Source organism: Arthrobacter sp. NPDC093125, assembly GCF_044754225.1.
GTDB lineage: Bacteria > Actinomycetota > Actinomycetes > Actinomycetales > Micrococcaceae > Arthrobacter.
In genome coordinates this window covers 56783-283885 of record NZ_JBIVOQ010000001.1, presented here as the reverse complement: position 1 = coordinate 283885, position 227103 = coordinate 56783, and the positions used below count along the sequence as shown (strand labels likewise).

The following is a 227103-nucleotide window of genomic DNA, read 5'->3' as shown; positions in this document are numbered from 1 at the left end:
GGCGGCAGGTCCGTCAGGCCCGAGGGGATAGTGGTCGGCGTCGACGGTTCTGAGCATGGGCAGTGCGCGCTGGTGTGGGCCGCCCGCGAAGCCGAGCGCCGCCGTCGTCCCCTCCATATCGTCACAGCCTATTCCGTTCCCATTTTTGCGGCGTCCGGCCTCGACGGCGGTTACGCCACAGTCGACGATTCCGTGATCCGCGAGGGTGCCGAAGCCATCCTTAAGCATGCGGTGGACAAGGTGGCTCCCTACAACATCGACGTCACCGCCTCCGTGGAGAACGGTGACGCTTCGGGCGTGCTGCTCGAGATGTCGGAAACCGCCGAGCTGCTGGTCTTCGGGACCAGGGGGCGCGGCGGCTTCGTCGGGCGGCTCCTTGGCTCGGTCAGCAGTGCCCTGCCGGCGCATGCCAAGTGCGCCACCGTGACCGTTCCCCTCGTCTGCGCGGATCGGCTGGGCGAGACCACCCAGGACAGGCATATCAAGGCGGAACAGGCCAAGGCAGGGCGCCTCCCTGTGGAGAACGTCGTGGTGGTCGGTGTGGACGGGTCCGAGCAGGCACGGGTGGCCGTGCTGGAAGCTGCGGAGCAGGCCGGGCGGCTCGGCGCGCCCCTTCGGGTGATTTGCGCCGTTCCCCAGTACAGCGGCTCGCTGGCATGGGTGCCCGCGCCGATGGACCGGGAGGCGCTCTTCGCGGATATCCAGGTCCAGCTCAAGGCCGGTGTCGCCTGGCTGCAGAGCCACTTCCCCCGGCTTACCATCGAAACCCGGCTGCTGGACGGTTCCCCTGTGGACGTGCTGGTAGACGCCAGCCGCCACGTGGAGCTCGTGGTGGTCGGCACCCGCGGCCGCGGCGGATTCACGGGCATGCTCCTGGGTTCCACCTCCGACGGCGTGCTGCACCACGCGAAGAGCCCCGTCATGGTGGTTCCTGACAGGGAGGATCCGCGGCTTGCCGACCGCGCCAGCTTCGGTCCTATGCTGGGCGCCGCGTAGCCAATGAACGCCTTGGTTCTCGGCCTCGACGCCGTCAGCGCCGGGATGCTCTCCCGCGTGGGCGGCAAGGCCGCGAACCTCGGTGAACTGTTGTCGGCCGGGTTGCCGGTGCCGGACGGCTTTTGCCTCACCACCGAGGCGTACCTGCAGGCCGTGGCTCCGCTGGGACTTGAAGACGTGCACCGAGCCCTGCAGGCCGCCCCTTCAGACGACGTCGGCGCCCTCGCCGGACTGGCCGGTCGCGCCCGTAGCCTGATCACCTCGGCGGAGCTGCCACCCGCCATCGCCGAGGCAGTGCGCACAGCCTACGGGGAGCTGGGGAGCGCGGAGCTGCCGGACGTTCCGGTCGCCGTGAGGTCGTCGGCCACCGCGGAGGACCTGCCGCTGGCCAGCTTTGCCGGGCAGCAGGACACGTATTTGAACGTGGTCGGCACGGAGGCGCTGCTGGATGCAGTGCGTGACTGCTGGGCATCCCTGTGGACCGACCGGGCGGTGGCGTACCGCGCTGACCGCGGGATCGACCCGTCCGCAGTGGCGCTCGCCGTCGTCGTCCAGCGCATGGTGGACGCCGCAGTGGCGGGCGTGATGTTCACCGCGAACCCGGTCACCGGGCGCCGCCGGGAGGCTGTGATCGACGCCAGCCCCGGTCTGGGGGAGGCGGTGGTGTCCGGCGCGGTGAATCCGGACCACTTTGTGGTGGACATCGACGCGGGGCAGATCCTGCAGCGGCGGCTGGGGGACAAGCGCCTCCTCGTCAGGCCGCTGCCCGGAGGCGGCACCGAGCGCGTGGACCGGCCCGCGGCCGGTCAAGAAGCCTGCCTGACGGACGCACAGCTGCGCGCGCTGGCAGCACTGGGCGGCACGGCGGAAGACCACTTCGGATCACCGCAGGACACCGAATGGGTCATCGACGCTATGGGCAAGACCTGGCTGACACAGTCCCGCCCCGTCACCACGCTGTACCCCCTGCCGGAGAAGCTCCCTTCACCCGGTGCGGTCCGGGCGGAGGAAGGGCCGCGGGTCTTTCTCTGCTTCAGCCTCGCCCAAGGGCTGACGCGGCCGCTGACGCCGATGGGGATCGCCGCCTTCCGGCTTTTCGGCTCCTCGGTGGCCCGGGCGGCGTCGTTTGACGTTCCCGATCCCCGGACAGGCCCGCCGCCTTTCGCCGAAGCGGGCCAGCGTATATTCATCGACCTGACTGCGGCCGCCCGCAGCTCCGTGGGCCGCACGGTCGTGCCGAAGGCCTTTGACATGATGGAGGCGCGGTCCGCAGCTGTGCTGCGCGGCGTGTTCAAGGATCCGCGGTTCTCGGTGATCCGCCGCACTCCGTGGGCTCTTTTGCGGCACGTGGGACCGCTGGCTCTGCGGGCCCGTGTGCCGGAATCCCTGCTGCGCGCCCTGTTCCGGCCGGAGGCTGCGCTGCGCCGGGTGGAACACTTCAGCCGGGACTTCAGCGAGGCGCTGGAGCTGCCGGCCGGCGCGTCTTCCCGGCAACGGCTCGAGCATGCAGAGGGGGTGCTTGCGGGGGCATTTCTGATTGCGCCTTCCATTCTTCCGCTGCCGGCAGCGGGCTTTGCCCTGCTTGCGCTTGCCGGGAAGCTGGTGGGCGGGCGCGAACGGCGGGCCGACCTCCAGCCCATACTCCGCGGACTCCCCAACAATGTCACCACCGAGATGGATCTGGATCTCTGGCAGCTGGCAACTGAACTTCGCGGCGACGGCGAAGCCCGCAGGGTGTTCGAGGAGCAGCCTCTCGCTCTACTCGCCCGGAAATTCAAGTCGGGGGAGCTGCCTGCCACAGCCCAGTCCGGGCTTACCCGCTTCCTGGAACGCTACGGGCACCGGGCCGTGGCGGAAATCGACGTCGGCATGCCGCGGTGGAGGGACGATCCCTCCCACATTCTCGGCGTCCTCGCCAATTACCTGCGGCTGGAGGACCCTGACCTTGCCCCCAACCGGCAGTTCCGCCGGGCCGCGGCGGAAGCGGAGGCGCACATTTCCAGGCTCGTGGCGGAGGCCACCTCGAAGGGGCGGTTCCGAGGCGCCGTGGTCCGGGCCGCTCTGAGACGGGCGCGGCTCTTTGTCGGCTTGCGCGAACGCCCCAAGTACCAGATCGTCCTGGCACTGGCGGAGGTCCGCCGGCAGATGGCGGAAGTGGGGCAAGAACTGGCTGCGCTCGGGCGGCTCGCGCGCCCTGAAGACGTCTTCTTCCTCGACTTCGCCGACGTGGAACGCGCACTCGACGGCGCTGACATGCAGGACCTCGTGGCGCGGCGGCAGGGCACCTACTACCTTGAACTGGAGCGGCGCCACATCCCGCGGGTGCTGCTCTCGGACGGCACCGAACCCGAAACGCTGCTTCCCGCCGCGGTTGCCGGTGCCGCAGCGGACGGTGCCCTCGCCGGAAGCCCCGCCTCCGCCGGCACCGTGACCGCGGCAGCGCGGGTCATCCTCGATCCGGTGGGCGCGCACCTGGAACCGGGCGAGATCCTCGTGGCTCCCTCCACTGATCCCGGCTGGACCCCGCTGTTCCTCACCGCCGGCGGGCTGGTCATGGAGATGGGCGGGCCGAACTCGCACGGCGCTGTAGTGGCGCGGGAGTACGGCATTCCCGCCGTCGTCGGAGTCCCGGACGCAACCGCCCGCCTCCGGACGGGACAGAAGATAACGGTCGACGGCGGTGCCGGCACCGTGGTGCCCGGCGGGTAGCGGCTATTGCGTTTGGCCGGCGGTTCTCTTGCGCCGGACATACCGGACCACGAGCCAGACAACGAAAAGCGCGAGACCCCCGTACACCGCGTAATTGAGGTAGCGCGAGTACTGCTCCACCATCGTGTACTGGCGCCCCAGCAGGGCGCCGAAGCCCAGCAGTGCCCCGTTCCAGATCCCGCTTCCGGCGATGGTGAACAGGCTGAAGGTGCCCAGGTGCATGCGTTGCGCTCCGGCTGGCAGCGAGATGAGGCTGCGCACGCCCGGAAGCAGCCGGCCAAAGAAGATTGCGGACTTCCCGTGGCGCCGGAACCAGTCGTTCGCGGTTTCGAAGTCGCTGCGGTCCACAAGGGGCAGTTTGGACAGCAGGCGGATGGAGCGCTCGAGTCCCACCTTCGCTCCTAGGAAGTACAGGGCCAGGGCTCCCAGATACGCTCCGAGGGTGCTCGTGACAAAGACCAGGCCAAGGTTCATGGTTCCCTGCCGGGTCAGGAAACCGGCGAGGGGCAGAATGACCTCGCTGGGGATCGGCGGGAACACTGTCTCAGCCAGGGTGAACAACCCGACTCCCCATTCGCCCAGCGCCTCGATGGACCGCGCTGCAAAGCCGACGATTCCGGTCATCTCATCCGCAGGACTGGAGGCTGCCGTAAGAGTAGACATGTGCTCGGGCTCCTGAAACTGGATCAACGCGTTCCGTCCAGTCTTGCCTAGTGAGTGCACTTAGGAAAGCCGGGGAGGGTCCTGGGCGGAGCATATTGGGGGCTGTCAGGAGGAGGGGCGAGGCGTACCCTGAGGATATAACCCGCTTGCGTCGGAGGAGACCCGAGATGACCTCCAAGTGGCTGCGGTGGATGCCCGCCGCGGCAGTGCCTGCTGTGATCGCTGCCGGGGTCTTGGCGGGATCCGTTCCGGCCAGCGCCCGGGACCCTCTGCCGGACAGGACGCCCGCGCAGGTACTCGCCATGATCGCCCAGCACTCCACAAAGTCACTGTCCGGAACGCTGGAACAGACCTCGGACCTGGGCCTGCCCGACGTTCCGCAGATCGGCCCGACCTCCGGCGCGGGAGCAGGCTCGGCCGTTGAACTGCTGACGGGGCCGCACACCGCCCGGGTCTTCGTTGATGGGCCCGCCAAGGTTCGGATCCAAGTGATGGACCGGCTCGCCGAACGTGATGCGGTGCGCAACGGCAACGAAGTCTGGCTGTACAACTCCAGGGACAACACGGCCACGCATGTCACGCTTCCGGACGCCCTCAAGAAGAAGGATGCCGGCAGCACGCCGCCTGCCACCCGGATGCCGGGATCCGTGGCCACGCCGGAGGAACTGGCAGCACGGGTGCTCGCGAAGATTGATGCCTCCACCGAAGTGACGGTGGGTGACGATCTGGAGGTCGCCGGCCGGGCTGCGTACAACCTGAGAATTGCACCCAGGTCCCAGGGAACGCTGGTGGAGTCAGTGGCCATTGCCGTGGACGGTGAGAAAGGCCTTCCCCTCAGTGTCGAGGTCCGGGCCCGCGGACAGGCTGAACCCGCCTTCCGGACCGCCTTCTCCAGCCTGACCTTGGAAACACCGGACGCCGGACTCTTCAACTTCACACCGCCGCCAGGTGCCACCATCAAGGAGCACGTGCTTCCCCCGCACCACCACGACGCAAGGCCTGGGGCCGGAATCCCGGGCAGGCATCATGCCGGGGATGGCAAGGCAGCGGCCGCCGCGAAGAAGTCGCGGTGGGTGACAGGCTCGGGCTGGGACTCCATCGTGGAATTCCCGGCACAGGGCACTTCACCTGACGCAGCTGCCCCTGGTGCCGGCATTCCTTCCATCGACGCTCTGTTGACGGATCCGCTGCTGCGGCAGGCAACCGTCACCGTTCCTGAGGGCCGGGCGATATCGACGTCCCTGCTCAATGTCTTGTTCACCGACGACGGCCGGGTCTTCGCCGGGTCGGTACCCCTTGAGCGGCTTCAGGCAGCCGCTGCCCGGAGGTGACGCCCGCTGAAAGGGGTTCCGGGGTCGGGGCTTCCGGGGCTTCCGGGTCCGGAGCTTCCGGGCTCGCCATCGAGACCCGGGGGCTGACTAAGCGCTTCGGCCACCAGCTGGCCGTCAACAGCATCGACTTGGCCGTGCCCCGGGGATCTGTCTTCGGATTCCTGGGCCCCAACGGCTCAGGGAAAACAACAACCATCCGGATGATGCTGGGCCTGGCCTCTGCATCAGCAGGTACGGTCAGCGTGCTCGGACTGGAGATGCCGCGGCGGTTCGATGATGTGCTGCCACGGGTCGGCGCCCTGGTCGAGGGGCCGGCCTTCTATCCGTTCCTTTCAGGAGCGGCCAACCTGAGCCGCTTCGACGCCGCGGACCGTCACGCCGTTCCCGGCACGCGGCGTGCGCGCGTCGCGGAAGCCCTTGAGCGGGTGGGGCTCTCGCACGCTGCGAAGAAGAAGGTCCGCGCCTACTCACTGGGAATGAAGCAGCGGCTGGGCATCGCGAATGCCCTGCTCTCCGACCGGGAACTGCTGGTGCTGGACGAACCCACCAACGGGCTGGATCCGCAGGGCACCCGGGAGGTGCGCAGCCTGGTCCGGTCGCTGGCGGCGGACGGGGCTACCGTCTTTGTGTCCAGCCACCTGCTCGCCGAAGTTGAACAGATCTGCACGCACGCGGCGGTCATGAGCGTTGGCCGCCTCGTAGCCCAAGGCACGTTGTCCGAGCTCCGCCAGGCCGGTACCGCACAGTTGCGGCTGCTGACGCCCGACGCCGGTCCGGCTTCGGAGGTGCTGGCCCGGCTGGGCATGACTCCGGTCCTCGGTCATCCTGACGGCCAGGGCGCCGTCATCACGGCAGTGCTGCCCGACGCGGCGGTGCTGCCAGAAACTGCATGGCCGACCGGGCCGGGGCCGACAGCGGATCCAACTCCGGCGGACCGGGCAGGGGCGGAGCCAGCCGCTCCGGAGGCGATCGTTGCCGCCCTGGTGGCCGGCGGGGTGCGGGTCCGCGGCTTCACGGTGGAGAGGGGCAGCCTGGAAGACCGCTTCGTGGCACTGACGGGGGAGGGCTTCGATGTCGCACAGTAAATCCCAGAACGAGGAATCGCGCAGTCCGATGAACCGCAGTCCGCTGGCGCGCACTGCGGTGTCGCACAGTGAGCCAGGCCGAGATTCGCACGGAGATGCGTCACGTAGCGCGACAGCGCCACCCGCAGCGGGCGCCGCGGCGCGCCGTCCGTCGAGTGCGGCCCTTTTTGCCTCGGAACTGAAGCTGCTGTTCCGGCGGCGCAGGACGCAGGCCCTGCTGCTGGCGCTGGCGGCTATCCCGGTGCTGATCGCCGTCGTCGTCCGCATCTCCTCTGCAGTGCCGCCGGGCCGGGGGCCCGCCTTCCTGGACCGGATCACCCAAAACGGCCTGTTCGTGGGGGTCACGGCCCTGATCGTCGCCGTGCCGCTGTTCCTGCCGCTGACCATCGGCGTCGTGGCTGGGGACACCATCGCCGGGGAAGCCGGGCACGGCACGCTCCGGTACCTGCTCGTTGCGCCTGCAGGTCGGGTGCGGCTGCTCGTGGTGAAGTATGTCGGAGCGGCGGCCTTCTGCGTTGCGGCGCCGCTGTCGGTGGCGCTCGCAGGAGCCGGCATCGGAGCCGCGCTGTTTCCCGTGGGCCCGGTCCCGCTGCTGTCCGGCGACGTCGTTGAGCCGGGTGAAGCGCTGGGCCGGATGCTGCTGATCGCCGCCTACCAGACGGTTTCGCTGCTGGGACTGGCGGCGATCGGGCTCTTCCTGTCCACGCTGACGGACGTCCCGGTAGGGGCCATGGCCGCCACGATTGTCCTGTCCGTCGCCTCACAGGTGCTGGACCAGCTGCCGCAGCTGGAATGGCTGCATCCCTGGCTGTTCAGCCATTACTGGTTCGGTTTCGCGGACCTGCTGCGCCAGCCCATCGGCTGGGAATCCTTCACCAGCAACGCCATGCTGCAGGCAGGATACATCGCTGTGTTTGGCGCGCTGGCCTACGGCAAATTCGTCAGCAAGGACGTGCTGTCCTGACACATCCGTGCTCCCGCAGGGCTCTCAGGCGTGCTGGTGCGATTCGTGCTCGGCGTGGCTGGCCGGTTCCAGCTGGAAGGTGCAGTGCGCCGTGTCGAAGTGGGAGCCGAGGCAGCTGGCGAGCCTGTCCAGGACCTGGTCTGCTCCCCGGGCGCTGAGGACATCGTCCTCCACCACCACATGTGCCGAGAAGACGGGAACGCCTGAGGTGATGGTCCAGATGTGGATGTCATGGACAGCCACCACCCCTGCGACGGACTGGATATGTTCCCGGATCATGCGCACCTCCACGCCCTTAGGCGTCGCCTCCAGCAGGACATCCACCACGTCCCGCAGCAGGTGCCAGGCCCGCGGCAGGATCATCACGGCAATGAGCACGGAGGCGATGGCGTCTGCGGTCTGGAACCCGGTGAACAGAATCACCACGGCCGCAGCAATGACCGCGACCGATCCCACAAGGTCGCCCAGCACTTCGAGATAGGCCCCGCGGATGTTGAGGCTTTCCTTCTGGGCGCCGCGCAGGATCAGGAGGGAGACCAGGTTGGCGGCGGCGCCGGCGAGGGCGGCGTACAGCATGATGCCGGTATGGATCTCGGGGGCGGTCCCGAGCCGGCGGATGGCCTCGATGAAAACCACCACGGCAATCACCACGAGGATCAGGGCGTTGGCGAGCGCCGCCAGGACTTCGGCACGCTGGTAGCCGTACGTTCGCGCATCGCTCGCCGGCCGGGACGCGATCCATGCCGCCAGCAAGGCGATGAAGACCCCCGCCGCGTCCGAAAGCATGTGCCCGGCGTCGGCCAGCAGTGCCAGCGAGCCGGACAGGGCTGCGCCTGCCACCTGGACCAGGACCACACCCACCGTGATCGCCAGCACGGCGATCAGCCGGCGGCGGTGCTTGCCGGTAGCCGTCAGGGCCTTGGCAGGGCTGTGGTCATGTCCCATGCCTACAAGGCTAATCCCAACCGAGTTCGTGGAGCCTGTCGTCGTCGATACCGAAATGGTGGGCAATCTCGTGGACCACCGTGACGGCCACTTCCTCCACCACCTCCTCGCGGGAGGAACAGATGTCCAGGATGGGCTGGCGGTAGATGGTGATGCGGTCCGGCAGCGAACCTGCATCCCACCAGGAGTCCCGCTCCGTCAGCGGCACGCCCTCATAAAGCCCCAGGAGGACCGTGTCGGAGTCTTCGCCGGGCCGGGGCGTGTAGTCGTCCTCGATGAAGACCGCGACATTGTCCATGGTCCGTGCGATGTCAGGAGGGATCAGGTCCAGGGCGTCACTGACGGCTGCCTCAAAATCGTTCTCGGACATCGCAAAACCGGGGGAGTCACCGGACCCGTCAGGAACGATGGGAAGTCCAGGCGGCAGGTTAGCGGGCATAACCAAAACTTTAGCGGGACCGGCGCCTGGTGAGCCCCACGCCCACAAGGCAGACCGCGCCGCCCACGAGTCCCCAGACCGTGGGGATTTCACCGAGCACGAGCCAGGAGATCAGCACCGTGGTGGCGGGCACCAGGTAGGTGGTGGCGGCGAGCTTGCCGGCGTCGATCAGGGAGAGGGCGTACGCCCAGGTGGTGAACGCTATCGCGGTGGGAAAGACGCCGAGGTAGATCAGGCCGGCCGTGGCCGGCAGCGGAGCCGCCTGCAGTTCCCCCACCACTTGTCCGCTGAACGGCAGGCAGCACAGGAGTCCCACCATGATGCCGAACCAGGTTGCCTGCCCTGCCGGGAACTTCCGCAGCACCGGCTTCTGGATGATCACGCTGACGGCGGCAAGCGCCGCCGCCAGGAGGCAGAGCAGCACGCCGGCCACATCCGCCGTCGACCGCTGGCCGGAACCCAGCGCGATCACGGCGACGCCGCTGAACGCAACCAGGCTTCCGATGATCAGCCAGCGCGGGAATCCCTCCTTGAGGATCACGCCTGCCAGGACCGCGATCAGAATCGGGTTGACGTTGATCAGCAGAGCGGCCGTTCCGGCGTCGAGCAGGTGTTCAGCGGCATTGAGGGCAATGTTGTAGCCGCCGAACCACATGACCCCGTAGGCGGCGATGGGCCACCATTCGCGTCCCTGCGGCAGCCTCTGCATTTTGGGCAGGACCACAACGCCAAGCACGACGGCGGCAATCGCCAACCGCCCCAGCGTCAGGGAGCCGGGCGAGAAACTGGGACCCACGGCACGGATGCCGACGAAAGCAGAGGCCCACAGCACCACCGTGATGATGACGGCAGCGACACCCAGTTTGCTGATGCGCGGCGCGCCGGGCGGCCTCCCGCTCGGTTGCGTTTTGCTCGTATGCGGCTTGCCCGTCTGTGGGGCACCCGGCCGCCCGGAGGGAACGGCAGGTGGGGGAGGGCTGGTGCCGGCGTTGGTTGCCATGGTGCCAATCTAGTCCTGCGCCCCGTTGCTGTGCTGGCGGAAATCGGTCAAGGCTGGGTGAGAAGCTGCCAATTTTTGGCACCCCGCTGTGGCGGTCGGGCCGGCGTTCGTGCCGATTTTGGAAATTCACGGGAGAGGCCCTATAGTTTTAGAGGTCCAGTTCGGAGCAACTGCGAAGGACAAGAACGAAAGGCTTCGGCCCTTTATTTTTGCCCTGAGTCAGCCGGATTGAGTTCAGGCCCCCATCGTCTAGCGGCCTAGGACACCGCCCTTTCACGGCGGCGGCACGGGTTCGAATCCCGTTGGGGGTACGCAAGGAAGTGGTCAAGCCGGATCAAAAAGTCTGGTAGGCTGGAGTCCTTGAAAAATTGCAGTAGAGATACTGCGATCAGCAAGAAAAAGCAAGGCCCTGTAGCGCAGTTGGTTAGCGCGCCGCCCTGTCACGGCGGAGGTCGCGGGTTCAAGTCCCGTCAGGGTCGCTCTGATTGCCGGAAGAAGTTCCGGCTGTCATGGTGACACGTCACCTAGGCTCTGTAGCTCAGTTGGTAGAGCGTTCGACTGAAAATCGAAAGGTCACCGGATCGACGCCGGTCGGAGCCACCACTGGGAAGCATCAGTTCTTCGGAACTGGTGCTTTTCTTCTTTTAACCCGGCACCCGGTTAACCGGCGTACCCACTGGTGGAGCTTGTCGAGACCGCGGCGCCAGGGTTTCGACAGGCTCACTCACCGGGTAGGAGTCCGCCGCTGTCAGGGCATGCTTCGGTTGAGTCCGCTGGTCGAGCTGGATCCGCTGGTCGAGCTTGTCGAGACCAAGGCGCAGCAAAAGAGCTCCTGCGACGCTCTGCAGGCTTTGTGCCGTTGGTCTCACTGCCACCGCAGGTTCCTTCAAGAGCATCCGTGGCAGATATCACTCTTTGTGTTTAGAACCGGAGGCGAAAGGGCTGGTGACGTCATTGTTACGCCGTGGTTGATCAATTTTCCTGGCCATGCCACGCGCGCGCAGACCAGATGTAAGCGCTTGCATACGCTGCAGCGGCAGGCTGGCCGTTGCTGAAAAACCGGGTTGAAGTCAACTGACATCGTTGTCTAGCGTGGAGTGTGAGCCCGGAAATGTCGTACATCTCCGGCCTTCTACACGGGGGTCCTACCCAAACCCCGTCCTCCCTCGACACAACGGCGTCCTCGATGACGCATGTCGTGTCAGCGGGGCCTCCGGAGTGCGGGGGACAGGGCATCAGCCCGTCTTCCACGAACGAAACTCCGCGAGAAGAGCAGAAAATGCACAAGCACCCCAATACCCGCCGGATGCTGCGGTGGCGCCCTGCCGCCGCAGCTCTGGCGGCCGCTGTCGCAGCCTCGACGTTCCTTGCCACGCCTTCGGCGCAGGCCAACGAACCGTCGGATCCGCCAGCCAACCAGCAGATGCCGGCCCCCACCCCGGGCTTCCCCCTGCCCACCAAGCACACACAGAAGGCCCATGACCCGGCGTCGGACTTCACCGCCAAGTGGACCCGCGCCGATGCCAAGCAGATCATGGCGCAGAGCGACTCAACGGTGAAGCCGGGCGAGAACTCCATGAGCCCGGACGTCACCATGCCGGAGATCCCCGAGGATTTCCCCACCATGAACGACGATGTGTGGGTCTGGGACACCTGGTCGCTGACGGACGAGCACGCGAACCAGATCAGCTACAAGGGCTATGACGTGATCTTCTCGCTCGTCGCCGACCGCCACGCGGGCTACGGCTTTGACCAGCGTCACTGGAACGCCCGCATTGGCTACTTCTTCCGCAAGACCAACGCTGATCCCGCCAAGGACAAGTGGAACTACGGCGGCCACCTCTTCGTGGACGGCTCGTCCATCGGCAACACCGAATGGTCCGGTTCCACCCGGCTCATGAAGGGCAACCAGGTGAACGTGTTCTACACGGCCACCACCTTCTACGACGTCAAGGAGCGCAACGCCGGCCGCGGCGGCATCGCCCCTGACGCGGCCATCGCCAAGGCGCTGGGCAAGATCCACGCGGACGAGAACGGCGTCACGTTCGACGGCTTCAAGCACCACAAGCTGCTGGAGCCGGACGGCAAGATGTACCAGACCAAGGAACAGAACCCGGGCTTCGCGTTCCGTGACCCGTACACCTTCGCCGACCCGGCGCACCCGGGAAAGACCTTCATGGTGTTCGAGGGCAACACGGGTGCAAAGCGCGGCGACTACCGCTGCAAGAACGAGGACCTGGGCTACCGCAAGGGTGACCCGAACGCGGAGACCCTTGACGAGGTCAACAACAGCGGCGCCTACTACCAGACCGCTAACGTTGGCCTGGCAGTGGCGGAAAACAAGGACCTGACCAAGTGGAAGTTCCTGCCGCCGATCCTCTCCGGCAACTGCGTCAACGACCAGACCGAACGTCCCCAGATCTTCATCCAGAATGAAGGCGGCAAGAACAAGTACTACCTGTTCACCATCAGCCACCAGTTCACTTACGCTGCAGGCATGCGCGGTCCCGACGGCGTCTATGGCTTCGTGGGCGACGGCATCCGTTCGGACTACCAGCCGATGAACAACAGTGGCCTCGCCCTCGGTTCCCCGACGGACCTGAACCTGCCGTCCGAGTCCCCGGAAGCGCCGACCCCGCAGCAGAACGGGCGCCAGTTCCAGGCCTACTCGCACTACGTGCAGCCCGGCGGCCTGGTCCAGTCCTTCATCGACAACGTCAACGGCGTACGCGGCGGCTCCCTGTCCCCGACCGTGAAGATGAACTTCCGCGACGGCGTATCCCAGGTTGACCGCAGCTTCGGCAAGAACGGCCTTGGCCCGTTCGGTTACCTGCCCACCAACGTTCAGGTTGGCGGCCAAGGCCACTACAAGAAGTAACGGGCAGTTTCACTCCAGGATGCAGTAAATGCTTTCTGGCGGAGGCGCGCGGACCTGGTCCGGGCGCCTCTTGCCCTTAAAGCCTCTGCTTCCTTCCACGTGTTGCTGTCAATTTGGAAAGCAGGCAGCGGCCATGGCTAGACTCGCACGCCGGGTGATACGGCAGGCGCCGGCCAAGTCAAGGCCGCTGCCCCCGGCGTACCCCGGGCGAATCGGGCGCTCCACTCCTGACGTTGTCGGAGCTAGGGGATAGGGTTGTGATCAACAGAAGGGGAGCGCCTGATGGAATACCAGAACCCGGACCCTGCCGTCATCGGCACGCAACCGGCACTGAGCGGGACCGGTGGCGGACGCACAGTCATTTCAGAAACAGCGGTCGCCAAGGTGGCCGGCATAGCAGCGCGTGCCGTCCCGGGCGTCTACTCCCTGGGCACCGGCTCATCCAGGGCGCTGGGGGCCATCCGTGACGCCGTCGGAAGTTCGGACCACGCGGCGGGGGTCCATGCGGAGGTAGGCGAGACCCAGGTTGCCGTTGATATCACCCTCGTTGCAACGTACGGCACTCCGCTTCACTCACTGGCCAACCAGGTGCGCGCTGCGGTCTACTCGGCAGTTGAAAAGCTTGTGGGCCTTCAGGTCATCGAGGTCAACGTCGAAATCACCGACGTATATATAGCACCGCCGGTGAAGCCGGCGGGGCCGGCGGCAGCAGCTGAGAGGGAGGCGGTCCTGTGAGCCTGACGGTAGTGGGAACGGCAATGGGGGCCTTTGTGGCGTTTATGTCGCTGCAGTTCGGCTTGTGGGGCTTCCTGATTTCCCTCCTTTTCATGGCGATTGGTGCCCTGCTGGGCCGCGCGGCAGAAGGGAAACTGGACCTGCGCAGCGTCATGGATGCACTGAGCGGCCGGCGCTCGTCGTCATGAGCCTGGACGCCGAAACCACCCCCGTCCGGCTGTACAGCGGGCACAACCGGATCAGCACCCAAGCGTTGACGAGCCTCGCGAAAGCCGCAGCGGGTGATGCGCTGGGCATCCCTCCGCACGATGTCCGCGCAGACTGGTCGGACGACGACGGCCTGCTGGCTTTGTCCCTCGTCACACCAATCAAGATCCCGGCGCTGATGGGCGTGGCGCGCGACCCCAGCCGGATCGCTGCCTTTGGCGGCTCCATCTGGGAGCGTGCGATTGCGGCCAAAGAGGAGATCCTCACGAAGGTCACCGAGCTTAGCGGCGCCCGCCTGAGCAGGGTGGACATCCGGGTCAGCGGTGCCCATGTCACGGAAAGGAGGCGTGTCCGGTGAGCTCAGTCATCGAACGCCAGAACCCGGCGGACGGCCACCACAGGAACGCGGGCGCCCTCGGCCGCGACGGGTCCGTTGATATGGACCGGATTCTGCACCGGGAAACCCACTCCTCGCGGGCAACCGCAGCCTGCATTGCGGCCGTCCTCGTCATTCTCCTGTCCCTCTACGCCCTCCTGGAAGCGGCAGTCCGGGCCATTGGCCAGCCGCCTTGGCTCATTGAGCCCCAGACGGCAGCCGAGCGGATCATCGCGCTGCCAAACGGCATGCCGCCCCTGCTGCTCGGTGTCATAGGGGCAGTGGTCGCGGCGGCCGGCCTGTTCTTTTTCCTGAGCGCCATACTTCCCGGCCGCAGGGCAAAGCATCTGCTCGACATGCCCCGGGTAGCTGTGGTGGTGGACGACGAAGTCATAGCGTCCTCCCTCGCCCGCCGGGCACGTCTGGCAGCCAACGTCACACCCGAGCAGGTGATGGTGGTGGTTTCCCAGCGGCAGGCGATAGTCAACGTCCGCCCCACGTCCGGCGTCCCGGTGAGCGAGAACGCAGTCCGTGAAGCCGTGGAAGACGAACTCCGCTCCATGGCCCCGGTCCCGGTGCCCGCGGTCCGCGTCAACCTTGCTGAGACAGGGGTGATCGGGGCATGAACAGCACACCCCGGCTGCTGAACAGGATCCTCATCGGAATCCTCGGCCTCGCCCTCCTGTCCGCTGGCATCCTCCTCATGCTGCTGGCCGCGGTACCTGCTGTCGGAGCCTGGTGGCAGGCATGGTCAGGCGGCGTCTGGGCCGGCGCCAGCCAAATGCTCGGCACTGCGAGATTCCCGGGCCGCCAGGAAAGCTGGCTTTGGATTGTCCTGGCCCTTGCTCTCATCCTGCTGACCGGGCTCATGGTGGCCTGGATTGCCCAGCAGGGTAAGGGGCGCTCGGACCTTTTGCTGGCCGCCGAGGATCCCGGGGGAGTGCCCGGCGATGTGCGGATCGGCAGCGGAGTGGCTGAACAGTCCCTGAAGGAGGCCTTCGCCGAACGCGCTGACCTCGCCGGCACGTCGGTCGCTACCTACGACGTCCGCGGCGAGCCGGCCCTCAGGATCCGGCTTCATCCGCGGCCCGGAGTGGCCCCTCACCTCCTCGCAGAGGACGCTGCTTCGCTGGTTTCGGCTTTGGACAGTGTCGTGGGCCGCGAAACATCGGTGCTGGTGCACATCGCTGCCGGGGCCCGCACGCGCTTCAGCCGTGCGGAGCGCGTCCGCTGACTCAGGCCTGACGCCAGGCAGGCTGCCTGCGCCTGCCGGGCCGGACATGAAAAGCTGGCATGAAAACCGCATGGAAGAGCGCTGCGTTCCCGCGGAACGCAGCGCTCTTCGTAAACAGCCTGCGGCTTAGCCGGCCACCAGGTAGGCCGCGCTGTTCGGGGCGATGACGGCCGTACGTGTACCGGCGGTCCCGCCGTCGTCGGATCCCGTCAGAGCGGCGCCGGAGAGCGCCCCGTCATCTGACGGCGCCCCGTCACTGGAAAGAATCACACGGTAGCCGTCCGGCACAGGCGCCGGCTCGGACCCCGTATTGGCCATCACGAGGACGTCCCGGTTCTGGAAGGCCAGGACACCCAGTTCAGGATCATGCGCATCCGCCCAGCAGAATGTTCCGGAGCCAAGGCCGTGGCTCTTGCGCAGGAACAGCGCCGAGCGATACAGCTCGAGCGTGGAACCCTGGACCCCGTCCTGCCGGTCCGCGGCGAGTTCCCCGAACGATGCCGGCTGGGGCAGCCAAGGATCGGCCGGCTGGCGGCGGCCAGCACCGCCGTCGGACGTTGTGTATGCCTCAGCGAAACCGTATCCCGGCTCGCCTGACACCCACGGCAGTGGGACGCGGCAGCCGTCCCGCCCGCGCTCAACGCCGTTCGTGCGGAAGAAGGTGGGGTCCTGGCGCGCCTCTCCAGGCACAGTGGTGTGTTCGGGCAGGCCCAGTTCCTCGCCCTGGTACAGGTAGGCGGAGCCGGGCAGGGCGAGGGACACCAGCGTGGCCGCCCGGGCGCGGGCCAGGCCCAGTGCCGCGTCCGGCTGCTCGTCTTCCGCGGCTATGCCCTTCGGGAAGGTCGTGGGATCGGACAGTCCGAAGCGGGTGGGGTGGCGCACCGTGTCATGGTTGCTCAGCACCCAGGTGGTGGGAGCCCCCACCGAGGCCGATGCCTCAAGCGACTCCTCAATGGCCACTGCCATCCGTCCTGCATCCCAACCGGCGAGCAGGAAATCGAAGTTGAAAGCCTGCTGCATCTCATCACTGCGGATGTACCGGGCCAGCCGTTCCGCCGGTTCCACCCAGGCTTCCGCCACGAGCATGCGGTCACCGTCGTACTCGGCGAGCACCCGGTTCCAGTCCCGGTAGATCTCGTGGACGCCGTCCTGGTCAAAGAATGGCGACGGCGGATACAGCGGCGACACCGGCTCGTGGCCGGAGTCCTGCTCCGCAACAGCTATAGCGCCGGCAGCGTCGTCCGCCCCTGCGCTGCCGGCTGCGATGCTGGCACGGTGTGCTGTGTGCGGCTCCACTGATTCGGGATGTGCCCCGGGGGCGTCCGGAAGGTGGCGCGCCTCTGCAGTGCCCTCGACCATGGCGGCTGCGCCGTCCCAGTCCGGCAGCCCGGCCTCTTTGACCATGCCGTGCGCCACGTCCACCCGGAAGCCATCCACTCCGCGGTCCAGCCAGAAGCGGAGGACGGAGCGCATTTCCTCCCACACCTCGGGGTTCTCCCAGTTGAGGTCCGGCTGCTTGGTGTCAAAGAGGTGCAGGTACCACTCGCCAGGGGTGCCGTCCGCATTGGTGGTGCGCGTCCAGGCCGGACCGCCAAAAATGGAATTCCAGTTGTTCGGGGCGTTGTTCCCGTCTCCGGAGCCGAGCACTGCGTCCTTCCCGGGCCTGAAAATGTAACGTTCCCTGGCTGCCGAACCCGGTTCCGCGGCCAGGGCCTCCTGGAACCACTCGTGCTCGTCCGAGGTGTGGTTCGGGACGAGATCCACGATGACTTTCATCCCAAGCCCGTGAGCCTTCTGCAGCATCTCATCGAAGTCGGACAGTGTGCCGAACATCGGGTCCACCTGCCGGTAGTCAGCCACGTCGTATCCCGCGTCCGCCTGCGGCGACTTGTAGAACGGGGAGAGCCAGAGGGCATCGACGCCGAGTTCCTTCAGGTAGGGCAACCGGGCGGTAACACCTCGCAGGTCGCCCATGCCATCACCGTTCGCATCGGCGAAGGAACGGGGATAGATCTGGTAGACGACGGCGCCGGACCACCACGTTCCTATCTGGGAACCAGGCGTGGAAATGGGAGTGTGGGTCATAGTTGCCTCTCCGGTAACAATTAGGTGTAAACGCTTGCATTTCTTTCGGCAACGTTACTAGTGTGACTGTCACCACAACAACCGCACCTACAACTTTTTCTTGTCACTCAGCGAGGAGTCCTCTGCCAATGAAAACCCCCAAGTTCTTACTGCCGGTAGCCACTGCCGGCGTTCTCGCCCTGACGCTCTCCGCCTGTGGCGGCGGTGGCGGCGGCGGTGGCACCACCGCCGGTGGCGGTGACGCAGCCAACGGTCTTGACGGCCGCGGTCCCATCACCTACGTGCAGGGCAAGGACAACAGCAACGTGGTCCGTCCGCTGATCGAAAAGTGGAACGCCGCACACCCCGATGAGAAGGTCACCTTCAAGGAGCAGACCGACCAGGCCGACCAGCAGCACGATGACCTGGTGCAGCACTTCCAGGCCAAGGATGCCGGCTACGACGTCATGTCCGTTGACCTCGTCTGGACCGCGGAATTTGCGGCAAAGGGCTGGCTCCAGCCGCTCAAGGACAAGATGGCGATCGACACCTCGGCCATGCTGCCGTCCACGGTTGCCGGTGCTTCCTACAAGGACACGCTGTACGCTGCGCCCCAGAACTCCGACGGCGGCATCCTGTACTACCGCAAGGACCTGGTTCCCACCGCGCCCAAGACCTGGGACGAGATGATGGAGATGTGCTCCATCGCCAAGGAAAACAAAATCGGCTGCTACTCGGGCCAGTTCAAGCAGTACGAAGGCCTGACGGTTAACGCCTCCGAGGCCATCAACTCGGCTGGCGGCTCCGTGCTGGACAAGGACGGCAAGCCGAGCCTGAACACCCCCGAGGCCAAGGAAGGCCTTGGAAACCTCGTGGAGGCCTTCCAAAACGGCAACATCCCGAAGGAAGCCATCACCTACCAGGAAGAGGAAAGCCGCCGGGCCTTCCAGTCAGGCAACCTCCTGTTCCACCGCAACTGGCCGTACGTCTACAACCTGGCCACCACTGAAGGTTCATCCAAGGTGAAGGACAAGCTCGGCATGGCAGCACTGCCCGGCAAGGACGGCCCGGGTGCATCCTCCCTCGGCGGCCACAACGTCGGCGTCAGCGTCTACTCGGAGAACAAGGCCACCGCGCTGGACTTCCTGAAGTTCATCACCTCCGAAGAGACCCAGCGGTTCTACGCCACCCAAGGCTCCCTCGCACCGGTGCTGAGCAGCCTGTATGACGATGCTGCCCTCGTGAAGAAGCTTCCGTACCTGCCGGTCCTGAAGACCTCCATCGAGAACGCCGTCCCGCGTCCGGTTTCTCCGTTCTACCCGGCCGTGACGCAGGCCATCCAGGAGAACTCCTACGCAGCGCTGAAGGGCGACAAGCCGGTGGATCAGGCTCTGTCTGACATGCAGGCGTCCATCGAAGCCGCCGGTGCAGGATCGTAGTCCAGCCATGGCAACCGAATTAGGCCCGACGCCGGTCAAGTCACCGGCGTCGGGCGGTACCCCGATCCACCACGGGCCCAAGGGCGTGGGTGAGGACAACAAGATCCTCAGCCAGGGCAAATGGGCCACCTGGCTCCTTGCCCCCACCATCATCGCGCTGGCCGTGGTGATCGTTTACCCGATCATCAGCGCCATCGTGATGTCCTTCCAGAAGGACGCCGGGCTCGACCCCGCCACCGGCCTTTTCACGGCCGGCGGCCCGGCCGGCATCCAGAACTATGTCAACTGGATCGGCCAGCAATGTGCCGCCCCTGCCGGCGGAACCGTCGCCTGCCCTCCGGGAACACTGGGAGCCCAGTTCTGGACCGCTACCGGCACCACCTTCATCTTCACCATCATCACGGTGACCCTGGAGACGATCCTTGGCTTCTGGATGGCCATGATCATGGCCCGCTCCTTCAAGGGCCGCAGCCTCGTCCGCGCCGCCGTGCTCGTGCCGTGGGCCATCCCCACCGCCGTGACCGCGCAGCTGTGGCTGTTCATCTTCGATTTCCAGGGCATCGCCAACAAGCTGTTCAACGCCTCCATCCTCTGGACCGGAAGCGAGTGGCCTGCCAAATGGGCCGTCATCATCGCGGACACCTGGAAGACCACTCCGTTCATGGCGCTGCTGATCCTTGCAGGCCTGCAGATGATCCCGGCCGAAGTCTATGAGGCAGCGAAAGTCGACGGAGCCACCGCCTGGCAGCGGTTCCGCATGATTACCCTGCCGCTGGTAAAGCCGGCGCTGATGGTGGCCATCCTCTTCCGCACGCTCGATGCACTGCGCATGTTCGACCTGCCGTACATCCTCACGGGCGGTGCGAACAACACCACCACCCTGTCCATCCTTGTCATCAACCAGATCCGGCAAGGGTTTAACTCGGCCGCGGCGTTGTCCACCATCACCTTCATCATCATCTTTTTGGTCGCTTTCATCTTTGTCCGCTTCCTTGGGGCGAACGTGGTGGAACAGAGCGGCGCCACCGGTAAGGGGAAGAAATGAGCACCGGAACAGCCCTCCGGGCAGAACAGGACAAAGGCCGCCGCGTGGCCCAGAACAAGGAGAAATGGGCGCAGGGCCGCACGTACATCAGTGCAGCCGTGATCCTGATCTGGTGCCTGGCGCCCGCCTACTGGATGGTCGTCGTGGCGTTCCGCGAGGTCGGCTTCACGTATGACACATCCTTCTTCCCCACGCATGTCACGCTGGACAACTTCGTTACCGCGTTCGACACGTCCTTCGGCAACAGGTTCGGCCAGGCGCTGCTGAACAGCATCTTCATCGGCGTCGTGGTTACCGCCATCTCACTGCTGATCGGTGTGTTCGCGGCCTACGCCCTGGCGCGGCTGAACTTCCGGGGCAAGTTCCTGGTTCTGGGCTTCATCCTCGGCGCCTCCATGTTCCCGGGCGTCGCCCTGATCACCCCGCTGTTCCAGCTGTTCACCAACATCGGCTGGATGGGTACCTACCAGGCGCTGATCATTCCGAACATTTCGTTCGTGCTGCCGCTGACCGTCTACACCATGACGTCCTTCTTCCGCGAAATGCCGTGGGAGCTGGAAGAGTCGGCACGTGTTGACGGCTGCACGCAGGGCCAGGCCTTCCGGAAGGTCATCATGCCGCTGGCGGCTCCGGCCATCTTCACCACGGCCATCCTGGCATTCATCTCCTCCTGGAATGAGTTCCTTATCGCCAGCCAGCTTTCCAGCGATGCAACCCAGCCGGTGACGGTGGCCATCGCGAACTTTGCCGGGGCCCAGCCCCAGCAGATCCCCTACACCGCGATCATGGCAGCCGGCACCATCGTCACCATTCCGCTGGTGATCCTGGTGCTCGTGTTCCAGCGCAAGATCGTCGCCGGGCTCACGGCGGGTGCAGTCAAGTGATGCACGGGGCAGCACCGCAGCGCAAGGAGAACGTACCCGGATCCGGCGACAAGCGCGTCCGGTCCGGGGAGGACTTCGACATCATTATCGGATTCCTGGGCTTCTGGGCTGCGGTGCTGCTCGTCGTTACGGTCTGGATGGAGCTGACCGCGCAGCCCGCCTTGGGCTGGGCACTGGGCCTGCTTGCCATCCTGCTGGCGCTGTACGGGATGATCAGGCTCCGCAGGCGCCTTCCCGCACGCACCGCCGCCCGGCGTCGCTGAATCGCCGGCCAGACTAAAATGGTTTCTTGCCGCCGGGCGAAAGACATGGCGGGAATCTTCAGGGCTGTGAGGGGAAACCGTGGCGCGCACAACTGACCGGGCTCAGCGCGGCGGCCACTCGGGTGTAAGCATCGAGGACGTGGCTGCCGCCGCCGGGGTATCCACGGCCACGGTTTCCCGTGCCGTCCGCGGTCTCCCTCGGGTTTCGCCTGCCACCCGGGAAAAGATCCTCGAAGTAGCCGGTGCCCTGGGTTACGTTGCATCGTCGTCGGCTTCCGGCCTGGCCACCGGCCGTACCAAGACCATCGGCGTGCTGGCGCCCTTCGTCAGCCGCTGGTTCTTCTCGAAGGCCATCGAAGGCGCCGACCGTGAACTTCACGCCCGGCAGTACAACCTGTCACTGTTCAACCTCGGGGGCCACGGCAGCCACCGCGAGCGGCTGTTCAGCAAGACCATGGTCTACAAGCAGATCGATGCACTCCTGGTGCTGTGTATGGCGCTGTCCCGCGAGGAGCTGGACCACCTGCAGAAAATCGACATTCCCCTGGTGGTGGTGGGCGGCCACGTCGAGGAATGTGCCTACATCGGCATTGACGACTATGCCGCTGCGTCCACGGCCGTGAAACACCTGATCGACCTGGGCCACCGTGACATCGCCCTGCTCCACGGCGACGACGAGACCGACCTGAACTTTGACGTCCCGCGCGTCCGGATCCTGGCGTTCCAGGATGTCATGACGGCGGCAGGGCTGGAGGTCCGTCCGGAGTGGGACGAATGGGGAGACTTCACTGTGCGCAGCGGACAGGAGGCCTTCCGGCGGCTCTGGGGACAATCAGGGCCGAAACCAACCGCCATCTTCTGCGCCTCCGACGAGATGGCTATGGGCGTTATCTTCGAGGCGAACAGGGTGGGCGTCCGGGTCCCCGAGGACCTCTCGGTCATTGGCATCGACGACCACGACTTCTCGGACGCCATGGGCCTCACCACGGTGGGCCAGCGGCCTGATGAGCAGGCGGAGCTGGGCACCAAGATGCTCCTTGACGAACTGATCGGCATCACGGACTCCGTGCGCTCCGCCGTCGCACCCCACCGGCTGATCGTCAGGCGGACGACGGCGCCACCGCGTCCCGGCGCCGGCCGCTGACGGGGCCTCAGCGGGTCAGGACGCCCGCGCCAGCTGGCGGATCGGGATCCAGCGCGACGCCAACCGCCGGTAGGCGGCCGCGGCGCCGGTCATGTCGCCCTCCGCGAGGCACTCGATGCCGAGGCGCACATCCATGGGGGAGTCATCCGGGTAAACCTTGTCTGCCACTGCGCCGTAGTCCAGCTCCACCATGGACCCCACGTGGAAGAGCTCCAGCCACTCGGTGAGCTGGGTCAGGTCATCGAGCATGTCGAGGTCCGGTGCTGCCAGCGCGAGGTTCGCCACTGCGTACCGCACCCGGTCGAGTGCCTCTGTGATCGGAGCCCAGACGCGGACGGTGAGGATCCGGCCGCCGGCCTCCACCACGTCCTGCGGATCTGACTCAAGGAACAGGGAGAACCAGCTGAAGGGGATCCCCCACGTGGAGGCCCGGGTGTGCACCCGGGAGGCGCCTTCGCGGGCGCTGACCAGGTCGATCCGCTCCTGGTGCCGATCCCGCTGCTCCTCCGGAATGAGAAGCTCAGCCAGCGGCCCGTGGATCCCCTCCATCAGCGCGTTGGCGGCCAGTCCTGCACGCAGCACAAGCTGGCTGGGGCAGTAGAGGAGGCCGACACCGTCGGCCAGCGCCGCATCCTCTCCATCCTTGGACTCGTCCTCCACAGGCACCCCGGGGGCGCGTGTAACGCGGACCAGGTCCGTCCGCCCGGTAGGGAACGGATCCCCGCCCGGCCGGGTAATGCGGCCGAGGGAGGCCAGCAGTTCGGCATTTTCGACGGCGGCGCGTGACGCGGCCCGGTCGCCGGCGGCCTTGAGCGCGGCGCGCTGGTCCTCGGGAAAAGCTTCCAGAGGCTCATAAACGCGCAGCGTGGACGAGAACGGCAGCCCCGCCTGTCCCCGGTAAAGGCTTCCGGTCATGTATGCCTGCCTGTCACGAGTCTGTCGCCATCAGTCGGCCAGCTCCGCAATCACGGGGGCATGGTCGGAGGCGCCCTTGCCTTTGCGTTCCTCACGGTCGATCGCTGCGCCGCTCACCCGTGAGGCCAGGGCCGGTGAGGCCAGGATGAAGTCGATGCGCATGCCCTCCTTCTTCGGGAAGCGCAGCTGGGTGTAGTCCCAGTAGGTGTAGACGCCCGGGCCGGGGGTGTGCGGCCGGACCACGTCGGTGAAGCCGACCTGTTCGAAGGCTCGGAAGGCGGCCCGCTCGGGTTCGCTGACGTGAGTGTAGCCCTGGGTGAGGAACAGGTCGATGTCCCAGACGTCGTCGTCTGTGGGCGCGATGTTCCAGTCACCCATCAGTGCGACCTGTGCCTCGGGGTTGTCAGCGATCCAGCCTGCTGCCTGGTTCTTGAGGCTGTCGAGCCACTTGAGCTTGTAGGGCATGTGCTCATCGTTCAGCGCCCGGCCGTTGGGCACGTAGAGGCTCCAGACCCGGACGCCGCCGCACGTCGCTGCCATGGCGCGTGCCTCCTGCACGGGGTCCTTGCCGGCCTTGCCGAACACGGGCTGGTCCACGAAACCGCGCTCAACGTCCTCGATCCCCACACGGGATGCGATGGCCACGCCGTTCCACTGGTTGACGCCGAAGTGCGCCACCTCGTAGCCCATCCGTTCGAAGAGCTCCCAGGGAAAATTGTCGTCCTTGCACTTGGTCTCCTGGATGGCCAGGACGTCGCAGTCAGAACGCTGCAGCCAGGCCTCCACACGGTCGGCACGGGCACGGAGCGAGTTCACATTCCAGGTAGCTATCTTCACAGTCCTAACTTACCGAACTTGGGGCCAGGGTGAACGGGCCGATCTGCTGATCGCGGCTTGCGACTCTGGAATTTAGTAGGAAGTCCGAGTATATTCAGCACCAGAATGACCTGGGTCACACAATGCAAAGGAGCATTCCATCATGGTGCACGAACTGTCCCACTACGTTGACGGCCGCAGGAAAGAAGGCACTTCTGGCCGCTTCAGCGACGTCTATGATCCCTGCACCGGCGAGGTGCAGGCGAGGCTTCCGCTGGCCAGCCGCGAGGAAGTCAGAACCATCATTGCCAGTGCCGAGAAGGCCCAGCAGGAGTGGGGTGCCATGAACCCGCAGCGGCGGGCGCGGATCCTGCTCCGGTTCGTGGACCTCGTGAATGACAACCTGGAGGAACTGGCCAGGCTGCTTTCCTCTGAGCACGGCAAGACGATTGCCGACGCCAAGGGCGACATTATGCGCGGCATCGAGGTGGTGGAGTTTTCCGCCGCCGCCCCGCACCTGCTTAAGGGCGAGTTCTCCGACAACGCTGCCACCGGCATCGACATCCACTCCATGCGCCAGCCCCTGGGCGTGGTTGCCGGCATCACCCCGTTCAACTTCCCCGCCATGATTCCGCTGTGGAAGTCCGGGCCGGCCCTTGCGGCAGGCAACTCCTTCATCCTCAAGCCGTCCGAACGTGATCCGTCCGTGCCCCTGCGTCTGGCAGAGCTGTACACGGAGGCTGGGATCCCGGACGGCGTGTTCAACGTGGTCAACGGGGACAAGGAAGCGGTGGATGCGCTGCTGGAGGACGACCGCGTCAAGGCCATTGGCTTCGTCGGTTCCACGCCCATCGCCCAGTACATCTACGCGACGGCCGCCGCCCACGGCAAGCGCGCGCAGTGCTTCGGCGGCGCCAAGAACCATATGGTGATCATGCCGGATGCGGACCTCGACATGGCGGCCGACGCTCTGATCGGCGCGGGCTACGGCTCCGCCGGTGAGCGGTGCATGGCCATTTCCGTGGCGGTTCCCGTGGGGAAGGACACGGCCGATGTGCTGGTCTCCAAGCTGGAGGAGCGGGTCAAGCACCTGAAGGTTGGCCACAGCCTCGACAAGGATTCGGACTTCGGCCCCGTGGTGGCGGAAGCGGCCAAGGAACGGATCGAGGGCTACATCCAGTCCGGCGTGGACGCCGGCGCCACGCTCGTCGCGGACGGCCGCGGGCTCACCGTGGACGGCTACGAGGGCGGATTCTGGATCGGACCCACGCTTTTCGACAACGTCACCAAGGACATGAAGATCTACAAGGAGGAGATTTTCGGGCCGGTGCTCAGCGTGCTCCGCGCTTCCGACTACGACGAAGCCCTGCGCCTGTGCAGCGAGCACGAGTTCGGCAACGGCGTGGCCATCTTCACGCGCGACGGGGATGCGGCCCGCGACTTTGCCAGCCGGGTCCAGGTGGGCATGGTGGGCGTCAACGTCCCCATTCCGGTGCCTCTTGCCTACTACACGTTCGGCGGATGGAAGGCATCGGGCTTTGGTGACCTCAACCAGCACGGCCCCGACGCCTTCCGTTTCTACACCAAGACCAAGACCGTGACCTCCCGCTGGCCCTCCGGTATCCGCCAGGGCGCCAGCTTCACCATGCCGGAAGGAAGCTGATGACTGCTGAACGGGCGGAAGGCCCTGCAGACGAGGTTTTATTCGTCCGGCGCGGCCGCCTCGGCGTCATCACGCTGAACCGCCCCAAGGCGGTTAACGCGCTCAACGCAGGAATGGTGGCGGCCATGACGGAGCAGCTCGCCGCCTGGGAGCACGACGACGGTGTGGCCTCCGTTCTGGTGGAGGGTGCCGGTGAGCGGGGCTTATGTGCGGGCGGTGACATCGTGGCCATTTACCGCGACATCCTCACCGGTGGCGAGGAAACGGCACGTTTCTGGGAAGCGGAGTACCGGCTGAATTCGTTCATCTCCCGCTATCCCAAGCCCTACGTCGCGATGATGGACGGCCTTGTGCTGGGCGGCGGCGTTGGTATCTCAGCCCACGGTTCCGTCCGCATCGTCACCGAGCGGACCAGGACCGGCATGCCGGAAACCACCATCGGCTTCGTCCCCGACGTCGGCGGCACCCTGCTGCTCGCACGCGCACCGGGGGAGGCCGGCACCCATGCGGCGCTGACCGGCGCCCACCTGGACGCGTCCGATGCCCTGTTCCTCGGCCTGGCGGACCACTTTGTTCCGTCCGCAAAGCTCCCCGACCTCGCAGCGGCGCTGGAAAACGAAACCCCGGAAGCCGCCGTCGGGCGCTTCACCGACAAGGCGCCCTCCTCCGGTTTGGAGGCGCAGCGGGACTGGATCGACACCTGCTACGCCACTGACGACGCGGAGGAGATCCTCCGGCGGCTGCGCGCGGCAGGCGGAGAAGCGGCGAAGGCGGCGGACACCATCGAATCGAAATCACCCACCTCGGTGAAAGTGACCCTCGCAGCACTGCGCAGGGCCCGCGGACTGAGCCTGGACGAAGCCCTCACGGAGGAGTACCGGGTTGGTCTTCGATGCCTGGCCGGACCGGACTTCCGCGAAGGCATCCGCGCGCAGGTGGTGGACAAGGACCGCAACCCGCAGTGGCGGCCGCCGACCCTGTCGGAAGTGCAGGCGCACGACGTCGAGCGGTACTTTGCGCCGTTGGGCGAGAGGGAACTGGTTCTGTTGGAAAGGGAGAGCGACCATGCCTGAGCAGGCAGGACAGGATGTTGCCGGAGCAGCGGACGATGCCGGGGGCCGCAAGGAGCACATTGCCTTCCTTGGACTCGGCCACATGGGCGGGCCGATGGCAGTCAACCTCGCCAAGGCGGGCTACACCGTGGCGGGATATGACGTGGTGCCGGCGGCTCTGGAGGCCGCCCGGGCGCACGGCGTCCCCACGGTCGGCAGCGCGGCCGACGCCGTGGCCGGAGCCGACGTTGTCCTCACCATGTTTCCCAGCGGCCGTCACGTGCTGGACGCCTACCAGGGCAGAGACGGGCAGCCCGGGCTGCTCGCCGCGGCTGCTCCGGACACCATGTTCCTGGACTGCTCCACGATCAACGTGGACGAGGCGCGGGACGCGGCGCAGCTTGCGCGCGAGGCCGGCCACCGGGCCGTGGACGCGCCGGTTTCAGGCGGAGTGGTAGGGGCCGAGGCAGGCACGCTGACGTTCATGGTGGGCGCGCTGCCGGAGGATTTTGAAACCGTGCGGCCGATTCTGGACGTGATGGGCAAACGCGTCGTGCACTGCGGGGACCACGGGGCCGGACAGGCCGCGAAAGTCTGCAACAACCTGATCCTGGGGGCGTCCATGATCGCCGTCAGCGAGGCCTTCGTCCTCGGCGAGAAACTGGGGCTGACCCACCAGGCACTGTTCGACGTCGCCTCCGCGGCATCCGGCCAGTGCTGGGCCCTGACCACGAACTGCCCGGTTCCGGGGCCGGTGCCCACCAGCCCCGCCAACCGCGACTACCAGCCGGGGTTTGCCGGGGCCCTGATGGCGAAGGACCTGAAGCTGGCCCTGAACGCTATCCAGAGCACCGGCGTCGCGGCCCGCATTGGCCCGCTGGCCTCAGAAATCTACGACGCCTTTGCGGCAGAAGGCGGGGCCGGACGGGATTTCTCCGGCATCATCACGGACATCAGGGACAAATCCGGTAAGTAGTCTTAGCTTTGGTAGCAGGACCAAACCACGTGAGAGGGACACATGACGCAGGAGTACGGGAACATTCTGGTGGAGCGCCGCGGGCGTGTGGGACTTGTGACCCTGAACCGGCCCGAGGCCCTGAACGCCCTGAACAAGGCGACCCTGGATGAGCTCGTAGCCGCGGTGTCTGAGATGGACGCGGACCCCGGCGTGGGCGCTGTCGTCCTCACCGGGTCCGGGAAGGCCTTCGCCGCCGGTGCCGATATCAAGGAAATGGCGTCAAAGGGCTACATGGAGATGTACGACGCCGACTGGTTCCGCGGCTGGGAAGACCTGACCAGACTGCGGATTCCGTTGATCGCCGCCGTCTCCGGCTTCGCCCTGGGCGGCGGCTGCGAACTGGCGATGATGTGCGACATCATCATCGCCGGGGACAACGCCAAGTTCGGGCAGCCTGAGATCAACCTGGGAGTGGTGCCCGGCATGGGCGGCTCCCAGCGGCTCACGCGGGCCGTGGGCAAGGCCAAAGCCATGGACATGATCCTGACCGGCCGGTTCATCGGCGCCGAGGAGGCAGAACGGTCCGGGCTTGTCTCCAGGGTGGTGCCCGCAGGGGACACCGTGGAGGAAGCCCTGAAGGCAGCAGAGGTCATCGCCTCCAAGTCCAAACCTGCCGCCATGCTGGCCAAAGAAGCAGTCAACGCGGCCTTCGAGACGGGGCTGGCCCAGGGTGTGCTGTTCGAACGCCGCCTGTTCCATTCGCTTTTTGCGACCGAGGACCAGAAAGAAGGCATGGTGGCATTCACCGAGAAGCGCGAGCCGGAGTTCAGGCACCGGTGAACATCCCCCTAGCGGAACAGCGCGCGGCGCAGAGGACCTCCGTGCGTGTGGTCCCCGCGGCCATGCTGTCGCTGTCCGGCTTTCTCCTCTTTGCCCTGCACCAGCAACTCTTCGGCTACGCGCTGCTGGTGGGTGCACTGGCAATTGCCGCACTGGTAGACCGGGCTCTGCTCCGTGATCTCCTGCTCATCGCCGTCGGCATCCTGGTGATCAGCGCCGTCCCCATCACCACCGATGTCAGTACGGAGCACATGCTCGTCATGGGGTCCGCCATGATCGCGGCCGTGGGCATTCCCTATGCCGTGTCGCGCTGGGTAACCAAGGAACACGCCATTGTCTTCCCGGTGATGACCGGCAACAAATGGACCCGCGGGGAGAAGTTATACCTGCCCGTGGTGGTGGTGCTGGGCTACGCAGTGCTGCCCGTGTACATGATCCGGACAGGGGTCTACAACAACTGGCCGGCGGTCCACGATCCCGACGGCATCGCGAGGCTCTTCATTGGAACCAACGCCCTGGGCATCTGGGACGAGCTGTTTTTTATCTGCACCACTTTCGCGCTGCTGCGCCGTCATCTGCCCGACTGGCAGGCCAATATCCTGCAGGCAATCCTGTTCACATCGTTCCTGTGGGAGCTGGGGTTCAAGGCGTGGGCACCGCTGTTCATCTTCCCGTTCGCACTCCTGCAGGCGCGCATTTTCACGGTGACCAAGTCACTGTCCTATATCGTCGCGGTCCATCTGTTGTTCGACTTCGTGCTGTTCCTCGTCCTGCTGCACGCCCATAACAGGGAATGGTTCGACATATTCCTCTACTGAGCCCGCTGGGGGATGGCCGCAGGGGCTCCGAAAAGCCACGCCGCAACGTCGCTCCGCAGGATCTGGTGCGGGCTGCCCGTGGCGCTGACGCTTCCGGTGGGTACGTAGTAGCCGCGCCCTTCCCCGGGACCCCCGGCGGCGCGGTCCAGCGCCTCGACCAGATGCCGGCTCAGGTGGCCGTGCGGCCCCGCCTCCCGCAGGCCCTCAAGTTCATGCGGAGCAAGACGCCCCAGAACAGCGGCAATGTCGGCCATGATCGTTCCCCTCCTCGCCCAGGTTCCCCGCCCATGGGTCTTAGGAGAGCAACGTTAGGGCACGGGAATTAACGCCGGGTGAAATTCCGGCGGCGATCAGGGAACAACTCCGAAGCGCGCTAAGCGCCGTGGCTTCAGCCCGCCGTCTGAAGGTTTGCGGAGGGATGCCGGACAGAGCCGAGAAGCCCGCCGGCCGCTTCCAGGACGCCCCTGACATCGGAGCAGGAAAGCTCGTAGAAGAGCCGGCCGTCCTTGCGCGAGGGGATGATCAGGTGCTGGCGCCGGAGGATGCCCAGGTGCTGGGAAAGATTCGAGGCCTCCAGGCCGGTGTTATCCCGCAGCCGGCTCACCGCGACAGGGCCGTCAGCCAGCATCTCGAGGATGAGGATCCGCGCCGGATGTCCCATCGACTTAAAAAGGTCTGCTTTTGTGTCGCTCAGGATCAGGTCACCTGGCATGTCATCCATCATGGATTTCCTCCGCTGCAGTCCCCAATCCGATGCAGACGCCGCGAACTGCCACGCCTAGAGTCAAGTATAGAGACAGAACGGTCTGTCCTAGACCATCAATTTTTCAACTGCCGTGCTCCAACATCTTAGCGCCACTTTCAGGGTACGCATTAGCAGGCTCTGCCGCGAGCAACCCTTGCAAAACCGTCCGTTCTAGTTCACAATTTCATAAATTCATCAATTCGCTTCCTGCTGCATGCGGGGCGAGAGTCAGGTCTGCCTGGACTGCTTCCGGTGCCAATGGCGTCACCGGAAGCCTTGGTAGTCTGCATAATTGGGGAGGGCGCTGTGGCCGGTATGTTTGAAATTTTCCTTGACTCTGATGCATCGTTTAGATTTCAGCTCACAGCCCCGGACGGCACGGTGCTGGCTGTATCCCGCGCCTTTCCCGACAGGGATGCCGCGATAAACGGTATTGCTGCGGCCCGGGAGTATGCAGGCATGGGGCACGTAAGGGAGCTGCCGCCGTCGGCCGGCGAACGCCCGACTCCCCGCCCGGCCGCTGGGTCCGCAGCAGGTTTTCCTGACAAGCGGCGCGACCACACGGGACGTGCCGACCCGTGGCAGGTGCGCAGGACGTCCCGCCCCGTCCGCCAGAGGGTTTCGACCTCCGCCAATTACTCGCCCGGCACCTGAGAATGGACGAACCGGGTGTGGCTGAAGGAGACTCGACGCTTCAGCCGAAAAGCCTCAAGACATACTCCAGCGCCCTCGGCGGCGCAGACTGCCTAGCAGGCACATTCCATTACGACGCGCTGAGCCAGGAACTGCAGTGGTCCGACGAGGTCTATGCCCTCCACGGATACCAGCGCGGCGAGATCGTGCCGACCATCGAGCTGGTGTACTCCCACAAGCATCCGGACGACCGTGACCGCTGCCATGAAACCTTTGCAGCGGCCTGCGTCTCCGGCGGCTACTTCTGCAGCTACCACCGCCTCATTGATTCCCGGCTGCGCGAGCACCGGGTCCTCACCGCGGGAGAAGCGGTGGTGGAGTCCGGTGTGCTGCAGAGGGTGGACGGCTTCATCCTCGATCTCACCGCCACGCTTCAGTCAGAGACAGAGCGGGCGGCCCGGGCGGCGGTTGAGGGAGCGCTTGGGACGAGGAGCACCATTGAGCAGGCCAAGGGGATTCTGATGGGTTTCCTGCGGATCGGCTCGGAGGCCGCGTTCGACCTTCTCGCGACCCACAGCCAACACACCAACATCAAGTTAGCCAGCACCGCGGCGGATCTGGTGGAACTTGCCAACAACCCGCAGCAAATCGCCTTGCTGGACACCTTTGTCGCGGAACTGCAGCGCTCCATGGACCGCCGCACGCGAAAGGGAGCGGCGCAGGGCGGGTAGGCGGCCGTAGCGAAGTCTTACTCCGAGAAGTCTCCCGCCTGGCGGCGGAATTCCCCCAGGATACGGATCAGCTGGTCCACGTCACCCTCGGCAAAGCCGGAGCTGCTGAAAACCTGGGTGTTGAGCACCGCCGTCGCGCGTTTGGCCAGGGTGCGCCCCTCGGCGGTGAGCTCTATCAGCGTGGTGCGGCCATCGGTGGGGTGCGGGGACCGGACCACGAGTCCCGCCTTTTCAAGACGATCGACGGCGTTGGTCACAGACGTCGGATGAACCTGGAGCAGGGCGCTCGCCTTGTTCATCGGCAGCGCGCCGCTGCGGGCGAAGCTCAGCAGCGCCAACAGCTCGTACCGGGCGAATGTCAGGCCGAAGGGCTTCAGGGCGCCCTCGATGCGCGCCAGCAGGATCTGCTGGGTGCGCATGATCGCGGTGATCGCGGCCATGGGCGCGGCAACATCGCCCCAGCCGTGGCGTTCCCAGTTCCGCTGGGCGTCGGCAATGGGGTCGCGGGGCAGCGGCGTTGCCATGCTCATCCCTTGCTTGTGAGACCCGGGAAGTCAGCTTCCGAATATTCCGTGCCCAGGCCGTGGGGGAGTGACGGGCTGCCGGCTTCAAAGCCACTGCCGTGCCGCACTTCCTCGCTGTGCCGCAGCTCCACGCGGCGGATCTTTCCGGAAATGGTCTTTGGCAGGTCGGCGAATTCAATCCGCCGGATGCGCTTGAAAGGCGCGAGGTGATCCCGGCAGTAGCGCAGGATCTCCTCGGCGAGCTCGGGACCGGGCTCGTGCCCCGCGGCAAGGACCACGAATGCCTTGGGCACGGACAGTTTGACCGGATCGGGGGACGGGACGACGGCGGCCTCCGCCACCGCGGGATGTTCGATTAGCACGCTCTCCAGCTCGAACGGTGACAGCCGGTAGTCGGAGGACTTGAACACGTCGTCGCCGCGGCCAACGTAGGTGATCACCCCGTTCTCATCCCTGCTGGCCATGTCCCCGGTGTGGTAGTAGCCGTCGCGGAAGGCATCGGCAGTCTTGCCGGGATCGCCGTAGTACGCCTTCATCAGCCCGACGGGGCGGGGGTCCAGGCGCAAGCAAAGCTCGCCGTCGTCCGCTTCTTTTCCGGTGGCGGGATCGACAAGCACCACGTCGTACCCGGGCAGTGGTTTGCCCATGGCTCCGACCTTGACGGGCTGGCCCGGCGTGTTGGCGACCTGCACGGTTGTCTCGGTCTGGCCGAAGCCGTCGCGGATGGTCTGTCCCCAGGCCCGGTGGACCTGCCCGATCACCTCGGCATTGAGCGGTTCCCCGGCCGAAACCACTTTGGTAGGTGGATTCTTCAGGAGCGTCAGGTCTGCCTGGATGAGCATCCGCCACACCGTGGGCGGTGCACAGAAACTTGTCACCTTTTCACGTTCCATCTGCTCCATCAGGGCGCGGGCGTCGAACCGGTCGTAGTTGTAGATGAAGACGCAGGCCTCGGCGATCCACGGGGTGAATACGTTGGACCACGCGTGCTTGGCCCACCCCGGGGAGGCCACATTCAGATGGACGTCGCCGGGCTCGAGGCCGATCCAGTACATCGTGGAGAGGTGCCCCACGGGATAGGACGTGTGCGTGTGTTCCACGAGCTTGGCCTTGGACGTGGTGCCGGAGGTGAAGTACAGCAGCAAGGTCTCGTCCGCCTGGGTGGGCGCGTCCGGAGTGAACTCCGCCGACGCCGCGGCGGCCTCCGAATACTGCAGGACACCCGGCTGGCCGGTTCCCGCAGCGCCGACTTCGATAAGCCGATAGTCGCCCGGAACGTCAGCGAACTTGCCGATGTTGGAACTTCCGACGGCGGCCCAGGCCGCCTCGCCGCGCTCGACGCGGTCCTTCAGGTCCGCCGGACCCATCAGCGTGGTGGTGGGGATGAGCACGATGCCCAGCTTGATGCCGGCCAGCATGAGCTCCCAGAGTTCCACCTGGTTGCCGAGCATGATGATCATCCGGTCCCCGCGCCGCACGCCCTGGCTCCGCAGCCAGTTCGCAGCTCTGCCGGAGCTCTCTGACAGTTCTGCAAAGCTGCGGCGGGTGGCTGAGCCGTCCTGTTCCACAATCACCAGTGCGGGCTTGGCACCTGTGGCCGGATCCGCTGCCAGGGCATCGAACCAGTCGAGGGCGAAGTTGAATTCCTCGAAACGCGGCCACTGGAAGCTGTCCCGGGCCTGACCGTAGTCAGTGCGCAGGGCCAGCAGCTGGTCGCGGGCTGTGCGGAAGTCGTCAGTGACTGTCATGAGGCGCCTTTCGCCTGAAGCGTGCACGTCCTAGTGATTCATATCACTCTGCAATATACTAGGACATCCAAGGGTTTGAAAGAGCGAAGGGACCACCCTGTGCAGCCACAACGACGGAACAGCGGACACTCCACCGAGGTGCAGGCCGGGACGGTTCCCGGGCGTGACGGGGAAGATGTGCCGGCTGGTTCCGGTTCTGTGGCGGACGAAAGCGCACAGCCCCTGCCGCCTTTCCCCGACGCCGATCTTCTGTACTTTGCCGACATGCTCCCTCCGGACGAACGGAAGCGGTACCTGGAGATCCGGGAGTTCCTGCAGTCCAGGGTCAGGGCGCAGTCCATTGACTACTGGAACCGCGAGGAGTTTCCCTTCGGGCTGTTGGCCGAGATGGGGAAACGAGGGCTTGGAGGGCTGCAGACGGACGGCACATCCCGGCTCTTCAAGGGCCTCATGTACGTTGAGGTGGCCAGGGCGGACGTGTCACTTTCGGCCCTCGTGGGCATCCATAACGAGTTGATTGTCGGCATGATCCATGAGCTGGGTTCCGAGGAACAGAAGCGGCGCTGGCTGCCGGGCCTGACGGCATTCACCCAGCTGGGTGCCTTCGCCCTGACCGAGCCGGACCACGGTTCGGACATCGCCGGGGGCCTGGCAACCACGGCCCGCCTCGAGGATGGCGAGTGGGTGATCAACGGCGGCAAACGGTGGATCGGTGCGGGCACGATAGCGGATTTCGCCCTTGTGTGGTCGCGGGACGAGGCCGACCAGCAGATCAAGGGCTTCATTGTTGAAACCGACCGCCCCGGATACTCCGCCACCAAGATCTCCAACAAGATCGGCCTGCGGATCATGCAGAACGCCGACATCGTGCTGGATAACGTCCGCATCCCGGCAGCCAACCTGCTTCCCGGGGCGACTGACTTCTCCAAGGCCAATGAGCTGCTGCGCGACTCGCGTGCCTGGGTGGGGTGGCAGGGGGCAGGAATTCAGCTGGCCGCGTTCGACGTGGCGCGCTCCTATTCGTTGCAGCGCCGGCAGTTCGGCAAGGAGCTGGCCCGCTTCCAGCTGATCCAGCAGCAACTCGCCGAAATTCTGGGCAATGCCTCCGCATCGCTGGCGATGATGGCGCAGGTCGCCCGGATCCAGGAGGAAGGCAGGCTGGAGATGGCGCAGGCCGCCATGGCCAAGTCCACCACCACCCGCCTCGCCCGCTCGTCGGTGGCGATGGGGCGTTCGCTGCTCGGCGGCAACGGCATCAGCAGCGACTTCGAGATGGGCAAGTTGTTCGGGGACGCCGAAATCCTCTACACGTACGAGGGCAGCTACGAGATCAACTCGCTGATCGTTGCCCGGGCTGTCACAGGAAAGTCAGCCTTCGTCTAGGGTGCCCGGGTAGTTCGGGTAAGTCGCAGTAAGTGCCAGCATTTTTGCTCCCCGTTGCTGCCCCGCGCTGTGCCCGCGGCCAGCAAATCCGCTGCAGGCGGGGAGCTGGCCATGAACGGCAGCGGCAAAGCGGTGCAGAAATGCGGTGCAACTGCCCGCAGGAACCAAAAACTCCCCTGTAGGTGCCAGGCACGAACAGGGGAGTTTTGGTAAACCGTTAGAGCGGGCGAATGTTCTCTGCCTGCGGACCCTTGGGGCCCTGGGTCACTTCGAATTCGACCTTCTGGTTTTCATCCAGGGAGCGGTAGCCGCTGGAGGCAATTGCCGAGTAGTGGGCGAATACGTCTGCTGATCCGTCATCCGGTGCGATGAAGCCGAAGCCCTTTTCGGCGTTGAACCATTTAACTGTGCCTGTTGCCATGTGCTGCTACTTCCTTTGTAACCCTTATTTCTGGTCCTGCTCTGACTGCAGGCAGATACGGAGATTGTTTTTCCGCTGTCTCCAACCTAGGGGCAGCGCGCTGAGGGTGCAATAGCTGCCGTCATCATCTGTCCCTTCTATCACTGCAGGCCACGGCCATATCGGCCATTTAATCCGGGCTTTGGAGCCGGCTTTCCGCGGGGCGAAAAACCGCTTGGCCGGGGCTAGGGCGCCAGCAGCACCTTGATGGCCCGCCGCTCGTCCATCGCTTTATAGGCCGCGGGCGCGTCTTCCAGCGACATTTCCACGTCAAATACCCGGCCGGGGTTGATCTTGCCCGCAAGCACGTCGGCCAGCAGTTCCGGGATGTAGGCGCGCGCCGGAGCCATCCCGCCGGACACGGTGATGTTTTTGTCGAAAAGGTAGCGCAGCGGGATCTCTGCACCACCGGTAGGAACCCCGACGAAGCCGAGCGCCCCGCCCGGGCGGACCGAATGGAGGGCCTGCTCCATCGATTCCTTGGTCCCCACACACTCCAGCACAGAATCGGCCAGAATTCCGCCCAGCAGTTCACGGACCTTGTCCACACCCTCATCCCCGCGTTCCGCCACGATGTCCGTCGCCCCGAACTCCTTGGCAAGAGCCTGCCGGTCGGCATGACGGGACATTGCGATGATCCGCTCGGCCCCGAGCCGCTTCGCTGCCAGCACCCCGCAGAGGCCCACGGCGCCGTCACCGACAACCACCACGGTCCTGCCGGCGGAGACCTGGGCACTGAGCGCGGCGTGATGGCCGGTTGCCATCACGTCCGACAGGGTGAGGAGGTTCTTGCGGAGTGCCTCATCCGGGTCGCTGACGCCGGGCACCGGAACGAGCGTGGCCCCGGCCATTGGGACACGCACGGCCTGGCCCTGGCCGCCGTCGATCCCTTTCCCCGAGTCGTCTTTCCCTCCCCAGCCGGCGAGCCTGTCGCAGGCTACGGTAACGCCGTTGCGGCACTGGGGGCACTCGCCGCAGCTGACGACGAAGGGCGCGATCACGAAGTCGCCTTCCTTGAGGCCGGTCACCTCGCTGCCGACGCTCTCCACCACTCCGATGAACTCGTGGCCGATGGCCGTGGGGCGGCGGATGGGCTTCACGCCGCGGTACGGCCAGAGGTCGGAGCCGCACACGCAGGCCGCCGCCACCTTTACCACCGCGTCGGTGGGCAGCTGGACGGCCGGGTAGTCCCGGTCTTCCACCCTGATGTCGCCGGGGCCGTGGATGATCGTTGCGCGCATGGCTGCTCCTCAGCTGGGGGACGGTATGTGGCAAGTAGTCTAGCCCCGGCCCCGGCCCCGGCCCCGGCCCCGGTTCAGCGGTTTAGCGCATCCCTTCGCGCCGGATGGCGGTGGCGATGGCGGCGGCCCTCGTTTCCACGCCGAGCTTGGCGTAGATGTGGGCGAGGTGCGTCTTGACTGTGGCCTCGGAGATGAAGAGGCGCTGCCCGAGCTCACGGTTGCTGAGGCCCTCGATGAGGAGGCTGAGCAGTTCCGCCTCGCGCGGTGTGAGGATTTCGTCGGGGTTGCGCAGCTGCTGGAACAGCCGCGAGGCCACGGGTGCGCTCATCACGCTTTTGCCCTGGACCGCCCCGCGGACGGCGGCGAAGATCTCCTCCGGGGCAGCGTCCTTGAGCAGGTAGCCCATGGCGCCGGCATCCACCGCCCGCACGATGTCGGCGTCGGAATCGTATGTGGTGAACACGAGTATGGCCTGCTTCCGGTTGCGCTCGCGGATCTTCCGGATCGCCTCGATGCCGTCCATCCCGGCGCCCATTGCCAGGTCCATCACCACGACGGCGGGATGGTGCTGTTCCAGCTGCTGCAGGGCTTCTTCGCCGGAGGCTGCCTCGGCGATGACGTCGATGTCCGGCTGCGTTCCGAGCAGGGCCCTGAGCCCGCTGCGGACCACGAGGTGGTCGTCCACAAGGAGCACCGTGATGGCATTCATGCGTCTTCCTGACCCGCCTCTCGAACGACCTGTTGGACGACCGGATGCAGCGGCAGCTGCGCAGCCACGATGGTTCCTTCCCCCGGTGTGCTTTCCACCGAGAATACGCCTCCCAGCTGCTCCACCCGCTGCCGCATGGCCCTGAGCCCGTAGCCTCCGGCGTCCGACGGCGGTGCTGCCGCCGCGGGATCGAAGCCGGCGCCGTCGTCGTAAATATCCAGCGTGACGGAAGACGGCAGGAAACCGAGCGTGAGAGTAGCGTTGGTGGCCGCAGCGTGGAGCTTGATGTTCGCCGCTGCGCTCTGGACCACCCGCAGGAGGGCGTGCCGGACTTCGGCGGGGACGGCCCGGGGCTGCCCGGTGACCAGCAACCTGGCGTCCGGCACGTACTGCGTTGCGGCCTGCAGCAGCGCGTCGGGCAGAGGAGAAGCCTCGAGGCCGGGGGAAGCCAGTTCATGGACCAGGCTGCGGGTTTCGGCAAGGTTCCGGCGGAGCAGTTCGCTGGCGCGCCGGAGGTCCTGCCGGGATGCTTCCGCCGGCCAGGCACGGTGCGCCGCCTCGAGCAGGAGCAGGCTGCTGGCCAGCCCCTGGGTGACGGTGTCGTGGATTTCCCGGGATACGCGTTCGCGTTCCGCGATGGCCCCCGCCCGCCGCTCACTGGCGGCCAGTTCCCCCTGGGCGCGCGACACTTCCGCGTGCAGGCGGCGCTGCTCCGCGGCGTCGTGCTCTATACGGTCATAGATCAGCGTCAGCATGGCGCCCACGGCGAGGGGCCCGAGCAGCATGGCCAGGTCAGTGCCGTTGCCGAGGCGGAACAGCCCGACGGCGGTAGCGGCCGCCGTCGCCCCAGCGGCCACGTACGCCACCGTTCCCGTGAACGCTGTACGGCAGAGAAAGAACGGCGCAAAGGAGCACCAGGCGAAGCTCGGAGCGGCGATGACCAGCACGGCCCAGAGCGCCACGAGGGCGAACATCCAGACCGCCCAGGGCCGCCGCCGCTGGGCGAGCACCGCTATGACGGCGTAGAGAAAACACGAGGCTACGGCCAGGCCCAGGACAAAAAGGTTGTCCGCGGGGCTGTGGCGCATCACGTAGCGGACCACGGATGCCACCATCAGCACGGCAAAACCAAGGTGGACGGCGGCATCGATGCGGCCGAGGCTTGGAGGTGATGCGGCCGGTGCTATGGCGGTATCAAGTGCCGGGACGGGTGCGGGGGCTTGGGCAGGCATGGTGGTCCGGTTCCGGTCGAGGAGTGCTACCAATCCATGCTATTGCCCGCGCCATTGCTGGTCTCTCAGACTTTTGGCTGATACTGCTGGCCTTCCGGCGGAGCCGGGTGCCGACGAACGCCTGATGTGCTGGAGTGCCTGTTGCCCGCACGATGGAAAAGTACCGAATCATCCTGCAACAAAGAGGAGAATTACCGTGAAGAAGTCCAGCAAGGTTTTTGCCGCAGCCGCCGCCGGAGCGCTCGCCCTGACCGCGGGCGCCACCGCCGCCACCAACGCAGGCAATGCCTCCCCAGCGCAGGCGGCAGCGCCCGCGGCTGTGCCGGCCGCCGATGTCCAGCCCTCACAGGACAACGTCGTGTCGCAGAACCGGATCACCGTTGGGGCGTCGGCCAAGGCTGTGGGTGCGGCGCTGGCCAAGTGCCAGGCGGACAAGCTGCCCTTCGTGACCGTGGCACTTGTCGACCGGTTCGGCACGGTGCAGGCACTCCTCAGGGGAGACAACGCGGCCGAGCACACCATCGAGTCGGCCAAGCAGAAGGCCTACACCGCGGCGGCCTTCGGTGCCCCCACGAGTGAACTGGCCAAGCGGATCACCGGCAACGGACCCAGCATCGCCGATCTCCCCGGCACCCTGTTCCTGCCCGGTGGCGTCCCGCTGAAGGTCAACGGTGTCTCCGTGGCAGGCATCGGCGTCGGAGGCGCGCCCGACGGCAAGCTCGACGAGGCCTGCGCCAACGCCGGGGCTGCTGTTCTCGCCGCTGCCGCTGGGTAGTCTCTTCGTATGGTGTGGTTGAAGCGCGGCAGGTGGACGACGGTCCAGGTGGCTGCCCTGGGGCTTGCCGTGGTTGTACTGGCCGGCTGCAGTTCGGGTGGCGCGGAAGGCGAAGGCCCTGCTGACAGCCGCGGCCCGGGAAGTGCCGCTACTGGCAGCCCTGCTACTGACAGCCCTGCGTCGGGGGGCTCCGGTGCCGGGCCGTCGCCGGCCACTGGTTCCGCCCCGCCGCAGGTAAAGCCGGACGCGGCCGAGACAAAGCCGTCGGCAGGGCAGCCGGCTGTTTCGTCCCGCCCGGCGTTGTCTCCAGAAGCCCAGGCAGAGCTCGACCAGCGGCTGATCCGTGCGGCCAAGGCCAACAACGCGCCGCTGGTCAAGGAGCTGATCCTGGCCGGCGGGAACGTCAATGCCAAGGACGCCATCCAGGATTCGGCGTTCCTGTATGCCGGCGCCGAAGGCTTCAACGAGGTACTTCGGCTGACCCTGGCCAACGGTGCCGACGTGAAGAGCACTAACCGCTTCGGCGGGACGGCACTCATTCCCGCCAGCGAACACGGCCATGTTGAGGCGGTACAAATCCTCATTGCCGCCGGCGTCCCGGTCAGTCACGTCAACAACCTCGGCTGGACGGCAATGCAGGAGGCCATCCTCCTGAACGACGGCGGCCCAAGACAGCAGGAGGTGGTCCGGCTGCTGCTGGCGGCAGGTGCGGACCCCGGCATCCGCGATCCCCAGGGACGGACCGCCTTGGAGAATGCGGAGCGGCTGGGCTTCACCGAAATTGCCCGGCTGATCCGCGCCCGCGGCTAATGACCGCGGGGTTGAACTGCTGGGATTCCCCACCTTTGCCGCAGAACGACGGCGCCGCGCCGCACTTTTGGTGCGGCGCGCCGCCGTCGGGCCCCAAAATTGAGGAAACCCAGCGAATCCGGTCGGAGGGTCAGACGGCTTCGAGGACGCTGACGTAGTTGGCGATGCCCACGCCGCCCATGTTCTGCACTGCGGCGCGGCGGGGGTTGGCGAGCTGCATGTCGCCGGCGGTGCCGCTGAGCTGCATGGCCGCGATGACGTGTTGGGACACTCCCGTCGCGCCGACTGGGTGGCCCTTTGCTTTCAGCCCGCCGGAGACGTTGATGGGCAGTTTGCCGTCCTTGAAGACCCAGCCTTCCTCCACTGCCCGCGTGCCCTGGCCTGGTTCGGTCAGGCCCATGGCCTCGTACATGAGAAGTTCGGCGATGGTGAAACAGTCGTGCACTTCGGCGAAGTCCAGGTCCTCCAGTCCGACGCCCGCCATTCCCAGCGCCCGCTGCCAGGAGACGCGCGTAGCGTTAAACGCCGTGGGGTCGCGGCGTTCGGCCGGGAAGAAGTCATTCGCCTGCCCGAAGCCGCTGAGCCGCACAGGGGAGGTGGCGCCGGGGCCGGGCGACGTGGAGAGCACGACGGCGGCAGCGCCGTCGGACACGGGGGAGCAGTCGGTGCGGCGCAGTGGGTCGGCCACCATCGGGTTCTTGTCCGAGACCTTGCGGCAGAACTCTTCGCCGAGGTCCTTGCGCAGCTGGGCATACGGGTTGTCCACGCCGTTGCGGTGGTTCTTCGCGGCGATGGTTCCCAGGATGTCGGACACTTTCCCTGAACCGTCGCCGTAGCGCTTCTCATAGTGCTTGGCCACGTCCGCGAAGAGTCCGGTGAAGCCCGTGGTGGATGCTTTGCCCGCCATGTCGTAGTCTGCGCCCAGCAGGCCTGCCCCCACCACGTCGGCGCCTGCGTGCGTCATCTTTTCGGCGCCGATGACCAGCACCGTTTTTGCGGTTCCTGCCAGCAGGGATTTGGTGCCCTGCTGAAACGCGGCCGAGCCTGAGGCGCACGCGTTTTCGACGCGGGTGGCGGGAACGTTCGCGAGCTGGTCCGAGACCTGCAGGGCCAGGGAGGACGGGAAGGCCAGCGGCATCATGCCGGAGTTGAACTGGCCAAGGTAGATTTCGTCGATCTGCCCGGGTTCGATGCCCGCGTTGCTGATTGCCTCGGTTGCGACCTGGACGATCAGGGACTCAAGCGTCTCGTCGGTGAGCTTGCCGAACCGGCTGTGGCCCCAGCCGGTCAGCAGGACATCCTTGCCGAACTGTTCCTTCAGGCTCATGCCGTGGCTCCTGCGAGGGCTTCCTGGGTTCCTGCTGCTTCAAGGGCGACCGTGAATTCCGCTTCGGTCTTCTCCCGGATGTCCTCCACGGTGACCCCCGGCGCGAGGCGGGTAAGCGTGAGGCGCCGCCCGCCGTCGTCGGCTTTCTTAAGGTCGAAGACGGCGAGGTCGCTGATGATCCTGTCCACGACGGCGACGCCGGTGAGAGGGAGGGTGCACTCCCGGACGATCTTGGCGCTGCCGTCCTTGGCGTTGTGTTCAGTGAGGACCACGACGCGCGGGGTTCCGGCGACGAGGTCCATCGCGCCGCCCATGCCCTTGACCATCTTTCCGGGAATGGTCCAGTTGGCCAGATCGCCGTCGCCCGAGACCTGCATGGCTCCCAGGATGGCAACTTTCACGTGCCCGCCACGGATCATGCCGAAGGAGGTGGCGGAGTCGAAGATGCTGCCTCCGGGGAGTACTGTCACGGTCTGCTTGCCGGCATTGATGAGGTCGGCGTCTTCCTCGCCCTCGAACGGGAACGGACCCATGCCGAGCAGGCCGTTCTCGCTTTGCAGCACCACGCGGACCCCGTCGGGCAGGTTGTTCGCGACGAGCGTCGGAATGCCGATGCCGAGGTTGACGTAGTCGCCGTCGTTCAGTTCTTCTGCCGCGATGGCAGCCATGTCGTCCCTGGTCCAGGCCACGGGGTTCTCCTTTTGTCTAAAAATTTGGGGGCTTAAGTGTTCGTTCGCGCTGGGCGCGGGGGCTTAGTGTTCGTTCGCGCTCGGGGGGTGGGCGGGTGTCAGGCGGGGACTGCAGCTGCGGGGCGCGGGCGGACCGTGCGCTGCTCGATGTCCTTGGTGCGGTCGCTGGCCTGGACCAGATGCTGAACATAGACGCCCGGGGTGACGACGTGGTTCGGGTCCAGCGCACCCGGCTCCACGATCCGCTCAGCCTCGGCAACGGTCACTGCTCCTGCAGTGGCCACCACCGGGTTGAAGTTCCGCGCGGTATAGCGGTAGGTCAGGTTGCCGTCGGTGTCGGCGGTGTGGGCGTGGACCAGAGCGACGTCCGCGCGGATGGCGCGCTCCTGCACGTACGTCTCGCCGTCGAACTCCGCGAGCGGCTTGCCCTCGGCAACCAGCGTGCCCACTCCGGTCTTAGTGTAGAAGGCCGGAATGCCGGCCCCGCCGGCACGGAGGCGTTCGGCGAGGGTGCCCTGTGGCGTGAACTCAACCTCGAGCAGCCCGGCGAGGTACTGCTCAGCGAACAGCTTGTTTTCGCCCACATAGGAGGCGATGACCTTGCGCACCTGGCCGGCTTCGATGAGGATGCCCAGGCCCTTGCCGTCCACGCCCATGTTGTTCGAGACCACCGTAAGGTCCCGGACGCCGGTGTCCCGGACAGCCTCGATCAGATCCGCCGGAATGCCGCTGAGGCCGAAGCCGCCGACGGCCAGCGTCATGCCGTCCTGCAGGACACCGTGAAGGGCCTCGGCTGCGCCGGTCTTGAGTTTGGTCATCACATCTCCTCGTTGAGCTGGTTTCGTCTTGTCCTTCTGGAGCGGCTGTACCCCCCGGCCGCAACTGGTCCACGTTGTGGACTGTGGCCGTTGAGGTTCGAGCGTAGGGTTCTGCTGAACGAGCTGTCAAGGACATAAACGCTCTAGACGATGCTCTTTCTACAGTGTGGACGGTAAGGTTATCAGTATCCACATTATGGATACTGAGGGAGTTTCATGAACCAGATGCCTGTTCAGGGAGCGCAGGTGGTGAGCCGTATAGCGGCGCTCTTGCGCATTGTCGGCCGCAAGCCTGAGGGGAGCCCGCTCGTGGAGCTGGTGCGGGAGTCCGGGCTGACCCGCCCCACGGTTCACCGGCTGCTGACCTCCCTGGCCGCGGAGGGGCTCCTGGATCACGATGCCCGCACTGGAAACTGGGTGCTGGGGCCGGAGGTCCTGCTGCTGGGGTCAGTGGCGTCGGCCCGGTTCCCGCTGGAGGATGTTGCCCGGCCGAGCCTGCGCCGGCTTGCCGAGGAAACCGGTGAGAGCTCTTTCTTTTCAATTCGGCGGGGGCTCGAGACTGTCTGCCTGCTGCGCGAGGAAGGCAGCTTCCCCGTGCGTTCGTTCGTGCTGCACGAGGGCGTCCGGTTTCCGCTCGGGGTCGCCTCCGCCGGCACGGCAATCATGGCCTTCCTGCCCGAGGGCGAACAGGAGCAGATCCTCGCCCACTGGGCCGACCATGCCGGCCGGTTCGCAGACGTGCACACCCAAACCGTGGTCAGGGCCAATCTGAAACGCACCCGGGAGACCGGCTACTCGGTCAACCCCGGCCTTGTGCTGGAAGGCAGCTGGGGCATGGGCGCTGCCGTCTTTGACCAGGCCGGCCGGCCGGCGTGGGCTTTGTCCCTGACGGGGATTGAACCGCGCTTTCGCCCTGAACGCCAGGAGTTCCTGGGCAGGCTGCTGATGGAGGAGGCCCACCGGATCAGCCTCCAGCTGGGTGCCCCGTAGCAGGATGGTTGACGGTCAGCTCCGGCTGTTGTGATCGCCCGCACCCCTGCCTACTCTTGCAGTAAATCGCCCATTCGACCCTATTCGAGGAGCCATTGCTGTGAGCACCAGGATCTACTTCGAGGAATACGGCAGCCCGCAGGTACTCAAGGTAGGGACCGAAGAGCTGCAGGATCCGGGCGACGGGCAGGTCCAGGTGGAATTCCGGGCCGTGAGTGTCAATCCCGCGGACTGGAAGCTCGTGGCCGGATACCTGAAGCAGTGGTTGCCGCTTGAGTTCCCGGCGGTGCCAGGGTGCGAAGCGGCAGGCGTGGTGACGGCGGTGGGTCCCGCCTTTGAAGGATTCGCCCCGGGCGATGAAGTCATCTGGAACGGCATCATGGGCGGATACCGCACCGAAGCGCTGGTGCCGGCGGATGAACTGACCCCGCTGCCCGTCGGGGTCGACTTCGAGCAGGCGGCCTGTATCCCTGTCGCCGGGGGCACGGCTTATTCGGCACTGAAACAGCTCGACGTCGGCGAGGGAGACACGGTCCTGATCCATGGGGCAGCGGGCGGGGTGGGCTCAGCCGCCATCCAGGTGGCGCAGTTCTTTGGAGCCACGGTCATCGGTACGGCGTCCGAGGGAAACCATGAGTTCCTGGAGCAACTGGGGGCGCTCCCGGTGGCGTACGGCAGGGGGCTGACCGGGCGCGTCCGGGGGCAGGGGCAGGTGACCGCGGTTCTTGACACCGTGGGGACTGAGGAGACGGTGGCTGCTACCCTTGCCCTGCTCCGGGACCGGAGCAGGGCAGTGACCACAGCGCCCGGCCAACTGTCATTGGACGCAGGAATAGCCGCGGTCCGGCTGCAGGAGGGACGCGTCCAGGATGCAGCCACACTGGCTGCCGACGGCCAGATCACCTTCCCGGTATCCCAGCGGATGCCACTGATTGAAGCGGCGGACGCACTGGAGATCAGCCGCTCGGGCCACGCCCGCGGCAAGATCGTGCTGCTGCCGTAGGTTCGCCGCTGTCCCGCTGACCCGGCTTAGAGTCCCACCCGCGGTTCTTCCGGGCCCTCGTGCTTCCACCAGGTGTCGAAGATGGAGACCGGCACGGTGCGCTTGTGCCGCGTGCGGATGTATTTTTCCTCGATCAGGTCCGCGACGCTGTCCTCCACTTCGTGCCCCTCGAGGTAATCGTCGATCTGGTCGTACGTCAGGCCCAGCTCGTCCTCGTCGGTGCGGCCGGGCTTGTTGTCCAGGAGGTCGGCGGTGGGCACCTTCTTCCAGACCCGCTCAGGAGCCTGGAGGTGCTCCAGCAGAGCGCGGTTCTGCCGCTTGTTCAGGCCGAAGAGCGGCAGGATGTCAGCTCCGCCGTCGCCGTATTTGGTGAAGAACCCGGTGACGGACTCGGCGCCGTGATCCGTGCCGATCACGAGGTAGTTGTGCTCGCCCGCCAGGGCATACTGGGCGATCATGCGGGTGCGGGCTTTGGTGTTGCCCTTGTGGAAGTCGGAGATGCCGTTGCCGACCGTCTTTTCAAACTCGTCCTCGAAGCCGTCCACTGCAGCCGAGATGTTGAAGGTCCACTCGGTCTTTGCCTGGATGAAGTCCAGTGCTGCCTGGGCGTCTTCCTCGTCATGCTGGACGCCGTACGGGAGGCGGACGGCGACGAAGTTTGCATCCACGCCCTCAGACTCAAGCTCCTGTACTGCAAGCTGGGCCAGCTTTCCGGCCAGGGAAGAGTCGAGGCCGCCCGAAATGCCCAGGACGAATCCCTTGGTGCCGGTGGCCTTGAGGTATTCCTTGAGAAATGTGACGCGCTTGCGCACCTCCTCCGCAGGGTCGATCTGGGGCTGGACGCCCATTTCTTCAATGATCCTGGCCTGGAGTTCGCGCATGTGACCCACACTAGTCAGCAGTGTCAGCCCTGCTCAACTGTGTCCGCCGGAATCAGTGCGGAATTGCCGCGTTCCCGGTGCAGCCCCGGTGGAGCCCCGGACCGTGAGGTGGGTGGGCATCACAGACCGGCTGCGGGTTCCGCCGCCGGCAAGCGGGTTCAGCTGGGCCAGCAGCATGGACACTGCCACGCGACCGGCCTGTTCGATCGGGGAGGCCATGGTGGACAGCGGCGGATTGCAGAAGTCCGCGCCGAAGATGTCGTCACAGCCCACGATGCTCATGTCCTCCGGGACCCGGAGGCCGCGTTCACGCAGGCGCTGGAGCATGCCGATGGCTATGAGGTCGTTGAACGCGATGCAGGCCGTCACTCCACTGTGCACGGCGGCGTCCGCGGCTGCTGCGCCGGACTGTGTCTTGGGCGCGAAGGGCCCCAGGCGGCGGACCTCCACGCCCCGCTCCTCGGCGGCCTCGGACAGCGTACTCCAGCGGCGTGTGCTGGACTGCGAAGTAAGCGGCCCGCCCATGTAGGCGATGCGGGTGTGGCCCAGCGAGATGAGGTGGTCAAGGGCCTGTGTAGTGGCGGACGGAGTGTCAATGAGGACCGCGGGGACGCCGGGAACGTCGCGGTTGACCGTGACCATCGGCATCCTTGCTGCAGCGGCAAGCAAGGCCTCGTCAGTAAGGCGTGAGGCAGCCACCACGATGCCGTCCGCGCTCTTGCGCAGCTGTTCCAGGCTGCTTGCTTCCACTTCATCGGATTCCTCCGTGTCCACCAGCAGCTGCGTGTACCCGGCGGCCTTGAGCTGAAGCTGGGTACCCCGAATAAGGTCGAAATAGAACGGGTTGGTGATGTCGGGTACCAGCACTCCGACGGCCCCGGTCCGTCCGGAGCTCAGAGCCTTGGCCTGGCTGTTGGGGATGTAGTTCAGCTGCGCTGCGGCTGCCTCGATCCGCTGCCGTGTCCGGATATTGACGCGGTCAGGGGTGGAGAGCGCCCTGGAAACGGTGGAGGCCGCCACACCGCAGAGCGCGGCGATGTCATGGATGGTGGGCGGGCGCTCCACTGCTGCTGGTTGCGTCGTAGCCACGGCGCTCCTCTCTGAACGTGTGGCCGGGCAGTCCTGGCCAGGCCGGACGGGCGGGCCAGTGTGTGCGGCCAAAGATCCGGTCAGCCAAGAATGGCATATCTTGTCAATTTCTGGCAACCGGTTGTCATTTGCGTTGGCGCTAGCTAGACTCGACCGGGACATTGTTTGTGAACTGCCTCACCGCACCGGAGCCGGAACGGAGCTGCCCGCGCGGCGGCTGCAAAACCCAGGAGACCCGCGTGAGCAATACAACACCAGCAGTTTGGCCGCTCTCAGGCTTCGGCGACGAAATTGATCCAGACCCTGCGGTGCAGGCCGCAGTATTGCTGGCGCTGGGCGCAAGCCATATCGAGGTGCGCAGCGCCTGGGGCACCAACGTTTCCGAGCTGGAACCGCCGCAGGTTGCCACGCTCAAGGAAATTTTGGATGAAAAGGGCCTCAAAGTCTCGGCCGTGGCCAGTCCCATCGGCAAGGTGGACGTGAGCCTGCCGGCGGAACACGAGCTGGACCGGCTCCGCCAGATCATCTCCGTGGCCAAGGGCCTGGACACCGAATACATCCGCATCTTCTCCTTCTTCCGGGCCGAGGACCGGAGCGCCGAAGACATCCGCGACGACGTTATGATCCGGATGGACGCGCTTGCAGCGCTCGCCGCAGAGTCCGGCGTCGTGCTTCTGCATGAAAACGAAAAGGGCATCTACGGCGACACCCCCGAGCGTGTCCTGGACATCATGACGACGGTGGACTCCCCGGCGCTGCGGATCGCCTGGGACAACGCGAACTTCGTCCAGGTGGGCGTCAAGCCGTACACGGAGGGCTACGCCATGCTGCGCCCCTACCTCGAGTACTTCCAGGTCAAGGACGCGCTTGCAGCCACTGGCGAGGTGGTGCCCTCCGGCGAGGGTGACGGCGAACTGGACGCCACCATCGCGGCGCTGAAGGCGGACGGTTTCTGCGGCTTCGCCTCGCTGGAACCCCACCTGGCCAGCGCCCACGAGCTCGGCGGCTTCTCCGGTCCGGTTGCTTTCGGGGTCGCGGCCCGTGCCTTCGCCGCGCTCGCCGCGAAAAACGGGGTTGAACTTTCGTGAGTACGACGGCGGCAGTTATCGGCTGCGGCGACGTCTCCTCCGTGCACCTGGAGGCGGTGGCAAAGCTCGACGGCGCCACGCTGGTTGCGGTCTGCGATGCGGATCCGCCGCGGCTTGCCTCCGCGATGGCTGCCTGGGGCGTCCCCGGCTATGCCGACCACCTGGCCCTCGTCGAGGCCGTCAATCCTGATGTGGTGCACATCTGCACCCCGCACGACCAGCACGCCGCGGTAGCCGCGGACTGCCTGGAGCGCGGCGTCAACGTCATCGTGGAAAAGCCGCTGGCCCACACCCTTGCGGAGGGGCGGCGCCTGGTCGAAGCCGCGTCAGCCGGCAGGGCGAAAATAGCGGTGTGCTTCCAGAACCGGTACAACGCGACGTCACAGGCCATGCATGCCCTGCTGTCATCGGGCGAGCTGGGGGCCGTCGTCGGGGCGTCCGCAACAGTAATGTGGCAGCGCTCCGCCGAGTACTACGAAAACCGGCCGTGGCGGGGGACTTGGGCCGGCGGCGGCGGAGGCCTGATGATGAACCAGGCCATCCATACCGTGGACCTGCTCCAATGGCTGGTGGGAGACGTCGTCGCGGTCACCGGCAACGCGTCCACCCGCTTCCTGGGCGACACTATTGAAGTCGAAGACACTGCGGAATTCGTGGCAGAACATGCCGGAGGCGCCCGGAGCGCGTTCTATGCCACCCTGGCCAACGCGTTCAACGCCCCGGTGACACTCGATGTTGTCACCGAGAAGGCCGTCCTGAGCCTGCGGGGTGACCTCACCGTGACACACGAGGATGGACGGGTGGACATCGTTCGGGAGCGCACGAGCGGCTCCGGCGGCCGATCCTACTGGGGCGTTTCCCACGAACTGCTGATCAGCGACTTCTACGCCCGCCTGGACGACGGCGATCCGTTTTGGATCAGCCCTGCCGAAGCAGAAAAATCGCTGCGCATCGTCAAGGATGTCTACCGGCAGAGCTACCCGCAGTCTGCCCACGCGGTGTCCTGAACCCTTTTTTGGCAATCGGATGCGACGCTCCTGCACTGCTAGGAAGTGTCGCTCGACTGCTCGCCAACAAACCATGCAGGAATTTTGACAATCGGTTGCCAAAACCGGCAACAGTGCGTACTGCGAATCTCACATAGGCCGGTGTGGCCCACGCCACACCGGCCTATTCCGCAAAGTCTCACGTTCCACAGATTCAGGAGCCAACAATGAAGTTAGGTCCCAAGGCGGCAGGAGCCGCCATTACTCTCAGTGCATCCCTTGCGCTGACCGGTTGCGGCGGAGCTGCCAACTCCGGTTCCGCCGCGGGCGCAGCCACAGCACTGATTCTCGGCATTGTCCAGGATGTGCGCTCATGGGACCCGGCCCAGGCGCACGTCGGCCACGTTCTGCAGCCGTACCAGGCGGTATATGACACCCTGATCCTGCGCGAGCCGGACGGCAAACTCAGCCCGATGCTGGCCACGGCCTGGAAGTACAACGCCAACAACACCAAGCTCACCCTGGACCTGCGCACGGACGTGACGTTCAGTGACGGCGCCAGGTTCGACGCCGAGGCCGCCAAGGCCAACATGGACCACTTCAAGAAAGCCAACGGTCCCCAGATGGCCCAGCTCGCTTCGGTCAAGGACGTGACTGTGGTGGACGCCGACACCATCGACGTCAACCTCACTACGCCAGACCCGGCGCTGGAATACTTCCTCAGCCAGGCTGCCGGCCTGATGGGCAGCCCCAAGGCCCTGGGCACCGAAGGCATCAAGACCGAACCGGTCGGCTCGGGCCCGTACGTGATGGACAAGGCAGCATCCGTCAAGGACTCGCAGACGGTTTTTGCTGCCCGCAAGGATTACTGGAACAAGGATCTTCAGAAATACCAGAAACTGACGTTCAAAATTCTGACAGACCTCACCGCCCGCACCAACGCCCTGGTCTCCGGGCAGGTGGACGCCACCATCCTGGATCCCAAGAACGGCAAGCAGGCCGAGGGCGCCAACATGAAGCTGGCCGCCAACGAGGTTGACTGGCAGGGCCTGCTCCTCCTGGACCGCGATGGTGCCAAGAATCCGGCGCTGAAGGACGTCAAGGTCCGCCAGGCCATCAACTACGCCTTCGACCGGAAGACCATCCTCGACCAGGTCATGCTGGGCCAAGGCACCCCGACGTCGCAGCCGTTCGGCAAGGCCAGCGGAGCCTGGTCCGAAGCGCTGGAGAACTACTACTCTTACGATCCGGCCAAGGCCAAGCAGCTCCTCAAGGAAGCCGGCTACGAAACGGGCGTCACCCTGGAGATCCCGAGCGTCCCCGGTTTCGAAACCCAGATTTCAGTCATCACGCAGCAACTGGCAGACGTCGGCATCACCCTGAAGGTTGGCGCAGCATTGACCAACACTTATACGGCCGACATTGCCGCCCAAAAGTTCACCACCATTTTCTTCTCGCTCTTCCAGGGTCAGCCCACGGTTGCCACCGACCAGATCGTCTCCACCAAGGCGCTCTACAACCCCTTCAAGAACACGACGCCGGAACTGGAAGCCAAGATCGCGGCCGTGCGTAACGGCGGCGCTGGTGCCGGGAAGCTGGCGCAGGAAGTCAACAAGTACGTCGTTGAGCAGGCGTGGTTCGCTCCGCTGTTCCGCGTCAACCAGATGTACTACCACAACGCCAAGGTGAACGTGACCCCGCAGATCCAGCAGGCCGTTCCGTCCATCTACAACTACTCACCGGCCAAGTAGGACACCATGATCAGGTTCATTGCGAAAAGGCTGGGCAGCGGTCTGGTGGTGCTGTTTGCTGTCTCGGCGCTCACCTTCTTCCTGCTGTACATCTCCAGCGGGAGCATCGCCAGGAACATCCTGGGCGACCAGGCCACTGCAGAGCAGGTGGCGATGAAAGAGCATGAGCTGGGGCTGGACCAGCCGCTGGTGGTCCGCTACTTCTCCTGGGTGGCCGACGCGTTGAGCGGAAACCTAGGGGCCTCGTGGTTCACGTCTGAACCGGTGGCAAACTCGCTGGCAACCCGGATTCCGGTGACCATGACCATGGTTTTCGCCGCAATGATCCTGATCGCAATCTGTGCCGCACTCATTGGTGTTGTTGCTGCGGTCAAACGCGGCTGGGTGGACAGGGTGGTCCAGGTGGGTGCCATCATCGGCGACTCCATTCCGGGGTTCGTGATCGGCGTCATCCTGGTCACCATCCTGGCTATCCAGCTGGGCCTCTTCCCGGCCACCAGCACCATTTCCCCCGAATCCGGGCCCGACGCGTGGGTCTATTCCATGTCGCTTCCGGTGATCGCCCTGTTAGTCAACGGCGTCACGGGAGGCGCGCAGCAGATCCGCAGCGCCGTTATCAAGCAGCTCGAGCGGGACTATGTCCGCACACTGCGCAGCCGCGGCATCGGCGAACGCGAAATCCTGTTCAGGCACGTGCTGCGCAGCGCAGCCCCGGCCGGCCTGACGGTGCTGAGCCTGCAGCTGATCGGCATGCTTGGCGGTGTTGTGATCATCGAGCAGATCTTTGCCCTGCCGGGCATGGGCCCGCTCGCGGTCGCCGCTACCGGCCAGTCGGATCTTCCGGTGGTGATGGGCGTCGTGATGTACACCGTGGTCGTCGTCATCGTGGTCAACCTGCTGGTGGACATTCTTAACGGCTGGCTCAACCCGAAGGTGCGTGTGTCATGAGCGATTCTGTCGAAACCGCGGCTGTTGCCGCAGCTGTATCAGGCGCCCCCGCGCCGTCCATTCCTACCGGGCAGAGCGGCACGGTGGTCCGCTCCACCGTGGTCCGGCGCCTGTTCAAGAACCCCCTGGGCATCGTGGCCATGGCCATCCTGCTGGCGGTCTTCCTGCTGGCCATCCTGGCTCCGGTGCTGGCCCCCTTCCAGGAGAACTACTCAAACATCGCCAAGACGCTTGCCGCCCCGGACTCGGTGAACATCCTGGGAACGGACAGTGCCGGCCGCGACGTCTGGAGCCGCCTGCTGTTCGGTGCGCAGCTGACCCTGCTTTCCGCCTTGCTGTGCGCGGGCGTCGCCATTGCCATCGGCCTGCCGGCGGGCCTGATCGCCGGCTACTACGCCGGAAAGTTCGAGGCAGTCTCCAACTGGGCAGTCAGCATCCTGATGAGCCTTCCCGGCCTGATCGTGCTGCTGACCATCCGGGCGGCTTTTGGCCCGTCGGTATGGATTTCCATGATCGCGTTCGGCATCCTGATCAGCCCGTCCTACTTCCGGCTGACGCGCACGGCCGTCCAGTCGGTGCGGAACGAGCTGTACGTTGATGCCGCAAGGGTTTCCGGGCTCTCGGACTTGAGCATCATCGTGCGGCATATCTTCTCCGTGGTCCGGGCACCGATCATCATCCAGACGGCGGCGATTGCCGGCGTGGCCATCGCCATCCAGTCCGGACTGGAGTTCCTCGGCCTGGGCGATCCCACCAAGGCAACCTGGGGCGTCATGCTCTCGGAGGGCTTCAAGAACGTCTACCTGAACCCGACGCTGCTCTTCTGGCCGGCGCTCGCCATGGCGCTGACCATCGGCGGCCTGGTCCTGCTGGGCAACGCCATCCGCGACGCACTGGAAGACGGCGAAAAGATCAAGCACCGCAAGAAGGCGGCTCTGGTGAAGGGCACGACGGCGGCACCCGCCGCCGCGCGTACAGTACCTGCCGCTGGCGGGAGGTCCGTGGCCGCCGTCGATGTCGGAACAGAGCATCATCTCGTGAAGGTGACCAATCTCGGCGTCGGCTACCCGCAGGCTGACGGTTCCGTCAAGAGGGTGGTGGACGACGTTTCCTTCCACGTGGACCGCGGCGAAATCCTGGGCATCGTTGGTGAGTCAGGTTCGGGCAAGTCCCAAACGGCGTTCTCCATCCTCGGACTGCTTCCGGACAACGCCCGCATCGTGGCCGGTTCCATCCAGTTCGATGGCAACTACACCGTGGCTCCAGGCGAGGATCGCGTCGACCAGGGGCGGTTGTCCAAGCTGCGGGGCAAGCGGGTCTCCTATATTCCGCAGGAGCCCATGAGCAACCTGGACCCCGCCTTCACCATCGGCTACCAGCTGGTCACGCCCATGGTGCGTGTCCTGGGGATCTCCAGGGAGGAAGCCCGCAAGCGGGCGCTGAAGCTGCTGACCGATGTCGGAATCGTCAACCCGGAGCGGACGTTCGGCGCCTACCCGCATGAAGTCTCTGGCGGCATGGCCCAGCGTGTGCTGATCGCCGGCGCCATCAGCTGCGAACCGGACCTGGTCATCGCTGATGAGCCCACGACAGCCCTGGACGTCACCGTGCAGGCCGACGTGCTGGACCTCCTGCGCGAGCTCCAGCAGCGCCTGAACATCGGCGTCATCCTGGTGACCCACAACTTCGGCGTGGTTGCCGACCTCTGCGACCGCGTGGCTGTCATGCAGAACGGCCGCCTCGTGGAGGAAGGCTCCGTCCGCGACATCCTCCGGAACCCGAAAGAGCAGTACACCCAGACCCTCCTGGCGTCGATGCTTGAAGGCAAAGCCCCCATGTCCATGCTTGTATCCAGCCAGAAGGAGCCGGTCGCGTGAGCACTGTGAAAGTTAGGGATATTGCACCGCTCCTGACAGTGGAGAACCTCATCGTCGAGTACCCGAGCAAGAGGTTCCGGGCTAAGCCGTTCAGGGCACTGACGGATATCAACATCTCTATCGGCCAAGGCGAGACCCTTGGCTTGGTGGGGGAGTCCGGCTCGGGGAAGACCACCCTGGGCCGCGCCGTCCTGGGCCTGGCCCCGGTGACGGGCGGCAAGGTCATCTTCGAAGGCAGAGACATCAGCCAGGCCACGCGCAAGCAGCGCCGGATCCTGAGCCGGGACCTCCAGGTGGTCTTCCAGGACCCGTACACCTCGCTGAACCCGGCCCTGGAGATCGGCGACATCCTTGCCGAGCCCCTCGGCGTGCAGGGGATGGAGCAGGCAGCTGCCAGGAAACGCGTCAAGGAACTGCTCGACCAGGTGGGGCTGCCCTCGGACGCCATCCACCGCCTGCCGCGGGAGTTCAGCGGCGGCCAGCGCCAGCGCGTCGCGATTGCCCGGGCACTGGCGCTCTCGCCGAAGCTGATCGTCTGCGACGAACCCGTTAGTGCACTGGACCTGTGCACGCAGGCGCGTGTCCTTGACCTGTTCCTGCAGATCCAGAAGGACACCGGCGTTTCCTACCTTTTTGTCTCCCATGACCTGGACGTCGTGCGGCACATCAGCCACCGTGTGGCCGTCATGTACCACGGCGAAATCGTCGAACAGGGGGCGGCCTCTGTGGTAACCCGCGACCCTGAGCACCCCTATACCCAGCGCCTCCTGCTGGCGTCCCCAGTACCCGATCCGGACCGGCAGGAACAGCGCCGGGCGGACCGCCACCGACTGCTGGAAAGCCAGCGGCATCAGCTGGAACAGGCCGGCGCGGTCGCCTAGGGCCATGCGCATGCATTAAACCCAGTGCGCACGCACAAGGCGGAGGCACCAACCGGCAAGATGGCCCTTGAGGGGCCAAAAACATTACGGAGGAACACAGTGGCCACAATTGGCGTACAAGCGATGATGCTGAAAGGCAGCTTCACCGAACTCGGGGCGTTTGAAACGCTCCGGAAGGTCAGCGCGATCGGCTACAACGCCGTCGAAATTTCCCAGATCCCGATGACACCGGAGAACGTTGCCGAACTGGGCCGCTCCCGCAGTGAACTCGGCATGGACATCGCGGCCCTGTCCGTTGCGATGGAAACCCCCAAGGGCATACCCGGTGATTCGCTCAAGGACCATTTCGACAAGATCGTGGACGATGCGAAGCGCCTGGACACGAAGCTCCTGCGGATCGGCATGCTGCCGTTCCCGGCCATGAAGTCAATCAACGCCGTGGTTGATTTTGCCAAGCTGGCCAACGAATACGCGGAGCGGCTGCAGGAGCAGGGCATCGGCCTGTACTACCACAACCACCACATTGAGTTCGCGAAGTTCGACGGCAAATACATGCTGGACATCATTGCGGAGAACTCCCCGGCCATGGGCATGGAAATCGACGTCCACTGGGTCCAGCGCGGGGGCCTGGACCCGGTCCGGACCCTGGCCAAGTACGCCGGCCGCACCGCCATGGTGCACCTGAAGGACTACCGCATCGGCGAGCTGCCGGAATCCGCCTTCGGCCTCCTGGAAAGCGGGGACATCGCGGGCTTCATGGCTGACTTCAAGAACGTGGTCCAGTTCGCCGAAGTCGGCGAAGGCAACCTGGACTTCCCCTCCATCATCCCGGCCGCGCAGGCCGCCGGCGCCCGGTACATGCTGGTGGAACAGGACGAGCTGTACGGCCGCACCGTCTGGGATGCCCTGCAGACCTCGTACGACAACCTGGTGGCCATGGGCCACGCCGACCTTTTCTAATCCACCCCCTACTGACTACGGAGATCTACTTATGAGCAGCAAAGTACGCCTTGGCATCATCGGCCTGGGCCAGCAGGGCGGCGCATACGCCAAGTTCATCGCGGACGGCATGGTTCCGAACATGGAGATCGGCGCCATCTGCGACACCGACCCCGCGAAGAAGGAGGTTGCCTCGGCCGCCTACCCTGACGCACCGTTCTACGACGACTACATCGCCATGCTGGAAAGCGGCGACGTTGACGCCGTCGTCACGTGCGTCCCGCACTTCCTCCACCCCGAAATGGGCATCGAAACGCTCAGACGCAACATCCACGCCCTGGTGGAGAAGCCGGCCGGCGTGTACACCAAGCAGGTCAAGGTGCTGAACGAGTTTGCCGCCAGCAAGCCCGAGCTGTCTTTCGCGATCATGTTCAACCAGCGCAACAACCCGCTGTACCAGAAGCTCAAGGAGATCGTCGGCAACGGCGAGATCGGCAATATCCGCCGCACCAACTGGATCATCACCAACTGGTGGCGTCCGCAGGGCTACTACAACTCCAGCGATTGGCGCGCCACGTGGGGCGGCGAAGGCGGCGGGGTCCTGGTCAACCAGGCACCCCACCAGCTGGACCTGTGGCAATGGATCTGTGGCGCGCCGAAGTCCGTCTACGCGAAGGTGGCCTACGGCTTCCGCCGCGACATCGCCGTCGAAGATGAAGTCACCGCGGTGGTGGACTACGGCGACGGCGCTACAGGCGTTTTCGTCACCGCTACCCACGACCTGACCGGCACGGACCGCTTCGAGATCCTGGGTGACCAGGGAAAGATCGTCGTCGAAGGTTCCAAGACCGCCACCGTGACCCGCCTGGTCAAGCCCGAGCGTGAACTCAGCGACGGCATGGGCATGGACGATGTCCGCAAGCTCTTCATGGGCGAGCTGAACCCCGAGGAGTACTACAGCACCGAAGTCGTGGAGTTCGAATCCGCCTGGGGCGCCCAGCACTCCGGCGTCCTGGAGAACTTCGCCGCCAACATCCTGGATGGCACCCCGCTGCTGGCCCCGGGATCCGACGGCATCAACGGCGTCCGCCTGGCCAACGCCATCCACCTCTCCAGCTGGACCGGCAGGGAAGTGGGCCTGGACTTCGACGAAGATGAATTCCTCGCCGAGCTCAACAAACGAATCGCGGAGGAGGGCAAGTTCCCCGAGCGCTCCTAGCGGCAACACCCGGCCCAACTGAACAGAGCCCAACCGGCCTAACATGGCCCGGTCCGGCAACCGTTGGCCACCCCGCAGGCAACCCCAGCCCAACTAAGTAGCAGTTGTGGCCGTTCTGAGCGCGCAAAACGGCCACAACTGCGACCTGGATGGCGTGTTTCCTCGTTAGGATGGGGCCGTGACTGAACCTAAAACGCCGGATGTTGCCGCAACAACAGGTGCGGCCAGAAAGCCCGCCCGGGACGGCAGGCCCAACGCCACCATTTACGACATTGCCAAGGTTGCCGGAGTTAATCCGTCCACGGTTTCCCGGGCGCTCAGCAAGCCCGGCCGGGTCAGCGCCAAGACGCAGAAACTCATCGAGGATGCCGCCGCCGAGCTCAACTACCAGGTCAACCCGTTCGCGCGGGCCCTGCCCACCGGCCGGACCAGTACCTTCGGGCTGATCGTCGCGGACATCACCAACCCCACTTTCTTCGACATCATTCGCGGGGCCGAGACCACGGCCACCCTGCGTGACTACACCCTGGTTCTGGCCGAATCCGCCGAGTCGGCCGTCACCGAACTGACGGCGGCCCGCCGGATGATGGCCGCAGCGGACGGCCTCATCCTGGCCAGCCCCCGCATGGACGACGACGACATCCGCGCCCTCGCCCGCGACAAGCCCGTGGTGGTCATCAACCGCGAGGTCGACGGCGTGCCATGTGTCGTTCCCGATGTGAACAAGGGCATCAGTGAGGCAGTGCGCAGTCTGGCCGCGAACGGGCACACCAAGGTCGCCTTTGTTGCCGGGCCGCCGCAGTCGTGGATGTCTGCCCGGCGCTGGGATGGCGTGCGGGCCGCCTGCGAATGGTCCCGGCTCGAGGCCGTGCGGCTGGAATCCACCAAACCCACGGTCGACGGCGGCAGGCAGGTGGCGCGCGACGTCCGCGCCAGCGGCGTCACAGCCGTGCTGACCTACAACGATCTCCTGGCCATCGGACTCATGCAGGAACTCCAGGCCGCGGGCGTCGTGGTGCCGGACCAGATCAGCATCGTGGGCTTCGACGACATCTTCGGGGCGGACTTCACCACGCCGCCGCTGACCACCGTGCGCTCACCGCTGGGGGAGTGCGGCTCGGGCGCGGCCAGGTTGTTGCTGGACCTCCTGCACGGCACGGCGGAACCTGCCGGCACCCTGCGGGTGGAAACAGAGCTGGTATTGCGCGGCTCAAGCGGACGGCTGCTGCCTCCGGGCTAGCCTTACTCTCGCAACAGCTCCGCAACTTGTTGGCAATTTGTGGCAACCGGTTGACAAACGGTTACGCCAAGCCCGACCATTGAGCTATGTCACAGTCGATTGCCGCCAACCCAGACCGGCTCCTGCCCGCTGATCCCGGAACGCGCAGCATTGCGCGTGACCTTCTGCAGCGCGTCCAGGACCTCCCCATCATTTCCCCGCACGGGCACGTTGACGCCGCAGTCATCGAGCACAACACCCCCTTCCCGGACCCGGCAGCGCTGCTGGTCAGCCCGGACCACTACGTCACCCGGCTGATCCATGCCAGCGGTGTTCCGCTGGACCGGGTGCGCGGAACAAAGGCCGCCGCTGAGCCGGATTCCCGTGCCGTCTGGCACGAGTTCTGCAAGGCCTGGCCACTGTTCGAAGGCACAGCCTCCGGCTACTGGCTCCGCACCCAGTTCGACAGTGTCTTCGGCCTGCGGCAGGAGATCGGTGCCGAGACCGCCGACTCCAGCTATGACGCGATTTCCGCCAAGCTGCTGGAGCCCGGCTTCCGGCCCCGCCAGCTCTTCAAGGACTTCAACATCGAAGTGCTGGCCACCACCGACGATCCGATGGATGACCTGGCCAGCCACAAGGCGATCGCCCAGGATCCCACGTTCCACGGCCGCGTCCTGCCCACATTCCGCCCGGACGCCTACCTGAACATCACCCACCCGGAGTGGCGGTCGAACGTGGACCGCCTCATCGCGGCAGCGGGCGACGGCGGCACGGGCTATGCCGGCTATCTCACCGCCCTGGAAAACCGGCGTCGTTACTTCGTGGAACACGGCGCAGTGTCCGCTGACCACGGCGTCCGCACGCCCGCAACGCTCAAGCTCGACGACGGTGCCGCGGCGAAACTCTTCGACCGTGCCCGCTCCGGCCAGGCCACGCCGCAGGACCGCGACGACTTCGAGGCCCACATGATGTACCAGATGGCCCGGATGTCCGTGGAGGACGGCCTGGTCATGACCATCCACCCAGGCTCGTACCGAAATCACCATGAACCCACGTTCAACGCGTACGGTGCCGACACCGGCCATGACATCCCGTTCGCCGTCAACTACACCGAGGCCATCCGCCCGCTGCTGCAGGACTTCGGCACCGCCAAGGATTTCCACCTGGTCCTCTTCACGCTGGATGAGACCGTGTTCTCCCGCGAACTAGCGCCACTGGCGGGCTTTTACCCGTCCGTGTACCTGGGAGCCCCGTGGTGGTTCCTGGATGCCCCGGACGCCATGCTGCGCTTCCGTTCGGCCGTCACCGAAACCGCCGGTTTCTCCCGCTCGTCCGGCTTCATCGATGACACACGTGCGTTCTGCTCCATCCCTGCGCGCCATGATGCCTCCCGCCGGATCGAAGCGTCCTTCCTGGCACGGCTTGTCGCGGAGCACCGCGTCAGCGAGGAACGCGCCCACGAACTCATCGTCGACATCGTCGACGGCTCGCCTAGAAGGGTCTTCAAGCTGTGAGCACCGAACTGCAATCCGCGGCCACATCAGCCGTAGGCCTTCCCCAGCTGAACCGCGGCCTGCGTCCTGCCGCCAAGGCTCCGGTCCGCATTGTCCACCTGGGGCTGGGCGCCTTCCACCGCTCACACCAGGCCTGGTACACCCACCAGGCGGGTGACGCCGCGGACTGGGGCATCGCTTCCTTCACCGGCCGCCGCCCCGATGCCGCGCTGGCCCTGGCGGAACAGGACGGCCTGTACACCGTGGTGGAACGCGCCGACAGCGGCGACTCGTTTACCGTCGTGAGCAGCATCGCTGAAGCGGTGGACGGCGCTGACGCGCAGCGGCTGGCAGACCTGGTTGCCGCTCCCGCCACCGCGATCGTCACACTCACCATTACAGAAGCCGCATACCGGCTCGGCGCCGACGGGCAGCTTGACCGCACGGCGGCCGACGTCGTGGCAGACCTTGCACTGCTGAAGTCCGGCAACGGAACCCCGGCGACGCCGCTGGGCCGGCTGGTGCTGGCCCTCGCCGCCCGCCGGGCTGCCGGCTCCGGACCCCTCGCCGTGGTGTGCTGCGACAACCTCTCGAACAACGGCACCGTAGCGCACAACGCCCTGGTGGGCATGGCCGCGGCCTGGGACCAGGGCCTGGCAGATTGGATCGACGGCACCATCAGCTTCGTCAGCACCTCGGTGGACCGCATCACCCCGCGCACCACGGAGGCCGACCTCGCCGCCGTCCAGGCAGCGCGCGGCTACCGCGACAATTCCCCCGTCGTGGCCGAGCCCTTCTCCAACTGGGTGCTCAGCGGGGACTTTCCGGCAGGACGGCCGCGCTGGGAAGACGCGGGTGCTGTCTTTGTTGACGACATCGAACCCTATGAGAACCGCAAGCTGTGGCTCCTGAACGGCGCGCACTCGCTGCTGGCCTACGCGGGCCAGCTTCGCGGACACTCCACCGTGGCGCAGGCCCTGGCTGACCCTGCATGTCTGCGGGCTGTTGAAGAGTTCTGGGACGAGGCCGAAGCCAACCTCGCCGGGGCGGAGGGCGCTGCCGCTGACCTGCAGATCCCGGCCTACCGTGCTGCCCTCCAGACGCGCTTCAGCAACGCCCGGATTGCCCACCATCTTGCGCAGATCGCAATGGACGGCAGCACCAAGCTGCGGATGCGGGCCGTTCCGGTGCTGCTGGCCGAGCGCGCCGCGGGCCGGTCCGGTGCCGCCGCTGCCCTGATGGTGGCCGCCTGGATGGATTACAGCGCGGCCGCCGAGGTCCAGGATCCCCTGGCCGACGACGTTGCCGCGGCCAACCGGCTGAGCGGCGCGGAACGGACCCAGGCCCTTTTGAAGCTGGTGGACCCGGCCCTGGCGGCTGATGGCGGCGTTGTGGACCTGATTGACGACCTGCGCGGAACGTTCGGGAAGCCGGCTGTCTCCCGGTAGCGTCCGCGCACCACACACGGCTGCCCGGCTCCCCTTGCCATAAGGAGCCGGGCAGCCGTCTTTCATGAACTTTCAACAAAAATGTTTGGCAACCGCTTGCCATTTGATTGCCAAGTGACTAGGATTACAGCACGAGCAGAAACCCGGCCCACGGCCGGTTGTCCAAAGAATCCCCTCCGGCTCAGCCCGCAAAGACGCGTTAGGATCCAAAATGCTCAAGCCCCAGGCCAGCGAAACCCGCGAGTTGGTCAGCCTCGACGGCATCTACCGCTTCAAGGTGGACTTCGACCGTGCCGGCCACCACCAGGAATGGTTCAAGAAGGCGCTGGAGACAGGCCTCGAAATGGGCGTCCCTGCCAGTTATAACGATGTCTTCCCGGACAAGGCCATCCGCGACCACGTGGGCTACGTCTGGTACCAGCGCGAGGTGCGTGTTCCCCGCGGCTGGGCGGGGGAGCGAATCCACCTCCGCCTCGACTCCGCCACCCACGAAGGCATGGTCTGGGTCAATGACGTGCTGGTGGCCCAGCACACGGGCGGCTACATGCCGTTCAGCGCCGACATCACCGAGCACGTGAGGGCGGGCGACACTTTCCGGCTCACCATCTCCGTGAACAACGAGCTCACCCAGGCCACCATTCCGCCGGGTAGCATCACCGTCACGGAGGACGGGCGCCGCCAGCAGAGCTACCTCCACGATTTCTACAACTACGCCGGACTGCACCGCAGCATCTGGCTTTACAGCACCCCTGCCGTCACCGTGGACGACATCACGGTGGTGACCGGCTTCGAAGGCAGTACCGGCAACGTCGGCTACAAGGTCGCCACCGCCGGCGGCACCGGCAACGAGGCCGTCACGGTCACCCTGCGCGACGCGGACGGCTCCGAAGTCGCCACAGCAGAAGGTTCCGAAGGCGCCCTGGTGATTGACGGCGTCGTGCTCTGGAAGCCGGGTGCAGCCTACCTGTACAGCTTCACCGCTGAAATCCACGACGGCGGCCGGCTGCTGGACAGCTACACCCTCCCGGTGGGCGTCCGGACAGTCGAGGTCAGCGGCAAGGAATTCCTCATCAACGGTGAACCGTTCTACTTCACCGGCTTCGGGATGCACGAGGATCACGTGGCAATCGGCAAGGGCCACAGCAACGCCCAGATGGTCAATGACTTCCAGCTCCTGGACTGGGTGGGCGCCAACTCCTTCCGCACCTCGCACTACCCCTATGCCGAAGAAGTCATGGAGTTTGCCGACCGGCACGGCATCGTGGTGATCGACGAAACGGCAGCCGTCGGGCTGCACCTCGGCTTCGGTGCCGTGTTCGGCGGCATCGCCAAGCCGACGTACGTCGACGGCGGGGTGGATGCCAACACCGCGGCGAACCACCGCCAGGCCATCAGGGAGCTCGTGGCCCGCGACAAGAACCACCCCTCCGTCGTGATCTGGTCCATCGCCAACGAGCCCAACGGCTCGGAGGAAGGCGCCCGCGAATACTTCCAGCCCCTGGCCGAACTCACCCGGCAGCTGGACCCCACCCGTCCCGTGGGCTACGTCAACGTCATGTTCGACACCCCGGACAAGGAACTGCTGGGCGACCTGTTCGACGTCATCATGCTTAACCGCTACTACGGCTGGTACCTGAACAACGGGGACCTGGAAACAGCTGAGCAGGTTCTGGAGAAGGAACTGCGGGAATGGGAAGCCAAGTACGGCAAGCCCATGATCATGACCGAGTACGGGCCGGACACCATGCCAGGCTTCCACTCCATCTACGAGCAGCCCTGGAGCGAGGAATACCAGGCCGCGTTCCTGGCGATGTACCACCGGGTCTTTGACCGTGTGGACGCGATGGTGGGCGAGCAGGTCTGGAACTTCGCCGATTTCCAGACGTCCAACGGCATCATGCGGGTCGACGGCAACAAGAAGGGCGTGTTCACCCGGGACCGCCGGCCCAAGCCCGCCGCGTATGCCCTCCGCCAGCGCTGGACCGCACTGGCCGGCCTCAAAAACGGCAGCGACAAGAAGTTCAACTAGCATTTTTCACTATTTCTGGCTGCCCCCTGGGCAGACACTTGGGTAAAGGAGCCCACACCACATGAAAAAGCTGAACAAGCTCAGCATCATCGGCTATGGCGCCGGCGATGCCGCCAACAACCTGGCCTTCACCACCGCCACCATGTTCCTGCTGGTCTATTACACCGACGTTGCCGGTATTTCCGCGGCAGCGGCAGGCACACTCCTGCTGGTCGTCAGGATCTTCGATGCGTTCGCCGATGTCTTTGCCGGCCGCATGGTGGACCGAAACTACAGCAAGCGCTTCGGGAAGTTCCGTCCGTTCATCATGTTCGGCTCCATCCCGCTGCTGCTCCTGAGCGTGGCAACCTTCTCCGTCCCGCAGCTGGGCGAGTCCGGAACCCTGCTCTACGCCTACGTCACCTACGCCGCCCTTGGCCTGGCCTACAGCCTGGTCAACATCCCCTACGGCTCGCTCGCCGGCGCCATGACGCAGGACCCGGGCGACCGGGCCAAGCTGGGATCGGCCCGTATGGTTGGCGGTCTGCTGGTAGGTTCTGCGCTTGGCATCTTCGTGGCACCCCTCATCAAGCCTGGCGCTGACCTGCAGGCAACCTTCACCACCATCACCCTGGTGTTCGTCGGGATCGGCACGGTCCTGTACTTCTTCACGGTCCTCACCGCCAAGGAACGCGTGCACCGGGCCGTACCGAACGTCTCGCTCAAGCAGAGCATGGAAACCCTGAAGGGCAACAAGCCCCTCCTGATGCTGTGCATCAGCTCCTTCTTCTTCCTCTCCGGCTACCTGGCACTGACCTCCGTGCAGCTGTACTACCTGCGCGACGTCCTCGGCCGCCTGGACCTGTACCCCGTGCTGTCCATCATCCAGCTTGTCCTGACCTTCGTCCTGGCCGCGTTTATGCCCAAGTTGGTCCGCAACATCGGCAAGAAGCACGTCTACATTTACTCCTCCCTGATCTCTGTCGTCGGCGGTACGGTTATTTTCTTCACCCCGGCAAGCCAGGTCATGATCGGCTTTGCCGGCCTCGTGCTCAGCCTCGTGGGCGTCCTCGCGATGAGCATCGTGGTGTGGGCCCTCGAAGCCGACACCGTTGAGTACGGCGAATGGAAGACCGGCGTCCGCACCGAAGGCATCACCTACGCCCTGTTCTCCTTCACCCGCAAGACCGGACAGGCCGTGGGCGGAGCCCTCGCCGCGTACGCACTCGCACTGGGCGGTTACAAGTCCGGCGGGGTCGCCCAGACCCCGGACGCGGTGTTCGGCATTCAGATCGCAGCGGGTGCACTGCCTGCCGCACTGACAATCCTCGCGGTACTGGTCATGACCAAGTACACGCTGACCGATGCCAAGCATGCCGAGATCCTCACGGAGATCCGGGCCCGCCGCGAAAGCGGCGATGCCTCCAAAAAGGCCGACGCCGCCGTCGAGCCCTCCGCTGACGCTTCGGACGGCACCAAAACAGCCACCTCCCAACAGCCGCACGCGGCGCCCGCCAACTAACCCCTGAATCTGTCCATCCGAAAGGACCTGTTGTGAAAATCATTGCCGCGGAAGTCTTCGTGACAAGCCCCTCCCGTAACTTTGTGACCCTGCGCATTACGACGGAGGACGGTGTCACGGGCATCGGTGACGCGACCCTCAACGGGCGTGAGCTTGCCGTGGCGGCGTACCTGAAGGAGCACGTCGCGCAGCTGCTGATCGGTAAGGATCCGCACCGGATCGAGGACACCTGGCAGTTCCTCTACCGGTCCTCGTACTGGCGCCGCGGCCCGGTGACGATGGCCGCGATCGCGGCGGTGGACATGGCCCTGTGGGACATCAAGGGCAAGATGGCCGGCATGCCGGTGTACCAGCTGCTCGGCGGGGCGTCCCGCAACGGCCTGCGCGCGTACGGCCACGCGTCCGGTTCGGACATCCCGTCGCTGTTTGATTCTGTCCGGGAGCACCTGGAGCTGGGCTACAAGTCGGTCCGGATCCAGACCGCGGTGCCCGGGATCAAGGCCGTGTACGGGGTGGCCGCGCAGGCGCAGGCCTCGGGGGAGCGCTACGACTACGAGCCCGCCGGCCGGGGCGCGTTCCCGGTGGAGGAGGACTGGGACACCAGGGCCTACCTGCGGCACCTGCCCACGGTGTTCGAGGCGGTCCGCAACGAGTTCGGTGCGGAACTGCCGCTGCTGCACGACGGGCACCACCGGATGACGCCGATCCAGGCCGCGAAGCTGGGCAAGGCTTTGGAGCCGTATGACCTGTTCTGGCTGGAGGACTGCACCCCGGCAGAAAACCAGGAGGCCCTGCGCCTGGTCCGGCAGCACACCACCACGCCGCTGGCGATCGGGGAAATCTTCAACACCGTCTACGACTACCAGACCATCATTAAGGAACAGCTGATCGACTACGTGCGGGCCGCGTCCACGCACTTTGGCGGGATTTCCCCGCTGAAAAAGGTCATGGATTTCGCGGCGCAGTACCAGATCAAGTCCGGTTTCCACGGCCCCACCGATATTTCCCCGGTCGGGTTCGCCGCGCAGCTGCACGTGGGCCTGGCGATCCACAACTACGGCATCCAGGAATACATGCAGCACTCGGCCGCCACGAACGAGGTCTTCGAGCAGTCCATGACCTTCACCGACGGGTACCTGCACCCGGGCGAGAAGCCCGGCATCGGCGTCGAATTCAACGAAGAAGCCGCAGCAGCCTACCCCTACCAGCAGGCCTACCTGCCCTACAACCGCCTCGTCGACGGAACGGTCCACGACTGGTGATGAGCAACGTCAACTCCAGTGCCGCAACGCACTCCGGCAGGCCTGCTGCGGCACGCCCCCAGGTGATTGTCATGGGCGTGTCCGGCTGCGGCAAGACCACCATTGGCGACCTTGTGGCCCGCGAGCTCGGCGTCCGCTTCCTCGACGGCGATTCCCTCCACCCCGTGGAGAATGTCGCGAAGATGGCCGCCGGCACGCCGCTGACCGACGAGGACCGCTGGCCCTGGCTTGCGATCGTGGGCAGTGAACTGGCGGCAGCCGGTGCCGACGGTCTGGTCCTCGCCTGCTCCGCCCTGCGGCGCAGTTACCGTGATGCCATCCGCGCCCAGGCACCGGACACGGTTTTCCTGCACCTGCACGGCTCGAAGGAGGTGCTGGGCTCCCGTTTGGAGGGCCGAAGCGGACACTTCATGCCGGCGGCCCTGCTGGATTCACAGCTGGCAACCTTGGAACCACTCGAGGACGATGAGCGCGGCGTCGTGGTGGACATAGCCGCCCCGGTGCCTGCTGTCCTGGCCGACGCTCTGGCAGGCATTACCGCCGTCGTAGGTTCCCACGTGCCGTCCGTTAGGGGCTAGGGTCCAGTGCGGTGCTGACTGCAGCGCGAACGGACACTTGCGGCCCTGCGGGGAGGGCCTTAAGTGTCCGTTCGCGCTCTGTGGTCCGGTGTGCCGCCGTCGGACAGGCGTAGCGTTGTTCCATGGAGCGAACAGGATGTGTGGTGGCGGGCGGCGGGCCGGCGGGCATGATGCTGGGCCTGCTGCTGGCGAGGGCCGGTGTGAAGGTCACGGTCCTTGAAAAACACGGCGATTTCCTCCGGGACTTCCGCGGCGACACCGTTCATGCGGCCACCATCCGGCTCATCGACGAGCTGGGCCTTGGGAGCGCATTCCGCGAGCTGCCGCAGAGCCGCCTGCGCAACGTCGCGTTCCCGGTGCCCGGGGCCGGCCTGGTGACCCTCGGTGATTTTGCGTCCCTGCGCCCGCCCTACAACTACATCGCCATGATGCCGCAGTGGGACTTCCTGAACTTCCTCGCAGGCGCCGCCGCGGAAGAGCCCACCTTCACGCTGCTGATGGAGCATAAGGCAACGTCTTTGGTGTACGACGGCGGCCGGGTCGCCGGCATCCGCTACCGGACTAAGGCCGGGGATGAGGGTGAGATCCATGCGGACCTGGTGGTGGCCACGGACGGGCGGCACTCCGCGCTGAGGCAGGCCGCCGGCCTCGTGCCCAGGGAATTCCCGGTGCCGTTCGACACGTGGTGGTTCAAGTTGCCGCGCCATCCCTCGGAAAAGGGGGAAGTGGCAGGCATTGTGCCTGCCTTCAGCCTGGGGGAAGCAATGATCGCCCTGTTCCGCACCGACTACTACCAGATGGGCTATATAGGACCCAAGGGTGCGGATGGCAGGCTTCGCAGCGAGGGGGTGGAACGGTTCAGGGAACGTGTCGCCGGTCTGCGGCCGGACCTCGCGGACCGCCTGGATGCGATTCGCTCGATGGATGACCTGCACTGGCTCGACGTGCGGCTCAACCGGCTGCGGCGGTGGTATGTCGACGGGATGCTGTGCATTGGAGATGCTGCGCACGCGATGTCGCCCGCCGGCGGAGTGGGAATCAACCTCGCCATTCAGGACGCGGTGGCAGCGGCAGCGCAGCTAGCCCCGGCGCTTCTGCGCGGCCAGGTCAGCGTAAAGGACCTGGCGGCGGTGCAACGACGACGCCGGATGCCCACCGTTGTGGTCCAGACGGTCCAGCGCATCATGCACCGCGCCGTCTTTGTGCCGCTGTTCGCAGGCAGGAGGGTAGGGGCTCCGGCTGTGCCTTTGTTCGTGGCACAGCACCTGCCCGCTGCCCGGAAGATCATGCCGCGCCTGATCGCCTTCGGCCCGCGGCCCGAGCACGCCCCCGGGTTCGCCCGCCGGCAGGAGCCGCGCACCGTGGCATAGGCCGCGGACGGCGGCGGCTCCCGGGGCGCGCCGTTCCCGTGCCAGGAACCACTAAACTGGACCGCATGACTGCCACGCCTGACGCTGCCCCCGCTGCCCGCGCCCGCCTGCTTGAACTGATCAAGGAACTCGCGGTGGTCCGCGGCAAGGTGATCCTCTCCAGCGGGGCCGAGGCCGATTACTACATCGACCTGCGCCGCATCACCCTCCACCACGAGGCTTCCCGGCTCGTTGGCCAGGTCATGCTGTCACTGGTGGATGAAGCCGGCATCGACTTCGAATGCGCCGGAGGGCTGACCATGGGCGCCGATCCCGTTGGCACGGCTGTGATGCACGCTGCCGCGGACGCCGGCCGCGCCGTGGACGCCTTCGTGGTCCGCAAGGCGCAGAAGTCCTACGGCATGGGCCGCCAGGTGGAGGGCCCGTCCGTGGAGGGCCGCAAGGTTCTGGTCCTGGAGGACACGTCCACCACGGGCGGCTCTGCCCTGACCGCCGTTGAGGGTGTCCGGAAGGCCGGCGGCAACGTCGTGGCCGTTGCCGTCATCGTCGACCGCGACACTGGAGCCAAGGAAAAGATCGAGGCGGAGACCGGCGTTCCCTACCTGTTTGCGTTTGGCAAGGACGAGCTCGGGCTGAACTGACCCGACGCTGGTGTGGACGGCAGTTTCAGGGTGACCTAGTATTTCCGTACCCCGGATCAAATTCCCACTTGGAGCAGCCCCGCCATGCGCACGCCCGATCAAACCAGGAGCAGTTCTGCCCGCGCCCTGACCAGCGTTGAGCAGATCCAGAATCTCATCCTGGAGAGTGCCGACTTTGAGGCCTTCCTGAACGAGCTCGCCCGGTACTCGGCGCACCAGGTGGCCGGCGACGGTGACGACGCCCTGTGCGGCATCACGCTGCTGCGGGACCGCAAGGCCGCCACCATCGGCTGGAGCAGCGACTCGGCCCGTGAGGTGGATGAGATTCAGTACTCGCTGTCCCAGGGCCCGTGCCTCACCGCGGCCGAGGAAGATCGCGAGGTCCACGTGCCGGACCTGTTGGAGGAGAGCCGGTGGGGCCCGGACTATGCCGAGGCGGTGGCATCCCACGGACTGCGTTCCGTACTCTCGCTGCCCTTCAGCCTCCAAGGCGAGGCCAAGGCTGCGCTCAACCTGTACTCCGAGGTCCCGCGCAAGTTCAACGACGCAGCCGTCGCCCACGCCCGCGGCTACACCCGGGAAATCTCGCAGGCACTCCGGCTTGCCGTCAGGTTCTCGCTGCACTCGGACAGCGCCACCAACCTGCGCGCCACGCTCGAATCCCGGACCGTGATCGACATCGCCATCGGCATCGTCATGGCCCAAAACAGGTGCAGCCAGGAAACGGCGGTGCGCATCCTCACCGACGCCTCAAGCAACAGCAACGTCAAGCTCCGCGACATCGCATCGTCGCTGGTGAACTCCGTGGGCGGCACCGAAGCGCGGACGCACTTCCAGGAGCCAGGACAGGTGCAGGCAGGCTAGCTGCTTGTGCGCAGGGGCACAGCGGGATACGCTGGCCAAGGTTGAGCCGTCGGCCATAGACACCCTTTTTTGGAGTACCTATGGACAACCAGCTTGATCCCCTCGTTAACGTTGACCCCTCCGCGAAGACCGTCCGAGTCGACATCCGCGGCACCCTTTCTCCGGCATCCCGGCCGGACCTCCTGCAGGAAATCCAGCGGATCCGCCGCATGGGCATCACCCACCCCATCACCGTGGATCTCTCCCGCGCCGCCTTCGTGGAATCCTCTGCGCTCGCTGGCCTGCGCATAGACCTGAATGCCCAGGACGCCCGCATACAGGGATTGTCATCCGCAACCGTGCCAGGCGTCTCGCTGGTGGTCATGGCCCCGGCCTCCGCGGCCTTCCGCCCGCTGTCCAGCTACTCCTCTCCGGAACTGCTCGCGGCCAGCGATGCTGTTTTTCGGCTGCTGGACGATCCCGCCGGGCACTGCGGGAATGAGCTGCTCGCACAGTATGAAGCGATCTGCGAGGAACTCAGCCGGCGTGAGCTCTTTGAAACGGCGGGGATGCAGGCCGCCGGAAGCTGACCTGCTGCGGCAGCGGTACAACAGCCGTGGCACATGTTGCCCGGCGCCGCCGCATTGTGCCTAGGGTAGATGAGTGCCGTATGAAGGATCCCCAGGTCCGGAGCTCCAGCCGGGTTCTGACACGACCCGGCTGATAAGGCGTGCCTCCGACCTGAAGCGGTTCTCCCGGAGGGCCTTCCTCACAGGCGCCGGGGCGGCATCGGTGCTGGCCGCGGACATGCTGCTGACCCAGCAGGTCCAGGCGCAGCGCCAGGTGCACAAGGTCCTCGTGGTCGAGGACGATTTCGCCGACCGCTATTTCCCGAATGCCAGCTGGTTCCTGTTCCCCGGCTACAAGACCAGCTGGGAAGAGGCGCAGTGGATCCTGAACTCGCTGCGGGGCACACTGAACCAGCGCGGCCAGCTGGCCGCCGTCGGCTATTCAAACCTCGGTCTGGATATCGACCAGATCGTTATCGCCGTGATCGAGCACGTCCGTGCCAATAACCTGACCACGCTCTACTTTTACGGCCACAGTTTCGGGGGGATGGTGGCCACGCAGGTGGCGGCCCGCCTGCTCGAACTGCACGGAGTGGAAGTGGCCTTCATCGTGCTGGACTCCAGTCCCTACAGCAAGTACGACGTGCTGGACCAGAGCTGGTTCGACGGCGTGGTCTTCCTCTACGAACGCGGCTTCCGGGTGCCGTCGGTGCTGCGGGGCGGCTACGAGCTGGGGGAACGGGTGGCCCACAAGAACGAGCGCACGTGGCGGCAGATCCTTGACCAGACCCTCGAACAGCTGTCTCCGATCGCTCCGTCCAGTGTGCTGATCCAGTCGGAATCCGCGTACATCTACCACTTCGATGCCACCCGGTTCGCCGGGGGGATCGGGGATGCGCGCATGGCCTACATCGGAAACCCCCGTGACGAGACCGTCAACTACCAGACGGCCCACCAGTCGTGGGCGCGGACGTTTTCGGCGAACATGGCCTCTGCGGAACTCCAGACGGAGGGAGCGCTTCCAGCGCATGCCAGCCCGGGCTGGAACCCGTTCGTCTACAGGCCGATCCTGGCGGGCCTGCAGGACGAAATCTTCCCCCTGCCGGCTGGCGGAGGAAAGATGACGCCCTTCTAGCAGCGGCCTCCCGGCGCAGCGTCAGATCTGGCTCTTAAGATCCGCCACCGAGTCCAGGACCTGGTTGGGCCGGAAGGGGTAACCAGCTATTTCATCCCGCTGGGTGATGCCGCTGAGCACCAGCACGGTGTGGAGCCCTGCTTCCATGCCCGCGATGATGTCCGTATCCATCCGGTCGCCGATCATGGCAGTAGTTTCGGAGTGGGCGTCGATCTGGTTCATGGCGGAGCGGAACATCATGGGATTCGGCTTGCCGACGATATACGGTTCCCGGCCCGTGGCTTTCGTGATCAGCGCCGCGATGGCTCCCGTTGCCGGCATGGGGCCATCCTTGGAGGGGCCGGTGGCATCTGGGTTGGTGGCGATGAAGCGGGCCCCGGCGAGGATCAGGCGGATCGCCATGGTGATCGCCTCGAAGGAGTAGGTGCGGGTCTCGCCGAGCACCACGAAGTCGGGGTTCTGGTCGGTGAGGATGAAGCCGGCCTCGTGCAGCGCCGTCGTCAGTCCCGCTTCACCGATGGTGTAGGCGCGGTTGCCGGAATCGGAACCCTGCACCTGGTCCTTGAGGAACTGCGCCGTGGCAAGGGCGGAGGTCCAGATGTTCTCTTCCGGGATCTCCAGGCCGGAGGCGCGGAGCCGGGCTGCAAGGTCGCGGGGGGTGAAAATGGAGTTGTTGGTCAGCACCAGGAAGCGCTTGGACGTGTCCACCCACCGCTGGATGAGTTCGGCCGCGCCGGGGACAGCCTGGTTCTCGTGCACCAGGACGCCGTCCATATCGGTCAGCCAGCACTCGATCTCCTGCCCGCTCCGGTAAACCGCCGCTGATTCCTTTACCTGGTCCGCTTCTGCCATGTCTTCCTCCGCCGGTGATGAATGTTCCGGAGCCCAGTCTAGTGTTGAGGGGTGAATCGAACGCCCGGCACCCCGCCCGAACCGCAACCCGCCACTGAGGAGACTCCGGAGCCGAAAGCGGAGGTCGGCGTCGGGCCGTGGGAAGGCGAGTGGCCCGAAGGCGACCACTGGGACCCTGACCTCCTCGCCGACGGGGACCGGCGCAATGTGGTGGACAAATACCGCTACTGGAAGCACGAGGCGATTGTCGCCGACCTGGACTCCAAGCGGCACGACTTCCACATCGCCATCGAGAACTGGCAGCACGACCTCAACATCGGCACCGTGGTGCGCACCGCCAACGCCTTCCTCGCCAAGGAAGTGCACATCATCGGACGACGGCGGTGGAACCGCCGCGGGGCCATGGTCACCGACCGCTACCAGCACGTCCGCCACCACCCCACCGTGGAGGATTTCGTGGCGTGGGCGCAGGGGGAAGGACTCGCGATCATCGGGATCGACATTTTCCCCGATTCGGTGCCGCTGGAAACGTACGAGTTGCCGCGCAAATGCGTGCTCGTCTTCGGCCAGGAGGGGCCAGGGCTGACGCCGGAGGTGCATGAAGCCGCGGAAGCCACACTGTCGATCGAACAGTTCGGCTCCACCCGGTCCATCAACGCGGGCTCAGCGGCGGCGATTGCAATGCACGCGTGGGTGCGCCGGCACGTGTTCGGCCAGCACGTCTAGCTGCCGCGGGATGACAGGTGGCGGCAGTGTTTGCCCCGCACCGACTGCCGTTAGGTGCCATCCCGGCCGGCAGTGCAAAGTGTTACCCGGCCGAGTGACCCGAACCACGGCCCGCGCCAAGAAATGACTAGGATGGTTCTAGCCGACGAGGTTTACTCCAGGGTCAACCGAACCCGCAGACGAAATCCACTTTAGGAGTCAGCATGCCCATTGCAACCCCAGACGTCTACGCCGACATGATCGACCGCGCAAAAAAGGGCGGCTTCGCGTTCCCGGCGGTCAACGTCACCTCCTCCCAGACCCTGAATGCTGCCCTCCGCGGCTTCGCTGAGGCCGAGTCCGACGGTATCGTCCAGGTCTCCACGGGCGGTGCCGCCTACTGGTCCGGCGCGTCCACCAAGGACATGGTTGCCGGTTCCCTGGGCTTCGCGGCGTTTGCCCGTGAAGTGGCCAAGAACTACAACGTCAACATCGCCCTGCACACGGACCACTGCCCCAAGGACAAGCTGGACGGCTTCGTCCTGCCGCTGCTGGCAGCCTCCGAAGAAGCGGTCAAGGCCGGCAAGGACCCCATCTTCAACTCGCACATGTGGGACGGCTCTGCCGAGACCCTGGACGAGAACCTGCGCATCGGCCGCGAACTGCTGGAACGCGCCGCTGCCGCCAGGATCATTCTCGAGGTTGAAATCGGCACGGTCGGCGGCGAGGAGGACGGCGTCGAAAACGAGATCAACGAGAAGCTGTACACCACGGTGGATGACGCCCTCGCCACCATCGAGGCCCTCGGCGCCGGCGAGAACGGCCGCTACATCACCGCCCTGACCTTCGGCAACGTGCACGGCGTGTACAAGCCCGGCGGCGTGAAGCTGCGCCCGGAAATCCTCAAGGACATCCAGGCCCAGGTCGGCGCCCGCATCGGCAAGGACAACCCGTTCGATCTCGTGTTCCACGGCGGCTCGGGCTCCTCGGACCAGGAAATCGCGGACGCTGTGTCCTACGGCGTGATCAAGATGAACATCGACACCGACACCCAGTACGCCTACACCCGCCCGGTTGCCGACCACATGTTCCGCAACTACGACGGCGTGCTCAAGGTTGACGGCGAAGTCGGCAACAAGAAGACCTACGACCCCCGCGTCTGGGGCGCCTCCGCCGAAGCCGGCCTCGCGGCCCGCGTGGTGGAAGCAACGCAGCAGCTCGGTTCCGCAGGCAAGACCTTCTAAGCATGTCTGACGAGTTCCGCAAGAACCTGATGGGTCCTGAGCCCACCCTCCTGCCTGCCGAGACCGAGGTCTACGAACAGCTGGAGGCGGGCCAGGAGGCCTTGGACCTCGTGGAAAAGCACCCCACGTCCTCGCTGCTCTGGGCCGTCCTGGCCGAGGAAGCGTGGGCTGAGGGCCGCACCATCGACTCCTACGCCTACGCCCGGGTCGGCTACCACCGCGGCCTGGACTCCCTGCGCCGCAACGGGTGGCGCGGCGTCGGGCCCATCCCCTGGGAGCACGAACCCAACCGCGGCTTCCTTCGTGCCCTGTACTCGCTGGGCCGCGCGTCAGCGGCGATCAACGAGTCCGAGGAACCCGAGCGCATTGAGAAGTTCCTCAATGACTCGGACCCGAAGGCCAAGGCTGCCATCCAGGGCGAAAACCTCAACTGAATTAAGCACGACGGCGGGCGCTCACCAAAGGTGGGCGCCCGCCGTCGTTCGCTGGCCGAGACCGCGTCCGCTCAGCGACCTTGAGGCCTAGCTTGCGGCCTTCTGCAGGCCCGTCCGGGCCATGGCGTCTGCATAGACCACGTGCATCTCGTCCAGGTACTGCTGCTGGCGGGCAGGCGTGCCGGCGAAGGCGCGGCCACTCAGGGAGCGGACCTTGTACGTCTTCAGGCCGCGGCGCCACAGCAGCGGCACCTCGGTCTTGAGGAGCATGGTGGCAAGCCGGTTTGCCTCGGTGCCGTGGGCCACGATGACGGAGGCGCGGGGCACCAGGGCCAGGAACTTCAGCAGCGGCTTCAGGCCCGCCTGGATCTGGTCCGGGGTGAACTTGCCGTTGGGCTCTCCCGGAACATGCCACGGATGGACATTCCACGGCATGACGAACTCGGGCCGCAGCCCCAGCTTCCACTGCAGGCCGAGCAGGCGCGTGGCGGCATCGTCGTCGCCCGCGGTGATGAAGCCCGAAGGCGAGGCCTCGCCGATGTTGGAGAAGAGGCTGATGATCCGGCACTCGTCGACGTCGTGCATGGGGTCCACGTACGGGACCTGCGTGCCCGGCTTTGCGCCCTGGAGGGAGTCGCACAGTTCGTTGACAGCTGCGACGTTGGGCTCGTAACGGCGGCCCAGGAGTTGTTCACGGAAAGATTCAGTAGCCATGGCTGTCATGTAAGTGCGGTGTCTCCTGCGGGGATCGGTCACGCTGACGTACCGGAAGCGGGCGCACCAAGTCCGGGACGATTTGAAATGAGGGTGGATCGACTCCTGATCGATCCTTATCAGTTTAGCAAGCCGGAGGCGGCGCCCGTCCCGCCCCATATGGCGCCTGCAGCAAAGCAGCCGCGATGCCGGCACGGAATCCGGAGCAGGAGCCGGAAGAAGGCCATGAGTCGCACCCGTTCATATAGGTATACTGGTCTAACTACCAGTGCGCGGAGGTGAGGATAATCATGACCGAACAGCAGCAGGCGGCACCGAAGAGCCGGCCCCTCAGGGGGCATGCGCGCGAGGCGCTGATCGAAGCGGCCTCGCGGCGCTTTTATGCGGACGGCCTGGCCGGAACGGGAATCGACGCCATCACGGCCGAGGCGGGCGTGGCCAAGAAGAGCCTCTACAACAACTTTTCCTCCAAGGCCGAGCTAGTGATGGCCTACCTGAACACCCGCCACGAGGAGTGGATGGGGCTGTACCGGAAGCGGCTGGAAAGCGCGGCCGGACCGAAGGAGCGGGTCCTGGCCGTTTTCGACGCGTACGCAGACCATGCCGGCCTCGCGTACGAGCGCGGCTTCAGGGGCTGCGGGCTGCTGAACGCTGCAGCCGAGCTGCCGGCGGGGGATTCCGGCAGGGAGGCGGTCCGGCGCCACAAGGAAGAGGTCGAAGGGCTGCTGTCCGGGCATCTGGGCGAACTCCTCCCGGACGCACCTAAGCAGGCGGCTCCTCTTGCCCGGCATCTGGCCTACCTGCTCGAGGGGTCCATGGTCCGTGCAGGCCTGGAGGGCAATGACAGCTGTGTGAAGGAAGCCCGCAAGATCGCGTCCGGCCTGATCGGCAACCTGTGAGAGGGCCCGGCTTTCAGGGGAGCGTGTGGGGCGCGGCCTTTGTGCTGGCAGCGTCGGTGCTTTGGGGAACGACGGGCACCGCAGCCACCTTCGCTCCGGAGGTCAGCCCGCTCGCGATCGGTGCCGTGGCCATGGGTCTGGGCGGCCTGCTGCAGGCGGCTGTCGCGGCAGGGCCGGTTCGCGCCTTTGCGGGTGCCTTGCGCCGCCAGTGGCAACTTGCCGCGCTGGGGGCGCTGGCTGTGGCCACGTACCCGCTGGCCTTCTACTCCTCAATGCACCTGGCCGGGGTGGCGGTTGGAACCGTTGTCTCCATCGGTTCAGCCCCTCTTGCCTCCGCCGTCATTGAACGCGTTGTGGACAAAAGACGCTTCACGGGGCGCTGGGCGGTGGGAGCCTTGCTGGGTCTTTCGGGCGCCGCGCTGCTGTGCTTCGCGGACGCAGGAGCGAGGCATGGGGTGCCGGGAGCCGCCGCGGAGGCGGGCTGGTCCACGCCGGCCGGCATCGGCCTCGGGCTGGTGGCCGGACTGACCTACGCCCTCTACTCCTGGGCCGCGCACCGCCTGATGAATACTGGCGTGCCCTCCACTGCAGTGATGGGAACGGTCTTTGGCCTTGGCGGGCTCCTGCTCATGCCCGTGCTGGCAATCACCGGAGCGCCCCTCATCGCCTCTTGGCAGAACATGGCCGTCGGCGCTTACATGGCCCTGGTCCCGATGTTCGCTGGCTATGTGCTCTTTGGCTGGGGACTGGCCCGTGTCCGTGCCAGCACCGCCACCACCCTTTCCCTCGCCGAAACAGTGGTGGCCGCCATCCTGGCGGTGCTGGTGGTGGGTGAACGCCTGCCGGCGCTGGCGTGGGTGGGTGCCGCGCTTGTCACCGGCAGCTTGTTCATTCTCACGCTCCCCGCTGCGGGCAAACCAGCTCCCCGGAAACGTAACAGACCAGCCGGACCGGCCGGACGCCCTAACAGTACTACTGCTGCCCATCCGCTAAACTTGGGTGGTAAGAGCCCCGGAACTCTTGCGCTGAGCCCTGCGGTCAACACTGCGGAAGCCGGCGATGATATTCGGGGCATTCTCATGAACGGCGCTGACCCCGGCGAGTCACCACGGTGAACCTTGACGGGACAGGCCCGAACGAATGGGGGAGGATCCCATGCCAGCAATCGTGATCGTCGGAGCCCAGTGGGGCGACGAAGGCAAAGGTAAGGCCACCGACCTGCTCGGCGGCCGCGTCGACTACGTGGTCAAGCCGAACGGCGGCAACAACGCCGGGCACACCGTCGTCGTGGGCGGTGAGAAGTACGAGCTCAAGCTCCTTCCCGCCGGCATCCTGAGCCCCAACGCTGTTCCGATCATCGGCAACGGCTGTGTGGTGAACCTCGAAGCGCTGTTCCAGGAGATCGACGGCCTCGAAGCCCGCGGAGCGGACACCTCCAAGCTCCGGGTCTCCGCGAACGCCCACCTCGTCGCGCCGTACCACCAGGTGCTGGACAAGGTCACCGAGCGCTTCCTCGGCAGCCGCGCCATCGGCACCACCGGCCGCGGCATCGGCCCCGCCTACATGGACAAGGTGGCCCGCCTCGGCATCCGCGTCCAGGACGTTTTCGACGAGTCCATCCTCCGCCAGAAGGTGGAAGGCTCACTGCGCCAGAAGAACGAGCTCCTCGTCAAGGTCTACAACCGCCGGGGCATCCTGGTGGACGAGATCGTCAACTACTTCCTGTCCTTCGCAGAGCGGCTGCGCCCCCTCGTCATTGACAGCACGCTGGTCCTGAACACGGCGCTGGACGAGGGCAAGGTGGTGCTCATGGAGGGCGGCCAGGCCACGTTCCTGGATGTTGACCACGGCACCTACCCGTTCGTCACCTCCTCCAACCCGACCGCCGGCGGCGCTTCGGTGGGCTCCGGCATCGGTCCCACGCGCATCTCGCGTTCCATCGGCATCATCAAGGCCTACACGACCCGAGTGGGTGCCGGCCCGTTCCCCACGGAACTGTTCGACGAGATGGGCGTATACCTGCAGAAGACCGGCGGCGAGTTCGGTGTCAACACCGGCCGCCCGCGCCGCTGCGGCTGGTACGACGCCGTCCTGGCCCGCCACGCCTCGCGCGTGAACGGCTTCACCGACTACTTCGTCACGAAGCTGGACGTGCTGACGGGCATTGAGCAGATCCCCGTCTGCGTCGCTTACGACGTGGACGGCGTCCGGCATGACGAAATGCCCATGACGCAGACGGAATTCCACCACGCCAAGCCCATCTTCGAGTTCTTCGACGGCTGGACAGAGGACATCACCGGAGCCCGCACCCTGGCGGACCTCCCGGAGAACGCACGCAACTATGTCCTGGCGCTGGAAAAGCTCTCCGGTACACGCTTCTCGGCCATCGGTGTGGGCCCGGACCGCGACCAGACGATCGTGCTGAACGACCTCATCAACGACTGATGTGTGGGCCCACGCCCGCAGGGTTCCCTGGCCGAGCTTGCGAGGCTAGGGAGCGGGTGGGGACGACGGCGGCGGGCCACCTGAAAAGGGGGCCCGCCGCCGTCGTTCGGTCAGGGACTTAAAAAAACTTCGGGTTGCGCGTAACCCGCAGCACCTCCGCTGCGATTACCTCCATGTAAGCGCCGGGCTGGAAGCTGTCCCCCATCGGCCGACCAGCCCGGCCTTCAGTCAACCAAAGGATGTTTTTTTCTCATGAAGAGTGTTAGCAAGTCCACCAAGATTGCTGTCGGCGCCGCCATCATCGCTATCGGAGGTTTCTCCAGCATCGGTCTGGCCAACGCGGCCCAGGTCGCTAGCTCGCAGCACGCAGAGGTGACCCCCGCTACGCCCGCTACCCCGGCCGTTCCCGCCACGCCTGAGCTGCCGTCTGCACCCGCAGTTCCGGCTACCCCGGCCGCTCCTGCCGCCCCGGAGGCCCAGGCCAAGGCTGCCGCCGAGGCAGCCGACGCCGACGCCAGCGTCGAAGGTGACAAGGACTCCGCCGAGGCCAACGTCTCGGGCCCGAACGGCGCTGCTGTTGACGTAGCCGCTGCGACCCCGGCCACGCCCGCCATTCCCAACGGCCCCGGCATTCCCGCCACCCCGGCCAAGCCCGCAACTCCGGCCGTCCCGGAACTGCCGGAGCAGGCAGCCAAGCCGGCTGCGCCGTCGGTGTCCGCTGATGCAGAGGTCCGCGCTGAGGCTGACGCTTCCGCTGACCTGCCGAAGGCCGGCAAGTAAGCGAAGACTCTCCCCGAATAGGGGGCACTCGGTGCGCGGCGGTAGGCTTACTACCGCCGCGCACCTGCAGTAAGGGAAGGACTGATCCTTGGCAGCCCAGCTGAGCGACGACGAACTGTCAGCCGCCCTTGCTGGCGACCCTTCCGGGTTTAGCGCCGTGTACAGCACTATTTCCCCCGCCGTTCTCGGATATTTCCGGGCCCGCGGTGTGGATGACCCTGAGGCGCTGACCCAGGATGTGTTCGTGGACGTCCTGCCCAAACTGCAAGGCATCAAAGGCGGCCACACCGGCCTGAGAACCTTCATCTTCTCCGTTGCGCACGCCCGGCTCGTGGACTACCGCCGCAGGTCCTCAAGAGCTCCGCAGCTGAGCGAATACGACCCGCTGCAGGATGAACGGTATTCCACCTCCGCAGAGGATGATGTCCTCGGCTCGCTGGGCGGCATCTCATCAACCCTCTCCATGCTCAACGACGAGCAGCGCGAGGTCCTGATCCTGAGGATCGTCGCGGACCTCTCCGTGGAACAGGTAGCCAGGATCATGGACAAGACCCCCGGTGCCATCAAACAGCTTCAGCGGCGCGGGCTCATTGCCCTTCGCGAACTAGTTAAGGAAAAGGACTACACGCCATCATGAGTGCCACGCCGACAGGCCCGGAAGACCGGGAGATCCAGGCGCTTCTTCGGGATGCCGGCCTGGAAGGGGACGCCGATCTGGCCGCTGCCCTGGGAGGCATGCGCGCGCTGGCACTGGACGCTCCGCCTGCACCCCGGGCGGACGTCGCCGCGCTGCTGGCACCGGGCGTTACCAGCCTTGATGCCCGCCGCCGCAACAGGCAGCGCAGAATGGGTGCCGTCATCGGGGCCGTAGTTGTCGGCACCATGGGTCTCGGGGCAGGTGCGGTCGCCGCCTCCAGCGAGGACTTCCGGCGAAGCGTTGGCCATACCGTGGAGAAGATCTTCACGCCTGCTCCGCAGGCTCCGGCTACCGGCACGGACACTGCAAGCACGTCACCATCCAAGGTCCCGGCGATGACCGCGGTACCCCCTGCGCCCTCGGGCGGGACAGCCCCGGCAACACCGGCACCTGACTCTCCGACGGCGGTCCCCGCCGCCCCCTCCACCGGCGCGGATCCCGCTCGCCGGGCCCCGGGGCCGGGGGAGAAGCCGGACAAGGCCCCGGCAGCGCCGGCAGTCCGGCCTTCGCAACTGCCCGGCGTGCCTGCCGTGGGCAAGGCCCCGGAGCTTCCGGTCAAGCCCTCAGCACCGCCGTCAGTGCTTCCAGGGCTCCCCGGCTCAGCTTCCGATCCGGGCCGTGACACGTCCTGAACAAATTTAAGGTTTTTTGGGAATCCGCGTAACCCCACGAGGGTGGCCAACGATTACCTATACGAACGAGCCGGCCTGGAAGCTGTCCCCCATCAGTTTTCCAGTCCGGCTCTTTCCCTCTTCCAGCGCGAACGGACAGTTGTGGCCCCCGGCGAAAGCGCGAACGGACAGTTGTGGCCCCCGGCGAAAGCGCGAACGGACACTTAAGCCCCCGGGGCTTAAGTGTCCGTTCGCGCTATTCCGGCGGTGCAGGCTAGGTGAGCACCTGCCGCTTGGAGGAGATGACCCCGGTATCGAAGCCGGCGAGGTGCAGGCCGCCGTGGAAGCGGGCATGCTCGATTTTGACGCAGCGGTCCATCACAACATTCAGTCCGGCTGCTTCAGCCTCAAGCGCGACGCCTTCGTGCCAGGAGCCCAGCTGCAGCCACAGGGTCTTCGCACCCGCGGCAACAGCCTCGTCCAGCACACCCGGAAGGTCGTCGTGCTTGCGGAAGACGTCCACGATGTCCGGGCTCTCGGGAAGGTCGGCCAGTGAGGCGTACGTCGGCTGGCCCAGGATCTCCTTGACTACCGGGTTCACGAAGTACACCTTGTAGCGGGTCGAGGACTGCAGGTAGGTGGCCACGAAGTAGCTTGCCCGGGACGGCTTGTCCGAGGCGCCCACGATCGCGATCGACGTGGCGCTGCGGAGCAGGTTCAGCCGCTCGGGGGCGGAGGGCCCTTGCCAGATTCTTTCGGTTGTGCTCATGCCCGTGCTCCAATCGTGCAGGTGTCGGCCGGAAGTGCATCCGGGTCAACCACCTCCGCAGGGGCGGCTTGAGCCGCCTCCAGCGCCTGGTCGAGGTCCCACAGGATGTCCTCAATGTCCTCGAGTCCAACCGAGATGCGGACCAGGTCCTGCGGCACGCCGGCGGTTTCCAGCTGAAGAGGACTGAGCTGCTGGTGGGTGGTGGAACCGGGATGGATCACCAGGGTGCGTGAGTCTCCGACGTTGGCCAGGTGCGAGGCGAGCTGCAGGGATTCGATGAACTTCTGTCCCGCTGCCCGTCCGCCCTTCACACCGAAGGAGAACACCGAGCCCGGACCGAGCGGCAGGTACTGCCGCGCTCGCTCGTAGTGCGGGTGGGACGGGAGCCCGGAGTAGTTCACGTAAGCCACCCGGGGGTCGGCTTCGAGCCACTCGGCCACGGCCTTGGCGTTCTTCAGGTGCTCGTCCAGTCGCTGGGGGAGTGTCTCCACGCCCTGCAGCAGCTGGAAGGCGGCGAGCGGCGTGAGGGCCGGCCCGATGTCGCGCAGCTGCTCGCAGCGGAGTTTCGTCAGGAACCCGTATTCGCCGAAGTTGCCCCACCAGGACACGTTGCCGTAGGAGGGAACCGGCTCTGTCATCGTGGGGAACTTCCCGTTGCCCCAGTTGAACCTGCCGCTCTCCACGATGACGCCGCCCAGCGTGGTGCCGTGGCCGCCAATGAACTTCGTGGCCGAGTGGATCACGATGTCAGCCCCGTGCTCGATCGGCCGCACGAGGTACGGCGTGCTCAAGGTGGCGTCGACCACCAGGGGGATGCCGGCGTCGTGCGCCACTTGCGCCAGGGCCGCAAGGTCCTGGACCTCCGACGACGGGTTGGCCACCACCTCAACGAAGATGGCCTTCGTGTTCTCCTGCACGGCCGCAGCGTAGTCGGCGGGGTCGGTGCCGGGAACGAACGTGGTGTCCACGCCGAAGCGGCGCAGCGTCACGTCAAGCTGGGTGACCGTGCCGCCGTACAGCTGCGAGGCTGCGACGATGTGGTCACCGGCCTGGGTCAGCGCGGCAAAGGTGATGAACTCCGCGGCCATGCCCGAGGAGGTCGCCACTGCGCCGATGCCGCCGTCCAGCGAGGCGATCCGCTCCTCGAACGCGGCCACCGTGGGGTTGCCGATGCGCGAGTAGATGTTGCCGTACTTCTGCAGCGCGAAGAGGTTGGCAGCGTCCTGGGTGTCCTTGAACACGAAGGACGTGGTCTGGTAGATGGGCACCGCGCGGGCGCCGTGCTCGGCGTCGGGCGTGCCGCCGGCGTGCAGGGCGCGGGTGCGGAATCCGAATTTGCGGTCGGCCATTAGACAGTCACCGCCTCGGCGGCAACGGGGGCCTGCGAAAGGTCGAGTTCGGTGCCGTTCTTGCGGGCCAGGTCGGCTTCCATCTCGCGCACGATCGGCAGGACGTCCTGGCCGAACGCGGCGATTTCCTCCTGGAAGTGCAGGTAGCCGGTCAGGAACAGGTTCACGCCGATCTTCTTGTACTCCACGATCCGCTCGGCGATCTGCTCCGGGGTGCCGATCAGCTGGGTCTTGAAGCCGTCGTTGTACTGCACCAGGTCCTCGAAGCTGGAGTCCGCCCACATGCCCTTGCCGTCCTTGGTGGAGGCACCGGCTTCCTGCACGGCGTCGCGGAAGCCCTGGACGGCCGGCTTGTGCGCCTTCTCCACGATCTCGCGGAGGGTGTCGCGGGCTTCCTTCTCGGAGTCGCGGGCGATGACGAAGCCGTTGAGGCCGAAGCGCGGTGCGGCCAGCTGGCCCTCGGCGCCACGCCCGGTCTCGCCCGCAGCAGCGACCACGCCGGCGATGTTCTCCTTGAAGCCTTCGAGGTCCTTGCCGTTGGAGAAGTACCAGTCGGCGACACGTCCCGCGGTGGCCTGTGCCGCCGTCGAGTTTCCGCCGAAGAAGATCTCCGGGTGCGCGCGTCCCGGAACGTCCACGGGGGCCGGGTTCAGCGTGAAGTCAGTGATGTTGTAGTACTTGCCGGCCTGGCTGAACTCCTTCTCGGTCCACAGCCCCCGCAGCACCCTGATGAATTCCTCAGTGCGGACGTAGCGCTCGTCGTGCTCGAGCCATTCGAGGCCGAAGTTGGTGAATTCATTCTTCAGCCAGCCGGAGACGATGTTGACGGCGGAGCGGCCGTTGGAGATGTGGTCGGCGGTGATGACGTACTTGGCCAGCACGCCGGGGTGCCACATGCCCGGGTGAACGGCGGCGATCACCTTGAGCCGTTCGGTGGCTGCCAGAAGGGCCAGGCTGAAGGACGTAGCCTCATGCTGCTTGTCCGCCCCGTAGGAAGCGGCATAGCGGGTCTGCGTGAGGGCGTACTCAAAGCCGGAGTTCTCGGCGATTTGGGCCAGCTTCTTGTTGTAGTCAAAGTCCCAGCTGGTGCGCTGTTCAATGGTGGAGACCACCAGTCCGCCGGATACGTTGGGCACCCAGTAGGCGAACTTGAGCGGTTCGGAAAGACGGGCCACTTTGCTGATGTCGTTCATGACTTCCTTTACTTCTGTCAGTTTCTGTCAACTGCGTGTTGCTGCGGTGACGGCGGCGTAATCGCGCAGCGCATCCTGGATTCCGGCGATCGCGGGTTCGTTCTGGAGCGACGTGGTGTCGCCCAGGGCGGTGCCCTCGAAAAGCTGGGTGAGCAGCCGGCGCATGATCTTGCCGCTGCGGGTCTTGGGGACATCGGGAACGACGACGACGTCGCGCGGCTTGGCGATCGGGCCGATCGCCTTGGCGACGTGGTTGCGGAGCTCGGCGCTGGTTGAGCTTGTCGAAACCGGGGCGGCGCCGCCCTTTAGGACAACGAAGGCGACGACGGCGTGGCCGGTCGCCGGGTCTGCGACGGGACAGACACCGGCCTCCACAACATCCGGATGCGAGACGAGGGCCGATTCGATCTCGATTGTTGAGAGCAGGTGCCCGGAAACGTTGAGGGTGTCGTCCACCCGCCCGAGGATCCAGATGTCGCCCTCGTCGTCGTATTTAGCGCCGTCGCCGGCGAGGAACCAGCCCTGGGCGGCGTACTTGCGCCAGTACGAATCGAAGTAGCGCTGGGGGTTGCCCCAGACGGTCCGCGCGATGGCGGGTCCGGGAGTGTCCACCACGATGTATCCCTGGACTCCGGGCGGCACGGTGTTGCCGGCGTCATCCACGACCCTGGTGCTGACCCCGGGAAGCGGCCGAGCCGCGCAGCCGGGCTTGAACTCGGTGTCCGTGGGTGCAGGGGAGAGGATGGTGGCGCCGGTCTCGGACTGCCACCAGGTGTCGACCACGGGCACGGTCCCGCGGCCGACGTTGTGCCGCAGCCAGCGCCACGCCTCAGGATTGACGGCCTCGCCAACGGTGCCGAGCAGCCGGATTGAGGAGAGATCGTAGCTGTCCGGGACGCCGTCGGGAAACCAGCCCATGAGCGAGCGGACCAGGGTCGGCGCTGTGTAGTACTGCGTCACGCCGTAGCGTTCGATGATCTCGAAATGCCGTCCCGGGTGTGGCGTGTTGGGCGTGCCCTCGAAGATGACCTGGGTGACGCCGTTTGAGAGCGGCCCGTAGATCTCGTAGGTGTGCGCGGTGACCCACGCGAGGTCGGCGGTGCACCAGTGCACGTCCTGGTCCCGGAGCTCCGGGTCGGGGTTGCTGAAGAGGTGCTCGAAGCTCCACGACGCCTGGGTCAGGTAGCCGCCAGAGGTATGCACCAGCCCCTTGGGCTTCCCGGTGGTCCCGGAGGTGTACATGATGAACAGGGGCGTTTCGGCGTCGAACGCCTCCGCTTCGTGGACGTCGGAGGCGGGACCGACGGCGTCGTGCCACCACACGTCCCGGCCCTCAGTCATCGGCACTTCTGCCAGTTCGCCGGCAGGCGTGGTGCGGTTGATCACGAGCACATGCTCGATCTCGTTCTCGCCCGCGACAGCGGCGTCGGCGTTGTCCTTCACCGGGACTGCCAAGCCGCGGCGGAACTGGCCGTCGGTGGTCACGAGGAGCTTGGCGCGGGTGTCCTCGACGCGGAAGCGAAGGGCTTCAGCAGAGAAGCCACCGAAGACGAGCGAGTGGATGGCGCCGATCCGTGCCACGGCAAGGGTGATGATCACCGTTTCCGGAATGACCGGGAGGTAGATGACCACCCGGTCGCCCTTGGTGATGCCCAAGGCGAGAAGCGCGTTGGCGGCCTTGGACACCTCCCGCTGAAGCTCGGCATAGGTGATGCTCCGGCGGTCACCCGGTTCACCCTCGAAATGGAGCGCCACTTTATCGCCGCGTCCCGCCGCAACATGGCGGTCCACGCAGTTGTAGGCCACATTGAGCCGGCCGCCCTCGAACCAGGTGATGTCCGGGCCGGTGCCGGCCTCGGCGTCTGCAGGTACTTTGCGGTGGGCGGTGTGCCAGGGCTTGCCGCCCGGTGTGTCGGAGGGTGCCCAGTCGAGCCGCAGCGCCTGCTGTTCCCAGAAAGCCACGGTCTCCGCTGCGTCGGCGCCGGTATGGGTGGCCGCGATGCCGTCTGGAATAGGGCCGGATGCCTGGGTGGTGGAGCTGCTGCTGTGACGCGCCGGCCCGCCTTTGGCGGCACCGTGCACAGTGCCGTCCGGCGGCTCGGTCGAGGACCATCCCGAAGAGCCGCGAAGGGAGCCGGGCGCGTCACGCAGCCCTGCTTCGATCGCCGTCGCGTTCGAAGTGGTTTTGGGGTCTCCGCTGGTCCGGCTTTCCGCAGGGGAAGTCCGGATAGGTGAAGACAGGGCAGGGGAAATCTCAGGGGTCATGTGGGCACTCCATCGGTCCTGGCAGTAGCACCCTGTGTTCCTCCGTAGGGGCAGGAACAGTTCGATGAGAATGGTCGTCTCACGTCACCGGGGTTGCTGCGGCTTCATCGATCCAGGTCTCTCAGCCGCTCGGGATGGTCACTATCCACTAAAGGCGAGCCGCGGGTTTCCTCCAAATTCATGTCCCTGCTGTCGTAATATTCGTTAACTACTCGCGGAGTGACGGGTTGTCAGTCACTTATTCGGCGATCTTGCTGGAAGGCTGCAGGAGTAGGCTTTATGCATGGCACACGTTAACGATCCGGCGGTCATTGAACGCCTCATGCGAACCAAAGGCACCTGGGCGATCGTCGGGCTGACCACCAACCAATGGCGTTCGGCGTTCGACGTTGCACTGTATGTCCGCGATCGGATGGGCATGGAGATCATCCCGGTCAACCTTCCGGGGGACGATGTCCACGGTGAGAAGGGGTACCGCTCCCTGGCTGAGATCCCGCACGAAAAGCATCCCATCGACGTCGTGGATTGCTTTGTAAACTCGCAAAAAGTCGGGGCGGTCATCGACCAGGCAATTGCCGTGGGAGCCAAGGCCGTGTGGCTGCAGCTGGGCGTTTTCGACGGCGCTGCCGTGGAGCGCGCCCAAGCCGCCGGGCTGGACGTCGTGGTGAACTCCTGCCCCGCGCGGGAAGGCTGGCACTACGGCCTCTGACCCCGCCCTTGTAGCCGTCAAGCCCCAGTTCCGGCGCCAGATCGGCCCAAGCCTCAGCGTTTCATCAGCTCCGGGTAGTGGCGCTCCGTGACGTCCGGGTGGGCGCGCATCCGGCCCTTGAGCATGTTCAGGCCGAACGAGGCGAGCATCGGATTGGACGGGTCATCAGAGATGCCCCGGGCCTGCGCCTTGAGGTCCTCCGGGAGCGGCACCGGTTCGATGACCGCATCCAGCCGCGGTGACCAGAAGAACGGCACGGAGTAGCGGTCCACGCCCGGCGGCGGCGCCTTCACCCGGTGGATAGTGGCAGCAAGGTAGCCCTCTGTGGCCACCTCCAGCATCTCGCCGAGGTTCACCACCAGGGCTTCGGGGTTGGGTTCCACGGGCACCCACTCGCTCGCGCCCGGCGGGAGGACTTCGAGCCCGCCCACCTCATCCTGCAGGAGGAGGGTGACAAAACCGTAGTCTGCGTGCGAGCCGACGCCCTGGTCGCCGGCCTCTTCGACAACTCCGCCGACGTAGTGCACCAGTTTGCCCATCCAGGCCGGGGAGTCCTGGAAGGGCTCGTCAAAGTAGTCTTCCGGCAGCCGGAGGGTGACGGCGATGGCCCGCATCAGTTCCGCTCCCACCTTGGACATCAGCGCGGCCCACGCCATCGCGGCCCGTTTCAGCTCCGGTAAAGCCTCATCAGGCCACATGTTGGTGCCCTGCAGGAGCCAGTACGGCTGGTCGGCGGGATAATCCTTGACCGGTTCACGCTCGGGCGAGTAATCAATCTGCTCCCGGGCATCCGCCCTTCCCTGCGTGATCTCGGTGCCCATCCGTGTGTAGCCGCGGAAATGCGGTGAGAGCCGGTTGTCGAGCTTCATCCGCTCCTCGAGGGGCAGGTCGAAGAAGCGCTTGATCGTAGCCAGCAGCTCCTTCGCCTGCCCGGGGGAACCTCCATAACCGATGACCTGGAAAAAGCCGACCCGGTGCGTGGCGTAGCGGAGCTGCTCGATGAACTCGGGACTGAATGACCCGTCTGCCTGGCGTGCGGTGCCCAGGTCCAATACGGGAATAGCCTCCTGACCTGCTGCCATGCTCGCAGACTAGCACCGCTGGAGAAGGCTTTGTAGGCTCGCTGCATGGATCCAGCCGAATTGCGGAAAGTCTGCCTCTCGTTTCCGGGGGCCTTCGAAGACTTTCCGTTCGGCCCGGAAACGTCGGTCTTCAAAGTCCGCGCGGCCGTGGCGGGAGGGGCGCGGCACGAGGCCAAGATGTTCGCGTTGTCCACCATGGATCCGGAGGACTGGTCGGTGAGCCTGAAATGTGAACCGGTGCTGGCGGAACAGCTGCGGGCGGTGCATCCGGAGATCACCGGGGCGTGGCACATGAACAAGACCCACTGGAACGGCGTCAGGCTGGACGGCTCCTTGCCGGACGACATGATCCGCGACATGGTGGAGGACTCCTACGACCTCGTGGTGGCATCGCTGAGCCGGAAACAACGGGAGCAGCTCGGCTGGGCGAGGCTGGCGGGCACTGACTGAAATGGTGGGCAATGACTGAAAAACGCCTGGCGCGGGGCGGCCTCAACTACCCGGGAATTGGCTCCACGCAGAACGGAATACCGCCCGAGGGATTCCCTTGCCTGGTCACCCAGGCCTACCTGGGGGAAGGGCCGGCGACGTTTCACAGGGTTGCCCGGGGCATCCTCGCCTGGGAGCTGCAGCGCCGCTCGGGCCTCAGGGTCCGCGCCGAGTCCGACGCCGTTGTTCCCGGCGCACGCGTGGTGAGCGGCTTCGGCGTCGGGCCGTTCCGTATCAATGCTCCCTGTGAGGTGGTGTGGGTGCGGCAGCCGGCGCCCGGAACCGGCCCGCAGTCAGCCGGCTTCGGCTACGGAACGCTGCCGGGCCATCCCGCCCGCGGCGAGGAAGCCTTCGAAGTGACGATCGACAACCGGGGCAGAGTGTTCCTCAAGATCACGGCCTTCAGCAGGCCCTCCAACTGGTTTTACGCTGCGGGCGGCCTGCTGACCCGGGCGGCGCAACGGCACGTCACTTCCCGATACATTGAAGGGGCACGCCAACTCGCAACCGGCGAAAGCTGAGGAGGAGACGTTACGTGCTGGACCAAAAGACCCTTGACAACCTGTGGGACTTCGACAATCCCGAGCTGTCCGAACAGCGGTTCCGCGAAGCGATGGCCGATGAGAAGTACGATGCCGACGAACGGGCGGAGCTCGCCACCCAGCTGGGAAGGGCCATCGGACTGCAGGGGCGCTTCGAGGAGGCGGATGCCCTGCTCGACGCGATCGACAGCGAAGACGAACCCACCATCGGCGTCCGCATCATTCTGGAACGCGGACGCGTTCTGAACTCCAGCGGCCACCCGCAGATGGCCGTGCCGCTGTTCGAGCAGGCCGCAGAGCTGGGCGACCACCTGGGTGAGGAGTTCCTCGCCGTGGACGCCCTGCACATGCTCGCCATCGCGGACGCAGACCACGCGGAGCTCTGGACGCGCAGTGCGCTGGAGTACGCCTCGACGGCATATGACGCCAACACCAGGCGGTGGATGATCGCACTGCACAACAACCTAGGCTGGATCCTGCACCGTTCCGGCCGGCTCACCGAGGCCCTGGTCGAGTTCCAGCTGGCCGAGCAGTGGGCCGAACGGGTGGGAACCCCCGCCCAGCAGCAGTACGCCCGCGAAGCAATCGCGGAATGCGAGCACGCCCTGGCCAGCTAGCCGGCTGCAAGAATGGATGAGCTGTACCGGCCGGTACACCCAGACTCTCGAACGGAAGGCAACCGCCCGTGATTTTCATCGTCGTCAAATTCAAGGTCAAGCCGGACTGGTCCGACAAGTGGCTCGGCCTTGTGGCGGACTTTACCGAGGCCACCCGCGAGGAGCCCGGCAACCTGTGGTTCGACTGGTCCCGCAGCGTGGATGACCCCAACGAGTTTGTCCTCGTCGAAGCCTTCAAGGACGACGCCGCCGGTGACCACGTCAACAGCGAGCACTTCAAGAAGGCCATGGCGGACATTCCGCAGGCGCTCGCGGAGACTCCCCGCATCATCAGCCGCCAGCTCGACGGCGATGGCTGGGACCGGATGGGCGAACTCACCATCTGATCCCTGTCGCTAGCATTAACGCCATGTGGATCGGATGGATTGAATTCGACATCCTCCTGGGGGACGTGCACAGCCTCAAGGAGAAACGCTCCGTGGTCCGGCCGCTGCTCGCCGAACTGAAGCGACGGTTCGACGTCTCCGTGGCCGAGGTCGGAGACCATGACCAGTACCGGCGCACCAAGGTCGGGGCCGGACTAGTCGCCGCGGACCGGGGCCATCTCATTGAGGTGCTTGACGCCGTCGAACGCTTCGTGGCCGCCCGGCCGGAACTGGAACTGCTCAGCGCCCGCCAGCGCGAACACCACAGCGAAGATTAGAGGCTTTCGTTAAGCGCGAACGGGCACTTAAGGCCCCGGAAAGAGGGGCCTTAAGTGCCCGTTCGCGCTTGTTGACCGTTGTGGACTAGCCGAAGTACTTCGGCAGCGTGGCCTCGTGGGCTTCCCGGAGGGCCTCGAGCGGGAGGGCGTCCACGCCGTTGATCTCCAGCTTGTCGCTGGCTGCATCCACCACGCCGATGCGGATGTGGGCGAAGCCGCGGGCGGTGCACATGTCCGTGAAACGGACTTCCTCGGACCGCGGAACGGACACAACGGCCCGGCCCTGCGACTCGGAGAACAGCGCGGTGAACAGATCCACGCCGTCACGGTCCATGACATCCTGCAGGGCGATCCGGGCGCCGACGCCGTAGCGCAGCGAGGATTCCACGAGGGCCGCCGCGAGGCCGCCTTCGGAGAGATCGTGCGCGGAGTCCACCATGCCGTCGCGGGACGCGTTGATCAGGATTTCACCCAGCGCGCGCTCGGCTGCGAGGTCAACCTTGGGCGGGAGTCCGCCGAGGTGCCCCCGCAGGTTGGACCATTCCGACCCGTCCAGCTCTGCTGCAGTGGTGCCGAGCAGGTAGATGGCCTGGCCGTCCTCGCGCCAGCCCGAGGGCGTGCGCCGTGCGACATCGTCCAGCTTGCCCAGGACAGCAACCACGGGGGACGGGTGGATGGGGGTGGTGCCGGTCTGGTTGTACAGCGAGACGTTGCCGCCGGTGACCGGGATGCCGAGTTCCATGCAGGCGTCGGACAGGCCGCGGATGGCCTCGGCCAGCTGCCACATCACGTCCGGGTCTTCAGGGGAACCGAAGTTCAGGCAGTCGCTGACGGCCATCGGCACGGCGCCGGAGGTGGCAACGTTGCGGTACGCCTCCGCGAGGGCCAGCTGCGCACCCTGGTACGGATCCAGGTAGGTGTAGCGGCCGTTGGCGTCGGTGGCGAGGGCCACGCCCAGGCCGGATTCCTCGTCCACGCGGACCACGCCGGCGTCGTCGGGGTACGCCATGGAGGTGTTGCCGCCCACGTACCGGTCGTACTGGTCGGTGATCCAGTTCTTGGAGCACATGTTCGGCGAGGAAACGAGCTCGGTGACGGCGGCAGCCAGCTCCGCGGGGGCGGACGGACGGCCGGCGTCCTGGACAGAGCCGGTGAAGGCGTCGGCCTGCACGGCGTCCTGCCAGTCCGGGCGGGCGTACGGGCGGTCGTAGACCGGGCCGTCGTGGGCCACGGTGCGGGGGTCCACATCGACGATGACTTCGCCGTCCCAGGTGATGATGAGGCGTCCGGTGTCGGTCACCTCGCCCAGCCAGGAGTACTCAACAGCCCACTTGTCCATGACTGCTTCAAAAGCAGCCACGTTCTCGGGGGTGACAACCGCCATCATGCGTTCCTGCGACTCCGACATCAGGATTTCGCCCGGGGTCAGGGTGGGGTCGCGCAGCAGGACGGAGGTCAGCTCAACCTGCATGCCTCCGTCGCCGTTGGAGGCGAGCTCGGAGGTGGCGCAGGAAATGCCGGCGGCGCCCAGGTCCTGGATGCCCTCGACGAGTGAACCCTTGAACAGTTCAAGGCAGCACTCGATCAGGACCTTTTCGGCGAACGGGTCGCCTACCTGGACGGCGGGGCGCTTGGACGGCTTGGTGTCGTCGAAGGACTCGGAGGCCAGCACGGAAGCGCCGCCGATGCCGTCCCCGCCGGTGCGGGCACCGAACAGGACAACCTTGTTGCCCTTGCCGGAGGCGTTGGCGAGGCGGATATCCTCGTGGCGCATGACGCCGACTGCCAGCGCGTTGACCAGCGGGTTGCCCTGGTACACGGAGTCAAAGACCATTTCGCCGCCGATGTTGGGCAGGCCGAGCGAGTTGCCGTATCCGCCGATGCCGGCAACGGCGCCGTGGATGACGCGGGCCGTGTCAGGGTGGTCGATCGCACCGAAGCGCAGCGGATCCATCACAGCGACAGGGCGGGCGCCCATGGAGATGATGTCGCGGACAATGCCGCCGATGCCGGTTGCGGCCCCCTGGTACGGCTCCACGAACGACGGCGAGTTGTGGGACTCGATCTTGAACGTCACGGCCCAGCCGTCGCCCAGGTTGGTGACACCGGCGTTTTCGCCGATGCCCACCAGCATGTCCTTCTTCATCTCGTCGGTCACCTTCTCGCCGAACTGGCGCAGGTGGTTCTTCGAGGACTTGTAGGAGCAGTGCTCACTCCACATCACGGAGTACATGGCCAGCTCGGCGCCCGTGGGACGGCGGCCCAGGACCTTCACGACCTCGTCGAACTCGTTCTGCTTCAGGCCGAGCTCGGCCCAGGGCAGTTCGGTGTTCGGGGTCTTGGCCGCGTTCTCAACGGTGTCGATGTTGAACTTCTTGGTCTCGGTGATCGAGCTTGTCGAGATCTCGGTCATTTGTTCGCTCCCACAATCTTGTTCAGTACGGAAGTGAAGAAGCCCAGGCCGTCCGTGTCGGTCCCGCCGATGCCGTCCAGGGACTCGGGGCCGAAGCCCTGCTCCACTGCGTGCTCCGGGTGAGGCATGAGGCCCACCACGTTGCCGGCGGCATTGGAGATGCCGGCAATGTCGCGGCGCGAGCCGTTGGGATTGAATCCCACATACCGGAACACCACACGGCCTTCGGCTTCGAGCGCGTCCAAGGTCTTGTCGTCGGCGATGTACTGGCCGTCCTGGTTCTTCAGCGGCACCGTGATCTCCTGGCCCTCGGCGTAATCGAGGGTCCAGTCGGTGCTGCTGTTTTCGACCCGCAGCACCTGGTCGCGGCACATGAATTTCAGGTGGTCATTCTTAATCATCGATCCGGGCAGCAGGTGCGACTCGGTGAGGATCTGGAAGCCGTTGCAGATGCCGAGCACCGGCAGCTTGGCATCGGAGTTGGCGGCGTCGATGACCTTGGACATCAGCGGTGCGAAACGTGCGATGGCGCCGGCCCGGAGGTAGTCGCCGTACGAGAAGCCGCCAGGGATGATGACGGCGTCCACGTCACCGAGCGAGGTGTCGGCGTGCCACAGCGAAACGGGCGTGCCGCCCGCGAGCTGGACTGCACGCGCAGCGTCCCGGTCATCGAGCGTGCCGGGGAAGGTGATGACACCGATCTTCGCACCCGCGAGCCTGCGGGCACCAGGAGCGTCGGCGGCTACGGCGACTGCCTCGCCGATCAGGGGGAGTTCAGTCATATCAGGCCTCGACGACCTCAACGTTGACGACGTCCTCGATCACCGGGTTGGACAGCAGGGTCTCGGCGGCTTCCCGGGCCTGGGTCAGGATGTCTTCGGTCACCTCGCCGTCGACGGTCAGTTCGAAACGCTTGCCCTGGCGGACAGCGCTAAAGCTGGTGAAACCCAGACGGGGGAGTGCTCCCACGATGGCCTTCCCCTGCGGGTCCAGAATCTCGGGCTTGGGCATGACGTCGACAACGATCCGGGGCATCCGGTAACTCCTGTGCGTGAGCATTGGGTAAGGGCGCAGCGGAGTGGGCCGTCTCACGCCATTCCTCCAGTTGCCTGGCCGGTTCAAATGGCATGGCATTCAAATGGCATGGTGTGGACGGGCGCTCCGCGAGCTTGCTTCCCCATTCTACCGGCCCCGGCGGTCCACTCTGTATTCGCCCCCGGCGGCGCCGGACCCCACCTTGGAACCGCGTGAACGACGACGGCGGATCTGGTCCGCCGTCGCGCTCGTCAGTAGGATTGCGGAATGGCTGAGAAACCGAAATCCGTCCTGTTGCCAGTGCTTGCCGCCGCGGTATTCGCGGGGCTCGGGAGGATGGTTCTCCAAAAGATCAAGGCCGATCGCGAGGCCAGGCGCAGCCGCCTCGCGGGCCCCGTTGACGAGAAGACCCGCCAGTGGATCAGTGAGGTGGTCCGGACTCCCCGCCAGTAGGGTGACCCAACGCCGAATGTGAACAACGCCGGCTGCCGTGACAAAAAATAAATAGTGGTTTGTGCCCTATGTCATAACTACCTGCCGGTAGGTACTCTTGGGATCGGCTGAGCTCGTGCGGGTCGACAAAATCTGTCAATCGCTTCGACAAGCCGCATGAGCCCCGGCCATCAGCCGGGACCGTTCCTTATGAAAGGTTCAAATCACTCGTGAAATCAGCAGGAAAGAGCTTCTTCCGAAGCCGGGGGGCCCGGAAAGCAGCCGCACTGTGTGTCGGTCTGCCTTTGCTCCTTTCATCCCTTGCCGCGTCGCCGGCCACTGCCGCTCAGGGCATGGTTCCGGGCATTGCGGACGGCATGGCGCACGCCGCGCAGCAAAAAACCGTCGACCCGGAGACATTCCCGGCGGGGCGTTACATCGTGGTCCTGACCGACAAGCCCACAGCCACCTACGAGGGTGGAAAGCCGGGCTTTGCAGCCACCAAGCCCGAGTCCGGCCGGAAGCTGGACGCGCGGCGTGACGAAGTGCAGAAGTACCAGGCGCACCTCGAAGCGAAGCAGACAGCGCTGGCCAAGAAGGAGCACGTCCAGATCCGCAAGCGGTACACCGCGGCGCTGAACGGTTTCAGTGCGGCACTGACGCCGGACCAGGCCGTCAACCTCGCCAAGGATCCGGGCGTTCTCACGGTGGCACCGGACACGCAGCGGGCTCCGGACTACTCCACGACCGATTTCCTCAAGCTCAGCGGCCCCGGCGGCACATGGAACACGCAGTTCGGCGGGCAGGTTGGCGCGGGCAAGGGCGTGGTGGTCGGTGTCATCGATTCCGGGTACACGCCCTCCAGCGCCTTCTTTGCAGGGGAGGAGGTGCAGCCGCTCAGTGGGGAACCGCAGGTCGGTGTTCCTTACCGCAGCGGAAACGGTATCGCCATGCTGAAGTCTGACGGCAGCACCTTCGAAGGTGAGTGCCAAAAAGGCGAGGGGTTCGACGGCAAGGCCTGCAATTCCAAGGTCCTGAGCGCCCGCTACTTCTCCGATGCCTTTGAAGACACCGTGGACAAGGCGGACCGGGCACCGGAAGAGCTGATTTCCCCGGTTGATGTCGGGAGCCATGGAACCCACACCGCCAGCACCGCTGCCGGCAACCCCAACGTGGAAACCTTCGTGGATGGCCGGAGCTTTGGCCTCACCAGCGGCATCGCGCCGGCTGCCAAGCTCTCCATCTACAAGATCTGCTGGGAAGACAACGATCCGGCAACCGGCGGCTGCTACACCTCGGCGGCGATCGATGCGATCAACCAGGCCGTGCTGGACGGCGTTGACGTGCTGAACTACTCCATCTCCGGAACGACATCCACCACCACGGATCCGGTGTCCCTGGCGTTCCTTTCCGCAGCCTCGGCCGGGGTCTTTGTTTCGGCTTCCGCCGGCAACTCCGGCCCCGCGGCCAGCACGGTGAACCATGGCGAACCCTGGGTGACCACTGTTGCGGCCAGCACTTTCTCCCAGGAACTGCAGGGCACGGCCGAATTCTCGGACGGCAGCAAGTTCCGTGGCGCCAGCATCATGAACCGCGAAGTGACCGGTGCCGGTGTGGTTCTGGCCGCGGATGCAGGTTCCGGTCAGGACCCGGCACCGCGGCTGTGCGGCCCCGGCTCACTGGACCCCGCAAAAATCACCGGCAAGGTTGTGGTCTGTGACCGCGGCACCTACGACCGTGTGGCCAAGAGCGCCGAAGTGGCACGCGGCGGCGGTGCCGGAATGATTCTGGTCAATGTGACCGGTTCGTCCCTCGACGCCGACAAGCACTCTGTCCCCACCGTGCATGTGAATCCGCCTGCCACGGAGCAGATCAAAGCCAAGGTGGCGGCGAATCCGGCAATTACAGTTTCGCTCGCCAACAAGGACACCACCGGACTGCCGGTTGAGGCGCAGCCCCAGATCGCCGGATTCTCTTCCCGGGGACCGCTGATCGCCACGGACTCGGACCTCCTTAAGCCCGACGTCGCTGCTCCGGGGGTGGCCGTCCTGGCGGGTGTCTCACCGATCGGTGCCGGCGGGGACACATTCGGTTTCATGTCCGGAACGTCCATGGCCGCGCCCCACGTTGCGGGCTTCGGCGCGCTGATCCTGGGGAAGAACCCGGACTGGTCCCCGGCTGCCGTGAAGTCGGCCATGATGACCACCGCCGGTGACGTGAAGCTTGCGGACGGCACGAAGAACACGGACGTCCACGCCACCGGCGCAGGGCAGGCCGACCCGGCCCGGATGCTGAGTCCGGGCCTTGTCTACGATGCCGACGGCGACGATTACCTCCGGTTCATCCAGGGAACCGGGGTTGACCTCGGCATGCCGGGCCTGGGCAGCACAAAGCCGCGGGACATGAACGTGCCGTCCTTCTCCCTCGGGAACCTGGCCGGCAAAATCGTGGTCACGCGCACAGTGACAGCACTGACTCCGGGCGTGTACCGGGCCACCGCCAAGGTACCCGGCGTGAAGGTCACGGTGACTCCGTCCATCCTGTCCTTTAACGCGGCCGGCGAAAAGCGCACGTTCAAGGTCTCCTTCGAGAACCAAAGCGCCACGCTGGGGCAGTTTGCTATGGGATCGCTGACCTGGCAGGGGTCGAACAAGGCCGTTGCCTCCCCGGTTGCGGTGCGCCCGCAGTCAGTGGTTGCGCCCAAGAACGTCGCTTTCACGTCTGAGGGAGGCAACGGGTCCGGAAACATCAGCATCGTCTCCGGCTCAGGCTCACCCACTGACGTGACGCTGGACGGGCTGTCCAAGGCGGATTCCTCCGCCATTGAACTGGTCCCGGGCCCGTTCCGGTATGAGCCCGACGCCTCGAACTTCGTCAAGACCGTCGAGGTGCCGGCCGGGTCCCCGCTGGCAAAACTGTCCGTGTTTTCCGCAGACGAAAGCGCTGACTTCGACATGGTGGTCATCACCCCGAGCGGACAGGGAATCGTGGCGGCTACGGCCGCGGCCAGCGAATCGGTGTCCATTCCGAATCCAGCCCCGGGAACGTACCGGATGTTCGTGAATCTGTACGACAGTCCCAACGGCCAGGCCACCGGCGCGTCCGTTGATGCCGCCGTCCTTGGGGCAAACGTGGGTAACGCTACCGTCAGTCCTGACCCCGTCCGCCTGGCAAACGGTGCCGCCGGCAGGCTCGCCCTGACCTGGAGCAACCTCGCCCCCGGTTCCTACATCGGCAGGATCACGTTCGCGGGTGCCAGCGCTCCAACATTCGTGAATGTTGTGGTGACGCCGGGCGGCATCCCTGGAGTTCCTCCGGCTGCGGAGGATCCGAAGAAAAAGAAGAAGCAGGGGAAGGTCCAGAACGAGGACCTGACACGGTCGCCGGATAACTCCATCTAGGAAGGTCCACCGGGTTCGCGCGGAACCCCTGCGGTAGTGGGGGGGGGGGGGGGGGCCCCCCCCCCCCCCCCCGCCACTCTTGTTTAAGGCGCGTGTTTAAGGCGCGTCTTTAGAACAGTGAATCCATGCTCCTCAGATGGCTCCGGTGGATCCGGAAATGCCGCCCAGCAGTGGAGCAAGGGCATGCCACCGGGCAATCTCGCAGCCGTCCGTCAGGGAGAACCGGCAATGCACCTGCCGCCCGCTGAACGTTCCGGTCACGAGGGCAACCTGCGGGCCGCCGTACTGCTGGGTGCACAGCATGGGAGGGCCCGGTACGGGAAAGAAGATCCCCTCCCCAAAGCGCTCGACGGCGGCAACGGCCCCCGCGGGGTCCGGCAGGTTTGAGTCAAGCGGGCCGCCGGCGAGGCGCGTCAGCCTGAAGACGTGCTCCGGAGCGCCCGGCGCCTCCACCAGGGAGACCGTCAGGTCGAGGTCACGGTCAGGGCCCGCGTGTTCGGCAGGTGTCATGGGAGCCCCTTTGCGGTGCAGTCAGCGTCCACCGGTTCGAAGAGCGGAGCGAGCGTTGCCAGCAACCGGCCGCGCAGCACCTGGGCCTCTGCGGAGAAGGCCCGCTGCTGCTCAACATAGGCGGCCTTGCCCTCCGCGGTCTCGATCCTGATCGGCGGGTATCCCCAGTCTGCAAGGTCGTAGGGAGAGGCCTGCATGTCCATGGCCCGGACGCGCCACGAAAGTTCGAAGCAGTCCATCACCAGCTCACTGGGCAGCGCCGGCGAAAGCTTATAGGCCCACTTGTACAGATCCATGTTCGCGTGCAGGCAGCCCGGCTGCTCCATGCTCCGCTGGTTCTCCCGGCTGGGGGCGAGCTCATTCCGCGGAACCGCATCCGGCGTATAGAAGCGGAAGGCGTCAAAGTGCGAACAGCGGATCCGGCTGTCCTCGACCACCTTGTCCGTACCGGCTTCACCGAGCCTCAGCTTCAGATATTCGTGCCGGAGCTCAAACTTGTCCTGGCGGTACACCATCGCCCACTCGTGCAGTCCGAAACAGCCGAACTGCGCCGGACGCGCGGCGGTGCCTGCCAGGATGACCTGGGCAAAAACCAGGGCCTCACGGCGCGCGGCGAGAAATGCCTCCCGGTCCAGGGCCACAGCAGTGCTGCCGGCCGGCAGCCCGCACGAGGCGAGTTCGCCGCCGTCGAGCGTGCGGTAGTACTTCCAGCCGCTGCGCTGTCCCGCCTCTGCTCCGGTGAGGACAACCCCGTCGCCCGGATGCCAGCGCAGCAGCTGGCCCGGCTTCTGGGTGTAATAGGTGAATAGGAAATCCTCCACCGGATGCTTCCGGCCCGCGGACCGGCGCGCCAGGTAGGGATCGCTGTAGCGCCGCACGCGTTCGGCATGGGCGCGTTCCCGCTCCCGCCAGTCTGCGGCGGGCAGCACGTGGGTCAGGGCGTGCATCGTGGGCGTTCCGACCGGCACGGGCTCAGACTGCCCCGCCGGCAGAGCCAAGGACGTCCTTCGCCGCATTCCAAGCGCCGATTTCGCAGCCGTTCCGCAGCATGAAGGTCCTCTCGACAGGAATGCCGTCTACAACGCCGGTGACCGTGGCAACCTGTGGGCCGCCGTACTGCTGGGTGCACGAAACGTCCTTGCGGGGTCCGGGCTCGTTGAGGATGGCGGCGTTCTCCTTCAGAGCGGCGCATGCGGCGGCGGCACCGGGATGCTGGCTTTCGGCAGCCGGGGCACCTTCCTTGCAGACGAGTGTGTAACTGACGGCGGTGGCGTCCTGGGAGGGTTTGACGGTGATGGCGAGTTCCGCTTCACCTTTTCCTGGCCCGGATGGCAGCGGGGCCGGGACAGGCGGTGCAGGGGCCGGATCGGTTGTCTCCGCATCGGGGGGCGTGGTCCCCGGGGTGGTGGTGGCCGGTGCGGCAGTTCCTGGCTGCGTGTTTTCCGGTTCTGCCGGGGTGGAGGTCGATCCCGGCGTCGTGGGGGCTTCACTGGCGGTTCCGGTGGTGGGCGTCGGCTCGCCGGTTCCCGTACCCGGGGTGCAGGCGGCGAGTCCGCCCATCGCTCCAAGGGCGAGCAGCACAGAAAGGAATTGCTTGCGCATGCCGGGTCTCCTCAAGGTTTTTCCCATTCTATCGTCGGCCCCTGCTGCGGTCCGGAACGGCCCGATAACGGTGTCCGGCAATAGCTAACGGAAGGGTATCGATTCTTGGCGGCGTCCGCGGTATCTTTCTGACATTGACGGGTGCGCGGTTACAACCAAAGAGTGATGACGCCCATGGGGGGCAGAGCGTCCAGTTCGTGGGACCGAAGGTCTGCAGGTCCAAGAACCAAGGAAGGCATCTCCCCATGACCACCGAGCAAACATCCTCCCGCCCGAAAATCCGCCGCCGGCTGCCCGCCGTCCTCGCCGTCGGCCTTGCCATGGTCATCGGCCAGGGGCTGGCCGCCCCGGCGCCTGCAGCACCTGGACCATCCGCCGGCCAAGCGTTCGACGACGGCCGGTACATCGTGATGCTCAAGGACAAGCCGCTGGCCACCTACTCGGGAGGTGTGGCCGGCATTCCCGGCACAGCCGCTCCGAAGGGAAAGAAGCTGGACACGTCAGGGCCCAACTCCCGTAAATACGACGCGCACCTGAAGACAAAGCACCGGCAGGCGGCGACCGCCAAGGGCGTGACGATCGATCAGAGCTTCACCCTGGCCCTCAACGGGTTCAGCGCCGCACTGTCTGCTGAACAGGCGAAGCAGCTCGCCGGCGACCGGGGAGTGCTCGCCGTCGTCCCCGACAGGCTGCTCAAGCCGGCCTACTCCAGTACCGATTTTCTTGGCCTCCCCGGGCCGGACGGGGTCTGGAGGCAGCAGTTCGACGGCAAGGAGGATGCAGGCAAGGGCGTAGTGGTCGGCGTGCTGGACACCGGATATTCCCCGGGCAATCCGTTCTTTGCGGGCGATTCCGTCCCGGGGCTCTCCGGCACCCCGAAGATCGGCCAGCCCTACCACCTGCAGGGCAACGCCATCGCCATGCGCAAGGCCAACGGCGATACCTTCGTAGGGGACTGCGTCGCAGGCGACGGGTTCCAAGGCACCGAGTGCAACAGCAAGGTGATCGGTGCCCGCTACTACGGTGAGGGCTACCAGGCCATCGTCCCGCCGAACCAGCGGTCACCGCTCGAGCTGTTCTCACCGGTGGACGTCAACGGCCACGGTTCACACACGGCCAGCACCGCTGCCGGCAACAGCAACATAGCGCAGGAGGCAGGCGGCCGCGCGTTCGGAATCAGCTCCGGCGTTGCGCCGGCGGCCAAGATTGCCGTGTACAAGGTCTGCTGGGAGGGTGCCACCCCTGCGACCACCGGGTGCCTGGAATCGGACATTATGCAGGCGATCCAGGACGCCGTCCTGGACGGCGTGGACGTAATTAACTACTCCATCTCCGGGAACACCACCACAACCACCGATCCGGTGTCCCTCTCCTTCCTCAACGCCGCTGCCGCAGGCGTCTTCGTTGCAGCGTCCGGCGGCAATGAAGGCCCCGTTGTCAGCACGGTGAATCACGCCGGACCCTGGGTAACCAGCGTGGCGGCTTCGACGTTCGACAGTTCGCTCCGCGGCACCGTCGAGCTGTCTGACGGGAAGAAGTTCGCGGGAGCGAGCGTGATGAGCGAAGAGGTGACCGCCAAGCCCATCGTTCTGGCGCTGGCCGTCAAGGCGGCGACAGCCGCTGATGCGGACGCTGCCCTCTGTGTCCCGAACTCCCTCGATCCGGCCAAGGCTGCAGGAAAGATTGTCGTGTGTGACCGCGGCGTCATCCCCCGGGTGGACAAGAGCGTTGAGGTGAAGCGTGCAGGCGGCGTGGGCATGGTGCTCGTCAACGTGCTGCCCGGCTCGCTTGATACCGACATGCACAGCGTCCCCACTGTCCACGTTGGCGACCCTCTGGTCAAGGAGGCTGTGGCTGCAACGGCGGGACTGACGGCGAACCTGAGAATGGAGGACACCACCGGTGCCGCGCTTCCCCCAGTGCCGCAGATCGCCGAATTCTCGTCGCGGGGACCGACTCTGGCGGCGGGCGGCGACCTGCTGAAGCCGGACGTCACGGCCCCCGGCGTCGCTGTTCTGGCGGCTGTTTCGCCTATTGGCTTCAAGGGCGAAAAGTTTGGGTTCATGTCCGGAACCTCCATGGCTGCGCCGCATATCGCAGGATCCGGAGCCCTGCTGCGGGGCAAGTTCCCGCAATGGTCCCCGGCCGCGGTTAAGTCGGCCATCATGACCACCGCGTATGACCTTGTCAATGCGGACGGTGCGAAGGTCCACAACGTCTTCGCCCAGGGCGCAGGCCATGTGAATCCCTCCAAGTTCGTGACACCCGGCCTGGTCTACGATGCCGGACCCGGCGACTGGCTCGCCTTCCTGCAGGGCCAGGGCGTCGAGCTGGGCATTCCGCCGCTGGCTGCCAAGGACGTCAACCTGCCGTCCATCGCCTTGGGCTCCCTGGCCGGCAGCCAGGTGGTCACCCGGGCCGTGACCGCAGTGAAGGCCGGGACCTACCGGGCCAGCATTAACGTTCCCGGCGTCCAGGCAACTGTCAGCCCGGCCGAGCTGACTCTGAAGGCGGGGGAGAGCGCCATCTTCACTGTTACTTTCACGACGGCGGGAGCCCCGCTGGGCACCTACGCCACGGGCTCGCTGACGTGGACTTCGTCGGAGAACAGCGTGCGCTCGCCGGTCGCGGTGCGGCCTGTGGCCGCCGGGTAGCTGGAACGCCCTAGGGCAACCGCTCGGGACGGGCAGAACGCAATAACGCACGGCGCCGGTACCCACCAGATCTGGTGAGTACCGGCGTCGCGCGCTTCCGGATACCGCTGCGTGTCGCCGTGCGGCGCTGCGGCACAAGTCCGACGGCGGTGAGCCGGCGCTTGATTGTCAGTCGGCGCTGCGGCCGGTGGTGGCCGCGATGAGGTCCATCATCGTGCGGTGCAGGTCCTCCACCTGTTTCCGGGTCAGGCCGAGCTTGGCCATCATGGTGCCCGGTACCGAGGTCGCCTGCTGGCGGAGTGCTGCTCCGGCAGGGGTGAGGGCTACGGCCAGGGCGCGTTCGTTCCCTTCAACGCGGCGCCGGGTGATGAGTCCGGCGGTTTCCAGCCTCCGGAGCAGCGGGGAGATGGTGGCGGGCTCCTGCGCGAGCGCTTCGCTGATGTCCCGCACGGTGCGCGGACTGCTTTCCCACAGGCACAGCATGACCAGGTACTGCGGATGTGTGAGTCCCATGCGTTCCAGCACGGGCTTGTAGGCGCCCACGACACTGCGCGAAGCCACAGTCAGTGCAAAGCACAGCTGCCGCTCCAGCAGGAGGTCGTCGTCCGCAGCGGAAGCGTGGGCCCCGCCGTGGGCCGCTGGTGTGGCGGCTTCAGTTGCGTTGTGGGCTGCGACTGGGAGGCGTGTCCTTGCCTGCTCTTTTGTTGTTGCCTCGCCTGAGGGGGCGCTCATGGATGTCCCTTCAATCATTAGTGCACTAACAATTAGTGTATCGTTGATTGTGGCGGCAGGCTTCCCGGCAGCCAACTTCAGCAGAGTTCGTATGGAGAAGTGGACACCTTGGCAAAAGAGAATGCAGCACAACGGTTCATGCGCGCTACGGGCAAGCTGAGGGCGATTTTCGGCCCGGCAAACCGGAGCTCGCTGGGACACGACATGACCGAAGAGAACCGCCGGCTGCTCGCCCAGCGCCAGGCGGAAACCCAGCAGTGGGAGACGGTCCAGCGCCCGGACGGCAGCACGTATGTGGTGCCCCGTAACCCCGACGACAAATCCCTTCGCTAGCCGAACCGTACGGGGCCATTTTGGCGCGCCCGGCGTAAAATGAGGGCACTGGCAATCGTGCAGAGCGCATGCTTTACCTTCGCTCAGGGAAGGGGGTGGGACTTGTGGCACATGTAGTTACTGGCTTCATGGACCTGACCGACAGGCTGCGGTTCATCTTTGGTCCAGCTACCCAGGGTGACTCCGCCGCACCTGTGGTTCACTTGCATGACGATTTCGAGCACGCCTCAGAAGATGAGCTGGCGCAGTTCGAAGTCGAGACGGATTCCGAGGGCCACCACTACGCAATACGCAAGAGCGACCTGAAGTACCTCGAGTAGGGAAACGGAACACCGTTTAGGCAGAAAAGCGGCCGCCGGCCTGGATTTCCCAGGCCGGCGGCCGCTTTCGTATGCTGCCTTGGTTTCGCAGCCGTTGGCTAGCGGCCGGTGCCGCCGTAAACCGTGGCCTCGGCTTCGGTATCCAGGTCGAACGCCTTGTGGATGACTCGGACTGCCTCATCCAGCAGGTCCGCGTGGGTTACGACCGAGATGCGGATCTCCGAGGTGGAGATCATGTTGATGTTGATGCCGGCGTCGGAAAGCGCCTTGAAGAACGTTGCCGAAACGCCGGGGTGCGACCGCATTCCGGCGCCGATAAGAGAGAGCTTGCCGATCTTCTCGTTGTACTCGATGCTTTCGAAGCCGATCTCGGACTCAGCTGCACGGAGGGCAGCGAGTGCGTCGGCGCCTTCGACGATGGGCAGGGTGAAGGAGATGTCCGTACGGCCGGTGCCGTGGGTGGAGACGTTCTGGACGATCATGTCGATGTTCGAGTGTGCATCGGCGATGACTTGGAAAATCGCGGCGGCCTTGCCGGGGATGTCGGGAACGCCGACAACGGTCACCTTCGCTTCGGAACGGTCGTGTGCAACGCCGGAGATGATTGGCTGCTCCAAGGCAACTCCCTCTTGAGTCTTGATCTTGTCGTCGGCGCCGGGGATGACCCAGGTGCCCTCGTGCTGGCTGAATGAAGAACGGACGTGCAGGGGCACGCCAAACCGGCGGGCATATTCGACGCAGCGCAGGTGAAGGATCTTGGCCCCGGACGCGGCGAGTTCCAGCATTTCCTCGCTGGAGATGCGGTCGATTTTCTGCGCCGAGGGAACCACACGCGGATCGGCGGTGAAGATGCCGTCCACGTCGGTGTAGATCTCGCAAACATCGGCGTCCAGCGCTGCGGCCAGAGCCACGGCCGTGGTGTCGGAGCCGCCTCGGCCCAGGGTGGTGATCTCGTTGGTGGATCGGCTCATGCCCTGGAAGCCGGCGACGATGGCAATGTGTCCCTTGTCCAGGGCCGTCCGGATCCGGTGCGGGTCGACGTCGATGATGCGGGCCTTGCCGTGGATGCCGTCGGTGATCATGCCGGCCTGGGAACCGGTGAAGGACTGGGCGGAGGCGCCGAACTTGTTAATCGCCATCGCCAGCAGGGCCATGGAGATGCGTTCGCCGGCGGACAGGAGCATGTCCATCTCGCGTGCCGGGGCGGAATCGGTGACCTGCGCGGCGAGGTCCAGCAGTTCGTCGGTGGTGTCACCCATCGCCGAAACCACAACAACAACCTCGTTGCCGGCTTTCTGGGCATCTACCACACGTCGGGCGACACGCTTGATACCGTCAGCGTCGGCTACCGAGGAACCACCAAACTTCTGCACAATGAGCTGCGCGGTGGACGCCGGGTTGACGGCACGCTCCTGCGGCTGCTGCTCGGTCTTCACATCGGTACTGGGCATACTCATGCGTGCACCCTCACTGGATCAATCGGAGTTCTGGAGGCCTGGCGGCCTTGCGGCACGACGGCGTAGCTGATGTTGACAGTTTATCGCCGCCCCGGTCGGGGCGTGGAATTGTGACCCTGCGCGGCTCAGCTCAGGGCGTTGCGCCGGCCCTCGAACGCGCGGCCCAGCGTGACTTCGTCGGCGTACTCGAGGTCACCGCCGACAGGGAGCCCGGACGCCAGCCGCGTCACGGTGATGCCGATGGACTTCAGCATCCGGGCCAGGTACGTGGCCGTCGCCTCACCCTCCAGATTCGGGTCCGTAGCGATGATGATTTCCTGAATGGCGCCGTCATTGAGCCGTGTGAGCAGCTCGCGGATCCGCAGCTGCTCGGGGCCAATGCCTGCAATGGGATTTATGGCGCCGCCGAGTACGTGGTACCGGCCGCGGAACGAACGGGTCCGCTCCACCGCAAGGACATCCTTTGACTCCTCCACTACGCAGATGACGGAAGGATCCCGCCGGGCGTCCCGGCAGATGTTGCAGAGTTCCTGCTCCGTCACGTTGCCGCAGACGGTGCAGAACTTCACCCGGTCCTTGACGGTGGTGATGGCGTCAACCAGCCGCTTCATGTCCTGCGGGTCGGCCTCCAGAATGTGGAAGGCCAGCCTCTGAGCCGACTTCGGCCCGACACCCGGCAGGCGCCCGAGCTCGTCGATCAGCTCTTGAACTGCACCCTCGTACACAATGTCCTCGTTTTACTTGGTTGGATGATGGACGCCTTTAGTCCACGCTCTGTCCGCGGATTCCCCACTGCGGGCTGAAGTCTGTTTTCCTGGTGCAGCACGTTCCTTACCCGGCGGGCTTGCTGGCTGGTGCTGCACGGCTTGCCCTGCAGCCTTGGCAGTCGGGTGGCCGGACAGCCGCCGGGGCCATGGGAAGCCTAGTAGCGGGGCACCAGGGGGTTTCCGTCCAGCGACCTTTCCTCAATCAGCTTTCCGCCCAGAATACGCTCAACAGCAGCCCTTCCAAACACGCCCGATTCCTCGATAGTTTCGTCGTCCACGCTGGGGATGTCCTGCACATAGGAGACGGTGGGTTCGGCCTGGCGGCTGAGCGCTTTGGCCCGACCTGCTTCAGCCTCCGGGCTGTTGGACAACCGCTGGTAAAGGCTCAGTTTCTCGCGGCCGGCCGCCGGCGCTGCCAGGGCTGCGGTACCCCTGCCTGCTGGGGTACCCGTGGCGGGGGCAGTGTCCGGCCCCGCTGCGGGAGCCCCCGCCGGTGCGCCTCCTACGGCCGTCACCGTCGTGGGCGCGAGGTGCGGGCGTGGAGACGGTGCTGCACTGGGTGCGAACGCCGTTTCACGCGATCCCTCGGCAGGGGCGGAGGCCATGGCGTAGACGGGCGCCAACTCCCGCGTTTCCCGGCCTGGCTCCTCCTCCCGGCCTGGCTCATCTTCCGGGATTGTGGCCGGAATGTGCTGGTTGCCCGTTGCCGGGAAGGCAGCAGGAGGCGCCATGACGGGTGACGGATTATCCGCTCCGGATTCCGCCGGAACCTGGGCCGTTGCGGGCTCATATCTCGGAGCGGCCGGGGCCTGCGGCTTTTCTTCAGGCTGGCGGGTGTACTTGCCCACGTTGCTTTCCGAACCAAGAAGCCAAACACCGGGTGCCTGCTCCACCGCGCGCGACCAGGGATCCGCGGAGGCATCCGCTGCCGGCCTGTCTACACCGCTGTTCGGGGCGGGGGCCGGCACCGTACGGGATGGTTCAGACGGCGGGGAGACGCTGCGGGTTTCCTGACGGGGTGCTGGTTCCCAGTCCATGGGCGGTTCTTCATCCAGCGGCGGCGCGTCCTCGTCGAGGGGCGGACCCCAATCGTCGTCCGGGTAGGAGTACGAACTGTCATGGCTTACCTCGGCCGATTCAACGGCGTATGCCACACGCGGCTCAGCCCCAGGCTCCACGGGAGCCGACACGGGGCGGGTGGCGTCCACCGGAGCCGACGCCGGGCGCGAAGCAGTTACAGCAGAGGAGCCTGAGATGTGTTCCCGAATCTGGGAATCGCGGACAGGGGTTTCACGGACGGCGCGCGCTGGCGCTGCGTTTTCCCGGGCGGCTTTTTCCCCCGCGGGGCCAGGTGTTTCGGCCGGACGGTGGGCCGCGGGGGCAGCCGCGACTGGACGTGAGGGTGCTGCGGGAGCCAGCCCCTTGTCCTTTTGGGCTCCAGAGGCGATTCCCCCTCCGGACTCAGTGTCTGCCGGGGCCAGTCCCCAGTCCGCATCCGTGGTGGGGGCCGGAATGTCACGGCTAGTAGGGCCTTTTGGGTTTGGGTCAGAGCTCGCCGGGCTGTTGGAGGCGCCTGCCGTAGCGGCGATCTGGCAGTCGATGCCGATGGTCTTGTGGATGGCCTGGCGCAGGTTCTCCGAGTGATCCGCGCGCCCGAAGGCGCCTGCCAGCCCCGGAGTGGTGAAGACCAGGGTCAGCACCTGGCCGTCGAACTGGCCAACCTGGGCGTTCGGCTCCACGAGGGCCCACGTGCTGCGCTTGATCTTGGCGAGGGTCTGGAGGACCTCAGGCCACGCGCGGCGCAGCACCTCTACGTCGCCTCCTCCTGCAGGGGCGGGAGCAGCGGAGGGCGCAGGGGCAGGTGCGCCCGTGGAAGCGGGCCGGCTATCCGGCTCCGAAGCTGGCCGTACTGGCTGAGCAGGCTCAGCCTGGTGGGGCGCAGACTGAGCTGCCGGCCGCTGCGGCATTGCAGCGGGTCGCTCCGCTTGTCCTGGCTGGTCGGCACGGAGAGGTGGTGCGGACTCGCGCCCGCTGCCGACAACCGGCCCGGAGGCAAACCTGCCCGTGCCTGGCTGGGGTTCATCCACGGGCCAGTCGCTGGTACTGATCCGGGGCGCTGCCATGGGCTCGCGCTGCGCCGGCCCGCCGGCCGGAGCGGTAGCGGGCGGTCCGGCAACCGGTGCAGCGGCAGCGGGAACCGACGCGTCTGGCATTGAGGTACCCGGCACGGAGCTGGGCTGCGCTGCGGCGGCAGGCGCAGCGGCGGCAGGTACTGGGGCGGCAGGCACCGCGGCCGCCGCAGCCGGAACAGCAGGCACAGCGGGGGCCGGTGCGGCAGCAGCGGACGGGGATGCAGGGGCGTGCGGAGCGGCGGCGGGTGCGGCAACAGCGGCCGCCGGAGTGCCGACGTCGTTCCCTGCGTAGTTCAGTCTCCGCTCCACGCGGTCGATCCGCGCGGCAATGCCCCGCTCGGTCTGTTCGGCGCTGGGCAGCAGGATGCGGGCACAGAGCAGCTCAAGGTGCAGTCGGGGGGAGGTGGCGCCGGTCATCTCCGTGAGGGCGGTGTTGGTAACGTCCGCAGCACGGGACAGCTCCGCGCCGCCGAGATTATGCGCCTGGTTCTGCATCCGCGCGATCTGGTCCGCAGGCATGCCCCGGAGGATGGACTGGGCACTCTCGGGCATGGCCTGAACGATGATGAGGTCCCGGAACCGTTCGAGGAGGTCCTCCACAAACCGGCGGGGATCATGTCCGGTCTGGATAACCCTGTCCACTGCCCGGAAGACGGTGGCGGAGTCGGACGCGGCAATCGCTTCCACAACATCATCCAGCAGCGAAGCATGGGTGTAGCCGAGCAGCGCAACGGCCAGCTCATAGTCAAGGCCATTCGGTCCGGCACCGGCCATGAGCTGGTCAAGCACCGACAGTGAATCACGAACGGAACCCGCGCCGGCACGGATGACGAGAGACAGCACTCCCGGGGCAACGGGGACATTTTCCTGCTGGCACAGAAGCTCAAGGTAGGCCATGAGCGGTTCCGGCGGCACCAGCCGGAACGGGTAGTGGTGTGTCCGCGACCGGATGGTGCCGATGACCTTGTCCGGTTCTGTGGTGGCAAAGATGAATTTGATGTGTTCCGGCGGCTCTTCGACGATCTTCAGCAGGGCGTTGAACCCTGCCGAGGTGACCATATGGGCCTCGTCGATGATGAAGATCTTGTAGCGGTCCCGGACGGGGGCGTAGGTGGCGCGTTCCCGGAGGTCGCGGGCATCGTCCACACCGCCGTGGCTGGCGGCGTCGATCTCGATGACATCGAGGGAACCTGAGCCGCCCCGGGCCAGTTCGATGCAGCTCCGGCACACGCCGCAGGGGGTGTCCGTGGGGCCTTTTGCGCAGTTGAGGCAGCGCGCGAGAATGCGGGCGGACGTGGTCTTGCCGCAGCCGCGGGGGCCGGAAAACAGGTAGGCGTGATTCACGCGGTTTTTGCGCAAGGCCGTCATCAGCGGCTCGGTGACATGTTCCTGCCCGATAACGTCCGCGAACGAATCGGGGCGGTATCTGCGGTACAGGGCGGTAGTAACAGTCACAGGAAAACCCTACCAATCGGGGATGACATAAAAGACCCCTCATGCACCCGCCAGAGCCCGTCTACCCTTGCTACCTTCCGGTCCTGGGGGAGTTCAACAGGATGACGCCACATGAGGGGCCGTCAGACACTTTACCCGAAGTTTCGCCGTGCCTCGAATCGGCGGGACGGGTTCTCAGCCCGGCTGCTCCGGCCGCTGCCGGTGCCCGTTCACCGGCCAGCTCATGAAGGCCGGTTCTTCATAGGGGTGCGCGGCCCGAAGGGCACGGACCACGGCATCGAGCAGCCCAGCGTCAACGACGCACTCGATGCGCACTTCGGCCACTTGCTCCGGAACACCTTGGGCTCCGATGAAGGGGTTGGAGCCGGCCAGAGGGGTAAAGCGGCCGGTACCGGACGAGGTGAAGGAGCAGTGGGAGTACTCCCCCAGCCGCCCTGCGCCGGCGTCTCCGATCGCCGCAAGGACGAGGTCCATGTGTGACTCGGGAACATAGGCGACGAGGGCGTGCAGCTGCGGCATGGCTCTATCCTGCCAGCCATATTCCTATCCGTCACAGGCTTGGAACTACGCTGAAATTCAGGGCCAGAACGCTCAATTGGGCGATGCGGGAAAGTTCGGGTATTCTAGTATCTGCTTTTGGTTCAGAAGCAACTGGAGAATTCGCCTAGCGGCCTATGGCGCACGCCTGGAACGCGTGTTGGGTTAACGCCCTCGGGGGTTCAAATCCCCCATTCTCCGCCACCGGAAACCCGGTTCCGATTCACTCGGAACCGGGTTTTCTGTTGTCCTCCCGACTATCCTCACCGCGGCTGCTGTCTCCTTCCCGGGTCAGGCCACGCCCAGCCTCCGGAGCCGGCGCCGCGCCGCCTTTTCACTCGGACCCATCGGGCCCAAAGCAAGGCGTACGACGGCGAGTGTCGCCCTTGTTGCCAGCCCCACGGGAAGCGGAAATGGACCAAGGCGCGCATTACGCAGCCCCAGCATCTCCCGGTACTTTGGCTCCAGGCTCAGCACGGCGGCCGCAAAAAGGATGCGGTAGCCGGGCAACAGTGATGGATGCAGCGGCGGATTGCGGATAAAGGCAACCGTCTCGGCAACCCTCTCGTCGGCGCGCAAAGCACCCGCTGTGTACCAGGCCTCCAGTTCCTGGGCCAGATCGGCTTCCCGGAGCGGCGGCGATTCGATGCCCATCAGGCGGCCAGCCTCGGCCCATTCACGGACATAGGCGTCTGGCCCTCCCGGTATGGGTCCTCCCCATCTGCGGTGCACGGCGAGGAATGAGTCCGTGAACGCGACGTGCACCCACCTGAGCAGTTCCGGATCATTCGCCGAGTAGTCCCTGGTGACGCCCGCCCCGTCTACGTACTGCCCGCGCACCGACTCGTGAATGCGAAGCACCGCGTTGGTCGCTGCGCGGGCATCAGCCGTGGAGCCGTAAGTCACTGCATGGATCCAGCGGGTGGTTCGGACCAGCCGTCCAAGAGTGTCCTCCTGGAAGTTCGAGTGGTCATAAACGCCGGCGAGGACTCCGGGATGCAGCGTCTGCATCAGAAGCGCACGAATGCCGGCAACAAGTGTGGGCATTCCGCGATGGACAGCCCAGACGGCGGAACCGGGGCGGTAGAGGCCCGGGTCCTTTCCCTGGGCCAACTTTTCCGCCCATTCTGGTGGCGTATCGGGGCTGCCGCTCAAGGTCCGCCGGATCTCCGCCTGCAATTCCCTGAGGAAGTTCCGCATGTTCCATTCTTGCGCATGTGCGGCGGGGGATTAAGCCTATAAACCATGGGAATCACACCCCCAGTTTTAGGGGTTTCCCCGGAACTTCGGCTGTGGCCACAATGGAGGACACGCTCGTCAATTCAGCAGTTTGGCGAGTCCTACATCAGGAGAATTCTGTGGCAACTCATGGGGGAAAGCAACACACACCAGGGGCCAACGGCCCTGGCCGCGTTGCTTTGCGGAGCCTCTCTGCGGCAGTTGTCGTAGGTTTTTCCGTCTTCGCTTTCGGTTTTCAGGCACCGCCGGCCAGCCAGGTCCAGTCGCCCGCAGGGGCGATTGACGGAGCTGCCATCCGGGTGGTTCCACCGTCCGGCAACGTGGGACCTGCGCTGCTCGACCCTGACGTCCCTTCCACGGGGCACGCCGTGACCGGGCCCGTGGCAGAGTTGGTGGCGAAAGTTCCCTTCGGCAGAATCACCGTGGAAACCTCCCCCAGGAGCGTCACGGTCGCTGACAGCTCCATGGCACAATCCCCGGGTGTTGCGTCGTCCTCCCTCCGGAGGCCGGGAGCAGGCTTCCTCATGGCGCCCCTCGAGGTACTGAACCCCAGTTCATCTTTCGGTCTGCGCCACAACCCGCTTACAGGTGACGCCGGTGAGTTCCACTGGGGCCAGGACTTTGCCGCTGCATGTGGGACGCGTGTCTACGCAGCAGATTCCGGAGTCGTCAGGGCAGCCGGATGGCACCCTTGGGGTGGCGGCAACCGGATTGAGATTGACCACGGCAACGGCCTCATAACCACCTACAACCACCTGCAGTCTGTGGGCGTGACAAAGGGCGACAGGGTTCGCGTCGGCCAGGTCATTGCGCAGGTGGGCACTACCGGATCATCCACCGGATGCCACCTCCACTTCGAAGTCCACGAAAACGGACAGCACGTGGATCCGGCAAGGTGGACCCTGCTTCCCATCACGCAGCTCGAGCGGCTGCAGCAAACAGTGATGACCAGCTTCGACCCAGATGCTGCCAGCCTGGCCGGCTGGACCATTCCCTTCCTTCGGGGCAATACGGACGAGGGCGGCTCGCCAGCTTCCACGTATTACGACGCCCGGCCCTACATAGGAAATCCTTCGGGCGGCGCCAGCCCTTCCCTGATACCCAGCTCGTCATCACCTTGGCCAACCAACACCGGTGGAGCTACCAGCAGCCCGTTGCAGACGATTGCGCCCGATCCCTCGACCACCACCACGACGAAGCCTTCCACGACCGCGCCGGGTAGTACGACACCGCCCGCCACGAGTTCGCCGTCAACAACGCCGCCCGCAACGACGTCGCCCACGCCAACTCCAACTCCAACAACTCCCACCACGCCGCCTACGGAGCCGACGACACCGCCAACCGAGGAGACGGCACCGCCGACGGACCCGACGACGCCGCCGGTCACAGAAACCCCGACGCCACCGGTTACAGAAACACCGACGCCCGATCCGTTGCTGCCTCCTGAGCCCGATCCGACCCCTGAGCCAGTGCCGGAACCCGAAGGCCCGACGGAGCCTGTGAATCCCGTGCCCGAGCCGGCCCCTGGTCCGCCTGCTCCAACGCCTGAACCGGATCCGTTCACACAACCAGCTCCGCAACCGGCACCTGCTCCGGCCCCTGCGCCCACACCCAGCTCTGGGATTGTCGCGCCGGCGCCGGCGCCGGCACCGGCACCCGCCCCTGCTCCGGCACCCGCCCCTGCTCCGGCCCCTGCTCCGGCACCCGCCCCTGCTCCGGCACCGGCACCCGCCCCTGCACCTGCTCCGGCACCCGCCCCTGCTCCACCGACTGAGCCCGTGCCCGTACCGTCAGCAACCGTTCCATCAACGGTTGTCCCTGGTCCAACAAAAGCTCCTGCAACTGCACCTGCAGGAACCGGAACAGCCGTGACGGCGACTCCCACAACCGCGCCGTAATACGGCGCGGCGGGGTTCGCCGTCCGGCTGTTCGCCACCCGCAAGGAGGTCGAGGGAATGCAGCGGAGGTTTTGGCCGTTGATACCAGTAACGACCATGCAGCCGGCGAGAGAGTGCCACGTGACTTCCCTCCACAGGATTCGGGCGGTCTTCACCTTAGAATCCGTTGACGCCGGTTGCGCGGATTTCCGCAGTGCGCACCTTGGCCAGCCACCAGCGCCCCCGGCCGGTTCCGTTCTTCTGATTTCCCGCACCGCCATGCCCGGCGAAGGTCTCTCAGCGTGGGGCGGCCTGCCCCCGCCGTCGATCCGGCGATCCCGGATCCCGGCACCCAGTACAGCGGACATCGCCTGATATCCGCATGAGGAAACGAAAGCGAGGAGCGTTAGGCGGCAAGCGGCCAGCATCGTAATTTTTCAACATGCTAACTTCAGTTTCCCCGCAGTTTGCTTTTTATCTGGTTGGATGGAGCGTACTGAGAGGGACACTGGAGGCAACCGCTTCCTAACTACCGCGAAGGCAGCAATGGAGCTCATCGAGGCCGAGCACCCAAGGCCACGTCATTTTCTACTCCACCTAAGCGACCCCCATCTGCTGGGAGGTCCGGACCCCCTGTACGGAGCTGTGGACAGCGAAGCCCGCCTGATCCAGCTCTTCGACGAGGTCCAGGCGTCAGGGGCCCGCCCCGAAGCCGTGATTTTCACCGGTGACCTGGCGGACAAGGGAGATCCCGAGGCTTACGCCAAACTCCGCGCAATCGTCGAACCTGCGTGCAAGGATCTCGGCGCCAAAGTCATCTGGGCCATGGGAAACCACGATAACCGGGCTAACTTTCGGGCAGGGCTGCTGGACCAGCCGGGCAATGACGCCCCTGTGGACCACAGCTACTACGTCAACGGCCTGCGGGTTATCACCATGGACACCTCGGTGCCCGGCTTCCATCATGGGGAACTCAGTGACGACCAGCTGGACTGGCTGGCAGCCCAACTGGAAACGCCCGCTCCGGACGGGACCATCCTGGCGTTGCACCATCCGCCCGTACCCTCGGTGCTGGACCTGTCCGTGCTCGTGGAGCTCCGTGACCAGGCTGCCCTGGAATCCGTCGTCCGGGACTCGGACGTCCGCACCATCCTGGCGGGTCACCTCCACTACTCGACGACGGCGAGCTTCGCCGGGATCCCGGTGTCGGTCGCCTCGGCAACGTGTTACACCCAGGATCTAAACGTCCCGGTGGGAGGAACCCGCGGCCGTGACGGCGGGCAGGCCTTCAACCTCGTGCACGTCTACGAGCACACCATCGTGCATTCGGTGGTGCCGCTGGGAAGCACGCCGACCGTGGGGGAGTACGTCACCCCAGAGGAAACGGAACGGCGCCTGGCAGCTGCCGGAATACGCATCCCGGAGAAGGTGAACCGGCCGGTCCTCACACGGAACTAGTCCTAAACGCCGGAGCCCCCGCAGTGCTTGCTGCGGGGGCTCCGGCGTTTGCGTCTACTTCTCCCAGGGAGCCTTTATGGGGAAGTACTTTTCCAGGAAGTCAGTCACCAGTTCTGCGCGCTCGCCGGCAGGCACTTCGGGGAAGCTGCCGTCATTGAGGCAGAAGAAGTCCATGTTGCGCTTGGTAAGCAGCTTCGGCAGATAGTTCAGCCCAGCCCGGAGGGTGGTGTCCACGTACCTGACCTTCGCCGCCGTCTGCGTCACGGCCCGGCCGGTGAGCAGTGCGTAGTAGTGGTAGAACGAGTTGGTCACAGAAATGTTGTCCGCCGCGCGGAAGGTGCTGGCCGCCGTCTTGGCGAACTCGTTCGGGAACTCTTCCTCCATCTGGGCAACGACGCTGCGCCGCAGCGGCGCTGCGCAGTGTTCCAGATGGCGGGTGGTGATCCGCCCGAAACGGTTCCACAGCAACTTGCGGTTCACCCGGGCGGCGTTCTCGAAGCCGCTGCGCTCCACCGCATTCTCCCCGAGCCCGATCCGGGTCTCAGCTTCGATGAACTTCGTGATGCCGCCAGGAGTGAAGAAGATGTCCGGCCCCACGGGACGTCCGAAGAACATGTCGTCGTTGGAGTACAGGAAATGCTCGGAGAGGCCCTCAATGTGGTGCAGCTGGCATTCCACAGCCTGGGAATTGTGGGTGGGGAGTACGGAAGGATCGGCGAAGAACTCCTCGCTCCGGATGATCGTCACGGCCGGGTGGTCCGCCAGCCACTCAGGGGCGGGGGAGTCCGTGGCGATGAAGATGCGGCGAATCCACGGCGCAAACATGTAGACCGACCGAAGGGCGTACTTGAGCTCGTTGATCTGGCGGTAGCGCGCTTCATGGTCGTCACCCTCGCCAAGCACCGCGCCGGCCTGCCGGGCACGGCGGGCGGCGATGTACTCGGGAGAGCTGCCGTCCACCCAGGAGAAGATCAGGTCGACGTCGAAGTTGATGTCGCTGGCATGGTCCGCGAACATGTTCTCGATGGTCGGCCAGGTGTGGCCGTAGCGTTCGACTGTGCCGCGCACGGCGTCCTGGGCCAGCATGGTCCGGCGGGTGAGAGAATTTTCTATAGGCAGGATCACCTCGTCGCCCTCGAAGCTCCAGAGCTCCACCTGCACGCCCGCGGAAGCACCGAACTCGAAGCCGCCGTTGGGTTCCACGCGTGGCCTGTACAGCCGGAAGATCCTGGACTGCTTGTTGGTGGAGAGCTCGCCGTCGGCAACGAGCACAGACGTCTTCTTCTTGGCGTCCACCGTCATGGAGTAGAAAGGTTCGTCCCGGCAGGCTTCCACGAGGGCAGCGCGCATCTTCTTGCGCTTCTTCCAGTCCAGAGCGATCACCGGCCGGTCGTTGTTTCCGCGGACCAGGAGGTAGTCCAGGCCGGCCTGCGCCAGCACGTTCCGCAGGAAGAGCAGGTCCTCCACCATTGCCTGGTAGGGCGTCCGGTTCTTGTTAATCAGGGCATACCGCCCTGATGTGCGGACCACATCGGGGCGGTGTTTCAGACGCGCTACAGCAGCCGGGGACGTCTCTTCCGCAAGTACCGGGACGTCCTCGGAAGTCTGCACGCCGTAGTAAACATCATCCTGAACCGTTACGTCTGTAATGGTGATTCTCCGTGCTCATAGAGGGTGGGTCTTTACTTGCATGATAGTCCTGCCCGGAAAACTGCAGGCAAACATGCGCCGCCTGCGGCATTGGGACTGAGGATATCGGGGCCGAGGGCAGCCAGCGGTTAAGGGCAATGCCAGAGCAATGCCCGACGGCGGGAAGCCGGCTCAGCCGACCAGCGCATCCAGCCAGTTGCGCAGGAAAGCCGCTCCGGCGTCGTCGTGAATCACTGTCTCCTCCAGACCGAGGTCCGTGGCAGTGAGAATCGGGTAGGGCTTCACCGGCACGCCGTCGGCCGGCCGGACATCAACGTGCTTGACCAGGTGGTCGTTGTGGTGCAGCCAGTCGGCCATCGCATAGTCGGTGCGGGAATCGCCGACCGTGCGCCAGGCCTGGGGTGTGACGCCCTGCGCCGCGAGCAGCTCCACTGCCCTGCTGGCACCGAGGTCCTTGCCGAGTCGGACCGACTCGATGTCGGTGGAAATTATGGTGGGGTCCACCCGGTAGTCGATCTCGTCATCCGAATTGGGCGCGTGGTGGTCCAGGCGGACCACGCCGAGGCCGTGCCGCTGCATGAGCTCCATGGCTTCCGCGTCGAACAACGCCTGCTCGGCGAGGTACTCGCTGTTGGACACCTCGATGTGCTGCTCCACGGACACCATGGCCCGTTTGGTTTCATCGAAGAACATGTGCGAGGAGTAGTCCTCAGCCACCATGCGCCGAATGTCATCGCCGTAGGCGGCCGGAACAGCCAGCTCGCGGTCCACGTGGACGGGTCCGGCGCCGGCCGCGGTGTAGCTGAACCAGACAGCGCCCTTTTCGCAGATTGCGTGGATCAGCGTGCCGGAAGGCATGCCTGCCGCGATCATGGGATCCATGACCTGCTCGCGGATAAAGGCGTCCGAGCGGCCGGTGTTGAAGATGACGGGGATCCCGGCGGTTGCCAGCGCCACGAGGTCAGCGATGATGGCCGGCTTCACATCGCGTGTGAGGGGGCTGGCCACCGGCCCGTCGACGTCCAGGAGCAGTGCGAGGGCAGGAGCCGACGGCGTGTGGACGCCAAAGGTCGCGGAGGGAGCATTCGCGGGAGGTGCAGTCATGCCTCCATTCTGACAGCCAACGGCTGTCCCCTCGCCCTGCCCCGCCCCTGTGCCGCTGATATGACCCATGGTTACTGTTTGGCTACAACCTTTCGCCCGGGCCTTTTCCACATTCCCTAGAACACGCAAGGTGCTTACGCTGGCAAGGTGATATTCAAAGCTGTGGGCGAGGGACGCCCTTACCCCGACCATGGTTACAGCACGCCGAAGGACTGGGCGGCCCTGCCGCCGCGGCCCGTGCGGCTGGATGAGCTGGTAACAACGAAACGGACCCTCGATCTCGAGGCGCTGCTGGCCGAAGACTCCACGTTCTTTGGCGACCTGTTCCCGCACGTGGTGCAGTACCAGGGGACGCTCTACCTTGAGGACGGCCTGCACCGGGCTGTCCGGACGGCACTTCACCAGCGGACCGCGATCCATGCCAGGGTGTTGGTGCTCGATGGCTAGGAAACCCAAGGATGTCACGGAGCTGCACGGGCACCGGGTCATCACCGGTCCGGAGCTCCGGGCTACGTTCGTGGACGATGAGACGGCGGACAACTCCGGCAAGCTGCGGCGCAAGATCCTGCACGGCGTGGTGCTCTTCGTGCTCCTCGGCCTTATTGTCGCCGGCATTATGGGCGCGCTGGCGGTCATAAACGGACAGATCAAATTTCCCGGGAGCGAGGACAGCCAGGCTGACTCGTCAGCGTGCCCCGCCACTACATTCGACTACGCGTCACCGGCCAAAGTGAAGGTCAATGTCTTCAACGCGACACCCCGTGCCGGCCTAGCGAGGTCGGCAGCCAACGAGTTCAAGGCACGGAAGTTCGAGGTGGGCCAGGTGGGCAACATCGAAACGGGCTACCGGGGAGTGGCCGCCATCGTGTCAGGGGCCGCCGGGCAGGCTGCTGCCTTTACTGTTCAGCGGAACCTGCCTGGCTCCGACTATTTCCAGGACGGACGCCAGGATGCCACCGTGGACGTAATCCTGACGGGCGACTACCGCGGCCTGGCCAAACCCGAACTGGTGGATCAGACCCCAGGTACGTTGAGTTGCCCCCGCGAGAGCCGCCGCGTCGCCGATGAAGAGCAGTTGCCGGTGGTTCCCAGCCAGGGAGCCAAGGGCTGACTCCTATCCCAGAGGTGCCGGGCCTTCAAGCCGGACGGGCCGGCCGCCGTCGTCGAACCTTGCTCCGGCACCCAGCTGGATGAACCGCACCGTCCTGGATATGCGGTCCTCGAGGTCGTCCGCCTCCTCGCTTCCGCGTGCCGCGCTGGACGACAGCGTTCCGTGGATCAGCTGGGCCTGCTGCCGGACCTCCGCCACCGGAAAGTACCCCTGCTCCATCCCTTCGCGCAGGATGTCCTGAAGGAGGTCGCTGAGACCGCCGACGTGGTCGGCGAGCTTCGCGAAGGATGCCGGCGAAAGGACGGCGCCCATGGCCGGTCCGGGCGGCAGATGCCGGCGGCTGAGGTCCTCCACCTGGGCGCGCACGTACAGTGCCAGACGGTCTACCGGGTTATCGAGCCTGTTCAGTGACTCCTTGAGCTCCGCGAGGAACCGCTCCGTTTCGACCAGGGCGTAGGAGATCAGCAGCTCTTCAATGTCCGCGTAGTAGTTGTATACGGCGGTCCGGCCGATGCCGGCGTGCCGGGCGACGTCCGTCATGGTCAGCCCCGGCAACCCGTGCGTGAAGAGAAGCTCGCCGAAAGCGTTCAGGATGCGGCGCTGGGTCTCGGCGCGCTGCGCAGCGTTGCTGGGGGCCGAAATCCGTGGCATACGCACACTTTACAACGATCTGTCACCAAACTTAGGAAGTGCTGGCTCGAGTCAGACGGCGCAGCCGTCCGGGCCGCAGGCCTCCCCGTTGGCTGCCTTGGCGCTGTCCGTGCCGGCGTTGACCATGACCAGAGGGTGGGCGTCCTCCCAGGCCTGGTTGAGCGCCATGCTGAACGTCGCGGACGGCTGGGCGCCGGACAGGCCGAACTTCCTGTCGATCACGAAGAAGGGGACCCCGCTGATGCCCAGGGCGCGCGCTTCGGCAATGTCCTGCCGCACGTCGTCGGCGTACTTGTCCGTGCTGAACAGTTCAGCGACTGCTGCAGCGTCGATGCCCAGGCCCGCGCCCAGCGATGTGAGGTACTCCCGGCTGCCGATGTCCTTGCCGTGCTCGAAGTGGTCACTGAGGAGCCGCTCCTTGGCGGCGTCCTGCTTCCCGTGTGCGGCGGCCAGGTGGATGAGCCGGTGTGCGGTGAAGCTGTTGGCCACCACGACGGCGTCGAACCGGTAGCCGAGCCCCTCCTCCTTGGCCTGGGCTGCCACATGCTCAAACATCTGTGAGACTTGCTCGGGAGCCAGGCCCTTGCGGCTGCTGAGGTAATCGAGTTCTGTGCCGTCGTAATGTTCGGGCAGGGAAGGGTCCAGCTGGTAGCTGCGCCACTTCACCTCCACGGCATCGCGGTGCGGGAACTCGGCCAGTGCTGCCTCAAACCGGCGCTTACCGATGTAGCACCAGGGGCACGCGACGTCGGACCAGATCTCAATCTTCATGCTTGCCACAACCTCCGCCGGTGCGGCCGCATTCCTGTCCGGGGCGTTGTGTGGGCCACAAGCAGCGTCGCCGCGGACAGTATTGCCCGCGGCCACTGCGAACCTTATCGTTTGACCTAGGTTATGCAGTCAGCCTCTGATGCCGTTCGTCCGAACGTCTTCGTGGCGCCCGCCACGAGAGGGCCGCCGCAGGCCTTCCGTCCCTTGGCCGGAAGTCTCCTGCTCTGTATCCCGGGAGGCCAGGGATGCGCATAGGACTCATAGCAGGACCGTGGATCACGGTTCCGCCGGCCGCTTACGGCGGCACCGAGAGGGTAGTGGACAGCCTCGCCCGGGGCTTTGCCGCCGCCGGGCACGACGTCATCCTGGCCGCCCCCTCCGACAGTGAGTGCCCCGTGCCCTTCGCTCCCGACATGAGGAACTCGGAGCCGGCCGAGCTGGGATTCACGCTCTCCGAACTGAGCCACGTGATACGCGCCTACCGGGGGATGGGCGGGGTGGACATCATCCACGATCACACTCTTGCGGGTCCCCTTTACAGGAACCGCCCGGCCTCAGTGCCAGTGGTGACAACCATTCACTGCCAGCTGGCGCCCTCAGCAGCTGACATATACCGCGCTGCGGCAGAAACTACCAGCATCATCGCAATTTCCAGGGACCAGGTCAGCCGCGTACCGGACTTGCCGGTCGCACGCGTCATCCACCACGGAATGGATCTGTCGGCGGTCCCCCGGGGCACCGGCCGAGGCGGCTACGCCTGTTTCGTCGGACGGATGTGCCCGGATAAGGGGCCTGCCGAGGCCATCGCCATCGCCCGTAAAGCAGGAATCCCGCTGAAGATTGCAGCGAAAATCCGTGAAGCGGAGGAGATGAGCTATTTCAAGGAGACGGTACAGCCGATGCTGGGGAGCAACGAGGAATTCATCGGAGAGATCGGCAATGCGGACAAGTACGCGCTGATGGGCGAGGCGAGCGTCTTCCTGAACCCGATACAGTGGGCCGAGCCTTTCGGACTGGTCATGATCGAGGCGCTGGCCACGGGAACGCCCGTACTCGGCACGCCGGTTGGCGCAGCGCCGGAAATTGTGGCGGAAGGCGTTACCGGATACCTGGGCCCCCTGGACGAACTTGCGGCGCTGCTGCCCCGGGCGGCAGCGCTGAACCGGGACGCCTGCCGCGCCTCCGTGGAAGAGAAGTTCAGCTCGGAACGCATGGTTGCCGACCATTTAAGCCTGTACAGGCAGATCCTGGAAAAGCGGGTGCCCGGCGGGGTTCCCGATCGGGGCGCGGTGCATAAGAATCGAATAACGCCGCCGGGTACCTGAGGCCGGCGCCCCGCCTGCGCGAAGGGAAGACACCAGCCCATGAATGCCTGGAATGCCGACACCGAAGCGGGCCCCGCCGACGCCGGTGCTGTCACCGTCGTTGAAGGGTCCTCGTTCTGCATCTCGTCCCAGAGCGGCGACATCATTCCGGGAGGTTCGCAAGGGGTGTTCTATCAGGACACCCGCGTCGTTTCGGAGTGGGTCCTGAAGATCAACGGCGCCCTCCGGGAACCGCTGGGGGCCCGCACTCCCACCTCCTTCCAGGCCATGTTCGTGGGACGGGCACGGTGGGAGGACGGGAGGTTCGACAGCCCGCTGGTTGTCCGGCACCAGCGGCATGTGGGGCCCGGGCTGCGGGATGACGTCACCATCCGCAACTACTCGGCCGCGCCTGCAGTCTGTGAGATCGAGCTGAAGGTGGACGCTGACCTGGCGGACCTCTTCGACGTCAAGGGCGGCAGGGTGGCTGCCGGCGCCGTCGTCCGGCGGACTGTCCGGGGCCCTGAGCTGCACATTGAAGCAGAACGCGGCGGCGAGACGCGGGGGACGGTCATCCGCGCAGCGGGCGGGCAGGCAGGGGAGGAAGGTCTGTCCTTCCGGGTGGTGATTCCGCCGAGGGAAGAGTGGTCAACCACCATCATCGTGGTTCCGCTGATCAACGGCGAGGGGCCGGATGAACCATTCACGGAGGCCGCGGCTGCGCATCACCGCACCGGCGTCAAGCGCCACCTGGCCTGGGAGGAACACGTACCGCGGGTGACCGTCACGGACCGGAACGTCCAGAACGTCCTGAACCGCAGCCAGAGTGATCTTGGTTCCCTGCGCATTTTCGACGACGAACACGCCAACAGGGTCGCCGTTGCCGCCGGAGCGCCCTGGTTCATGGCCCTCTTCGGCCGCGACTCGCTGCTGTCCTCCTACATGTCGCTGCTGGTCGACCCCAACCTGGCTGCCGGAACCCTGCAGACCCTCGCCGGAATGCAGGGAACGAAGGTGGACCCGGACTCCGAGGAAGAACCGGGCCGGATCCCCCACGAAGTGAGGCTGGGCGTCACTGCCGGCATGGCTCTGGGCGGCACTGCCTACTACGGCACCGCTGACGCGACCCCCCTGTTTGTAGCGACGCTCGGTGAACTCAGCCGCTGGGGACTGGGCGACGACATCATCGAACCGCTGCTGCCCCATGCAGACCGTGCCATGGAATGGATCGAGCATTTCGGGGACCGCGACGGCGACGGCTTTGTGGAGTACATGCGGCCCAATCCCCACGGCCTGCTGAACCAGGGATGGAAGGACTCGTGGGACGGCATCAACTTCGCCGACGGCCGGATGGCGGAGCCGCCCATAGCCCTGTGCGAGGTACAGGGCTACGTGTACGCGGCCTACGTGGGGCGGTCGCTGCTGGCCCGCTGGTCCGGCGACAGTGAACTGGAGCGCCACTGGGCCGAACGGGCTGCTGTCTTGAAGAGGCTGTTCAACGAGCGGTTCTGGTTGCCGGACAAGGGGTACTTCGCGATCGCCCTGGACAAGGACAAACAGCCCGTGGACTCCTGCGCATCAAACATGGGGCACTGTCTCTGGGTCGGAATCGTCGATGAAGACAAGGCACCGACGGTGGCCAAACACCTCATGTCCCCTGAAATGTTCACCGGCTGGGGCATCAGGACGCTGGCGTCGGACATGGGAGCCTACAACCCTGTCAGCTACCACAATGGCTCGGTCTGGCCGCACGACACAGCACTGGTCGCCACCGGGTTGATGCGTTACGGCTTCGTGGACGAGGCCAGCCAGATCGCCAGCGGACTCTTCGATGCAGCCGCGTACTTCGGCGGACAGCTGCCGGAGCTGTTCTGCGGATTTGACCGTGCCGACTTCCCCGAGCCGGTACCGTACCCGACCGCCTGCTCGCCGCAGGCGTGGGCCGCGGCTGCTCCGATCCAGCTGGCGCGGATTATCCTGCGCTTCGATCCCGACTTCACGCGCGGGGTGCTGCACCTGGCCCCCATCCTGCCGGACGGCATCGGCGACTTCCGGGCGGACAATGTGCTCCTGGGACGTTCGCGGATTACGATCCGTGCCAGCGGCGGCGGGGGGACGGTGGAGGGCCTGCCGCCTGGGCTGCAGCTCAGGCACGAGCCCCGTCCGCCCCTGGACAGCGACCTCCCCGGTCACGTCCCCGGGTAGCTAGCCCAGCCCGCGTTCCATCACGAAGTCATGTTCCACTCTGCTGCCAAGCTGAAAGGACTTGGTTCCCACCTTCCGGAAGCCTGACTTCTCGTAAAACCGGATTGCCTTGGCGTTCTCGCTGTTCACGCCGAGCCACATCCCGGCGGCCCCGGTGGCCGCAGCTTCCCGGATGCTGGCCTGCATGAGTTCGGTTGCCGCTCCCAGCCCGTGGTGGTCGGGGTGGACATAGCATTTGCTGAGCTCCACCGACGGCAGCGCCGTAAGCACGGAGGCAACGTGCTGGTCCTGCGCCGGGCGGTGTACCAGCAGGCTGTAGCCGCGAAGGCTGGCGCCGGCATCAATGACCAGCACTGTCACGTCCGGATCCGCCACGAACGACCGGAAGTGGCGCTCGCTGAGGGTGTTGGCGAGATGGGCAGCGATGTCCTCGGGAGAGGCCCCGGGCGGGCAGGCCAGCGGAAAGGTGACCTCGGCCAGGGCAGTGAGCCGCCCGGCGTCTTCCGCTGTTGCCTTACGGATGGAGTGCGCCATGGATCGCTTCCCTTACTACTGCTTGAAGGCGGCGTCGAAGCTGGTTTGGGAGGCGGGGAAGTCGAACTTCTTCAGCGCGGCGAGGGCTTCGGGGGCGCCGTGGAGGCGGTCCATGCCGGCGTCTTCCCATTCAATGGAGATAGGGCCGGTGTAGCCGATCGCGGTGAGGGCCCGGAAGGAGGATTCCCAGGGGACGTCGCCGCGTCCGGCAGAGACGAAGTCCCAGCCGCGGCGGGGGTCGCCCCAGGGTAGGTGGGAGCCCATGACGGTGTTCCGGCCGGTAGGCCGCAGCTTCGTGTCCTTGCAGTCCACGTGGTAAATCCGGTCCTTGAAGTCCCAGATGAAGGAGACCGGGTCGATGCCCTGCCACATGAAGTGCGAGGGGTCCCAGTTCAGGCCGAACGCCTCACGGTGGCCGATCGCTTCCAGGGTCCGGACGGTGGTCCAGTAGTCGTAGGCGATCTCGGACGGGTGGACTTCATGGGCGAAGCGGACGCCGCACTCGTCGAAGACGTCCAGGATGGGGTTCCAGCGGTCAGCGAAGTCCTGGTAGCCGGCGTCGATGACCTTTTCCGGGACGGGCGGGAACATGGCCACGTACTGCCAGATGGAGGAGCCGGTGAATCCGACGACGGTGTCCACGCCGAGGGCCTTGGCGAGGCGGGCGGTGTGTTTCATTTCCTCGGCCGCGCGGGTGCGGACGCCTTCGGGGTCGCCGTCGCCCCAGACTTTGGATCCGACGATCGCCTCGTGGCGGAAGTCGATGGGGTCATCGCAGACGGCCTGGCCCTTGAGGTGGTTGGAGATCGCCCAGACCTTCAGGTTGTATTTCTCCAGGATGGCGAGTTTGGACTCGACGTAGCCGGGTTCGTCCCAGCGCCAGGCGTCCAGGTGGTCCCCGGAGACGGCGATTTCCAGGCCGTCGTAGCCCCAGCCGGAGGCGAGCCTGGCGACTTCCTCGAAGGGCAGGTCCGCCCACTGGCCGGTGAACAGGGTATACGGGCGGGGCATGGTCAGGCTCCTTCGGTGGGGGCGGCAGCTGCGGTGTCTGCGGGCCCGCTCAGCTGGATCGTGGAGGATTTGGCGTTGGCAGACTCCTCGACGGCGTCCAGAATGCGCTGGACTGCCAGACCCTCCTCGAACGACGGCGACGGCGCCGCGCCGTGGCTCAGCGCGTGGAGGAAGTCCCGGATCTGGTGGGTGAAGGTGTGTTCCCAGCCAATGATGTGTCCCTGCGGCCACCACGCGTCGAGGTAGGGGTGTTCGGGTTCGTTCACCAGGATGCGCCGGAAGCCCTGTTCGCGCACCGGGACGGTGGCGTCGAGGAAGCCGAGTTCGTTCAGGTTTTCGAGATCAAAGAGAAGCGTGCCTTTGTCGCCGTACAGTTCCAGCGTCAGCGAGTTCTTCTTGCCAGTGGCCACCCGTGAGACCTCGACGGAGGCGATGGCCCCGGAGGCGAGGGACAGCGTGGCCCAAGCGGCGTCGTCGACCGTGACATCCTCTTGGCCCTCCGGACCTGGCCGGCGGTCCACGAAGGTGTGCAGGCGTCCCGAAACCTCGGTGACAGCCTCGCCCAGGAGGAACAGAATCTGGTCGATGACGTGGGACGCGATGTCCCCGAGGGCCCCGGAACCGGCCGTTTCCTTGCGCAGCCGCCAGGTCATAGGCGCTGTTTGGTCGGCGAGCCAGTCCTGCAGATAAGCGGCCCGGACGTGGCGGACGGCGCCGAGCCTGCCCTCGGCGATGAGTTCCTTGGCCAAAGCCAGAGCCGGGACGCGACGGTAGTTGAAGCCGATCATGGACTCCACGCCCCTGGTCCGGGCGGCCTGGGCGGCCTGGACCATGGCTTCGGCTTCGGCCAGGGTGTTGGCGAGGGGTTTTTCCACGAGGACGTGCTTTCCCGCTTCCAGGGCCGCGATGGCGATTTCGGCGTGCATCCATCCAGGGGCACAGATGTCCACGATGTCGATATCGTCCCTGGAGATCACGGAGCGCCAGTCCGTGGCGGACTCGGCCCACCCGTATCTGGCCGCGGCCGCGGCGACTTCGTCCGCGTTCCGGCCCACAAGCACTTTCTGCTCCAGCGCCGGGACGTCGAAGAAGGACGATACGTTCCGCCAGGCATTTGAGTGGGCCTTGCCCATGAACGCGTAGCCGATCATGGCCACGCCCAGCGGGGAAGACGGCTGCAGGCGGGTTCCGGGGCGCGTTTGCCCGGTTTCTTGGGAAGTCATGGGGCTGTTCCTAGAGGGTGGCGGCTGTGGGGTTCCAGTCCTCGGGGAGGGCTGGGGAATCCGGTGCGGAGCTTTCGACGGTGACGAAGGTTCCGGATTCGACGGACTCGGAGATGGCGACCATGGTGTCCAGGACGTGGTACGCGAGGTTGCCGGTGGCCCGGTGCGGTACCCCGGCGCGGAGGGATCGGGCCATGTCCAGCACTCCCATGCCGCGGCCGTTTGCCGGCCCGGTGGCCGGAACCGTGGTCCATTCCTCGTCCCCGTCGCGCCAGAGCCTGACCTCGCCGTCGAAGTAGTTGGGGTCCGGGAGGGAGATGGTGGCTTCGGTGCCCGCGATTTCGACGAAGCCCATCCGCTGGCGGGGGGACTCGAAGGAGAACACGCTGTGCGAGGACTGCCCGCCTTCGAACTGTGCCATCGCGCTGACGTGGGTGGGCACTTCGACGGTGAATTCCTCGCCAAGCCTGGGCCCGGAGCCGATCACGCGGACGTCTTTGGACTTGGAGCCCATGGCGGCCACTTTCCTGACGGAACCGAACGTCTGCACCAGGGCGGTGAGGTAGTACGGGCCCATGTCGAACAGCGGTCCCGCGCCGTACTGGAACAGGAACGCCGGGTTGGGGTGCCAGGACTCGGGCCCCGGTGTCTGGAACGTGGTCATGGCCGTGAGCGGGGTGCCGATGTCGCCGCGTTCGATCAGCCTCCGCGCGGTCTGCAGGCCGGCGCCGAGGAAGGTGTCAGGGGCGCAGCCGAGGCGGATTCCGGCGGCGTCGGCCGTCTTGAGCAGGCCCAGTCCGGATTCCCGGTCCAGGGAGAAGGGCTTTTCCGTCCAGACGTGCTTGCCGGCGTTGACGGCGGCCGTGGCCACCTCCACGTGCGCGGCCGGGATGGTCAAATTGACGATGATTTCGACGTCGGGATGGTGCAGGGCCTTGTCCACCCCGCCCCACTCGGGGACGCCGTACTCCTTCGCCCGCGCCTCTGCGGCGTCCTCGAAGAGGTCCGCGATGACGTGGACCTTCAGGTCGGGGAAGACCGTGAGGTTGTCCAGGTACTGCTTGCTGATGTTGCCGGCGCCGATGACGGCGACGCCGACCGGGCCGCGGCCGCTTGCCGGAGTCTGCACAGCGCTCATGAACGGACCTGCCCGGTTGCTGCCTTCTGCAGGAAGGCCAGGCTCTGCGCGATGCCGTCGAAGATGTCGCCGGAGTAGTCATCGAACTCGACCACCCCGACTTCCAGGGATTTAGCGGCGGCGATGACGTCCAGCACAGGCACTTTGCCTTTGCCCGCCGGCAGCTGCGCCTTGGTGTCCGTAGTCAGCGGCCCGTCCTTTATGTGGATGAGCCGGACCCTGTCGCCCAGCCGGGTGAGGACCTGAACCGGATCCTGGCCGCCGACGGCAACCCAGTAGGTGTCCACCTCCAGGACCACCTCGGGGTCCAGCAGTCCGGCGAAGTATTCCAGGGCCGTCTGCCCGTCGATGACGGACTCCAGCTCCCAGGCGTGGTTGTGGTAGCCGACGCGGAGGCCGTAAACGGAGGCCTTCCGGGCGGCGGCGTTCAGCTTCCCCGCCGTGGCCTGGATGTCCTCGGCGGACTGCCAGTGCTCAGCCGGGATGTAGGGTTCGATGACGGTTTCCATCCCCAGGTCCCGCGCAGCAGCAAAGATCCGGTCCTGGTCCTGGCTGAGCAGGGGAGCGTGGCCGGACGGAGCCGTGAGCCGGTTGGCCTGCAGTGCTTCGCCCAGTTCCCTGGCCGTTGCCACGAAGTTGTAGGGCTCCACCTGGGCGAAGCCGATTTCGGCCACTCTTTGGATAGTGCCGGCAAGGTCCTTCTCAAGGGCATTGCGGAGGGTGTAGAGCTGAAGTGAGTACGTCATGGTTCTCCTAACCTCGGTGCTGACCGTCCGGGCATCCACCATTGGCGCCTGTGCGGAGTAGGCCCTTTTATGAAGCTACGGTGACTTTTGCCGCAAGTCAATCAAAAGTTTTGACAGTTATGGACAAAAGCCCGTGGTTGTGTGCTATTCCTTTAACCATGCAGACATCCCCCGCTTATGAGCGGCCCTCAGGGGAGGCCGGTCTATTGGCCCGTGCCGGGGATCTTTTTCAGCTGCTCCGTGATGGCAAGGCGCGGACCCGTTCTGAACTCATTGCCGTCACGGGCCTTGCACGCACCACCCTGGCGGCCAGGATCGACGCCCTCACGGCGCTGGGATACATCGGTCCTGCCGGTGAGGCAGCATCTTCCGGGGGCCGGCCGCCGTCGAGGTTTATCTTCAATGCCCGCAGGAAGGTTGTACTCGCGGCCGACGTTGGCGCTTCGCATGCCTCGGTCGCCGTAACCGACCTCGACGGAGTCATTCTGGCCCGCCATTCAGGCGCGCTGGACATCTCGAACGGCCCGGAAGATGTCCTGACGTGGGTGGTGCAAAACTGCAGATCGCTGCTGGCGGGCATTGGCCGGCCGGAAGGCGAGGTAGCAGGGGTGGGGCTAGGCCTGCCCGGCCCGGTGGAGCACCACACAGGGCGCCCGGTGAAGCCGCCCATCATGCCCGGATGGGACGGATTCGACGTGGCGGGCTACATCCGCGCTGAGTTCGGAAGCGAAGTCCTCGTGGATAACGACGTCAACATCATGGCTGTTGGTGAGAGGCACGCCTTTTGGCAGGACCACCAGAATCTGCTCTTTGTTAAGGCCGCCACGGGCATCGGAGCGGGCATCATCAGCAGCGGCCAGCTGCAGCGGGGAGCAGACGGCGCCTCCGGCGACCTGGGCCATATCCGCGTCCCCAGCGGCGAGGATGTCCTCTGCCGCTGCGGCAACCACGGCTGCCTCGAAGCATTGGCGTCCGGGCCGGCGCTGGCGGCAAAGCTCAGAACCCACGGCATCGATGCGGCTTCCGGTACTGCAGTCGTGGATCTGGCAGCAACGGGAGATGTCCAGGCCACCCTCGCGCTGCGGCAGGCGGGAAGGGACATGGGAGAGGTGCTGGCCATGTGCGTCAACCTCCTCAACCCGTCGGTCATTGTGGTCGGCGGCAGTCTCTCCCGGGCCGGCGACCAGCTCCTGGCAGGCATCCGGGAGACCGTCTACCGCCGGTCGCAGCCCCTTGCAACATCCAAGCTGCGAATTGAACAGTCCAAGGCTCCCATCGATGCTGCCATCTGGGGAGCGAGCCGGATGGTTATTGAACACGTACTTTCGCCCGAGGCCGTCGAGTCGGCCATCCGGGATGCCGCCCTTCAAAATGCCTAGCGTTTCAAGTCAACAGAAACAGAGGAATCCTTTCGTGAGTGATCATCAGCCATCAACCCGCCCTGGTTCTCCGCCCCTCAGGGTCGGCGTCATCGGCATCGGCTGGGCAGGCCAGCAGCACATCAAGGCATACAAGGACATGGCCGGTGTGGAGCTTGTGGCCGTGGCCGCCATGGAGGCAGACCTCCTGGCGGCCATCAAGGACGAGTACAGCGTCCCCCACACCTTTGCCCGCTGGGAGGACCTGATTGAGCTTGAAGGGCTCGACGCCGTCAGTGTCGCGGTCCCGACGTTCCTGCACGCGCCGATTGCCGTCGCGGCACTCGAGCGAGGTCTCCACGTCCTGAGCGAAAAGCCCCTCGCCCGCAACGGCGAAGAGGGCCGGCAGATGGTTGAGGCTGCCCGGAAGGCCGGCCGCGTCCTGGACGTCGCCTTCAACCACCGCCGCCGCGGCGACATCCAGAAGCTGAAGGGCATCATGGACGACGGCGAGCTGGGCCGCCCGTACTACGCCAAGGCCTCCTGGCTGCGGCGCCAGGGCATCCCCATGCTGGGCAGCTGGTTCACCAACCCCGTCCTGGCGGGCGGCGGCCCCCTGGCTGACATCGGCGTGCACGTGCTGGATTACGCCCTGCACCTGCTGGGGGAACCGAAGGTTCTCTCGGTCTCGGCGTCGACCCATTCGGAGCTCGGTCCGCGCGGCCTGGGCGGCAACGCCAGGTACACCGCTATGAAGTCGGCCCACAAGTTTGAAGTGGAGGACTTCGCCTCGGCATTCATCCGCCTTGAAGGCGGGGGCACCCTCATCCTTGAGGCCGGCTGGGCAGCGTACCGGGAAGAGGCAGACCTGATGGACTTCACCGTTTACGGCACCGACGGCGGTGCGGACCTGCGCGCCGTCGGCGCTTCCGATGCCCCCGTCGCGGACCTCCGCATCTTCAAGGAGAAGGACGGCGAGAACGCTGACTACACCGTGGTGGCAGAGCCCGGCCGGGCACACCAGGCGGTGGTGGAAGACTTCATCGAAGCCGTCCGGGGCGGCGAGTCCGTGTGGGGCGCCCACGACGGTTCGCTCGCGCTGACGCGTGCCCTGGTGCTCGACGCCTGCTACAAATCCGCCCTCGAACAGCGCGAAGTGAGGCTCTGACAATGGCTGACAAACTTAGCATCCTGGTATGGAACGAAGGTGTCCACGAGGCCAACAACCAGCCCGAAACCATGGCCGAGATGTACCCCAAGGGCATGCACGGTGCGATTGCGGACGGGCTGAAGGGCTTCTACCCGGACGCCAGCATCACCACGGCCACCCTGGCCGATCCGGAGCACGGACTCTCCGAGGAGACCCTCGCATCCACCGACGTGCTCCTCTGGTGGGGCCACGTGGCACACGCCGACGTCAGCGACGAGGTGGTGGACTGCGTGCAGCGCCACGTCCTGGGCGGCATGGGGCTGGTGGTCCTGCACTCCGGGCACTTCGCCAAGATCTTCACCCGGCTCCTGGGCACCACCTGCTCCCTCAAGTGGCGCAACGAGGGTGAACGTGAGCTGGTCTGGACCGTCAAGCCGTCGCACCCGATCGCGGCCGGCGTGGAGAGCCCCATCGTGATCCCCCAGCAGGAGATGTACGGCGAACTCTTCGACATTCCGGAGCCCGACGACCTGATCTTCATCAGCTCCTTTGAAGGCGGCGAAGTCTTCCGCTCAGGCGTGACCTTCTCCCGCGGAAAGGGCCGGATCTTCTATTTCAGCCCGGGCGACCAGGAGTACCCCGTCTACCACCACCCCCAGATCCAGCAGGTGATCGCGAACGGCGTCGGGTGGGTTGCCCAGCCCGGCCAGTTCCGTGACGCGCCCGGCGTGGCCAACGCCCAGCGCGACTGGTTCCTGTAGCAGGCGTTGTCTGCCGATGGCACAAGGCTGAACGGGAGCGCCGCGCTGCGCTCCCGTTCAGCCTTTTCCGTTGAACCACCCCCGGCGTGATAGCAATGAACTGATGAAACCCCCTGCCGTGCTGCCGCCTGCCAACCCCGCCCTCGCATGAGGGACCGTGTCGGCTCCAGAATTCCCGGCAGCTGGGTTCTCCTCGCCTGCATTGGACTCATAGCCCTTAACATGCGCGGCCCCTTCGTGGCGGTTGCCCCGGTGGTGGGCCCGATGCAGCTGGACCTCGGCTTCACGCCCGTGGAGCTCGGCCTGCTGACCGGCATTCCTGTGCTGTGCTTTTCGTTGGCAGCACCGCTCGCGTCGCTGGCGGCGCGCCGGCTGGGGGCCGAGGTGGCCATCACCCTGACGCTCCTTGGCGTCCTGGTGGGCGTGGTGGTGCGTTCTGCCGGCGGCCCCGCCCTGGTCATGCTGGGCACAGTCATCCTCGGTGTGGCCATCACCATCGGCAACATTGCGGTGCCGCTGATCATCAGGCGGGACTTTTCCGCCCGCCGCCAGGGGTCCGCACTGGGTATCTACACTGCCGCCCTGAACATCGGTTCCACCATCACCTCCGTTGCCGCGGCACCGCTGGCTGAACTCGCCGGCTGGCAGCCTGCGCTGGCGGCCACTGCGCTGTTCGCTGTTGCCGCCAGCGCCTTGTGGCTTCCGGCCGCCGGCCGCGGAGCATTCGTCCCCGCCCCCGATGACGGTTCCGGCGGCCGGCGTACCTCCGGCGGCCCGGTCTCCCCGTGGGTCACTGTCGGGCTGACGGCGGGGTTCGCGGGGCAGGCCATCTCCTATTACGGGGTGACCGCGTGGTTGCCCACGCTGCTGGCAGATGAACTCGGCATGGCGCCCGCCGCCGCCGGCGCCGGTTCCTCACTCTTCCAGATCCTCGCAATCGCCGGGGCGCTCGGGGTGCCGCTGGCGGCGCGGTTCATGAGTACGACGGCGGTCGCCCTCACCTTGGGCGCCATGTGGCTGACGGTTCCCCTTGGCCTGCTGCTGGCACCCGAGCTGTGGTGGCTCTGGTCCTCTCTCGGCGGCGTGGCCCAGGGCGGCGGCATCACACTGATCTTCACGGCCATCATCAAGATCGCCCGCGACCAGGCCTCGGCCGGACGGATGTCGGCAGTGGTGCAGGGCGTGGGCTACTGCTTCGCGGCGGCCGCCCCGACGTTCGTGGGCTACGTCAACAGCGTCACCGGCGGCTGGACCATGCCCCTGCTGGTGATCCTCGGCGCCGTGCTGGCCTTCGTTCTGGGAACCGCCCTCTCGGTGCGAACGGTGCCCAAGCAGCGCTGACCCGCCCCCCGCCGTCGTACGCTCCGCCCTTTTCCGCCCCTACTAAGCGCGAACGGACACTTGAGGCCCACGTGAAGTGAGTTGTAAGGGATCAGGCTGTTCCCACGGCTGACCCATCTCGGTAGGGTGATCACGGGCGGTGTCGATGAAGGATCGCCCGGTTTGACGATCAGTGCCGGTCATGGCGCTGATCCTAGCCATTAGATTCTCGGGAGGAAGCATGACTAGTCCAGAGCAGGATCCGAGCCAGCAGGAAGGCCCGGCGGATGGTGGCGCGGCCGGCATCCCGGGCGCCCATGACGGCGGTGCCGACGGGGGAGCTGACAGCGGCGCCGACGGTGGTGCTGACAGCGGTGCTGACGGGGGAGCTGACAGCGGTGCCGACAGCGGTGCCGGCGGAGGAGCTGACAGCGGTGCCGACGGGGGAGCTGACAGCGGTGCCGACGGCGGCGCGGACGGGGGAGCTGACAGCGGTGCCGGCGGGGGCATCTGAGTTTGAGCACCACCCGGACTGACCTTCAGGACCCCGGCGCCGTGGAAGGCGCCGGGGTCCTGGAAACACGTCTCATTGACATCGGCCGTGAAAGATTCGCCGGCGATATCTGGGGGCGCACGGCGCTGCTCACGCGGTGCGCCAGCGACTTCTCCGACCTGTTCTCTGCTGCCGCCGTCGACGAACTGATCTCGCGCCGTGGGCTGCGCACACCCTTCCTCCGCGTCGCCAAGGGCGGCACGACATTTCCCGACTCGTCGTTCACCTCCCCCGCCGGCGTCGGCGCCACCATTTCCGACCAGCTCGACGACACCGCTCTTTGGCGCAAATTCGCCGACGGCGCCACGCTCGTCCTGCAGGCTCTGCACCGAACATGGGAGCCAGTCTCTGAGTTCAGCACTAAGCTGAGCACCGAGCTCGGACATCCGGTGCAGACAAATGCCTACATCACCCCGCCTCAGAACCGTGGTTTCGACGATCACTACGACGTCCACGACGTCTTCGTTTTGCAGATCGCGGGGACCAAGCGCTGGATTATCCACGAGCCGGTCCACCCCGACCCGTTGCGTAATCAACCCTGGACCGATCGCCGCTCCACTGTCGCCGAGGCCGCGAAAGGCGAGGCCTACATCGATACCGTCCTCGAGCCCGGGGATGCCCTTTACTTGCCGCGGGGCTGGCTGCATGCCGCCCAGGCGCAGGGCGAGGTTTCCATCCATCTCACGCTCGGCGTCCACAGCTGGACCCGCTACGCGTTGGCCGAGCAGCTCGCGCAGGCCGCGCTTGCACTGCTGTGCGACGATCCCGAGATGCGCCGTACGCTGCCACTGGGCGTCGATGGGCCAGGCGCGGAGATCGACACCGTCCGTGAGCGCCTTGCCGCTGCAGTCGCTGAGGCTGATTCCACTCCTCTGTTCCACCGCACCCGCCGAGGTCAGGGACGCCCCGCACCGCTGGGACCGTTGGCCCAGCTTGCAGCCGTCGACGGCCTCAGCCCCAAGTCTGAGGTCCGGCTTCGTGGCGCACTGGACGCATTGCTGGACGGCCCACGCCTGACCACGCGGGTGGGCTGGTTCGACTTTCTAGAGGCTGATCTGCAGTCTGTGTCGCGCCTGCTCGACGGGGAGGTGCACACCGCGGATGATCTCGGTATCGAACTCGTCGAAAGACTGTTGCGTGCAGGGGTCCTCGTTCCCGTTGGATAGTGACTTCGCCATACCGGCTGCCACGGAACGCTTCTTCTGCTCTGAAGGTGCCCGACTGCGTGATGACCCGATTGCAGGCACGGCGTCGCACGGCGTTGTCTGGGTTCTCATCGAGTATCCGGGCGGATGGCCGGCCAACGGCTTCGAGGGCCTTGACCTGCAGCCTGAGACCAAAAAACTCGTGCTCTCCGCCGCGCAGGCTTCGCGGGCGCGGGTCGTGCTGGTGAGGCGGCCCGGCCGCCGCCGCCGTCAGGCTCACAAGCACTGGGCCGTACTGCGCCATGAGGACTCCGGCGCCTATCGTCAGCAATGGGGAACGTGGAGGCATGACGAGGATCTGGCGGAGATTGCCACGGCCCTCGGCTTCCCCGGAAAGCTCGGCCATCCGCCTGTCATCCTGGTCTGCGCGCACAGCCAACACGACCAATGCTGCGCCGTGCGCGGACGGCCCGTGGGCCGTGCATTGAGTGAACGCTGGCCGGAGCTGGTCTGGGAATGCTCGCACGTGGGCGGTGACAGGTTCGCAGCCAACGTCGTTGTCGCGCCGGACGGGGTCTACTACGGCCGTCTGGATGCCGAGTCGTCGGTCGCTACGATCGACGAGCACCTTGCCGGCCGTATCCACGGGGACTATCTGCGTGGATACACCGATCTCTTTCCGGCGCAGCAGGCCGCTGTCGCAGCGACGCTCAGACGTTTCGGCCCTGCCGGCAGGAATGATTATGTGGTTGCTGCAACCTTTCGCGACGGCGATCACTGGCGGATCCGCATCACCGGCCGTCCGCCCCACCCCGCGCTTGTCGACGTCGAACTGCAGGCCCACCGCGCCCCGCCGTGCCAGCTGACCTGTCGTGGACCGGCGATGAGCTCGGCCCTGGTCTACGAACTTACTTCGATCCGCGCAGTCTGAAGGTTGAATACCGGCGGCAGCATGGAAGCGCGAACGGACACTTAAGCCCCTCTCACAAGGGCCTCAAGTGTCCGTTCGCGCTAGAGGGGGTGGGTTCCGCTGCCGGGCTGCCTCCCCGGATTTCGGGGGTGCTGTTGCGGAGGCGTGGCAGCCCGGCGGGCGGAAGTCTGAGCCGCTTCTCAGGCGGCGACGAGCTCGTCCTCGATGGCCTCGGCCGTGGCGTCGATGCCCGCACGGGCCTCATGCAGGTACCTGGCGTATGCCGGAACCGTCAGGAAGCTCGGGAACTTCTCGCTGAGCGTGACTTCCTCGAAAATGTCACGGGCATCTTCGAACCGGTCGCCGTCGAAGCGTTCGAGCAGGGCGAACTCCTCGTCCAGCATCTCCTCCACCCATTCCCGGCTGATGATTTCCCCGTGGTCGGTGATGGCGCGGGAGTAGATCCACTGCCAGAGCTGGGAGCGGGAGATTTCGGCGGTGGCGGCGTCTTCCATGAGGTTGTGGATGGCCACTGCGCCGTTGCCGCGCAGCCAGGATTCGATGTAGCGGATGCCTACTTCGATGTTGTTCCGGATGCCCTGTTCGGTGATGGTGCCGTGGAGTGAGGCGATGTTGATCAGGGCGCGGTCGTCCGGGGTGACGTCCTCGCGGAGCTTATCGAGCTGGTTGGGCTTGGTCCCGAGGATGCCGTCGAAGACTTCGCGTGCGACGGGCACCAGGTCGGGGTGGGCCACCCAGGAGCCGTCGAAACCGTCGTTGGCTTCGCGGGTTTTGTCCGCGCGGACTTTTTCGAAGGCGTTGGCGTTCGCTTCGGGGTCCTTGCGGTTGGGTACTGCGGCGGCCATCCCGCCGATGGCCATGGCGCCGCGCTTGTGGCAGGCCCGGACCAGTTGTTCGGTGTAGGCGCGCATGAAGGGTGCGGTCATGGCGACCTGGGCGCGGTCCGGGAGGACGAAGCGGGGACCGCGGGTGCGGAAGTTCTTGATCAGGGAGAAGATGTAGTCCCAGCGGCCGGCGTTCAGGCCCGATGCGTGGTCCCGCAGTTCGTACAGGATTTCTTCCATCTCGAAGGCCGCGGTGATGGTTTCGATCAGCACCGTGGCCCGGATGGTGCCCTGCGGGATGCCGAGCAGGTCCTGGGCCAGGATGAAGATGTCGTTCCACAGGCGGGCTTCGAGGTGGTTCTCGATCTTCGGCAGGTAGAAGTACGGGCCCTTGCCCTGGGCCAGCAGGCGGCGGGCATTGTGGAAGAAGTACAGGCCGAAGTCCACGATGCCGCCGGCGATCGGTTCGCCGTTGACGAGCATGTGCTTCTCGGGCAGGTGCCAGCCGCGGGGCCGGACCACGATGGTGGGCAGCTCCTCGGCGGGGCGTAGCTTGTACTCCTTGCCCTCCGGAGACGTGAAGTCGATCCGGCGCTCCAGCGCGTCCGTCAGGTTCAGCTGGCCCTGGATGACGTTGCGCCACGACGGCGTGGAGGCGTCCTCCATGTCCGCCAGCCACACCTTCGCGCCGGAGTTCAGCGCGTTGATGGTCATCTTCTTGTCCACCGGCCCGGTGATTTCCACACGGCGGTCCTCCAGGCCAGGGGCCGGGGGAGCGACGCGCCAGTTCGGATCGTTGCGCACGGACTCCGTCTCGCGGAGGAAGCGGGGATCCTGGCCGCGGGCGATCAGGTCCCGGCGTGCCCGGCGGGCCCGCAGCAGTTCCTCCCGCCGCCCGGCAGTCGCCTTGTGCAGCTGCGCCACGAAGGCCAGCGCATCCGGCGTGAGCACCTCGCCCTGCCGGCAAATCGGCTGCGCGGTCAACATGATCCCGTTGATAGTGAAGTTATCGGTGAAGCTGTTCATTTCATTTGCTCCTTAAAGCAAGAAGGGAAGTTCGACGGCGGGTGGCTGGCTGTTTGGGAAGCGAGTGGTGACTTGGACACAAGGCCGTAGGAGCCGGTGCCGCGGCAGCCTGCGTAAAAGGGGCCCTGTGCCCGGGTCCGTCCTCGCTCAGCGAGGTCGGACCCGGGCATGGGGAATAGCAGGCAGAGCGGTACCGGTCCGAAGGCCGGAGCCGATCCGGGGGCCGGCGGTTTCGACAAGCTCAACCAGCGGCCGCCGTCGGGAAGTTAGTGGAACTGGCCTTCTTCGGTGGATCCCACCAGGGCCAGGGTGGATGCGTTCGGGTTGAGCGCAGTTGCAATGTCGTCGAAGTAGCCGGTGCCGACTTCGCGCTGGTGCTTGGTGGCGGTGTAGCCGCGGGACTCGGAGGCGAATTCTTTTTCCTGGAGTTCGACGTAGGCGCTCATGCCTTCGCGGGCGTAGCCGTGGGCGAGGTCGAACATGGAGTAGTTCAGGGCGTGGAAGCCGGCCAGGGTGATGAACTGGAAGGTGAAGCCCATGGCGCCGAGTTCACGCTGGAACTTGGCGATGGTGGCGTCGTCGAGGTGCTTCTTCCAGTTGAACGACGGGGAGCAGTTGTAGGAGAGCATCTGGTCCGGGAACTCGGCCTTGACGGCTTCGGCGAACTTGCGGGCGAGCTCCAGGTCCGGGGTGCCGGTTTCCATCCAGATGAGGTCGGAGTACGGGGCGTAGGCCTTGGCGCGGGCGATGCAGGGTTCGATGCCGTTGCGGACCTTGTAGAAGCCCTCCGCCGTCCGCTCACCGGTGATGAATTCCTGGTCCCGCTCGTCCACGTCCGAGGTGATCAGGGTGGCGGCCTCGGCGTCGGTGCGGGCGATGACCACGGACGGGGTGCCGGCGACGTCAGCGGCCAGGCGGGCGGCGTTCAGGGTCCTGATGTGCTGCTGGGTGGGGATCAGCACCTTGCCGCCGAGGTGGCCGCACTTCTTCTCAGAGGCGAGCTGGTCCTCCCAGTGAACGCCGGCGGCGCCGGCCTGGATCATGGACTTCATCAGCTCGTAGGCGTTCAGCGGGCCGCCGAAGCCGGCCTCGGCGTCGGCGACGATCGGGACCAGCCAGTCCTCCACGGTCTGGACGCCTTCGGAGAACTCGATCTGGTCGGCCCGGAGCAGGGCGTTGTTGATGCGTCGCACAACGGTGGGCACGGAGTTGGCCGGGTAGAGCGACTGATCCGGGTAGGTGTGCCCGGAGTTGTTCGCGTCGGCGGCCACCTGCCAGCCGGAGAGGTAGATGGCCCGCAGGCCGGCCTTGACCTGCTGCACAGCCTGGTTGCCGGTCAGGGCACCCAAGGCGTTGGTGTACTTGCCTTCCTTGTGTTCCTCGGTGAGCTGCTTCCACAGCTTCTCGGAGCCCCGCTTCGCCAGCGTGTGCTCTTCGGAGACACGGCCGCGGAGGCGGACGACGTCGGACGCTGAGTAGTCCCGAGTGACACCTTCCCAACGCGGGTTGGCAGCCCACTCGAGCTCCAGTGCGGCGGCCTGCTGGTCGGGCGTCTGCTGGTTGGGCTCAAATGCTGCAGTCATCTTTGTCTCCTTGTTAGCTCCCGGGCCATTCCGGGGTTCTGGTTCCGGGCCGACCGTCCCTGCGCCGTTGCAGGTCCAGCCGGTTTTCGGAGGGGTTTTCCTTCGTGACACCTACTTTTCTGCACTTCCAGACCGCTTTCTAGAGGAAAAGGCTGGAAAGAATTGCGTTTCTTCACGTATTCTTCAGAAATGTCGCCTTCAAGCTGGAACAGGGAAGTTTTGCAGCCGCCGTCGTCCGCGCCGACGGCGGAACTGGACGTGATTGCGCTGGGCCGCCGTGTGCGGCACCTGCGCAAGCAGGCAGGCCTGACGCTGGATGACCTGAGTGCCGCCGTCGGGACCGCGCCGAGCCAGCTGAGCCTGATTGAGAACGGCAAGCGGGAACCAAAACTCGGGCTGCTGCAGCACCTGGCCGGGGCGCTCGGCGTCGGCATTGACCAGCTGCTGGGGGCTGAGCCGCCGAGCCGCCGGGCGGGGCTGGAAATTGAGCTCGAACGCTACCAGCGCGGACCGCTTTACGAGTCCCTGAACCTGCCCAAAATCCGCATCAGCTCCCGGTTGCCGATGGATGTGCTGGAGGCCCAGGTGGGGCTGCTGCAGGAGCTCGAGCGCAAGATGAACGAGCAGGTGGCAACGCCGGAGGAGGCCCGCCGCGCGAATGGTGAACTGCGGGCCATGATGCGCGAACGCGGGAACTATTTTCCGGAGTACGAGGCTGAGGCGCAGAAGGTGCTGAAGGAGGTGGGATACACGTCCGGGCCGCTGAGCCAGCATGTCATCGCCGACATCGCGGAGCACCTGGGATTCACCCTCCACCACGTGGGCGACCTGCCGCATTCCACCCGTTCCGTGACCGATTTGAAGAACCGCAAAATTTATCTCACGCAGAGCGAGCGGCAGGACCACGACCCCCGCTCCGTGCTCCTGCAGGCTCTGGGACACTACGTCCTCGGCCATGAGACGCCCCGCAACTACGGCGATTTCCTGGCCCAAAGGGTGGCGACCAACTATTTCGCGGCGGCACTCCTGCTGCCGGAGCAGGCCACCGTGGAATTTCTGCAGAAAGCCAAGGCCGCGAAGGAAATTGCGGTCGAGGACATCCGCGACGCCTTCGCCGTTTCCTATGAGACCGCCGCCCACCGCTTCACCAACCTGGCCACCAAGCATCTGGGCATCACCACCCATTTCCAGAAGACACACCAGAGCGGGATCATCTACAAGGCCTACGAGAACGACGGCGTGAACTTCCCGCAGGACCACACCGGTGCGATCGAGGGGCAGCCGTCCTGCAAGGCCTGGACCTCCCGTGCCGTGTTCGATGTGCCGGACAAGTTCAGCGCCTACAGCCAGTACACGGACACGCCGTCGGGCACGTACTGGTGTACTGCCCGCACGGAACGGTCGGCCAGCGGGCATTTCTCGCTGAGCATCGGGGTGCCGTACCAGCACGTGAAGTGGTTCCGCGGACGGGAAACCACGGCCCGCGCAACGTCCAACTGCCCCGACCCCACCTGCTGCAAGCGGCCGCCTGCCGCGCTGATATCTGAGTGGGCAGGCAACGCCTGGCCGTCCGCCCGGGCCCATTCCCACCTGCTCGCGGCCATGCCCCCGGGTGCTTTCCCCGGCGTGGACGAGACCGAGGTGTACACGTTCCTGCAGGCCCACTCGGGAAGCTGACCGACGCTCTCTCTGGTGCTGCGGGTTTTTCCCCAAGGCTCCCGCAGTTTCACTGCCTTGTTTGTGACGGTCCCGCACTCTTGCGGCCGGAGGGACGGCTAGTTGCGGTTCGGTGCGCGCCTGGGGTGGAGGTAGGAATTTCGCGTTGAACAGCCCGTCATAGAGGATGCGGCGCAAAGCCTGGTAGCTTTCCCGGCTACCGGCCCAACGGCCCGTATCCATCAGAAAGTTCACGAATTCAATTAGGGTGCCACAGAAAAGGGCCGCAAATTCGGTATTGCGCTCAATAAGTCGCGCCACAAGCTCGGCGATATCTTTCGGCTCTATCGCGGTGACCTTGGCGTCGCCGTCCAGTTCAGCGCAAATGGCAAAGAATGCAGTCAGCTGCTTCAAGACGACTGACACGTCTGAAACTATCCCGTGTTCCCAGTGCCAGCGCACGAATGCGGGGATTAGGGAATCCAGCTTCTGGTCGCCTCGAAGTGACGCAAGGGAAGACACTTGCTTTGCGCCGTGTGCGCGGTTCCCGGAATGGCACACGCTGAAGGAATTTCGTCGTGCTGGCCGTCGGCGGGATTTGTTGGCCACGATCGTTCCTCACTGTGGTTGTTGGGGAGGCTGAATATCTGTCCAACAACGCTATGAGTGGGGAATGGCGGGCTTCAACGGCGACCATTCGTATGTGGAAAACGGGCCGGTGGACGGTGCGTTTGCCCGCGCGTGACAGGTGAGTGGGAATAGGTGCCCAAAGCGCACGGCGAAGCCCTCCCGCTGTACTCAAGTTCCCGCCGTCGTACGCATTCGACGGCGGTACGTACGGGCGGCCGTTACCGCCCCCGGCGTTCAGCCAGGAGAAAAGCCGCCGTCCTTTCGATGAGCCCGTAGGGGAGCGGCTTGCCGAGGGGGAACTTGAGCGTGCCCTTGGCGGCCCGGAAGGGTGCGATCTCTGCCTGGAAGGTGTCGTCGCCGGACGGCACAGGGTAGACAGAAATGTGGTGCGCCCATCCCGCGAAGTACACCACGTACTTGCCGCCGAGGGTGACGGTGGGGATGCCGTAACTGATCATCTCGCCGGAACCGGGCACGGCCGCGTGGCACCTGCGCCGGACTTCCTGAAGGATGTCCTGCACGTCGCCGGGAAACTGAGCGATGTATTCGTCGACGCTGTTGAAATGCTGGGCCATGCCGCGCTCCTCCAGGATCCAACGGGTTGCGTCGAGGATACGCCCGTGCCGGAATGAGAGAGCGTTGCCGAAAATGTTGCGGAAACTGAGGGAGGGTCGGAACCGAGACCAAACCGACGGCAAACCGTGACCGGTCAGGCATCGATACTGTCGCACCCCGGTGCTTGACTGTGGGCAGGCAGTATTCCGGTGACCGTCCGAGGACGTCGATGAAAAGGATCCGAGTGGCAAAATTCGTGGCGGCAGCCGCCGTGGCGGCGCTGGCCGCATGCTCAGCGCCGCAACCGGGGCTCCTGAAGGCCGACGGCGTGGAACGCGAGTCTGCGGACCGGGCTGCCTATTCCGCCGAGCTGATGATGCTCCGGGACTCCGCGCTGAAGCTGGGGGAGGCACTGCTTGCCGACGGCGGCGACGGCGCCAGCGGCAATGTGGTTTCCTCGCCGGGCGGCCTGCTGATTGCCCTGGCCATGCTCCGCGCGGGGGCCGCGGGCGAGACGGCCGCCGAGATGGACGCGGTCCTCGAACTTCCGCGGCTCAAGCGCGACGAAGCGATGAACGCGCTGCTCGCTTCCCTGCAGAAGTTCGACGGTGATCCCGCCTCGGTGGATGAAGGGAACCCGCCGCGGAAGCCGGTAATGCACCCGGCGAACGGCCTCTTTGTGGACCGGGGGGTGGAGACCGGTGCCACCTACCTGGACACGCTGGCGCGGCACTACGGCACGGGTGTGTATCCGGTGGACTTCAGCGATGAGGCCGTGACCAAGCCTGTGATCGACGCCTGGGTGGAGAAGAACACCGGTGGGCGGATCACGAAAGCGCCGGCAGAATATGACCGCCGGAACACCTTCAGTCTCCTGAACACCCTGTATTTCGCGGCCGCGTGGAAGTCTCCGTTTGATCCCGGCAGCACGTTCGACATGCCGTTCACCACGGCAGCCGGTGAACAAATCGATTCCTCTGCCATGCACAACCTCCTGCAGCTGAAATACGCCGAGGGTCCGGGATGGCGGGGCATTGACCTTCCTTATGCCGAGGGCTTCGTCATGAGGCTGGTCCTCCCGGACGTTGGAGCCGGCAAGGGCACGGTGCTGAGCGCAAAAGAGTTGGGAAACATCGCCGTCGTCATGGACTCGGCACAGCGGCAAACCGTCCAGATCCAACTGCCGAAGTGGGACCACAGGTGCAGCTTCGACCTCCGGCAGGTTCTCGGAGCCATGGGATTGACCAATACCCTCAACACCACGGTCGGCTTCAATGCCATCCAGCAGGACTTCGCCATCACGCAGGCTGCGCAGGCAGCCAACATCACCGTCGCGGAGAAAGGCACCGTCGCTGCCGCCGTGACGCAATTCAACGGCATGGTCACCAGCGCGCCGCCGCAGCCGGACCGGACCATCGAATTCGACAGGCCATTTCACTATCAGATCGTCCACATAGAGACGGGGCTGCCGCTGTTCATGGGCACGGTCGCGGATCCTCGGTGAGATCGAAGTCTGCCGTACGCCATGCAAGCGAGTCGACGGCCACAGCGGCTAGCCGTGCAGCTTCCTGTAGGCGGCAGCGGCTGCGGGGTGCAGCGGCAGCCCGGCCGTGTTGATGAGGGATTCCGGGCTCAGGAACTGAACCCCGAGACTGGACCGCGGGACGAGCTCCTGGGCATGGTCCACCAGCAGTTCGACCGTCCTCTTCACGGTGCGGTCATCCAGGTCGTTCCGGCACAGGAGCAGGTTGGCCACGCCCACGGTCCACACCGCCGGAGTGCCCTCATAACCGCCCTCGGGGAGCAGCACGCGGTCGTAAAAGATGCCGTACCGTGTCCGCATCGCCGGGATCAATGCAGAGAGGTCGAGGAACCCGAGCCCGGTTTCTTTGTTGGCGGCAGAAATGGCCGCAGTAGGCACCCCTCCTGACCAGAACAATGCGTCCACTAATCCGGACTGGAGTGCCTTTAGCCCGTCGTTCAGCCCGAGATTCATGACGGTGACCGTCTTCCCACGGGTCGGGCCGCCGATCGAGCCGCCGCCGGCGCCGCCGGCAGAGCCGCCAGCGGCGTGGCCGGCGGGGGAGGACTTAAGCCCGGCAGCCTCGATGAGGCGGGGAGTAATCAGCGACGTCCCTGAGCCGGGCTGGCCGACGGCGACAGTCCTCCCGGCAAGCTGGGTGAAGTTCCGGATGCCGCTGTTCTTCCGGACCACGCAGTGGACGTAGTTTTCGTAGACCTTTCCGAGGGCAGCAATTCCGACGCTTGAAGGACCCTTGGCTGCCAGCTGCTGCGCCGCTGCGTCTGCGAGTGCGACGGCGAAGGTCGCCGTGCCGGTCAGAAGGCTTTCCAGGTTGTCCAGGCTGCCCCCGGTGGTCAGTGCCACGGCACGGTCCGCCACCCCGTGACGCTGAAGGGAATCTGCGAGCAGCGTCGAAAACTCCAGGTAGAAGCCTCCCGGCTCACCCCCCGCCACCGTGACAGTGGCGGGACGGTTCTCCGAAATGCACGCGTTCAGCGCCGGCAACAGTACTCCTGCCAAGCCCGCGGCCAGTCCGGCTTTGAGGGCCGTCCTTCGCGGCGGAAGCCCTCCGGGGGCGATTTGGTCAGCCATGCGGATACCCTTGGCCGTGTTGGGTCGCCGGGAGGGGAAATTCGAGGCGGGCGATCAGGCCGTGGGGTGAATTTTCGGCCAGCAGCAGGCGGCCGCCGTTGGCTCCCGCAAGCTTGTCGACGATGGTCATGCCCAGGCCGTTGCCGCGAACCTCCCGGTTCCGTGGCGACCTCCAGAACCTGGTGGTCGCAGCGGCCCTTTCGTCCTCCGAAAGTCCTGGACCGTCGTCGGAAACCTCGATCATCACCGCTCCTGGGAGCTTGCGGAGGGCAACGGAAATGCAGGCGCCGGGGGCGTATTTGACCGCGTTGTTCAGGAGTTCCCCCACCATCTGGGCGAGTTCGGCGGCGTTGCAGGCCAACGACACCGGGCGATCCGGTGGTTCCTCAAGCAGGATTGACGCTCCGGCGCGCCGGGCGGCCGGTTCTGCCCGTTCTGATTCCTCCTGCAGAACCGGGTAGGGGTCGATGAAATCCTTGGTTCCGCCGGAAGCTCGGCCACGTGCGGAGTCCTCGAAGGCCCGATGCTCAGCGGCCGCCAGCTTCAGTACCCCGTCCAGGATCTCCTCCACCCGCTCGAGTTCTGCCAGTACCCCCGCCGCGGCAGTATGTTCCCGGGCCGTCCGCAGTTCCAGCTGCAGCAGATCGATCCTCAGCCGCAGGGCGCCCACGGGATTGCGCAACTGGTGGGACGTGTCCGCTATCAGTTGGCGTTGTGAATCGATGCTTTCACTGACGGTTTGCGCCATCGCGGTGAAGGAACGGCTCAACTGCCTCAGCTCCGGCGGGCCGTCCTCGGGAAGGTGACTGGTCCGGCCCGTCGTTTCGAGCTCAGTCACGGCCGCATTGAGGCGATGAACAGGACGCAGCACCCAGCGGGTCACGCGCGCCGCGCCGAGGAGGAGCACCGCCCCGAGGGCGGACGCCGCAAGTCCGACGACGAGCCACCGCTCCCGCAGTTTCTGCCGGGCCGCGTCCAGGTTCACTTCGAGGACGGCCTCGCCAAGGACCTGGCTGGCACTGCCAAAGGACCGGGAGATCACCTCGGAGCCGTTGCCGAACGGCTGCAGAGGGGCGAGCGTAGTGTCGCTGAGGTTCAGGTTCGCCCTCGCCACCGCGTCCCGGACATCTGTCCTGTCTTCGCGGAGGCCGCCGGAGCGCAGGGTACGCTCCTGGAGACGGATCAGAACTCCTTCTTCGTAAAGCTCGGAGTACCTGTCCATTTCTCGCTGGAGTTGGGTGGAATCGCCGTCCAGCGCGGCGTCATAAGCCACCTGCGCGAACCGGTTGAGCGCTGCCACGCGGTTGATCTGGAGCTCCTGGGTGAGCTCCCGGCTGGCGGATGTCAGGATGGCGTTGGAGGCGAGGATGACCATGAGCACGGCCAGCAGGCTGAGGACGCCCAGGACGCGCAGTTTCACTCCGGACCGGCCTCAACCCGGTAGCCGACGCCGCGGACGTTGATGATAAAGCCGGGTAGTTGCAGCTTTGCTCTGAGCCCCGTCAGGTGAACGTCGAGTGATCGAGAGGATGCGAGGAACGCATCACCCCACAAGGCGTCCAGGATCTGCTCCCTGGTGACCACTGAACCTGCATTGCGGGCCAGCAGCGCGAGCAGGTCGAACTCGGTGGCGGTTAAAGGGAGCACGCGGGACGCCAGCGCCGCCACTCGCCGGTCGACGTCGATCTCGAGATCCCCCAGCACAATGTTCTGCTGCCTGTGGCCACCGCTCCGGCCCGTCCGCCGGGTAACCGCCTCGATGCGGGCCAGCAATTCGACGAGCTTGACCGGCTTGACGAGGTAGTCGTCGGCTCCGGACCGCAGTCCCAGCACCACACTCCGCTCATCGTCCCGTGCCGTGAGGATCAGAATGGGGCACGGGGTGACCTGGCGAAGCTTCCGCAGCACTTCCAGGCCGTCCATATCCGGAAGCCCCAGGTCCAGCAGGATCACTTCGGACTTCCTGTGGGCCAGGAGGGCATCGGCGCCGCGGGACACCCTGGTTGCCTTATGGCCCGCGGAGACCACGGCCGCCTCAAGAGCACCCGCCATGGCGTCGTCGTCCTCGACGATGAGCACTTCCATGGCCTGGTTCCTTTATCGCTGGTTTCGGGGCGCACATCCGTCTGCCCGCTTTGGAGACTACCCCTTCTTCCGCTTTTTTGCCTTGCGCCCTGATGCGCTCGAAAGCTGGCGAACGGACGGTGCGGCACCGAAGGTGGGGGTGATCCGGGGAGGGAAAGAGCGGGGCGGGAAACCTAAGGAAGTGTTAGGAAATGCCCCTCCACGTAGGTTGTGCGCTGCATCACCCATAGTTTGGATGGGTCCTCTGCCGTTCACGGGGACTGTCCACGTTGAGGAGGAACCATGAGCAAGGTTGCCATGGACAGCAAGCATGTACGTCAGGAACTGCCGCCGGTTGCGGCATCGTCAAGGAGGGTTCAGCGATGAGCACCCAACAAGCCGTGACCCAGAATGAGGCGGCCGAGACCCGCCGGGCCGTAAGCAACATCCTTAAGGGCTCTGCCGGCAACCTCGTGGAGTGGTACGACCTCTACGTCTACACAGTCTTCGCAGCCTACTTCCAGTCCCACTTCTTCAGCTCCAAGGACGAGCTTCAGGCCGGCCTCGAGGCGATGGCGGTCTTCTCGACGTCGTTCCTGATGCGGCCGATCGGCAGCTGGTTCTTCGGCCGCTACGCCGACCGCAACGGCCGCAAGGCCGCCCTGACGCTGAGCGTCACCATGATGTCGGCGGGCTCCTTCGCCATCGCGATCCTGCCCACCACGCAGCAGATCGGCGTCTGGGCGCTGCTTCTGCTCATCCTCGTGCGCCTTGTCCAGGGCTTCTCCGTGGGCGGCGAGTACGGCACCAGCGCCACCTACATGTCCGAGGCCGCCACCTCCAAGCGCCGCGGGTTCTTCTCCAGCTTCCAGTACGTCACCCTGATCGGCGGGCAGATGCTGGCCCTGCTGGTGCTCGTGATCCTGCAGAACACCCTGGGCAAGGACGTCCTCACCGAGTGGGGCTGGCGCATCCCGTTCGCCATCGGCGGTGTCGCCGCCCTCGTGGTCCTGTGGCTGCGGCGCTCCATGGAAGAGACGGTCTCCGAGGAGCAGGTCCGGGCAGCGAAGGCACCCGTGGCCGGCGAAGCCCGCCCCGGCACCATGAAGCTGCTGTTCACGCAGCACTGGAAGCCGCTGCTGATTTGCATCGGCGTGACTCTCGGCGGCACCGTCGCCTTCTACACCTACACCAACTTCATCCTGAAGTTCATGAACGATACTTCGGGCATCGCCAAGACCGACACCTCCGTCATCAACTTCTGGGCACTGCTCATCTTCATGCTCCTGCAGCCCGTCTACGGCATGATCTCCGACAAGGTTGGCCGCAAGCCGCTGCTGCTGTGGTTCGGCATCGGCGGGGTGCTGCTGACGTGGCCACTGCTTTCCACACTGGCCGGCACCAAGGATCCGTTCACCGCGTTCCTGCTCATGATGGGCGGCCTGCTGATCGTTGGCGGCTACACCTCCATCAACGCACTCGTGAAGGCCGAGCTGTTCCCGGCGTCGATCCGCGCTTTGGGCGTCGGGCTTGGCTACGCCATTGCCAACTCGCTGTTTGGCGGCACGGTTCCGCTGATCGGCGCAGCCCTGCAGAAGGCCGGCCAGGTGGACCTCTTCTTCACCTACGTCACCGTGGCGATCAGCCTCTCCCTGCTGGTCTACATCTTCGCGCTGAAGAACAAGAAGACCACGCACCTGGACCGCGAGCAGGGCGACGCCTGGTCGCCGGCAGCTGTTGCCGCTGACGACGCCACGGATGCAGGCCGCAGAGACGACGACAAGGATCTCATCGACGCATCGCGGCGCTAGATCCGCGCCGTTTCGACGGTTCCGCGCACACTCGGCGCCCGGGCACGCGTCGAGGCGGCAGGGAACCATCGAAATGGATGCGTACGACGGCGGGTGGCCGGCTACTGGACTTCGGGTCCCGGAGCCGGCGGCCCGCCGTCGTCGTTAACCCAGGCGCCCTACCCGATACTCCTGACGCCGCGGGTGAGAGAATGAGTGCGGTTCCGGCGGCGAGTCCGGCCGGACCGGTCCAGTGCTAATACAGCCGGGTTGCCGCCGGTGGTTCCAGGGAACCGGGCGCCCGAGCGAACCACTATGAATGGAACACCGATGACCTCCGCCAAGACTTTCCCTGCTTCTGCTGGGCCGAAATTTGCTTCCATCGGCTCGCCCTACTTTGGCATCATGCTCGCGGTCATGGCCGTAGTGCTGATCCTCTCCAACATCGGGGCATCGAAAGGCGTGGCACTCGGCCCGATCGTCACGGACGGCGGGTTCTTCCTGTTCCCGCTGGCCTACATCCTGGGTGATGTCATCAGCGAGGTGTATGGCTTCAAGGTGGCCCGCAAGGCAATCATCACAACGTTTGCGCTGTCCGTGTTCGCCTCGGCCTGCTACTGGATCATCATTGCACTGCCCGGTTTCGACGACGAGTTTGGCGCTTCCAAGCAGGCCGCGCTGGAGGGTGCGCTCGGCCCGGTGCCGCAGATCGTGCTTGCCTCGCTGGTGGCGTTCCTCGCTGGTCAGACCATCAACTCCTGGATCCTCGTGAAGATGAAGGCCCGCTCCGGCGAGAAGTCGCTGTGGGTGCGCATCATGAGTTCCTCGGTCGCCGGGGAATTTGTGGACACGCTGATCTTCTGCAGCATAGCGGCTTCCGTGATCGGCATCACCGACTTCGCCATGTTCGCGAACTACGTGGTGGTCGGATTCCTCTACAAAACCCTCGTCGAGTTCCTGTTCGTGCCGGTGACGGCCCTCGTCATCGGCTGGATCAAGAGGCGCGAGCCGAGCTACGGAGCCGCGGCGGCTTAGGTCCGCTGAGCGCCTCTCTGCGCCGAAACCGCCGGAAAGGTGCGGGCACGCCGGAACGTTTCGGCGTTTCCGCAGGATTCCGACGATTTCGGCGACCGGCGGGGTAGCTCAGACGGCGGACCGGCCAGCCAAAGCCTGGTGCACGCGGTACTTGAAGCGTGCCTCGTTAAACAGATCCTTCCACGTGATCCGAAGGAACTTCCAGCCCTCCTCCGTTAGGGCGTTCTCCCGCTGACGCTCCTCGAACAGGACGTCGGGCGTGGGCTTGTAGTCGAAGTACTTGAGCTTGCCGTCGAACTCCAAAGCCACCTTCTCCTTCTTCCAGGCGAAGTCCAGACGGTGCCGGCCAATCGCACTCGTAACCTCAACCTGCGGCGTGGGCGGCCGGATCCCAAGCCGGCGGATCAGCTCCCGGGTAAGAGTTTCGCCGGGTGACTCCGAACGGGGGTCCGCGTTCTCGAGCGCGCGGCGGAACGTTCGGACACCGCGCCTGCCGTCCAGTGAATCCGCCATTTCCTGCAGCAGCGAGCGGTCCGCACCGAGCCGGAGTGCATGGTCCATAACGATCAGCGACTGCCGGTATGTCAGCATCATGGCGCAATCGGCTGCGGTCCGTTCAAGGGAGGTCACCCGGAGTCCGTTCAGCATGACGATCTCGTGGTCGGAGAACGGTCGGGTATGGCACCTCACGTCCCTGCCGTGGCGCTCGCTCGACGGGTTCACACGCTGCAGAAGGTGGATCAGGTCGTCCACTTTCCAGAGATAGAGACAGTGGAGGCGCGCCGCGGAGGTGTGGCTGTACGCGAACTGGCCGGTCGACGTCGTGCGTGTTCCGTGCGCGTGCGCATAAATGAGCTGCCGGCTGCGGACGCCCGCGGATTGGGCGTCCCACACGCTGGCGCGGAGATAGCAGCCGTAGCGCAGCCGGACCAGGGATCCTGAATCCAGCAGGGATCTGATGGACCGCGAGCCATAGCCAAGATCGGTTAGCTCGTCGGTGCGCCAGAGGTTGCCCGTCGGCGGGAGCTCAGGGGAGTTGTGTGAAGGCATGGCACCAGCTTCGAGGGCCGCGCCGGCACAGGCGAGATGCCACCGTCGTTATGTGGAAAACGCGAAACCGCCGGAAAGCTGCGGGGCCGCCGTAGCGTTCCGGCGGCCCGGGACGTTTCCGGCGAGTTCGACGACGACGGCCCGTGGCACGCAGCCCTAGCTGTAGTACCGGCCCAGGGTTTCGGCCTTGAAGTCGAAGAAGGAACCGTCCTCGATGGCAAGCCGGGCATCGTCCACCATCTTCACCACGAAGCGCTCGTTGTGGATGGAGATGAGCGTGGCCGAGAGCATCTCCCTGGCCTTGAACAGGTGGTGGATGTAGGCGCGGGAGTAGTTCCGGCAGGCGTAGCAGTCGCAGCCCTCCTGCAGCGGACCGAAGTCGCGCTTGTACTTGGCCCCGGAGAGGTTGTACCGTCCGGTCGGGGTGTAGAACGCCGAGTTGCGGGCCACGCGGGTGGGGGAGACGCAGTCGAAGGTGTCGGCGCCGTTTTCGATGGCTGTGAAGATGTCGTCGGGCTCGGAGATCCCCAGCAGGTGCCGCGGCTTGTTCTCGGGCAGTTCCTCGTTGCACCAGCGCACGATTGTGCCAAGGTTCTCCTTCTCGAGGGCGCCGCCGATCCCGTAGCCGTCGAAGGCCATGGCACCGAGGTCCCGGCAGGCCTTGCGGCGCAGGTCCTCGTACTGGGCACCCTGGATCACGCCAAACAGGGCCTGGTACGGCTTGCCCGCCCGGGAAGCGGTCAGCCGGAAATGCTCCTCAAGGCAGCGCAGCGCCCACAGCCGCGTCCGTTCCAGCGACTCCACCTGGTACCCGCGGGAGTTCTGGAGCGTGGTGAGCTCGTCGAAGGCAAACATGATGTCCGCGCCGATCTGGTGCTGGACCTGCATTGAGATCTCTGGCGAGAAGCGGTGGCGGTCCCCGTTGAGGTGGCTCTTGAACCACACGCCGTCATCGTCCACGTGGGCGAGCCGCTCCTTACCGGCGGCGACAGCGTCATCCGGGCCGGACTGGTCCACGCTCTTCATGTCGATGACCTTCTTGAACCCCGAGCCCAGGCTCATCACCTGGAATCCGCCGGAATCGGTAAAGGTGGGACCCGGCCAGTTCATGAAGGTACCCAGCCCGCCCGCCTCGTCCAGGACGTCCGGTCCCGGCTGCAGGTACAAGTGGTAGGCATTGGCCAGCAGCGCCTGGGCGCCGAGCTCGGCCATGGACTCCGGAAGCACGGACTTCACCGTGGCCTTGGTTCCGACGGCGATGAAGGCAGGCGTCTGGATCTCGCCATGGGGTGTGGTGATGGTGCCTGTCCGCCCCAGGAACTCGCCGCCGTTGTCGTACATCTGTTCAGACGTGGGGCGGCATGTTTCAGTGAGGCGCTTGCCCACGCGGAAGGAAAACTCCGACTGTCGGGCGGGCGGCACCGCTTCAGGAAGGGAAGGCACGTCAGAATTGGCTGGCACGGTTCAAGTGTGCCAGTTGCGGGCCCATGGTCTCAGTGGATCGGTTCCGATGTGGGATAGTTCTCAGCGCGCCAGTCGTCCCAGAGGGTGCGGATGGTTTCCAGGGCGTGGGCCCCAAGTTCGTAGGTCGAGATGATCACCATGGACCCGCCGTCGGGCCTGGCGTCCGGGATGACGGGCTGGTCTGCCACGATCAGCAGGCCGTCGCCGTGCTCGGCGTAGCTGTGCACGGTCAGCCCCACCTGGTGGTTGGACTTGTACCAGACCCTGCCGGCAATCTCCTCGCCTGTGCCCAGGGTCAGCGAATACTCCTCGCCGGGCGCCGGGACATCCTTGAGCCCGAGTTTCTCAATAGCCGAACCGCCTGAGCCGGGAACCGAGAAGAATATGGTGCGCCGCTTTGCATGGGGGTGGCGCTCCAAGGCAAACCGCAGCTGCTGGAGGAAGGTGAGCCACCCCTGGGTGATGTCCTCGTCCCAGGCCGCCCACTCTGAGTTGTGGTCCAGGGCTGCGCGCGTCACGCTGACTTCAGTCCCTGTGGGCACCGGTTTGAGCGTGAACTCGTCGCCGCCGTCGACGGTCAGGGCCGTGTGGTCCGGGTTCTCAACCACGGTGCTGTTGAAGTAGATCTCTTTGATTTCCGAGGCCAGGTCGTCAGCCTGCCAGCCGTGCCATTCGGCGACTTTTGCGGGTTCACGAAGCATCGTCCAAACCTGCGGTGCATCAGAGTTGATCACAACGCTCAGATTGTTCGTCATTGCCCGAATGTACAACTTCGGCAGGGCCGGGGCTAGAGCAAAACGGGATTACGCCGAAGCAGGATCGCCTAGGCCCGGACCGACTCCAGTTCGTTGGCGATGCGCCGCTCCAGCTCACCGGCGCTGATGGTCTGGGACCCGCCGTGGGCACGCAGGAACAGCAGCGACTCCAGGCGCAGCAGCCGCCACTCCCGTTCGGCCTCGTGGTTCGAGTTGTCGATCGACCGGAAGATCTCTTTGTCGTACAGGTTGGGTTCGTTCAGCGACCGCTGGCGCACCCGCGCCTGCATGCGGGCCTTGAAGGGATCGGTTTCCTGGTTGTCGGGAGCGCGGAGCAGCTTCTCGTAAACGGCGGCGCGTTCCTTCTGGCCGGTCTGGCGGCAGATGTACGTCGACAACGCGAGCGACGCCTCCACGGACGACCACCTGCCGGGATTGCCGTCGAAGGGCAGCACGTTCAGCAGGTCCGCGACGGCAAGCGCACCGTCGGCGTCCTTGAGCATGATGAACAGCTCATGGGCGAGATCGCTGAGGTCCTTCAGGCAGCTGCCGGACTTCGTGTTGATGCCCTTCACCAGCTTGTCCGCCAGCAGCAGCACACCGACAGAGTCCGGATGCGCCTCGGCGACGGCCTCAACCACGGATTCGGGGGTTCCGCCCGGCTGCGGAATGAGGGCCAGGTCTTCGGCGCTGGGGCCGATGACCGCCGGCGTGGTGGCCGGCAGGGGAGGTACGACGACGGCGGGAGGCGCCGGGGGCAGCGCCGCCCCCGCGTCCTGGTTCCCGACAACCTGAAGCGGGGTACCGGCGTCGGGCTTCTTGGCTGTGTCGGCAGTGCGGGTGGCAGTGGCGTTGCCGGCGGTGCCCGTCGCAGCGCCCTTGGCGGCGCCATCCGTGGCGGCAGGGGTGTTGACGCTCGCCTGCCGGGCACTGTCCTCTTGAGCGCTGTCCCGTCCGGCGCTGTCCTGTTCTGCACTGTCCCGCTCTGTGTCCGCCTTCGCGGCGGGCCCGGCAGCTTCGGGAGCAGCTCCGGCAGGATCCGTAACCCGGACCGACGAGCCTGCCGCGATGCGCAGCATGCCGCCTCCAGTCAGCGTCGCCAGGACGAGGGCGGGCACGCCAAAGTCGTCGTTTTCAACGTCCACTGAGTGGATTTCGGCTGACCGCAGGCCGTCCGGCAGGAGAAGATGGTCGCCCGTCTGCAGAGACCCAGCCTGCTGTTCGCGGTAGGTCTGGGCAGCTGGAAGGTGGTTCATCGGGAGTCCTTAAGTTCTCTTGCGGTCCGCCCAACAGTCTACAAAGGAGCAGGTGCGAAGTCGGGGAGGCGCGGACTTCCGGGTGCTGTCAGCCGCCGACTCCGGCGTAGGCCAGGGCCTGGCGAACGAGTGCTCCGCGGCCGCCGCTGAACTCCAGCTGCACGTCTTCGCTCAGCACTTCCTGCGGCGTCATCCAAGTGAGTTCCAGGGCGTCCTGGCGGGGATCGCACTCGCCAGTGACCGGGATGACGTAGGCCAGCGACACGGCGTGCTGGCGGTCATCGGTGAAGCCCGTGTGGGACGGGGCGGGGAAGTATTCCGCCACGGTGAACGGGACGGGGCTGATGGGCAGCTGCGGGAACGCGAGCGGGCCCAGATCCTTCTCCATGTGGCGCAGGAGCGCGGCACGGATGGTTTCGCGGTAGAGCACGCGACCGGACACGAGCGAGCGGACCATGGTGCCGTCGGCGTCGGCCTGCAGGAGCGTGCCCACCTCGTTCACAAAGCCCAGCGGATCGAGCCGGACCGGAACGGCCTCGACGTAGACCATGGGGAGCCGCCCGCGGGCCTCGAAGAGGTCCTCGTCGGAGAGCCAGCCGGGATTGGGGTCGGGGGTGCGCACGTTCATGGTTAAGTTCTACCGCATCAGCACCTGCTACGAGCCGAGAAGGCATGCCGGGACGCGGGTTCTCAGCTGATAGCGGATACGTAGGTGCTGGACACGGGGAGGTCACCCGCCCAAGGGCGCCCGCTTTGAGATCCAGATGGTGGGCGGAATGTGAAGACCACCGGGCTGGTTGCCGCCGGCGGCGCCTGGCTTTGCCGCCGTGTCGGGGTTGGCCACGTGCAGGGAGCGGCTGAAGGCTTCTTCGGTCACGGTGACTTTGTGCCCCGCGGAGGTAAGGCGCTGGCCCAAGGCGTCCAGGTCGCCGTCGTACTCGAAACCAAAGCCGGACCGCGCAGGGCCGGAACCGGGGCGGACCATCAGCACGCCGCCGTTCTTGGCAGTGAAGTCCGCGGTCTCGTCAGCATCCGGGACCGGACGGAACCTGGCCCCGATGCTGCTGAGCGTTGCTGTGGCGGCAGCGGTGTCCTCCGTGAACCACACGCCGACGACGGCCAGCCCCGTGTCTGCGTCGGCGCACTGCGCCCAGTGGGTCGCCTTGTCCGCCATGAAGCTGAAGCCGTCCTCGCCCGTGATCCTGCAGGAGTCGCCGATGTCCGCGGGGGTGAGCTCGGCCGGGGTGTTTCCCGTCTCGGACGCTGCGAGGTTGGTGCGGCGGGCGAATTCCTCCACGTCACCCACCTCCACGGCGAGGGACGTGGTGCCGTCGTTCTCGGCATCGGCGGGCGTGTGCTGCAGCGCGATCCGGCCGGAAGCGGCGTCGAACTCGCGCCAGGTGCCGTCTTCGAGCGTCTTGACCATGCCCAAGTCGGTGAGGAGCTGCTCCCACTCTTCGATCCGGGACGTGAAGTGAACGGGGCGGACACGCAACATGATTTCTCCTCGGGCTCGAACGGCATGCAGAATCGGCGCAGTCATGGCCATGATGCCACGACTTGCATCGTGCGGCACCGGGGGCAGAATAGGCGCATGGCCGTTGAACTCGAAGAGCTCTTAGTCAAGGACGCTGCCGAGTGGCGCGCGTGGCTGGAACAGAACCACGCCAGCAGTCCGGGGGTGTGGCTGGTGCTCCACAAAAAGGGCGGCAGCGTCACCGAACTGGATTATGAAACGGCGCTGAACGAGGCGCTGTGCTTTGGCTGGATCGACGGCCAGGGCAGGCGGCGTGACGACGAAAGCTCCTTCCAGAGAATGACCCGGCGCGGTCCAAAAAGCGTGTGGTCGGCACGGAACGTGGACCGCATCGGCCGCCTTGAGGCTGCCGGCCGGATGACAGAAGCAGGGCAGGCAGCGGTTGCTGCTGCGAAGGCGGACGGCCGCTGGGAAGCAGCCTATGTGGGCCAGTCGGCCGCCGAAGTTCCGGAGGACCTCGCCGCCGCAATTGCAGCGGATCCCGCCGCCCAGGCCATGTTTGACGTGCTGAGTTCAGTCAACCGGTACGCCCTGATCTACCGCACCAACTCGGTGAAGCAGGCCTCTACCCGTGCCCGCAAAATCGCCGGCTTCGTGGAGATGCTGGCCCGCGGCGAGACGCCTTACCCGCAGAAGAAGCGGCCTGCCGGGCAGACAGCCAACCCTTAAGCTTCCAAGCGTCGGCAGGCCCGCAAACGTGGTCGCGGTAAAATTGAATCCTGCCCGTGCAGCGCCGGCAGTGGCCCTTGGCCCGCCGGCGCTTCATCATTTTCCGAGGATCGGCGGACATGCAACGGTATTCCCTTCGAAAACTTGGTCCCCGCGCGAGCTGGATCGCGGTGGCCGCTTCCCTGGCTGTCCTGCTCGCCGTGGCCGCGGCAATCGGGGTGGGCAGCGGACCCCGGGAACCCGAGAACGGAATCCAACAGGAACAGAGCTTTAGCCGCCCGGAGGGGTCATCACAGTTCCGCCCGGCCTACCACCTCACGCCGGAGAAGGAATGGATGAACGATCCCCAGCGGCCGTTCCTGCTGGACGGGGTCTGGCACTACTACTACCTCTACAACGCCGACCATCCGGAGGGGAACGGCACCGAGTGGTTCCACGTCACCAGCACCGACCTGGTGCACTGGAAAAACCAGGGCGTGGCCATTGAAAAATTCAAGAACGGCCTGGGTGACATCGAAACGGGCAGCGCGGTTGTGGATACCGAAAACACGGCGGGCTTTGGCAAGGACACCGTCATCGCCGTGCTGACCCAGCAGGACAAAGGCGTGCAGCGGCAGTCCCTGTTCTACTCCACGGACAAAGGCCACAGCTTTAAGTCCTATGACGGCAACCCGGTCATGGACAACCCCGGCGCCGAGCACTGGCGGGATCCGAAAATCATGCGCGATGCAGCTAACGGGCAGTGGGTCATGGCCCTGGCGGAGGGCGAAAAAATCGGCTTCTACACCTCGCATGACCTCAAGGAATGGCGGTACGCCTCCGCCTTTGAACGCAAGGGGCTGGGGATCCTCGAATGCCCGGATCTGTTCCAGCTGGATGTCGACGGCGATCCCGCCAAACGCACGTGGGTCCTTGCCGCCAGCGCCAACGGCTCCGAGGAAGGCCGGACAACGGGCGTGGCTTACTGGACGGGAAGGTGGGACGGCACCAGGTTCACCCCTGCGGATGAACAGCACCAGTGGCTCGACGCCGGATCGGACTTTTATGCTGCCGTCACCTGGGACGATCCACGGCTGCCCGAAAACGAACGGATGGCATCACGCAAGGCGATCGGCTGGATGAACAACTGGACCTACGCACGGAAGCTTCCTACGTCTGACTGGCAGGGCGGCGCCGATTCCCTGGTGCGGGACATCCGCCTCAAGACGGTCGGGGGCAAGCCCTCCCTCGTGTCTGCCCCGACTGAGGCGCTGTCGGCTCTGGAAGGCACCACCCAGGCCGTCACCGACCGGCGCATCGCCCAGAAGGGGATCGTTCAGGACGGGGCTGTCGAGAACGGGGCGGGGGCACTGCCGGTGCCCGCCAATGGGGCGTACCGGCTGGATGTGGCCTTTGAACGGCGTCCGGATGACGACGGCACCGAGGCTCTCCTGAAGCTCGGCAGCGGCGGCGCGGACTTCGCCACCATCGGGTACAACTTCAAGGACGAAACCGCCTTCGTGTCGAGGGCAGCGGTGGTCCCGGGCGTGGAGCCGCTGGGCCCGGTGTTCACCGACCGGCGCACCGCCTCCAGCCCTCCGCGCGGCGGCCAGGCACAAGGGCGGGGGACGGTGGAGCTTACCATCTTCGTGGACTATTCGTCCGTAGAGGTCTTCGTCAACGGCGGCGAGCAGAGCTTCACGTCACTCGTGTTCCCACGGGACGGCCAGCACACCATCAACGCCGCCACGGCCGGTGGAAGCATGGCGCTGAAATCCTTCACGTACACGCCCATGGCCACCGCCGGTTAGGAGCCCGGCAACCGGAAAGCACTACACGGACGGCCCGTCGCCGTTCATTGGAAACGCCACTGCCTCGCCCACCACGCGCAGGCACAGCTCCGCCCCGGGCTGGGCGATGGAGGCGTTCCAGTGCCGGATCGTGATCACTTCCCCTCCGCCCGGGTAGCGGTGGTCAGGCATGGCGCCGGCGAGCCCTGGCGGCACGGCGAGCTTCAGCCGCACGGTTGTCTCCGGCCCAAAGTAGTCGGTGTCCACCACGACCCCTCGGATCGGGCCATCCTCGGCAATGCGGATCTGCTCGGGCCGCAGCATCAGTTGGACGCGGCCCTGGGCCGGCGGGCGCCTGACCGGGATGCCGCCCAGTGAGCAGGTGGCCAGGGAGCCTTCCAGCCAGGCGTCAAGGATGACGGCGTCGCCCAGGAACTCCGCGGTGGCCCGGTCCGCCGGTCGCGTATAGACGACGAAGGGATTGCCGATCTGCGCCAGCCTGCCGCCGCGCATCACCGCAACCTGGTCGGCGAAGGACAGCGCCTCCGCCTGGTCGTGGGTCACCAGGATGGTGGTCACCCCGGCCTCGTTGAGGACCTTGGCCACGGCACGCCGGGTGGCCACCCGCAGCCCGGCGTCCAGCGCGGAGAACGGCTCATCGAGGAGCATGAGTTCGGGTTCGCGGGCCATGGCGCGGGCGAGTGCCACCCGCTGCTGCTGTCCACCTGACAGCTGGTGCGGCCGACGCTTGGCCATGCCTGGGTCCAGCGACACCATCTCGAGCAGCTCCGCCACCCGCGCCGCCACAGCCCGCCGCCCGCCGTCGAGCTTTGAAGGACTCAGCCCGAAGGCGATGTTCCGGCCCACCGTCAGGTGCGGGAAGAGTGCGCCGTCCTGCGCCACGTAGCCGACGTGGCGCTTGTGCGCAGGTGTCCAGTCGCCGTCCCCGGCCACGGTGCTGCCGTTCAGGGAGATGGTGCCCGTGCCGGGGTGTTCGAACCCCGCGATCAGCCGGAGCAGGGTGGTCTTGCCGGAGCCCGACGGGCCAACGATGGCCGTGGTGCCGCCCTTGGCCACCGAGAGATTAATGCCCTTCAGCACAGAATGGGAGCCGAAGTTCTTGGTGACGTCCTCTATCACCAAATGGCTGTTGGTGCTGGGCGCCACGGTTGGGGAGATCCGGGGTTCGGGAAGCCTGGAAGTGGATTGTCCGTTCACTGTCCCGCTGCTTTCTTGGACTGCTGGAAGAGGAGGTACGTCATGGGCGACGAAATCACGATCATCAGCAGGGCGTAAGGGGCTGCCCCGGCGTAATCGATTTCGCTGCTCTTGTTCCAAAACTCGGTGGCGAGCGTCCGGGTGCCGTTGGGGGAAAGGAGCAGCGTGGCGGTGAGTTCGGTGACGACGGCCAGGAACACGAGGGCGGCACCTCCGGCAGCTGCCGGGGCCGTGAGCCGCAGCGTCACGCGGAAGAAGGACAGCAGCGGCGGCGTTCCCAGCGACTGGGCTGCCTCCTCCAGCTCCTTGGGTGCCTGTGCCAGCCCCGCCCTGAGGTTCACCAGCGCCCGGGGGATGAACAGCAGCATGTAGGCGGCGACCAGCACGCCCGCTGTCTGGTAGAGATCCGGCGCCAGCCGGATGCTGACGGTCACGAAGGCGAGGCCCACCACGATCCCGGGCAGGGAACTGGTGATGTAGTTGGACAGCTCCAGCGTTTTGCTGAACCAGCCGGGATGCCGCACTGCGAGGTAGGCCAAGGGGAACGCCACCGCTGTGGTCACCAGGGCGCCGGCGAATCCATAACCGAGGGTCTGCAGCAGCGCAGGGACGAGCTCGTCCGGCACCCATATTGCCTGGCCTCCGGCCACGATCCACCGCAGCACGAAGACCATGGGGAGGCCGAACGCCAGGGCCGCGAGCGCCAGCAGGAGCAGCTGGGCGGGGACCTGGTAGCCGCGGAGGGGAAGCCGCAGCGCCCTCGCCTGGGCTCCCGGACCGATGCGGGCGTAGCGGGCGGTCCCCCGGGTCCTGACCTCGGCCAGCAGCAGGAGGAGACAGAGGAACACGAGCACGCTGGCGAGCATGTTGCCGGCAGTGCCGTTGAAGGTGGACTGGTACTGCACCATGATCGCCGTGGTGAAGGTGTCGAAGCGGATCATGGCGAAGGCGCCGTATTCGGCCAGCAGGTGCAGCCCGACCAGGAGGGCGCCGCCGGCCATGGCGATCCGCAGCTGCGGCAGGACCACCCGGAAAAATGTCCGCCAGGCATCCAGCCCCAGCGAAGCTGCCGACTGTTCGACGGCGGGATCAAGCCGGCTCAGGGTAGCCGCGGCCGGAATGTACACCAGCGGGAAGTAGGAGAGGGTGGCGATCAGCACGCCGGAGAACAGGCCCTGCAGGGACGGAACGGCGGAAACCCAGGCATAGCTGTTCACGAAGGCCGGAATGGCCAGGGGTGCGGCGAGAATCACGGCCCATACCCTGTGGCCCCGCAGCGTGGTCCGCTCCACCAGCCACGCCCCGCCTACGCCCAGGACCACGCAGAGCGGAACAGTCAGGAGTGTCAGCAGGACCGTGTTGAGCAGCAGTTCCCCCACGCGTTCGCGGAAGATCAGGCCGGCTGCGGTTTCCCAGCCGGTGGCCACTGTCATGTAGATGACGTAGCCCAGCGGAATGAGCGAGAACAGCGCCGTCAGCACGGCCAGGACGGCGACCGCCGAGACGCCGAAAGGCGGGCGGGGGCGCTTGCCCCGGCCCGCCGTCGTCGTGCTTCCGGAAAACTCCGGTGACGATACCCGCGTGGTCACGGAATTACAGGAGCCCCGCCTTGGTCATCAGCTCGGTGACCTTTGCGGAGTTCAGCTTGGCCGGGTCTACCGCCGGAGCCTGCAGTTCCTTGACGGGCACCAGCTTTTCGTGGGCCGGGACGCCCGAAGCAATGGCGTACTCGAAGGAGGTGCCCTTCTGCAGCACTTCCTGGCCCTTCTTGCCGGTGATGAACTTCAGGAATTCCTGCGCTTTGTCCGCGTTCTTGGAGGACTTGAGCACTCCGCCGCCGGAGATGGAAAGGAAGGCGCCGGGATCCTGGTTCTTGAAGTAGTACGGCGCGACGTTCTGGGAGTTCTCGCCGGTCTTGGCCTGGTCGCCGTAATAGTAGTAGTGGTAAATGAGGGCGGCCTCGACCTCACCGGAATTGACGGCCTTCATGGCAGTGCTGTTGCCCTTGTAGGCGGTGAAGTTCTCCTTCATGCCCTTGAGCCAGGCCTCGGCTGCCGCCTCGCCCTTGAGCGCAACCAGGGCTGACACGATGGCCTGGAAGTCTGCGCCGCTGGGCGAGGCGGCCCATTTTCCCTTCCACTCAGGCTTTGCCAGATCCAGCATGGACTTGGGCAGCTTGTCCTCGTTCAGCTTGTTCTTGTCGTACACCAGGACGGTGGAGCGGGCAGCGATGCCGGTCCACTTGCCCGTGGAGGGACGGAACTCCTCCGGAACCTGCGCGATGGTGTCCTTGTTGACGTCCGCGAACAGGCCCGCATTCTCCACCTGCGCCATTGCTGGGGAGTTTTCGGTCAGGAAGACGTCGGCAGGGGAGGCGGCGCCCTCCTGGACGATCTGGTTGGACATCTCGGTGTCGGAGCCCTGGCGGAGGGTGACCTTGATGCCTGTTTCCGCGGTGAACGCGTCTGCCCACTCCCTGGTGAGGCTTTCGTGCTGGGCGTTGTAGACCGTGATCTCGCCGTTGGCGGCTTCTGCTGAGGCGGAACCGGCCGGGGCAGGGGAACTGCCGCAGGCAGCCAGTCCCAGCGCTGCGGTGGCGGCGAGTGCGATGCCGGCCAGCGCGTTCTTGCGGATCTTCATTGAAGGCTTCTTTCTGGAAAAAATCAGGCCGACCTCAGTCCTGACGAACCGGGGATAATGCCGGGTAGTCACGTCCCAAAACTGTAGGTTAGCCATACCTAAGTCAGTACGATTAAGTGACCAGTATCACATCGATTTCGCGAGTACGGCGTGACGTAATTCTGCTGCCGGCTCTGTTCGTTACTGGCCGGGAGTGACCGGTTGCCCGGGCGCCGTCACCGCCGCGGCCGCCTCCAGTACCATCCAGGCCTGGAGCTGCGTGGAGAGTTCGACGGCGGCACCCGGCGGATACGCATCGCTCGCCGCCCACTGCGGATCGTAGGAGAAAACGAGGCGCTCCGCCCCGCCATGCCGGGCGAGGGCTTCGCCGGGTGCCACGGACCTGCGACCGGACCACAGCGCCTCCGCCGTGTCCGTGACCAGCCGTGCCGCCGTACTCCGGGTTGCCCCGGAAAGGCGTCTGTCACGGGCGGCGAGCGCAAGGTAGCGCGTGAGGATTCCGGTGAACAGCCCGCCGTCGCCGGTTCCGTCACAGCGGAGAACGTAGCCGCTGTCCGTGCCTATTCCTGTTCCAGTCACCGTCAGGTGCCCTGCAACTGCATCGACCACCACCGCGGCCCGCTCCAGGTTCCTTGCGCCGCCAAGCGCCAGGAGGGCGCCGAGCACCGGACCCTGGTTGTAGGTGTAGACGGCGTTCTCCAGCCTGGGTTCGCCGCCCGGGCCAATGCGGAGGCCATCCAGGTACAATCCCCGGCCCGCGTCGAAGAGTTTGGCGCCGAGCCAGTCCAGCAGTGCCTGGGCCTTGTCGGGTTTGCCGGTGCGGGCGTAGTACAGCGCCACGGGAGCCGTCGCAGGAGTGTTTTTAAAGTCCCGCTTGGTGCTCCAGAACGTGCCGCCGCCGAGGTCAGCCGTGGAGGCGGAATCAAACTGGAGCGTCAGGCGCCTGCGAATGCGGGCATGCCGGCGGGGAATCGGGCGGCGGTTTTCCTCTGCCAGCTGCTCGAGGCGGAGAGCGGAGAGGGCCAGCCAGGCCATGTCGTCGTAGTAGTTGTTGACGAAGGTGCAGAAATTGCGCAGCCAGATGCCGGTGAGCAGGCGCGAGGCGAGCCTGCCGGCGTTCCGGCTTGCGCCGCCGTCGAATGCGGCCAGCGCCTGGCCGGCCAGCCCGAGTTCGCGGCGGCCGGTGTCCACGAGGCAGTCCAGGTAGTGCGCCTGCCACCAGTAGTGCCACGGGCGGGTGAGGGTCCCGAGCCGCCCGGTGGGCCGGACGGTGGCGGCGAGGTGGGTTCCCGGGAGGAAGAACAGGCGTTGGCCGAACATCCGGGTGACCGAGCGCGCGGCTTCATCGGCGCGGGCGGCCCAGTCCTGAGGGGTAGTTGCCCCGCCGGGGAGCGGCCGGTCCGCGGGGCTCGGTGACGCGTCGGGCTGTTCCATCCTGCCAGCCTAGCGAACCGCTGCGCGTCGCCGGGGAGGTGCACTGCCGGCTGGTTTCAGTTAACATTCACTAACTAAGGACGTGTTGGCTGCCGCATCAAGGAGGATGTATGGACATCAAGGGTTCTGTCGCGCTGATCACGGGCGGGGCGTCCGGACTGGGCGCGGCCACTGCCCGGCGGCTGTTCGACGCCGGCGCGTCAGTGGTGCTCGTGGACCTCGGCTCTTCTGCCGGCGCGGCGTTGGCCTCCGAACTGAATTCCCGGGCAGCCGCCGGCAACAAGGCCGTCTTTGTTCCCGCGGACGTGACCGTCGAGGACCAGGTGCAGGCCGCCGTCGACGCCGCATCCGCGCTGGGTCCGCTGCGGATCGTGGTGAACTGCGCCGGCATCGCCACCCCCGGCAAGGTGCTGGGCCGCGACGGCGTCCTGCCGCTGGAAACCTTCAGCGGCGTCGTCCAGATCAACCTGGTAGGCACCTTCAACGTCGTCCGCCTGGCCGCTGCCGCAATGACCGGCACGGAGCCGGCTTTCACGGAGCTGGGCGGCGAGGAGCGCGGCGTCATCATCAATACCGCCTCCGTTGCCGCCTTTGACGGCCAGATCGGCCAGCCCGCCTACGCGGCCTCGAAGGGCGGCGTTGCGGCCATGACCCTGCCGCTGGCCCGTGAGCTCGCCAGGTCGCTGATCCGGGTGGTGACCATCGCGCCCGGCATCTTCGAAACACCCATGATGGCCGGCCTCCCGCCCGAGGCCCAGGACTCGCTGGGAAAGCAGGTGCCGCATCCGTCCCGCCTCGGAAGGCCCGCCGAGTACGCGAACCTGGTCGCGCACATCGTGGACAATGCCATGCTCAACGGCGAGACCATCCGGCTTGATGGCGCCATCCGGATGGGCCCGAAATGAGGTCCTCCACCGCGATCGAGGCACTGCCCACGGCGGATTTCTACGAGTACGAAACGCTGCTCAGCGAGGCGGAACGGCGCAAGCTCCAGGAACTGCGCGCGTTCCTCGCGACAGAGATCGCGCCCTACGCCGAAGACTGGTGGAACAAGGCCGAATTCCCGGCGCACCTCCTGCCGCAGCTTGCCGCGCTGGAGCTCAGCACCCCCACCCGGCGTGGCTACAGCAACCTCTTCGCCGGGCTGGTGATCGCCGAAATGACCCGGGTGGACACCTCGATCGCGACGTTTTTCCTGGTGCACCACGATCTCTTCGTCGATGCGTTGCACGGCTTCGGGTCCGAGGACCAGCGGAACCGGCTGCTCGCTGACGCCTCCAACCTGCGCACCACGGGCGCCTTCGCGCTGACCGAACCCGGGCACGGCTCCGACGTCGCCGGGGGAATGGAGACCCGTGCGCGCCTGATTGCGGGAGGTGCCGACGACGGCGGCGACTGCTGGGTGCTGAACGGCGCCAAACGCTGGATCGGCAACGGGACGTTCTGCGACTACATGCTTGTATGGGCCCGTGACGAGGCGGACGGTGCAGTGCGCGGATTCATCGTTGACGCGGGCCTTCCCGGAGTGAGCCGCCGGCGGATCGAAAACAAGATCGCGCTGCGGACCGTCCAGAACGCCGACATTTTGTTCGAGGACGTCCGCATCCCGGAGGCCGACCGGTTTGCCGGCATCAGCAGTTTCGAGGACACCAATGAGCTGCTGCGGGGTTCGCGGATCATGGTGGCGTGGCAGGCGGTGGGGCAGCAGCTGGCCGCGTTCGACGTCGCCCGGCAGTACGCCGTCGAACGCGAGCAGTTCGGGCGGCCGCTGGCGAAGTTCCAGCTCATCCAGCAGCAGCTCGTGTCTATGCTGGGCAATGCCGTGGCGAGCATGGGCATGATGGCGCGGATCGCGCAGCTGCAGGACGGCGGTGGGGCGGACATGGCGCAGGTGGCGCTGGCCAAGTCCTACACCTCGGCGCGGATGCGGGAAACGGTGGCCGCGGGCCGGTCCTTACTGGGCGGCAACGGCATTGTCACGGACTACCGGATGGCCAAGATCTTCGCCGACGCCGAGGCCATCTACACCTACGAAGGCTCCTACGAGATCAACAGCCTCATCGTGGGCCGGGCCATCACCGGAGTCTCGGCGATCACGTAACCCTCGTCCCCGCAGGTTCGTAGCGCGAACGGGCACTTAAGCACCCCGCGCGAACGGACAGTTGTGGCCCTGTTCCATCCGGCGGGGCGGGCCGCAAGTGTCCGTTCGCGGGTGGGGCGGGGCCTTAAGTGCCCGTTCGCGCTCAGGGAGTTGGGCGCTTTTCGCCGGCTTCGATCCGGGCGTCCAGGCTGTTGTTCCTTACCGGCATGGGGCAGGTGCCGTAAGGCGTGAACGCACTGGGGTAGTTGATGGCGCGGTTGAAGTCCAGGACCACGGTCGCATTACCGGAGGCATCCACCCGGGGGCGCGTCGTGGACACCTTCCGCCATTCGTCAGTGCTGTCCCCGTTGGTCTCGTCGTGGAACGTGACGGTCAGGGCCCCGAGCTTCTCCTCCTCGGCATGGAGCCGGTACTCGTGGTCCTTCCCGGGCAGCCGGAAGACCAGCTCGCCGACACTGCGGTGCACCCCGTCCACCAGCGGGTTCGCCGTCGCGATCGGCACGTCCACCGGTTCCGGATACGGCTCGAACCGGGCCTCCACCACGAGGTCGGGCCGGTACTCGAATGTGGGCACGCCGTCGAACTCTGTAAACACCGGCGACTGCGAATCCCTGGTGCGGATGGCGTATCTGTCGGCGCGCATGGCCAGTTCCACCACGACCTGAGTGCCGTCCGGGCCGCCGAACTGCACCCACATGAGCGACTCCTCATTGGCGAGCCGCGCCGCAATCGTCCCGTCCACAGGCTCGCCGGTGGATACGAGCGTGAACCCGTCCGACGCGGACGCGGTGAGGGCCGCCGTCGTGCTGTCCGCCGACCACAGGCCGGGGACGAGGTCGACGGCGGAGGGCTGGCTTTCGAGCCACTGGAACGAGGTGAGCGTGAGCCAGCCGTGCTCCGCTGCGAGTGCGGCGTTGCGGTTGGTGCGGAAGCGCTGCCAGCGCTGCAGCTGGGCGTCGGGTGCGGTGCTCAATATTCCTCCAATGCGGGTGCTGCCTGTACAACCGCCAGCTACAACCTCAGGCCGCGGGACTTCATTCCGCCGGCACTTTTGCAGCAATGGAGGCGGCCCTCGGGCGGCCCGTACTGCGGCGGCGCGCCCTGTCCAAGGCCGCGACAGCATCCGGACATATTCCCGGCCCCGGCGGCCTGCGGGTAATATGCCATAGGAACAAGTAACCCGGCTCACAGTATCCAGCGCAGTGTACGAGCAAAGTCCGAACCCTCGAAAGATAGTTTCCATGGCTGACACTGCAATCAATCCTGAAACAGATCTCGCCGCCGAACTCCGCGCCGACGTGCGCCGCGTTTCCACCCTGCTGGGCGAATCGCTGGTCCGCCAGCACGGCCCTGAACTCCTGGATCTTGTGGAGCAGGTGCGCCTCCTCACCAAGGAATCCAAGGAAGCCGCCCGCGGCGGGGCGGACGCCACGGGTCCGTGGAGCGCGCACGACGTCGTTGCCCAGGTCCGCGAGCTTCTCGCCTCCCTGCCGCTTGAGCAGGCGACGGATCTGGTCCGCGCCTTCGCCTTTTACTTCCACCTCGCCAACGCCGCCGAGCAGGTCCACCGGGTGCGCGGCCTGCGCACGCGGCAGGAGAAGGACGGCTGGCTGGCCAAGGCCGTGGAGGACATCGCCGGGCAGGCCGGCCCCGCGGTGCTGCAGGAAGTGGTGAACGAACTGGACGTGCGCCCGGTCTTCACGGCCCACCCCACCGAGGCCTCGCGGCGTTCGGTGCTGGACAAGATCCGCAAGCTGTCGGACGTGCTGGCCCAGCCCACCGCGGAGGGCACCACCGCCCGCCGCCGGCAGGACCGCCAGCTGTCCGAGATGATCGACCAGATGTGGCAGACGGATGAGCTGCGCCAGGTACGTCCCACCCCGGTGGATGAGGCCCGGAACGCCATCTATTACCTCAACAGCATCCTTACCGACGCACTGCCGGAGATGCTCACGGACCTGTCCGCGCTCCTGGAAGAGCACGGCGTCACGCTCCCGGCACAGAGCGCGCCGATCAAGTTCGGTTCGTGGATCGGCGGTGACCGGGACGGCAACCCGAACGTCACCGCGGCCGTGACACACGAAATCCTCCAGCTGCAGAACCAGAACGCGGTGCGGATCAGCATCGCCATGATCGACGAGCTGATCTCGGTCCTGTCCAATTCCACCGCGCTCGCCGGCGCGGACCAGGCTCTGCTCGACTCAATCGAGACCGACCTTGCCAAGCTCCCGGGCCTGGACAAGCGGATCCTTGAACTCAACGCGCAGGAGCCCTACCGGCTCAAGCTCACGTGCATCAAGGCCAAGCTCATGAACACGGCCAAGCGTGTTGGTGCGGGCTCAGCCCACCAGCCGGGCCGCGACTACACCTCCACCGAGGAGCTGATTTCCGAACTCGAGCTGCTGGAGCTCTCGCTGCGCAACCACTCGGCATCCCTCGCTGCCGACGGTGCCCTGGCCCGCGTCCGGCGCGCGATCGCCTCCTTCGGCCTGCACCTGGCGACCCTGGACATCCGCGAACACGCGGACCACCACCATGATGCGGTCGGCCAGCTCATGGACCGCCTCGGCGGGCCCGGCATCCGGTACGCGGAACTGACCCGTGAACAGCGCCTTGAGGTACTGAGCGCCGAACTGGCCTCCCGCCGTCCGCTGTCCGGCCACCCGATTAAGCTCGACGGCGTCTCTGACGGCACGTACGACGTCTTCCGTGAGATCCGGCGCGCCCTGCGCACCTACGGTCCGGAGGTCATCGAGACCTACATCATCTCCATGACACGGGGCGCCGACGACGTCCTCGCCGCTGCCGTCCTGGCCCGTGAGGCCGGCCTGGTCAGCCTTTTCGGGGACGCCCCGTACGCCAAGATCGGCTTCGCGCCGCTGCTGGAAACGGTGGAGGAGCTGCGTGCCTCCGCCGAGATCGTGGACCAGCTGCTGTCTGACTCCTCCTACCGGGAGCTGGTCCGGCTGCGCGGCGACATCCAGGAAGTCATGCTCGGCTACTCGGACTCCAACAAAGAATCCGGCGTCATGACCAGCCAGTGGGAGATCCACAAGACCCAGCGGAAGCTGCGCGACGTCGCCGCCAAGCACGGTGTCCGGGTCCGCCTCTTCCACGGCCGCGGCGGTTCCGTCGGCCGCGGCGGCGGACCCACCTACGACGCCATCATGGCCCAGCCCAACGGCGTCCTGGAAGGCGAAATCAAGTTCACCGAACAGGGTGAGGTTATCTCCGACAAGTACTCCCTGCCGGAGCTGGCCCGGGAGAACCTGGAGCTGTCGCTCGCGGCCGTCATGCAGGGTTCCGCGCTGCACCGCACGCCGCGCACCTCCGATGACCAGCGCGAGCGCTTCGGCCATGTCATGGAAATCATCTCGGACGCTGCCTTCGCCCGCTACCGCAGCCTCATCGACGACCCCGACCTGCCCGCCTACTTCATGGCCTCCACTCCCGTGGAGCAGCTGGGGTCGCTGAACATCGGCTCCCGGCCGTCCAAGCGTCCGGACTCCGGCGCCGGGCTGGGAGGCCTGCGCGCCATCCCGTGGGTGTTCGGCTGGACTCAGTCACGGCAGATTGTGCCCGGCTGGTTTGGCGTGGGCTCCGGCCTGAGGGCCGCCCGTGAGGCCGGCAACTCCTCCCAGCTCGTGGAGATGATGGACGGCTGGCACTTTTTCCGTTCCGTCCTTTCCAACGTCGAGATGACCCTGGCGAAAACGGACCTGGACATCGCGGGCTACTACGTGGACACCTTGGTTCCCAAGGAGCTGCACCACCTCTTCCGCGCCATCCGCGAGGAGTATGAGCTCACCGTTGCCGAGATCCAGAACCTCACCGGCGAAAACGTGCTCCTGGATGCCCAGCCCACGCTGAAGCGCTCCCTGGAGATCCGCGACCAGTACCTTGACCCCATCAGCTACCTCCAGGTGGAGCTGCTGCGCCGTGTGCGCACGGAGGCCGCGGAAGGCAAGACCGTTTCCGGTGGCGAGATCGACGAACGCCTGCAGCGCGCCATGCTGATCACAGTCAACGGAGTCGCCGCAGGTCTCCGCAACACGGGCTAACCCCGGACGCTTCCTCACCTTTTGCGGGAGATTTTCGGACGCTTCCTCACCTTTTGCGGGAGATTTTCGGACGCTTCCTCACTTTTCGGGGCAAGGGGCGCCCGCGGGAGGCGGCTGCTTCGCACTCCTTGCCGGCCGATAAGTCATCTGTCCTGCGCTGCAGCCGCCGGCAATTCCGCGGCCGCTGCCGTCACAGGATGTGCCGGAGCGGTCACAAAGGGCGCTGACACTGTGGAGGCGGATACCGCCGGAGCGGTCACAGCCGGTGAGGGTACCGCCGGTGACGCGGGTCCGGGGGCCAGCACCGGGGCGGCTGTCTGTCCTGCAGGCGCAACCAGCGGAATGGCCTGTGCCGGTGTCGCTTCTGCCGGACCCGAAGGCGCGGTGACGGCCGTTAGGGGTGTAGCTGGCTTGGCTTCCCTCGGGACTGCCACACACAGCACTCCGCCCTGCATCAGGAGCGGAAGCGGATCGAGGTGTAGGTCCTTGTCCTCGAGGCAGGCCCCTGCATGACGCACGTCAAAATGGCCGCGGCAGGTGGGACAGCTGAGGAGGCTGGCGCCGGCCTGGATGTCAGTGGCCCTGTGCAGGGTGGCGCCGGCCATGGAGCCAGTGCAGCGCGGGCAAAAGTCGCGGTACGCGTAAAGGTCCTGACCGGTGCGGCAGGCCAGTACCGGATAGCCGCCAATCAGGAAAGCGGCGACCTCGCCGGATTCGAGCCCGGCGATTTCCGGTATCGGTTCCCAGGTGCCGCCCGACATGTCCTGCCAGGGCGCTGCGGGTGTTGCGTCTGCAGGATTGTTTGCCCGCACAGGCAGTGCGTCCACGGGAATGAGGTCCGGTGACCCGGCCGTTTTTTCCACTACAGCTACGTCGACGGCGGTGACTTCCGGTGCCGCAGTTTTGATCGCCGCTTCCAGCTCGGACTTGAGCGGAGCGGACGACGGCGGACCCCCCGGTTGTGTACGGAACAGCTTAAGCCGCACCACGCCGTCCAGGCTGGTGCCCTCCAGCTCCACATCACGGCCGTTGGAACCAAGATAGGGCCGAAGCCGGTCCACCGCCGCGGCTACCCTTGCTTCCAGCGAGCGGGGATGCAACCCGTGGAACACGAGGAGGCCCGACACAAGGCTGTCAGCCGCCAGCGCCTCCACCGTGGCGTCGTCCAGCTTTCCTTGATCTTGCAGGATTTCCATGATCCGGCGCAGTCCGGATCCGTAGATGTCCGCCACTTGCCGGACCAGGTCCTCGGCGCTGCCGGGGGCCGCCACGCGGTCATTACCGCCGGTTTGAAGGAGGACGCCAATCCTGTCGTCATTCTGGTGCGGTCCGAGTTCGCCGGGCATGGCCTACACACCTGGCGGAATCTGGATGGGGGAGCGGGCCTCTTCTGCCTTGCGGGCAGTATCAGTAGGCATCATTGCCTCCTTCGGTAGCCCTTGCGGGGAGTGGTGTGCTTATGTCAGCGCTCCGGCCGAGGTGCCGGATTGGTCGTGCCCGGAGGGGATGCGGATGCCGGCCTCGTCGCCGCACCCGCACGGTGGACGCACTGTTCTATGGCACCTCCGTGGAGACCAGACTGGGTTCGCAACAGAATTCGAAGGTGTCCGGAAATTCACAGCTTTCAGGAGATTCATCGGACAGCGCGATACAGACGTCGAGTGCAGTGGCCGGCCGTTCGCCTGCGGGGTCCAGAACGGCGTGAGGAAGGCCCTGCGGGCCTGAGAATTCGTGCATGATCGCGCCCCTTTCCTGCCAAGATAGGCTTGCCCCGGACAAAACGCAACAACCACATTTTCCGCCGCAATCCTTGAGCGCGAACGGGCAGTTAAGGCCCTGTTCAGCCCGATTTGAGGGCCTTAACTGCCCGTTCGCGCTCGGCTTGTGGACTTGGCGTATGGTGGCGGGGCGGGCCCGGCGTGTGGGTGCGGGAGCGGTTGCGGGGTGCTGGACGTGGCTGCCGTTAGGGTGGGAGCATGCCGTCATTTCAGACCAGACTCAAGATCACCGGGCTGAAACCGGGCCACCCTCCCGAGGCCGTGATGGCAGCAGCCGTCGAAGCCCTGGGCACCCGCCACCACGTGGAGTCGAACCAGCTGGACATAGCCGGGGGCGTGCCGCAGCTGAACCTCCGCTTCCTGGTCGAGCCCACTGAATACAGCGGTGAGAACAACCAGGCGCTGGAGTCGGCCGCTTTGATGCGTGACGCCGTCGAACGCGTTGCCGTGACAGGCGCTCTGTTGGTGCTCCGCCGCAACCGCGGCAGGTGGGCCCCCGTCTGACCTCCGCCACTCTGCTTAGGGAGCGGTCTCCGCAGGTCCGTCGGGTTCGTCAACAGGGGACCGGCTGCCGCGCCGGCGTGTGGCGATCACACCGACGACGGCGCCGATCACCAGGCCAGCGGCCACCCCAATGAGCGAGCTGGCCCAGAACGGCAGCCCCGTGGCGGAGCCCGTGAAATAACCTAGCCCGACGAGCCAAGTGGCCCAAAGGACGGCACCCAGCCCGGCGCAAAGGTTGAAACCCCCGGTGGAGACGTCGGCGATGCCGGCAGCGGCGGACGTTGCGAGCCGGCCGCCGGGAATGAAGCGGGCGCCAATGATGGTGCCGTAGGTGGAAGAGCGGCCCGCTTTTGCGATGGCGTCATGGATGCCGTGGTGCAGTTTCCGCCCCCACCGCCAGCGGTCCAGGACGTGGCTGAGCCGGCGCTTGAACAGCTGGAACACCACAATGTCCCCGGCCCAGGACGCCGATGCTGCCAGGAGGCCGACCAGGGCCAGGTTGGCGCGGCCCTCGGCGGAGAGCGCCCCTCCCGTGATCAGCACCATCTCGGAGGGGACGGGCGGGAAGATGGCGTCGCCAAGCACAGCCGGAATGATCCAGAAATAGATCGCGGCCCCCCAGCTGTCCGCGTTGCCGAAGTCCATGCGCACAAAATACCGCACATGGCGCCGGCTGGGGACTCCCCAAGCCTTCGCCGGATCCGTTCGCGGTGCCACACTGGCTGCATGCGGATTGACATTGTCCAGGGTGACATCACCTCGCGGCCCGTTGATGCCATCGTCAATGCGGCGAATTCCTCCTTGTTGGGCGGTGCGGGAGTGGACGGCGCCATCCATAAGGCGGCGGGACCGGAACTCCTGAAGGCATGCCGTGGGCTCCGCTCGGGGGAGCTGCAGGACGGCCTGGTCGTCGGTGCGGCTGTTGCCACTCCCGGATTCCGGCTCCCGGCGAAGTGGGTGATCCACACCGTCGGGCCGAACCGCCATGCCGGCCAGACAAGCCCGGTGCTCCTGGCCTCCTGCTTCACCGTAAGCCTGCGGATCGCCGATGGCCTGGGGGCCCGCTCGCTCGCCTTTCCGGCAGTGGGCGCAGGCGCCTACGGCTGGGACGCCCGTCAGGTCGCGCAGGTGGCGATCGAGGCGGTCCGGGGGTACGGCGCCCGCCAAGCCGATGCAGGAACGCCGGGGGTGGAACTGGTGGAGTTCGTGCTGTTCAGCGAGGACGTTGCGCAGGTCTCCGCGACGTGCTGGACAGCTAGCGGGCTTCGCTCAGCTCCAGTCTGCTGCGGTATTCCACCGGTTTTCCCGTGATGGGATCAACGAAACGAATGCCCCGGGCAAGGAGCTGGAGGGGCTTGGTGTAGTCGTCCGGCGCTTTATCCAGCAGTTCCGGGTAGAAGGCATCGTGCAGGATGCCCAGCCCCAGCGACGCCATGTGGACCCTCAGCTGGTGGGTTTTGCCGGAGTGCGGTTCCAGCCGGTACAGGCCGCGGCGCGGGCCGGCAGCGGAACCGGCGGGACGGCCGCCGTCGGGAGTTCCGGCGTCGAACGTCCTCAGCAGGTCAATCCTGGTTTCAGCATTCGGCTCACCTTCAACGACCTCCGCAAGGAGGTAGCTGCGGGATTTGGTCATCCGGTTCCGCACCACCACGGGGAAGTCGACGGCGGGATGCCCGGTGGCGGGTTCCGCTGCGGCCACGCACTCGTATTCCTTCTGCACCTGCCGCTTCTCGAACAGGACCTGGTACTTGCCGCGGGTCTCGGGGTTGGTGGACAGGAGCAGGATGCCCGCGGTCATGCGGTCGAGCCGGTGCATGGGAATCAGGTCGGGAAGATCCAGCTGGTTCCGCAGCCGCACCAGCGCTGATTCCTGGATGTAGGTTCCGCCGGGCGTGGTGGGCAGGAAGTGCGGCTTGTCCACGACTAGGATGTGATCGTCCTGATGCAGGATGTTCAGCTCCACCGGCAGGCGCGTCTCCGGAGGCAGGGTGCGGTAGTACCAAATGAACGTGTGGTCCTCGAGCCTGGTGCGCCGGTCCAGCGGAACGCCGCCTTCACCAACGATCTCCCCGGCGTCGAACCGGTCCTCGATGCCTTGCGGATCAATGTGGCCCCAGCGGTGCATCATGTAATCCATCGCCGTGTCCCACGGCCCCTCCTCCGGCAGTCGCAGACGGGTCGCGTTCACGCCGTCGCGCACGGGGAGGGGGGATTGCATCACCGGTCCATTCTACTTTGCCGCGCCGCCCCGGCCGTTTCGACAGTTCCTGTCCCGCTAGACGCTGACACGCAGGGGCCGGGCATCGAGTACGCAGGGAACCATCGAAACGGCGGCCGCGCCGGGCGCCCGGTCAGGCGGTCGGGTCAGGCGATGGCGACGGCGGGGGAATCCTTAAGCTTCCGTCGCAGCTGCGGGGAGGAGTCCAGCCGGTCCTGGGCCGAGCGCAGGGCGAGAACAGCAGTTTCCAGCTTGTCCGGCGGCAAGGTGAAGGGCACGCGCAGGTAGTTCTCGAAGACACCGCCCGTGCCGAAGCGCGGTCCGGCGGCGAGTCGGATGCCGAAGTCGGGGGCGGTGACAGCCAGGGCGGTGCTGCTGGGGAAAGGCAGGCGGCACCAGACGGCCAGACCGCCGTCGGGCCGTTCCGGCTGCCACAGCGGCAGGTGCTCCTGGAGCAGGTCCAGCAGGACGTCCCGGCTTTTCCGCAGTGCCGCCCGCCGTGCAGGCAGTGGCTCTTCAAGGGACCGCACCAGATGGGCGGCCGCCAGCTGCTCCACGACCGGGCCGCCGAGATCCATGGTGGTCCTGGCCGCGGCAAAGGGCTGGATCAGGCTCTCGGAGGCGCGGATCCAGCCCGTCCGCAGCCCCGCCCAGTGCGACTTGCTCAGGGATCCGATGGACACCACCGCCGGACTGAACGATGCCAGCGGCGCTGCCTCCCGGCCGTCGAGGTTCAGTTCCCGGAGCGTTTCATCCGCCACCAGCACCGTACCCGAGGCCGCAGCAGCGCTGACCAGTCGGCGGCGATCGGTGTCCGTCATCAGCCGACCGGTGGGGTTGTGGAAGTCAGGCACCACGTAGGCCAGTTTGGGCCGTTGCTGCGCCAGGGCCGACTCCACCGCCTCCATGTCCCACCGTTTTTCAGGCGCCGGAGGCAGCGCGACCGGGACGATCCGGCAGCCCCTTGCCCGGATGGCGTCGAGGGCGTTCGGATACGTGGGGTGCTCCACGAGCACCTTGTCCTGCCTGCCGGCCAGGGCGCGCAGCACGATGTTCAGCGCGTGCTGCGCGCCGGAGGTCACCAGGATCTGGGCGGGCGAGGTGGCCACACCGACGGCGGTGTACCGGGCTGCGAGGGCGTCCCGGAGTGCCGGGACGCCCAGCGCGTCATAGCCGAACCCCGGCAGCAGCGCCGGGAGTTCGGTCAGGGCGGCGGCGAATGCGCGGTGCACCACTTCGCCACTGGCGGGAAGCGACGCATAGGCGAGGTCGATGACCCCGTCCGGAACGGCGAGTCCCGGGGCGCCCGACAGGCTGGCCGTTCCCAGCCCTCCGGCCTGACCGGAAGGGCGGGGAAGGCAAGTCCGGCCGCGGCTGCCCTGGCCGCTGCTGAGGAACCCCTGTTCGCGCAGGGCGGCATACGCGGCAGTCACCGTGGTGCGGCTGAGTCCCAGGGTGGCGGACAGTGTCCGCTCGCTCGGCAGCGCGGTATCCAGCGGGATGCGGCCGTCCAGGATGAGGAGGCGCACGACGTCGGACAGCTCCCGGTAGGCGGGTGCGGCACCGGAGTGCCACTGGCCGAGGAGACGGGCCAAGGCGGCAGGATTGAGGGATCCGGACATGAGGCCAGTATTTCAGACTGGCCATGGAAAACAAGGCCAGTTGGAGGAGAGGATAGAACAATGATGCCTCGCAGACTTCTTCAGCTTTTCACCGGTCTTGCCATGTACGGCGTGTCCCTGGCCATGTTCATCCGTGCCGGACTCGGCCTCGATCCCTGGGATGTGTTCCACCAGGGGCTGGCCGGCAGGACCGGGCTGAGCATCGGCACCGTGGTCATCATCGTCAGCTTCCTGGTGCTGCTGTTGTGGATTCCGCTGAAGCAGTGGCCCGGGTTCGGCACGCTGTGCAATGCGGTGCTGGTGGGCCTGTTTGCCGACGTCGGTTTGGCCCTGATCCCCGCGTTCTCACATTTGGGCGGCCAGATTGCGCTGCTGGCCGGCGCGGTGGTGCTTAACGGGATCGCGTCTGCTTGCTACATCGGTGCGGGCTTTGGCCCGGGGGCCCGTGACGGCCTCATGACCGGCCTGGCGCGGCGCACCGGCTGGTCCGTCCGCACATCCAGAACCCTCATCGAAGTGGTAGTGCTGGGGGCGGGCTGGCTGCTTGGCGGCTCCGTGGGAGTGGGCACTGTGGTGTACGCCCTGGCCATCGGACCCCTGGTGCAGCTTCTGTTGCCGTACTTCATGGTCCCGGCCGCAGACAAGGCTCCCGCCCGCGGCTCAGAGGACCAGGCTCAGGAGGAGCCGGTCCCGGCCCCCTGAGGACCCCGGCTCCCGGGGCGGGGATTACTCCCCGGCGCCTAGGAGCGGCTGGCATTTGGGGCAGAAGTAGATGTCTCTCTCCTCGGTGACGAGATCAGGATTGCCCCTGCCCGCCTTGCCCAACGTGTCGTGCCGGATGGGCGTGCGGCAGCGGAGGCAGGGCTGATGTTCGCGCCGGTACACCCAGTAGCCCGGCCTGCCTGCTGCCCTGCCCACCGGGATTCCCCGTGCATTGAGTAAGGTAGTGCGGCGTCCGGGGCCGAGGTTGGCCTCCAGGAGCTGTTTCGCGTCGGCGAACATGGCGGGCAGGTCGGTGGCTGCCGTTACCGGCGAGGCGGGGTGCAGTCCGGCGAGGAAGCACACTTCGCAGCGGTAGATGTTGCCGATGCCGGCGAGGTTGCGCTGGTCCAGCAGAGCCACGCCGATGGGCACATCCGGCGCAGCCGCGACCCGCCGCTCGGCCTCGGCCGGATCCCAGTCGGGCCCGAGCAGGTCGGGGCCGAGGTGCCCTACGGCTTTGTCCTCGTCCGAGGTTTTGATGACCTCGAGCTGCCCCAGGGAAAAGCCGACGGCGTCCGCCGCCGGCGTGCGGAGCACACACCGCGCGGTGAAACCAGGCTTCCGCCAGCGCCCGCCCGGCGCGTAAACCTGCCAGCTGCCCTCCATTTTGAGGTGGGAATGGATCGTCAGCCTTTCCCCCGCCTGACTGACCAGACGCATCAGCAGGTGCTTGCCGCGGGGGACCACCGCCTCAACCGTCCAGCCGCGAAGGTCCAGCGTGGCGAAGCGGGGTACACGGAAATCTGAAGCGGTAAGTGTCTGGCCGGCCAGGGCGCCGTGCAGCTGATGGGCGGCGCGCCAAATCGAGTCGCCCTCAGGCACGGATCCTCAGTCCCTTCGGGGTGGAATAGGCGCCTGCGGCCGTCAACGCCGTCGCCGCCGGAGTGTCGAGAATGGCGTGTCCATTGACCTTCTCCATGATGAGCTTGTCCACCGCGCCCCGTTTGACCACGTCTACCAGCGCCGAGGCCGCAGCGGCCAGCACTGGCTCGTCCTCCGCGAAGACGAGGAGCGTCTTGCCGCCGCGCTCTACGTACAGAGTCAATGCGCCGTCCACAAGCACCACCAGCGCGCCCGCCTTCCTGCCCGGACGGTGGCCGCTGCCTGCCTCTTCGCCTAGCGTTGGCCAGGACAGTGCTGCCCCGTACGGATTGGCTGGGTCCGTCGCGGCGAGGGCCAGTGCAACCGGTTCCGGCTTGGCGAGCTGCGTGTCCTCCGAATAGGTGCGCAGCCGGTCCACCGTCGCAGGGACTGCGAACTGGGCGGCGCCGAGGTGCTCGATGAAGTAGCCGCGCCGGCAGCGCCCGGCTTCCTCCAGCCTGGCGAGCACTTTGTACATGAGTCCAAAGCCGCCGAGGATGTTCTCGGCCATGACGGAGCCGCGGGTGACAATCCCGTACCTGTCCAGCAGCAGTTCCGCCAACGCACGGGCATGGATCGTGGGGTCGAGCTCAGGTGAGGGGAGGGCAGACCACCGTCCGGCGGCCAGCGGTGGCGTGGGGGCGGCCCCGCTTGCGGATCCATAGCGCCCGCCGGCAAGGCCCGGGGACCCGAGCAGTCCGGTCCCGTGCGACCTACCCAGCCGGCTCATCCGCGGGGCGCGCGAGCGCGGCGCGCGGGCCACCTGGCGGTGGGCAGTGTGTCCGCCGGCGATGAGGGCACGGACCGGGGCGAACGTGTCCCCGGTAATCCGGCCCGCCCACACCAGGTCCCATAGCGCGGACATTACATCCTGGTCGCTGAGCACGGCATCCATGCCGCCGGCGATGTCGGTCAGCTGCCGGAAAAAGTAGCCCCCGCCGCCGGACTGCAGATGCTCCAGCAGTCGCCGCTGCGCATCCCCGGGCTCGAAGTCGATGGAGGGGCTCAGCGTCAGCTCCGCTGATTCGGCGAGATGGAGACTGATCCAGCCGTCATTGCCGGGGAGGGAGCCGGCACCGGACCATAGGACTTCGCCTGCCGCCATGAGCTCGTCGAGCATGGCGGGCTGGTAGTTGGACACGCGGCTGGCCAGGATCAGTGGCTCCCAGGCCGACGCCGGAACGGGGACGCCGGACAGCTGGTCGACAGCGGTAACGATGCCGTCCAAGCCGCGCAGCGCCGGCTGACCGCGCCGGTTGCCCTGGCTGCGGACATTCTGCCAGGCCGGCAGGAACCGCCCGTACGCCGCGGTATCCACGGGTTCCACTTCGGCGCGCAGCGCGGCCAGTGAACGACGGCGGAGCTTGCGGAGCACTTCAGCGTCGCACCATTCGCTGCCGGCAACGAAGGTGGCGGCCGCAGCGGAAGCCGAAATGGCAGGGGACGGTCCCGCAGCAGATGCAGCCTCCGCGCCGGTTTGGGCGCCGGGCTCAAGCTCCAGAGCATCAGGGCTATGCCCTTCCGTCCCGCGGCCCTGCCCTTCCGCGGCGGCCTGCCCTTCCGGTGCGGCAGCCTCTCCGGGTTCCGCGGCTGGTTCCACGTGCGGACGGAACTCGCCCTCCACGACCCGCCCGTCAGCGGCGAGGCGTTTCAGCGCAGTGCTGACCACCGCGACGCCGAGCCCCAGCCTCGCCGCCGCCTCCGCAGCGGTGAAAGGACCATGGGTGCGGGCGTAGCGTGAGACAAGGTCGCCCAAGGGGTCTGCCACCGGTTCGATGAAGGCCAGAGGCACGCCCATGGGAAGGGGAACCCCAATGGCGTCCCGCAGGCGTGCGGCATCTTCCACGGCCGCATACCGCTCGACGCCGCCGATGCTCACCTTGATGGCGCGGTTGGCCCGCTGGAGGGCGGCAAGGTGTGCGCCGGCGTCGGCCATTGTGGTCTGGGACGGGAGGGTGTCTGCGGGAAGCTTGGTTTCGGCAGGCTCGACCAGCGGGGCGGCGTCGGCGGGCCCTGCCAACGGCGTGGTTTCAGCAGGCTCAGCCAGCGGGGTGTCGGCAGGCTCAAGCCTGGCCGCGACCTCATCTGGCGAGAGCGGGCCCAGCAGCCGCAGCAGGTCCGCCACACCCTCCACTCCGCGGACCCTGCGGTCGGGAGCAAGGCGCTGCAGCTCGCGCTCCGTCGACTCGATGACCCTGGCGTCCAGCAGTTCACGCAGCTCCACACGGCCGAGCAGTTCGTTGAGCAGCGTGGAATCAAGGGCCAGGGCGGCGGCCCGGCGTTCGGCGAGCGGGGAGTCGCCTTCGTACAGGAACTGTGCCACGTACCCGAAGAGGAGCGACTTCGCGAAGGGGGACGGCTGCTGTGTGGTGGTCTCCACGATCCGCAGCTCACGGCGTTCCACGGAGGACGCAATATCCTTCAGCGCCGGCAGGTCGTAGACGTCCTGCAGGCACTCACGCACCGTTTCCAGCACGATGGGGAACGTTGGGTACTTGCGCGCGACGTCGAGCAGCTGGGCGGAGCGCTGGCGCTGTTGCCACAGCGGCTGCCGCTTGCCCGGGGTCTGCCGGGGGAGCAGCAGAGCACGGGCCGCGCATTCACGGAAGCGCGAGGCGAACAGAGCGCTGCCGCCGACTTCGGCGGTGACAATCTGCTCCAGCTCCTCGGGATCGAACAGGAACAGCTCAGCGCCGGGCGGATCGTCCTCCATCATGGGAACGCGGAGCACGATGCCGTCGTCGGCTGCCATGGCGGAGCCGTCCAGGCCGTAGCGCTGGTGCAGGCGCTGTCCCACGGCCAGTGCCCACGGGGCATGGACGGGCATGCCGAACGGACTGTGCAGGATCACCCGCCAGTCGCCCAGTTCGTCGTGGAAGCGCTCCACGACGAGCGTCGTATCGCTGGGCACGACTTCCGTGGCCAGCTTCTGCTCGCCCAGGTACTGGAGCAGGTTGTTGGCGGCAAAGCCGTCCAGGCCGCTGGCCTTGCAGCGTTCGGTGGCAGGGCCGACGTCGGACGCTGACAGTTCCCGGATGAACGCGCCGAGGGCCCGGCCGAGGTCCACGGGCCTGCCGAGCGAGTCCCCCTTCCAGAACGGCAATTTGCCGGGCTGGCCGAAAGCGGGCGAAACAAGGACGCGGTCGTGGGTGATGTCCTCAATTTTCCAGCTCGTGGCACCGAGGGCGAAGATGTCGCCGACCCGGGATTCATAGACCATTTCCTCGTCCAGTTCACCCACTCGGCGGCCGCCCTTCGCGGGAGCACCCCCGCCGGCGCCCTTGCCGTCGGCGGCACCGCCGGCCGGTGAGGCGGATCCTTCCGCTTCAGTCCCGATGATGTAGACGCCGAAGAGCCCCCTGTCCGGGATGGTCCCTCCGGACGTGACGGCAAGACGCTGCGCGCCGGGCCGCCCCTCGATGGTTCCTGCGTTCCGGTCCCAGACGATGCGGGGTCGGAGCTCGGCGAATTCATCGGACGGGTAGCGGCCTGCCAGCAGGTCCAGGGTGGCCTCGAATGCGGAGCGCGGGAGCGAGGCGAAGGGCGCCGAGCGCCGCACGGTGGCGAACCATTCCTCCACATCGATGCTGCCCAGAGCGGTGGCGGCCACAGTCTGCTGGGCCAGGATGTCCAGCGGGTTGGCCGGAATGCTCAACCTCTCGATTTTGCCGTCCAGCATCCGCTCCACGGTGATGGCGGTGTGGACGAGATCGGCGCGGTGCTTTGGAAACAGGTAGCCCTGGGAAATCTCGCCCACCTGGTGTCCGGCGCGTCCCACGCGCTGCAGTCCGCTGGCCACGGACGGCGGTGACTCGACCTGCACCACAAGGTCCACGGCGCCCATGTCGATGCCAAGCTCCAGGGATGAGGTGGCCACCACACAGCGGAGCCGTCCGGATTTCAGGTCGTCTTCGATCAGGGCCCTTTGGTCCTTGGAGACGGAGCCGTGATGTGCCCGGGCGAGCAGTGCTTCGGCACCGGAGGTGCTCCCGGCCTGCGCCATCATGTGCGCGGGGGTGGCAGTGGAGGCCGCTGGGGAACCGGGAAGGACCGGCGCCGCATCCTCCCAGCCGCCTCCGACCGCGAGCAGCTGCCGGTCGGCATGGATCTCGTTCAGCCTTGCGGTGAGCCGTTCAGCGAGCCGCCGCGAGTTGGCGAACACGATGGTGGACTGGTTGGCCAGCACCAGGTCGACGATCTTCTCCTCCACGTGCGGCCAGATGGAGGCCTGCGGCTGCAGCCCGGAGGCCGGACCCGAATCGAAGGCTCCTGCCGCGCCCTGCAGATCCGACATGTCCTCGACCGGAACCGAAACGGTGAGGTCCCAGTTCTTGCGGGAGGGCGGAGCCACGATCTCCACGGGAGCGGAGCCGGCCAGGAACTGGGCCACCAGTTCCTTCGGCTCCACGGTGGCGGACAGTCCGATCCGCTGCGCAGCCTTGGGCAGCAGCGCATCAAGCCGTTCAAGGGAGACGGCGAGGTGGGCGCCGCGCTTGGTGCCGGCCACGGCGTGCACCTCGTCCACGATGACGGTGTCCACCTCGCTGAGCGATTCCCGTGCCCGCGACGTCAGCATCAGGAACAGTGATTCCGGGGTGGTGATGAGAATGTCCGGCGGATTGCTCAGCAGGGCGCGGCGGTCGGAGGCCGGCGTGTCCCCGGACCTGACGCCCACAGTGATCAGCGGGGCGGGCATGTCCAGGCGCTTGGCGGTTTGGGTAATGCCGATGAGCGGCGAGCGCAGGTTACGTTCGACGTCGACGCCAAGCGCCTTTAGCGGGGAAATGTACAGTACGCGTGTTTTCCGCTTCGGCGTTTTCGCCTTGCGGCTGTTGGCAGATGGCCGTTTCTCGCCGGTCTGCGCCGCTCCGTCCGCTGCTTCGAGTCCGGGGAGTGCTGCCGGCATTGCCGCCTCGGAAACCAGCAGCCGGTCCAGGGCCCACAGGAAGGCGGCAAGCGTTTTTCCCGAACCGGTGGGCGCGACCACCAGGGCGTGCGAGCCCGAGGAAATGGCGTTCCAGGCACCTTGCTGGGCGGGGGTCGGCTCGGAGAAGGCACCGAGGAACCACTCCCGTGTGGGCCGGCTGAACTGGCCCATGGAGTCCACCGAAGATGTGCCGCCGGTTGTGCCGGCGGGCCCCTGCGACTGCATGCCTCCATCATGCCCTAAGGCACCGACAGTATCGCCGTTGCCCGTGGGCCGAACGGATGGGCCTGCTATGCAGGGTCCTTCTGCCCCGGTTCCCCGGCCGTTGAAAGGTTGCGCGTGGCCGGCCCTTCAAGCAAGGTCCCGTCGCTGTTGAACCGGGAACCGTGCAGGGGGCAGTCCCAGGATTTCTCGTTGTCGTTCCAGTGCACGATCCCGCCGAGGTGGGTGCAGACAGCGGATAAGGAACAGGTCTTCCCGTTCACGGTGGAAGTCGCCACCGGCTTGCGGCCACGTACCGCCACGACGCCCGTTCCTTCGGCGGGCACGGCGGCGTTGTCCTGGGGCAGTTTCTTCAGCGCAGCCTGCGACCAGTCCTTCGCGAGCGTGGCGGCCACGCCGGCATTGAGGGAAAAGGCGGACGCAGCACCCGGAGGGGATGTCACCCTGCGGTGGATCGTGTTGGCCCATTCCAGGTGGCCGCCGAGGATGTCGGCGGCGATACCGAGGGCGGCCGCAACAGCATTCGTCATTCCCCATTTGTTGTAGCCGGTGCCTAGGAAAATCCGGCCGCGGCCGCGGGGAAGCTTCCCGAAGAAGGGCATGAGGTTGATTGACTGGTAGTCCTGCGCAGACCAGGTGTGTGTGACGGTAGCGCCCGGGAAGTGGGATTCTGCCCAGGCCAGCATCTCATCCAGATGTGCCTGTTCCGATTCTGCCCTTCCGACAGGATGGCCGTTGCTGCCCACAAGCAGCAGACGGCGTCCGTCGAGGGGGTAGTCGCGCAGCGACCGGGTGGGGTGTTCCACGGAGAGGTACATGCCGTCCGGTGGGGCCGTGGCGCCGGCAAGTTCCAGGGCAGCTGCGTAGGAACGGTTGGGCTTGAGCTTGGCAAAATACATGCCCCGGTTCAGGATCGGCGTCCCGGTGGCCAGCACCACGCTATTGGCGCGGACGTTTCCTTGGTCCGTTTCCACCACGGCCGGACCGGTGCCGCTGACATCCCGGACGCGGACGCCGGTGACGATGGTGCCACTGTGGGAACGCACATCGTTGGCCAGGGCAAGCACGGCGTCCATGGGGTTGATCTGTGCCTGTCCGCGGAGGCGCACTGCCCCGTGGACGGGGAACGGCAGCCCGGCGTCGCGGACATAATCCACCTCGACGCCGGCGGCGAGCGCCGCGGCCAGCTCCTTGCGGAGCGTCTCGGCGCCTTTCGGGGTGGTGGCGTAGGTGTAGGCGTCACGCTCCTGGTACGGGAGATTGCTGGACTCCAGATAGCGCAGCAGCCAGGCCTGCCCCTCGCGGTTGGCTGTGACGTACGCTTCGACAACTTTGGCGGAGTATTGGCTCCTCAACGCTGACAGGGCCGTTCCCTGCAGCAAGGTGACTTTGGCGGTGGTGTTGCCCGTGGTTACGGCGCCAAGGTACCTGGCCTCGAGAACCAGGACGTTCTGGCCGGAGCGTGCCAGGAGCAGCGCCGTCACCAGCCCGGTGAGGCCGGCGCCGATAACCACCGTGTCATACGCCTCATCCGCGCGAAACTCATCTCCGCTGAAAGTATCGGTGCGGTCCAACCAGAGCGACGTCATGCCAATCAACCTGCCTTCAACCGTAGCCAAATTGCGGAGCAATCATGCGCCGGACCGTCCTGTTAGGGAGGGCCCGACGTAACCGTCAGTGTACTTATGGAACTGGGGCTGAGGAACAGGTCACGGCCGGACCTGCCAGCCCGCATCACGGTGGCGCGGGGCAGGCCTGCCGCAGGGAAGGAAGACTGCGGGGGAGCGCGGGAATCTTATTGCGCCTGGAACGGCCCGATTGTCAGCAGCTCAATGGAGGCGTTGCTGCAGGCGTCCGAGGGCCGGGCCACGAAAAGCGATGCAGTCTCCTCAGGCGGGTAGATCCGGAACCCGGCCGCCGACACCAGGGCGCAGTCAGTGTAGTTGCGTGCCTGGGTGTAGCGCAGCACGGCGGTTCCGGACTGCCCCGGCGCCAGCAGGACGTCGACAGCCGGCGCCGAGGTGTCCCGCCGTGCCGGCGCACCCAGAGGCTCCCCGCCGGGGCTGCTGGTCAGTGAGACGCCGGCGAAGCCCTTGAGATGGCAGGCGGCACTGCCGCTGTTGGTCAGGACCAGCTGCATATAGACACTGCCTGCCGCGCCGCCGCCGGTGGCGTCGGTGCTGGCCTTCAGAGCCGAAGCCCTGCAAAGGCTGACGGCGGCGCCGGTTGCCTTCGGCGTTGACGGGACGGTGCCTCTGGGCGCTGAGGACGGCGCTTCCGCCGGCGCGGGAGGAGCCGAAGCGGTTTCAGGGGAAGAGGCCGACGGCGGGACGGAAGTTGCCGGGTCCGCAGGACTCACGCTCGGGCTGCTGTTGCCCGGCGCAGTGCTCGTTGCGGGTTGCGGACCGGCTTGCTCCGTGGGACCGCAGGCTGTCAGTAGGAGCACCGCCGCGGCGGCCGCCGCGCTGGCCGTCAATCGGATGGGGATGCGCTGAAGCCTCATGGTCCTAACCTTCCGGCCTGCGCCGCCGTAGTCAACGACGGCGCGGCCGGGATGAGAAATTAGTGCCTTGATTGTGATGCACACTCCCGTCCGGGGTAGCGTTTAAATGATGCAACGATAAACCATTGCCCTCGGCAAATTGCCTCTCCAAACGGGCACTTATTCCGTTGATAAGGGCATTTCCCTATGTCAGAATGAACGTGGTCTCGCTTGTCCCAGAATTCACTAAGTTAAAAAATTAGGATAGGGAATAGCTCTCCGTCTGGCCGCGTCCGATCCATCACCGGCGCGGCCGGTACCGTCCCCGGAACTGGGGGCGCGCAGGGTCTGAGGGAGGCAGCTCGGCACTCACCGGCAGCAACGCCGCTGCCGGTGAACCTTGAATAGGCGCATCAGAAATCGGTACAAGGCGATGTAGCCCCTACCGATAACGATGGGGGCTGAGGATATGACCGGTTGGCTCGTCCGCTGGAGTCTTAAGTTTCGTTTGATCGTTTTGGCCGTTGCGGCCGGTATTTTAGGGCTCGGACTAACGAGCCTGCCGTCCATGCCTATGGACAACCTTCCTGAATTTTCTCCACCGCATGTGGAAATTCAAACCGAGGCGCTGGGTCTGTCTGCTGTTGAAGTGGAACAGCTCATCACGTCTCCCATGGAGGCGGACCTGCTGAACGGGGTCGCCTGGCTCGATGAAATCCGTTCCGTGTCCGTTCCCGGCCTGTCGTCCATTGAGATGGTCTTCGAACCGGGTACGGATGTTTTGCGTGCAAGGCAGCTGGTGGCTGAGCGCCTGACTCAGGCTCACGCACTGCCCAACGTGTCGGCTCCACCGGTGCTGATGCAGCCGCTGTCTTCGACGAGCCGCGTGATGATGGTCGAGATGACCTCCGAGGAGGTCTCGCCAATCGACATGTCGGTGCTCGCACGCTGGGACATCAAGCCCGCACTCATGGGCGTTCCAGGAGTAGCCAACGTCTCAATCTTCGGCCAGCGCGAGCAGCAGCTGCAGGTCCAGGTCGACCCCGCGAAGCTCCGGGCCCAGGATGTGACCCTGAACCAGGTGGTGGAGACGGCCGGCAATGCTGTGTGGGTTTCCCCGCTCACCTTCCTCGAGGCGTCCACCCCGGGTACCGGCGGGTTCCTGGAGTCAGCGAACCAGCGGATCGGTATCCAGCACGTTCTTCCCATCCGTACACCGGAGGATCTTGGCAAGGTCAGCATTGAGGGCAGCACCAACGAGTCCCTGAAGCTGTCCGATGTAACGACGCTGGTCGAGGACCACCAGCCGCTGATCGGTGACGCAGTGACCGGAAAATCTCCGGGCCTGCTCCTGGTAATCGAGAAATTCCCGGACACCAGTGTGGCCGAGGTAACCGCAGGCGTTGAAGAGGTTCTGAACGGCCTGCGCCCCGGCCTGACAGGGATCACCGTCGATTCAACCGTCTTCCGTCCGGCGTCGTTCCTGGAATCCGCTGCAAGCGGGCTTGGTGTAGCGCTGCTCGTCAGTCTGCTCGTCGTGACGGCGGCCATCGGGCTTGCCTTCCGGTCCTGGCGGTACGCACTGCTGGCGCTTGTGGCCATTTCCGTGGCCGCGATGGGCGCAGCCCTGGTCCTGCAGTTCCAGGGAGCAGTGCTGAACACAATGGCATTCGCCGGCCTCACTTTGGCGCTCATCGTTGTGGTGGGCGACATCATCCTGGACCTGCACAGCTTCCGAAAGGATGCGGCGACTGAAGGGCTGTCCCGGGAGGCTCTGCTTGCCCACGGCCTGCAGCGCTCACGTGTCCCCGTCCTGTTCGCAGGCCTGGTGGCACTGCTGGCACTCGCTCCGGCGTTGTTCGTGCCGGGCGTTGACGGGGCATTCCTGAAGCCGCTGGTGCTGAGCTATCTGCTCGCCACCGCGGTGGCAATGCTTGTTGCACTGACGGTCACGCCGGCACTGGGAAGCCTGCTGTTGCGCGGCCGCCAGCGGCCGCAGACGAAGCCGTCCTTCTTCCACAAGCTGGGAGAGCGCTACCGCAAGTCAACGGGATCGTTCACCAAGGGCGTGGCCGTTCTGGTCGCATCCGTCGCAGCTGTGCTGGCGATCGTCGCCGTGGCACTGGTGCCGGGGCTGACGAGGGAACTGCCGATCGTTAGCGCCGTTCCTGACCGCACTCTCCTCGTTGAGTTGGAAGCCTCAAGCGGAACGGGGACGGACGTGATGAACCGGCTGATGACCAAAGCCGGGGAAGAGCTGACGCAAATCGATGGAGTAGCACGGGTGGGCGGCCACGTAGGACGCGCCATCACCTCGGATCTTTCCGCGGATGTGAACTCCGGCGAACTCTGGATCACACTGGACGCCGGCGCGAACATTGAGAACGTCCGGGCCGGTGCCCAGTCGATCGTGCAGGGCTACCCGGGACTGACGGCCAAGGTCACCACCTATCCGGAGCAGCAGGTTGCCAAGGCCAGCGCTATCGACGACCAGCAGTTCAGGGTGCGCGTTTATGGCATTGAACTGCCAATCCTGCAGGAGAAGGCCAACGAAATCCGCGACATCCTGTCCCGGACGGACGGTGTGGTGAACCCCACGGTGGAGGCCACGCCTTCCCAGCCTGTTGCCGAGATTGAGGTGGACCTCGCCAAAGCCCAACAGCAAGGCGTGAAGCCCGGTGACGTGCGGCGCGCCGCCGCCACGGTGCTCCAGGGTATCGAGGTGGGCTACCTGTTCGAGCAGCAGAAGGTGTTCCAGGTCGTCGTCAAGGGCACACCTGAGACGCGGCACAGCCTGACCAATGTTAGGAACCTGCTGATTGACAAGCCGGACGGCGGGCAGCTTCGGCTCAGTGACGTTGCCGACGTCAGGCTCACCCCCAACCAGGCAGTGATCTCCCACGATGACACGTCCAGGAGGATTGACGTAGTGGCCGACATCCAGGGCAGGAGCCTTGGCGACGTGACCGCGGACATCCAAAATGCGATCAGGGGGATGCAGTTCCCGGTTGAATATCACGCCGAGATCCCCAAGAGGTTCGGGGAGCAGCAGGCAGCCGGTGACCTGATGGTGTGGCTGGCAGCGGCCGCGGCGGTGGGCATCCTGGTGCTGCTGCTGACGGTCTTGGGCAGTTGGCGTTTGGCAGGCCTGGTATTCGTGCTGTTGCCTGTGGCGTTGCTGGGCGGTGTGATTGCTGCCTGGCTGAGCGGGGGCTTTGGTTCCCTGTACGTGCTGGTAGCCCTGGCAGCGGTGCTCGCCGTCGCAGTCCGCGACGCGGTCATGCTCATGGGTACCTATCAGTCCATTCAGCTACAGCATCCGACGGCGTCCCCGGCCGAGCAGATGAAGCGTGCGGTATCGGAGCGGCTGCAGCCGACTGTGCTGACGGCCATCATCACGGCCCTTGCGCTGGTGCCGCTGGTGCTGCTGGGCGGGCCCGTCGCCATGGCCATGCTGCTTCCGATGGCGCTCATCCTGTGGGGCGGCCTGATCACGTCGGCCCTGCTGACCCTGTATATCCTGCCGATTCTCTTCCTGCGTTTTGGTCCGGCCACCAACACGGACTGGGGGAGCTCATTGGTTATTAACAACGGACCGGTTCTGCAAGAGAGGTCGGAATTGTCATGACAAGCAAGAGTGATTTTGGGGGCTGGCGTTCTGTTCTCGTGCTGGCCTGTGCGGCATCGATGGGTCTTGCCGGCTGTGCAGCGGTGAAATCCGAGTCTGCCCCTGCCGGGGAGGCCCCCGCCTCCCTGGAGAAAGTGGGCTCGGATTTGAACAGGCTGACGTTGACAGAGAAGGCCGTCGAAAGGCTGGGACTGACCACGGAGAAGGTCACCACGGGCAAAGGCGGCCTGGAAGTCCCGTACGCCGCATTGGTTTACGATGGCACCGGTAAGACGTGGGTGTATACCGCTCCTGAGCCTCGGACGTACATCCGGGCCGCGGTTACGGTGGACCAGATCACCGGCGACAAGGTCCAGCTCCGGTCTGGTCCGGCGGCAGGAACCGAGGTAGTCACCCTGGGTGCTGCGGAGCTGTTCGGCGCCGAGTTCGGCACGAAGGGCCATTGACATGCGCCGGATTGTCGGGTTCAGCCTGAAATTCCGCGCCTTGGTGGTGGCCATCGCAGTGGCAATGATGGCGTTCGGCGGCGTCCAGCTCAGTACGGCCTCCGTAGACGTCTTTCCCGAATTTGCGCCGCCGAAGGTAGAGATCCAGACTATCGCCATTGGTCTGACCGCTGCCGAGGTGGAGCAGCTGGTGTCCGTTCCGCTCGAAGACGCCCTCAACGGCGTTGAGGGACTGAACGAGATCCGCTCCAAGTCCGTGGAACAGCTGTCCTCGATCGTGCTCCTTTTCGCCCCGGGGGCGGACCTGTTGAAGGCCCGCCAGCTGGTCTCGGAGCGCATTGCCACCGTCACGCCGTCGCTGCCCACCTGGGCGTCGCCGCCAATGATGCTGCAGCCGCTGTCCTCCACCAGCCGGGTCATGAAAATCGGCCTGACGTCGGAATCACGATCCCTGATCGAAATGTCGATGATCTCCTATTGGAAGATCCGGCAGCACCTGCTGCGGGTCCCGGGGGTTGCCAACATCGCCATTTGGGGCGAACGACTGCAGATGCTGCAGGTGCAGGCTGTTCCGGAGAAGCTGAAGGCCCACGATGTCAGCATCAACCAGGTCATGGATGTCACCGCCAATGCCTTGGACGCGGGCCTGCTGCAATACACACCGGGGGCCCTCATCGGTACCGGCGGCCACGTGGAGACGCCCAACCAGCGGCTCAGCATCCAGCACGTACTGCCGATCGCCACGCCCCAGGACCTCGCGGAGGTCGTCATCGAGGAACGGAACGGAAAGCCGCTCCGCCTGGGTGATGTAGCCATTGTGAAGGAAGACCATCAGCCCCTCATTGGCGACGCCGTCATCAACCAGGGTCCGGGGCTGATGCTCATCGTTGAGAAACTTCCATGGGGCAACACCCTGGAAGTCACCAAGGGTGTGGAGGAAGCTCTAAAGCAGATGGAGCCGGGACTCAGCGGCATCACGATCGATACGGAGATTTTCCGCCCGGCGACCTTCATCGAAGAGTCCATCGATAACCTCAGCCGCGCGCTGCTGCTGGGCTGCCTCTTTGTGGTGCTGGTGCTGGGAGCGTTCCTCTTCCAGTGGCGGACCGCGCTGATCAGCCTGATAGCCATTCCGCTGTCGCTGGTGACGGCGGCGTCCGTCCTCTATCTAACGGGCACTGCCGTAAACACCATGGTCCTGGCCGGGTTGGTGATTGCCGTCGGGGTGGTGGTGGATGATGCGATCATCGACATTGAGAACATCATCCGAAGACTCCGGCAGCACCGGGCGCAGGGCGGAACACGTTCCACCGCTTCGGTGGTGCTGGAGGCCTCCCTGGAGGTCCGCGGCCCGATCGTCTACGCCACGCTGATCATCATCGCCGCGGCTGTGCCGATCTTCTTCCTGCAGGGACTCACGGGCGCTTTCTTCAGGCCACTCGCCATTTCCTACACCATTGCGGTGCTGGCATCGATGGTTGTGGCCTTGACGGTGACCCCTGCCCTTGCGCTGATCTTCATGCGTAAAGTTCCGCTGAAGGAACAGGAACCGCCACTGGTCCGGGTGCTTAAACGTGGTTATCTGCGGATCCTGCGCAAGATTATCCGGCGCCCCGCAGCGGGGTATGCCACCTTCGGCGCGATGGCGGCCGTCGGTGCCTTCACCGCTCCGCTGTTGGGGCAGTCACTGCTGCCGGACTTCAAGGAACGCGACTTCCTGATGCACTGGCTGACCCAGCCGGGCACGTCGGTCCAAGAGGAGTATCGGATCAGTCAGAGGGCCTGTACAGAGCTCATGACCATTCCGGGGGTACGGAACTGCGGCGCCCATATCGGGCAGGCATTCAACGCCGACGAAGTGGTGGGAGTCTATTTCGGTGAGAACTGGATCAGCATCGACCCGGCTGTGGACTACGACGAAACTTTGGCCAAGGTCCATGAAGTAGTGGAGGGTTATCCGGGCATCGTGCGTGACGTCCAAACATACCTGAAGGAGAGAATCCGCGAGGTGCTGACGGGCGCCAGCACCGCCGTCGTCGTCCGTCTCTACGGGGACGACTTGGCGCTGCTGCGTTCAAAGGCCGCCGAAATCCAGTCGATCTTTGACGGGACCGAGGGGGCCATCGACGTCCACACGGAGCTGCAAAAGGACATCCCGCAGCTCAACATCGAAGTCGACCTGGAGAAGGCCCAGCAATACGGGCTGAAGCCCGGCGACGTGCGGCGGCAAGCGGCAACGCTGGTCGCCGGTGAGGAAGCCGGTGACGTCTTCCGGGGCGGCAAGGCGTACGACGTCCAGGTCTGGAGCCCGGTGGAAGTCCGCTCCGACGTCACCAGCATCAGGAACCTCCCCATTGATACCCCCAGCGGAGAGAAAATCCTGTTGTCCGAGGTCGCCAGTGTCGAGGTGAAACCAACGCCCAATGTCATCGAACGCGATGCCCACTCCAGGCGGATCGACATCGAGGCAAACGTGACAGAAGGATCCCTGGCCACGGTGGTTGCGGCCATGGAGGAAGGACTCAAGACCGTGGAGCTGCCTCCGGGCTTCCGTACGGAAGTCCTCGGCGAATTCAAGGAACGCCAAGAGGCAACCACCACCCTGCTGACCCTCGCCACCGTGGCGCTGGCCGTGATCTACCTGCTGCTGCAGGTGGCCTTCTCGAGCTGGCGGCTGGCCACGCTGGTCATCCTCACCCTGCCAATCGCCCTCGTCGGCGGCGTGTTCGCCGCCTGGCTGGGGGGTGGTGTCCTGTCACTGGGCTCGATTGTGGGCTTCCTGACAGTTATGGGCATTGCGGCAAGGAACGGCATTCTGCTCATCAACCACTGCCAGCACCTGGAGAAATATGAGGGCATGAAGTTCGGGCCCGAGCTGGTGCTCCGCGGGGCGGGCGAGCGGCTTTCACCGATCCTGATGACCACCCTTGCCACGGGGCTGGCCCTCGTTCCGCTGGTGGTCCTGGGTGAAATTCCGGGCCATGAGATCGAGCATCCCATGGCTATGGTGATTCTTGGCGGGCTGGTGACGTCCACGCTGCTTAATCTCTTCGTGGTGCCGTCGCTCTACCTGAGGTTCGCCAAGTCCCGGAAGCAGCGGGAGGAGGCGCCGCCCCGGGAACCGGAGCTCGCCACTGCCTGACCAACTCCAGACAGTAACTAGGCAATCCGCCGCCCACGCCCCGCCAGCCGCGGGAACGTGGGCGGCGGTGGCGTGGGGACGCCCTGCGGGTCGGAGCCGGTGTGCCGCCGCCGGAGTTCCAGGGCGAGGCTTTCCTGGCCCCGTTCCATCGCCCACCGGTGGTTGGCGGAGAAGACGGGTTTCAGGAGCCAGCCCAGGCGCCGGAGCAGGGGCTTGGCTGCACTGACCTGCCAGTCGTAGGTAATGGCGGTTTCCGGCCCGTCCTGCTCGAAAGTCCAGTGGCCTGTGCCGTTGAGATCCCCGGTGGCCCGGATGCTGAAGCCGCTGCTGGTGAGGGGCGAGGTAACTGTCAGTGTCCACCCCAGCGTGTAGGGCAGCCAGCCTTTGGTGTGCAGTCTGGCCATTCCTCCGACGCCGTCGTCCCGCCCCTGATGGATGGGCTCCACGGAAAGGTAGACGGACGGCCACCATTCCGGAAGCCTGGAGGCGTCCCCGAGGACGGCTACGACCTCCTCGGGAGTACCGGCCACCCGCCACACAGTCCGGAACTCGTAGTCGGTGCTGCTGCTCACGGGTGCCTCCTGAGGTTGCCGGTCCGGCTCTATTCAAGCGCGGTCAGCCCGCTCGCTCAATGGTGCCTTGAGTGTGCGTCTGGGCATGCTGCCCGCAGCTGCCCTCAAGGTCTGCGGACGCCTGTACTGGCCTGACTCGCCGCCATAGACTGCTGAAGTACGTGGCTCTTTAGACCTAGGAGTAGTCATGAATTACGCAGGAACCGGCAACGAGAAAGCTGTAGCGGCCACCGACCTCAACAGGACGCATGTCGGATTGACGGTCAGCTTCCAGCCCGACGACGCCACCCTGGTGTTCGGCCGGATCGGCGCCATCTTCCGCAAGGACACCGGAGTGACCATCGCCCTGGAGGGAGTGGACAGCACCGCAGGGCTACAGACCAGCTACACCTTGTCCCCGACGCAGCTCGTATATCTGCAGCCGGACATGCTGACGAACACCGAAACCACCATCAAGGACCTGTTCGGCAAGGTGCAGGAGAATCTGCGCGGACACAAGGGGGATCACCGGCCGGACGCGATGTAGCGCCGGGGCAAGACGTCCGCAAGACGTCCGCATGACGCCGCTTCTAGGCCGCTTTTGCGCAAGTGGACGAAAACTCCTTCGGACGCGACTCGTGGCGTAGGGTGCGACCATTAATGGATGGCCAAGCCCTTTACCCTGACCCAGCTGCGGTATTTCGCGGTGGTAGCGGAACTCCAGAACATGACCGCGGCTGCCGAGCGGTTGCTGGTGACTCAGTCCACACTCTCCACAGCGATTGCCCAGCTTGAAGCCAGCCTGTCCACGCAGCTGTTCGTGCGGCTCCAGACCCGTGGCCTGCGTCTCACATCCTCTGGCCGGCAGCTGGCCCAGGAAATCAAGGTGCTGCTGGAGCAGGCTGATTCGCTCTACGAATCAGCCCGCGGCCTGGCGGCCAACCTGGTGGGTGAGCTCAAAGTAGGCGTGTTTGCTCCGCTGGCACCCTTCAGGCTTCCAGCGATCCTGCAGACGTTCGAGGTGCAGCACCCGGGCGTGGCGGTTTCCTTCCTGGAAGCAGACCTGGCCAGCCTGCAAACCGCCCTGCTCGAAGGGCAGTGCGACGTCGCCCTTACATACGGCCTCGGGCTGGGCCGCGGTTTCACCTACAAAGTGCTGGAGCGCATCCCGCCGCACGTGCTGGTGCATGCTGAGCATCCGGCGGCAGCCCGCCCGGACCGGACCATCGCACTGAAGGATCTCGACGGCGAACCCGCCGTCGTGCTGGACCTGCCGCACAGCCGGGAGTACTACGAGCAGCTCTACGCCCTGGCTGGCCTGGTGCCGAACGTCCGTCACCGGTTCGCTGGGTATGAAACTGTCCGCTCGTTTGTGGCAAAGGGGCACGGTTACGCGATGCTGAACCAGCGGCTCCACAGTGACATGACCTATTCCGGCGCCAGCGTGGTGGCGTTGACACTGACGGATAATTTCCCGCCGATCGACGTCATGTTGGTCCGCCCCGAGGGTGTGCAGCCCACGCGCCGGGCCCTCGCCTTCGAGGAAACGTGCCTCCGCCTCTACGGGGCGTCCCGCAACTGACCGGGACGTCCCAAGCTGTATCAGGAAACACGACCAGGCATTGACAATATCGATCGATTCTTCAAAAACAATCAATTGGACAGATGTGAACCGGATCACAGAGAGTTGATGCTACGCGGCGGGATCTGGGGATCCCCGGCGGCCCAAAGCCCGCAACTCCGGCCTATGCCGGAACCCCGAAGCGAGCAGACCATGTTGATCAAAGGAGATTCAATGGTTCCGAATCACGCGCAATGTGTCGGACGTATGTCCGAACCAGTGGATCGCAGCAACAGCGCGGCAACGCGCACCAAAAATTCTTCAAACGCCCGTAACACGGCACCGGAAACCGGAAACACCGCGAACCTAGCGTGGCTCTCATGACCATCAATGACATCAAGAACCAGCCAGAGCCGGGCCTCAATGCTTCCTCCAGGAACTCCGCCGACGCCGGAACCGCGACCCGCTCCGGAGGCGTTGGCACCAGCAAAATGCAGAAGCGGGTCCTCGCCGGCGGCAGCATCGGCCAGTTCATCGAGTTCTACGACTTCACCCTCTACGGCCTCACGGCGGTGGTCTTCTCGCAGCTCTTCTTCCCTGGCAGCAACCCGGTCGCGGCCATGCTCGCTACGTTCGCAACCTTCGGTGTCGCGTTTGTTGTCCGGCCCATCGGCGGCCTGTTCTTCGGCGCTCTCGGCGACAGGATCGGCCGGCGCCGTGTCCTGACCATTACGCTGATTGCGATAGGCGGCGCAACCGCCCTGATGGGAATCCTGCCCACTTACAGCCAAATCGGTGCCTGGGCGCCGGCCCTGCTAGTGCTCTGCCGCCTCATCCAGGGCTTTTCGGCTGGCGGTGAATCTGTGGGCGCGCCATCCTTCGTTTTCGAGCATGCCCCGGTCAACCGCCGCGGTTTCTGGCTCAACATCACCATCGCAGCTACCGCCCTGCCCTCCGTCGTTGCCGGGACCATGATCCTCGTCCTCAGCCAGTCGATGCCCAACGAAGCCTTCATGGCGTGGGGATGGCGCCTGCCGTTCCTGCTCGCGTTGCCGCTGGCACTCTTCGGAGTCTGGATCCGAAGCCGCACCGTTGAAAGCGATGCGTTCAACGAAGCCAAGGCTGCACGAACCAAAGAGTTCAGTCCCGTCCGCGAGGCCTTCCGGGAGAACCGCCTCCGCATGGTGCAGGTCATCTTCGTCATGGGCCTCACCGCGATGGGTTTCTACTTCCTCTCGGCCTACTTCGTCTCCTACGTGCAGACCACGGGCCACCTCAGCCGCGAACAGTCGCTCATGGTGAACGCCGCAGCACTGGCCCTCTACGCCATCCTCCTTCCGATAGGCGGACGCCTCGGGGACCGCTTCGGTCGTAAGCCGATGCTCATTGCCGGCTCCCTCGCCCTCGCCGTGCTGTCCGTGCCGAGCTTCATGCTGGTCACCAGCGGAAGCCTGCCACTGGCACTGCTGGGACAGTCCCTCTTCGTGGTGGCGCTCTGCATCTACGGCGGCGGCTGCTACACCTTCTTCGTCGAGATATTCACCACCCGCACCCGCTTCACGTCAGCGGCCATCAGCTACAACGGCGCCTACGCCCTCTTCGGCGGCACCGCACCGTTCATCGGCACCGCCCTCGTGGGAGGAACCGGTGTGCCGCACGCGCCGGGCTTTTACATGGCGGCGGCTGCCGCCGTCGTACTTCTCCTGGTGCTGTTCACCAAGGTGCCCGAGACCCGCGGACGCATGGGCTAAGCCCGCCGCCCGCCCTCTTCACAGCAATACACAAAGGACTTCCCATGAATTCAGCAGCATTCCTTTCCGATTTTCACCATGTGGCCACCATCGGGGCCACGCCTAACCACGGCGTTGACCGCCAGGCGGCCACGGCTGAGGACGCGCAGACGCGCGACTGGTTTGCCGCCTGGGTGGACGACGCCGGGTGGGAACTTCGGGTGGACGGTATTGGCAACATGTTTGGGCTGCTGGAGTGGACTCCGGGTGCACCGTATGTGCTGATCGGATCGCATCTTGACAGCCAGCCGCTGGGCGGCCGTTTCGACGGCGCCTACGGCGTGATCGCCGCCCTGCACGCGGCACGCCGGCTGGCTGCCGAAGTTGCGGAGGGCGGTGCAACGCCCCGCTTCAACCTTGCGGTGGTGAACTGGTTCAACGAGGAGGGCGGACGGTTCGCCCCGAGCATCATGGGAAGTTCGGTCTTCGCCGGCCTGCTGGAGCGGGAGCGGATGCTCGACGTCCGGGACCTGCAGGGGGTCACCGTCCGCGAAGCGCTTGACGGCATTGGATACCTGGGTGCGGCCGAGGGCCCGGACGTGGCGGGTTATGCGGAGATCCACATTGAGCAGGGCCGGATCCTGGAGCGGGAAGGCATCAACATCGGCCTCGTGGACAGCAGCTGGTACACGCAGAAGCTCGACATTGAAGTGCTGGGGGAGCAGTCCCACACGGGCGCCACCGCCATGGCGGACAGGCATGACGCCCTGGTGGCGGCGTCCAAGATCATCCTGATGGTGCACGACGTCACCGGCGACTTCGAGGACGAGGCCCTGGTCTCCTCCGTGGGCCAGCTGACCCTGGAGCCGAACTCCCCGATAGTGGTGGCACGCAGGGTGCACCTTGTCGCGGACCTCCGCTCGGGCGACCCGGAGATCGTCAAGGCCGCCCGGGCCACCCTGCTGGACAAGATCGATGTGCTGGCCCGCGAGCACGACATCAAGGTCAACGTGAAGGACTTCGACATTCGGCCCATCCGCCGCTTTCCCGAGGCCGGGCTGGAACTGGCCGACAAGGTCGCAGCCAACCTGGGACTCACCGCCCGGCGAATCCAGACCATGGCGGGCCACGACTCCGTTGCGATGAACACGGTGGCGCCTTCTGTCATGCTGTTCATCCCCAGCGTGGACGGCGTCTCGCATTGCGAGCGGGAATTCACCACCGACGCAGACATGGTGGCGGGTGTGGACATGCTCACCGGCGTGGCCCGCGAGCTCGTCGGCGGGGCCCTGGCATGACGGAGCTGCACTACCTCGACGCCGCCACGGCATTGCGGCTCTTCCGCACCAGGGAGCTCTCCCCGGTGGAACTGATGGAAGCGGTGATCGCGCGGACGGAAGCCGTCAACGGGGAGATCAACGCCCTGACGGAAACGCTCTTCGAGGAAGCGCTGCCCGCAGCCCGGCAGGCTGCCGCCAAATACGCCCGTGGCAGGGACCTCGCGCCGCTGCTGGGCTTGCCTGTCGCCGCCAAGGAAAAGCACGGGCTCAAGGGCCGGACCCTCTCGCAGGGGCTCGTAGCCAGGAAGGACGAGCTCGCTTCAGAGGATCATCCGGTCATTGATCGGATCCGCAGTGCGGGCGGCATCGTCCACGCCCGTACGACCACGCCCGAATACAGCTGCGCGACCGTCACGCACAGTCCGCTGTGGGGAGTCACCCGGAACCCGTGGAACCTGGAGTTTTCACCTGGTGGCTCCTCGGGCGGTTCCGGGGCTGCCTTGGCAGCCGGGCTGGCCCCGCTGGCCACCGCCTCTGACATCGCCGGCTCAACCCGGCTGCCGGCGTCGTTCACTGGAACCGTCGGCTACAAGGCGCCATACGGGCGGATCCCCGGCATGGCGCCGCTCTCTGCCGACCACTACCGCGGCGACGGGCCAATGGCCCGGACCGTTGCGGACACAGCGTTGCTGGCTGGCGTCATGGCGGGCCGGCACCCCGGGGACCACACCTCGCTCGCGGACTCGCCCGGGCTATGGCCGCCGCCGGGACTGGAGAAGCACGACGGCGTGGCTTCCGTCGCGGGGACTGCCGTCACCGGGATGAAGATTGCGTTGTGCATCCGGCTCGGGAACTATCCGGTAGCGCCGGACGTCGAGGCAAATACCCATGCGGTTGCTGCGGCGTTGCGGGACGCAGGGGCCGTTGTGCAGGAGATCGAACTCCCGTGGACCACAACGTCCATCAGCCGCACCATGTTCACTCACTTCGGCTACCTGTTGGGACCGGCCATGGAGGACGATACTGAGGGCTCAACGGAACTCCTTGCTCCATACACCCGCCGTTTCATGGCGGATGCCCGGCGGGCGGCGGAAGAGAACCGGTTCGTGGACGGCATCCGGGCCGAAACCCGCCTTCAGGCTGAGCTGGCGGCCGCCATGGCGGGGTTCGACGCCCTGATCTGTCCCGCGTCCGCCGTTGCCGCACTGGATGCGGACGGCATGTACCTTGATGGAATCGATGCCGGGGGGCAAGAGCTCGAGCATTACTGGCAAGGGCACATGACGGCGCCGTTCAACATCGCCAACCGCTGCCCGGTACTGGCCGTTCCCAGCGGCATGGCAGACTGCGGCATCCCGACGGGTGTGCAGATCGTCGGGCACCCGTACGACGACGCCACAGTGTTCAAAGTCGGTGCGGCCGTGGAGACAGTGCGGCCGTGGGCCGCGCGGCGGCCGGGCGTATGGGCCATGGCCTAAGGGGTTCAGTCCCGCGTCGTCCAGCCCGGGGATCTTCGGAGTCAAGGGCAGGAATGTGCCACCGGACTTCTACAATATCCGTCTGGGTTTTTATCCTGGGGCGTACTAGGGAACGGACCGGCTTATTCGGCTACTGGGCCCCAATACAGCTGCGATGACCTCGACAGGAACGTCCTCAGGGGCAAGCTACCAACCACCCCAAACCCTGGAGCAATAGATTCGCCGTTGACCGCGCACCGCCACCAGAAACGCAGGCTCTCCTTCCGGTTGCGGCCGGCTCTCACCTACGGCATGGCTGGGCGACGCCTCGGCCAGGTCCTCCAGGTTCCCTGGCGTCAACCGCCGCGTGGAGGCCTATTTCCACTGGCGATACAGATACGTTGGTCCCAGGCACCCTGGCACCGGCGCAAGAAAAAACCCGTAGTCGCCGGCATCCAACGGGAGTATCCTAGGTCGAGCCCGGCCCGTGACGCCCGGCCAGCCCCGGCAAAAAGCACCAGCAAAAAGCAGCAAGCACCGGCGCCCCTCCCGGCAACAGAAACCAAGAAATCCAGCGCAGACAAGTGTCGACGAAGACCGCCTAGGAGGGCCCCATGCCTTCGCCCAGCAATCCCGGCAACCACAGCAACCCCACCCACAGCGCCCAAAGCAACCCGACCCACAGCGCGCAAGCTACAAGCAGAAGCGGCATCACCCCCATCCCACAGCCACCGCCCAAGCCCCTAGTCGGCAACCTGCCCGATATCGACTCATCCAAGGGAATCCTGGGCCTGGTCGAAGTGGCCGAAGAGTATGGCCCCATCGTCCGCATTCAGGTGTTCAACCGCAGTATGGTGGCACTCTCCTCTCAGGAGCTCGTCAACGAGGTCTGCGACGAGTCCCGCTTCGGCAAGGTGCTCGGCGTCTCCCTCCGCGAGGTCCGCGACTTCGTCGGCGACGGCCTGTTCACCGCGGAAACCGAGGAGCCCAATTGGCAGAAGGCGCACCGCATCCTGATGCCGGCGTTCGGACCGAAGGCATTGACCAGGATGTTCGCCGGCATGGACGACATCGTGGAGCAGCTACTGCTCAAGTGGGAGCGGCTCGGCCCCACCGCGCGGATCGACGTCGCGGACAACACCACCCGGCTGACCTTGGACACCATTGCCCTGTGCTCGTTCAGCTACCGGTTCAACAGCCTCTACCGGGACGAGATGCACCCCTTCATCGGGGCCATGGTCCGCGCCCTCATGGAGTCAAGGGACAGGTCCACCCGCCTGCCGGTGCAGAACAAGCTCATGATCCGCAAGCGGCACCAGCTCGAGGAGGACAACGCGTTGATGCTCGAGGTGGCCGAGCAGCTCATCAGCGACCGGCGCCGCAACCCGAGTCCGGAGGGCAGCGAGGACATCTTGGACACCATGCTGAACGCGGCGGATCCGGTGACCGGCGAGCGCCTGCCCGAGGACAACGTCAAGAAGCAGATGGTCACCTTCCTGGTGGCCGGGCACGAGACCACCAGCGGCCTGCTCACCTTCGCCATGTATGAGCTGCTGCGGCATCCGGAGGTCATGAAGAAGGCCCGGGCCCTCGTGGACGAGGTCCTTGGAACGGAAGCTGCAAGGTTCGAGCACCTGCCCAGGCTGGGGTGCCTGGACCAGATCCTCAAGGAGACGCTCCGGCTCTGGCCCACCGCCCCCGCGTTCAATGTGGCAGCCTACGAGGACACGGTGATCGGCGGCAGGTATGAGGTCGCCAAGAGCCAGCCCCTGATGGTCCTGATTCCGCAGCTGCACCGGGACAAGGCGGCGTGGGGCGAGGACGCCGAGCTCTTCAACCCGGACAGGTTCTCCCCCGAACGCGTGGAGTCCATCCCGCCCAACGCGTGGAAGCCGTTCGGCAACGGCCAGCGATCCTGCATCGGCCGCGGGTTTGCCCTGCAGGAGGCCATGCTCTTCCTGGCCAAGGCACTACAGCGCTTCGACATCACGCCCGCGGACCCCAGCTACGAGCTGCACATCAAGCACACCCTCACCATGAAGCCGGAAGGGCTTTACATACACGTCCGACGGCGGGACGTCCGGATCGGCGCGGCGGTGAGTGCCACCGTCGGACAAGAAAACCGAGGACAGGAAAAAACGGCGGTAGCGTCGGCCGCCGTAGCCGCCAACGGCGTTCCGGTGCGCGTGCTGTACGGGTCGAACGCGGGCACGTCCCGTGACTTTGCGCAGCGCATAGCGAACGACGCCGGACGGCGTGGCTACAGCCCCACCATCGCCTCGCTGGACGAGGCGGCCGGCGGGTTACCCACTGTGGGGCTGGTCGCCGTCGTTGCTTCCTCCTATGAGGGGATGCCGCCGGACAACGCCAAGCGCTTCATGACCTGGACCGAGGGCCTGCAGCCGGGCACCCTCACCGGGGTGCGGTACACGGTGTTCGGCAACGGCAACCGGGACTGGGCAAGGACCTACCAGGAGGTGCCAAAGGCCATCGATTCCCGGCTCGAGGCAGCCGGCGCCGAGCGGGTCTACGAGCGTGGCGAGGCCAACGCCCGGGGCGATTTCTTCGGCGATTTCGAGGAATGGTACGCGGGGTTCTGGCGGGCTGTGGACGGCGCCCTCGGGCAGAAAACCATCGCCCCGGCCGGGGATCCGCAGCTGCAGGTCCAGTTCGTGGGCAATGTGCGGGACACGCTGCTGCGGCAGAACGAGCTGGCGGTGGGGACCGTTGTCGTGAACCGTGAGCTGGTGGACCTCTCCAAACCCAACGCCCGCTCCAAGCGGCACGTGGAAATCGCGCTGCCGGAGGGCATGAGCTACCGGACCGGCGACTACCTGGCGGTGCTGCCGCTCAACCCGAGCGACCTGGTGCAGCGGGCCCTCAGCCGACTCGGCCTGGACTACGACTCCCACGTGGTGCTGGGCATGGAGCACGGGGACACGTTCCTGCCCACCGGCACGCCGGTGGCCGTGGGCGAGCTGCTGAGCAGCTACGTGGAACTCGCGGTCCCGGCCACCCGGCCCCAGATCGAGCAACTGGCCGAGGTGGCGGCGGACCCGGCGGAGCGCGCGGAGCTGGAGGCGCTGGCGCAGGACCGGGAGCGGCATGCGGCGGAGATCGTGGATAAGCGGGTTTCGCTGCTGGACCTGCTGGAGATGTACCAGTCATGCCAGCTGCCGTTCACGACGTTCCTGCAGTTGCTCACCCAGCTGACCCCGCGGCGGTATTCGATCTCGTCGTCCCCGCTGTGGAGCCCCGACCACGCGACCCTGACGTTCGCCGTCATCCAGGCCCCGGCGTGGTCCGGCCGCGGCACCTTCGAAGGGGCGGCGTCCACGTACCTGGCCCAGGCGCGGCCGGGGTCGCGGGTGGCGGTGACCGTGCGGCCGTCGAACGCGGCCTTCCACCCGCCGGAGTCACTGGCCATGCCGGTCATCATGGTGTGCGCCGGCACAGGGCTGGCGCCGTTCCGCGGCTTCGTGCAGGACCGGGCGCTCCGCGCCCAGGCCGAGGGGATCAGGCCTGCGCCGTCACTGCTGTTCTTCGGCTGCCGGGCGCCGGACACCGACTTCCTCTACGCGGCGGAGCTGGCGTCCTGGGCGGAGCAGGCCAACCTGGACCTGCGGCCGGTCTTTTCCAAGGCGCCGTCTGACGGCCAGAAGTACGTGCAGCACCGGCTCTGGGCGGACCGGGACGACGTGAAGGAGCTGGTGAAACAGGGTGCCACGGTGTACGTCTGCGGCGATGGCAAGAACATGGCGCCGGAGGTCCGCGAGACCTGCGAGCGAATCTACCAGGAGGCCACCGGCGCGACGGCGGAGGACGCCGACGCGTGGATGGATGAGGTTGAGCGCACGCACGGTAGGTACGTGGCGGACATTTTCACGTAGGACGTAATTGGAGCAGCAGCAGATCCTTGCCGCATTACTGATGCGTTACCGCGGCTTCTCTTCCGACGAAGCAAAAAAGCTCCGGTCCCCCTGTTACAAGGGAACCGGAGCTTTCGCTAATTGGCGGTGACGGTGGGATTTGAACCCACGTTGGCTTTTACACCAAACAACATTTCGAGTGTTGCACCTTCGGCCGCTCGGACACGTCACCAACCTCAATAGGGTACCGGAGCATGGCGCCCAACCCCAAAACGTCCCCTGCGAATCAGCGGAAACCGGGCGTTCGTACCCGGGAGGAGGGGCCGCGCAGTGAATCCTCTTTCGTCTGCGGGCGGCCGGGCACTAGATTCATAAGCAAGATGACTACTTCCCAGCAGCATGCAGAAGCCACCGCGTATTGGACCACCGGCCCCCACCAGGGCGAGATCCGCACCGAGGAGCTCGAGCGCCCCGGCCCTGATGAGGCGCTCGTCCGCTCCCTGTATTCAGGCATCAGCAAGGGCACCGAACTCGTGGTGCACCGTGCCGCAGTTCCGTCGTGTATCGCCGACCGGATGCGTGCCCCGTACCAGGTGGGCTCTTTCCCCGCCCCCGTGAAGTTCGGCTATCTCTCCGTGGGAATCGTGGAGGAGGGGCCGGGGGACTGGCCCGGCCAGGCCGTCTTTTGCCTGCATCCGCACCAGGACCGGTACATTGTGCCGGTTTCTGCGCTGACCCGGATCCCCGACGGCGTCCCTCCCCGCCGGGCGGTGCTCACCGGGACCGTTGAAACAGCCGTGAACGCGCTGTGGGAGGCGGGGCCGAGGCTCGGTGACCGGATCGCGGTGATCGGCGCGGGCCTGGTGGGCGGGATGGTGGCCACGCTGCTGCGCACTTTCCCGCTGGCGCGGCTGCAGCTCGTGGACGTGGACCCTGCCCGCAAGGACCTCGCCGATGCCCTCGGCGTGGACTTCGCCCATCCGGATGACGCCCTCCCTGACTGCGACATCGTGTTCCACTGCTCGGCGTCCGAAGGGGGCCTGGAGCGCAGCCTGAAACTCGTCGGCGACGAGGGCGAGATCATCGAGATGTCCTGGTACGCCGACCGGAGGGTGACGCTGCCTTTGGGGGAGGACTTCCACGCCCGCCGGCTCTCCATCCGTGCGAGCCAGGTGGGCGAAGTGGCACGGGCACGGCGCCACCGCCGCACCCACGCCGACCGCCTCGAAACCGCCGTGGCGCTGCTGAAGGACCCGGTCTACGACGCTTTCCTCACTGGCACTTCGGCCTTCAACGAACTGCCTGACGTCGTCCAGCGGCTGTCGGACGGGACCTTGCCGGCGCTGTGCCACGTCATCGAATACCCAACAACAGAAACCACGAGGTAACCAGTGTTCAGCCTGACCGTCCGCCGCCACTTCATGATCGCCCACAGCCTTCCCCGGGAGGCTTTCGGGCCGGCCCAGGCCCTGCACGGGGCGACCTTCGTGGCAGAGGTGACCTTCCGCCGTCGTGCACTCAACGACGACGCCATCGTCCTGGACATCGGCGCCGCCGGCGGCATCCTCGAAGAGGTGCTCGCCGGGCTCAACTACCGCAATTTGGACGAGCACCCGGACTTCGCCGCCAAACTGACCACCACCGAAGTCCTGGCACAGTACATCGCCGAGGCGGTGGCGGAGCAGCTGCGGACCGACAAGGACGGCCGCGAGCTGTCCGGCCTGGACGTCACACTGCGGGAGAACCCGGACGCCTGGGCCACCTACGCCCTCGACCTGTCCCAAGTGTCCTGATGCAACCCCGGCCTGCAGCCGTCCGCCTCCTCGTTCCCGGCAACATCCAGCACAACTCCGGCGGCAACGTCTACAACGCAGCCCTGATGGGTGGCCTCTCGCAGCTGGGAGTCAGCGTGGCCATCGAGCCGGTGGACGGTGAGTGGCCGGTCGCCGCCACGGAGGACCGACGGCGGCTGGCCGGGCTGCTGGGGCCAGGTCCCGCCGGCCCGGGCACAGATTCCGGCGGAGCTTCCGACGCCGGAACGGTCACGATTGTGGACGGGCTCGTCGCCTCCGGCGCGCCCGAGGCGCTGGAGGAAGCAGCGGCGGCCGGCGGCCAGCGGCCGTGGATCCTGCTCCACATGCCGCTGCTTGACCACCCGGAGTTGGAAATCCGGTCCCTCCGCGCCGCGGCAGGAGTGATTTGCACCAGCAGTTCTGTGGCGGCCGAGATCACCCAGCGCCATGGCGCGACCCGGGTGCATGTCGCTCTGCCGGGAACAGAACCTGCGGAGCCGGCAGCAGGATCGGATCCCCGCCACTTGATTTCCGTGGCGGCTTTGCTCCCCAACAAGGATCAGCTGACGCTCCTGCGTGCCCTGGCGCTGGTGAAGGACCTGCCATGGACGGCCGCCCTCGTCGGTTCCGGGGAAGCGGACCCGGAGTACGCCGGGGCTGTCCGGGCGGCGTGGAAGGAGCTCCGGCTGGAGGACAGGGTACGGCTGGCAGGGGAAGTGACAGGCCAGGCGCTGGAAAAAGAATGGCATGCTGCCGACCTCAGCCTGCTTGTTTCCAAGGTGGAAGCCTTCGGCATGGCCGTCACCGAGTCGCTGGCGCACGGCCTTCCGGTGGTGGTCCGGTCCGGCACCGGCGCGGTGGAGGCCCTTAGCCTCGGGGCCGTGGGAGGCGACGAGACCGCACTGCCGGGGGCCGTCGTCGTCCTCGATTCAGATCCCGCCCCGCTCGCCGCTGTACTCCGCGACTGGCTTGCATCAGCTGAACTGCAGGCGACGTGGCGCCGCGCGGCGCTCGCCGGAAGAGAACGGCTGCCCGGCTGGGACGCAACCGCCCGCGGCGTCCTGGACATCATCAGCCGCGAAGCACGGTAGCGCGAAGCACGGTAGTCAAGTCGCCCTCTAGACGGGCCGGCCCTCACGCCCCGTGAGGGTCACCTGCAGCCCCCTGGATGCGTGCGGGTTCGGTCCTGCGGTGGGCGGCGAAGAACTCCCGCAGCACCGCGCCGCATTCCTCCTCCTGTACGCCCGCGTACACCTCCACCCAGTGGTTGAGCCGGCGCTCGCGGAGGATGTCGAACACCGATCCGGCAGCTCCCGCCTTTTCATCCCAGGCGCCGAATACCACGCGGTGAATCCGCGCCAGCACGATCGCACCGGCACACATGGCGCAGGGTTCCAGAGTCACCACCAGGGTGCAGTCCTCGAGCCGCCAGCCGTCACCCCGGCCGCCCTGGAGCTTAGAGCGCTCGCGAAGCCTAGCTGCCGCCTCCCGGATGGCCACTACTTCGGCATGGGCGGTAGGGTCCCCCAGCGCCTCCCGCTCATTGCGCCCCGAAGCCAGGACGGCGCCGTCCGGGCCGATGACGACGGCGCCGATGGGCACATCCTCAGAGGCCAGTGCCCGCCGGGCTTCTTCGAGCGCAAGTTCCATCCATGCGAGGTGTTGCGGATCTGCCGGGCCCATGGCTCAATGATAGTTTCGAAGGGTACTTAGCTTCGGACACCACCTCGCCGGGAGAGATCATGAAATCCCTGACAGATCGATTTGGCCGGTGGCTGGGCCCGTACGCCGCTTTGTGGATCACGCTCATTGTGGGCGGCTTCCTGGTGATCACGCTGGCGCTGCTCGGGGCGGAGGTCTACCAGGATGTCGTGGCAAGGGACGGGGTTTCAGGCCTGGACCGGCCTGCCCTTGAATTGGCCAAACAGTACCGAAATCCCGGCACGGATGCCGCAGTTACAGCGTTCACCAACATTGGCGGCGGCATCGGCATGCCGATTTTGGCGAGCATCCTCGTCGCCTGGCTGACCTATGTCAGCCGCAGTTGGCGCCCCCTCATTCTTGTTGGCGGCGCGGCGGCGGTGTCAGTCACCGCAACAGGCGTGGGCAAGACCCTGATGGGCCGGGTACGTCCCGACCACCTGGACGCCGTTCCGCCTTTCGAGTTCTCGCCCTCGTTCCCCAGCGGCCACACCCTCAACACGACAGTGGTAATCGGTGTTGTGGTGTACCTGGTGTGCCTGCAGATGGACAGAACCTGGGTCAGGGCCGCCGTTATCACCGTTGGCACGCTGTTCATCATTGCCATGGGCCTGAGCAGGGTGTTCCTTGGGCACCACTGGCTGACCGACGTCATGGCGGCCTGGCTGCTGGGACTGGCCTGGGTAGGCATTGTCATCCTCGCCCACCGGCTGTTCCACGTGATCCGCCGGCGTGAGCACGCCGGCCCGGCACCGACCTTCGAGCATCCTGCACACAGCACCCCTGAGGAAGCGCCGGAAGGCAGTGACTCCGGGGCGGAGGTTCCTGCTGCCGAGGAGTCCGGCGTCCAGAATCGCCCGGGTGCCGCAGGGGATCCGCGCGGCGGCGGTTCTGGCGGGGCCCCCGGCGGGGCTTCTGGCGGGGGTTCCACGGGCAGCCGAAACCGGGGCGGAGAGCCGTTGTCCGGGTGATAGCTTTGACGCATGCGCACACTCGTCGTGGATCATCCCCTGGTCGCCCACAAGCTCACCGTCCTGCGGGATAAGCACACGTCCTCGCCCGGGTTCCGCCAGCTGACGGAGGAGCTCGTAACACTCCTCGCCTATGAGGCCACCCGGGACGTCCGCACCGAGCCCGTCACCATCGAAACCCCGGTTGCCACCACCGTGGGGACCGCCTTCACGAAGCCCACCCCGCTGGTCGTTCCGATCCTCCGAGCGGGCCTGGGCATGCTCGAAGGCATGACCAAGCTGGTTCCCACCGCCGAGGTCGGCTTCCTGGGCATGGCACGCGATGAGGAAACCCTCGACATCATCACCTACGCGGAGCGGCTGCCGGAGGACCTCACGGGCCGGCAGATCTTCGTCCTGGACCCGATGCTCGCCACCGGCGGCACCCTGCGCGAAGCCATCAAGTTCCTCTTCAAGCGCGGAGCGTCCGACGTGACGTGCATCTGCCTGCTGGCGGCTCCCGAAGGCCTGGCGAAACTTGAGGAAGAACTCTCCGACGCGAACGTCACCATCGTGCTGGCGTCCATCGACGAAAAGCTGAACGAGAAGTCGTACATCGTGCCTGGCCTGGGTGACGCCGGCGACCGCCTGTACGGCATCGCCCACTAAGTCCCGTCTCACCCGCTGGGCATCTTCCGGATCCAGCAGGGGTCTTCCCGCGCAGGGGGCGCCCCCGCTAGCCTGTGCAGCATGGACTGGAAACTTGAACTCGTCTTCGTCCCGGTATCCGACGTGGACCGCGCCAAGGACTTCTACGTCAACAAGGTCGGTTTCAACGCCGACTATGACGAGCGACCCACGGACGGACTCCGCTTCGTGCAGCTGACACCGCCCGGTTCCGGCTGCTCGATCGCCATCGGGGAGGGCCTCAACGATGCCCCTCCCGGCACGGCCCCCAGTCTCCAGCTGGTGGTCAGCGACATCAACGCCGCCCACGACCAGCTCAAAACCAACGGCGTGGACGTCAGTGACGTGGACATCCAGGACTGGGGCCACTTCGTCTACTTCGCCGACCCCGACGGCAATAAATGGGCTGTGCAGTACATCCCCCACCGGCCGAACGGCTAAGTCACCGAACTCGGAAGTCAGTGCTGATGAGGCAGGATGGACCCCATGAGCCTTCCCGCTGAATCCGCCACGATCACACTGACTGCCCGAGCTGTCCTCTTTGACATGGATGGCACACTGGTCGATTCCACTGCTGTGGTGGAGCAGGTCTGGGGCGAATTTGCAGCACGCTACGGACTGGACATCGCCGAAATCCTCCGGACTTCCCACGGGGTCCAGGCGGGGGATACCGTGCGGCGTTTTGCCCCGACCGGCGCGGACGTTGTAGCACTGACCGCCGAGCTCGGCGCGATGGAGCGGGTCCGCACCGAGGGCATCGTGGCACTGCCTGGTGCAGCTGAACTGTTGCGGAGCCTGCCTGCCGACGCTGTGGCGCTCGTGACGTCCGCGGACCGCATCCTCGCCGATATCAGGATGGAGGCAGCGGGACTGGCCATGCCGGGCACTGCCGTCACCGCAGAGCTTGTCGCCCGGGGCAAGCCCCACCCCGAAGGGTACCTGCGGGCCGCCGAACTGCTGCGCGTGGAACCTGCGGACGCCGTGATTTTCGAGGACGCCCCCGCCGGCATTGCGGCCGGTCTGGCTGCAGGCATCCGCACCATAGCCGTGGGTCCGAACACCGGCGAAGTGCCCGACGGCGTGCTCCGCATTCCCGACTACTCCTCGGTCGCGGCGTCCGTGGAGGCGGACGGCGACGGCCGCAGGGTCATTTCCCTCAGCCTCTAAGGGCTCCGCCTAACCTCACCCCATTTCTGCACCACTTTCCCCTCTGCAGCGTGGTGCAGCGACGCCAAAGGGCCCCGGATCATGCCGATCCGGGGCCCTTCGGGAACTCAAAGTGGTGCAGAAATGCGGGCAGGCCTCGTGGACACCGCCAGTGGGCGGTTTAGTACCAGTTGTTGGCGTAGTGGAAGTTCAGTGCCTGGCAGGGAGAACCGTAGCGCTCCTCGATGTAGCCCAGTCCCCAGTTGATCTGGGTGCGGTAGTTGGTGCGGTAGTCGGCCCCGGAGCTCGCCATCTTCTCGGCGGGCAGGGACTGCACAATGCCGTAGGCGCCGCTGCTGGGGTTGGTGGCGGTGGTGCGCCATTCGGACTCTTTGGTCCAGAGCTTCATCAGGCACTGCATCTGGTCCGGGGCCCAGCCGTAGGACGACAGCTTGGCGGCGGCGTAGGCCTGGGCGCCGGCGGGGTCGTTGACAGCGACAGGAGCTGCGGGCTTGCGGGCCGGGGCAGCCTTGACGGGCGCGACCTTCGCGGGCACAACCTTCGCTGCCGGAGCAGCAGCCGGCTTCGGTGCGGGGGCGGCCTTCACGGCCGGCTTGGGAGCGGCCTTCGCCGGTGCAGCCTTGGCCGGTGCAGCCTTGGCCGGTGCGGCCTTCTGCGTGGCCTTGGGTGCAGGCTTGGTGACGGACTGCGGTGCAACCGAGGCCGCCGTCGGGGACGGCAAAGCGGAAATCAGCGTCTTGTCGAAGCTGAGCGTTTCAACGGCGTCGGCTGCGGCGGGAGCCGCCTCGGAGGTCGCCTGGGGAGCGGCCTGCTCGGCCGCCTGCCCGGCGGCGCCGACCCCGACGAGGACTGCGCAGGCGGTGGCCAGCACTGCCGTGCGGCGGCCGAATGACGGGAGGTTCGCGGTGAGCCGGCCCCAGGCGGACGTGGGGCGTGCGGACTCGGCGCGGTGGCGTGACATTTTGCGGCTGGACTGCTGGGAAGCGCTATCAGGGCGCGACTGTGCCTTGAATTCAGACATGGTTGATTGCCTCTCAACACCTGCGGAGTTAGCTGTCGGGTTCGGATGAGGTCATCCGGCCGCACGGAAAAAAATTCACGTGCCGGCTTCACCCCAAGGGCTGATGCGGAAAGCCCGGGACTCTGGTTCCCCCGCCTCTGCCTGGTCTAGCGGAATCCGGGAAGCGGCAGAGCTGGGCGTCAATCCGGACATGCGGCCCTAGTGGTTGCCGCACCATATCGACCGTACAGGAGGCTTTCGCTTAAGTCACATTTAGGTAACGGAGATCACGAGTGCGGCGCGTCGCCTTGTGCGATGATTTTCGCGGGCAGACACGCTGTGAACCGGGTGCGGCCGGGGCGTCATGTTACGTCCACAGAACCCCCATGGGCTTCGACAATCGACTGCACGATCGACAGCCCCAGCCCGCTGGTTCCCTCGGCTGACGCTGGCCCCAGTGGACCGGAACCGGCCGCACCCTCGCCGGACAGTAGGCGAACCGCGCGGGAGACGTCTGCGCGGGCGAAGCGCGCGAAAACCCGGTCTACGAACTCCGGGGGATGCCTCCGCCGTCGTCGGTAACAGTGACGGTTACGCTCCCATCGGCCGACCGTGACACTCCCGTGACCACGGTGGTCCCCGGGCCGGTGTGTTTGCGCGCGTTCGAGAGCAGGTTGACGAGAACCTGGTGCAGTTGTGACGCGTCGCCCCGAACCGTCACTGGTTGACCGGGGAGTTCGAGTCGCCGCGTGCGGTCGGTGGCCACGACCTTTTCGTCGCCACATAGCCCGCGCCGCGGACCGTGTGGATCATGGGCGGGTGGACCGCATCCACCTTCTTGCGGAGGTACAAGATGTAGAGCTCGACGATGTTGGCCTGGCCACCGAAGTCATAGTTCCACACACGGTCCAGGATCTGCGCTTTGCTCACCACGCGCTTGGGTTCTCCATGAGGTAACGCAGCAGCTCGAACTGAGTGGCCGTGAGCTGGAGCTCATCACCTGCACGGGCGACTTCACGGGTGTCCAGGTTCAGGACCAGGTCACCCACCACCAGTTCGGCCCTAGCAGTTCGACGCCGTCAAAACCGGGAAGCATCACGTCCAGCACCAGGACGTCCGGACGGAATTCCTTCGCGAGCTTGACCGCCTCCGGGCCATCCGCTGCCACTGCTACGGACCAGCCTGCCATCCGCAGCCCCATGCTCATGAGCTCCGAGAGGCTGGGCTCATTGTCGACGACGAGGGCGCGTATCGGCGAGCCGTCCGGGTGGCTCAGTTGGGGGAGGTTGTTGGTCATGGAATGCGAAGGGGCCATAGGACAACTCTCCGATCAGCTGACTAGCCGGCGCCTTGGTGTTCCTGTGAACCGGCTGTGAACCCAGCCTGGTGACAGTGCACTGCGGGCACCGGATTTTTCGCAGGTTCCGGCACGTGCCGTAGGCGCCGGCCGTTTGACCCCAAAGCCGTAACCGTGCATCGGCCAAATTTTTTCATTCTGTTTGCGTCACAGCTGGACAACGGTGAAATGATGGCCCCCGAATTTCGGCGTCCGGGCTCGGGTTGAAGAATCTACGATTGTAAGCCTGCTTCTTTTTGTTAAATTCGCCAAAAATGCTTATCTGAACGTTCGGTCTGGAAAAATCGAAGGAGAAGTAGGGGCGCGCAAAATTGTGATTTGAAGCACAAACCGGCGTTTTGTCTCACGATGCGGACGAATGCGCCCTTTGTTACTTGCTAGTTCTCATTGTTACGTTGCACACTTTCAAATGTGAACAAGGACTCAACAGCACCTGCAGCCGCAGACCATTGGACCAGCACACCCGCTGCTGCCGACATGCGCTGTTGTCGAATGCACGCCTGACTTCCCATCCCTGAAGTTATAGGCATTCGCCCCCAAGCCCAGCGTCGGGCGCCCTCCCCAGAACCCATTGCGGGGAACCAAGCATTCGAGCCGCGATGACGGCCATTCACATTGAGGTAAGCATTCATGTCAGTTGCATCTGGATACGTCCACATCTCCGTCCGTAACGCCAACAAGGCAGGCCAGGCGCAGGGACTGCGCCAAGGCTTTGGTGCCCGCCCGGCGTTCCCCGGAAGCCAGGGCAACAGCGCCCCTGCGCCTGGGCCCGGCTATGCGCCGCAGGGGTACAACCCCAATTCCTACGGCCAGCTGCGCGCTGTCCCCACCGAGGAAGCCGCCCCGCTCACGGCCCCGACCCCCGTCCTTGCACCCGGATCCGGCGCCGCCGTCCGGCCCGTGCAGAACGACAACGTTGCCCGCGGCTTCGTCCTCTACATGGGCATCGATGAGGAAACTGCCGCAGCCGCAGGGACTTCGATTGCCAAGCTCGCCCAGGAGATCCGGGCGTACGCCCAGTCGCTCGTCACCGGCGCCGAAAGCTATGCAGCCGTCGCAGTGGCGCCGGCCAGTGCTCCAGGATCGGCGCTCGACGTCGTCCGCTCCACCTTCGGTGACCCCACCGTCAACACCAGGCAGCAGCGCCCGGAAACCACGCGCCTCCAGCCTGCCCAGGATCCCCGCCCTTCCGGCGTCCTGATTGACCTTGCCCGGCGTGAGGTGCACCTCGACGGCGAATCGCTGAACCTGACGTTCAAGGAGTTCGAACTGCTGAACTACCTTGTAGAGAACGGAACGCGCACCGTGGGCCGCGACGAGCTCCTCGAAGGCCTGTGGCGCAATGCCGAAGAAGTGCCGAACGAGCGCACCATCGACGTTCACATCCGCCGCCTTCGCTCCAAGCTGGGCCGGCTGGCCAACACCGTCCGGACTGTCCGTGGCCAGGGTTACCGCTTCTACGAGCACCCCGAAGTTGTGGTCTGGGCCGCTCCGGAATACTCGATCTAGTCCCCTCCGCCCGAATGCGGCCTTTCGCCGTGCCTTAGACACCTCCTTCGTTCCTCAGTCGGCGATGCGGCACTACACGAAAGACCGCATTCGTGCGTGACTACTCACGAGCAATGACCTCCGCGGCTGTGGGGCTCGTTGGGCCTGGGTTGGTTAGGCTTGGTCAATGAGTGCTCACCATAAGAAGCGGCTGGTTATTATGCGCCATGCCAAGGCCGACTGGCCGGGCGGGGTGGCTGACCACGACCGGCCGCTGGAAGAGCGCGGCCACCGCGAGGCCCCGTTGGCGGGCAAATGGCTGCTGAAGCACAACATCGTCCCCGACTTCATCCTTTGCTCGAGCGCTCTGCGCACCCGCCAGACCTGCACCTGGGTGTGCAGCGAGCTGGGCGACAAGGCGCCGACGCCGAAACTGGAGGACGGGCTCTACGGCGCCTCCGCGCTCCGCATGCTGTCCGTCATCAACCACGTGCCGGACACCGTGACCACGCTGATGGTGATCTCGCACATGCCGGGGGTCCAGGACCTGGCCATGCATCTGGCGTCGCGGGACTCGAATCACGACGCCTACATGGACGCCGCGACCCGCTTTCCCACCAGCGGACTCACCGTCCTTGAGACCAACAAATCCTGGGCTGAGCTGGACGGGCAGGACGCACGGATCACCCACTTCAAAGTGCCCCGGGCACACTAGAGGGTGCGCGGGTACTCTTAACCTAGCGTTGTCTAGTGGGGAAGGGCCCGCCATGCTTGATTCTGGTTTGATGCGGTGGCGGGCAGGCGTCCGGGGGTTCGCCGCCGCCGTCGTGGTTCTGGCTCTCTTTCTGACCGGCGCGCCGGTTGCCCAGGCTGCCCCCGCCGGTGAACAGCTGTCCACGAGCGTGGTGACCACTCCGACCCATGCCTGGGTCCTGGTGAACAAGTCCCGGCCCCTGAACCCGCTGCAGTTCGTTCCGTCGGATCTGGTGTATTGGAACGGCACCGGCCACCTGCTCAGGAGAAGTGTTTCGGCCGCTGCGAACCAGATGTTTACCGGTGCGCGCGCTGCGGGGCACTCGCTGGAAGTAATCAGCGGCTACCGGTCCTACGCCACGCAGCGCGACCTGTACAACTACTACGTTCAAACCTACGGCCAGGCCTACGCTGACCAGATCTCTGCCCGCCCCGGGCACAGCGAGCACCAGACCGGCCTCGCCATGGATGTCGGCAACGTGGGCGGAGGCTGCGGCCTGACTGCTTGCTTCGGGGACACGCCGGGCGGCCGCTGGGTAGCGGCGAACGCGCACCGCTACGGGTTCATTGTCCGTTACCCCCAGGGCTACACCCACATCACGGGATACACGTACGAGCCGTGGCACCTCCGTTATGTAGGGGTTGCGCTGGCCACGGACATGAAGGTCCGCGGTATTCCGACGATGGAGCAATTCTTCTCGCTCCGCCCAACCATCAAGAGCGGCGCCGACGTGCTCGCCGCCGATTCAAGCGGAGCCCTGTGGAATTATCCCGCCAACGGCCGGGGCGGCTTCGGCACGCGCGTGAAGATCGGCGCCGGCTGGACCGGCCTTAAGTCCGGCTTCGTGGCGGACTGGAACGCGGACGGAATCAACGACATTGTGGCCCAGTGGAACACCGGCAAGCTGACGGTCTATCGCGGCAGGGGCTCCGGAGGTTTCCTCAGCCCCGTCGTTGTGGGAAGCGCCGGCTGGCAGGGCATGAACATCACGGTGGGCAAGTGGCACAACGGCCACCGCTACCCGGGCGTGGTGGGAGCCGCCGCCGACGGCACAATGTTCTACTACCCGAACGCCGCCGGCGGGGCACTGGGTGCCGCCCAGCGCATCGGTTTTGGCTTCCAGGGCATGAAGCTGACCATGGCGGATTTCGACAATGACCGCCGGCAGGATCTGCTGGCCACCAAAGCAACAGGCGATCTCATGCTCTACAGGTCCGACGGCGCCGGCCGATTCGTGCCCGAGCGATCGCGGAAGGTCGGTAACGGCTGGAACGTCATCTCCCAGTCCCACGCCTCGTTTGGCTTCCTCGGCACAGGCACGCGTGGCCTCACCGCGAAAACCACTGACGGCCGGCTGTTCCACTACAGCCTCGGCACGAGCCTGTTCACGGGAAGCCGCCAAGTGGGCAACGGATGGGACGCCTACGGCGTCTTCCGCTGAGGCCGTTGGGCCCGCTGAGGCCGCTGTGCAGGAGGCCGCTGCGGAGGCTGCCCTTGGGCGCCCGGAGCCTGAGCAACAGGCCGCGCTCCTGTCTGCCGCGCAGCAGGCCGCTGCTGTGCTGCGGGGCGTGCTGCTGCAGCAGACCCCCTGGCAGGAGACCGCGCCGCAGAAGACCGAGCTGTAGAAGTACGGCCCGCAGAAGACCGGGTTGCAGAAGCCGGTGCCCCGCGACGCTGACTCCCAGAGACAGGAGAAGGGCGGGCCGGGCGGCGGCGTGCGGGCCACGTCGCGGCAGCAAACAGCACCAGCAGTGTAAGTGTTCCCGCGGCAACAGCCAGGTAGAAGTAGATGTCCGAATCTGTCGTGGACACCGCTTCGCCGAGAGCGGAGGGACTCTCATTGAACGCCAGCCCCCACATCCGCAGAAACGCCATGCCGCATCCGATGAAGAGGCTCGTCCCGGCCGCGCCGACTATCAGTGCCAGATGGCGCCGGCGGGCAAATGCTTCCGCCACCGAAGCCACATAGCCCACAGCCAGGAGCCCGATGGAGGTGAACAGCACGGCTTCCTCGAGCGTGATGGCTGTCAGCACCAGCATGCCGAGGGCGGCAAAAAAAGCTCCGACCGCTGTCTTTCCGCTCCTACCCATTTGGCTCATGGGACTAATCATCCCTGAGGTAAAGGGCTGCACAGCGTTCAGCCGCGCGTACACGCCGGCGTGGGAGTACCAGTCTGCGTGCCAGTCCGTGTGACAGCGGTGTCAGAGTCCGTATTTCTCCAGCAGCCGCAGCCACACCTCGCTGATGGTGGGGTAGGAGGGGACTGCATGCCAGAGCCGGTCCAGCGGCACTTGGCCAACAACGGCGATGGTCGCTGCGTGCAGCATCTCCGCGACGTCGGGGCCTGCGAAGGTGGCGCCCAGGAGGACTTTGCTGTCCTCGTCAATGACGAGCTGTGCCCAGCCTTCGTAGTTGTCCGCGTGCAGGGACGAGCCGGCGACGGCGATCGGCAGTTCCACAGACGAGACGTTGTAGCCGTCCTTCCGCGCCTGCTCGAGGGAGCGCCCGACACTCGCCACCTCGGGGTCGGTGAACACCACATAGGGAACGGCATGCTCGTCGGCGGTCTGGGCATAGCGGCTCCATGGCTCGGGCGCGCCCTGCAGCTCTCCCTTTGCCCGTGCGGCGATCGCTGCCCCGGTGGCCCTGGCCTCGTATTTTCCCAGGTGGGTGAGCAGGGCTTTGCCCGCCGCGTCACCGACAGCGTATAGCCACGGGCCCTGGTCGCTTCCGGCAGCGGCACTGATCAGACCGGTTGAGTCGGTGCTGAGTGTGAGGGGCTTTCCCTCCCGGGCGGTGAGTCCGGCGTTCTCCAGCCCGAGTCCGTCCAGCGCCGGCCGCCGCCCAGTGGATACCAGCAGCCTGTCCGCCGTCACGGTGCTGCCGTCGTCGAGCGACAGGGTGAGCGAACCGTCGTCGTTCTGGCGAACGCTGTCAGTCTTGGTATTGAGGTGGATTTCCACCCCGTCAGCCCGGAGCCCCGCAGCCACCAGCTGGGCTGCTTCTGCCGGCACGCTGCCCAGCAGACCGCTGCGGGCCACGAGCGTGACGGCTGATCCCAGGCGCGCGAAGGCCTGGGCGAGCTCGGTTCCGGAAACGCCGCCGCCCAGGACGGCAAGGCGTCCGGGCACCTCCCTGGCTGAGGTGGCTTCGCGTGTGCCCCAGAACGGGATGTCGGCGAGGCCCTCGACCGGCGGTGTGTTCGGCGCGGAACCACTGGCAAGTACGACGGCGTGACGAGCCCTGAGCGCATAGGAATTACCGTCCAGTCCGGCTACTTCGACGGACCGCGGGGCAGCAATCCGGGCCCTGCCCCGGATCAGCTCGATGCCTGCGCCGTCCACCCATTCCACTTGGCTGTCGTCCTGCCAGTTGGCGGCGAACGTGTCCCGGCGCTTGAGAACCGCGGCGGCATCCAGGGTTTGGGTAATGGTTTCGCTTGCGCCCGGCACTGTCTGCGCCGCGTGCAGTGCGGTACCCGGGCGCAGCAGCGCCTTGGACGGCATGCAGGCCCAATACGAGCATTCGCCGCCCACGAGTTCCGCTTCGATCAGCACCGCCGTCAGGCCTCCCTGTACAACCCGGTCGGCGACGTTTTCACCGGAGGCGCCGGCTCCGATCACAATGACATCGATTTCCCGCTCAGCGGCCTGTGGCGTCATGGCTACAGCCTACGCCGGCCAAACCCGTGAATTGCGGCAAGGACGGCGGTGTCCAGGCGAGAGGTGGCGGTGTTCTGAATGCCGCCCGTAACAATGGCGGCTTGCCCCGTCGCTGGACACAGGACATCCGATAGCGTGAGGAATCTAGCCTGCGAAGGAGAGCCAATGCCGCCAGCAAACATGGTTCCGCCTGCCCGGTTCAGTGCCCAGACCCGTCTCCGGGCCCTCCAGTCCGACATCATGGAACTGATCCTGGACCGCGAACTGGAAGTCGGCGACGCCCTGCCCACCGAGAATGAGCTGTGCGTGGCCCTTGGCGTGGGGAGGAACACGCTGCGGGAATCGCTCAAGGTGCTCCAGGCCCTGGGCGTCATCGAGGTCCGGCACGGGTTCGGCATGTTCGTCGCGCCGAGCAACTTCGAGGCGCTTGCCGACGGGCTCATCTTCCGCGGTAGGCTGTCGCTGCGGCACCACGGGCTCGAGGCGCTGCAGCTTGTGGACGTGCGCCATGCGCTGGAGTCCGGGCTCATCGGAAGTTCGATGGACGTGATGACCGCCGACCAGCTCGCTGCGGTAGAAGAATCCGTGGTCCGCATGGAGTACCTTGCAGCCAGGGGCGAGTCGTTCGTGGAGGCCGATTCTGATTTTCACGGCAGGCTCTTTGCACCCCTGAACAACGAACTGCTGCTTAACCTGCTGGAAGTCTTCTGGAAGGTCTACCGGAAGATCCATGCGGAGATCGGACCGGGCAGCGAAGATCTGCCGGCCCTGGCCGCCCTGCACCGCAACATCTATATCGCCGTCGCTGCCGGGGACAAGGGCCGGGCTGCTGAAGAGCTGGGCCGGCACTTCGAGGGGGTCCGCCGGCGCATTGCTGACGCCGTGGGGGAGTAGGGGAGTGAAGCGGGGTGCGGGCGGCGCTGACGGCGATGCAGGCTTAACGCAGAAGGCCCGCACCGTCCGGTGCGGGCCTTCTCTCTGTGCGCCCAAAGGGATTCGAACCCCTGACCTTCTGTTCCGTAGACAGACGCTCTATCCAGCTGAGCTATGGGCGCATCTTCGACTCCGGCGAACTTTTCGCTCGCCCCGAACCTCGAATAACTTTACGCGAGGAGGCCGGTAGTTCCAAATCGAGGAGCGTGTAATATCCGCTACTAGACCGGTCTACGTGACCTTCGTCACAAATTTAGAAAAATTGCAAACCGTTTCCCTTGGTTTTCCGCGGTTTTTGTCTCAGAAATAGAAGACGTCCGATGTCTGACCGGACATCTAGACCACTCAGCCGCAAATAGCATTTACTCACACCACCGAACCCGAAGAAGGGAACCGAAATGGGCCATCTGGCGCGATTGCCGCTGCTTGAGAAAGCACCCACCACACATGCCGGACTGCTGGCGTGGGTTGAAGAGGTCGCTGGGCTGACCCAGCCGGACCGGATTCACTGGGTCGACGGGTCTGAGGAAGAAAACACCCGTCTGACGGATGAACTGGTTGCTGCCGGCACGCTGAAGAGGCTGAACCCGGAGCTGTTCCCGAACTCTTTCGCTGCGTTCTCCGACCCCGCCGACGTGGCTCGCGTGGAAGAGCAGACGTTCATCTGCTCCGAAAAGGAACACGACGCAGGCTTCACCAACAACTGGATGGCGCCGGCCGAGATGAAGGAGAAGCTGCGCGGGCTGTTCTCCGGCTCCATGCGCGGCCGCACCATGTACGTCATCCCATTCGTCATGGGCCACCTCGATGCCGAGGACCCCAAGTTCGGCGTTGAGATCACAGACTCCGCCTACGTCGTCGCCTCCATGCGCATCATGGCCCGCATCGGCACGGACGTCCTGAACCGGATCACCGAGACCAACGCGTTCTTCGTTCCGGCCCTGCACTCGCTGGGCGCTCCGCTGGAGGCCGGCCAGGCCGACGTGCCGTGGCCCTGCAACCCGGACAAATGGATCGTGCACTTCCCGGAGGAGCGCTCCATCTGGTCCTTCGGCTCCGGCTACGGCGGAAACGCGCTGCTGGGCAAGAAGTGCTACGCGCTGCGCATCGCCTCGGTCATGGCCCACGACGAGGGCTGGCTTGCCGAGCACATGCTCATCCTCAAGCTGACCTCGCCGGAAAAGAAGACGTACTACGTCTCTGCAGCCTTCCCCTCCGCCTGCGGCAAGACCAACCTTGCCCTGCTGGATCCGACCATCGAAGGCTGGAAGGTGGAGACCCTCGGGGACGACATCACCTGGATGCGCTTCGGCAAGGAGGGCGAGCTCCGCGCCGTCAACCCTGAGGCCGGCCTGTTCGGCGTCGCTCCCGGCACCGGCTGGGGCACCAACCCGAACGCCATGCGTGCCATTGCCAAGGGCAACAGCATCTTCACCAACGTTGCGCTGACGGACGACGGCGGCGTGTGGTGGGAAGGCATGACCGACGAAGTACCCGCCCACCTCACCGACTGGCAGGGCAACTCCTGGACGCCGGAGGCCGGCAAGCCCGCGGCCCATCCGAACTCCCGCTTCTGCACGCCGATCGACCAGATCGACATGCTCGCCGAGGAATACCACAGCCCCAACGGCGTGGAGCTCTCCGCCATTCTCTTCGGCGGCCGCCGCAAGACCACCATCCCCCTGGTCACCCAGGCCCGCGACTGGTCGAACGGCATCTTCATGGGCGCCACGCTGTCCTCGGAAACCACTGCTGCTGCAGCCGGTGCCGTGGGCGTCGTTCGCCGCGACCCGATGGCCATGCTGCCGTTCATCGGCTACGACGCCGGCGACTACCTGAACCACTGGGTCAACCTGTCCGCGAAGGCAAACCCGGCCCGCCTGCCGAAGATCTTCCTGGTCAACTGGTTCCGCCGCACCGCCGACGGCGGCTTCGCCTGGCCCGGCTTTGGCGACAACGCACGTGTGCTCAAGTGGGCCATCGAGCGTCTCGAAGGCAAGGCCGACGCGGTCGAGACCCCCATCGGTTTCGTGCCGACCGGTGACTCCATTGACCTCGCCGGACTGGACATGACTCCGGAGCAGGTCGAAGAAGCCGTCCACGTGGATCCGGCTGAATGGCAAACTGAGCTGGCCTCCATCGAGGAATGGTTCGCCAACTTCGGCAGCTCGCTGCCGGAAGCCCTCCGCCAGGAACTTGAGGGCCTGAAGACCCGCCTGGCCTAGACCAAGGTCTTCAACAACCAAAGCAAGTACGACGGCGGCCCCGCAACCTTTGCAACCAAAGGTGCGGGGCCGCCGTCGTCCGCTTTTTCCCGCAAAGCGTGACGCGAAGCGTTGAGTGTAAGCGAAGCGCGAACGGACACTTAAGCCCCGGGGCTTAAGTGACCGTTCGCGCTGATTGAAGGCAAATGAAGGCGGACCTCAGAGGCGGGGGCGCAGCCCGATCGCCTCGAAGACGGGCGCCATCTGGCGCGAACTCGGAAGTCCGGACACCACCACGCCGTCGAGTTCCTGGTAGAAGGCCTCACGGGCGCGGGCGAGGGCGCCCCGGAGCCGGCATTCATTGATGAGCGGGCAGTTGCCTGCCGGCCCGACGCACTCCGCGGCGTCCTCCCGGGTATTGAGCTGCCTTAGTACCTGCCCCACGGTAACGCGGCGCCCGGCTGCACTGAGGCGCGATCCTCCGTTGCGCCCCCGCTCGACGTCGATCAGTCCCAAGACCCGCAGTTTGGCCATGGCCTTGCTGACGTGGTTGTAGGGAGTGCCGACGGCGTCAGCCACGCTCTGGGTGGTCAGCAGACCGGCCTCCGGCGCGGCCGCGAGCACCATGAGGGCGCGCAGACTGACGTCGGCGAAGGCGTTGATTTTCATGGCTCAAGCCTAATGACCCAGCGCAAGTCACACCGTGCGGTTGACGGCGGCATGGCCGGCCTAGTCCACCCAGACGACGGGTTCGTTGGCGTCCGCGGCGAGGTCGCCGAATTCCCACTCGCCGTTTTCCCGGTTGGGGGCGTACGGCAGCACAGCGGCGAAAACCGCGCCGCTGCAGTGCTCCGCCGCCACGTGGATGGCGTCGGAGTTTTCCTCGGTCAGGGTGATGTCGCAAACGATCGCGGCAGCACGGAACTCCTCGCGCTTCTGGCGCAGCAGCTCCGTGATGTCGTGGATCATGCTGTCAGCGTCGAACTCGTCACCGTCATCCGCCGGCGAGACCGTCAGGAGGCGGACCTCGCCGTCGTTTTCCACCACGAGGGCGAAGGGAAGGAAACCGCCGTTTCGCTCAAGCTGCTCCCGGGCTGCCCCCATCCCGGTACCGAGCAGGTTTTCCAGGTCGGCGGCCGTTGCCTCCGGAACGGAGTCCCGCCAGGACGGTTCTGACTGCGGAGCTGCTTTTGCCGCGGCGTCTGCCATTCCTTCTGTCATGTCGGGCCTAGCTGCGGACGAGGGCCAGCACGCGGTCGCGGACCCGCTGCATGGTCGCCTGGTCAGTGGCTTCTGCATTCAGCCGCAGGTAAGGCTCCGTGTTGGAGGGGCGGAGGTTGAACCAGTAGCTGCCGTCATTGGCGGTGAAGGTGCTGCCGTCCAGATGGTCGACCGTGATGTCTTCGCCGGCGAAATCGGCGCGGACGCGCTCGACGGCGCCGGCCTTGTCCTCGATCTCGGAGTTAATTTCCCCGGAGGAGACGTACGGCTCGTATTCGCGGCCGAGTTCGGACAGCGGGCCATCCTGCTCGCCCAGGGCAGCCAGCACGTGCATCGCTGCCAGCATGCCCGTGTCTGCGTTCCAGAAGTCGCGGAAGTAGAAGTGGGCGGAGTGTTCCCCGCCGAAGACGGCACCCTCTTTGGCCATGACTGCCTTGATGAACGAGTGCCCAACCCGGGTGCGGACCGCGCGGCCGCCCGACGCGGCAACGAGCTCGGGCACTGCGCGGGAGGTCAGCAGGTTGTGGATGATGGTGGGCGTTTCCTCACCCTGGGCTTTAGCGCGGGCGATCTCGCGGCGGGCCACCATTCCGGTGATGGCCGACGGCGATACCGTCTCGCCCCGCTCGTCAATGACAAAGCAGCGGTCTGCATCGCCGTCGAACGCCAGGCCGATGTCAGCCCCGTGTTCGATCACGGCGGCCTGCAAATCACGCAGGTTTTCCGGTTCGAGCGGGTTGGCCGGGTGGTTCGGGAAAGAGCCGTCCAGTTCGAAGTACAGCGGGATGATGTCCAGGGGCAGCTTCGGCAGCAGGGCGTCGCCAAGGACAGCGGGAGTGGTGAGCCCCGCCATGCCGTTGCCGGCGTCGACAACCACCTTCAGGGGGCGGGAGCCCGAGAGGTCCACGAGTTTGCGCAGGTATTCGGAGTAGCTCTTGAGGACGTCCTGCACGCCGATCTGACCGCGGGTCGCGGCGGCGGGGATGGAGCGTTCGTTGAGGTACTGCTCCGCGAGGGCCTGGATCTCCTTGAGCCCTGTCTCGGAGGAGATAGGCACGGCACCGGCCTTGGCCATCTTGATGCCGTTGTACTCGGCCGGGTTGTGGCTGGCGGTGAACGTCGCGCCTGCTGCATTGAGGGCGCCGCAGGCGTAGTAAAGCTCGTCGGTGGAGATCAGGTCCAGCAGCTGCACATTTGCCCCGCGGGTGGCGGCGCCGTTGGCGAAGGCCTTGCTGAATTCGGGGGAGGAGGGGCGCATATCGCCGCCGACGAGGACCATCTGGCCTTCCAGTTCCAGCACATCGACGAATGCGGCCCCCACGGCTTCGACGATGTCAGCGGTGATGGATTCGCCTACGATGCCGCGGACGTCATACGCCTTGAAGGAGGCTGAAAGGTCAAAAATATTGGTCTCGTTGCTAGTCACGGGACTTATCTTACGTTGAAGCTCTCTGAAGCCTGGGGAGGGGAAGTCATGAAGGCGCGGGTGGTGACGGTGCGCTGCAATTTCCCGGCGGCAGGGCGCAGGGGGCCCGCGTTATCCACATGGGGAGCTCCGGGCTTTGGGGTGTCAGAGGCGGCTGGGATACTGAATCAATGCCCCATAACCAGCACGCCTCAGTTCTTGCCTCTGCCACCGGCACGCCGTCCGCCTCTTCACCCGGTGGCCCCGCGCGGTCGCGCGACGAGGCGCTCGGCGTGCTCCGGGAGCTGGTCGGCCACCCGGGCGCTGAGTTCCATGACGGCCAGTTCGAAGCGATCGAGGCGCTGGTTGACGGCGGGCGGCGGGCACTTGTTGTGCAGCGGACGGGCTGGGGCAAGTCGGCCGTCTACTTCGTGGCGTCACTGCTGCTCAGGCGTCGCGGGGCGGGCCCCACGCTGATCGTGTCCCCGTTGCTGGCGCTGATGCGCGACCAGGTTGCGGCCGCGGCCCGTGCCGGGGTGCGGGCGGTGGCCATCAACTCCGCGAACCAGCTGGAGTGGGACAACGTGCGGGAGCAGCTCGCGGCGGACCAGGTGGACGTATTGCTCGTTTCCCCCGAACGGCTCACAAACCCATCTTTCCGTGAGAACCAGCTTCCGGAACTGATCCGCCGCACCGGGCTGCTGGTGATTGACGAGGCCCACTGCATTTCGGACTGGGGCCACGATTTCCGCCCGGATTACCGGCGGATCGCGGACCTCATCACCCAGCTCCCGGACACGGTTCCCGTGCTGGCCACCACTGCCACGGCCAACTCCCGCGTGGTTCACGACATCGAGGAGCAGCTGGGTGATGGCGTGCTGACCATCCGCGGTTCCTTGGGGAGGGAGTCCCTGCGGCTGGGTGTGCTCACGCTGCCGGATTCCCGTGAGAGGCTGGGCTGGCTGCTGACCCATCTGGCGGATCTGCCGGGCAGCGGAATCATCTACACCCTGACTGTATCGGCGGCCGAGGACACTGCCCGGCTGTTGGCGGAGGCCGGGCACCAGGTGCTGGCCTACACCGGCCGCACCGATCCCGCCGACCGTGAACGGGCGGAGCAGCTCCTGAAGGACAACGAAGTCAAGGCGCTCGTGGCCACGTCCGCGCTGGGCATGGGCTTTGACAAGCCGGACCTCGGCTTCGTCGTCCACCTCGGCGCCCCGTCCTCGCCGGTGGCGTATTACCAGCAGGTGGGCCGTGCCGGCCGTGGCGCTGCCAACGCCGACGTCCTGCTGCTTCCCGGGTCCGAGGACAGGGATATCTGGCAGTATTTCGCCACTGCCTCCATGCCTTCGGAGGAGAAGGCCTCCGCGGTGCTGACGGCGCTGGCCGAAGCCGGAACGGCCGTCTCCACGGTTGCCCTGGAAGCCCGCGTTGACCTGCGGAGGACGCCGCTGGAACTGTTGCTGAAGGTGCTGGCCGTCTACGGCGCCGTTGAGCGTGTGGGCGGCGGTTGGCGGTCTACCGGACAGCCCTGGACCTACGACGCAGAGCGGTACCGCAGGATCGCTGAAGCCAGGGTGGACGAGCAGGATTCCATGGTCATCTACCAGGACACCGCAGGGTGCCGCATGGAGTACATCACGTCGGTGCTCGACGACGAAACCGCGTCGGCGTGCGGGCGGTGCGATAACTGCGCGGGCCGGTGGTTCCCGGCCGAGATCTCTTCCTCGGCAACGGAGGCGGCCGGCCAGACCCTGAGCCGCGCCGGCGTCGTGCTTGAACCCCGTCTTCAGTGGCCCAGCGGAATGGACCGGCTAGGGGTTCCGGTGAAGGGAAAGATCAAGCCGGACGAGAGCCTTGCCGAAGGCCGCGCCCTGGCCCGAATGACTGATCTGGGGTGGGGAGGGGCTCTCCGGGAACTCTTTGCCGCGGGCGCCCCGGACCGGGAACTGGATCCCGGCATGCTGCAGGCGTGCGTCCAGGTGCTGCGCGAATGGGGTGCCGGCGATTCCCGGACGGCTGGCTGGAGCGGCGCCGGCCGTCCGGCCGCCATCGTCAGCCTGCCGTCGCGCGGAAAACCTGTTCTGGTGGAATCATTGGCGCGCGGAATCTCTGAAATTGGGCGCATTCCCTACCTGGGTCGGCTCGACCTGGAGCACGGCGGGCCGACGGGCAGCCGCGGCGGCAACAGCGCGTACCGGCTCGCCGGGGTGTGGGAGCGGCTGGTGGCCGGCCCGGCGCTGGAGTCGGCCCTGGCAGGAATTGGCGGCCAGAGCGTGCTGCTGATCGACGACCTCGTGGACAGCCGCTGGACCGTGACCGTTGCCGGCCGTGCGCTTAGACGGGCCGGCGCCGGGGCGGTTCTGCCGCTGGTGCTCGCGCAGGCCGGCTGACTTCAGCCCCGGCATGGCGGTGCAGCATCAGGCTGTCTGCCGTGCTGAGGAGCATCAGCAGGGCGATGGCCAGGAAGGCGCCCCGGTAGGCTGCGACGCCCTCTCCGCCCGCCGCGGTGCCGAGCACTGCGTCCCAGCCGCTCGTGAACAGGGGAGCGGCATCGAAGACACGGAGAAGAAGCGCTCCCACCGCGATGCCTGCCCCCGTGGCGAGCTGGACAAGGGTGGCTGAAACGGCGTTGGCCGAGGTCAGCTGGCCGGGCACGATGTCCGCGTACTGAACGGAGGCGTAGGCGGAGAACCCGATCGACCGGAAGGCGCCGCTGCAGACGAGCAGCCCGAAGATCAGCGGTTCGGGTGTTCCGGGAGTGAGTAGGGCGCAAAGCGCGAACGTCACCGCTGACGCGAGGGACGCAAAAACGAGGACGGGCTTGAATCCAAAGCGGCGGATCAGCGGCGTGGTGGCCGGTTTGATGCCGATGTTCCCGACGAACACGGCTGCCACCATGATGCCGGCATGGAGGGGGCTCCACCCGAAGCCCTCTTGGAACATCAGAGGCAGGAGGAAGGGTACGGCGCTGATGGTGAGCCGGTAGATGAAGCCGCCGGTATTCGTTGCCCGGAACGTGCGCGTGGAAAACACCGTCAGGTCGAACAAGGGATTGGCTGCCTTGCGCATCCACAGCACAGCTGCGGTCAGGGCGGCCGCCCCCGCCACAAGGCTCAGCAGAGTCCAAGGCCCGTCCGGGTGGGCGCTGGCCAACTCCAGGCCGGCAACGAGGGAACCGACGCCGGCCGTGGTCAGAATCAGCCCAAGCCAGTCGAGCCGGCGTTCCCGGTCGCCCGCAACTCCCGGCACCAGGCGAAGAGCTGCCAGGAACGCGGCGACGCCCAGCGGCAGATTGACCAGGAAGATCCAGTGCCAGGACAGGTACGTCGTCAGCGCCCCTCCCACCAGCGGCGCCAGCACCGGGGCCAGCAGTCCGGGCCACACGAGATAGGCCGTGGCGCGCAGCAGTTCAGACTTGGGGGTCCCGCGGAGTACCACGAGCGTACCCACGGGGACCATCATGGCGCCGCCCGCGCCCTGCAGAATGCGGCTGAGGGTCAGCGTGGTCAGGTCCTGGCTCAAAGCACAGAGCAGGGAGGCAACGGTAAAGAGCGCAATGGCCAGACAGAAGATGCGCCGCGCTCCCAGCCGCTCGGCCAGCCAACCGCTCAGCGGGATGCCCATTGCCACGGTCATCAGGTAGGCCGTCATGGTGATGTTCACGCTGGCAGCGGCCACACCGAAGTCGCCGGCGATGCTCGGAATGGCGGTGACCAGCACCGTTCCGTCCAGGAACTCCATGAAGAACGTCGCCGCCACGAGCAAGGCCAGCCGCGGGTTCCAGGGACGGACGGCGGCTCCGCCGCTCATGGGCCCCTGCGCCAGGTCATTGCCAGTCATCCCAACATCCTGCCACTGGGGGAGTGATGCCTGCCTTCTGCGTCCGCAACCCGGACCAACACGAACCGGACCAGTGAGAAACGGACAAAGACCGACCAGCCGGACGGGAGCGGGACCAAAAGCAGCAAGGGCGCGTGTCCAAGCCCCGCAGCTACCGGCTTAGCCCCAGCTACCGAAGCCCCGCAGCTACGCAAAAGGCCCCGGTCCAAGGACCGGGGCCATACGCGGAGACGGGGGGATTTGAACCCCCGGTGGAGTTGTGCCCCACACTTCATTAGCAGTGAAGCCCATTCGGCCGCTCTGGCACGTCTCCATCCGCTATCACTAGCCCACCAAGGATACGCAGAACCGGGCACCCAGTGCAAAACCACGCCTGGAGGTCCTTGCAGAGCGTCGGGTTGAGGCGGAGGCTTTGTCGAGATAATGCTTGCGTTCTCGGCGTTGATACCGCCAAAAGCGAAGCCAAAACAACGGCCCGGAGCGGTCAGGCAGTTCCGCCTGCCAGGGACTTCCAAAGGAAGTGCTGGCTGCGGCCCTGCAGTGCGGCCGCCTGCCGGTTGTCCGAAGCCCCGGCGTGCCCGCCTTCAAGGGCTTCATGGAACCAGACGTTCGGAATGCCCATGGCCTGCATGCGTGCTGCCATCTTGCGGGCCTGCACGGGCCCAACCCTGTCATCCGAGGTCGCCGTCCAAATGAAGGTCTCCGGATAGTCAACGCCGTCTCTGAGCAGGTGATAGGGCGAGAAGGTCTTGATGAATTCCCAATGCTCGGGGACGTCCGGGTCCCCGTACTCGGCGATCCACGAATGTCCGGCCGACAGCTTGGTGTACCGCCGCATATCCAGCAGGGGCACCCCGCAGGACACGGCCCCAAAGAGGTCCGGATAGCGGGTCAGCATGTTGCCCACCAGGAGCCCGCCGTTCGAGCCGCCCACACACCCCAACCGTTCCCGGCTCGTGACGCCCCGGGAGATAAGGTCCTTCGCCACTGCGGCGAAATCCTCATAGGCGCGG

General features: G+C 65.9%; 200 protein-coding genes, 7 tRNA genes, 1 other RNA gene, 3 pseudogenes and 1 riboswitch (2 of these 212 only partly in view). Of the genes and pseudogenes, 121 read left to right on the top strand and 90 right to left on the bottom strand.

Annotated elements, in window-relative coordinates; translation table 11 throughout:
* A protein-coding gene (locus ACIP9X_RS01310) for a universal stress protein (RefSeq protein ID WP_400477908.1) crosses the window boundary here: on the top strand, window positions 1-996 show its 3' portion. 42 nt of this gene lie to the left of the window's left edge; the window shows 996 of its 1038 coding nt (coding positions 43-1038); its start codon lies off the left edge, out of view; it ends in the stop codon at window positions 994-996.
* Window positions 997-999: 3 nt separating this feature from the next.
* Complete coding sequence (locus tag ACIP9X_RS01305) at window positions 1000-3705, top strand: PEP/pyruvate-binding domain-containing protein (RefSeq protein ID WP_400477907.1); 2706 nt, start codon at window positions 1000-1002, stop codon at window positions 3703-3705.
* 3 nt (window positions 3706-3708) lie between these two features.
* On the opposite strand, the gene ACIP9X_RS01300 is transcribed toward ACIP9X_RS01305, so the two are convergent.
* Window positions 3709-4368 (bottom strand): DedA family protein, encoded by a 660-nt coding sequence (locus ACIP9X_RS01300; protein ID WP_400477906.1) that lies wholly within the window; start codon window positions 4366-4368, stop codon window positions 3709-3711.
* 167 nt (window positions 4369-4535) lie between these two features.
* Between ACIP9X_RS01300 and ACIP9X_RS01295 the strand changes: the two genes are divergently transcribed.
* From ACIP9X_RS01295 to ACIP9X_RS01285, 3 genes are read left to right on the top strand one after another with little or no spacing between them, the layout of a single operon-like run.
* Window positions 4536-5699, top strand: coding sequence for an outer membrane lipoprotein carrier protein LolA (locus ACIP9X_RS01295; protein ID WP_400477905.1), 1164 nt, complete (start codon window positions 4536-4538; stop codon window positions 5697-5699).
* Window positions 5696-6784 carry an ABC transporter ATP-binding protein gene (locus tag ACIP9X_RS01290; protein WP_400477904.1) on the top strand — a complete coding sequence of 363 codons (1089 nt, stop codon included), beginning with the start codon at window positions 5696-5698 and terminating at the stop codon, window positions 6782-6784. The genes ACIP9X_RS01295 and ACIP9X_RS01290 overlap by 4 nt, the downstream gene beginning before the upstream one ends.
* Window positions 6771-7748: an ABC transporter permease gene (locus tag ACIP9X_RS01285; RefSeq protein WP_400477903.1), complete on the top strand. Its 978-nt coding sequence runs from the start codon at window positions 6771-6773 to the stop codon at window positions 7746-7748. The genes ACIP9X_RS01290 and ACIP9X_RS01285 overlap by 14 nt, the downstream gene beginning before the upstream one ends.
* Before the next feature lie 24 nt (window positions 7749-7772).
* Here ACIP9X_RS01285 and ACIP9X_RS01280 read toward each other — a convergent pair whose 3' ends face one another.
* Genes ACIP9X_RS01280 through ACIP9X_RS01270 form a run of 3 tightly spaced genes read right to left on the bottom strand, consistent with a single transcriptional unit; the run spans window position 7773 to window position 10132 of the window.
* Window positions 7773-8693, bottom strand: coding sequence for a cation diffusion facilitator family transporter (locus ACIP9X_RS01280; RefSeq protein ID WP_400477902.1), 921 nt, complete (start codon window positions 8691-8693; stop codon window positions 7773-7775).
* Window positions 8694-8703: 10 nt separating this feature from the next.
* The gene (locus tag ACIP9X_RS01275) at window positions 8704-9132 is read right to left on the bottom strand and encodes a metallopeptidase family protein (RefSeq protein ID WP_400477901.1); all 429 of its coding nucleotides are present in this window, start codon (window positions 9130-9132) and stop codon (window positions 8704-8706) included.
* A gap of 10 nt (window positions 9133-9142) precedes the next feature.
* The gene (locus ACIP9X_RS01270; RefSeq protein ID WP_400477900.1) at window positions 9143-10132 is read right to left on the bottom strand and encodes a DMT family transporter; all 990 of its coding nucleotides are present in this window, start codon (window positions 10130-10132) and stop codon (window positions 9143-9145) included.
* 238 nt (window positions 10133-10370) lie between these two features.
* Here ACIP9X_RS01270 and ACIP9X_RS01265 point away from each other — a divergent pair.
* The 9 genes from ACIP9X_RS01265 to ACIP9X_RS01225 all read left to right on the top strand — a co-directional run bounded on the left by ACIP9X_RS01265 (window position 10371) and on the right by ACIP9X_RS01225 (window position 15562).
* Window positions 10371-10443: transfer RNA gene (locus ACIP9X_RS01265), tRNA-Glu, on the top strand.
* A gap of 94 nt (window positions 10444-10537) precedes the next feature.
* Window positions 10538-10611, top strand: a tRNA-Asp gene (locus ACIP9X_RS01260).
* Between the two features lie 48 nt (window positions 10612-10659).
* Window positions 10660-10735 (top strand) — tRNA-Phe (locus tag ACIP9X_RS01255).
* Window positions 10736-11411: 676 nt separating this feature from the next.
* On the top strand, window positions 11412-13010 hold the full coding sequence (locus ACIP9X_RS01250) for a glycoside hydrolase family 68 protein (protein ID WP_400477899.1): 1599 nt from the start codon (window positions 11412-11414) through the stop codon (window positions 13008-13010).
* 282 nt (window positions 13011-13292) lie between these two features.
* Window positions 13293-13745, top strand: coding sequence for an Asp23/Gls24 family envelope stress response protein (locus ACIP9X_RS01245; RefSeq protein WP_400477898.1), 453 nt, complete (start codon window positions 13293-13295; stop codon window positions 13743-13745).
* Window positions 13742-13933, top strand: coding sequence for a hypothetical protein (locus ACIP9X_RS01240; RefSeq protein WP_400477897.1), 192 nt, complete (start codon window positions 13742-13744; stop codon window positions 13931-13933). Before ACIP9X_RS01245 ends, ACIP9X_RS01240 begins: the two co-directional genes overlap by 4 nt.
* Complete coding sequence (locus tag ACIP9X_RS01235) at window positions 13930-14310, top strand: hypothetical protein (protein ID WP_400477896.1); 381 nt, start codon at window positions 13930-13932, stop codon at window positions 14308-14310. The genes ACIP9X_RS01240 and ACIP9X_RS01235 overlap by 4 nt, the downstream gene beginning before the upstream one ends.
* Window positions 14307-14954, top strand: a complete 648-nt coding sequence (locus tag ACIP9X_RS01230; protein ID WP_400477895.1) for a hypothetical protein — start codon at window positions 14307-14309, stop codon at window positions 14952-14954. Before ACIP9X_RS01235 ends, ACIP9X_RS01230 begins: the two co-directional genes overlap by 4 nt.
* The gene (locus ACIP9X_RS01225) at window positions 14951-15562 is read left to right on the top strand and encodes a hypothetical protein (protein ID WP_400477894.1); all 612 of its coding nucleotides are present in this window, start codon (window positions 14951-14953) and stop codon (window positions 15560-15562) included. Before ACIP9X_RS01230 ends, ACIP9X_RS01225 begins: the two co-directional genes overlap by 4 nt.
* 126 nt (window positions 15563-15688) lie before the next feature.
* Here the strand turns inward: ACIP9X_RS01225 and ACIP9X_RS01220 are convergent, their stop codons facing one another.
* On the bottom strand, window positions 15689-17647 hold the full coding sequence (locus ACIP9X_RS01220; RefSeq protein ID WP_400477893.1) for a glycoside hydrolase family 13 protein: 1959 nt from the start codon (window positions 17645-17647) through the stop codon (window positions 15689-15691).
* Window positions 17648-17775: 128 nt separating this feature from the next.
* Between ACIP9X_RS01220 and ACIP9X_RS01215 the strand changes: the two genes are divergently transcribed.
* The 5 genes from ACIP9X_RS01215 (at window position 17776) to ACIP9X_RS01195 (ending at window position 22401) form a co-directional block, all read left to right on the top strand.
* Window positions 17776-19065 (top strand): ABC transporter substrate-binding protein, encoded by a 1290-nt coding sequence (locus ACIP9X_RS01215; protein ID WP_400477892.1) that lies wholly within the window; start codon window positions 17776-17778, stop codon window positions 19063-19065.
* A 7-nt stretch (window positions 19066-19072) separates the two neighbouring features.
* The gene (locus ACIP9X_RS01210) at window positions 19073-20110 is read left to right on the top strand and encodes a carbohydrate ABC transporter permease (RefSeq protein ID WP_400477891.1); all 1038 of its coding nucleotides are present in this window, start codon (window positions 19073-19075) and stop codon (window positions 20108-20110) included.
* Window positions 20107-20994 carry a carbohydrate ABC transporter permease gene (locus tag ACIP9X_RS01205; RefSeq protein ID WP_400477890.1) on the top strand — a complete coding sequence of 296 codons (888 nt, stop codon included), beginning with the start codon at window positions 20107-20109 and terminating at the stop codon, window positions 20992-20994. The genes ACIP9X_RS01210 and ACIP9X_RS01205 overlap by 4 nt, the downstream gene beginning before the upstream one ends.
* Window positions 20994-21257 (top strand): hypothetical protein, encoded by a 264-nt coding sequence (locus ACIP9X_RS01200; protein WP_400477889.1) that lies wholly within the window; start codon window positions 20994-20996, stop codon window positions 21255-21257. Before ACIP9X_RS01205 ends, ACIP9X_RS01200 begins: the two co-directional genes overlap by 1 nt.
* 79 nt (window positions 21258-21336) lie before the next feature.
* The gene (locus ACIP9X_RS01195; protein WP_400477888.1) at window positions 21337-22401 is read left to right on the top strand and encodes a LacI family DNA-binding transcriptional regulator; all 1065 of its coding nucleotides are present in this window, start codon (window positions 21337-21339) and stop codon (window positions 22399-22401) included.
* A 15-nt stretch (window positions 22402-22416) separates the two neighbouring features.
* On the opposite strand, the gene ACIP9X_RS01190 is transcribed toward ACIP9X_RS01195, so the two are convergent.
* Together ACIP9X_RS01190 and ACIP9X_RS01185 are read right to left on the bottom strand one after the other, a co-directional pair.
* Complete coding sequence (locus ACIP9X_RS01190; RefSeq protein WP_400477887.1) at window positions 22417-23316, bottom strand: hypothetical protein; 900 nt, start codon at window positions 23314-23316, stop codon at window positions 22417-22419.
* A 30-nt stretch (window positions 23317-23346) separates the two neighbouring features.
* Entirely contained in the window at window positions 23347-24153 is an 807-nt protein-coding gene (locus tag ACIP9X_RS01185; RefSeq protein WP_400477886.1) for an exodeoxyribonuclease III, read from the bottom strand.
* A 142-nt stretch (window positions 24154-24295) separates the two neighbouring features.
* Between ACIP9X_RS01185 and ACIP9X_RS01180 the strand changes: the two genes are divergently transcribed.
* From ACIP9X_RS01180 to ACIP9X_RS01160, 5 genes are all read left to right on the top strand, one after another.
* Window positions 24296-25795, top strand: coding sequence for a CoA-acylating methylmalonate-semialdehyde dehydrogenase (locus ACIP9X_RS01180; protein WP_400477885.1), 1500 nt, complete (start codon window positions 24296-24298; stop codon window positions 25793-25795).
* Window positions 25795-26868 carry an enoyl-CoA hydratase/isomerase family protein gene (locus ACIP9X_RS01175; protein ID WP_400477884.1) on the top strand — a complete coding sequence of 358 codons (1074 nt, stop codon included), beginning with the start codon at window positions 25795-25797 and terminating at the stop codon, window positions 26866-26868. The genes ACIP9X_RS01180 and ACIP9X_RS01175 overlap by 1 nt, the downstream gene beginning before the upstream one ends.
* Window positions 26861-27823, top strand: coding sequence for a 3-hydroxyisobutyrate dehydrogenase (gene mmsB, locus ACIP9X_RS01170; protein ID WP_400477883.1), 963 nt, complete (start codon window positions 26861-26863; stop codon window positions 27821-27823). The genes ACIP9X_RS01175 and mmsB overlap by 8 nt, the downstream gene beginning before the upstream one ends.
* A gap of 42 nt (window positions 27824-27865) precedes the next feature.
* Window positions 27866-28645, top strand: a complete 780-nt coding sequence (locus ACIP9X_RS01165; protein ID WP_400477882.1) for an enoyl-CoA hydratase — start codon at window positions 27866-27868, stop codon at window positions 28643-28645.
* Window positions 28646-28707: 62 nt separating this feature from the next.
* Window positions 28708-29463, top strand: coding sequence for a type II CAAX prenyl endopeptidase Rce1 family protein (locus tag ACIP9X_RS01160; RefSeq protein ID WP_400478517.1), 756 nt, complete (start codon window positions 28708-28710; stop codon window positions 29461-29463).
* Here the strand turns inward: ACIP9X_RS01160 and ACIP9X_RS01155 are convergent.
* Window positions 29457-29717, bottom strand: a complete 261-nt coding sequence (locus tag ACIP9X_RS01155) for a hypothetical protein (protein WP_400477881.1) — start codon at window positions 29715-29717, stop codon at window positions 29457-29459. The two genes, ACIP9X_RS01160 and ACIP9X_RS01155, sit on opposite strands and share 7 nt — an antisense overlap.
* Window positions 29718-29851: 134 nt before the next feature.
* Window positions 29852-30184: an ArsR/SmtB family transcription factor gene (locus ACIP9X_RS01150; RefSeq protein ID WP_400477880.1), complete on the bottom strand. Its 333-nt coding sequence runs from the start codon at window positions 30182-30184 to the stop codon at window positions 29852-29854.
* Between the two features lie 339 nt (window positions 30185-30523).
* Between ACIP9X_RS01150 and ACIP9X_RS01145 the strand changes: the two genes are divergently transcribed.
* Complete coding sequence (locus tag ACIP9X_RS01145; protein ID WP_400477879.1) at window positions 30524-30862, top strand: YegP family protein; 339 nt, start codon at window positions 30524-30526, stop codon at window positions 30860-30862.
* Window positions 30863-30879: 17 nt separating this feature from the next.
* Window positions 30880-31572 (top strand): PAS and ANTAR domain-containing protein, encoded by a 693-nt coding sequence (locus ACIP9X_RS01140; RefSeq protein ID WP_400477878.1) that lies wholly within the window; start codon window positions 30880-30882, stop codon window positions 31570-31572.
* A gap of 17 nt (window positions 31573-31589) precedes the next feature.
* On the opposite strand, the gene ACIP9X_RS01135 is transcribed toward ACIP9X_RS01140, so the two are convergent.
* Both ACIP9X_RS01135 and ACIP9X_RS01130 read right to left on the bottom strand, forming a co-directional pair.
* The gene (locus ACIP9X_RS01135) at window positions 31590-32096 is read right to left on the bottom strand and encodes a MarR family winged helix-turn-helix transcriptional regulator (protein WP_400477877.1); all 507 of its coding nucleotides are present in this window, start codon (window positions 32094-32096) and stop codon (window positions 31590-31592) included.
* A gap of 2 nt (window positions 32097-32098) precedes the next feature.
* Window positions 32099-33844, bottom strand: coding sequence for an AMP-binding protein (locus ACIP9X_RS01130; RefSeq protein ID WP_400477876.1), 1746 nt, complete (start codon window positions 33842-33844; stop codon window positions 32099-32101).
* 264 nt (window positions 33845-34108) lie between these two features.
* Here ACIP9X_RS01130 and ACIP9X_RS01125 point away from each other — a divergent pair, with 264 nt between their 5' ends.
* Complete coding sequence (locus ACIP9X_RS01125) at window positions 34109-35227, top strand: acyl-CoA dehydrogenase family protein (protein ID WP_400478516.1); 1119 nt, start codon at window positions 34109-34111, stop codon at window positions 35225-35227.
* Window positions 35228-35444: 217 nt separating this feature from the next.
* Here the strand turns inward: ACIP9X_RS01125 and ACIP9X_RS01120 are convergent, their stop codons facing one another.
* From ACIP9X_RS01120 to ACIP9X_RS01105, 4 genes are all read right to left on the bottom strand, one after another.
* Window positions 35445-35648, bottom strand: a complete 204-nt coding sequence (locus ACIP9X_RS01120) for a cold-shock protein (protein ID WP_003799085.1) — start codon at window positions 35646-35648, stop codon at window positions 35445-35447.
* A gap of 224 nt (window positions 35649-35872) precedes the next feature.
* Window positions 35873-36928 carry a zinc-dependent alcohol dehydrogenase family protein gene (locus ACIP9X_RS01115; protein ID WP_400477875.1) on the bottom strand — a complete coding sequence of 352 codons (1056 nt, stop codon included), beginning with the start codon at window positions 36926-36928 and terminating at the stop codon, window positions 35873-35875.
* A gap of 82 nt (window positions 36929-37010) precedes the next feature.
* Window positions 37011-37637 carry a response regulator gene (locus ACIP9X_RS01110; protein WP_400477874.1) on the bottom strand — a complete coding sequence of 209 codons (627 nt, stop codon included), beginning with the start codon at window positions 37635-37637 and terminating at the stop codon, window positions 37011-37013.
* On the bottom strand, window positions 37634-38869 hold the full coding sequence (locus tag ACIP9X_RS01105) for a sensor histidine kinase (RefSeq protein WP_400477873.1): 1236 nt from the start codon (window positions 38867-38869) through the stop codon (window positions 37634-37636). Before ACIP9X_RS01105 ends, ACIP9X_RS01110 begins: the two co-directional genes overlap by 4 nt.
* A gap of 196 nt (window positions 38870-39065) precedes the next feature.
* Between ACIP9X_RS01105 and ACIP9X_RS01100 the strand changes: the two genes are divergently transcribed.
* Together ACIP9X_RS01100 and ACIP9X_RS01095 are read left to right on the top strand one after the other, a co-directional pair.
* The gene (locus ACIP9X_RS01100) at window positions 39066-39644 is read left to right on the top strand and encodes a heme-binding protein (protein ID WP_400477872.1); all 579 of its coding nucleotides are present in this window, start codon (window positions 39066-39068) and stop codon (window positions 39642-39644) included.
* A 9-nt stretch (window positions 39645-39653) separates the two neighbouring features.
* On the top strand, window positions 39654-40454 hold the full coding sequence (locus ACIP9X_RS01095; RefSeq protein WP_400477871.1) for an ankyrin repeat domain-containing protein: 801 nt from the start codon (window positions 39654-39656) through the stop codon (window positions 40452-40454).
* 130 nt (window positions 40455-40584) lie between these two features.
* Here ACIP9X_RS01095 and ACIP9X_RS01090 read toward each other — a convergent pair whose 3' ends face one another.
* From ACIP9X_RS01090 to ACIP9X_RS01080, 3 genes are all read right to left on the bottom strand, one after another.
* Window positions 40585-41781 carry an acetyl-CoA acetyltransferase gene (locus tag ACIP9X_RS01090; RefSeq protein WP_400477870.1) on the bottom strand — a complete coding sequence of 399 codons (1197 nt, stop codon included), beginning with the start codon at window positions 41779-41781 and terminating at the stop codon, window positions 40585-40587.
* A complete protein-coding gene (locus tag ACIP9X_RS01085) occupies window positions 41778-42470 on the bottom strand; it encodes a CoA transferase subunit B (protein WP_400477869.1) in 693 nt (230 codons plus the stop codon). Before ACIP9X_RS01085 ends, ACIP9X_RS01090 begins: the two co-directional genes overlap by 4 nt.
* A 98-nt stretch (window positions 42471-42568) precedes the next feature.
* Entirely contained in the window at window positions 42569-43288 is a 720-nt protein-coding gene (locus ACIP9X_RS01080) for a CoA transferase subunit A (protein ID WP_400477868.1), read from the bottom strand.
* Between the two features lie 216 nt (window positions 43289-43504).
* Between ACIP9X_RS01080 and ACIP9X_RS01075 the strand changes: the two genes are divergently transcribed.
* The gene (locus ACIP9X_RS01075) at window positions 43505-44278 is read left to right on the top strand and encodes an IclR family transcriptional regulator (RefSeq protein WP_400477867.1); all 774 of its coding nucleotides are present in this window, start codon (window positions 43505-43507) and stop codon (window positions 44276-44278) included.
* A 100-nt stretch (window positions 44279-44378) separates the two neighbouring features.
* Window positions 44379-45281, top strand: coding sequence for an NADP-dependent oxidoreductase (locus ACIP9X_RS01070; RefSeq protein ID WP_400477866.1), 903 nt, complete (start codon window positions 44379-44381; stop codon window positions 45279-45281).
* Window positions 45282-45307: 26 nt separating this feature from the next.
* Here the strand turns inward: ACIP9X_RS01070 and nadE are convergent, their stop codons facing one another.
* The gene (nadE, locus tag ACIP9X_RS01065; RefSeq protein WP_400477865.1) at window positions 45308-46162 is read right to left on the bottom strand and encodes an ammonia-dependent NAD(+) synthetase; all 855 of its coding nucleotides are present in this window, start codon (window positions 46160-46162) and stop codon (window positions 45308-45310) included.
* 33 nt (window positions 46163-46195) lie between these two features.
* The gene (locus ACIP9X_RS01060) at window positions 46196-47251 is read right to left on the bottom strand and encodes a LacI family DNA-binding transcriptional regulator (protein WP_400477864.1); all 1056 of its coding nucleotides are present in this window, start codon (window positions 47249-47251) and stop codon (window positions 46196-46198) included.
* 239 nt (window positions 47252-47490) lie between these two features.
* Between ACIP9X_RS01060 and ACIP9X_RS01055 the strand changes: the two genes are divergently transcribed.
* From ACIP9X_RS01055 to ACIP9X_RS00960, 20 genes are all read left to right on the top strand, one after another.
* Window positions 47491-48339 carry a sugar phosphate isomerase/epimerase family protein gene (locus ACIP9X_RS01055; protein ID WP_400477863.1) on the top strand — a complete coding sequence of 283 codons (849 nt, stop codon included), beginning with the start codon at window positions 47491-47493 and terminating at the stop codon, window positions 48337-48339.
* Entirely contained in the window at window positions 48336-49346 is a 1011-nt protein-coding gene (locus tag ACIP9X_RS01050) for a Gfo/Idh/MocA family protein (RefSeq protein WP_400477862.1), read from the top strand. The genes ACIP9X_RS01055 and ACIP9X_RS01050 overlap by 4 nt, the downstream gene beginning before the upstream one ends.
* Before the next feature lie 206 nt (window positions 49347-49552).
* Window positions 49553-51076, top strand: coding sequence for an ABC transporter substrate-binding protein (locus tag ACIP9X_RS01045; protein WP_400477861.1), 1524 nt, complete (start codon window positions 49553-49555; stop codon window positions 51074-51076).
* 6 nt (window positions 51077-51082) lie between these two features.
* Window positions 51083-52024, top strand: coding sequence for an ABC transporter permease (locus ACIP9X_RS01040; RefSeq protein ID WP_400477860.1), 942 nt, complete (start codon window positions 51083-51085; stop codon window positions 52022-52024).
* A complete protein-coding gene (locus ACIP9X_RS01035; RefSeq protein ID WP_400477859.1) occupies window positions 52021-53901 on the top strand; it encodes a dipeptide/oligopeptide/nickel ABC transporter permease/ATP-binding protein in 1881 nt (626 codons plus the stop codon). Before ACIP9X_RS01040 ends, ACIP9X_RS01035 begins: the two co-directional genes overlap by 4 nt.
* Window positions 53898-54782, top strand: coding sequence for an ATP-binding cassette domain-containing protein (locus tag ACIP9X_RS01030; RefSeq protein WP_400477858.1), 885 nt, complete (start codon window positions 53898-53900; stop codon window positions 54780-54782). Before ACIP9X_RS01035 ends, ACIP9X_RS01030 begins: the two co-directional genes overlap by 4 nt.
* Window positions 54783-54881: 99 nt before the next feature.
* Window positions 54882-55742 carry a sugar phosphate isomerase/epimerase family protein gene (locus tag ACIP9X_RS01025; RefSeq protein ID WP_400477857.1) on the top strand — a complete coding sequence of 287 codons (861 nt, stop codon included), beginning with the start codon at window positions 54882-54884 and terminating at the stop codon, window positions 55740-55742.
* Window positions 55743-55773: 31 nt separating this feature from the next.
* Window positions 55774-56940, top strand: coding sequence for a Gfo/Idh/MocA family protein (locus ACIP9X_RS01020; protein WP_400477856.1), 1167 nt, complete (start codon window positions 55774-55776; stop codon window positions 56938-56940).
* Window positions 56941-57118: 178 nt separating this feature from the next.
* Entirely contained in the window at window positions 57119-58180 is a 1062-nt protein-coding gene (locus ACIP9X_RS01015) for a LacI family DNA-binding transcriptional regulator (protein ID WP_400477855.1), read from the top strand.
* Between the two features lie 86 nt (window positions 58181-58266).
* Window positions 58267-59676 (top strand): glucuronate isomerase, encoded by a 1410-nt coding sequence (gene uxaC, locus ACIP9X_RS01010; RefSeq protein WP_400477854.1) that lies wholly within the window; start codon window positions 58267-58269, stop codon window positions 59674-59676.
* On the top strand, window positions 59673-61103 hold the full coding sequence (locus tag ACIP9X_RS01005) for a mannitol dehydrogenase family protein (RefSeq protein ID WP_400477853.1): 1431 nt from the start codon (window positions 59673-59675) through the stop codon (window positions 61101-61103). The genes uxaC and ACIP9X_RS01005 overlap by 4 nt, the downstream gene beginning before the upstream one ends.
* 211 nt (window positions 61104-61314) lie before the next feature.
* Entirely contained in the window at window positions 61315-63132 is a 1818-nt protein-coding gene (uidA, locus tag ACIP9X_RS01000; RefSeq protein WP_400477852.1) for a beta-glucuronidase, read from the top strand.
* 61 nt (window positions 63133-63193) lie between these two features.
* Complete coding sequence (uidB, locus tag ACIP9X_RS00995) at window positions 63194-64633, top strand: glucuronide transporter (protein ID WP_400477851.1); 1440 nt, start codon at window positions 63194-63196, stop codon at window positions 64631-64633.
* Between the two features lie 32 nt (window positions 64634-64665).
* Window positions 64666-65895, top strand: coding sequence for a D-mannonate dehydratase ManD (manD, locus tag ACIP9X_RS00990; protein ID WP_400477850.1), 1230 nt, complete (start codon window positions 64666-64668; stop codon window positions 65893-65895).
* Window positions 65895-66473 carry a gluconokinase gene (locus ACIP9X_RS00985; RefSeq protein WP_400477849.1) on the top strand — a complete coding sequence of 193 codons (579 nt, stop codon included), beginning with the start codon at window positions 65895-65897 and terminating at the stop codon, window positions 66471-66473. The genes manD and ACIP9X_RS00985 overlap by 1 nt, the downstream gene beginning before the upstream one ends.
* Before the next feature lie 122 nt (window positions 66474-66595).
* On the top strand, window positions 66596-67843 hold the full coding sequence (locus ACIP9X_RS00980; protein ID WP_400477848.1) for an FAD-dependent oxidoreductase: 1248 nt from the start codon (window positions 66596-66598) through the stop codon (window positions 67841-67843).
* A gap of 65 nt (window positions 67844-67908) precedes the next feature.
* The gene (pyrE, locus tag ACIP9X_RS00975; RefSeq protein ID WP_400477847.1) at window positions 67909-68484 is read left to right on the top strand and encodes an orotate phosphoribosyltransferase; all 576 of its coding nucleotides are present in this window, start codon (window positions 67909-67911) and stop codon (window positions 68482-68484) included.
* A gap of 84 nt (window positions 68485-68568) precedes the next feature.
* Entirely contained in the window at window positions 68569-69348 is a 780-nt protein-coding gene (locus tag ACIP9X_RS00970; RefSeq protein WP_400477846.1) for a GAF and ANTAR domain-containing protein, read from the top strand.
* A gap of 80 nt (window positions 69349-69428) precedes the next feature.
* Window positions 69429-69917, top strand: coding sequence for a hypothetical protein (locus ACIP9X_RS00965; protein ID WP_400477845.1), 489 nt, complete (start codon window positions 69429-69431; stop codon window positions 69915-69917).
* Between the two features lie 73 nt (window positions 69918-69990).
* Window positions 69991-71031, top strand: a complete 1041-nt coding sequence (locus ACIP9X_RS00960; protein WP_400477844.1) for a thioesterase domain-containing protein — start codon at window positions 69991-69993, stop codon at window positions 71029-71031.
* 21 nt (window positions 71032-71052) lie between these two features.
* Here the strand turns inward: ACIP9X_RS00960 and ACIP9X_RS00955 are convergent, their stop codons facing one another.
* The gene (locus ACIP9X_RS00955; protein ID WP_400477843.1) at window positions 71053-71883 is read right to left on the bottom strand and encodes an HAD-IIA family hydrolase; all 831 of its coding nucleotides are present in this window, start codon (window positions 71881-71883) and stop codon (window positions 71053-71055) included.
* Between the two features lie 51 nt (window positions 71884-71934).
* On the opposite strand from ACIP9X_RS00955, the gene ACIP9X_RS00950 reads away from it, so the two are divergent.
* From ACIP9X_RS00950 to ACIP9X_RS00940, 3 genes are all read left to right on the top strand, one after another.
* Window positions 71935-72609, top strand: a complete 675-nt coding sequence (locus ACIP9X_RS00950; protein WP_400477842.1) for a TrmH family RNA methyltransferase — start codon at window positions 71935-71937, stop codon at window positions 72607-72609.
* A gap of 203 nt (window positions 72610-72812) precedes the next feature.
* Window positions 72813-73832 (top strand): class II fructose-bisphosphate aldolase, encoded by a 1020-nt coding sequence (fbaA, locus tag ACIP9X_RS00945; protein ID WP_400477841.1) that lies wholly within the window; start codon window positions 72813-72815, stop codon window positions 73830-73832.
* Window positions 73833-73834: 2 nt separating this feature from the next.
* Window positions 73835-74266 carry a DUF3151 domain-containing protein gene (locus tag ACIP9X_RS00940; protein WP_400477840.1) on the top strand — a complete coding sequence of 144 codons (432 nt, stop codon included), beginning with the start codon at window positions 73835-73837 and terminating at the stop codon, window positions 74264-74266.
* 87 nt (window positions 74267-74353) lie between these two features.
* Here ACIP9X_RS00940 and ACIP9X_RS00935 read toward each other — a convergent pair whose 3' ends face one another.
* Entirely contained in the window at window positions 74354-74989 is a 636-nt protein-coding gene (locus tag ACIP9X_RS00935) for a uracil-DNA glycosylase (RefSeq protein WP_400477839.1), read from the bottom strand.
* Window positions 74990-75270: 281 nt separating this feature from the next.
* Here ACIP9X_RS00935 and ACIP9X_RS00930 point away from each other — a divergent pair, with 281 nt between their 5' ends.
* From ACIP9X_RS00930 to ACIP9X_RS00905, 6 genes are all read left to right on the top strand, one after another.
* Window positions 75271-75879 carry a TetR/AcrR family transcriptional regulator gene (locus ACIP9X_RS00930; protein WP_400477838.1) on the top strand — a complete coding sequence of 203 codons (609 nt, stop codon included), beginning with the start codon at window positions 75271-75273 and terminating at the stop codon, window positions 75877-75879.
* Window positions 75876-76994: a DMT family transporter gene (locus tag ACIP9X_RS00925; protein WP_400477837.1), complete on the top strand. Its 1119-nt coding sequence runs from the start codon at window positions 75876-75878 to the stop codon at window positions 76992-76994. Before ACIP9X_RS00930 ends, ACIP9X_RS00925 begins: the two co-directional genes overlap by 4 nt.
* Window positions 76995-77034: 40 nt before the next feature.
* Window positions 77035-78324 carry an adenylosuccinate synthase gene (locus ACIP9X_RS00920; RefSeq protein ID WP_400477836.1) on the top strand — a complete coding sequence of 430 codons (1290 nt, stop codon included), beginning with the start codon at window positions 77035-77037 and terminating at the stop codon, window positions 78322-78324.
* A 252-nt stretch (window positions 78325-78576) separates the two neighbouring features.
* Window positions 78577-79104, top strand: a complete 528-nt coding sequence (locus tag ACIP9X_RS00915) for a hypothetical protein (RefSeq protein WP_400477835.1) — start codon at window positions 78577-78579, stop codon at window positions 79102-79104.
* A gap of 88 nt (window positions 79105-79192) precedes the next feature.
* Entirely contained in the window at window positions 79193-79741 is a 549-nt protein-coding gene (locus ACIP9X_RS00910) for an RNA polymerase sigma factor (protein ID WP_400477834.1), read from the top strand.
* The gene (locus ACIP9X_RS00905) at window positions 79738-80433 is read left to right on the top strand and encodes a hypothetical protein (protein WP_400477833.1); all 696 of its coding nucleotides are present in this window, start codon (window positions 79738-79740) and stop codon (window positions 80431-80433) included. Before ACIP9X_RS00910 ends, ACIP9X_RS00905 begins: the two co-directional genes overlap by 4 nt.
* A gap of 253 nt (window positions 80434-80686) precedes the next feature.
* Here ACIP9X_RS00905 and ACIP9X_RS00900 read toward each other — a convergent pair whose 3' ends face one another.
* Genes ACIP9X_RS00900 through acs form a run of 4 tightly spaced genes read right to left on the bottom strand, consistent with a single transcriptional unit; the run spans window position 80687 to window position 85988 of the window.
* A complete protein-coding gene (locus ACIP9X_RS00900) occupies window positions 80687-81181 on the bottom strand; it encodes a CoA-binding protein (RefSeq protein ID WP_400477832.1) in 495 nt (164 codons plus the stop codon).
* Window positions 81178-82530 (bottom strand): O-acetylhomoserine aminocarboxypropyltransferase/cysteine synthase family protein, encoded by a 1353-nt coding sequence (locus tag ACIP9X_RS00895; protein WP_400477831.1) that lies wholly within the window; start codon window positions 82528-82530, stop codon window positions 81178-81180. Before ACIP9X_RS00895 ends, ACIP9X_RS00900 begins: the two co-directional genes overlap by 4 nt.
* Window positions 82530-83723 (bottom strand): dimethylsulfone monooxygenase SfnG, encoded by a 1194-nt coding sequence (gene sfnG, locus ACIP9X_RS00890; RefSeq protein ID WP_400477830.1) that lies wholly within the window; start codon window positions 83721-83723, stop codon window positions 82530-82532. Before sfnG ends, ACIP9X_RS00895 begins: the two co-directional genes overlap by 1 nt.
* A gap of 27 nt (window positions 83724-83750) precedes the next feature.
* Window positions 83751-85988, bottom strand: a complete 2238-nt coding sequence (gene acs, locus ACIP9X_RS00885; protein ID WP_400477829.1) for an acetate--CoA ligase — start codon at window positions 85986-85988, stop codon at window positions 83751-83753.
* A gap of 283 nt (window positions 85989-86271) precedes the next feature.
* Here acs and ACIP9X_RS00880 point away from each other — a divergent pair, with 283 nt between their 5' ends.
* Entirely contained in the window at window positions 86272-86697 is a 426-nt protein-coding gene (locus ACIP9X_RS00880; RefSeq protein WP_400477828.1) for a CoA-binding protein, read from the top strand.
* 53 nt (window positions 86698-86750) lie between these two features.
* Here ACIP9X_RS00880 and ACIP9X_RS00875 read toward each other — a convergent pair whose 3' ends face one another.
* Window positions 86751-87779: an isopenicillin N synthase family dioxygenase gene (locus ACIP9X_RS00875; RefSeq protein ID WP_400477827.1), complete on the bottom strand. Its 1029-nt coding sequence runs from the start codon at window positions 87777-87779 to the stop codon at window positions 86751-86753.
* Window positions 87780-87824: 45 nt separating this feature from the next.
* On the opposite strand from ACIP9X_RS00875, the gene ACIP9X_RS00870 reads away from it, so the two are divergent.
* From ACIP9X_RS00870 to ACIP9X_RS00850, 5 genes are all read left to right on the top strand, one after another.
* Complete coding sequence (locus tag ACIP9X_RS00870; RefSeq protein WP_400477826.1) at window positions 87825-88229, top strand: MmcQ/YjbR family DNA-binding protein; 405 nt, start codon at window positions 87825-87827, stop codon at window positions 88227-88229.
* A gap of 11 nt (window positions 88230-88240) precedes the next feature.
* Entirely contained in the window at window positions 88241-88789 is a 549-nt protein-coding gene (locus ACIP9X_RS00865) for a DUF1990 family protein (protein ID WP_400477825.1), read from the top strand.
* Window positions 88790-88803: 14 nt separating this feature from the next.
* Window positions 88804-89427: a tetratricopeptide repeat protein gene (locus tag ACIP9X_RS00860; protein WP_400477824.1), complete on the top strand. Its 624-nt coding sequence runs from the start codon at window positions 88804-88806 to the stop codon at window positions 89425-89427.
* Window positions 89428-89495: 68 nt separating this feature from the next.
* Window positions 89496-89813: a putative quinol monooxygenase gene (locus tag ACIP9X_RS00855; RefSeq protein ID WP_400477823.1), complete on the top strand. Its 318-nt coding sequence runs from the start codon at window positions 89496-89498 to the stop codon at window positions 89811-89813.
* Window positions 89814-89836: 23 nt separating this feature from the next.
* Complete coding sequence (locus tag ACIP9X_RS00850; protein ID WP_400477822.1) at window positions 89837-90130, top strand: DUF503 domain-containing protein; 294 nt, start codon at window positions 89837-89839, stop codon at window positions 90128-90130.
* 85 nt (window positions 90131-90215) lie between these two features.
* Here ACIP9X_RS00850 and purL read toward each other — a convergent pair whose 3' ends face one another.
* Genes purL through purS form a run of 3 tightly spaced genes read right to left on the bottom strand, consistent with a single transcriptional unit; the run spans window position 90216 to window position 93578 of the window.
* Window positions 90216-92543: a phosphoribosylformylglycinamidine synthase subunit PurL gene (gene purL / locus ACIP9X_RS00845; RefSeq protein WP_400477821.1), complete on the bottom strand. Its 2328-nt coding sequence runs from the start codon at window positions 92541-92543 to the stop codon at window positions 90216-90218.
* Entirely contained in the window at window positions 92540-93325 is a 786-nt protein-coding gene (gene purQ, locus ACIP9X_RS00840) for a phosphoribosylformylglycinamidine synthase subunit PurQ (RefSeq protein WP_400477820.1), read from the bottom strand. Before purQ ends, purL begins: the two co-directional genes overlap by 4 nt.
* Before the next feature lies 1 nt (window position 93326).
* Window positions 93327-93578, bottom strand: coding sequence for a phosphoribosylformylglycinamidine synthase subunit PurS (gene purS, locus ACIP9X_RS00835; protein ID WP_400477819.1), 252 nt, complete (start codon window positions 93576-93578; stop codon window positions 93327-93329).
* A 267-nt stretch (window positions 93579-93845) separates the two neighbouring features.
* Between purS and ACIP9X_RS00830 the strand changes: the two genes are divergently transcribed.
* A complete protein-coding gene (locus ACIP9X_RS00830; protein ID WP_400477818.1) occupies window positions 93846-94031 on the top strand; it encodes a hypothetical protein in 186 nt (61 codons plus the stop codon).
* Between the two features lie 284 nt (window positions 94032-94315).
* Entirely contained in the window at window positions 94316-97411 is a 3096-nt protein-coding gene (locus ACIP9X_RS00825; protein ID WP_400477817.1) for a S8 family serine peptidase, read from the top strand.
* A gap of 132 nt (window positions 97412-97543) precedes the next feature.
* Here the strand turns inward: ACIP9X_RS00825 and ACIP9X_RS00820 are convergent, their stop codons facing one another.
* The 3 genes from ACIP9X_RS00820 to ACIP9X_RS00810 are packed head-to-tail and all read right to left on the bottom strand — an operon-like array spanning window position 97544 to window position 99523.
* Window positions 97544-97921, bottom strand: coding sequence for a serine protease inhibitor (locus ACIP9X_RS00820; protein WP_400477816.1), 378 nt, complete (start codon window positions 97919-97921; stop codon window positions 97544-97546).
* Complete coding sequence (locus ACIP9X_RS00815) at window positions 97918-98868, bottom strand: 3-methyladenine DNA glycosylase (RefSeq protein WP_400478515.1); 951 nt, start codon at window positions 98866-98868, stop codon at window positions 97918-97920. The genes ACIP9X_RS00820 and ACIP9X_RS00815 overlap by 4 nt, the downstream gene beginning before the upstream one ends.
* A 25-nt stretch (window positions 98869-98893) precedes the next feature.
* Complete coding sequence (locus ACIP9X_RS00810) at window positions 98894-99523, bottom strand: SSI family serine proteinase inhibitor (protein WP_400477815.1); 630 nt, start codon at window positions 99521-99523, stop codon at window positions 98894-98896.
* Between the two features lie 245 nt (window positions 99524-99768).
* On the opposite strand from ACIP9X_RS00810, the gene ACIP9X_RS00805 reads away from it, so the two are divergent.
* Window positions 99769-102177, top strand: coding sequence for a S8 family serine peptidase (locus ACIP9X_RS00805; RefSeq protein WP_400477814.1), 2409 nt, complete (start codon window positions 99769-99771; stop codon window positions 102175-102177).
* A gap of 168 nt (window positions 102178-102345) precedes the next feature.
* Here the strand turns inward: ACIP9X_RS00805 and ACIP9X_RS00800 are convergent, their stop codons facing one another.
* Window positions 102346-102909: a MarR family winged helix-turn-helix transcriptional regulator gene (locus ACIP9X_RS00800; protein ID WP_400477813.1), complete on the bottom strand. Its 564-nt coding sequence runs from the start codon at window positions 102907-102909 to the stop codon at window positions 102346-102348.
* A 138-nt stretch (window positions 102910-103047) separates the two neighbouring features.
* Here ACIP9X_RS00800 and ACIP9X_RS00795 point away from each other — a divergent pair, with 138 nt between their 5' ends.
* Entirely contained in the window at window positions 103048-103242 is a 195-nt protein-coding gene (locus ACIP9X_RS00795; protein ID WP_400478514.1) for a hypothetical protein, read from the top strand.
* Window positions 103243-103346: 104 nt separating this feature from the next.
* The gene (locus ACIP9X_RS00790; protein ID WP_400477812.1) at window positions 103347-103562 is read left to right on the top strand and encodes a hypothetical protein; all 216 of its coding nucleotides are present in this window, start codon (window positions 103347-103349) and stop codon (window positions 103560-103562) included.
* Between the two features lie 98 nt (window positions 103563-103660).
* Here the strand turns inward: ACIP9X_RS00790 and ACIP9X_RS00785 are convergent, their stop codons facing one another.
* The 5 genes from ACIP9X_RS00785 to ACIP9X_RS00765 form a co-directional block, all read right to left on the bottom strand.
* Window positions 103661-105019: an aspartate kinase gene (locus ACIP9X_RS00785; RefSeq protein WP_400477811.1), complete on the bottom strand. Its 1359-nt coding sequence runs from the start codon at window positions 105017-105019 to the stop codon at window positions 103661-103663.
* A 125-nt stretch (window positions 105020-105144) separates the two neighbouring features.
* Window positions 105145-105744: a recombination mediator RecR gene (gene recR, locus ACIP9X_RS00780; protein WP_400477810.1), complete on the bottom strand. Its 600-nt coding sequence runs from the start codon at window positions 105742-105744 to the stop codon at window positions 105145-105147.
* 197 nt (window positions 105745-105941) lie between these two features.
* The gene (locus ACIP9X_RS00775) at window positions 105942-109373 is read right to left on the bottom strand and encodes a DNA polymerase III subunit gamma and tau (protein WP_400477809.1); all 3432 of its coding nucleotides are present in this window, start codon (window positions 109371-109373) and stop codon (window positions 105942-105944) included.
* A gap of 27 nt (window positions 109374-109400) precedes the next feature.
* Window positions 109401-109497, bottom strand: an RNA gene (gene ffs, locus ACIP9X_RS00770) — signal recognition particle sRNA small type.
* 50 nt (window positions 109498-109547) lie between these two features.
* A complete protein-coding gene (locus tag ACIP9X_RS00765) occupies window positions 109548-109892 on the bottom strand; it encodes a hypothetical protein (RefSeq protein WP_400477808.1) in 345 nt (114 codons plus the stop codon).
* A 134-nt stretch (window positions 109893-110026) separates the two neighbouring features.
* Between ACIP9X_RS00765 and ACIP9X_RS00760 the strand changes: the two genes are divergently transcribed.
* Window positions 110027-110114: transfer RNA gene (locus tag ACIP9X_RS00760), tRNA-Ser, on the top strand.
* Between the two features lie 87 nt (window positions 110115-110201).
* Here the strand turns inward: ACIP9X_RS00760 and ACIP9X_RS00755 are convergent.
* Window positions 110202-111110: an oxygenase MpaB family protein gene (locus ACIP9X_RS00755; RefSeq protein ID WP_400477807.1), complete on the bottom strand. Its 909-nt coding sequence runs from the start codon at window positions 111108-111110 to the stop codon at window positions 110202-110204.
* Between the two features lie 274 nt (window positions 111111-111384).
* Window positions 111385-111615 (bottom strand): hypothetical protein, encoded by a 231-nt coding sequence (locus ACIP9X_RS00750; RefSeq protein ID WP_400477806.1) that lies wholly within the window; start codon window positions 111613-111615, stop codon window positions 111385-111387.
* Between ACIP9X_RS00750 and ACIP9X_RS00745 the strand changes: the two are divergent.
* Window positions 111614-111979, top strand: a pseudogene (locus ACIP9X_RS00745) (M23 family metallopeptidase); the annotation flags it as partial. The gene ACIP9X_RS00750 and the pseudogene ACIP9X_RS00745 overlap by 2 nt on opposite strands.
* Before the next feature lie 227 nt (window positions 111980-112206).
* On the opposite strand, the gene ACIP9X_RS00740 reads toward ACIP9X_RS00745, so the two are convergent.
* The gene (locus tag ACIP9X_RS00740) at window positions 112207-113202 is read right to left on the bottom strand and encodes a hypothetical protein (protein WP_400478542.1); all 996 of its coding nucleotides are present in this window, start codon (window positions 113200-113202) and stop codon (window positions 112207-112209) included.
* Between the two features lie 370 nt (window positions 113203-113572).
* Here ACIP9X_RS00740 and ACIP9X_RS00735 point away from each other — a divergent pair, with 370 nt between their 5' ends.
* Window positions 113573-114484, top strand: coding sequence for a phosphodiesterase (locus ACIP9X_RS00735; protein WP_400477805.1), 912 nt, complete (start codon window positions 113573-113575; stop codon window positions 114482-114484).
* A 54-nt stretch (window positions 114485-114538) separates the two neighbouring features.
* On the opposite strand, the gene ACIP9X_RS00730 is transcribed toward ACIP9X_RS00735, so the two are convergent.
* Complete coding sequence (locus ACIP9X_RS00730) at window positions 114539-116095, bottom strand: stealth conserved region 3 domain-containing protein (protein WP_400477804.1); 1557 nt, start codon at window positions 116093-116095, stop codon at window positions 114539-114541.
* A gap of 210 nt (window positions 116096-116305) precedes the next feature.
* Entirely contained in the window at window positions 116306-117238 is a 933-nt protein-coding gene (locus ACIP9X_RS00725; protein WP_400477803.1) for a hypothetical protein, read from the bottom strand.
* Between the two features lie 147 nt (window positions 117239-117385).
* On the opposite strand from ACIP9X_RS00725, the gene ACIP9X_RS00720 reads away from it, so the two are divergent.
* The gene (locus ACIP9X_RS00720; protein WP_400477802.1) at window positions 117386-117685 is read left to right on the top strand and encodes a type II toxin-antitoxin system VapB family antitoxin; all 300 of its coding nucleotides are present in this window, start codon (window positions 117386-117388) and stop codon (window positions 117683-117685) included.
* Window positions 117678-118349, top strand: coding sequence for a LytR C-terminal domain-containing protein (locus ACIP9X_RS00715; protein WP_400477801.1), 672 nt, complete (start codon window positions 117678-117680; stop codon window positions 118347-118349). Before ACIP9X_RS00720 ends, ACIP9X_RS00715 begins: the two co-directional genes overlap by 8 nt.
* Before the next feature lie 3 nt (window positions 118350-118352).
* Here ACIP9X_RS00715 and ACIP9X_RS00710 read toward each other — a convergent pair whose 3' ends face one another.
* Together ACIP9X_RS00710 and ACIP9X_RS00705 are read right to left on the bottom strand one after the other, a co-directional pair.
* On the bottom strand, window positions 118353-119000 hold the full coding sequence (locus tag ACIP9X_RS00710; RefSeq protein WP_400477800.1) for a TetR/AcrR family transcriptional regulator: 648 nt from the start codon (window positions 118998-119000) through the stop codon (window positions 118353-118355).
* A gap of 51 nt (window positions 119001-119051) precedes the next feature.
* Complete coding sequence (locus ACIP9X_RS00705) at window positions 119052-119771, bottom strand: DsbA family oxidoreductase (protein ID WP_400477799.1); 720 nt, start codon at window positions 119769-119771, stop codon at window positions 119052-119054.
* Between the two features lie 245 nt (window positions 119772-120016).
* Between ACIP9X_RS00705 and ACIP9X_RS00700 the strand changes: the two genes are divergently transcribed.
* Together ACIP9X_RS00700 and ACIP9X_RS00695 are read left to right on the top strand one after the other, a co-directional pair.
* Window positions 120017-121096: a glycosyltransferase family 4 protein gene (locus ACIP9X_RS00700; protein WP_400477798.1), complete on the top strand. Its 1080-nt coding sequence runs from the start codon at window positions 120017-120019 to the stop codon at window positions 121094-121096.
* A gap of 39 nt (window positions 121097-121135) precedes the next feature.
* Window positions 121136-123280 (top strand): glycogen debranching N-terminal domain-containing protein, encoded by a 2145-nt coding sequence (locus tag ACIP9X_RS00695; RefSeq protein WP_400477797.1) that lies wholly within the window; start codon window positions 121136-121138, stop codon window positions 123278-123280.
* Here the strand turns inward: ACIP9X_RS00695 and ACIP9X_RS00690 are convergent, their stop codons facing one another.
* The 5 genes from ACIP9X_RS00690 to ACIP9X_RS00670 are packed head-to-tail and all read right to left on the bottom strand — an operon-like array spanning window position 123281 to window position 127932.
* Window positions 123281-123814 (bottom strand): GNAT family N-acetyltransferase, encoded by a 534-nt coding sequence (locus tag ACIP9X_RS00690; RefSeq protein WP_400477796.1) that lies wholly within the window; start codon window positions 123812-123814, stop codon window positions 123281-123283.
* A 15-nt stretch (window positions 123815-123829) separates the two neighbouring features.
* Window positions 123830-124825, bottom strand: a complete 996-nt coding sequence (locus ACIP9X_RS00685; RefSeq protein ID WP_400477795.1) for a sugar phosphate isomerase/epimerase family protein — start codon at window positions 124823-124825, stop codon at window positions 123830-123832.
* A gap of 2 nt (window positions 124826-124827) precedes the next feature.
* Entirely contained in the window at window positions 124828-126048 is a 1221-nt protein-coding gene (locus tag ACIP9X_RS00680; RefSeq protein ID WP_400477794.1) for a Gfo/Idh/MocA family protein, read from the bottom strand.
* Window positions 126049-126058: 10 nt separating this feature from the next.
* Window positions 126059-127186, bottom strand: a complete 1128-nt coding sequence (locus ACIP9X_RS00675; RefSeq protein ID WP_400477793.1) for a Gfo/Idh/MocA family protein — start codon at window positions 127184-127186, stop codon at window positions 126059-126061.
* Window positions 127183-127932 carry a sugar phosphate isomerase/epimerase family protein gene (locus ACIP9X_RS00670; protein WP_400477792.1) on the bottom strand — a complete coding sequence of 250 codons (750 nt, stop codon included), beginning with the start codon at window positions 127930-127932 and terminating at the stop codon, window positions 127183-127185. Before ACIP9X_RS00670 ends, ACIP9X_RS00675 begins: the two co-directional genes overlap by 4 nt.
* Window positions 127933-128090: 158 nt before the next feature.
* On the opposite strand from ACIP9X_RS00670, the gene ACIP9X_RS00665 reads away from it, so the two are divergent.
* The 7 genes from ACIP9X_RS00665 to ACIP9X_RS00635 all read left to right on the top strand — a co-directional run bounded on the left by ACIP9X_RS00665 (window position 128091) and on the right by ACIP9X_RS00635 (window position 135150).
* Window positions 128091-129311 (top strand): ROK family protein, encoded by a 1221-nt coding sequence (locus tag ACIP9X_RS00665; RefSeq protein ID WP_400477791.1) that lies wholly within the window; start codon window positions 128091-128093, stop codon window positions 129309-129311.
* 34 nt (window positions 129312-129345) lie between these two features.
* Window positions 129346-130458, top strand: coding sequence for a Gfo/Idh/MocA family protein (locus ACIP9X_RS00660; RefSeq protein WP_400477790.1), 1113 nt, complete (start codon window positions 129346-129348; stop codon window positions 130456-130458).
* 2 nt (window positions 130459-130460) lie between these two features.
* Window positions 130461-131201: a ThuA domain-containing protein gene (locus ACIP9X_RS00655; RefSeq protein WP_400477789.1), complete on the top strand. Its 741-nt coding sequence runs from the start codon at window positions 130461-130463 to the stop codon at window positions 131199-131201.
* A 147-nt stretch (window positions 131202-131348) separates the two neighbouring features.
* A complete protein-coding gene (locus ACIP9X_RS00650) occupies window positions 131349-132542 on the top strand; it encodes a CynX/NimT family MFS transporter (RefSeq protein WP_400477788.1) in 1194 nt (397 codons plus the stop codon).
* Window positions 132543-132762: 220 nt separating this feature from the next.
* Window positions 132763-133035, top strand: a complete 273-nt coding sequence (locus ACIP9X_RS00645; protein WP_400477787.1) for a BatC protein — start codon at window positions 132763-132765, stop codon at window positions 133033-133035.
* A 41-nt stretch (window positions 133036-133076) separates the two neighbouring features.
* Entirely contained in the window at window positions 133077-134240 is a 1164-nt protein-coding gene (locus tag ACIP9X_RS00640) for a cupin domain-containing protein (RefSeq protein ID WP_400478513.1), read from the top strand.
* 70 nt (window positions 134241-134310) lie between these two features.
* Complete coding sequence (locus ACIP9X_RS00635) at window positions 134311-135150, top strand: sucrase ferredoxin (protein ID WP_400478512.1); 840 nt, start codon at window positions 134311-134313, stop codon at window positions 135148-135150.
* A gap of 179 nt (window positions 135151-135329) precedes the next feature.
* Here the strand turns inward: ACIP9X_RS00635 and aceB are convergent, their stop codons facing one another.
* Entirely contained in the window at window positions 135330-137000 is a 1671-nt protein-coding gene (gene aceB, locus ACIP9X_RS00630) for a malate synthase A (protein ID WP_400477786.1), read from the bottom strand.
* Window positions 137001-137266: 266 nt separating this feature from the next.
* Window positions 137267-138583, bottom strand: coding sequence for an isocitrate lyase (aceA, locus tag ACIP9X_RS00625; protein ID WP_400477785.1), 1317 nt, complete (start codon window positions 138581-138583; stop codon window positions 137267-137269).
* Between the two features lie 162 nt (window positions 138584-138745).
* On the opposite strand from aceA, the gene ACIP9X_RS00620 reads away from it, so the two are divergent.
* Window positions 138746-140260, top strand: a complete 1515-nt coding sequence (locus ACIP9X_RS00620) for a helix-turn-helix domain-containing protein (RefSeq protein ID WP_400477784.1) — start codon at window positions 138746-138748, stop codon at window positions 140258-140260.
* Between the two features lie 827 nt (window positions 140261-141087).
* Here ACIP9X_RS00620 and ACIP9X_RS00615 read toward each other — a convergent pair.
* Complete coding sequence (locus tag ACIP9X_RS00615) at window positions 141088-141444, bottom strand: iron chaperone (protein ID WP_400477783.1); 357 nt, start codon at window positions 141442-141444, stop codon at window positions 141088-141090.
* A 209-nt stretch (window positions 141445-141653) separates the two neighbouring features.
* Here ACIP9X_RS00615 and ACIP9X_RS00610 point away from each other — a divergent pair, with 209 nt between their 5' ends.
* Complete coding sequence (locus ACIP9X_RS00610; RefSeq protein WP_400477782.1) at window positions 141654-142928, top strand: serpin family protein; 1275 nt, start codon at window positions 141654-141656, stop codon at window positions 142926-142928.
* Window positions 142929-142976: 48 nt separating this feature from the next.
* Here the strand turns inward: ACIP9X_RS00610 and ACIP9X_RS00605 are convergent, their stop codons facing one another.
* Genes ACIP9X_RS00605 through ACIP9X_RS00595 form a run of 3 tightly spaced genes read right to left on the bottom strand, consistent with a single transcriptional unit; the run spans window position 142977 to window position 146123 of the window.
* On the bottom strand, window positions 142977-144038 hold the full coding sequence (locus ACIP9X_RS00605; protein ID WP_400477781.1) for a TAXI family TRAP transporter solute-binding subunit: 1062 nt from the start codon (window positions 144036-144038) through the stop codon (window positions 142977-142979).
* Window positions 144031-145458 carry an ATP-binding protein gene (locus ACIP9X_RS00600; protein WP_400477780.1) on the bottom strand — a complete coding sequence of 476 codons (1428 nt, stop codon included), beginning with the start codon at window positions 145456-145458 and terminating at the stop codon, window positions 144031-144033. Before ACIP9X_RS00600 ends, ACIP9X_RS00605 begins: the two co-directional genes overlap by 8 nt.
* Window positions 145455-146123 (bottom strand): response regulator transcription factor, encoded by a 669-nt coding sequence (locus ACIP9X_RS00595; RefSeq protein ID WP_400477779.1) that lies wholly within the window; start codon window positions 146121-146123, stop codon window positions 145455-145457. The genes ACIP9X_RS00600 and ACIP9X_RS00595 overlap by 4 nt, the downstream gene beginning before the upstream one ends.
* Before the next feature lie 362 nt (window positions 146124-146485).
* Here ACIP9X_RS00595 and ACIP9X_RS00590 point away from each other — a divergent pair, with 362 nt between their 5' ends.
* Window positions 146486-147913, top strand: a complete 1428-nt coding sequence (locus ACIP9X_RS00590) for an MFS transporter (RefSeq protein WP_400477778.1) — start codon at window positions 146486-146488, stop codon at window positions 147911-147913.
* 309 nt (window positions 147914-148222) lie between these two features.
* On the top strand, window positions 148223-148927 hold the full coding sequence (locus ACIP9X_RS00585; protein WP_400477777.1) for a queuosine precursor transporter: 705 nt from the start codon (window positions 148223-148225) through the stop codon (window positions 148925-148927).
* Window positions 148928-149035: 108 nt separating this feature from the next.
* Here ACIP9X_RS00585 and ACIP9X_RS00580 read toward each other — a convergent pair whose 3' ends face one another.
* The 6 genes from ACIP9X_RS00580 to ACIP9X_RS00555 all read right to left on the bottom strand — a co-directional run bounded on the left by ACIP9X_RS00580 (window position 149036) and on the right by ACIP9X_RS00555 (window position 154950).
* Complete coding sequence (locus ACIP9X_RS00580) at window positions 149036-149977, bottom strand: hypothetical protein (protein ID WP_400477776.1); 942 nt, start codon at window positions 149975-149977, stop codon at window positions 149036-149038.
* 156 nt (window positions 149978-150133) lie between these two features.
* Window positions 150134-151438, bottom strand: a complete 1305-nt coding sequence (gene tgt, locus ACIP9X_RS00575) for a tRNA guanosine(34) transglycosylase Tgt (protein ID WP_400477775.1) — start codon at window positions 151436-151438, stop codon at window positions 150134-150136.
* 32 nt (window positions 151439-151470) lie between these two features.
* On the bottom strand, window positions 151471-152196 hold the full coding sequence (locus tag ACIP9X_RS00570; RefSeq protein WP_400477774.1) for an SRPBCC domain-containing protein: 726 nt from the start codon (window positions 152194-152196) through the stop codon (window positions 151471-151473).
* A 68-nt stretch (window positions 152197-152264) separates the two neighbouring features.
* The gene (locus ACIP9X_RS00565; RefSeq protein WP_400477773.1) at window positions 152265-153452 is read right to left on the bottom strand and encodes a DUF6707 family protein; all 1188 of its coding nucleotides are present in this window, start codon (window positions 153450-153452) and stop codon (window positions 152265-152267) included.
* A gap of 88 nt (window positions 153453-153540) precedes the next feature.
* Window positions 153541-154080, bottom strand: a complete 540-nt coding sequence (locus ACIP9X_RS00560; RefSeq protein WP_400477772.1) for an NUDIX hydrolase family protein — start codon at window positions 154078-154080, stop codon at window positions 153541-153543.
* 102 nt (window positions 154081-154182) lie between these two features.
* Window positions 154183-154950 carry a VOC family protein gene (locus ACIP9X_RS00555; protein WP_400477771.1) on the bottom strand — a complete coding sequence of 256 codons (768 nt, stop codon included), beginning with the start codon at window positions 154948-154950 and terminating at the stop codon, window positions 154183-154185.
* Between the two features lie 96 nt (window positions 154951-155046).
* On the opposite strand from ACIP9X_RS00555, the gene ACIP9X_RS00550 reads away from it, so the two are divergent.
* Both ACIP9X_RS00550 and ACIP9X_RS00545 read left to right on the top strand, forming a co-directional pair.
* Entirely contained in the window at window positions 155047-155658 is a 612-nt protein-coding gene (locus ACIP9X_RS00550; protein WP_400477770.1) for a YdeI family protein, read from the top strand.
* A gap of 119 nt (window positions 155659-155777) precedes the next feature.
* On the top strand, window positions 155778-157448 hold the full coding sequence (locus tag ACIP9X_RS00545; RefSeq protein ID WP_400477769.1) for a glycoside hydrolase family 32 protein: 1671 nt from the start codon (window positions 155778-155780) through the stop codon (window positions 157446-157448).
* 21 nt (window positions 157449-157469) lie between these two features.
* On the opposite strand, the gene ACIP9X_RS00540 is transcribed toward ACIP9X_RS00545, so the two are convergent.
* The 4 genes from ACIP9X_RS00540 to ACIP9X_RS00525 form a co-directional block, all read right to left on the bottom strand.
* Window positions 157470-158645, bottom strand: a complete 1176-nt coding sequence (locus ACIP9X_RS00540; protein WP_400477768.1) for an ABC transporter ATP-binding protein — start codon at window positions 158643-158645, stop codon at window positions 157470-157472.
* Window positions 158642-160234: an ABC transporter permease gene (locus ACIP9X_RS00535; protein ID WP_400477767.1), complete on the bottom strand. Its 1593-nt coding sequence runs from the start codon at window positions 160232-160234 to the stop codon at window positions 158642-158644. Before ACIP9X_RS00535 ends, ACIP9X_RS00540 begins: the two co-directional genes overlap by 4 nt.
* A 4-nt stretch (window positions 160235-160238) precedes the next feature.
* On the bottom strand, window positions 160239-161285 hold the full coding sequence (locus tag ACIP9X_RS00530) for an iron ABC transporter substrate-binding protein (protein WP_400477766.1): 1047 nt from the start codon (window positions 161283-161285) through the stop codon (window positions 160239-160241).
* Between the two features lie 180 nt (window positions 161286-161465).
* Window positions 161466-162719 carry a glycoside hydrolase family 76 protein gene (locus ACIP9X_RS00525; protein WP_400477765.1) on the bottom strand — a complete coding sequence of 418 codons (1254 nt, stop codon included), beginning with the start codon at window positions 162717-162719 and terminating at the stop codon, window positions 161466-161468.
* A gap of 110 nt (window positions 162720-162829) precedes the next feature.
* Between ACIP9X_RS00525 and ACIP9X_RS00520 the strand changes: the two genes are divergently transcribed.
* Together ACIP9X_RS00520 and ACIP9X_RS00515 are read left to right on the top strand one after the other, a co-directional pair.
* Window positions 162830-163624, top strand: coding sequence for an SDR family NAD(P)-dependent oxidoreductase (locus ACIP9X_RS00520; protein WP_400477764.1), 795 nt, complete (start codon window positions 162830-162832; stop codon window positions 163622-163624).
* On the top strand, window positions 163621-164820 hold the full coding sequence (locus ACIP9X_RS00515) for an acyl-CoA dehydrogenase family protein (protein WP_400477763.1): 1200 nt from the start codon (window positions 163621-163623) through the stop codon (window positions 164818-164820). The genes ACIP9X_RS00520 and ACIP9X_RS00515 overlap by 4 nt, the downstream gene beginning before the upstream one ends.
* A gap of 142 nt (window positions 164821-164962) precedes the next feature.
* On the opposite strand, the gene ACIP9X_RS00510 is transcribed toward ACIP9X_RS00515, so the two are convergent.
* The gene (locus ACIP9X_RS00510; protein WP_400477762.1) at window positions 164963-165793 is read right to left on the bottom strand and encodes a DUF1684 domain-containing protein; all 831 of its coding nucleotides are present in this window, start codon (window positions 165791-165793) and stop codon (window positions 164963-164965) included.
* A gap of 268 nt (window positions 165794-166061) precedes the next feature.
* On the opposite strand from ACIP9X_RS00510, the gene ppc reads away from it, so the two are divergent.
* Window positions 166062-168881 carry a phosphoenolpyruvate carboxylase gene (ppc, locus tag ACIP9X_RS00505; RefSeq protein WP_400477761.1) on the top strand — a complete coding sequence of 940 codons (2820 nt, stop codon included), beginning with the start codon at window positions 166062-166064 and terminating at the stop codon, window positions 168879-168881.
* Window positions 168882-169024: 143 nt separating this feature from the next.
* Here the strand turns inward: ppc and ACIP9X_RS00500 are convergent, their stop codons facing one another.
* Window positions 169025-170227 (bottom strand): hypothetical protein, encoded by a 1203-nt coding sequence (locus ACIP9X_RS00500; RefSeq protein ID WP_400477760.1) that lies wholly within the window; start codon window positions 170225-170227, stop codon window positions 169025-169027.
* Between the two features lie 630 nt (window positions 170228-170857).
* Here ACIP9X_RS00500 and ACIP9X_RS00495 point away from each other — a divergent pair.
* Entirely contained in the window at window positions 170858-171163 is a 306-nt protein-coding gene (locus ACIP9X_RS00495; protein WP_400477759.1) for a hypothetical protein, read from the top strand.
* Window positions 171164-171178: 15 nt separating this feature from the next.
* On the opposite strand, the gene ACIP9X_RS00490 is transcribed toward ACIP9X_RS00495, so the two are convergent.
* A complete protein-coding gene (locus tag ACIP9X_RS00490) occupies window positions 171179-171808 on the bottom strand; it encodes a DedA family protein (RefSeq protein WP_400477758.1) in 630 nt (209 codons plus the stop codon).
* An 81-nt stretch (window positions 171809-171889) separates the two neighbouring features.
* Between ACIP9X_RS00490 and ACIP9X_RS00485 the strand changes: the two genes are divergently transcribed.
* Entirely contained in the window at window positions 171890-172474 is a 585-nt protein-coding gene (locus tag ACIP9X_RS00485; RefSeq protein WP_400477757.1) for an O-acetyl-ADP-ribose deacetylase, read from the top strand.
* Here the strand turns inward: ACIP9X_RS00485 and ACIP9X_RS00480 are convergent.
* Window positions 172419-173381 carry an RluA family pseudouridine synthase gene (locus ACIP9X_RS00480; protein ID WP_400478511.1) on the bottom strand — a complete coding sequence of 321 codons (963 nt, stop codon included), beginning with the start codon at window positions 173379-173381 and terminating at the stop codon, window positions 172419-172421. The genes ACIP9X_RS00485 and ACIP9X_RS00480 overlap by 56 nt on opposite strands.
* Window positions 173382-173527: 146 nt before the next feature.
* Window positions 173528-175003 (bottom strand): PLP-dependent aminotransferase family protein, encoded by a 1476-nt coding sequence (locus ACIP9X_RS00475; RefSeq protein WP_400477756.1) that lies wholly within the window; start codon window positions 175001-175003, stop codon window positions 173528-173530.
* A 60-nt stretch (window positions 175004-175063) separates the two neighbouring features.
* Between ACIP9X_RS00475 and ACIP9X_RS00470 the strand changes: the two genes are divergently transcribed.
* Window positions 175064-175705, top strand: a complete 642-nt coding sequence (locus tag ACIP9X_RS00470) for a YitT family protein (RefSeq protein WP_400477755.1) — start codon at window positions 175064-175066, stop codon at window positions 175703-175705.
* A gap of 24 nt (window positions 175706-175729) precedes the next feature.
* On the opposite strand, the gene ACIP9X_RS00465 is transcribed toward ACIP9X_RS00470, so the two are convergent.
* From ACIP9X_RS00465 to ACIP9X_RS00450, 4 genes are all read right to left on the bottom strand, one after another.
* The gene (locus ACIP9X_RS00465; protein WP_400477754.1) at window positions 175730-176587 is read right to left on the bottom strand and encodes a DNA-formamidopyrimidine glycosylase family protein; all 858 of its coding nucleotides are present in this window, start codon (window positions 176585-176587) and stop codon (window positions 175730-175732) included.
* Window positions 176580-181778, bottom strand: a complete 5199-nt coding sequence (locus ACIP9X_RS00460) for a DNA glycosylase AlkZ-like family protein (RefSeq protein ID WP_400477753.1) — start codon at window positions 181776-181778, stop codon at window positions 176580-176582. The genes ACIP9X_RS00465 and ACIP9X_RS00460 overlap by 8 nt, the downstream gene beginning before the upstream one ends.
* A 65-nt stretch (window positions 181779-181843) precedes the next feature.
* A complete protein-coding gene (locus tag ACIP9X_RS00455) occupies window positions 181844-183364 on the bottom strand; it encodes an FAD-dependent oxidoreductase (protein ID WP_400477752.1) in 1521 nt (506 codons plus the stop codon).
* A gap of 206 nt (window positions 183365-183570) precedes the next feature.
* Window positions 183571-183966 (bottom strand): DUF4232 domain-containing protein, encoded by a 396-nt coding sequence (locus ACIP9X_RS00450; RefSeq protein ID WP_400478510.1) that lies wholly within the window; start codon window positions 183964-183966, stop codon window positions 183571-183573.
* Here ACIP9X_RS00450 and ACIP9X_RS00445 point away from each other — a divergent pair.
* The 4 genes from ACIP9X_RS00445 (at window position 183953) to ACIP9X_RS00430 (ending at window position 191473) form a co-directional block, all read left to right on the top strand.
* Window positions 183953-184270, top strand: coding sequence for a hypothetical protein (locus ACIP9X_RS00445; RefSeq protein ID WP_400478541.1), 318 nt, complete (start codon window positions 183953-183955; stop codon window positions 184268-184270). The genes ACIP9X_RS00450 and ACIP9X_RS00445 overlap by 14 nt on opposite strands.
* Before the next feature lie 441 nt (window positions 184271-184711).
* Window positions 184712-187885 (top strand): efflux RND transporter permease subunit, encoded by a 3174-nt coding sequence (locus ACIP9X_RS00440; protein WP_400477751.1) that lies wholly within the window; start codon window positions 184712-184714, stop codon window positions 187883-187885.
* Window positions 187882-188331, top strand: a complete 450-nt coding sequence (locus ACIP9X_RS00435) for a hypothetical protein (RefSeq protein ID WP_400477750.1) — start codon at window positions 187882-187884, stop codon at window positions 188329-188331. Before ACIP9X_RS00440 ends, ACIP9X_RS00435 begins: the two co-directional genes overlap by 4 nt.
* Before the next feature lies 1 nt (window position 188332).
* The gene (locus ACIP9X_RS00430) at window positions 188333-191473 is read left to right on the top strand and encodes an efflux RND transporter permease subunit (protein ID WP_400477749.1); all 3141 of its coding nucleotides are present in this window, start codon (window positions 188333-188335) and stop codon (window positions 191471-191473) included.
* A gap of 17 nt (window positions 191474-191490) precedes the next feature.
* Here the strand turns inward: ACIP9X_RS00430 and ACIP9X_RS00425 are convergent, their stop codons facing one another.
* Window positions 191491-192045 (bottom strand): SRPBCC family protein, encoded by a 555-nt coding sequence (locus tag ACIP9X_RS00425; RefSeq protein ID WP_400477748.1) that lies wholly within the window; start codon window positions 192043-192045, stop codon window positions 191491-191493.
* Between the two features lie 187 nt (window positions 192046-192232).
* Between ACIP9X_RS00425 and ACIP9X_RS00420 the strand changes: the two genes are divergently transcribed.
* The 6 genes from ACIP9X_RS00420 (at window position 192233) to ACIP9X_RS00395 (ending at window position 201942) form a co-directional block, all read left to right on the top strand.
* Window positions 192233-192571: a hypothetical protein gene (locus tag ACIP9X_RS00420; protein ID WP_400477747.1), complete on the top strand. Its 339-nt coding sequence runs from the start codon at window positions 192233-192235 to the stop codon at window positions 192569-192571.
* Window positions 192572-192688: 117 nt separating this feature from the next.
* Window positions 192689-193606: a LysR family transcriptional regulator gene (locus ACIP9X_RS00415; protein ID WP_400477746.1), complete on the top strand. Its 918-nt coding sequence runs from the start codon at window positions 192689-192691 to the stop codon at window positions 193604-193606.
* A 359-nt stretch (window positions 193607-193965) separates the two neighbouring features.
* Complete coding sequence (locus ACIP9X_RS00410) at window positions 193966-195336, top strand: MFS transporter (RefSeq protein WP_400477745.1); 1371 nt, start codon at window positions 193966-193968, stop codon at window positions 195334-195336.
* A gap of 44 nt (window positions 195337-195380) precedes the next feature.
* Window positions 195381-196613, top strand: a complete 1233-nt coding sequence (locus ACIP9X_RS00405) for a M20 family metallo-hydrolase (RefSeq protein WP_400477744.1) — start codon at window positions 195381-195383, stop codon at window positions 196611-196613.
* Window positions 196610-198073: an amidase gene (locus ACIP9X_RS00400; protein ID WP_400477743.1), complete on the top strand. Its 1464-nt coding sequence runs from the start codon at window positions 196610-196612 to the stop codon at window positions 198071-198073. Before ACIP9X_RS00405 ends, ACIP9X_RS00400 begins: the two co-directional genes overlap by 4 nt.
* Before the next feature lie 593 nt (window positions 198074-198666).
* Window positions 198667-201942, top strand: coding sequence for a bifunctional cytochrome P450/NADPH--P450 reductase (locus tag ACIP9X_RS00395; RefSeq protein WP_400477742.1), 3276 nt, complete (start codon window positions 198667-198669; stop codon window positions 201940-201942).
* Between the two features lie 121 nt (window positions 201943-202063).
* Here ACIP9X_RS00395 and ACIP9X_RS00390 read toward each other — a convergent pair.
* A tRNA-Ser gene (locus ACIP9X_RS00390) sits at window positions 202064-202153 on the bottom strand.
* Between the two features lie 148 nt (window positions 202154-202301).
* Here ACIP9X_RS00390 and ACIP9X_RS00385 point away from each other — a divergent pair.
* The 3 genes from ACIP9X_RS00385 to ACIP9X_RS00375 are packed head-to-tail and all read left to right on the top strand — an operon-like array spanning window position 202302 to window position 204805.
* On the top strand, window positions 202302-203309 hold the full coding sequence (locus ACIP9X_RS00385) for a zinc-binding alcohol dehydrogenase (protein ID WP_400477741.1): 1008 nt from the start codon (window positions 202302-202304) through the stop codon (window positions 203307-203309).
* A gap of 3 nt (window positions 203310-203312) precedes the next feature.
* A complete protein-coding gene (locus tag ACIP9X_RS00380) occupies window positions 203313-203714 on the top strand; it encodes a 6-pyruvoyl trahydropterin synthase family protein (protein ID WP_400477740.1) in 402 nt (133 codons plus the stop codon).
* Window positions 203714-204805 (top strand): glycosyltransferase family 4 protein, encoded by a 1092-nt coding sequence (locus ACIP9X_RS00375; RefSeq protein ID WP_400477739.1) that lies wholly within the window; start codon window positions 203714-203716, stop codon window positions 204803-204805. The genes ACIP9X_RS00380 and ACIP9X_RS00375 overlap by 1 nt, the downstream gene beginning before the upstream one ends.
* A 43-nt stretch (window positions 204806-204848) precedes the next feature.
* On the opposite strand, the gene ACIP9X_RS00370 is transcribed toward ACIP9X_RS00375, so the two are convergent.
* Window positions 204849-205397 (bottom strand): nucleoside deaminase, encoded by a 549-nt coding sequence (locus ACIP9X_RS00370; RefSeq protein WP_400477738.1) that lies wholly within the window; start codon window positions 205395-205397, stop codon window positions 204849-204851.
* 59 nt (window positions 205398-205456) lie between these two features.
* Between ACIP9X_RS00370 and ACIP9X_RS00365 the strand changes: the two genes are divergently transcribed.
* From ACIP9X_RS00365 to ACIP9X_RS00350, 4 genes are all read left to right on the top strand, one after another.
* A complete protein-coding gene (locus ACIP9X_RS00365) occupies window positions 205457-206386 on the top strand; it encodes a phosphatase PAP2 family protein (RefSeq protein WP_400477737.1) in 930 nt (309 codons plus the stop codon).
* A 12-nt stretch (window positions 206387-206398) separates the two neighbouring features.
* Complete coding sequence (gene upp / locus ACIP9X_RS00360; RefSeq protein WP_400477736.1) at window positions 206399-207034, top strand: uracil phosphoribosyltransferase; 636 nt, start codon at window positions 206399-206401, stop codon at window positions 207032-207034.
* A gap of 81 nt (window positions 207035-207115) precedes the next feature.
* The gene (locus tag ACIP9X_RS00355; protein WP_400477735.1) at window positions 207116-207493 is read left to right on the top strand and encodes a VOC family protein; all 378 of its coding nucleotides are present in this window, start codon (window positions 207116-207118) and stop codon (window positions 207491-207493) included.
* Window positions 207494-207538: 45 nt separating this feature from the next.
* Entirely contained in the window at window positions 207539-208219 is a 681-nt protein-coding gene (locus tag ACIP9X_RS00350; protein ID WP_400477734.1) for an HAD-IA family hydrolase, read from the top strand.
* 160 nt (window positions 208220-208379) lie between these two features.
* On the opposite strand, the gene ACIP9X_RS00345 is transcribed toward ACIP9X_RS00350, so the two are convergent.
* The 3 genes and pseudogenes from ACIP9X_RS00345 to ACIP9X_RS00335 all read right to left on the bottom strand — a co-directional run bounded on the left by ACIP9X_RS00345 (window position 208380) and on the right by ACIP9X_RS00335 (window position 210534).
* A complete protein-coding gene (locus tag ACIP9X_RS00345) occupies window positions 208380-209240 on the bottom strand; it encodes a hypothetical protein (protein WP_400477733.1) in 861 nt (286 codons plus the stop codon).
* A 5-nt stretch (window positions 209241-209245) separates the two neighbouring features.
* A riboswitch (cyclic di-AMP (ydaO/yuaA leader) is annotated at window positions 209246-209412 on the bottom strand.
* A gap of 94 nt (window positions 209413-209506) precedes the next feature.
* A pseudogene (locus tag ACIP9X_RS00340) lies at window positions 209507-209997 on the bottom strand (sensor histidine kinase); the annotation flags it as partial.
* Window positions 209937-210534: pseudogene (locus ACIP9X_RS00335) on the bottom strand (response regulator transcription factor). The pseudogenes ACIP9X_RS00340 and ACIP9X_RS00335, both read right to left, overlap by 61 nt.
* Window positions 210535-211206: 672 nt before the next feature.
* On the opposite strand from ACIP9X_RS00335, the gene ACIP9X_RS00330 reads away from it, so the two are divergent.
* The 4 genes from ACIP9X_RS00330 (at window position 211207) to ACIP9X_RS00315 (ending at window position 214443) form a co-directional block, all read left to right on the top strand.
* Window positions 211207-212085, top strand: a complete 879-nt coding sequence (locus ACIP9X_RS00330) for a winged helix-turn-helix domain-containing protein (protein ID WP_400477732.1) — start codon at window positions 211207-211209, stop codon at window positions 212083-212085.
* 166 nt (window positions 212086-212251) lie between these two features.
* Window positions 212252-212779, top strand: a complete 528-nt coding sequence (locus ACIP9X_RS00325; RefSeq protein WP_400477731.1) for a SixA phosphatase family protein — start codon at window positions 212252-212254, stop codon at window positions 212777-212779.
* Between the two features lie 52 nt (window positions 212780-212831).
* Window positions 212832-214259, top strand: a complete 1428-nt coding sequence (locus tag ACIP9X_RS00320; RefSeq protein WP_400477730.1) for a D-alanyl-D-alanine carboxypeptidase family protein — start codon at window positions 212832-212834, stop codon at window positions 214257-214259.
* A gap of 25 nt (window positions 214260-214284) precedes the next feature.
* Window positions 214285-214443 carry a hypothetical protein gene (locus ACIP9X_RS00315; protein WP_400477729.1) on the top strand — a complete coding sequence of 53 codons (159 nt, stop codon included), beginning with the start codon at window positions 214285-214287 and terminating at the stop codon, window positions 214441-214443.
* A gap of 577 nt (window positions 214444-215020) precedes the next feature.
* On the opposite strand, the gene ACIP9X_RS00310 is transcribed toward ACIP9X_RS00315, so the two are convergent.
* Window positions 215021-216481, bottom strand: a complete 1461-nt coding sequence (locus tag ACIP9X_RS00310) for a dihydrolipoyl dehydrogenase family protein (protein WP_400477728.1) — start codon at window positions 216479-216481, stop codon at window positions 215021-215023.
* Between the two features lie 165 nt (window positions 216482-216646).
* Here ACIP9X_RS00310 and ACIP9X_RS00305 point away from each other — a divergent pair, with 165 nt between their 5' ends.
* Window positions 216647-217375, top strand: a complete 729-nt coding sequence (locus ACIP9X_RS00305; protein WP_400477727.1) for a FadR/GntR family transcriptional regulator — start codon at window positions 216647-216649, stop codon at window positions 217373-217375.
* Between the two features lie 87 nt (window positions 217376-217462).
* Here the strand turns inward: ACIP9X_RS00305 and ACIP9X_RS00300 are convergent.
* Window positions 217463-217536: transfer RNA gene (locus ACIP9X_RS00300), tRNA-Arg, on the bottom strand.
* A gap of 276 nt (window positions 217537-217812) precedes the next feature.
* Between ACIP9X_RS00300 and ACIP9X_RS00295 the strand changes: the two genes are divergently transcribed.
* Window positions 217813-219639 (top strand): phosphoenolpyruvate carboxykinase (GTP), encoded by a 1827-nt coding sequence (locus ACIP9X_RS00295; protein WP_400477726.1) that lies wholly within the window; start codon window positions 217813-217815, stop codon window positions 219637-219639.
* A 198-nt stretch (window positions 219640-219837) separates the two neighbouring features.
* Here the strand turns inward: ACIP9X_RS00295 and ACIP9X_RS00290 are convergent, their stop codons facing one another.
* From ACIP9X_RS00290 to ACIP9X_RS00280, 3 genes are read right to left on the bottom strand one after another with little or no spacing between them, the layout of a single operon-like run.
* Complete coding sequence (locus tag ACIP9X_RS00290; RefSeq protein ID WP_400477725.1) at window positions 219838-220287, bottom strand: RrF2 family transcriptional regulator; 450 nt, start codon at window positions 220285-220287, stop codon at window positions 219838-219840.
* Between the two features lie 60 nt (window positions 220288-220347).
* Window positions 220348-220827 (bottom strand): hypothetical protein, encoded by a 480-nt coding sequence (locus ACIP9X_RS00285; protein WP_400478509.1) that lies wholly within the window; start codon window positions 220825-220827, stop codon window positions 220348-220350.
* A gap of 19 nt (window positions 220828-220846) precedes the next feature.
* Window positions 220847-222265, bottom strand: coding sequence for a phosphomannomutase/phosphoglucomutase (locus ACIP9X_RS00280; protein WP_400477724.1), 1419 nt, complete (start codon window positions 222263-222265; stop codon window positions 220847-220849).
* Between the two features lie 170 nt (window positions 222266-222435).
* Between ACIP9X_RS00280 and ACIP9X_RS00275 the strand changes: the two genes are divergently transcribed.
* Window positions 222436-224640, top strand: coding sequence for a RecQ family ATP-dependent DNA helicase (locus ACIP9X_RS00275; RefSeq protein ID WP_400477723.1), 2205 nt, complete (start codon window positions 222436-222438; stop codon window positions 224638-224640).
* Here the strand turns inward: ACIP9X_RS00275 and ACIP9X_RS00270 are convergent.
* The 3 genes from ACIP9X_RS00270 to ACIP9X_RS00260 all read right to left on the bottom strand — a co-directional run.
* Window positions 224585-226090 (bottom strand): MFS transporter, encoded by a 1506-nt coding sequence (locus tag ACIP9X_RS00270; protein ID WP_400477722.1) that lies wholly within the window; start codon window positions 226088-226090, stop codon window positions 224585-224587. The two genes, ACIP9X_RS00275 and ACIP9X_RS00270, sit on opposite strands and share 56 nt — an antisense overlap.
* A 225-nt stretch (window positions 226091-226315) precedes the next feature.
* Window positions 226316-226403, bottom strand: a tRNA-Ser gene (locus ACIP9X_RS00265).
* Between the two features lie 171 nt (window positions 226404-226574).
* Window positions 226575-227103: the end of a prolyl oligopeptidase family protein gene (locus ACIP9X_RS00260; protein ID WP_400477721.1), read on the bottom strand. It continues 1844 nt past the right edge of the window; the window shows 529 of its 2373 coding nt (coding positions 1845-2373); its start codon lies off the right edge, out of view; it ends in the stop codon at window positions 226575-226577.

Coding starts and splice junctions, on each gene's coding strand:
- ACIP9X_RS01095 (WP_400477871.1), top strand. CDS start 39,654: ATGGTGTGGTTGAAGCGCGGCAGGTGGACGACGGTCCAGGTGGCTGCC.
- ACIP9X_RS01245 (WP_400477898.1), top strand. CDS start 13,293: ATGGAATACCAGAACCCGGACCCTGCCGTCATCGGCACGCAACCGGCA.
- ACIP9X_RS00675 (WP_400477793.1), bottom strand. CDS start 127,186: ATGAGCGCTGTGCAGACTCCGGCAAGCGGCCGCGGCCCGGTCGGCGTC.
- ACIP9X_RS00795 (WP_400478514.1), top strand. CDS start 103,048: ATGCGCGCTACGGGCAAGCTGAGGGCGATTTTCGGCCCGGCAAACCGG.
- ACIP9X_RS00435 (WP_400477750.1), top strand. CDS start 187,882: ATGACAAGCAAGAGTGATTTTGGGGGCTGGCGTTCTGTTCTCGTGCTG.
- ACIP9X_RS00330 (WP_400477732.1), top strand. CDS start 211,207: ATGTCAGTTGCATCTGGATACGTCCACATCTCCGTCCGTAACGCCAAC.
- ACIP9X_RS00940 (WP_400477840.1), top strand. CDS start 73,835: ATGTCTGACGAGTTCCGCAAGAACCTGATGGGTCCTGAGCCCACCCTC.
- ACIP9X_RS01080 (WP_400477868.1), bottom strand. CDS start 43,288: ATGACCAAACTCAAGACCGGCGCAGCCGAGGCCCTTCACGGTGTCCTG.
- uidB (WP_400477851.1), top strand. CDS start 63,194: ATGAAAAAGCTGAACAAGCTCAGCATCATCGGCTATGGCGCCGGCGAT.
- ACIP9X_RS00470 (WP_400477755.1), top strand. CDS start 175,064: ATGATGCCTCGCAGACTTCTTCAGCTTTTCACCGGTCTTGCCATGTAC.
- ACIP9X_RS00915 (WP_400477835.1), top strand. CDS start 78,577: ATGAAGAGTGTTAGCAAGTCCACCAAGATTGCTGTCGGCGCCGCCATC.
- ACIP9X_RS00615 (WP_400477783.1), bottom strand. CDS start 141,444: ATGGCCCAGCATTTCAACAGCGTCGACGAATACATCGCTCAGTTTCCC.
- ACIP9X_RS00555 (WP_400477771.1), bottom strand. CDS start 154,950: ATGTTGCGTGTCCGCCCCGTTCACTTCACGTCCCGGATCGAAGAGTGG.
- ACIP9X_RS00955 (WP_400477843.1), bottom strand. CDS start 71,883: ATGGCAGAAGCGGACCAGGTAAAGGAATCAGCGGCGGTTTACCGGAGC.
- ACIP9X_RS01270 (WP_400477900.1), bottom strand. CDS start 10,132: ATGGCAACCAACGCCGGCACCAGCCCTCCCCCACCTGCCGTTCCCTCC.
- ACIP9X_RS00495 (WP_400477759.1), top strand. CDS start 170,858: ATGCCGTCATTTCAGACCAGACTCAAGATCACCGGGCTGAAACCGGGC.
- ACIP9X_RS00530 (WP_400477766.1), bottom strand. CDS start 161,285: ATGAAGATCCGCAAGAACGCGCTGGCCGGCATCGCACTCGCCGCCACC.
- ACIP9X_RS00850 (WP_400477822.1), top strand. CDS start 89,837: ATGTGGATCGGATGGATTGAATTCGACATCCTCCTGGGGGACGTGCAC.
- ppc (WP_400477761.1), top strand. CDS start 166,062: ATGGCTGACACTGCAATCAATCCTGAAACAGATCTCGCCGCCGAACTC.
- ACIP9X_RS00875 (WP_400477827.1), bottom strand. CDS start 87,779: ATGGCAGCAGGTCAGGAGGCTATTCCCGTATTGGACCTGGGCACCGCA.
- mmsB (WP_400477883.1), top strand. CDS start 26,861: ATGCCTGAGCAGGCAGGACAGGATGTTGCCGGAGCAGCGGACGATGCC.
- ACIP9X_RS00430 (WP_400477749.1), top strand. CDS start 188,333: ATGCGCCGGATTGTCGGGTTCAGCCTGAAATTCCGCGCCTTGGTGGTG.
- ACIP9X_RS00545 (WP_400477769.1), top strand. CDS start 155,778: ATGCAACGGTATTCCCTTCGAAAACTTGGTCCCCGCGCGAGCTGGATC.
- ACIP9X_RS00355 (WP_400477735.1), top strand. CDS start 207,116: ATGGACTGGAAACTTGAACTCGTCTTCGTCCCGGTATCCGACGTGGAC.
- ACIP9X_RS00570 (WP_400477774.1), bottom strand. CDS start 152,196: ATGACGAACAATCTGAGCGTTGTGATCAACTCTGATGCACCGCAGGTT.
- ACIP9X_RS00605 (WP_400477781.1), bottom strand. CDS start 144,038: ATGGCTGACCAAATCGCCCCCGGAGGGCTTCCGCCGCGAAGGACGGCC.
- purL (WP_400477821.1), bottom strand. CDS start 92,543: ATGACCGAGATCTCGACAAGCTCGATCACCGAGACCAAGAAGTTCAAC.
- sfnG (WP_400477830.1), bottom strand. CDS start 83,723: ATGAACGACATCAGCAAAGTGGCCCGTCTTTCCGAACCGCTCAAGTTC.
- ACIP9X_RS01280 (WP_400477902.1), bottom strand. CDS start 8,693: ATGGGACATGACCACAGCCCTGCCAAGGCCCTGACGGCTACCGGCAAG.
- ACIP9X_RS00400 (WP_400477743.1), top strand. CDS start 196,610: ATGACGGAGCTGCACTACCTCGACGCCGCCACGGCATTGCGGCTCTTC.
- ACIP9X_RS00320 (WP_400477730.1), top strand. CDS start 212,832: ATGCTTGATTCTGGTTTGATGCGGTGGCGGGCAGGCGTCCGGGGGTTC.
- aceB (WP_400477786.1), bottom strand. CDS start 137,000: ATGAACAGCTTCACCGATAACTTCACTATCAACGGGATCATGTTGACC.
- ACIP9X_RS00550 (WP_400477770.1), top strand. CDS start 155,047: ATGGCCGTTGAACTCGAAGAGCTCTTAGTCAAGGACGCTGCCGAGTGG.
- ACIP9X_RS01110 (WP_400477874.1), bottom strand. CDS start 37,637: ATGAATGCCATCACGGTGCTCCTTGTGGACGACCACCTCGTGGTCCGC.
- ACIP9X_RS00385 (WP_400477741.1), top strand. CDS start 202,302: ATGACTACTTCCCAGCAGCATGCAGAAGCCACCGCGTATTGGACCACC.
- ACIP9X_RS01075 (WP_400477867.1), top strand. CDS start 43,505: ATGAACCAGATGCCTGTTCAGGGAGCGCAGGTGGTGAGCCGTATAGCG.
- ACIP9X_RS00595 (WP_400477779.1), bottom strand. CDS start 146,123: ATGGAAGTGCTCATCGTCGAGGACGACGACGCCATGGCGGGTGCTCTT.
- ACIP9X_RS00650 (WP_400477788.1), top strand. CDS start 131,349: ATGAGGGACCGTGTCGGCTCCAGAATTCCCGGCAGCTGGGTTCTCCTC.
- ACIP9X_RS01130 (WP_400477876.1), bottom strand. CDS start 33,844: ATGACAGTCACTGACGACTTCCGCACAGCCCGCGACCAGCTGCTGGCC.
- ACIP9X_RS00410 (WP_400477745.1), top strand. CDS start 193,966: ATGACCATCAATGACATCAAGAACCAGCCAGAGCCGGGCCTCAATGCT.
- ACIP9X_RS00350 (WP_400477734.1), top strand. CDS start 207,539: ATGAGCCTTCCCGCTGAATCCGCCACGATCACACTGACTGCCCGAGCT.
- ACIP9X_RS00705 (WP_400477799.1), bottom strand. CDS start 119,771: ATGAAGATTGAGATCTGGTCCGACGTCGCGTGCCCCTGGTGCTACATC.
- aceA (WP_400477785.1), bottom strand. CDS start 138,583: ATGACTGCAGCATTTGAGCCCAACCAGCAGACGCCCGACCAGCAGGCC.
- ACIP9X_RS00755 (WP_400477807.1), bottom strand. CDS start 111,110: ATGCGGAACTTCCTCAGGGAATTGCAGGCGGAGATCCGGCGGACCTTG.
- ACIP9X_RS00270 (WP_400477722.1), bottom strand. CDS start 226,090: ATGACTGGCAATGACCTGGCGCAGGGGCCCATGAGCGGCGGAGCCGCC.
- ACIP9X_RS00580 (WP_400477776.1), bottom strand. CDS start 149,977: ATGCCTTCACACAACTCCCCTGAGCTCCCGCCGACGGGCAACCTCTGG.
- ACIP9X_RS00460 (WP_400477753.1), bottom strand. CDS start 181,778: ATGCAGTCGCAGGGGCCCGCCGGCACAACCGGCGGCACATCTTCGGTG.
- ACIP9X_RS00750 (WP_400477806.1), bottom strand. CDS start 111,615: ATGGAGCTGTCAGCGACCGTGACGCTCCTGGGGGAGGTTTCCACGGTG.
- upp (WP_400477736.1), top strand. CDS start 206,399: ATGCGCACACTCGTCGTGGATCATCCCCTGGTCGCCCACAAGCTCACC.
- ACIP9X_RS00715 (WP_400477801.1), top strand. CDS start 117,678: ATGGCTAGGAAACCCAAGGATGTCACGGAGCTGCACGGGCACCGGGTC.
- ACIP9X_RS00735 (WP_400477805.1), top strand. CDS start 113,573: ATGGAGCTCATCGAGGCCGAGCACCCAAGGCCACGTCATTTTCTACTC.
- ACIP9X_RS00695 (WP_400477797.1), top strand. CDS start 121,136: ATGAATGCCTGGAATGCCGACACCGAAGCGGGCCCCGCCGACGCCGGT.
- ACIP9X_RS01125 (WP_400478516.1), top strand. CDS start 34,109: ATGCTCCCTCCGGACGAACGGAAGCGGTACCTGGAGATCCGGGAGTTC.
- ACIP9X_RS01175 (WP_400477884.1), top strand. CDS start 25,795: ATGACTGCTGAACGGGCGGAAGGCCCTGCAGACGAGGTTTTATTCGTC.
- ACIP9X_RS00980 (WP_400477848.1), top strand. CDS start 66,596: ATGGAGCGAACAGGATGTGTGGTGGCGGGCGGCGGGCCGGCGGGCATG.
- ACIP9X_RS01120 (WP_003799085.1), bottom strand. CDS start 35,648: ATGGCAACAGGCACAGTTAAATGGTTCAACGCCGAAAAGGGCTTCGGC.
- acs (WP_400477829.1), bottom strand. CDS start 85,988: ATGACCCCTGAGATTTCCCCTGCCCTGTCTTCACCTATCCGGACTTCC.
- ACIP9X_RS00520 (WP_400477764.1), top strand. CDS start 162,830: ATGGACATCAAGGGTTCTGTCGCGCTGATCACGGGCGGGGCGTCCGGA.
- ACIP9X_RS00665 (WP_400477791.1), top strand. CDS start 128,091: ATGCAGACATCCCCCGCTTATGAGCGGCCCTCAGGGGAGGCCGGTCTA.
- purS (WP_400477819.1), bottom strand. CDS start 93,578: ATGCCCCGGATCGTTGTCGACGTCATGCCCAAGCCCGAGATTCTGGAC.
- ACIP9X_RS01225 (WP_400477894.1), top strand. CDS start 14,951: ATGAACAGCACACCCCGGCTGCTGAACAGGATCCTCATCGGAATCCTC.
- ACIP9X_RS00895 (WP_400477831.1), bottom strand. CDS start 82,530: ATGGCCGACCGCAAATTCGGATTCCGCACCCGCGCCCTGCACGCCGGC.
- ACIP9X_RS01205 (WP_400477890.1), top strand. CDS start 20,107: ATGAGCACCGGAACAGCCCTCCGGGCAGAACAGGACAAAGGCCGCCGC.
- ACIP9X_RS00305 (WP_400477727.1), top strand. CDS start 216,647: ATGCCGCCAGCAAACATGGTTCCGCCTGCCCGGTTCAGTGCCCAGACC.
- ACIP9X_RS00475 (WP_400477756.1), bottom strand. CDS start 175,003: ATGTCCGGATCCCTCAATCCTGCCGCCTTGGCCCGTCTCCTCGGCCAG.
- ACIP9X_RS00440 (WP_400477751.1), top strand. CDS start 184,712: ATGGGGGCTGAGGATATGACCGGTTGGCTCGTCCGCTGGAGTCTTAAG.
- ACIP9X_RS00515 (WP_400477763.1), top strand. CDS start 163,621: ATGAGGTCCTCCACCGCGATCGAGGCACTGCCCACGGCGGATTTCTAC.
- ACIP9X_RS01105 (WP_400477873.1), bottom strand. CDS start 38,869: ATGCCTGCCCAAGCCCCCGCACCCGTCCCGGCACTTGATACCGCCATA.
- ACIP9X_RS00830 (WP_400477818.1), top strand. CDS start 93,846: ATGGCTGAGAAACCGAAATCCGTCCTGTTGCCAGTGCTTGCCGCCGCG.
- ACIP9X_RS00375 (WP_400477739.1), top strand. CDS start 203,714: ATGCAACCCCGGCCTGCAGCCGTCCGCCTCCTCGTTCCCGGCAACATC.
- ACIP9X_RS00325 (WP_400477731.1), top strand. CDS start 212,252: ATGAGTGCTCACCATAAGAAGCGGCTGGTTATTATGCGCCATGCCAAG.
- pyrE (WP_400477847.1), top strand. CDS start 67,909: ATGACTGCCACGCCTGACGCTGCCCCCGCTGCCCGCGCCCGCCTGCTT.
- ACIP9X_RS00690 (WP_400477796.1), bottom strand. CDS start 123,814: ATGGCGCACTCCATCCGTAAGGCAACAGCGGAAGACGCCGGGCGGCTC.
- ACIP9X_RS00310 (WP_400477728.1), bottom strand. CDS start 216,481: ATGACGCCACAGGCCGCTGAGCGGGAAATCGATGTCATTGTGATCGGA.
- ACIP9X_RS00525 (WP_400477765.1), bottom strand. CDS start 162,719: ATGGAACAGCCCGACGCGTCACCGAGCCCCGCGGACCGGCCGCTCCCC.
- ACIP9X_RS01165 (WP_400477882.1), top strand. CDS start 27,866: ATGACGCAGGAGTACGGGAACATTCTGGTGGAGCGCCGCGGGCGTGTG.
- ACIP9X_RS01040 (WP_400477860.1), top strand. CDS start 51,083: ATGATCAGGTTCATTGCGAAAAGGCTGGGCAGCGGTCTGGTGGTGCTG.
- ACIP9X_RS00685 (WP_400477795.1), bottom strand. CDS start 124,825: ATGCCCCGCCCGTATACCCTGTTCACCGGCCAGTGGGCGGACCTGCCC.
- ACIP9X_RS01210 (WP_400477891.1), top strand. CDS start 19,073: ATGGCAACCGAATTAGGCCCGACGCCGGTCAAGTCACCGGCGTCGGGC.
- ACIP9X_RS00865 (WP_400477825.1), top strand. CDS start 88,241: ATGACTGAAAAACGCCTGGCGCGGGGCGGCCTCAACTACCCGGGAATT.
- ACIP9X_RS01020 (WP_400477856.1), top strand. CDS start 55,774: ATGAGCAGCAAAGTACGCCTTGGCATCATCGGCCTGGGCCAGCAGGGC.
- ACIP9X_RS00290 (WP_400477725.1), bottom strand. CDS start 220,287: ATGAAAATCAACGCCTTCGCCGACGTCAGTCTGCGCGCCCTCATGGTG.
- ACIP9X_RS00880 (WP_400477828.1), top strand. CDS start 86,272: ATGGCACACGTTAACGATCCGGCGGTCATTGAACGCCTCATGCGAACC.
- ACIP9X_RS00965 (WP_400477845.1), top strand. CDS start 69,429: ATGGACAACCAGCTTGATCCCCTCGTTAACGTTGACCCCTCCGCGAAG.
- ACIP9X_RS00905 (WP_400477833.1), top strand. CDS start 79,738: ATGAGTGCCACGCCGACAGGCCCGGAAGACCGGGAGATCCAGGCGCTT.
- ACIP9X_RS01215 (WP_400477892.1), top strand. CDS start 17,776: ATGAAAACCCCCAAGTTCTTACTGCCGGTAGCCACTGCCGGCGTTCTC.
- ACIP9X_RS00560 (WP_400477772.1), bottom strand. CDS start 154,080: ATGAACGTGCGCACCCCCGACCCCAATCCCGGCTGGCTCTCCGACGAG.
- ACIP9X_RS01235 (WP_400477896.1), top strand. CDS start 13,930: ATGAGCCTGGACGCCGAAACCACCCCCGTCCGGCTGTACAGCGGGCAC.
- ACIP9X_RS01200 (WP_400477889.1), top strand. CDS start 20,994: ATGCACGGGGCAGCACCGCAGCGCAAGGAGAACGTACCCGGATCCGGC.
- ACIP9X_RS01150 (WP_400477880.1), bottom strand. CDS start 30,184: ATGGATGACATGCCAGGTGACCTGATCCTGAGCGACACAAAAGCAGAC.
- ACIP9X_RS00365 (WP_400477737.1), top strand. CDS start 205,457: ATGAAATCCCTGACAGATCGATTTGGCCGGTGGCTGGGCCCGTACGCC.
- ACIP9X_RS00700 (WP_400477798.1), top strand. CDS start 120,017: ATGCGCATAGGACTCATAGCAGGACCGTGGATCACGGTTCCGCCGGCC.
- ACIP9X_RS00345 (WP_400477733.1), bottom strand. CDS start 209,240: ATGTCTGAATTCAAGGCACAGTCGCGCCCTGATAGCGCTTCCCAGCAG.
- ACIP9X_RS00725 (WP_400477803.1), bottom strand. CDS start 117,238: ATGACTGCACCTCCCGCGAATGCTCCCTCCGCGACCTTTGGCGTCCAC.
- ACIP9X_RS01275 (WP_400477901.1), bottom strand. CDS start 9,132: ATGCCCGCTAACCTGCCGCCTGGACTTCCCATCGTTCCTGACGGGTCC.
- ACIP9X_RS01135 (WP_400477877.1), bottom strand. CDS start 32,096: ATGGCAACGCCGCTGCCCCGCGACCCCATTGCCGACGCCCAGCGGAAC.
- ACIP9X_RS00500 (WP_400477760.1), bottom strand. CDS start 170,227: ATGCCCGGCGAACTCGGACCGCACCAGAATGACGACAGGATTGGCGTC.
- ACIP9X_RS00935 (WP_400477839.1), bottom strand. CDS start 74,989: ATGACAGCCATGGCTACTGAATCTTTCCGTGAACAACTCCTGGGCCGC.
- ACIP9X_RS00930 (WP_400477838.1), top strand. CDS start 75,271: ATGACCGAACAGCAGCAGGCGGCACCGAAGAGCCGGCCCCTCAGGGGG.
- ACIP9X_RS00415 (WP_400477746.1), top strand. CDS start 192,689: ATGGCCAAGCCCTTTACCCTGACCCAGCTGCGGTATTTCGCGGTGGTA.
- ACIP9X_RS01115 (WP_400477875.1), bottom strand. CDS start 36,928: ATGCGCGCAACGATCATCCACGGCCCCGGCGACATCAGGGTGGAAGAC.
- ACIP9X_RS01145 (WP_400477879.1), top strand. CDS start 30,524: ATGTTTGAAATTTTCCTTGACTCTGATGCATCGTTTAGATTTCAGCTC.
- ACIP9X_RS00920 (WP_400477836.1), top strand. CDS start 77,035: ATGCCAGCAATCGTGATCGTCGGAGCCCAGTGGGGCGACGAAGGCAAA.
- ACIP9X_RS00490 (WP_400477758.1), bottom strand. CDS start 171,808: ATGGACTTCGGCAACGCGGACAGCTGGGGGGCCGCGATCTATTTCTGG.
- ACIP9X_RS00805 (WP_400477814.1), top strand. CDS start 99,769: ATGACCACCGAGCAAACATCCTCCCGCCCGAAAATCCGCCGCCGGCTG.
- ACIP9X_RS00275 (WP_400477723.1), top strand. CDS start 222,436: ATGCCCCATAACCAGCACGCCTCAGTTCTTGCCTCTGCCACCGGCACG.
- ACIP9X_RS01090 (WP_400477870.1), bottom strand. CDS start 41,781: ATGAGCCTGAAGGAACAGTTCGGCAAGGATGTCCTGCTGACCGGCTGG.
- ACIP9X_RS00655 (WP_400477789.1), top strand. CDS start 130,461: ATGGCTGACAAACTTAGCATCCTGGTATGGAACGAAGGTGTCCACGAG.
- ACIP9X_RS00810 (WP_400477815.1), bottom strand. CDS start 99,523: ATGCGCAAGCAATTCCTTTCTGTGCTGCTCGCCCTTGGAGCGATGGGC.
- ACIP9X_RS00645 (WP_400477787.1), top strand. CDS start 132,763: ATGACTAGTCCAGAGCAGGATCCGAGCCAGCAGGAAGGCCCGGCGGAT.
- purQ (WP_400477820.1), bottom strand. CDS start 93,325: ATGACTGAACTCCCCCTGATCGGCGAGGCAGTCGCCGTAGCCGCCGAC.
- ACIP9X_RS01300 (WP_400477906.1), bottom strand. CDS start 4,368: ATGTCTACTCTTACGGCAGCCTCCAGTCCTGCGGATGAGATGACCGGA.
- uxaC (WP_400477854.1), top strand. CDS start 58,267: ATGTCACAGTCGATTGCCGCCAACCCAGACCGGCTCCTGCCCGCTGAT.
- ACIP9X_RS01155 (WP_400477881.1), bottom strand. CDS start 29,717: ATGGCCGACATTGCCGCTGTTCTGGGGCGTCTTGCTCCGCATGAACTT.
- ACIP9X_RS00800 (WP_400477813.1), bottom strand. CDS start 102,909: ATGAGCGCCCCCTCAGGCGAGGCAACAACAAAAGAGCAGGCAAGGACA.
- ACIP9X_RS00565 (WP_400477773.1), bottom strand. CDS start 153,452: ATGAACCACCTTCCAGCTGCCCAGACCTACCGCGAACAGCAGGCTGGG.
- ACIP9X_RS01045 (WP_400477861.1), top strand. CDS start 49,553: ATGAAGTTAGGTCCCAAGGCGGCAGGAGCCGCCATTACTCTCAGTGCA.
- ACIP9X_RS00405 (WP_400477744.1), top strand. CDS start 195,381: ATGAATTCAGCAGCATTCCTTTCCGATTTTCACCATGTGGCCACCATC.
- ACIP9X_RS01160 (WP_400478517.1), top strand. CDS start 28,708: ATGCTGTCGCTGTCCGGCTTTCTCCTCTTTGCCCTGCACCAGCAACTC.
- ACIP9X_RS00585 (WP_400477777.1), top strand. CDS start 148,223: ATGACCTCCGCCAAGACTTTCCCTGCTTCTGCTGGGCCGAAATTTGCT.
- ACIP9X_RS00870 (WP_400477826.1), top strand. CDS start 87,825: ATGGATCCAGCCGAATTGCGGAAAGTCTGCCTCTCGTTTCCGGGGGCC.
- ACIP9X_RS00670 (WP_400477792.1), bottom strand. CDS start 127,932: ATGACGTACTCACTTCAGCTCTACACCCTCCGCAATGCCCTTGAGAAG.
- ACIP9X_RS00420 (WP_400477747.1), top strand. CDS start 192,233: ATGAATTACGCAGGAACCGGCAACGAGAAAGCTGTAGCGGCCACCGAC.
- ACIP9X_RS00765 (WP_400477808.1), bottom strand. CDS start 109,892: ATGCCGCAGCTGCACGCCCTCGTCGCCTATGTTCCCGAGTCACACATG.
- ACIP9X_RS01190 (WP_400477887.1), bottom strand. CDS start 23,316: ATGACCGGAAGCCTTTACCGGGGACAGGCGGGGCTGCCGTTCTCGTCC.
- ACIP9X_RS00455 (WP_400477752.1), bottom strand. CDS start 183,364: ATGACGTCGCTCTGGTTGGACCGCACCGATACTTTCAGCGGAGATGAG.
- ACIP9X_RS01035 (WP_400477859.1), top strand. CDS start 52,021: ATGAGCGATTCTGTCGAAACCGCGGCTGTTGCCGCAGCTGTATCAGGC.
- ACIP9X_RS00295 (WP_400477726.1), top strand. CDS start 217,813: ATGGGCCATCTGGCGCGATTGCCGCTGCTTGAGAAAGCACCCACCACA.
- ACIP9X_RS00480 (WP_400478511.1), bottom strand. CDS start 173,381: ATGCAATCCCCCCTCCCCGTGCGCGACGGCGTGAACGCGACCCGTCTG.
- ACIP9X_RS00590 (WP_400477778.1), top strand. CDS start 146,486: ATGAGCACCCAACAAGCCGTGACCCAGAATGAGGCGGCCGAGACCCGC.
- ACIP9X_RS00710 (WP_400477800.1), bottom strand. CDS start 119,000: ATGCCACGGATTTCGGCCCCCAGCAACGCTGCGCAGCGCGCCGAGACC.
- ACIP9X_RS00815 (WP_400478515.1), bottom strand. CDS start 98,868: ATGCACGCCCTGACCCACGTGCTGCCCGCCGCAGACTGGCGGGAGCGG.
- nadE (WP_400477865.1), bottom strand. CDS start 46,162: ATGCGCGAACTCCAGGCCAGGATCATTGAAGAAATGGGCGTCCAGCCC.
- ACIP9X_RS00395 (WP_400477742.1), top strand. CDS start 198,667: ATGCCTTCGCCCAGCAATCCCGGCAACCACAGCAACCCCACCCACAGC.
- ACIP9X_RS01220 (WP_400477893.1), bottom strand. CDS start 17,647: ATGACCCACACTCCCATTTCCACGCCTGGTTCCCAGATAGGAACGTGG.
- ACIP9X_RS00820 (WP_400477816.1), bottom strand. CDS start 97,921: ATGACACCTGCCGAACACGCGGGCCCTGACCGTGACCTCGACCTGACG.
- fbaA (WP_400477841.1), top strand. CDS start 72,813: ATGCCCATTGCAACCCCAGACGTCTACGCCGACATGATCGACCGCGCA.
- ACIP9X_RS01285 (WP_400477903.1), top strand. CDS start 6,771: ATGTCGCACAGTAAATCCCAGAACGAGGAATCGCGCAGTCCGATGAAC.
- ACIP9X_RS00610 (WP_400477782.1), top strand. CDS start 141,654: ATGAAAAGGATCCGAGTGGCAAAATTCGTGGCGGCAGCCGCCGTGGCG.
- ACIP9X_RS00285 (WP_400478509.1), bottom strand. CDS start 220,827: ATGGCAGACGCCGCGGCAAAAGCAGCTCCGCAGTCAGAACCGTCCTGG.
- ACIP9X_RS01180 (WP_400477885.1), top strand. CDS start 24,296: ATGGTGCACGAACTGTCCCACTACGTTGACGGCCGCAGGAAAGAAGGC.
- ACIP9X_RS01305 (WP_400477907.1), top strand. CDS start 1,000: ATGAACGCCTTGGTTCTCGGCCTCGACGCCGTCAGCGCCGGGATGCTC.
- ACIP9X_RS00370 (WP_400477738.1), bottom strand. CDS start 205,397: ATGGGCCCGGCAGATCCGCAACACCTCGCATGGATGGAACTTGCGCTC.
- ACIP9X_RS00985 (WP_400477849.1), top strand. CDS start 65,895: ATGAGCAACGTCAACTCCAGTGCCGCAACGCACTCCGGCAGGCCTGCT.
- uidA (WP_400477852.1), top strand. CDS start 61,315: ATGCTCAAGCCCCAGGCCAGCGAAACCCGCGAGTTGGTCAGCCTCGAC.
- ACIP9X_RS00680 (WP_400477794.1), bottom strand. CDS start 126,048: ATGACTTCCCAAGAAACCGGGCAAACGCGCCCCGGAACCCGCCTGCAG.
- ACIP9X_RS00485 (WP_400477757.1), top strand. CDS start 171,890: ATGCGGATTGACATTGTCCAGGGTGACATCACCTCGCGGCCCGTTGAT.
- ACIP9X_RS00785 (WP_400477811.1), bottom strand. CDS start 105,019: ATGAGTATGCCCAGTACCGATGTGAAGACCGAGCAGCAGCCGCAGGAG.
- ACIP9X_RS00900 (WP_400477832.1), bottom strand. CDS start 81,181: ATGAGCACAACCGAAAGAATCTGGCAAGGGCCCTCCGCCCCCGAGCGG.
- ACIP9X_RS01250 (WP_400477899.1), top strand. CDS start 11,412: ATGCACAAGCACCCCAATACCCGCCGGATGCTGCGGTGGCGCCCTGCC.
- ACIP9X_RS00970 (WP_400477846.1), top strand. CDS start 68,569: ATGCGCACGCCCGATCAAACCAGGAGCAGTTCTGCCCGCGCCCTGACC.
- ACIP9X_RS01295 (WP_400477905.1), top strand. CDS start 4,536: ATGACCTCCAAGTGGCTGCGGTGGATGCCCGCCGCGGCAGTGCCTGCT.